208 protein-coding genes, 1 tRNA gene and 6 pseudogenes (2 of these 215 cut by a window edge) are annotated in these 226,828 nt (G+C 62.8%); 98 read left to right on the top strand and 117 right to left on the bottom strand.

Translation table 11 applies throughout. The annotated features are described in order from the left end of the window. Positions 1 to 47: the start of a GntR family transcriptional regulator gene (locus LB533_RS03855; RefSeq protein WP_181169338.1), read on the bottom strand. Its footprint begins 655 nt before the window's first position; the window shows 47 of its 702 coding nt (coding positions 1-47); the start codon lies at positions 45 to 47; its stop codon lies off the left edge, out of view. A gap of 217 nt (positions 48 to 264) precedes the next feature. Here LB533_RS03855 and LB533_RS03850 point away from each other — a divergent pair, with 217 nt between their 5' ends. From LB533_RS03850 to LB533_RS03825, 6 genes and pseudogenes are all read left to right on the top strand, one after another. Beyond that, the gene (locus tag LB533_RS03850; protein WP_140639340.1) at positions 265 to 1,305 is read left to right on the top strand and encodes an ABC transporter substrate-binding protein; all 1,041 of its coding nucleotides are present in this window, start codon (positions 265 to 267) and stop codon (positions 1,303 to 1,305) included. Positions 1,306 to 1,381: 76 nt separating this feature from the next. Further along, complete coding sequence (locus tag LB533_RS03845; protein WP_140639341.1) at positions 1,382 to 2,464, top strand: ABC transporter ATP-binding protein; 1,083 nt, start codon at positions 1,382 to 1,384, stop codon at positions 2,462 to 2,464. Then, a complete protein-coding gene (locus LB533_RS03840; RefSeq protein WP_224676707.1) occupies positions 2,464 to 3,390 on the top strand; it encodes an ABC transporter permease in 927 nt (308 codons plus the stop codon). The genes LB533_RS03845 and LB533_RS03840 overlap by 1 nt, the downstream gene beginning before the upstream one ends. Continuing rightward, positions 3,387 to 4,187 carry an ABC transporter permease gene (locus LB533_RS03835; protein ID WP_224676706.1) on the top strand — a complete coding sequence of 267 codons (801 nt, stop codon included), beginning with the start codon at positions 3,387 to 3,389 and terminating at the stop codon, positions 4,185 to 4,187. Before LB533_RS03840 ends, LB533_RS03835 begins: the two co-directional genes overlap by 4 nt. A 49-nt stretch (positions 4,188 to 4,236) precedes the next feature. Then, complete coding sequence (gene ggt / locus LB533_RS03830; protein WP_224676705.1) at positions 4,237 to 5,823, top strand: gamma-glutamyltransferase; 1,587 nt, start codon at positions 4,237 to 4,239, stop codon at positions 5,821 to 5,823. A gap of 146 nt (positions 5,824 to 5,969) precedes the next feature. Then, positions 5,970 to 6,107, top strand: a pseudogene (locus tag LB533_RS03825) (ketopantoate reductase C-terminal domain-containing protein); the annotation flags it as partial. 197 nt (positions 6,108 to 6,304) lie between these two features. Here LB533_RS03825 and LB533_RS03820 read toward each other — a convergent pair. The 7 genes from LB533_RS03820 to LB533_RS03790 form a co-directional block, all read right to left on the bottom strand. Then, positions 6,305 to 8,065, bottom strand: a complete 1,761-nt coding sequence (locus tag LB533_RS03820; protein WP_224676704.1) for an ABC transporter ATP-binding protein — start codon at positions 8,063 to 8,065, stop codon at positions 6,305 to 6,307. Between the two features lie 211 nt (positions 8,066 to 8,276). Further along, complete coding sequence (locus tag LB533_RS03815) at positions 8,277 to 9,221, bottom strand: acetamidase/formamidase family protein (protein ID WP_224676703.1); 945 nt, start codon at positions 9,219 to 9,221, stop codon at positions 8,277 to 8,279. Then, a complete protein-coding gene (locus tag LB533_RS03810; RefSeq protein WP_224676702.1) occupies positions 9,211 to 10,854 on the bottom strand; it encodes an ABC transporter substrate-binding protein in 1,644 nt (547 codons plus the stop codon). The genes LB533_RS03815 and LB533_RS03810 overlap by 11 nt, the downstream gene beginning before the upstream one ends. A 34-nt stretch (positions 10,855 to 10,888) precedes the next feature. Next, positions 10,889 to 11,809 carry an ABC transporter permease gene (locus LB533_RS03805; protein ID WP_140639348.1) on the bottom strand — a complete coding sequence of 307 codons (921 nt, stop codon included), beginning with the start codon at positions 11,807 to 11,809 and terminating at the stop codon, positions 10,889 to 10,891. Beyond that, on the bottom strand, positions 11,806 to 12,714 hold the full coding sequence (locus LB533_RS03800) for an ABC transporter permease (RefSeq protein ID WP_411970873.1): 909 nt from the start codon (positions 12,712 to 12,714) through the stop codon (positions 11,806 to 11,808). Before LB533_RS03800 ends, LB533_RS03805 begins: the two co-directional genes overlap by 4 nt. Next, positions 12,692 to 13,309 (bottom strand): ANTAR domain-containing response regulator, encoded by a 618-nt coding sequence (locus LB533_RS03795; RefSeq protein ID WP_224676701.1) that lies wholly within the window; start codon positions 13,307 to 13,309, stop codon positions 12,692 to 12,694. The genes LB533_RS03800 and LB533_RS03795 overlap by 23 nt, the downstream gene beginning before the upstream one ends. Further along, positions 13,306 to 14,400 carry a transporter substrate-binding protein gene (locus LB533_RS03790; RefSeq protein WP_224676700.1) on the bottom strand — a complete coding sequence of 365 codons (1,095 nt, stop codon included), beginning with the start codon at positions 14,398 to 14,400 and terminating at the stop codon, positions 13,306 to 13,308. The genes LB533_RS03795 and LB533_RS03790 overlap by 4 nt, the downstream gene beginning before the upstream one ends. Positions 14,401 to 15,391: 991 nt before the next feature. On the opposite strand from LB533_RS03790, the gene LB533_RS03785 reads away from it, so the two are divergent. The 3 genes and pseudogenes from LB533_RS03785 to LB533_RS03775 all read left to right on the top strand — a co-directional run bounded on the left by LB533_RS03785 (position 15,392) and on the right by LB533_RS03775 (position 18,055). Continuing rightward, positions 15,392 to 16,246 (top strand): MetQ/NlpA family lipoprotein, encoded by an 855-nt coding sequence (locus tag LB533_RS03785; protein ID WP_224676699.1) that lies wholly within the window; start codon positions 15,392 to 15,394, stop codon positions 16,244 to 16,246. 87 nt (positions 16,247 to 16,333) lie between these two features. Beyond that, positions 16,334 to 17,421, top strand: a pseudogene (locus LB533_RS03780) (methionine ABC transporter ATP-binding protein). Further along, positions 17,402 to 18,055, top strand: a complete 654-nt coding sequence (locus tag LB533_RS03775) for a methionine ABC transporter permease (RefSeq protein WP_224676698.1) — start codon at positions 17,402 to 17,404, stop codon at positions 18,053 to 18,055. Before LB533_RS03780 ends, LB533_RS03775 begins: the two are co-directional and overlap by 20 nt. A gap of 43 nt (positions 18,056 to 18,098) precedes the next feature. On the opposite strand, the gene LB533_RS03770 is transcribed toward LB533_RS03775, so the two are convergent. Next, on the bottom strand, positions 18,099 to 19,784 hold the full coding sequence (locus LB533_RS03770; RefSeq protein ID WP_224676697.1) for a hydantoinase B/oxoprolinase family protein: 1,686 nt from the start codon (positions 19,782 to 19,784) through the stop codon (positions 18,099 to 18,101). Position 19,785: 1 nt separating this feature from the next. Next, complete coding sequence (locus tag LB533_RS03765; RefSeq protein WP_224676696.1) at positions 19,786 to 21,870, bottom strand: hydantoinase/oxoprolinase family protein; 2,085 nt, start codon at positions 21,868 to 21,870, stop codon at positions 19,786 to 19,788. 222 nt (positions 21,871 to 22,092) lie between these two features. On the opposite strand from LB533_RS03765, the gene LB533_RS03760 reads away from it, so the two are divergent. From LB533_RS03760 to LB533_RS03740, 5 genes are all read left to right on the top strand, one after another. Continuing rightward, complete coding sequence (locus LB533_RS03760) at positions 22,093 to 22,920, top strand: ferredoxin--NADP reductase (RefSeq protein ID WP_140514230.1); 828 nt, start codon at positions 22,093 to 22,095, stop codon at positions 22,918 to 22,920. A 208-nt stretch (positions 22,921 to 23,128) separates the two neighbouring features. Then, positions 23,129 to 24,169, top strand: a complete 1,041-nt coding sequence (gene deoC, locus LB533_RS03755; protein ID WP_224676695.1) for a deoxyribose-phosphate aldolase — start codon at positions 23,129 to 23,131, stop codon at positions 24,167 to 24,169. A gap of 88 nt (positions 24,170 to 24,257) precedes the next feature. Then, entirely contained in the window at positions 24,258 to 26,630 is a 2,373-nt protein-coding gene (locus tag LB533_RS03750; protein WP_224676694.1) for an aldehyde dehydrogenase family protein, read from the top strand. Positions 26,631 to 26,886: 256 nt separating this feature from the next. Further along, positions 26,887 to 27,618 carry an SDR family oxidoreductase gene (locus tag LB533_RS03745; RefSeq protein WP_224676693.1) on the top strand — a complete coding sequence of 244 codons (732 nt, stop codon included), beginning with the start codon at positions 26,887 to 26,889 and terminating at the stop codon, positions 27,616 to 27,618. A 168-nt stretch (positions 27,619 to 27,786) separates the two neighbouring features. Continuing rightward, positions 27,787 to 28,632, top strand: a complete 846-nt coding sequence (locus LB533_RS03740) for a fumarylacetoacetate hydrolase family protein (protein ID WP_140639361.1) — start codon at positions 27,787 to 27,789, stop codon at positions 28,630 to 28,632. A 52-nt stretch (positions 28,633 to 28,684) separates the two neighbouring features. On the opposite strand, the gene LB533_RS03735 is transcribed toward LB533_RS03740, so the two are convergent. The 6 genes from LB533_RS03735 to LB533_RS03710 form a co-directional block, all read right to left on the bottom strand. Next, positions 28,685 to 29,683 (bottom strand): ABC transporter ATP-binding protein, encoded by a 999-nt coding sequence (locus LB533_RS03735; RefSeq protein ID WP_140639362.1) that lies wholly within the window; start codon positions 29,681 to 29,683, stop codon positions 28,685 to 28,687. A gap of 226 nt (positions 29,684 to 29,909) precedes the next feature. Beyond that, positions 29,910 to 30,971 carry a Gfo/Idh/MocA family protein gene (locus tag LB533_RS03730; protein WP_140639363.1) on the bottom strand — a complete coding sequence of 354 codons (1,062 nt, stop codon included), beginning with the start codon at positions 30,969 to 30,971 and terminating at the stop codon, positions 29,910 to 29,912. Positions 30,972 to 31,041: 70 nt separating this feature from the next. Then, positions 31,042 to 31,881: a carbohydrate ABC transporter permease gene (locus LB533_RS03725; protein ID WP_140639364.1), complete on the bottom strand. Its 840-nt coding sequence runs from the start codon at positions 31,879 to 31,881 to the stop codon at positions 31,042 to 31,044. A 10-nt stretch (positions 31,882 to 31,891) separates the two neighbouring features. Further along, positions 31,892 to 32,821, bottom strand: a complete 930-nt coding sequence (locus LB533_RS03720) for a carbohydrate ABC transporter permease (protein WP_224676692.1) — start codon at positions 32,819 to 32,821, stop codon at positions 31,892 to 31,894. 190 nt (positions 32,822 to 33,011) lie between these two features. After that, the gene (locus tag LB533_RS03715; RefSeq protein ID WP_140491603.1) at positions 33,012 to 34,271 is read right to left on the bottom strand and encodes an ABC transporter substrate-binding protein; all 1,260 of its coding nucleotides are present in this window, start codon (positions 34,269 to 34,271) and stop codon (positions 33,012 to 33,014) included. Positions 34,272 to 34,388: 117 nt separating this feature from the next. Continuing rightward, positions 34,389 to 35,339, bottom strand: a complete 951-nt coding sequence (locus LB533_RS03710) for an N-acetylmuramic acid 6-phosphate etherase (RefSeq protein ID WP_224676691.1) — start codon at positions 35,337 to 35,339, stop codon at positions 34,389 to 34,391. A gap of 199 nt (positions 35,340 to 35,538) precedes the next feature. Here LB533_RS03710 and LB533_RS03705 point away from each other — a divergent pair, with 199 nt between their 5' ends. From LB533_RS03705 to LB533_RS03685, 5 genes are read left to right on the top strand one after another with little or no spacing between them, the layout of a single operon-like run. Next, complete coding sequence (locus tag LB533_RS03705; RefSeq protein ID WP_224676690.1) at positions 35,539 to 36,417, top strand: BadF/BadG/BcrA/BcrD ATPase family protein; 879 nt, start codon at positions 35,539 to 35,541, stop codon at positions 36,415 to 36,417. Beyond that, positions 36,414 to 37,196: a GntR family transcriptional regulator gene (locus tag LB533_RS03700; RefSeq protein WP_140639369.1), complete on the top strand. Its 783-nt coding sequence runs from the start codon at positions 36,414 to 36,416 to the stop codon at positions 37,194 to 37,196. Before LB533_RS03705 ends, LB533_RS03700 begins: the two co-directional genes overlap by 4 nt. Next, positions 37,193 to 38,245 (top strand): SIS domain-containing protein, encoded by a 1,053-nt coding sequence (locus LB533_RS03695; protein WP_224676689.1) that lies wholly within the window; start codon positions 37,193 to 37,195, stop codon positions 38,243 to 38,245. Before LB533_RS03700 ends, LB533_RS03695 begins: the two co-directional genes overlap by 4 nt. Continuing rightward, positions 38,242 to 39,420 (top strand): N-acetylglucosamine-6-phosphate deacetylase, encoded by a 1,179-nt coding sequence (gene nagA / locus LB533_RS03690; protein WP_224676688.1) that lies wholly within the window; start codon positions 38,242 to 38,244, stop codon positions 39,418 to 39,420. Before LB533_RS03695 ends, nagA begins: the two co-directional genes overlap by 4 nt. Before the next feature lie 9 nt (positions 39,421 to 39,429). Then, entirely contained in the window at positions 39,430 to 40,542 is a 1,113-nt protein-coding gene (locus LB533_RS03685) for an NAD(P)/FAD-dependent oxidoreductase (RefSeq protein ID WP_224676687.1), read from the top strand. Positions 40,543 to 40,607: 65 nt separating this feature from the next. Here the strand turns inward: LB533_RS03685 and LB533_RS03680 are convergent, their stop codons facing one another. The 6 genes from LB533_RS03680 to LB533_RS03655 form a co-directional block, all read right to left on the bottom strand. Beyond that, on the bottom strand, positions 40,608 to 41,138 hold the full coding sequence (locus LB533_RS03680) for a hypothetical protein (protein WP_140639373.1): 531 nt from the start codon (positions 41,136 to 41,138) through the stop codon (positions 40,608 to 40,610). Between the two features lie 88 nt (positions 41,139 to 41,226). Next, on the bottom strand, positions 41,227 to 42,741 hold the full coding sequence (locus LB533_RS03675) for a malonate--CoA ligase (protein WP_224676686.1): 1,515 nt from the start codon (positions 42,739 to 42,741) through the stop codon (positions 41,227 to 41,229). 216 nt (positions 42,742 to 42,957) lie between these two features. Beyond that, positions 42,958 to 43,704, bottom strand: coding sequence for a GntR family transcriptional regulator (locus LB533_RS03670; RefSeq protein ID WP_140639375.1), 747 nt, complete (start codon positions 43,702 to 43,704; stop codon positions 42,958 to 42,960). 422 nt (positions 43,705 to 44,126) lie between these two features. After that, complete coding sequence (rpe, locus tag LB533_RS03665) at positions 44,127 to 44,804, bottom strand: ribulose-phosphate 3-epimerase (protein WP_140524315.1); 678 nt, start codon at positions 44,802 to 44,804, stop codon at positions 44,127 to 44,129. A gap of 313 nt (positions 44,805 to 45,117) precedes the next feature. Beyond that, a complete protein-coding gene (locus tag LB533_RS03660; protein WP_140639378.1) occupies positions 45,118 to 48,867 on the bottom strand; it encodes a DUF11 domain-containing protein in 3,750 nt (1,249 codons plus the stop codon). A 10-nt stretch (positions 48,868 to 48,877) separates the two neighbouring features. Then, positions 48,878 to 50,857 (bottom strand): hypothetical protein, encoded by a 1,980-nt coding sequence (locus LB533_RS03655; RefSeq protein WP_224556381.1) that lies wholly within the window; start codon positions 50,855 to 50,857, stop codon positions 48,878 to 48,880. 591 nt (positions 50,858 to 51,448) lie between these two features. On the opposite strand from LB533_RS03655, the gene dnaK reads away from it, so the two are divergent. The 9 genes from dnaK to LB533_RS03610 all read left to right on the top strand — a co-directional run bounded on the left by dnaK (position 51,449) and on the right by LB533_RS03610 (position 58,766). Then, positions 51,449 to 53,365, top strand: coding sequence for a molecular chaperone DnaK (gene dnaK / locus LB533_RS03650; protein WP_140514198.1), 1,917 nt, complete (start codon positions 51,449 to 51,451; stop codon positions 53,363 to 53,365). A gap of 212 nt (positions 53,366 to 53,577) precedes the next feature. Further along, complete coding sequence (dnaJ, locus tag LB533_RS03645; protein ID WP_140551706.1) at positions 53,578 to 54,708, top strand: molecular chaperone DnaJ; 1,131 nt, start codon at positions 53,578 to 53,580, stop codon at positions 54,706 to 54,708. A gap of 200 nt (positions 54,709 to 54,908) precedes the next feature. Beyond that, positions 54,909 to 55,514, top strand: coding sequence for a phospholipid N-methyltransferase PmtA (gene pmtA, locus LB533_RS03640; RefSeq protein WP_140582727.1), 606 nt, complete (start codon positions 54,909 to 54,911; stop codon positions 55,512 to 55,514). 124 nt (positions 55,515 to 55,638) lie between these two features. Continuing rightward, positions 55,639 to 56,235, top strand: a complete 597-nt coding sequence (locus tag LB533_RS03635; RefSeq protein ID WP_140639380.1) for an NADPH-dependent FMN reductase — start codon at positions 55,639 to 55,641, stop codon at positions 56,233 to 56,235. An 11-nt stretch (positions 56,236 to 56,246) separates the two neighbouring features. Further along, positions 56,247 to 56,945: an orotidine-5'-phosphate decarboxylase gene (gene pyrF, locus LB533_RS03630; protein WP_140639575.1), complete on the top strand. Its 699-nt coding sequence runs from the start codon at positions 56,247 to 56,249 to the stop codon at positions 56,943 to 56,945. A 27-nt stretch (positions 56,946 to 56,972) separates the two neighbouring features. Then, the gene (locus LB533_RS03625) at positions 56,973 to 57,260 is read left to right on the top strand and encodes a DUF1330 domain-containing protein (RefSeq protein ID WP_140639381.1); all 288 of its coding nucleotides are present in this window, start codon (positions 56,973 to 56,975) and stop codon (positions 57,258 to 57,260) included. A gap of 278 nt (positions 57,261 to 57,538) precedes the next feature. After that, a complete protein-coding gene (locus tag LB533_RS03620; protein WP_140491640.1) occupies positions 57,539 to 57,859 on the top strand; it encodes an ArsR/SmtB family transcription factor in 321 nt (106 codons plus the stop codon). Then, positions 57,856 to 58,320 carry an SRPBCC family protein gene (locus LB533_RS03615; protein WP_140639382.1) on the top strand — a complete coding sequence of 155 codons (465 nt, stop codon included), beginning with the start codon at positions 57,856 to 57,858 and terminating at the stop codon, positions 58,318 to 58,320. Before LB533_RS03620 ends, LB533_RS03615 begins: the two co-directional genes overlap by 4 nt. A 29-nt stretch (positions 58,321 to 58,349) precedes the next feature. Further along, positions 58,350 to 58,766, top strand: coding sequence for a GFA family protein (locus LB533_RS03610; protein WP_140639383.1), 417 nt, complete (start codon positions 58,350 to 58,352; stop codon positions 58,764 to 58,766). Between the two features lie 26 nt (positions 58,767 to 58,792). Here LB533_RS03610 and LB533_RS03605 read toward each other — a convergent pair whose 3' ends face one another. The 7 genes from LB533_RS03605 to LB533_RS03575 form a co-directional block, all read right to left on the bottom strand. Further along, a complete protein-coding gene (locus LB533_RS03605) occupies positions 58,793 to 59,845 on the bottom strand; it encodes a D-alanine:D-lactate ligase-like protein (RefSeq protein ID WP_224556379.1) in 1,053 nt (350 codons plus the stop codon). Between the two features lie 181 nt (positions 59,846 to 60,026). Beyond that, a complete protein-coding gene (locus LB533_RS03600) occupies positions 60,027 to 60,908 on the bottom strand; it encodes an SMP-30/gluconolactonase/LRE family protein (RefSeq protein ID WP_140639385.1) in 882 nt (293 codons plus the stop codon). Then, on the bottom strand, positions 60,905 to 61,549 hold the full coding sequence (locus tag LB533_RS03595; protein WP_140639386.1) for a 2-dehydro-3-deoxy-6-phosphogalactonate aldolase: 645 nt from the start codon (positions 61,547 to 61,549) through the stop codon (positions 60,905 to 60,907). The genes LB533_RS03600 and LB533_RS03595 overlap by 4 nt, the downstream gene beginning before the upstream one ends. Further along, positions 61,546 to 62,520 (bottom strand): 2-dehydro-3-deoxygalactonokinase, encoded by a 975-nt coding sequence (locus tag LB533_RS03590; RefSeq protein WP_140639387.1) that lies wholly within the window; start codon positions 62,518 to 62,520, stop codon positions 61,546 to 61,548. The genes LB533_RS03595 and LB533_RS03590 overlap by 4 nt, the downstream gene beginning before the upstream one ends. Continuing rightward, complete coding sequence (locus LB533_RS03585; RefSeq protein ID WP_140639388.1) at positions 62,517 to 63,284, bottom strand: SDR family NAD(P)-dependent oxidoreductase; 768 nt, start codon at positions 63,282 to 63,284, stop codon at positions 62,517 to 62,519. The genes LB533_RS03590 and LB533_RS03585 overlap by 4 nt, the downstream gene beginning before the upstream one ends. Positions 63,285 to 63,441: 157 nt before the next feature. Then, entirely contained in the window at positions 63,442 to 64,791 is a 1,350-nt protein-coding gene (locus LB533_RS03580) for a putative bifunctional diguanylate cyclase/phosphodiesterase (RefSeq protein ID WP_140491655.1), read from the bottom strand. Positions 64,792 to 64,944: 153 nt separating this feature from the next. After that, positions 64,945 to 66,750 (bottom strand): GtrA family protein, encoded by a 1,806-nt coding sequence (locus LB533_RS03575; protein ID WP_140639389.1) that lies wholly within the window; start codon positions 66,748 to 66,750, stop codon positions 64,945 to 64,947. A 186-nt stretch (positions 66,751 to 66,936) separates the two neighbouring features. On the opposite strand from LB533_RS03575, the gene LB533_RS03570 reads away from it, so the two are divergent. Further along, positions 66,937 to 67,554 carry a class I SAM-dependent methyltransferase gene (locus LB533_RS03570; RefSeq protein ID WP_224556372.1) on the top strand — a complete coding sequence of 206 codons (618 nt, stop codon included), beginning with the start codon at positions 66,937 to 66,939 and terminating at the stop codon, positions 67,552 to 67,554. Between the two features lie 24 nt (positions 67,555 to 67,578). On the opposite strand, the gene LB533_RS03565 is transcribed toward LB533_RS03570, so the two are convergent. Together LB533_RS03565 and LB533_RS03560 are read right to left on the bottom strand one after the other, a co-directional pair. Beyond that, positions 67,579 to 67,986 carry a GtrA family protein gene (locus tag LB533_RS03565; protein ID WP_140639390.1) on the bottom strand — a complete coding sequence of 136 codons (408 nt, stop codon included), beginning with the start codon at positions 67,984 to 67,986 and terminating at the stop codon, positions 67,579 to 67,581. After that, complete coding sequence (locus LB533_RS03560) at positions 67,983 to 69,227, bottom strand: glycosyltransferase family 2 protein (protein WP_140639391.1); 1,245 nt, start codon at positions 69,225 to 69,227, stop codon at positions 67,983 to 67,985. Before LB533_RS03560 ends, LB533_RS03565 begins: the two co-directional genes overlap by 4 nt. A gap of 270 nt (positions 69,228 to 69,497) precedes the next feature. On the opposite strand from LB533_RS03560, the gene gshB reads away from it, so the two are divergent. From gshB to LB533_RS03540, 4 genes and pseudogenes are all read left to right on the top strand, one after another. Further along, complete coding sequence (gshB, locus tag LB533_RS03555) at positions 69,498 to 70,439, top strand: glutathione synthase (RefSeq protein WP_140514181.1); 942 nt, start codon at positions 69,498 to 69,500, stop codon at positions 70,437 to 70,439. A 185-nt stretch (positions 70,440 to 70,624) separates the two neighbouring features. After that, positions 70,625 to 71,266 (top strand): annotated as a pseudogene (locus LB533_RS03550) (magnesium chelatase domain-containing protein); the annotation flags it as partial. 252 nt (positions 71,267 to 71,518) lie between these two features. Then, positions 71,519 to 72,286: a hypothetical protein gene (locus LB533_RS03545; RefSeq protein ID WP_224676685.1), complete on the top strand. Its 768-nt coding sequence runs from the start codon at positions 71,519 to 71,521 to the stop codon at positions 72,284 to 72,286. A 12-nt stretch (positions 72,287 to 72,298) separates the two neighbouring features. Then, positions 72,299 to 73,453, top strand: a complete 1,155-nt coding sequence (locus LB533_RS03540; RefSeq protein WP_224676684.1) for a hypothetical protein — start codon at positions 72,299 to 72,301, stop codon at positions 73,451 to 73,453. A 793-nt stretch (positions 73,454 to 74,246) separates the two neighbouring features. Here LB533_RS03540 and LB533_RS03535 read toward each other — a convergent pair. Further along, the gene (locus tag LB533_RS03535; protein ID WP_224676683.1) at positions 74,247 to 74,957 is read right to left on the bottom strand and encodes a hypothetical protein; all 711 of its coding nucleotides are present in this window, start codon (positions 74,955 to 74,957) and stop codon (positions 74,247 to 74,249) included. A gap of 592 nt (positions 74,958 to 75,549) precedes the next feature. Here LB533_RS03535 and LB533_RS03530 point away from each other — a divergent pair. Then, a complete protein-coding gene (locus LB533_RS03530) occupies positions 75,550 to 77,916 on the top strand; it encodes a hypothetical protein (RefSeq protein WP_224676682.1) in 2,367 nt (788 codons plus the stop codon). A gap of 1,325 nt (positions 77,917 to 79,241) precedes the next feature. On the opposite strand, the gene LB533_RS03525 is transcribed toward LB533_RS03530, so the two are convergent. Next, positions 79,242 to 81,947, bottom strand: coding sequence for an ATP-binding protein (locus tag LB533_RS03525; protein WP_224676681.1), 2,706 nt, complete (start codon positions 81,945 to 81,947; stop codon positions 79,242 to 79,244). 583 nt (positions 81,948 to 82,530) lie between these two features. Between LB533_RS03525 and LB533_RS03520 the strand changes: the two genes are divergently transcribed. Beyond that, positions 82,531 to 83,418 (top strand): SMODS domain-containing nucleotidyltransferase, encoded by an 888-nt coding sequence (locus LB533_RS03520; protein WP_224676680.1) that lies wholly within the window; start codon positions 82,531 to 82,533, stop codon positions 83,416 to 83,418. Between the two features lie 20 nt (positions 83,419 to 83,438). Further along, entirely contained in the window at positions 83,439 to 83,945 is a 507-nt protein-coding gene (locus LB533_RS03515) for a hypothetical protein (RefSeq protein ID WP_224676679.1), read from the top strand. A gap of 393 nt (positions 83,946 to 84,338) precedes the next feature. Here the strand turns inward: LB533_RS03515 and LB533_RS03510 are convergent, their stop codons facing one another. Then, positions 84,339 to 85,271: a DUF2971 domain-containing protein gene (locus LB533_RS03510; protein WP_224676678.1), complete on the bottom strand. Its 933-nt coding sequence runs from the start codon at positions 85,269 to 85,271 to the stop codon at positions 84,339 to 84,341. Positions 85,272 to 85,848: 577 nt separating this feature from the next. Here LB533_RS03510 and LB533_RS03505 point away from each other — a divergent pair. Both LB533_RS03505 and LB533_RS03500 read left to right on the top strand, forming a co-directional pair. Continuing rightward, complete coding sequence (locus LB533_RS03505) at positions 85,849 to 86,358, top strand: hypothetical protein (protein ID WP_224676677.1); 510 nt, start codon at positions 85,849 to 85,851, stop codon at positions 86,356 to 86,358. Positions 86,359 to 86,729: 371 nt separating this feature from the next. Continuing rightward, a complete protein-coding gene (locus LB533_RS03500; protein WP_224676676.1) occupies positions 86,730 to 87,305 on the top strand; it encodes a hypothetical protein in 576 nt (191 codons plus the stop codon). A gap of 232 nt (positions 87,306 to 87,537) precedes the next feature. Here the strand turns inward: LB533_RS03500 and LB533_RS03495 are convergent, their stop codons facing one another. Both LB533_RS03495 and LB533_RS03490 read right to left on the bottom strand, forming a co-directional pair. Further along, entirely contained in the window at positions 87,538 to 88,026 is a 489-nt protein-coding gene (locus LB533_RS03495) for a Pycsar system effector family protein (RefSeq protein WP_224676675.1), read from the bottom strand. Between the two features lie 26 nt (positions 88,027 to 88,052). Beyond that, complete coding sequence (locus LB533_RS03490) at positions 88,053 to 88,748, bottom strand: adenylate/guanylate cyclase domain-containing protein (RefSeq protein WP_224676674.1); 696 nt, start codon at positions 88,746 to 88,748, stop codon at positions 88,053 to 88,055. 474 nt (positions 88,749 to 89,222) lie between these two features. Here LB533_RS03490 and LB533_RS03485 point away from each other — a divergent pair, with 474 nt between their 5' ends. From LB533_RS03485 to LB533_RS03435, 11 genes are all read left to right on the top strand, one after another. Continuing rightward, complete coding sequence (locus LB533_RS03485) at positions 89,223 to 89,525, top strand: hypothetical protein (protein ID WP_224676673.1); 303 nt, start codon at positions 89,223 to 89,225, stop codon at positions 89,523 to 89,525. 197 nt (positions 89,526 to 89,722) lie between these two features. Further along, positions 89,723 to 90,820, top strand: coding sequence for a hypothetical protein (locus tag LB533_RS03480; RefSeq protein ID WP_224676672.1), 1,098 nt, complete (start codon positions 89,723 to 89,725; stop codon positions 90,818 to 90,820). Positions 90,821 to 90,925: 105 nt separating this feature from the next. Continuing rightward, entirely contained in the window at positions 90,926 to 91,138 is a 213-nt protein-coding gene (locus tag LB533_RS03475; RefSeq protein ID WP_224676671.1) for a hypothetical protein, read from the top strand. A gap of 28 nt (positions 91,139 to 91,166) precedes the next feature. Beyond that, positions 91,167 to 91,673: a hypothetical protein gene (locus LB533_RS03470; RefSeq protein WP_224676670.1), complete on the top strand. Its 507-nt coding sequence runs from the start codon at positions 91,167 to 91,169 to the stop codon at positions 91,671 to 91,673. 75 nt (positions 91,674 to 91,748) lie between these two features. Continuing rightward, positions 91,749 to 92,522, top strand: coding sequence for a hypothetical protein (locus LB533_RS03465; protein WP_224676669.1), 774 nt, complete (start codon positions 91,749 to 91,751; stop codon positions 92,520 to 92,522). A gap of 13 nt (positions 92,523 to 92,535) precedes the next feature. Next, positions 92,536 to 93,066, top strand: a complete 531-nt coding sequence (locus tag LB533_RS03460; RefSeq protein WP_224676668.1) for a DUF6338 family protein — start codon at positions 92,536 to 92,538, stop codon at positions 93,064 to 93,066. Positions 93,067 to 93,137: 71 nt separating this feature from the next. Continuing rightward, on the top strand, positions 93,138 to 93,392 hold the full coding sequence (locus LB533_RS03455) for a hypothetical protein (protein WP_224676667.1): 255 nt from the start codon (positions 93,138 to 93,140) through the stop codon (positions 93,390 to 93,392). Between the two features lie 155 nt (positions 93,393 to 93,547). Continuing rightward, the gene (locus LB533_RS03450) at positions 93,548 to 94,327 is read left to right on the top strand and encodes a hypothetical protein (RefSeq protein ID WP_224676666.1); all 780 of its coding nucleotides are present in this window, start codon (positions 93,548 to 93,550) and stop codon (positions 94,325 to 94,327) included. Next, complete coding sequence (locus tag LB533_RS03445) at positions 94,317 to 95,465, top strand: pentapeptide repeat-containing protein (RefSeq protein ID WP_224676665.1); 1,149 nt, start codon at positions 94,317 to 94,319, stop codon at positions 95,463 to 95,465. Before LB533_RS03450 ends, LB533_RS03445 begins: the two co-directional genes overlap by 11 nt. 218 nt (positions 95,466 to 95,683) lie before the next feature. Beyond that, positions 95,684 to 96,649 (top strand): HNH endonuclease, encoded by a 966-nt coding sequence (locus tag LB533_RS03440; protein ID WP_224676664.1) that lies wholly within the window; start codon positions 95,684 to 95,686, stop codon positions 96,647 to 96,649. A 66-nt stretch (positions 96,650 to 96,715) separates the two neighbouring features. After that, positions 96,716 to 97,366, top strand: coding sequence for a recombinase family protein (locus LB533_RS03435; RefSeq protein WP_224676663.1), 651 nt, complete (start codon positions 96,716 to 96,718; stop codon positions 97,364 to 97,366). Here LB533_RS03435 and LB533_RS03430 read toward each other — a convergent pair. The 8 genes from LB533_RS03430 to LB533_RS03395 form a co-directional block, all read right to left on the bottom strand. Beyond that, on the bottom strand, positions 97,363 to 97,908 hold the full coding sequence (locus LB533_RS03430) for a hypothetical protein (RefSeq protein WP_224676662.1): 546 nt from the start codon (positions 97,906 to 97,908) through the stop codon (positions 97,363 to 97,365). The two genes, LB533_RS03435 and LB533_RS03430, sit on opposite strands and share 4 nt — an antisense overlap. A gap of 51 nt (positions 97,909 to 97,959) precedes the next feature. Further along, a complete protein-coding gene (locus LB533_RS03425; protein ID WP_224676661.1) occupies positions 97,960 to 98,601 on the bottom strand; it encodes a hypothetical protein in 642 nt (213 codons plus the stop codon). Between the two features lie 235 nt (positions 98,602 to 98,836). Next, complete coding sequence (locus LB533_RS03420) at positions 98,837 to 99,667, bottom strand: excalibur calcium-binding domain-containing protein (RefSeq protein ID WP_224676660.1); 831 nt, start codon at positions 99,665 to 99,667, stop codon at positions 98,837 to 98,839. Positions 99,668 to 99,670: 3 nt separating this feature from the next. Further along, the gene (locus tag LB533_RS03415; protein ID WP_224676659.1) at positions 99,671 to 100,144 is read right to left on the bottom strand and encodes a hypothetical protein; all 474 of its coding nucleotides are present in this window, start codon (positions 100,142 to 100,144) and stop codon (positions 99,671 to 99,673) included. A 350-nt stretch (positions 100,145 to 100,494) separates the two neighbouring features. Further along, positions 100,495 to 100,938, bottom strand: a complete 444-nt coding sequence (locus LB533_RS03410) for a hypothetical protein (protein WP_224676658.1) — start codon at positions 100,936 to 100,938, stop codon at positions 100,495 to 100,497. Between the two features lie 90 nt (positions 100,939 to 101,028). Continuing rightward, complete coding sequence (locus LB533_RS03405; RefSeq protein WP_263487250.1) at positions 101,029 to 101,466, bottom strand: MucR family transcriptional regulator; 438 nt, start codon at positions 101,464 to 101,466, stop codon at positions 101,029 to 101,031. 81 nt (positions 101,467 to 101,547) lie between these two features. Beyond that, complete coding sequence (locus tag LB533_RS03400) at positions 101,548 to 102,570, bottom strand: hypothetical protein (protein WP_224676657.1); 1,023 nt, start codon at positions 102,568 to 102,570, stop codon at positions 101,548 to 101,550. Positions 102,571 to 102,853: 283 nt separating this feature from the next. Then, positions 102,854 to 103,678 (bottom strand): hypothetical protein, encoded by an 825-nt coding sequence (locus LB533_RS03395; RefSeq protein ID WP_224676656.1) that lies wholly within the window; start codon positions 103,676 to 103,678, stop codon positions 102,854 to 102,856. A gap of 609 nt (positions 103,679 to 104,287) precedes the next feature. Here LB533_RS03395 and LB533_RS03390 point away from each other — a divergent pair. Then, positions 104,288 to 104,488, top strand: coding sequence for a hypothetical protein (locus LB533_RS03390; protein ID WP_224676655.1), 201 nt, complete (start codon positions 104,288 to 104,290; stop codon positions 104,486 to 104,488). 138 nt (positions 104,489 to 104,626) lie between these two features. Continuing rightward, entirely contained in the window at positions 104,627 to 104,932 is a 306-nt protein-coding gene (locus LB533_RS03385; RefSeq protein WP_224676654.1) for an ArsR/SmtB family transcription factor, read from the top strand. 109 nt (positions 104,933 to 105,041) lie between these two features. Here the strand turns inward: LB533_RS03385 and LB533_RS03380 are convergent, their stop codons facing one another. The 4 genes from LB533_RS03380 to LB533_RS03365 form a co-directional block, all read right to left on the bottom strand. Further along, a complete protein-coding gene (locus LB533_RS03380; RefSeq protein ID WP_224676653.1) occupies positions 105,042 to 105,932 on the bottom strand; it encodes a hypothetical protein in 891 nt (296 codons plus the stop codon). Positions 105,933 to 106,302: 370 nt separating this feature from the next. Then, a complete protein-coding gene (locus LB533_RS03375) occupies positions 106,303 to 107,010 on the bottom strand; it encodes a hypothetical protein (protein ID WP_224676652.1) in 708 nt (235 codons plus the stop codon). Positions 107,011 to 107,048: 38 nt separating this feature from the next. Further along, positions 107,049 to 107,573: a hypothetical protein gene (locus LB533_RS03370; protein ID WP_224676651.1), complete on the bottom strand. Its 525-nt coding sequence runs from the start codon at positions 107,571 to 107,573 to the stop codon at positions 107,049 to 107,051. A gap of 11 nt (positions 107,574 to 107,584) precedes the next feature. Then, the gene (locus LB533_RS03365; RefSeq protein WP_224676650.1) at positions 107,585 to 107,917 is read right to left on the bottom strand and encodes a hypothetical protein; all 333 of its coding nucleotides are present in this window, start codon (positions 107,915 to 107,917) and stop codon (positions 107,585 to 107,587) included. 103 nt (positions 107,918 to 108,020) lie between these two features. Here LB533_RS03365 and LB533_RS03360 point away from each other — a divergent pair, with 103 nt between their 5' ends. Beyond that, on the top strand, positions 108,021 to 108,284 hold the full coding sequence (locus tag LB533_RS03360; RefSeq protein ID WP_224676649.1) for a helix-turn-helix domain-containing protein: 264 nt from the start codon (positions 108,021 to 108,023) through the stop codon (positions 108,282 to 108,284). A gap of 390 nt (positions 108,285 to 108,674) precedes the next feature. Here the strand turns inward: LB533_RS03360 and LB533_RS03355 are convergent, their stop codons facing one another. The 3 genes from LB533_RS03355 to LB533_RS03345 all read right to left on the bottom strand — a co-directional run bounded on the left by LB533_RS03355 (position 108,675) and on the right by LB533_RS03345 (position 113,275). Further along, the gene (locus LB533_RS03355; RefSeq protein WP_224676648.1) at positions 108,675 to 109,046 is read right to left on the bottom strand and encodes a DUF6641 family protein; all 372 of its coding nucleotides are present in this window, start codon (positions 109,044 to 109,046) and stop codon (positions 108,675 to 108,677) included. Between the two features lie 120 nt (positions 109,047 to 109,166). Continuing rightward, positions 109,167 to 110,054: an SDH family Clp fold serine proteinase gene (locus LB533_RS03350; protein ID WP_224676647.1), complete on the bottom strand. Its 888-nt coding sequence runs from the start codon at positions 110,052 to 110,054 to the stop codon at positions 109,167 to 109,169. A 458-nt stretch (positions 110,055 to 110,512) separates the two neighbouring features. Then, on the bottom strand, positions 110,513 to 113,275 hold the full coding sequence (locus tag LB533_RS03345) for a DNA polymerase (protein WP_224676646.1): 2,763 nt from the start codon (positions 113,273 to 113,275) through the stop codon (positions 110,513 to 110,515). Between the two features lie 1,881 nt (positions 113,276 to 115,156). Here LB533_RS03345 and LB533_RS03340 point away from each other — a divergent pair. Next, positions 115,157 to 116,356, top strand: a complete 1,200-nt coding sequence (locus LB533_RS03340) for a DUF3775 domain-containing protein (protein ID WP_224676645.1) — start codon at positions 115,157 to 115,159, stop codon at positions 116,354 to 116,356. Here LB533_RS03340 and LB533_RS03335 read toward each other — a convergent pair. Next, the gene (locus LB533_RS03335; RefSeq protein ID WP_224676644.1) at positions 116,351 to 117,103 is read right to left on the bottom strand and encodes a hypothetical protein; all 753 of its coding nucleotides are present in this window, start codon (positions 117,101 to 117,103) and stop codon (positions 116,351 to 116,353) included. The two genes, LB533_RS03340 and LB533_RS03335, sit on opposite strands and share 6 nt — an antisense overlap. A 140-nt stretch (positions 117,104 to 117,243) precedes the next feature. After that, a complete protein-coding gene (locus LB533_RS03330) occupies positions 117,244 to 119,004 on the bottom strand; it encodes a recombinase family protein (protein WP_224676758.1) in 1,761 nt (586 codons plus the stop codon). A 146-nt stretch (positions 119,005 to 119,150) separates the two neighbouring features. On the opposite strand from LB533_RS03330, the pseudogene LB533_RS03325 reads away from it, so the two are divergent. Then, positions 119,151 to 120,053: pseudogene (locus LB533_RS03325) on the top strand (YifB family Mg chelatase-like AAA ATPase); the annotation flags it as partial. A gap of 55 nt (positions 120,054 to 120,108) precedes the next feature. Here LB533_RS03325 and LB533_RS03320 read toward each other — a convergent pair. The 7 genes from LB533_RS03320 to LB533_RS03290 all read right to left on the bottom strand — a co-directional run bounded on the left by LB533_RS03320 (position 120,109) and on the right by LB533_RS03290 (position 129,060). Continuing rightward, positions 120,109 to 122,280: a malate synthase G gene (locus LB533_RS03320; protein ID WP_224676643.1), complete on the bottom strand. Its 2,172-nt coding sequence runs from the start codon at positions 122,278 to 122,280 to the stop codon at positions 120,109 to 120,111. Between the two features lie 379 nt (positions 122,281 to 122,659). After that, on the bottom strand, positions 122,660 to 124,699 hold the full coding sequence (locus tag LB533_RS03315; protein ID WP_224676642.1) for a hydantoinase/oxoprolinase family protein: 2,040 nt from the start codon (positions 124,697 to 124,699) through the stop codon (positions 122,660 to 122,662). A gap of 147 nt (positions 124,700 to 124,846) precedes the next feature. Then, a complete protein-coding gene (locus tag LB533_RS03310) occupies positions 124,847 to 125,473 on the bottom strand; it encodes a CDGSH iron-sulfur domain-containing protein (RefSeq protein WP_224676641.1) in 627 nt (208 codons plus the stop codon). A 107-nt stretch (positions 125,474 to 125,580) separates the two neighbouring features. Further along, complete coding sequence (locus LB533_RS03305) at positions 125,581 to 125,952, bottom strand: hypothetical protein (protein WP_224676640.1); 372 nt, start codon at positions 125,950 to 125,952, stop codon at positions 125,581 to 125,583. 116 nt (positions 125,953 to 126,068) lie between these two features. Continuing rightward, positions 126,069 to 126,425, bottom strand: a complete 357-nt coding sequence (locus tag LB533_RS03300) for a hypothetical protein (protein ID WP_224676639.1) — start codon at positions 126,423 to 126,425, stop codon at positions 126,069 to 126,071. Positions 126,426 to 126,473: 48 nt separating this feature from the next. Next, entirely contained in the window at positions 126,474 to 127,958 is a 1,485-nt protein-coding gene (locus tag LB533_RS03295) for a pyridoxal phosphate-dependent decarboxylase family protein (protein WP_224676638.1), read from the bottom strand. 13 nt (positions 127,959 to 127,971) lie between these two features. Next, a complete protein-coding gene (locus LB533_RS03290) occupies positions 127,972 to 129,060 on the bottom strand; it encodes a PLP-dependent cysteine synthase family protein (protein WP_224676637.1) in 1,089 nt (362 codons plus the stop codon). Positions 129,061 to 129,292: 232 nt separating this feature from the next. Between LB533_RS03290 and LB533_RS03285 the strand changes: the two genes are divergently transcribed. Together LB533_RS03285 and LB533_RS03280 are read left to right on the top strand one after the other, a co-directional pair. Beyond that, positions 129,293 to 131,362 carry a transcriptional regulator gene (locus tag LB533_RS03285; RefSeq protein ID WP_224676636.1) on the top strand — a complete coding sequence of 690 codons (2,070 nt, stop codon included), beginning with the start codon at positions 129,293 to 129,295 and terminating at the stop codon, positions 131,360 to 131,362. A gap of 96 nt (positions 131,363 to 131,458) precedes the next feature. Then, a complete protein-coding gene (locus LB533_RS03280; RefSeq protein ID WP_181165187.1) occupies positions 131,459 to 131,635 on the top strand; it encodes a hypothetical protein in 177 nt (58 codons plus the stop codon). Positions 131,636 to 131,814: 179 nt separating this feature from the next. Here LB533_RS03280 and LB533_RS03275 read toward each other — a convergent pair. From LB533_RS03275 to LB533_RS03230, 10 genes are all read right to left on the bottom strand, one after another. Beyond that, positions 131,815 to 131,899 (bottom strand) — tRNA-Leu (locus tag LB533_RS03275). 133 nt (positions 131,900 to 132,032) lie between these two features. Further along, on the bottom strand, positions 132,033 to 132,653 hold the full coding sequence (locus LB533_RS03270; RefSeq protein ID WP_224676635.1) for a 2,3-bisphosphoglycerate-dependent phosphoglycerate mutase: 621 nt from the start codon (positions 132,651 to 132,653) through the stop codon (positions 132,033 to 132,035). A 49-nt stretch (positions 132,654 to 132,702) separates the two neighbouring features. After that, positions 132,703 to 133,545 (bottom strand): 4-hydroxy-tetrahydrodipicolinate reductase, encoded by an 843-nt coding sequence (dapB, locus tag LB533_RS03265; RefSeq protein WP_140639404.1) that lies wholly within the window; start codon positions 133,543 to 133,545, stop codon positions 132,703 to 132,705. Continuing rightward, positions 133,542 to 135,413 carry an ABC transporter ATP-binding protein gene (locus LB533_RS03260; protein ID WP_224676634.1) on the bottom strand — a complete coding sequence of 624 codons (1,872 nt, stop codon included), beginning with the start codon at positions 135,411 to 135,413 and terminating at the stop codon, positions 133,542 to 133,544. Before LB533_RS03260 ends, dapB begins: the two co-directional genes overlap by 4 nt. A 160-nt stretch (positions 135,414 to 135,573) precedes the next feature. Continuing rightward, entirely contained in the window at positions 135,574 to 136,599 is a 1,026-nt protein-coding gene (locus LB533_RS03255; RefSeq protein ID WP_140639406.1) for a glucokinase, read from the bottom strand. 133 nt (positions 136,600 to 136,732) lie between these two features. After that, positions 136,733 to 137,323 carry a cation transporter gene (locus LB533_RS03250; protein WP_224676633.1) on the bottom strand — a complete coding sequence of 197 codons (591 nt, stop codon included), beginning with the start codon at positions 137,321 to 137,323 and terminating at the stop codon, positions 136,733 to 136,735. Positions 137,324 to 137,370: 47 nt separating this feature from the next. After that, complete coding sequence (gene mepA / locus LB533_RS03245) at positions 137,371 to 138,456, bottom strand: penicillin-insensitive murein endopeptidase (RefSeq protein ID WP_224676632.1); 1,086 nt, start codon at positions 138,454 to 138,456, stop codon at positions 137,371 to 137,373. 156 nt (positions 138,457 to 138,612) lie between these two features. Beyond that, entirely contained in the window at positions 138,613 to 139,515 is a 903-nt protein-coding gene (locus LB533_RS03240; protein WP_224676631.1) for an SDR family oxidoreductase, read from the bottom strand. Further along, positions 139,512 to 140,666 carry a tRNA epoxyqueuosine(34) reductase QueG gene (queG, locus tag LB533_RS03235; RefSeq protein WP_224676630.1) on the bottom strand — a complete coding sequence of 385 codons (1,155 nt, stop codon included), beginning with the start codon at positions 140,664 to 140,666 and terminating at the stop codon, positions 139,512 to 139,514. The genes LB533_RS03240 and queG overlap by 4 nt, the downstream gene beginning before the upstream one ends. Further along, complete coding sequence (locus tag LB533_RS03230; RefSeq protein WP_140491712.1) at positions 140,647 to 141,339, bottom strand: glutathione S-transferase family protein; 693 nt, start codon at positions 141,337 to 141,339, stop codon at positions 140,647 to 140,649. The genes queG and LB533_RS03230 overlap by 20 nt, the downstream gene beginning before the upstream one ends. 318 nt (positions 141,340 to 141,657) lie before the next feature. Here LB533_RS03230 and LB533_RS03225 point away from each other — a divergent pair, with 318 nt between their 5' ends. Next, positions 141,658 to 142,464, top strand: a complete 807-nt coding sequence (locus tag LB533_RS03225; protein ID WP_224676629.1) for an undecaprenyl-diphosphate phosphatase — start codon at positions 141,658 to 141,660, stop codon at positions 142,462 to 142,464. 190 nt (positions 142,465 to 142,654) lie between these two features. Further along, positions 142,655 to 144,295, top strand: a complete 1,641-nt coding sequence (locus LB533_RS03220; protein ID WP_224676628.1) for an ABC transporter substrate-binding protein — start codon at positions 142,655 to 142,657, stop codon at positions 144,293 to 144,295. Between the two features lie 238 nt (positions 144,296 to 144,533). On the opposite strand, the gene LB533_RS03215 is transcribed toward LB533_RS03220, so the two are convergent. After that, entirely contained in the window at positions 144,534 to 144,704 is a 171-nt protein-coding gene (locus tag LB533_RS03215; RefSeq protein ID WP_224676627.1) for a hypothetical protein, read from the bottom strand. Next, positions 144,695 to 144,820 carry a hypothetical protein gene (locus LB533_RS29815; RefSeq protein ID WP_263487248.1) on the bottom strand — a complete coding sequence of 42 codons (126 nt, stop codon included), beginning with the start codon at positions 144,818 to 144,820 and terminating at the stop codon, positions 144,695 to 144,697. Before LB533_RS29815 ends, LB533_RS03215 begins: the two co-directional genes overlap by 10 nt. 181 nt (positions 144,821 to 145,001) lie before the next feature. Here LB533_RS29815 and LB533_RS03210 point away from each other — a divergent pair, with 181 nt between their 5' ends. Genes LB533_RS03210 through LB533_RS03200 form a run of 3 tightly spaced genes read left to right on the top strand, consistent with a single transcriptional unit; the run spans position 145,002 to position 148,151 of the window. After that, positions 145,002 to 146,339, top strand: a complete 1,338-nt coding sequence (locus LB533_RS03210; RefSeq protein ID WP_224676626.1) for a DNA methyltransferase — start codon at positions 145,002 to 145,004, stop codon at positions 146,337 to 146,339. Continuing rightward, positions 146,339 to 147,472 (top strand): DUF262 domain-containing protein, encoded by a 1,134-nt coding sequence (locus LB533_RS03205; protein ID WP_224676625.1) that lies wholly within the window; start codon positions 146,339 to 146,341, stop codon positions 147,470 to 147,472. The genes LB533_RS03210 and LB533_RS03205 overlap by 1 nt, the downstream gene beginning before the upstream one ends. Next, entirely contained in the window at positions 147,459 to 148,151 is a 693-nt protein-coding gene (locus LB533_RS03200; protein ID WP_224676624.1) for an MAE_28990/MAE_18760 family HEPN-like nuclease, read from the top strand. The genes LB533_RS03205 and LB533_RS03200 overlap by 14 nt, the downstream gene beginning before the upstream one ends. A 20-nt stretch (positions 148,152 to 148,171) precedes the next feature. Here LB533_RS03200 and lepA read toward each other — a convergent pair whose 3' ends face one another. Beyond that, positions 148,172 to 149,977: a translation elongation factor 4 gene (gene lepA / locus LB533_RS03195; protein WP_224676623.1), complete on the bottom strand. Its 1,806-nt coding sequence runs from the start codon at positions 149,975 to 149,977 to the stop codon at positions 148,172 to 148,174. 210 nt (positions 149,978 to 150,187) lie between these two features. Between lepA and LB533_RS03190 the strand changes: the two genes are divergently transcribed. From LB533_RS03190 to msrA, 4 genes are all read left to right on the top strand, one after another. Continuing rightward, complete coding sequence (locus tag LB533_RS03190) at positions 150,188 to 151,267, top strand: TadE/TadG family type IV pilus assembly protein (RefSeq protein WP_224676622.1); 1,080 nt, start codon at positions 150,188 to 150,190, stop codon at positions 151,265 to 151,267. 278 nt (positions 151,268 to 151,545) lie between these two features. Then, a complete protein-coding gene (locus LB533_RS03185; protein ID WP_224676621.1) occupies positions 151,546 to 152,250 on the top strand; it encodes a DUF1223 domain-containing protein in 705 nt (234 codons plus the stop codon). A gap of 126 nt (positions 152,251 to 152,376) precedes the next feature. Beyond that, positions 152,377 to 152,655, top strand: a complete 279-nt coding sequence (locus LB533_RS03180) for a hypothetical protein (RefSeq protein ID WP_224676620.1) — start codon at positions 152,377 to 152,379, stop codon at positions 152,653 to 152,655. 132 nt (positions 152,656 to 152,787) lie between these two features. Then, a complete protein-coding gene (msrA, locus tag LB533_RS03175; RefSeq protein ID WP_224676619.1) occupies positions 152,788 to 153,513 on the top strand; it encodes a peptide-methionine (S)-S-oxide reductase MsrA in 726 nt (241 codons plus the stop codon). A gap of 93 nt (positions 153,514 to 153,606) precedes the next feature. Here the strand turns inward: msrA and LB533_RS03170 are convergent, their stop codons facing one another. The 3 genes from LB533_RS03170 to LB533_RS03160 form a co-directional block, all read right to left on the bottom strand. Next, the gene (locus LB533_RS03170) at positions 153,607 to 156,216 is read right to left on the bottom strand and encodes a mechanosensitive ion channel family protein (RefSeq protein ID WP_140639422.1); all 2,610 of its coding nucleotides are present in this window, start codon (positions 156,214 to 156,216) and stop codon (positions 153,607 to 153,609) included. A 134-nt stretch (positions 156,217 to 156,350) separates the two neighbouring features. Further along, a complete protein-coding gene (locus LB533_RS03165; RefSeq protein WP_140639423.1) occupies positions 156,351 to 157,355 on the bottom strand; it encodes a cytochrome d ubiquinol oxidase subunit II in 1,005 nt (334 codons plus the stop codon). An 11-nt stretch (positions 157,356 to 157,366) separates the two neighbouring features. Next, the gene (locus LB533_RS03160; protein WP_140639424.1) at positions 157,367 to 158,728 is read right to left on the bottom strand and encodes a cytochrome ubiquinol oxidase subunit I; all 1,362 of its coding nucleotides are present in this window, start codon (positions 158,726 to 158,728) and stop codon (positions 157,367 to 157,369) included. Between the two features lie 388 nt (positions 158,729 to 159,116). Between LB533_RS03160 and LB533_RS03155 the strand changes: the two genes are divergently transcribed. Both LB533_RS03155 and LB533_RS03150 read left to right on the top strand, forming a co-directional pair. After that, positions 159,117 to 160,043, top strand: coding sequence for an ABC transporter ATP-binding protein (locus tag LB533_RS03155; RefSeq protein ID WP_224676618.1), 927 nt, complete (start codon positions 159,117 to 159,119; stop codon positions 160,041 to 160,043). After that, positions 160,040 to 160,801, top strand: a complete 762-nt coding sequence (locus tag LB533_RS03150; RefSeq protein WP_224676617.1) for an ABC transporter permease — start codon at positions 160,040 to 160,042, stop codon at positions 160,799 to 160,801. The genes LB533_RS03155 and LB533_RS03150 overlap by 4 nt, the downstream gene beginning before the upstream one ends. Positions 160,802 to 160,904: 103 nt before the next feature. Here LB533_RS03150 and LB533_RS03145 read toward each other — a convergent pair whose 3' ends face one another. Then, positions 160,905 to 161,942, bottom strand: coding sequence for a phosphatidylglycerol lysyltransferase domain-containing protein (locus tag LB533_RS03145; RefSeq protein WP_224676616.1), 1,038 nt, complete (start codon positions 161,940 to 161,942; stop codon positions 160,905 to 160,907). Positions 161,943 to 162,272: 330 nt separating this feature from the next. Between LB533_RS03145 and LB533_RS03140 the strand changes: the two genes are divergently transcribed. Further along, positions 162,273 to 163,454, top strand: coding sequence for a flavin-containing monooxygenase (locus tag LB533_RS03140; RefSeq protein WP_224676615.1), 1,182 nt, complete (start codon positions 162,273 to 162,275; stop codon positions 163,452 to 163,454). Positions 163,455 to 163,513: 59 nt separating this feature from the next. On the opposite strand, the gene LB533_RS03135 is transcribed toward LB533_RS03140, so the two are convergent. Next, complete coding sequence (locus tag LB533_RS03135; RefSeq protein WP_224676614.1) at positions 163,514 to 165,517, bottom strand: PhoX family protein; 2,004 nt, start codon at positions 165,515 to 165,517, stop codon at positions 163,514 to 163,516. Between the two features lie 287 nt (positions 165,518 to 165,804). Here LB533_RS03135 and LB533_RS03130 point away from each other — a divergent pair, with 287 nt between their 5' ends. Next, the gene (locus tag LB533_RS03130) at positions 165,805 to 166,293 is read left to right on the top strand and encodes a hypothetical protein (RefSeq protein ID WP_224676613.1); all 489 of its coding nucleotides are present in this window, start codon (positions 165,805 to 165,807) and stop codon (positions 166,291 to 166,293) included. A gap of 163 nt (positions 166,294 to 166,456) precedes the next feature. Here LB533_RS03130 and LB533_RS03125 read toward each other — a convergent pair whose 3' ends face one another. After that, complete coding sequence (locus tag LB533_RS03125; RefSeq protein ID WP_224676612.1) at positions 166,457 to 167,113, bottom strand: response regulator; 657 nt, start codon at positions 167,111 to 167,113, stop codon at positions 166,457 to 166,459. Then, positions 167,110 to 168,501 (bottom strand): sensor histidine kinase, encoded by a 1,392-nt coding sequence (locus LB533_RS03120; protein WP_224676611.1) that lies wholly within the window; start codon positions 168,499 to 168,501, stop codon positions 167,110 to 167,112. Before LB533_RS03120 ends, LB533_RS03125 begins: the two co-directional genes overlap by 4 nt. A 160-nt stretch (positions 168,502 to 168,661) precedes the next feature. Between LB533_RS03120 and LB533_RS03115 the strand changes: the two genes are divergently transcribed. From LB533_RS03115 to LB533_RS03100, 4 genes are all read left to right on the top strand, one after another. Then, positions 168,662 to 169,000 (top strand): hypothetical protein, encoded by a 339-nt coding sequence (locus tag LB533_RS03115; protein ID WP_140493450.1) that lies wholly within the window; start codon positions 168,662 to 168,664, stop codon positions 168,998 to 169,000. Between the two features lie 31 nt (positions 169,001 to 169,031). After that, the gene (locus tag LB533_RS03110) at positions 169,032 to 169,733 is read left to right on the top strand and encodes a phosphatase PAP2 family protein (protein WP_224676610.1); all 702 of its coding nucleotides are present in this window, start codon (positions 169,032 to 169,034) and stop codon (positions 169,731 to 169,733) included. Between the two features lie 289 nt (positions 169,734 to 170,022). Next, positions 170,023 to 170,301: a helix-turn-helix domain-containing protein gene (locus LB533_RS03105; RefSeq protein ID WP_140816530.1), complete on the top strand. Its 279-nt coding sequence runs from the start codon at positions 170,023 to 170,025 to the stop codon at positions 170,299 to 170,301. Positions 170,302 to 170,368: 67 nt separating this feature from the next. Continuing rightward, positions 170,369 to 172,102 (top strand): SulP family inorganic anion transporter, encoded by a 1,734-nt coding sequence (locus LB533_RS03100; protein ID WP_224676609.1) that lies wholly within the window; start codon positions 170,369 to 170,371, stop codon positions 172,100 to 172,102. Between the two features lie 40 nt (positions 172,103 to 172,142). Here LB533_RS03100 and LB533_RS03095 read toward each other — a convergent pair whose 3' ends face one another. Genes LB533_RS03095 through LB533_RS03085 form a run of 3 tightly spaced genes read right to left on the bottom strand, consistent with a single transcriptional unit; the run spans position 172,143 to position 174,203 of the window. Continuing rightward, a complete protein-coding gene (locus tag LB533_RS03095) occupies positions 172,143 to 172,742 on the bottom strand; it encodes a DNA-3-methyladenine glycosylase (RefSeq protein ID WP_224676757.1) in 600 nt (199 codons plus the stop codon). Positions 172,743 to 172,794: 52 nt separating this feature from the next. After that, the gene (locus LB533_RS03090) at positions 172,795 to 173,733 is read right to left on the bottom strand and encodes a CHAD domain-containing protein (RefSeq protein WP_224676608.1); all 939 of its coding nucleotides are present in this window, start codon (positions 173,731 to 173,733) and stop codon (positions 172,795 to 172,797) included. After that, positions 173,730 to 174,203, bottom strand: coding sequence for a CYTH domain-containing protein (locus LB533_RS03085; protein ID WP_140491763.1), 474 nt, complete (start codon positions 174,201 to 174,203; stop codon positions 173,730 to 173,732). Before LB533_RS03085 ends, LB533_RS03090 begins: the two co-directional genes overlap by 4 nt. A 92-nt stretch (positions 174,204 to 174,295) precedes the next feature. Here LB533_RS03085 and LB533_RS03080 point away from each other — a divergent pair, with 92 nt between their 5' ends. The 5 genes from LB533_RS03080 (at position 174,296) to LB533_RS03060 (ending at position 178,549) form a co-directional block, all read left to right on the top strand. After that, entirely contained in the window at positions 174,296 to 174,985 is a 690-nt protein-coding gene (locus LB533_RS03080; RefSeq protein WP_224676607.1) for a CerR family C-terminal domain-containing protein, read from the top strand. After that, positions 174,982 to 175,935 (top strand): HlyD family secretion protein, encoded by a 954-nt coding sequence (locus tag LB533_RS03075; protein ID WP_224676606.1) that lies wholly within the window; start codon positions 174,982 to 174,984, stop codon positions 175,933 to 175,935. Before LB533_RS03080 ends, LB533_RS03075 begins: the two co-directional genes overlap by 4 nt. Continuing rightward, positions 175,932 to 176,852: an ABC transporter ATP-binding protein gene (locus tag LB533_RS03070; RefSeq protein ID WP_224676605.1), complete on the top strand. Its 921-nt coding sequence runs from the start codon at positions 175,932 to 175,934 to the stop codon at positions 176,850 to 176,852. The genes LB533_RS03075 and LB533_RS03070 overlap by 4 nt, the downstream gene beginning before the upstream one ends. Continuing rightward, on the top strand, positions 176,849 to 177,985 hold the full coding sequence (locus LB533_RS03065) for an ABC transporter permease (RefSeq protein WP_224676604.1): 1,137 nt from the start codon (positions 176,849 to 176,851) through the stop codon (positions 177,983 to 177,985). Before LB533_RS03070 ends, LB533_RS03065 begins: the two co-directional genes overlap by 4 nt. A gap of 258 nt (positions 177,986 to 178,243) precedes the next feature. After that, positions 178,244 to 178,549 (top strand): DUF1236 domain-containing protein, encoded by a 306-nt coding sequence (locus tag LB533_RS03060; protein ID WP_140491773.1) that lies wholly within the window; start codon positions 178,244 to 178,246, stop codon positions 178,547 to 178,549. 94 nt (positions 178,550 to 178,643) lie between these two features. Here LB533_RS03060 and LB533_RS03055 read toward each other — a convergent pair whose 3' ends face one another. Continuing rightward, positions 178,644 to 179,624, bottom strand: coding sequence for a threonine/serine dehydratase (locus LB533_RS03055; RefSeq protein ID WP_140649524.1), 981 nt, complete (start codon positions 179,622 to 179,624; stop codon positions 178,644 to 178,646). Positions 179,625 to 179,770: 146 nt separating this feature from the next. Next, positions 179,771 to 180,094, bottom strand: a complete 324-nt coding sequence (locus tag LB533_RS03050) for a hypothetical protein (protein ID WP_140639441.1) — start codon at positions 180,092 to 180,094, stop codon at positions 179,771 to 179,773. Positions 180,095 to 180,275: 181 nt separating this feature from the next. Between LB533_RS03050 and mbfA the strand changes: the two genes are divergently transcribed. Then, positions 180,276 to 181,259 (top strand): iron exporter MbfA, encoded by a 984-nt coding sequence (gene mbfA, locus LB533_RS03045; RefSeq protein ID WP_140639442.1) that lies wholly within the window; start codon positions 180,276 to 180,278, stop codon positions 181,257 to 181,259. 40 nt (positions 181,260 to 181,299) lie between these two features. Here mbfA and LB533_RS03040 read toward each other — a convergent pair whose 3' ends face one another. Both LB533_RS03040 and LB533_RS03035 read right to left on the bottom strand, forming a co-directional pair. Beyond that, positions 181,300 to 181,644 carry an antibiotic biosynthesis monooxygenase family protein gene (locus tag LB533_RS03040; RefSeq protein WP_224676603.1) on the bottom strand — a complete coding sequence of 115 codons (345 nt, stop codon included), beginning with the start codon at positions 181,642 to 181,644 and terminating at the stop codon, positions 181,300 to 181,302. Next, positions 181,641 to 181,972: pseudogene (locus LB533_RS03035) on the bottom strand (NIPSNAP family protein). Before LB533_RS03035 ends, LB533_RS03040 begins: the two are co-directional and overlap by 4 nt. Positions 181,973 to 182,132: 160 nt before the next feature. Between LB533_RS03035 and LB533_RS03030 the strand changes: the two are divergent. After that, a complete protein-coding gene (locus tag LB533_RS03030; protein ID WP_224676602.1) occupies positions 182,133 to 182,807 on the top strand; it encodes an ArsR/SmtB family transcription factor in 675 nt (224 codons plus the stop codon). 78 nt (positions 182,808 to 182,885) lie between these two features. Here the strand turns inward: LB533_RS03030 and ligD are convergent, their stop codons facing one another. The 3 genes from ligD to LB533_RS03015 form a co-directional block, all read right to left on the bottom strand. Beyond that, the gene (ligD, locus tag LB533_RS03025; RefSeq protein WP_224676601.1) at positions 182,886 to 185,396 is read right to left on the bottom strand and encodes a DNA ligase D; all 2,511 of its coding nucleotides are present in this window, start codon (positions 185,394 to 185,396) and stop codon (positions 182,886 to 182,888) included. Between the two features lie 12 nt (positions 185,397 to 185,408). Further along, entirely contained in the window at positions 185,409 to 186,287 is an 879-nt protein-coding gene (locus LB533_RS03020) for a Ku protein (RefSeq protein WP_140639447.1), read from the bottom strand. Between the two features lie 108 nt (positions 186,288 to 186,395). Next, positions 186,396 to 186,902, bottom strand: a complete 507-nt coding sequence (locus tag LB533_RS03015) for a ferritin-like domain-containing protein (protein ID WP_140639448.1) — start codon at positions 186,900 to 186,902, stop codon at positions 186,396 to 186,398. 400 nt (positions 186,903 to 187,302) lie between these two features. Here LB533_RS03015 and LB533_RS03010 point away from each other — a divergent pair, with 400 nt between their 5' ends. Beyond that, positions 187,303 to 187,443, top strand: coding sequence for a hypothetical protein (locus tag LB533_RS03010; RefSeq protein ID WP_013892047.1), 141 nt, complete (start codon positions 187,303 to 187,305; stop codon positions 187,441 to 187,443). Positions 187,444 to 187,755: 312 nt separating this feature from the next. Here the strand turns inward: LB533_RS03010 and LB533_RS03005 are convergent, their stop codons facing one another. From LB533_RS03005 to LB533_RS02995, 3 genes are all read right to left on the bottom strand, one after another. Continuing rightward, positions 187,756 to 188,139: a DUF1850 domain-containing protein gene (locus LB533_RS03005; protein ID WP_140639449.1), complete on the bottom strand. Its 384-nt coding sequence runs from the start codon at positions 188,137 to 188,139 to the stop codon at positions 187,756 to 187,758. Beyond that, positions 188,136 to 190,256 carry a TRAP transporter permease gene (locus tag LB533_RS03000; protein WP_224676600.1) on the bottom strand — a complete coding sequence of 707 codons (2,121 nt, stop codon included), beginning with the start codon at positions 190,254 to 190,256 and terminating at the stop codon, positions 188,136 to 188,138. The genes LB533_RS03005 and LB533_RS03000 overlap by 4 nt, the downstream gene beginning before the upstream one ends. A gap of 67 nt (positions 190,257 to 190,323) precedes the next feature. Then, positions 190,324 to 191,283: a TAXI family TRAP transporter solute-binding subunit gene (locus LB533_RS02995; protein ID WP_224676599.1), complete on the bottom strand. Its 960-nt coding sequence runs from the start codon at positions 191,281 to 191,283 to the stop codon at positions 190,324 to 190,326. A 262-nt stretch (positions 191,284 to 191,545) separates the two neighbouring features. On the opposite strand from LB533_RS02995, the gene LB533_RS02990 reads away from it, so the two are divergent. After that, positions 191,546 to 191,914, top strand: coding sequence for a YciI family protein (locus tag LB533_RS02990; protein WP_140554494.1), 369 nt, complete (start codon positions 191,546 to 191,548; stop codon positions 191,912 to 191,914). A 7-nt stretch (positions 191,915 to 191,921) separates the two neighbouring features. Further along, positions 191,922 to 193,166 (top strand): RNA polymerase sigma factor, encoded by a 1,245-nt coding sequence (locus tag LB533_RS02985; protein ID WP_224676598.1) that lies wholly within the window; start codon positions 191,922 to 191,924, stop codon positions 193,164 to 193,166. Positions 193,167 to 193,200: 34 nt separating this feature from the next. Here LB533_RS02985 and LB533_RS02980 read toward each other — a convergent pair whose 3' ends face one another. The 6 genes from LB533_RS02980 to hrcA form a co-directional block, all read right to left on the bottom strand. Further along, the gene (locus LB533_RS02980) at positions 193,201 to 193,827 is read right to left on the bottom strand and encodes a glutathione S-transferase family protein (protein WP_224676597.1); all 627 of its coding nucleotides are present in this window, start codon (positions 193,825 to 193,827) and stop codon (positions 193,201 to 193,203) included. Between the two features lie 199 nt (positions 193,828 to 194,026). Further along, positions 194,027 to 195,007, bottom strand: coding sequence for a cysteine synthase A (gene cysK / locus LB533_RS02975; protein ID WP_224676596.1), 981 nt, complete (start codon positions 195,005 to 195,007; stop codon positions 194,027 to 194,029). A 192-nt stretch (positions 195,008 to 195,199) separates the two neighbouring features. Next, positions 195,200 to 195,817 (bottom strand): LysE family translocator, encoded by a 618-nt coding sequence (locus LB533_RS02970; protein WP_224676595.1) that lies wholly within the window; start codon positions 195,815 to 195,817, stop codon positions 195,200 to 195,202. 128 nt (positions 195,818 to 195,945) lie between these two features. Further along, complete coding sequence (locus tag LB533_RS02965; protein WP_224676594.1) at positions 195,946 to 197,316, bottom strand: PQQ-dependent sugar dehydrogenase; 1,371 nt, start codon at positions 197,314 to 197,316, stop codon at positions 195,946 to 195,948. A 125-nt stretch (positions 197,317 to 197,441) separates the two neighbouring features. Then, a complete protein-coding gene (locus tag LB533_RS02960) occupies positions 197,442 to 197,636 on the bottom strand; it encodes a hypothetical protein (protein WP_140554504.1) in 195 nt (64 codons plus the stop codon). Between the two features lie 37 nt (positions 197,637 to 197,673). Then, positions 197,674 to 198,771, bottom strand: coding sequence for a heat-inducible transcriptional repressor HrcA (gene hrcA, locus LB533_RS02955; protein WP_140639456.1), 1,098 nt, complete (start codon positions 198,769 to 198,771; stop codon positions 197,674 to 197,676). Between the two features lie 202 nt (positions 198,772 to 198,973). On the opposite strand from hrcA, the gene rph reads away from it, so the two are divergent. From rph to LB533_RS02930, 5 genes are all read left to right on the top strand, one after another. Further along, on the top strand, positions 198,974 to 199,690 hold the full coding sequence (gene rph, locus LB533_RS02950) for a ribonuclease PH (RefSeq protein WP_140491814.1): 717 nt from the start codon (positions 198,974 to 198,976) through the stop codon (positions 199,688 to 199,690). 19 nt (positions 199,691 to 199,709) lie between these two features. Continuing rightward, positions 199,710 to 200,120, top strand: a complete 411-nt coding sequence (locus LB533_RS02945) for a VOC family protein (RefSeq protein ID WP_224676756.1) — start codon at positions 199,710 to 199,712, stop codon at positions 200,118 to 200,120. Next, positions 200,120 to 200,782: an RdgB/HAM1 family non-canonical purine NTP pyrophosphatase gene (gene rdgB, locus LB533_RS02940; RefSeq protein ID WP_224676593.1), complete on the top strand. Its 663-nt coding sequence runs from the start codon at positions 200,120 to 200,122 to the stop codon at positions 200,780 to 200,782. The genes LB533_RS02945 and rdgB overlap by 1 nt, the downstream gene beginning before the upstream one ends. Next, positions 200,779 to 201,957 carry a radical SAM family heme chaperone HemW gene (hemW, locus tag LB533_RS02935; RefSeq protein ID WP_224676592.1) on the top strand — a complete coding sequence of 393 codons (1,179 nt, stop codon included), beginning with the start codon at positions 200,779 to 200,781 and terminating at the stop codon, positions 201,955 to 201,957. The genes rdgB and hemW overlap by 4 nt, the downstream gene beginning before the upstream one ends. Before the next feature lie 169 nt (positions 201,958 to 202,126). Continuing rightward, entirely contained in the window at positions 202,127 to 202,564 is a 438-nt protein-coding gene (locus LB533_RS02930; protein WP_224676591.1) for an EamA family transporter, read from the top strand. A 73-nt stretch (positions 202,565 to 202,637) separates the two neighbouring features. Here the strand turns inward: LB533_RS02930 and LB533_RS02925 are convergent, their stop codons facing one another. After that, positions 202,638 to 202,817: a hypothetical protein gene (locus tag LB533_RS02925; protein ID WP_140491829.1), complete on the bottom strand. Its 180-nt coding sequence runs from the start codon at positions 202,815 to 202,817 to the stop codon at positions 202,638 to 202,640. Positions 202,818 to 203,016: 199 nt separating this feature from the next. Here LB533_RS02925 and rsmI point away from each other — a divergent pair, with 199 nt between their 5' ends. Continuing rightward, positions 203,017 to 203,928: a 16S rRNA (cytidine(1402)-2'-O)-methyltransferase gene (gene rsmI, locus LB533_RS02920; protein WP_224676590.1), complete on the top strand. Its 912-nt coding sequence runs from the start codon at positions 203,017 to 203,019 to the stop codon at positions 203,926 to 203,928. Then, positions 203,921 to 204,298 (top strand): YraN family protein, encoded by a 378-nt coding sequence (locus LB533_RS02915; RefSeq protein WP_224676589.1) that lies wholly within the window; start codon positions 203,921 to 203,923, stop codon positions 204,296 to 204,298. Before rsmI ends, LB533_RS02915 begins: the two co-directional genes overlap by 8 nt. Before the next feature lie 18 nt (positions 204,299 to 204,316). Here LB533_RS02915 and LB533_RS02910 read toward each other — a convergent pair whose 3' ends face one another. The 8 genes from LB533_RS02910 to LB533_RS02875 all read right to left on the bottom strand — a co-directional run bounded on the left by LB533_RS02910 (position 204,317) and on the right by LB533_RS02875 (position 213,597). Beyond that, the gene (locus LB533_RS02910; RefSeq protein WP_224676588.1) at positions 204,317 to 205,300 is read right to left on the bottom strand and encodes an alpha/beta hydrolase; all 984 of its coding nucleotides are present in this window, start codon (positions 205,298 to 205,300) and stop codon (positions 204,317 to 204,319) included. 4 nt (positions 205,301 to 205,304) lie between these two features. Further along, entirely contained in the window at positions 205,305 to 205,985 is a 681-nt protein-coding gene (locus LB533_RS02905) for an isochorismatase family protein (protein ID WP_224676587.1), read from the bottom strand. Positions 205,986 to 206,316: 331 nt separating this feature from the next. After that, a complete protein-coding gene (locus LB533_RS02900; RefSeq protein ID WP_140639465.1) occupies positions 206,317 to 207,621 on the bottom strand; it encodes a M24 family metallopeptidase in 1,305 nt (434 codons plus the stop codon). A 187-nt stretch (positions 207,622 to 207,808) separates the two neighbouring features. After that, a complete protein-coding gene (locus tag LB533_RS02895; protein WP_224676586.1) occupies positions 207,809 to 208,780 on the bottom strand; it encodes a GlxA family transcriptional regulator in 972 nt (323 codons plus the stop codon). Between the two features lie 134 nt (positions 208,781 to 208,914). Beyond that, positions 208,915 to 210,084: a trans-sulfuration enzyme family protein gene (locus LB533_RS02890; RefSeq protein ID WP_140685334.1), complete on the bottom strand. Its 1,170-nt coding sequence runs from the start codon at positions 210,082 to 210,084 to the stop codon at positions 208,915 to 208,917. Continuing rightward, complete coding sequence (locus LB533_RS02885) at positions 210,081 to 211,538, bottom strand: pyridoxal-phosphate dependent enzyme (protein ID WP_224676585.1); 1,458 nt, start codon at positions 211,536 to 211,538, stop codon at positions 210,081 to 210,083. The genes LB533_RS02890 and LB533_RS02885 overlap by 4 nt, the downstream gene beginning before the upstream one ends. A 201-nt stretch (positions 211,539 to 211,739) precedes the next feature. Further along, positions 211,740 to 213,080, bottom strand: coding sequence for an FAD/NAD(P)-binding protein (locus LB533_RS02880; protein ID WP_140639469.1), 1,341 nt, complete (start codon positions 213,078 to 213,080; stop codon positions 211,740 to 211,742). 25 nt (positions 213,081 to 213,105) lie between these two features. Next, the gene (locus LB533_RS02875) at positions 213,106 to 213,597 is read right to left on the bottom strand and encodes an RrF2 family transcriptional regulator (protein ID WP_224676584.1); all 492 of its coding nucleotides are present in this window, start codon (positions 213,595 to 213,597) and stop codon (positions 213,106 to 213,108) included. A 493-nt stretch (positions 213,598 to 214,090) separates the two neighbouring features. On the opposite strand from LB533_RS02875, the pseudogene LB533_RS02865 reads away from it, so the two are divergent. Then, positions 214,091 to 214,302: pseudogene (locus tag LB533_RS02865) on the top strand (taurine ABC transporter permease); the annotation flags it as partial. Between the two features lie 1,164 nt (positions 214,303 to 215,466). Here the strand turns inward: LB533_RS02865 and LB533_RS02860 are convergent. Then, on the bottom strand, positions 215,467 to 215,652 hold the full coding sequence (locus tag LB533_RS02860) for a hypothetical protein (RefSeq protein WP_181169343.1): 186 nt from the start codon (positions 215,650 to 215,652) through the stop codon (positions 215,467 to 215,469). 309 nt (positions 215,653 to 215,961) lie between these two features. Here LB533_RS02860 and LB533_RS02855 point away from each other — a divergent pair, with 309 nt between their 5' ends. The 4 genes from LB533_RS02855 (at position 215,962) to LB533_RS02840 (ending at position 219,231) form a co-directional block, all read left to right on the top strand. Further along, positions 215,962 to 216,324: a septal ring lytic transglycosylase RlpA family protein gene (locus tag LB533_RS02855; RefSeq protein WP_140639471.1), complete on the top strand. Its 363-nt coding sequence runs from the start codon at positions 215,962 to 215,964 to the stop codon at positions 216,322 to 216,324. Between the two features lie 231 nt (positions 216,325 to 216,555). Beyond that, the gene (locus LB533_RS02850; protein WP_140639472.1) at positions 216,556 to 217,833 is read left to right on the top strand and encodes a polyhydroxyalkanoate depolymerase; all 1,278 of its coding nucleotides are present in this window, start codon (positions 216,556 to 216,558) and stop codon (positions 217,831 to 217,833) included. Positions 217,834 to 218,006: 173 nt separating this feature from the next. Further along, the gene (locus tag LB533_RS02845) at positions 218,007 to 218,627 is read left to right on the top strand and encodes a transglutaminase-like cysteine peptidase (RefSeq protein WP_140639473.1); all 621 of its coding nucleotides are present in this window, start codon (positions 218,007 to 218,009) and stop codon (positions 218,625 to 218,627) included. A gap of 364 nt (positions 218,628 to 218,991) precedes the next feature. Then, complete coding sequence (locus LB533_RS02840; RefSeq protein WP_140524470.1) at positions 218,992 to 219,231, top strand: hypothetical protein; 240 nt, start codon at positions 218,992 to 218,994, stop codon at positions 219,229 to 219,231. Between the two features lie 192 nt (positions 219,232 to 219,423). On the opposite strand, the gene LB533_RS02835 is transcribed toward LB533_RS02840, so the two are convergent. The 4 genes from LB533_RS02835 to LB533_RS02820 are packed head-to-tail and all read right to left on the bottom strand — an operon-like array spanning position 219,424 to position 222,162. Continuing rightward, the gene (locus LB533_RS02835; protein WP_140639474.1) at positions 219,424 to 219,792 is read right to left on the bottom strand and encodes a helix-turn-helix domain-containing protein; all 369 of its coding nucleotides are present in this window, start codon (positions 219,790 to 219,792) and stop codon (positions 219,424 to 219,426) included. Positions 219,793 to 219,802: 10 nt separating this feature from the next. Then, a complete protein-coding gene (locus tag LB533_RS02830; protein ID WP_140639475.1) occupies positions 219,803 to 220,333 on the bottom strand; it encodes a Smr/MutS family protein in 531 nt (176 codons plus the stop codon). Beyond that, positions 220,330 to 221,433, bottom strand: a complete 1,104-nt coding sequence (locus LB533_RS02825; RefSeq protein WP_140639476.1) for a murein transglycosylase A — start codon at positions 221,431 to 221,433, stop codon at positions 220,330 to 220,332. Before LB533_RS02825 ends, LB533_RS02830 begins: the two co-directional genes overlap by 4 nt. 24 nt (positions 221,434 to 221,457) lie before the next feature. After that, positions 221,458 to 222,162, bottom strand: coding sequence for a Tim44/TimA family putative adaptor protein (locus LB533_RS02820; RefSeq protein WP_140514105.1), 705 nt, complete (start codon positions 222,160 to 222,162; stop codon positions 221,458 to 221,460). 213 nt (positions 222,163 to 222,375) lie between these two features. On the opposite strand from LB533_RS02820, the gene LB533_RS02815 reads away from it, so the two are divergent. The 3 genes from LB533_RS02815 (at position 222,376) to LB533_RS02805 (ending at position 224,277) form a co-directional block, all read left to right on the top strand. Continuing rightward, on the top strand, positions 222,376 to 222,876 hold the full coding sequence (locus tag LB533_RS02815) for an FxsA family protein (RefSeq protein WP_140639477.1): 501 nt from the start codon (positions 222,376 to 222,378) through the stop codon (positions 222,874 to 222,876). 366 nt (positions 222,877 to 223,242) lie between these two features. Next, complete coding sequence (gene secB / locus LB533_RS02810) at positions 223,243 to 223,740, top strand: protein-export chaperone SecB (protein WP_140491875.1); 498 nt, start codon at positions 223,243 to 223,245, stop codon at positions 223,738 to 223,740. 249 nt (positions 223,741 to 223,989) lie between these two features. Then, positions 223,990 to 224,277, top strand: coding sequence for a GIY-YIG nuclease family protein (locus LB533_RS02805; RefSeq protein ID WP_140639478.1), 288 nt, complete (start codon positions 223,990 to 223,992; stop codon positions 224,275 to 224,277). A 112-nt stretch (positions 224,278 to 224,389) separates the two neighbouring features. Here LB533_RS02805 and dnaQ read toward each other — a convergent pair whose 3' ends face one another. The 4 genes from dnaQ to LB533_RS02785 all read right to left on the bottom strand — a co-directional run. Continuing rightward, positions 224,390 to 225,094 (bottom strand): DNA polymerase III subunit epsilon, encoded by a 705-nt coding sequence (gene dnaQ / locus LB533_RS02800; RefSeq protein ID WP_140639479.1) that lies wholly within the window; start codon positions 225,092 to 225,094, stop codon positions 224,390 to 224,392. Positions 225,095 to 225,349: 255 nt separating this feature from the next. Further along, positions 225,350 to 225,937, bottom strand: a complete 588-nt coding sequence (gene coaE / locus LB533_RS02795; RefSeq protein ID WP_224676582.1) for a dephospho-CoA kinase — start codon at positions 225,935 to 225,937, stop codon at positions 225,350 to 225,352. Further along, a complete protein-coding gene (locus LB533_RS02790) occupies positions 225,934 to 226,776 on the bottom strand; it encodes a shikimate dehydrogenase (RefSeq protein ID WP_140639481.1) in 843 nt (280 codons plus the stop codon). The genes coaE and LB533_RS02790 overlap by 4 nt, the downstream gene beginning before the upstream one ends. After that, positions 226,769 to 226,828, bottom strand: the 3' portion of a protein-coding gene (locus LB533_RS02785; RefSeq protein ID WP_140639482.1) for a Maf-like protein. Its footprint extends 540 nt past the window's final position; the window shows 60 of its 600 coding nt (coding positions 541-600); its start codon lies beyond the right edge, outside the window — the gene reads right to left on this strand; the stop codon is at positions 226,769 to 226,771. The genes LB533_RS02790 and LB533_RS02785 overlap by 8 nt, the downstream gene beginning before the upstream one ends.

Genomic DNA, 226,828 nt, shown 5'->3' with positions numbered 1-226,828 from the left:
GCGGAATAGACCGAGTCGCGCAGCGTGTTTTTTGTTTCCTTGGCCAAGGTCCGTATCCAGTTCTCCGATCCGTGCCGGAAGTCTATGTGTTTCACGCGTAGCTGTATTCAAAGTCGGCGCGTTTTGCCATTCCCCGGCCCCCGGCCGATGGCCCAGGCCCCGCCGAGCGGTGTTGACTTCGCTGATCCCCAAGCTACACTCAAAATTGTATACAAAATCGCATGCGAAATCAAAAACAATGGGAACACCGGTTGGAGAACCGAAATGAAAAGCACCAAAGGCATTAGCGTCGTTGCCATAGCGGGCCTCATGGCAGCGGTCACGGCGCCCGCCGTGGCAGGCGACGCCATCACCGTCGCGTCATGGGGCGGCACCTATCAGGAGGCGCAGACCAAGGCCTTCTTCAAGCCGACCGCCGATGCGCTCGGCATCACCATCAAGGAAGACACCACCAACGGCCTCGACGACGTGCGCCTGCAGGTGACAGGCAACGCGGTGAAGTGGGACATCACCGAGCTCGGCGCCGACGAATGCGCGCGCGGCTCGAAGGAAGGGCTTTTCGAAAAGCTCGACTACAACCTCATCGACAAGAGCGGCATCAATCCCAAGCTCGTCCATGACGACTGGGTCGGCATCTCCTATACTTCCGTCGTGCTCGTTTACCGGACCGACGTGTTCGGTGACAACGGCCCCAAGACCTGGGCCGATTTCTGGAATGTGGAGAAGTTTCCCGGACGGCGCGCGCTGAGCAGCAGCCAGGCGACGGAGACGCTGAGCGTTGCAGCCCTCGCCGAAGGCATTCCGATCGACAAGGTCTATCCTGTCGATATAGACGGCGCGCTGAAATCGGTCGACAAGATCCGTGGCCATATCGATGCCTGGTGGACTTCCGGCGCGCAGGCCATGCAGCTGGTGAAGGACGGCGAGGTCGACATGGCGAGCATCTGGAACGGCCGCGCCGGCACCTTGAAGAAGGAAGGCGCGCCGGTCAGCTTCTCCTTCGACCAGGGCGTGCTCACCGCCGACTGCATGGTCATTCCCAAGGGCGCCAAGAACAAGGAGGCCGCGATGAAGGCGCTGGCGATGTTCGTCAGTCCGCAATTGCAGGCCAATCTGCCGCTTTATGTCGACAACGGACCGGTCAACGAGAAGGCGTTCGAGACCGGGAAGATCCCGCCGGAGCGGATCAAGGACATCAACTCGTCGCCTGAGAACGTCAAGAAGCAGGTGCTGCAGGACGCCGAGTTCTGGCGCGACAACCTCGTCGAGGCGACGGAAAAGTTCAACAATCTGATCCAGCAATAGACCGGAAACCCTGACATTGCGGGGCCGCCCGAGAGTGGCCCTGCTTCTTGGAGTCTCTGCCCAGGAGAAAACAATCTTGTCCATTGCGCTATCCGCGCTGCCGATCGGCATGCGCGCGATCGAGAAACGATTTGGCTCCGTATCGGTGCTGCGCGACCTCAACCTCGACGTCGCGGCCGGCGAATTCCTGACGCTGCTCGGCCCTTCGGGTTCGGGAAAGACGACGCTGCTGATGATCCTGGCGGGGTTCGTCAGGGCCAATGCCGGCTCAATCAAGGTCGGCGACGAGGAGATCATCACCACGCCGCCGCACAGGCGCAATATCGGCATGGTGTTCCAGAACTATGCCCTGTTCCCGCATATGAACGTCTTCCACAACATCGCCTTTCCGCTGAAGCAGCGCCGCATCCCTGCCGCCGAGACGGCCGAGCGCGTCGAGAAGGCGCTGGAGCTGGTTAAGTTGCAGGGCCTCGGCGAACGGCGTGTCGACCAGCTCTCCGGCGGCCAGCGCCAGCGCGTGGCGCTGGCGCGCGCCATCGTGTTCGAGCCGCGCATCGTCCTGATGGACGAGCCGCTGTCGGCGCTAGACAAGGGCCTGCGCGAACACATGCAGATCGAACTGCGCGCCCTGCACCGGCGGCTTGGCATGACGACTGTCTATGTCACGCACGACCAGCGCGAGGCCATCACCATGTCGGACCGTATCGCCGTCATGAATGCCGGGCGCATCGAGCAGCTCGACAAGCCCGAAACCCTCTACGCCGCGCCGCGCACCCGGTTCGTCGCCGGCTTCATCGGGGAATCAAGTTTCATTCCCGTCGAATACCGCAGCGGTTCGGTCTGGTACGAGGACAGGCAAATCCACACCGCGGCGCCGGCGCCGGCATCGGGCCAGCAGCTGATGGTGGTGCGGCCGGAAAAGCTGCGGCTACTGGCAAATGCAGAGCCGGCCAAGGGCGTCAACGTGCTCAGCGCGACGCTCAGTGACGTCATTTATCAGGGCGACAGCTTCGTCTGCTACGCCGTGCTGCGCGACGGCAGGCAGCTGACATTGCGCGACTATTGCCGCAGCAACGTGCTGGCCAGGTTGCCGGCCGCCGGGCAGCCGATCGCGCTTGGCCTCGATGCGCAGGATACGATCCTGGTGGCGGCGGACTGATGAGCGTGCAAACCGCCGCGATGGACGAGACAATTGGCGCCATGGCCCAGGACCTTAACGCGCATGCGTTGCGCGCCGATGCGCGGCGCGAGCAGTTTCGGCTGCTGGCGCTGCTGTCGCCAAGCCTGTTCCTTGTCTTTGCCATCATCATCGTGCCGATCGGCTGGCTGTTCTGGCTGTCGCTGTTCGACGAGGCCGGCGTCTTGAGCGCCGCCAATTATGCGCGCTTCTTCGAGCAGGCCTCCTACATCAAGACCTTCCTCACTACCTTCAAGGTCGCCTTCATCGTCACCGCCGCCTGCGTGCTGCTGGGCTATCCCTTGGCCTATATGCTGTCGCAACTGCCGCGCCGCGCGGCGTCGATCTGCCTGATCTTCGTCATCCTGCCGTTCTGGACATCGGTGCTGGTGCGCACCTATGCCTGGCTGGTGATCCTGCAGCGCAAGGGGCTGATCAACAGCTGGCTGATCGACCTCGGCGTCATCAGCCAGCCGCTGCCGCTGGCCAACAATTTTTCCGGCGTCGTCATCGGCATGACGCATATATTGCTGCCGTTCCTGGTGCTGCCGCTCTACGCCTCGATGAAGACCATCGACACCGACTGCCTGCGCGCCGGGATGAACCTGGGCGCCGGCCCGGTCGCCACCTTCCGCCAGATCTTCTTTCCGCTGTCGCTGCCCGGCCTCGCCTCGGGCGTGGTCATCGTCTTCGTGCTGTGTCTCGGCTTTTTCGTCACCCCGGCGCTGATGGGCGGCGGCAAGGTCGTCATGTGGGCGATGCGCATGGAACAGACCACCAGCCTCTATTCCAACTGGGGCGCCGGCGCGGCGCTGGGCGTCGTGCTGCTCGTGGTAACGCTGGCGCTGCTCGGCCTGTTCCAGTGGCTGCTCGGCGCGCGCGCCACAGGTGTGTGGAGTTCGCGATGAGTGGAGATGTCGGCCTGCCGATCTCGCACCGGCAACGTCTTTGGCTCTATGCGCTGGGCGGCCTCGTGCTGCTGTTCCTGATCGCGCCGTCGGTCATCATCGTCATCATGTCGTTTTCGGATTCGACGCTGCTGCAGTTTCCGCCCCAGCAATGGTCGCTGCGCTGGTACCAGACCTACTTCCAGTCGCTGGAGTGGCGCGACGCGACGATCGTCTCAGTCAAGGTGGCCGTTATGACAGCGCTGGTGGCGACGCCGCTCGGCACGGCCGCCGCCTATGCCATCAACCGCGGCACGCTTCGCTTCAACGGCAGCATCAACGCGCTGATGACCGCGTCGCTGATCGTGCCGGTGATCCTGATCGGCATCGGCACCTTCTTCCTCTATGCGCGTATCGGGCTGAACAACACGCTGACCGGCCTGGTCATCGCGCATACGGTGCAGGCGCTGCCGCTGGTGGTGCTGACGGTGCTTTCGGGCCTGCGCTCCTACGACATGAACCAGGAGCGCGTGGCGCGCAGCCTGGGCGCGGGGCGCGTAGCCGCCTTCTGGCAAGTCACCATGCCGCAAATCCGTTTCTCGATGGTCTCGGGCGCGCTGTTCGCCTTCATCACTTCCTTCGACGAGGTGGTGGTTTCGCTGTTCATATCGGGCGGCGAAACGACGACCTTGACGCGCCGCATGTTCAACGCGCTGCGCGACCAGATCGACCCGACGATTGCCGCCATCTCGACCTGCCTGATTGTGCTGTCCGTCGTGCTGTTATCGGTGGCGCAGATCTTCGGCCGCAGGCATTGATTTCACCGGACCAATTGGCTTCAAAATGACCAGGGGATATCCAGACAGAATGCGCGATTTCCAGTTTCCCGGCCGCTCGCCTGTCCGTGCCACCGAAGCGATCGCCGCGACCTCGCATCCGCTTTCGACGCTTGCAGCCATCGACATGCTGCGCGCCGGCGGCAATGCCATGGACGCCGCTGTCTGCGCCGCCGCCGTGCAGGGCGTGGTTGAACCACAGTCAACCGGCATAGGCGGCGACTGCTTTGTCCTCTATTGCCCCGCGGGGCAGGGAAACGTGCTGGCCTTCAATGGCTCCGGCCGGGCGCCCGCCAAGGCGACCGTGGACTGGTATCGCGGCAAGGGTTTCAGCGAACTTCCCAAACAGGGCCCGCATGCCGTGACCGTGCCCGGCGCGATCGACGCCTGGTGCAGGCTGCTGGAAGACCATGGCAGCAAGGACATCGCAGAGGTGCTGGCGCCGGCGATCCACTATGCCGAGAATGGCTATGTCGTGCATGACCGCGTCGCCTTCGACTGGGCCGAACCGGAGACCGACCTGTCGGCGGACGAGCACGCCGCGCGCATTTTCCTGCCGGGCGGCGAGGCGCCGAGGGCCGGCGACGTGCACCGGCAGCCGGAGCTTGCCGCCACCTTACGCATCATTGCCAGGCATGGCCGCGCCGGGTTCTATGAAGGCGCCGTCGCCGACGACATTGTGAGCCGGCTCAGGGCATTGGGCGGGCTGCATTCGCTTGAGGATTTCGCTTCGACCAAGGGCGATTATGTAGCACCGGTCAGCGTCTCCTATGGCGGCCACGAGATCCACCAGATGCCGCCGAACAACCAGGGGCTGACGGCGCTCCTGATGCTGAATATGCTGTCGGGGTTCAAGCTCGGCGGCCTCGACCCCAACGGCGCCGAGCGCCTGCACTTGGAGATCGAAGCGGGGCGGTTGGCCTACCGCGACCGCGACCGTTTCCTTGGCGACCAGGACCATGTGCCGGTGCCGGTAAAAGAGCTTCTGTCGGCCGCCTATGCCGAGCGGCTGCGCGCCGAGATCGATCGCGAGCGCGCCATGACCCACCTGCCGGATGTGCAGCTGCCGGGCAGTGACACGGTCTATATCTCGATCGTCGACCGCGACCGCAACGCGGTCTCCTTCATCAACTCGACCTATTATTCCTTCGGCAGCGGCGTCGTCGGCCCTAAGACCGGCGTGGTGCTGCAGAACCGCGGCTCGAGCTTCCGCCTCGACCCGGCGCATCCGAACGCGATCGCGCCCGGCAAGCGGCCGATGCACACGATCATGCCCGGCATGGCGACCAGCAACGGCCGCGTGGTGATGCCGTTCGGCGTGATGGGCGGCGGCTACCAGCCCTTCGGCCATGTCCATCTGTTGACCAACATGCTCGACTTCGGCATGGACCCGCAGCAGGCGCTGGACGCGCCAAGGGTGTTCCACGTCGACGGCATGGTGGAGGCCGAACGCGGCGTTTCCGCTGATGCGATCGAGGGTCTGCGCCGCCGCGGCCATCGCATCACCCAGCCGCACCACCCGCTCGGCGGCGGCCAGGCGGTGCTGATCGACTGGGAAAAGGGAACGCTGACGGGGGCGTCGGATCCACGCAAGGACGGAATGGCGCTTGGGTATTGATGGGATCGGGACAACCGTCGCGGCCCGGATTTGGCTGCAGTTGCCACAGCAAGCGTCGGCGCCGCCCCTCATTGCCCTGCCGGGCATTTCTCCCCGTATAGTGACGTGAGAAAGGCGCTTTCATCGATGGCTTCGCCAATGGAACGGGCCGTCCGATGGAAATAGACGCGCTGGTGGGCGCGGTGCAGGAACTAGGGCGACTGGTGAAGAAGCCGACGCCGACGATCGATGGGGTGCTGGCGCTGGTAAGGCGGCTGGCGATGGAGCGGGGGTGTGATGGCTGAGGTAGTCCGGTCTGTCTCGATCCCGCCGGCGGCGTTTTGCGCCGTGATGTGGGATAGGGGCTGCTGATTCATGCCTGCATTAAGGCGGGGCATCGCCTGACGCGTCTGCGCTTTTCCTGGATTTGCGCCGGGGACCAGTCACGCATCGCGGCAGAATGCTGCGATGGTTTCCGAGCTTTGCATGAGCAGCATATCTCTCACCCCGCCACCAGGTGACCGCCTCCGACATCGCTCAGCACCAGCCTCTGCGGGCTCTCGCCCAGCCTCCGCGTCGCGCTCGGAATCTCCTGGTCCAGCCTTGCGAACCGGCTCCTGCGCTTCGCCGGATCGGGCACCGGCACGGCTTCGATCAGCCGCCTGGTGTAAGGGTGGCGCGGGTTGGAGAAAACCTGGTCTCTCGTTCCCATCTCGACGATCTGGCCGAGATACATGACGGCGACGCGGTCGGAGATGTTTTCGACCACGGCCATGTCATGCGAGATGAAGAGGTAGGCGACGCCGAATTCGCGCTGCAATTCCTTCAGCAGGTCGAGCACGCGCGCCTGCACGGAAACGTCGAGGGCCGAAACGCTTTCGTCGGCGATGATCAGCTTCGGCCTTAGCGCCAGGGCACGGGCGATGCAGACGCGCTGGCGCTGACCGCCGGAGAATTCGTGGGGATAGAGCTCCATCTGGCCGGCCGACAGACCGACCCGCTCGAACAAAGCCGCCACCCGGTCCCTGCGCTCCTCCTTCGAGGCGACGCCATGGATGACCAGCGGCTCGGCAACGAGATCGCCGACGCGCATGCGCGGGTCGAGCGAAGCGTAGGGGTCCTGAAAAATCATCTGCACGTCGCGGCGCACCGCCTTGCGCTCGTCGCGGCCGAGGGCCGACAGGTTGCGTCCGCCGATGACGATGTCGCCGGTATAAGGCACCAGTCCGGCTAGCGCCTTGGCGGTGGTCGACTTGCCGCATCCGGACTCGCCGACCAGCGCAAGCGTCTCGTTGGGCGCGATCGAAAAGCTGACGCCTTCGACGGCATGGACGCGCCGGTTGACCCGGCCGAAGAAGCCGCCACGCAGGTCGAATCGGACATGCAGATCGGTGACCTCGGCGACGTTTGCCGGCGCAGCCGGCTCGGCAATCTCTTTCGATTTCTGGCGGCCGGCGCCAGTGCCGATGCGCGGCACGGCGGCGAGCAGTTCGCGCGTATAGTCGGCTCGCGGCCTGGCGAAAATGTCCGATGTCTTGCCTTCCTCGACCATGCGGCCATGCCGCATGATGATGACGCGGTCGGCCATTTCGGCGACCACGCCCATGTCATGGGTGATGAGGATGACGCTGGTGCCGTGCTCGCGCTGCAAGTCGCGCAGCAGTTCCAGCACCTCGCCCTGCACGGTGACGTCGAGCGCCGTCGTCGGCTCGTCGGCGATCAGCACGTCGGGTTCCAGCGCCAGCGCCATGGCGATCATCACCCGCTGGCGCATGCCGCCGGACAGCTCATGCGGAAACTGTTTCAGCCGGCTTTCGGCTTCCGAAATGCGCACTGCCTTCAACGCCTCGATGGCGCGGCTTCGGGCTTCGGCGGGCGAGAGGCTGGTATGCGCCTCGATGGATTCGGTGAGCTGGCGGCCGATCGACAGGACCGGATTCAGCGAGGTCATCGGCTCCTGGAAGATCATGGCGATGCGGTCGCCGCGGATGCGCCGCATCCGGCGCTCGTCGAGCGCCGTCAGGTCAGTGCCGCCCAACCGGATTTTGCCAGCTGAGATGCGCGCGGCGGGCTGCGGCAGGAGCTGCATGATCGCCAGCGCGGTCATCGATTTGCCGGAACCGGATTCGCCGGCGATGCAGAGCGTCTCGCCGCGTGAAAGCGTCAGAGAGAGGTTGGAGACGACGTCGCGCTCGCCGTCCTCGCCGCGCACGGAGACGGAGAGGTTGGCGATGTCGAGGATTGTTTCGGGGGGTGAGGTCATTGCCGGAGCAGAGTTGCGAGAGGTTTGGTGCGGCACGCCCCCCTCTGTCCTGGCGGACATCTCCCCCACAAGGGGGGAGATTGGCAGTTTCGCCGCCTCGCCTTCTCGGAGACGCTGATAGTTGGCGAAGGCCGAAGTGACAGCCGATCTCCCCCCTTGAGGGGGAGATGCCCGGCAAGGCAGAGGGGGGTGCCTTGGCGCAAACGCAAGATCATTCGAACACGCAGCGCGGGAAGTAGAACGACACCACCCAGTTCGGCATGTCGACGATCTCGCTGATCCTGAGATCGCCGCAGACCGAGGCCAGCATATAAGCCTCGACCGGATCGATCTGGTAACGGCCGGCGAGCAGGTCGATCATCTGGGCGACGGCCTCTTTCGCGCCGGTCATCAGGTCGGGGCCGATGCCAGTGGTCACCTCGTAGCCCTTAGCGTCGAGGTGGCGCGTCACCGGGCCCGGCGTGGTGAAGCGCGGTGTCTTCAGCCTGGCGTCCTTGACCAGGTCGAGCTTCAGCACGACGTCCATCGGGCTTTCGATCGCCGTGCCGCAGACCTCGCCGTCGCCTTGCGCGGCATGCGTGTCGCCGACCGAAAACAGCGCCCCGGCCACTTCCACCGGCAAATAGAGCGTGGTGCCGGCGGCGAGGTCGCGAATGTCCAGATTGCCGCCGACGCGGCGGGGCGGCACCACCGAGTGATGGCCCATTTGGCCCGGCGCGTTGCCGATGGTGCCGGCGAAGGGTTTCAGCGGCACGCGGCCGTTCTTGCCGAACAAGGCCGGCTCCAGCGAGGCGGCATCGTATTTCCAGATGTTCAGCGCCGGCTGCCTGAAGTCGTCGGCGAGCAGGCCGAAGCCTGGAATGTTCGCCGTCCAGCCGAAGCCGGACGGTTTGAACATCTCGATGGTCACCTTCAGCGCGTCGCCCGGCTCGGCGCCCTCGACGAAGATCGGCCCGGTGACAGGGTTGATCCCGGCGAAGTCGAGCTTGGCGATGTCGGCGACGGTGCTGTCGGCTTTCAACTGGCCCCCCGAGGAATCCAGGCACTGGAACTCGATGGTCGAGCCGGGCGCCACCCGCTCGGCCGGGGCAAAGGAATTGTCCCAGCCGAAATGGTGGTGGCGTCCGTGGATCGTGTAATCGCAGTTATTGCACATCTTTTACATACACATTGTCGTAGTTGATCGGGATATGGACTGGGTCGACATAGAGGTTGTCGGCACCGCCCATGCGCGCGGACTTCATGGTGAAGCGCTGCTCGTTGAAGACCGGCGCCCAGGGCGCGTCCTCCATCACCTTGTCGTAGATGGCGCTCCACATCTTGTCGCGCTCGGCGGCCTTGGCTGGGTCGACCACCGAGTCGGCCTCGGCCGCCTTGGCGTCGAGGTCCTTGTTGCAATACCACGACCAGTTCCAGCCGCCCGGCACGGCGCCTGCGCAGCCGAGGATCGGACCGTAGAAGTTGGACGGATCGGGGAAGTCGGCGATCCAGGCCATGCCGCCCGACCAGATCATCGGCGCGCCGGCCTTGTCGCCGCCGGCCGCGATGACGTTGGCCTGGGCCAACGACTGGATGCTGGCCTTGATGCCGATGGCCGCCAAATCCTGCTGGATCGCCTGCGCGATGCGCGGGTTGGGATCGGTGTTCATGGCGAAAAGCTGCGTCTCGAAGCCGTCGGGATGGCCGGCTTCGGCCAGCAGGGCCTTGGCCTTGGCTACGTCATAGGGATAGCCTTTGTACGCCTTATCGTAGCCCGGCATCGAGGGCGGCAGCGGCTGGTTGGCCGGCACGGCACGGTTGTTGATGATCTGCACGACACGCGCCTTGTTGATCGCCATGTTGACCGCTTGGCGCACCTTCACATTGTCGAACGGCGCCATGGTGGTGTTCATGGTGACGTAGCCGGTGTGCAGTTGCCCGCCCTCGACGACGCGCGCCTTCTGCTCGGGATCGGCCATCACCTCCTGGAACTTGGCCGGCGGAATACCGTCGCCGGGCACGTCGATCTCGCCCTTCTGAAGGCGCAGCAGCGCCACGATCGGCTCCTGGCCGATCTCGAAGGTGATCTTGTCCAGATGCGGCAGTCCCTTGTGCCAGTAGTCCGCGTTGCGCTCGAAGACGATGCGCTGGCCGAGCGTCCACTCAGCGAGCTTGAAGGCGCCGGTGCCGACCGGATGCTTACCGAAATCGGCGCCATATTTCTCGACCTCTTCCTTCGGCACGACATGCGAGAAGTTGATGGCCATGACATGCAGGAAGGTGGCATCGGGCCGGGTCAGCTCGAACTTGACGGTATAGGGGTCGACCACGGTGACACCCGATAGTGTCTCCGCCTTGCCGGCGGCGACATCGTCATAGCCCTTGATCGAGCCGAAGAAGCCGGCGCCTGGGCTCTGCGTCTTCGGATTGGTGACGCGGTCGAGCGAGTATTTCACGTCGTCGGCGGTCATTTCGCGGCCATTGTGGAATTTCACGCCATGGCGCAGCTTGAAGGTGAAGGTCTTGCCGTCGGGCGAGATCTCGTAGCTTTCGGCGAGATCGGGCTTGAGGTTGGTGGTGCCGGGCTCATAGTCCATCAGCCCGTCGAACAGGCTCTTGATCATCGACCAGTTCTGCCAGTCATAGCCGATCGCCGGGTCGAGGGTCGCGACATCGTCCTTGTAGGTGATGGTGATGGCGCCGCCCTGCTTGGCGTTGGGATCGACGGCGTCCTCGGCGCGGACGCTCGTCATGCCGAGCATCAGCGCCAGCGCCGATGCGGCCACGGTGGATGCGAGAAGCTTTTTCATTGTTATGTTCCCTTTCTCTGTTGGTTTTCTGGTTTCATCTGAGCTTGATGCGGGGATCGATGAACGGGGCGATGATGTCGGCCAAGAGATTGCCGAGGACGATGGCGAAGGCCGACACCAGGGTGACGCCCATGATGATCGGAATGTCGACGCGCTGGATCGCCTGCCAGGCGAGCTGGCCGATGCCTGGCCAGCCGAACACGCTTTCGACCACTACGATGCCGCCCATGAAGATGCCGATATCGATGCCGATCATGGCGATGACCGGCAGGATGGCGTTGGGGAGCGCATGGCGGAACAGGATGGCGTGGCGCGCCAGGCCCTTGGCGCGCGCGGTGCGCACATAATCCTGGCGCAGCACGTCGATCATCGAGGAGCGCATCATGCGCGCGTACCAGCCGGCGCCGAGAATGCCCATGGTTAGCGAGGGCAGCACCAGATGGCGCCAGGTGCCGTAGCCGCCGATCGGGAACCAGCCGAGCCTGACGGCGAACACGTAGAGCAAAAGCAGGCCGACCACGAACTGCGGCGCCGAGACGCCGACGAAGGAGGCGACCATCAGCGTCTGGTCGGTGGCGGTGCCGCGCTTGACGGCGGCGATCAGTCCCATGCTGAGCCCGATCAGCAATTCGCACAGGATGGCTCCGACCATCAGGAGCAGGCTCGCCGGCAGCCGCGAGACGATGAGTTCGGTGACCTCGGAGCGCTGGATGTAGGAGCGGCCGAGATCGCCGCTGGCGAGCTTCGTGAGATAGTGCCAGTACTGGACGACGAAGGGCTGGTCCAGGCCGAGCTGCTGGCGGATGTTCTCGACCGTCTGCGGCGTGGCGCTGCGGCCGGCGATCTGGCGCACCGGGTCGGCAGGCAGCAGATAAAGCAGCGCGAAGGTGATCAGCGAAACGCCGAGCAGGATAAGCAGCGACTGGATCAGGCGGCGGCCGAGATAGGCGATCATGCCCGGCCCCTTTGAGTCGGATCGAGGATGTCGCGCAGCGCGTCGCCGATCAGGTTAAAGGCCAGCGCCAGCGCCAGGATCGCCGCACCCGGGAAGAACACCAGCCAGGGCGCCGCCTGGAAGTAGGTCTGGTTCTCGAAGATGATGTTGCCCCAGGAGGCCGTCGGCGGCTGCACGCCGATGCCGAGGAAGGAGAGCGTTGCTTCCAGCAGCACCGTGGTCGAGATGCCGAGCGTGCCCCAGACGATGATGGTGGGCAGAAGATGCGGCAGGATATGGCGAAACAGGATGCGCGGCGCGCTCGCGCCGATGGTGCGTTCGGCATCGATGAACTCGCGTTCGGCGAGCGAAGAGGTTTCGGTGTAGATGACGCGCGCGGTCTGCACCCAGTTGACCAGCGCGATGACCAGAGCGACGATCCAGAGACTTGGCTCGAACACCGCCGCGAGACAAATGGCGAGCAGCAGCGCCGGAAACGCCATCATCAGATCGGTGAAGCGCATGAGAGCGCTGCCGATCCAGCCGCGGAAATAACCCGCCGTGACGCCGACCAGCGTGCCGATCAACAGCGCCACGCCGTTGGCGGCGATGCCGATGATCAGCGAGGTGCGGGCGCCGTAGAGAATGCGGGTCAACAGGTCGCGGCCGAGCAGATCGGTGCCCAGCCAGAATTTTGCGTCGGGCGGCAAGGGCGAGCCTTCCAGCGTCAGCCCGTCGAACATCTGCTCATTCGGGTCATAGCCGGTCAGCCATGGCGCAAGGATCGCGCCGGCAAGGACGATGGAGACGATGAACAGACCGAGCAGCGCCAGGCGGCGTTTGACCAGCCGGCGCCAGACGCCGGCGCGCGGCTTGGCCGGCATGCGTGCGGCCGCCGGAAGATCAGGCGCGATGGGACTGGTCATCGCCGCCTTCCTCACCCGTTATTTCGTCAGTCGTCATCGCCACGATGCGGCGCGCCGCATCCTCGACGCTGATCTGCCAGCTCATCGCGAGCGAGCGCAGCTGCGCATAGGCGCGATCGTCATCGGTGCCTTTCGAGAGTGCCGCGACCGCGCGCACGATGGTCTGGCGCTCGGCGACGCGCTGGCGCAGCGAGGCGATCTCGCCGGCCAAATGTTTTCGCGCCTCGAAACTCTGCCTTGCGATCAGCAGCGCGCTGTAGACGCCGGCGGTGCCGACCGGCTTCAGGAGCTGCGCATCGGCCTTGTGCGACAGCGCCCATTCGATGCGGCCGGGCGCCTCCGAGCCGATCAGCGCCACCAGCGGCATCGGCGCCTCGCCGGCCTTCCACGGGAATTGCTCGTCGAAGCCGAGATCGGCGTCGAAGAACACGAAATCGGCGGCCAGCGCTTCAGGCGGCAGTTCGGGCCAGCAATCCACCGTGACCAGGCCGATTGCCGACAATTGCCTGGTGATGGCCTGCACCGTCGGGTGCGGGCGATGCAGGATGAATGCCCTGGCGCCGCCGAGATTAGGGATGCGCGATGGCCTGGTCACGACACCACCCTCAGGCGCGGCCGGCCGAATGTCGTGGCTGGGTCGTAGCGTGACAAATAAGGATCGGGCGCGACCTCGTGATGCCGGCTGACGACCTCGAAGAAGCCGTCGGCGATCCGGCCGATGATCACCGGCAGCGTTGCGTGCTGGGAATGGGCGTCGATGGCGATCGGGCCGAGCCGGGTGGAGAAGCGCCGTTCGGCGAAGGCCTTGGAAAATTCCGCCGGACCGGCGTCGGGATCACGCGAGAGCACGTCGGCCATCACTTGCACGGAGGCATAGGCGGAAGCCTCGAAAGACGAGGCGAAGGCCGCGGGGCGAGGCGCGAAATACGGCCCGACCGACAAATGCCCCTTGCCGGTTTCGCCGATCGCCGGCAGTTCACCCTCGGTGAGGTTGCAGGAGATGACCGGGCACACCTCGGGGCTGAAGGCCGGGTCCTCAATGCCCAAGTCGCGGTAGGCCGCCAGGAATGCGTAGGAGGAGGTACCGATGAGATTGTTGAGGACGAAGTTCGGCCGCGTCGCCCGGATCTCGGCGATCAGCCGCGACACGTCGGTCTCGCCGATACGCAGATAGCGCTCGCCCAGAACCTTGCCGCCGGCGTCCGCGATCAGGTCGCGCGCGACGCGGTTCATCTCCCAGCCCCAGATGTAGTTCGAGCCGAGCAGGAAGCCGTTGGCGCCGAAGCGGGGCACGACATGGGCCATCAGCGGCACCAGATGCTGGTTTGGGCAAGCGTGCATGTAGACGACGTGCTCGTTGGCCTCGAAGCCTTCATAGGGGCAGGCGTACCAGAGCATGCCGCCGGCTTTCTCCAGCACCGGAATGGTCTCCTTGCGGCTCCAGGAGGTTACGCAGCCGACAACATGGCGGGCGCTGCTGGTCTTGAAGATGTCCTCGCAGAGCGTCGCATAGCGATCGGCATTGCTTTGCGGGTCGCGCTCGACCGGCACCAGTTCGATACCCGAGCCGCGGTCGGCATTGATGTCGGCGATGGCGCGCATGGCGCCCATCCGGCACGCATCGGAGACGAGCTGGTAGCTTCCCGAGCGGGAATAGAGGATGCCGATCTCGATACGCCGTTTCAAACAGATCCCCAGAAATAACAATGCCCCGCAGCCACCACCGGAGGGCGAGGCATACGAGGCATTCTTGCCGCCCGGCGATCGGGGCCGGTATTTTCAGCCTAAACTATTCCGTGCGACCGCGCAGTCAAGCGGGAAAGTGCGATCTGTCCAAGTTTGAAATTAAGGCTTGGGCCGCAAGGCGATTGGGCAGGAACCTTCTACCCAGCGATGGGAAGATTTATGAACCCCTTCGACCAGGAGAACCTCTCACAGGCGAAGGAAGCCGACGACGTGATTGACGACGGCAAGGACCCGCCGCGAAGCGCTGGGGCGAGGGGCGGAAAGAAGCGCCGAGGCCTGACACCAGAGCGGCGCGCCGGGATAGTCCGAAGGCGGCTGAGAAACATTGGTCCGCTAAGAGATAAGTTTCTCTAGCTCCGCAGGTGTCTCGATATGGTCACCGTTCGAAAGCGGCGCGATTGGAAACATGTGACCTTTTGGACCGGTCGGAATCAGGCCGCCTTGCGCCGTATGAGAGATGCCAGGACGGTACGCATTCCTGAGTATGCCGGGCCGCCGATTGTCACTTCCCAGTCAGTACCGCGTTTTCGGGGAAACTTAGCACTGCGTAGCGCTTCACGGAATGCTGTCGGCTCAACGCCTACGGTTTGAGCCATTTCTTCAGCGGTTGTGCATTTGGCTATCATGAAATCTCCTATGCTTTCCTCTAGGCATATAGGGATTCAGAGCGGGATGCGCCAGCAGACCGGCCAGATCTCAAACCGAAACACTACGGAAAGGTGTGTTCATCAGCTCAACGGCGGCGCTGCGGCCCGCTCGGTGCGGCTGGGCCGGCGTGCTCGCCGTCCAGCAAATTTTGAGAGAATATTCCGGACTTCCGGGCGAACCGGGGAACGCGGTTCTTTGATAATATCCGTAGAGTTTCTGATGATCAGGGCAAGGCTCGGCATCCCGCCCGGCTTTTGTAACTTCGCAACCGCAGAGATCCATCATGTCCGATTTCAGGAACACTTTGTCATCTTCCCTTTCGTCACATTTCAACCGGCGCACTGGTCTTGCTTTGCTTTTCGCCTCGGCGGTCGCGATCACCGGGCTGATGGGATCCAGCGCCTCATTCGCCGAGGACAAGAAGGCGATCAAGGTCGGCATCATCAGCGGCGAGGACGAGGATGTATGGCGCGTCGTCGTTGCCCAGGCGGCGCAAAAGGGCCTCAGCATTGAGACCGTTGTGTTCAACGATTACACCCAGCCCAACGAGGCACTGGAGCGCGGCGAGATCGACGCCAACGCCTTCCAGCACCAGCCCTATCTCGACAACCAGATCAAGACTCAAGGCTATCACATCGTGCGCGTCGGCTATACCGGCGTCTGGCCGATCGGCCTCTACTCCAAGAAGTACAGCAAGGTCGCCGACCTGCCGGAAGGGGCGGTGATCGGCGTGCCGAACGACCCTTCGAACGAAGGGCGGGCGCTGCGCGTGCTGCAGAACGAAGGCGTGATCAAGCTCAGGGACGGCACCGGCATTCTCGCCACCACAGCCGACATTGCAGAAAACGCCAGGAAGGTCGAGATCAAGGAGCTCGACGCCGGCATTGTCGGGCGCTCGGTCGTGGACCTCGACGCGGCCGTGGTCAACACCGACTGGGCGCTGAAGAGCGGCTTGACGCCGGACAACCGCATCGCGCAGGAACCCATCGCCGACAATCCCTATCGCAACTTCATCGCGGTCAAGGTCGGCAATGAGAACGAGCCCTGGGTGAAGACGCTGGTCGCCTCCTACCAGAACGACGCGGTCAAGGCCGAGTTCGACAAAGTCTACAAGGGCACCGGCCTCAGCGCCTATTGAGACTATCCAGGCACTGGTGTGCCTGCTCTGACAGGGAGAGGCGGTCCGCGCAATGCGCGGGCCGCAATCGCATTTCGGGATCCGCGTATGAACCAGCATTTCACCGCAACTACCGAGGCCAGGGATCAGGCCGCTACATCCCCGCAGGACGTGGTGCGTCTTGTCGACCTTAAGCGCCGCTTCGGCACGACCGCGGCACTCGACGGCGTGTCGCTGACGGTGCGCAGGGGCGAGATCCTCGGCATTATTGGCCGCAGCGGCGCCGGCAAATCGACGCTGATCCGCTGCCTGAACGGGCTGGAGCGGCCGGATTCCGGTGAAGTCTTCATCGAGGTCGCGAGATCAGCCAGCTCGGCGAGCGCGAGCTGCAGCCGCTGCGGCGGCGCATCGGCATGATCTTCCAGCATTTCAACCTGCTGTCGGCCAAGACGGTCGAGGACAATGTAGCGCTGCCGCTCAAGATCGAAGGCCGCCCGAAAGCGGAGCGGCTGCGGCGCGCCGCCGAACTGCTCGACCTCGTCGGCCTGTCGGAGAAAGCGAAGGCCTATCCGGCGTCGCTGTCGGGCGGGCAGAAGCAGCGCGTCGGCATCGCCAGGGCGCTGGCCGCGCGGCCGGCGCTGCTGTTGTCGGATGAAGCCACCTCCGCGCTTGACCCGGAGACGACGCGGTCCATCCTCGCCTTACTGAGGGACATCAACCGGCAGCTTGGCCTGACCATCCTTTTGATCACCCATGAGATGGAGGTGATCCGCTCGGTCGCCGACCGCGTGGCGGTGATCGACGCCGGGCGCTTCGTCGAGCAAGGCCCGGTCTGGTCGGTGTTTGCCGAGCCGCGGTCGCAGATCACGAAAAGTCTCCTTGGTGCCATCCGGCCGCAACTGCCGGCCGAGCTCTTGGCCCGGCTGCTACCCGCGACCGGCGCGGAGACGATGCTGCGCGTGGATGTGGCCGGGGAGGCCGCGCAAAGCCCGCTCTTGTCCGATCTCGCGACGCTCGTGCCTGGCACGTTCCGCCTCGTCCATGGCGGCATCGACCATGTCCAGCAGCAGCCGGTGGGCACACTGTTCCTGTCTGTCCCCGGCAGCGATGCAAGCCATCTCGCGCGAGTGATCGCATTCCTGAAATCGCGCCAGGCGCGGGTGGAGGTGCTTGGCCATGTCGCCGATCCTGTTTGAGCTTCTGCTGCGGTCGATCTGGGAGACGGTGCTGATGACGGCCGCTTCCGGCCTCATCTCGCTGGTTTTCGGTCTGCCGCTTGGTCTCGCCTTGATCGCCACCGAACGCGGCGGCATCGCCGAAAGCCTGTGGGTCAACCGCGTGCTCGGCGCCGTCATCAACGGCTTCCGGTCGGTGCCGTTCATCATCCTTTTGGTAGCTCTGATCCCGGTGACGCGGGTGATCGTCGGGACCTCGATCGGCACCTGGGCGGCGATCGTGCCGCTGTCGATCGCCGCCACGCCCTATTATGCCCGGATCGCGGAAGTGTCGCTGCGCGAGGTCGACCATGGCCTGATCGAGGCGGCGCGCGCCATGGGCGGCAACCGCTGGACGATCATCCGCGAGGTGCTGGTGCCGGAAGCGCTGCCAGGTATCGTCGCGGGCTTCACCGTGACGCTGGTGACGCTGGTCGGCGCCTCCGCCATGGCCGGCGCGATCGGCGCCGGCGGCCTCGGAGACCTCGCCATCCGCTACGGCTACCAGCGGTTCGAGACGTCAGTGATGATCGCGGTGGTGATTGTGCTGATCATCCTGGTCTGCGGCATCCAGTGGGCCGGCGACCGGCTGGTGGCGCGGCTGGATCGAAGATGATGGTCTGCCGGTTGAACATTCGAATCGGCTGAGGCCGGCGAGTTCATGCCGCGCCGAACAAATCCCTGGCCTGTTCGGCCGTATAATAGCCAAGCCTGACGTCACGCGCGACCAGTTCCGGATCGCGCTCCAGCGGATCGCCATAGCCGCCACCGCCCGGCGTGCCGACGCGCACGCGGTCACCGGCCATGAGCGGGATGTCCTGCTCCTTGGAGAGGTGCGGCGGCACATGCTCTTCGCCATTGCGGAAGACCGTGACGGTGTTGACCGCGCCGTCCTTGCCGCCGAGCGCGCCCTGCGGGCCGAAGCGGCCATGGTCCATGACAAAGGAGGCGCGGGCTTCTCCGCGCAGGATCTCGACCTCGTAGGCAAGGCCAAAGCCGCCGCGGTGTTTGCCGGCGCCGCCCGAGCCCTCGCGCAACGCATAGTGACGGTAAAGCACCGGAAAGGCCTGCTCCATGATCTCGACCGGCGGCGACTTGGAAATGCCGATGGTCGAGCAGCCATTGCTCAGCCCGTCATGGCCGGCATTGCCGCCATAGCCGCCGCCGGAGATCTGGTACATGACATAGTCGCGGCCGCGCGCCGGATCGTTGCCGCCGAGCGCAAAATTGCCGCTGGAGCCGGCGGGCGCCGCCGTCACCTTGTCCGGCAGCGCCTGCACCATGGCCGCGAACACCGCCTCGGCGATGCGCTGCGACACTTCCGCGGCGCAGCCCGAGACCGGCCTCGGATACCTGGCGTCGAGGAAAGTGCCCTCCGGTCGCTTGACCTCGAGCGGCTCGAAGGCGCCGGCGCTGATCGGCACATCGGGGAAGATATGGCGCATGGCGAGATAAACCGAGGACAAGGTGGTCGCCAGCACGCTGTTCATCGGCCCCGCGCAGGGTTTTGACGAGCCGGCGAAATCGAAAGTCAGGGTGTCGCCCTTCTTCTCGACGGCGAGCGCGATGGTCAGCGGCTCGTTGACCACGCCGTCGGAATCGACGAAGGCCTTTGAGCGGTAGCTCCCGTCGGGAATGGCCGCTATGTTGGCCCGCATCTGCTCGGCGGCGCGGCGGCGCAGTTCTGCGATCGCCTCGACAACAGGTTCGTCTCCGTAACGATCCAGAATTCCATTGAGCCGATCCTGGCCGATCAGCAGTGCGGCAGCCTGCGCCCTGATGTCGCCGATGCGCTGGTCGGCGACGCGGATGTTCGAACAGATGATGGCGTAGATCTCCGGGTCAAGTACGCCTTTCTTGAACAGTTTGACCGGCGGCAGCCGCAAGCCTTCCTGCTCGACCGCCGTCGCCGAAGCCGAGAAGCCGCCGGGCACCGAGCCGCCAATGTCGGGCCAATGGCCGGTGTTCGACAGCCAGCAGAAAATCTTCCCGTCCCGGTAGGCTGGCATGACGAAGCGCACGTCCATCAGATGCGTGCCGCCGAGATACGGGTCGTTGACGATGTAGATATCGCCCGGCTCCGGGGCCAGGCAGCGGCCGTCGGCGATCATCTCGATCACCGTCCTGGTCGAATATTGCATGACGCCGACGAATACCGGCAGGCCCTGGCTGCCTTGCGCGATCAGCGAGCCGTCGACGGCCGAATAGATGCCGTCGGAGCGGTCGTTGGCCTCGGCGATGACAGGTGAGAAGGCGGCGCGGGAAAAGGTCAGGTCCATCTCATCGCAGACCTGCTGCAGGGCTGCCTGGAGGACCGAGAGCGTGATGGCGTCGAGCTTTTGCATCTCAGGCCTCGCCGATGTCGATGATGATGTTGCCGTCGGCGTCCGAGCGGGCGCGGTCGCCGGGTTCGAGCACCGTGGTAGCGTCCATCTGTTCGAGGATCGCGGGCCCTTCGATGATCACATCGAGCGGCAGTTCTTCGCGTGCGTATACGGGCGTGTCATGCCAGCGCCCGCTGTACCAGACCGGCCGGATCTCGCGCCGGGCCTCGTCGAGCGTCTTTGCCCGCCCGGCGGGGTCGATCAGCCGCGACAGATCGATCGCCGGCCTGACACCCGTCACCGAGGTGTTCAAGTTGACCAGATTGGCGCGGATTTCCGGCAGCTCGACCTTGAAGCGCGCGAAATAGGCCTTTTCGAACAGCGCCTGCAGCTGCTGCCGGGTCACCGACGAGGACGGCAGCGGCACGTTGATGATGTGGGTCTGGCCGACGAACTGCATGTCGGCGGAATGGGTGACGCGGATGACCTCCGGTTTCACGGCCTCCTTGGCGATCAGCTCCTCGCCTTCGTTTCGATGCCGTTCCAATACCTGATGGAGGCGGCTTTCATCAAAAACGCCTACCGGCTGGTTGATGGTGTTGACGAAATCGTGGCGCAGGTCCGCGACAACGCAGCCGAGCGCGTTGGTGATGCCCGGCCGGGCCGGCACCAGCACCCGGGGCAGTCCGAGTTCGCGTGCCAAAGCGGTGGCGTGCAGCGGGCCGGCGCCGCCGAAGGCGAACAGCGCGAAATCGCGCGGATCATGGCCGCGCGACACCGACACCATGCGGATGGCGCCGGCCATCTTCATGTTGCCGAGCCTGAGCACCGCGCCGGCTGCTTCGACGCCGGACAGGCCGGTCGCCTTGCCGATCCTGTCGGCAAAAATGCCGGTGACGCGCTCTGATGTGACCGGATTGTCGACGGCAAGCAGCTTCTTCGGCGCCAGCCGGCCGAGCACCAGATTGGCGTCGGTGATGGTCGGCTCCAGGCCGCCGCGGCCGTAGCAGATCGGGCCGGGGTTGGCGCCGGCACTTTCCGGGCCGATCTGGATCAGGCCGGCCGCGTCGACGCGCGCGATCGAGCCGCCGCCGGCCCCGACCGTGTGCACCGCCACCATCGGCACATGGATGGGCATGGCGTATTCGATCTCGATCTCGTTCGAAACCGCCGGTTCGGCGTTGCGGATCAGCGCCACGTCGGTCGAGGTGCCACCCATGTCGTAGGTGACGAGGTTTTCGAAGCCGGCGCGCTTGCCCGTATAGGCGGCGGCGATGACGCCCGAGGCCGGGCCGGACATCACGGTCTTGGCCGATTCACGTGTGACGAAGCGGGCCGATATCATGCCGCCATTGCCGTTCATGATCAGGAAATCGCGGGCATAGCCTTTGCCGGCAAGTTCCTTGCGCAGCCGCTCGATATAACGCTCAAGGATCGGCTGCACCGAAGCGTTGACCGAGGCGGTGACGCCGCGCTCGAACTCGCGCGCTTCCGACAGCAGCGCATGACCCGTGGTGATGTAGCCGTTCGGCCAGAGTTCGGCGGCGATCTCGGCGGCGCGCCGCTCGTGCGAAGGGTTGGCGTAGGAATGCAGGAAATGGATGACGAGGGATTCGCAGCCGGCATCGATCAGAGTTTTCACCGCCTCGCGCATTTCGGCCTCGTCGAGCGGCGTGCGGATGGCGCCCGTCGCTTCGACGCGCTCCGACACTTCGAGCCTGAGATTGCGCGGGATGATCGGCACGAAGGTGCCGGTCATGCCGTAGGCCTGCGGCCGCGTGCGCCGGCCGAGCTCGATCACATCGCGGAAGCCGCGCGTGGTGATCATGCCGGTCCTCGCCAGCCGGCGCTCCAGCACCGCGTTGGTCGTGGTGGTCGTGCCGTGCACGATGAGATCGATGCCGTCGATGGGAAAACCCGTGCCGCCAAGCGCCGACACGACGCCGAAAGCCTGGTTGTCGACCGTGGTCGGCGTCTTTGCGATATGCACCTTGCCACTGTGCCTGCCGTCGATCAGAAGCAGGTCGGTGAAGGTTCCGCCGACATCGATGCCGGCGACGACACTGCCCAGGGAATCCGGCTGCTGCACCGAAAAATTCTCTTTCATTGTCGAAACCCGAAATGCTGAGACTACGGATATGTCACAGTTTGGAAAGGTGTTTTACGGCGGCATCTTGACGCAAATATCGTTTGTATACTAATAAATTCCGGACACAAGAGCTTACCGCTTTGGAGTGTGCGAGCAGCATGCCGGGACCTGAACGGTTCGGGCGCGCAGGAATAAAGTTTGGCGCCCGCGTCCGTGAGTTGGGCCAGAAGGTTGGATTTGATGAACACCACATCCGCGTTCAACACCGCCGGCGCCCGCCCGCTGCAATTTCCGATTCCGGCCAATGTCTATGCCGAAACCGTGGTCTCGGTGAAGCACTACACCGACCGGTTGTTCTCGTTCCGCATCACCCGTCCGCAGTCGCTGCGCTTCCGTTCCGGCGAATTCGTCATGATCGGCCTGCCCAATGCCGAGAAGCCGGTGTTCCGCGCCTATTCCGTGGCAAGCCCGGCCTGGGACGAAGAGCTGGAATTCTTTTCCATCAAGGTGCCGGACGGCCCGCTGACCTCGGAGCTGCAGAAGATCCAGGTCGGCGACACCGTCATCATGCGCCAGAAGTCGACCGGCACGCTGGTGGTCGACGCGCTGACGCCGGCGAAGCGACTGTTCATGATCTCCACCGGCACCGGCATCGCGCCCTTCGCCAGCCTGCTGCGCGACCCTGACACTTATGAAAAATTCGAACAGCTGATCCTGACCCACACCTGCCGCGACAATGCCGAGCTGACCTATGGCCAGGAACTGGTGGCGGCGCTCGAAAGCGACCCGCTGATCGGCGAACTGACCGGCGGCCGTGTTACGCTTTACAACTCCACCACCCGCGAGGAGTCGGCGCGCATGGGTCGCATCACCGCGCTCATCGGCTCCGGCAAATTCTACGCCGACCTCGGCATAGAGAAGCTCAATCCCGAGACCGACCGCATCATGATCTGCGGCTCGATGCATATGCTCAAGGATGTCAAGGAAATGGCCGAGAGCCTCGGTTTCCAGGAAGGCTCGCTCAGCCATCCCTCGACTTTTGTCGTCGAGCGCGCCTTCGTCGGCTGAGGCCTGCTCTCCCCAACGATCGAGCTTTTGACCTTCTGGTCAAAAATTAGCTGCTTTCGCGGCCTTTTTCCGCTATCCCTCGCTTGAGGACTCGTGAAGCGCGGCTTCGCGAGCTATCTTCGTGCGTGTCGCCCCAAAGTGCCCAACGGTTTTGGGAAGACGACATGCACCAAGACATAAGCGCAGTCGCTGAGTGAAAGGGCAGGAGATGAGCAGCACAATCCGCGAGGCCGAGGCCAAGGTGATGCCGCTGCCGGCGCGCGCCGCCGCCAACACGCCCGTGCCGCTGGACCACCGCATCGCGCGCAACCCGGGCATGAAGCTCGACCTCGGCTTCCTGGAATCGGTGCGCAGCGTCAATCGCTCGGCGCTGGAACGGCGCGTCGCCAGCCTGACCAAGCGGCGCTCGATCAAGGCCGACAACCAGGCGGCCTGGCTGCTGCGGGCGATAGCCTGCATGGACCTGACGACGCTGAACTCCAACGACACGGAAGAGCGCGTGCGCCGGCTTTGCGCCAAGGCGATCAACCCGCTGCGCCGCGACATCGCCGAGGGCCTGGGCATTGCTGATGAAACCATCCGCCCGGCCGCCGTCTGCGTCTACCATCCCTTCGTCGCCACCGCGGTCGACGCCGTGCGCGGCACCGGCATCCATGTCGCCGCCGTCTCCACCGCCTTCCCGCATGGTCTTGCGCCGCTGTCGACCCGCCTCCAGGAGATCGAGGCCTCGGTGCGCGACGGCGCCGACGAGATCGACGTCGTCATCCCGCGCGGCCTGGTGTTCGGGGCCAAATGGCGGGAGCTCTACAACGAGATCGTCTCGATGCGCGCCGCCTGCGGCGATGCGCATCTGAAGGTCATTCTCGGCACCGGCGACCTCGCCACGCTGCGCAACGTGATGCTGGCCTCTATGGTGGCGATGATGGCGGGCGCCGATTTCGTCAAGACCTCGACCGGCAAGGAAAGCGTCAACGCCACGTTACCCGTCGGCCTTGCCATGGTGCGCGCCATCAGGGCCTATTTCGAGGAGACCGGCTATCTCATCGGCTTCAAGCCGGCCGGCGGCATTTCCACCGCCAAGGTGTCGCTCGACTGGCTGGTGCTGATGAAGGAAGAACTCGGCCGGCCATGGCTGGAACCGGAGCTGTTCCGCTTCGGCGCCTCGAGCCTGCTGACAGACATCGAGCGGCAGCTCGAGCATCACCTGACCGGGCACTATTCGGCCAATCATCGCCACGCGATGGCTTGAGCCAATCTCCCCCTTGTGGGGGAGATGTCCGGCAGGACAGAGGGGGGCGCGACAGAGCGCCTGCCGAGGCAATTATCTGGAGGGCCCCATGAATATCCTCGAACGCTATCACGCCATGGATTACGGCCCGGCGCCGGAAGCCCGCAACGAGGCCGACGCCTGGCTTGCCGCGCGCGATTTTTCCAAGGCATTGTTCTTCGACGGCACCTGGAAGGCGGCTGGCGGCGGCAAGACCTTCGAGACCAGCGAGCCTTCATCCGGCAAGTTGCTGGCCAAGGTCTCGGATGCCGGCGCCGCCGACATCGACGCGGCGGTCGCGGCGGCCACCAAAGCGCTGCCGAAATGGTCGGCATCCTCGGGCTATACCAGGGCCAAAGTGCTCTACGCCATCGGCCGCGCCATGCAGCGCCACCAGCGCCTGTTCGCGGTGCTTGAGACAATCGACAATGGCAAGCCGATCCGCGAAAGCCGCGACATCGATGTGCCATTGGCGATCCGCCACTTCATCCATCACGCCGGCTGGGCGCAGGCGCTGGACAAGGATTTCCCCGGCTACAAGGGCGTCGGCGTCGTCGGCCAGATCATCCCTTGGAACTTTCCGCTGCTGATGCTGGCCTGGAAGATCGCGCCCGCGCTTGCCGCAGGCTGCACGGTGGTGCTGAAGCCAGCCGAGTTCACGCCGCTGACAGCAATCCTGTTCGCCGAAATCTGCGAACGCGCCGGCGTGCCGAAAGGCGTCGTCAACATCGTGCAGGGCGGCCCGGAAGCGGGCGCGGCCATCGTCAACCATCCCGGTATCCAGAAGATCGCCTTCACCGGTTCTTCCGAAGTCGGCAAGATCATCCGCAAGGCTACCGCCGGCTCGGGCAAGAAGCTGTCGCTGGAGCTTGGCGGCAAGTCGGCCTTCATCGTGTTCGAGGATGCCGATCTCGACAGCGCCGTCGAAGGTCTGGTCGACGGCATCTGGTTCAACCAGGGACAGGTCTGCTGCGCCGGTTCGCGGCTGCTGGTGCAGGAAGGCATCGCCGAGGCCTTCATCGCCAAGGTCAAGGTCAGGATGAGCCGGCTGCGCGTCGGCAGCCCACTGGACAAGAACACCGATATCGGCCCGCTGGTCGATCTGACGCAGCTCGATCGCGTCAAGCGCCTGCTCGCCGAGGGCGCAAAACAGGGGGCGGTCTGCTGGCAGCCGGATGCGGCGCTGCCTTCATCCGGCTATTACCATCTGCCGACCCTCGCTACCGGCGTTTCGCCGGCCAATATTCTCACTCAGGAAGAAGTGTTCGGCCCCGTTCTGGCGACCATGACGTTCCGCAACACCGAGGAAGCGATCGAGCTCGCCAACAACACCCGCTATGGCCTTGCCGCTTCGGTGTGGAGCGAAAACGTCAATCTTGCCTTGCACGTCGCGCCGCAATTGAAAGCGGGTGTCGTCTGGGTCAACGGCACCAACATGTTCGACGCCGCCTGCGGCTTTGGCGGCTACCGCGAGAGCGGTTTCGGCCGCGAGGGCGGGCGCGAAGGCATGTTCGAATATCTCACGGCAAAGCTGCCGCTTGGCCCGGTCATCAAGCCGGCGGCAGCCTCGACACAACCGGTCGAGCAGGCGGACGGCACGGCCATCGACCGCACGGCAAAACTGTTCATCCGCGGCAAGCAAGTCCGGCCGGACGGCAACTACTCGCTGGCGGTTGTCACCGCCAAGGGCAAGCTTGCCGGCGAAGTCGGCTTGGGCAACCGCAAGGATATACGCGATGCCGTCTCCGCGGCGCGGGCCTGCAAGAGCTGGCCGGAAGCGACCGCCTACAACCGCTCACAGGTGCTCTACTATCTGGCGGAAAACCTCTCCGGCCGGGCGGAGGAGTTCGCCGCCCGTCTCGTCCAGCTCACGGGCGCGACCGCCAAGGCGGCACGCGAGGAGGTCGACCAGTCAATCCAGCGCTTGTTCCTCTATGCCGGACTAGCCGACAAGTTCGAGGGCCGCGTGCACCAGCCGCCGGCACGGGCCGTGACGCTGGCATTGCATGAGCCGGTTGGCGTCGTCGGCATCGTCGCGCCCGACAATCAGCCGCTGCTCGGGTTCATCTCACTGGTCGCGCCGGCGCTGGCGATGGGCAACACGGTGGTCGCGGTGCCTTCGGAGCGCCATCCGCTGCTCGCCACCGATCTCTATCAGGTCCTCGAATATTCCGACGTTCCGGCCGGCGCCATCAACATCGTCACCGGCCGCACTGCGGAGCTTGCCGGCGTGCTGGCCAAGCATGACGATGTCGACGGGCTCTGGCTGTTCGCCGATGCCGAGACATGCGCCAAGGCGGAGGCCGAGTCCGTCGGCAACCTCAAACGTATATGGAGCGGCAATGGCCGTAGCCTCGACTGGGCCTCGGAAGAAGCCGCTGGCGATGCTTTGCTGCGCCGCGCCGTCGAGGTGAAGAATGTCTGGGTGCCCTACGGCGACTAAGCCGCCGTTGAGACGGACCGGGCAACGGCAGCAACAAGCTCGAGGATGGCCGGCCCGCCTGGGCCGATTCCGGCGCTGCCGGCCTGCTGTCACAATGGAGATCCGGTTCGGGCTTGACGCTAGGACTTATGTTCTTTAACGAGAAAAAACATCTTTATCTGTGAACTGACAGAGCAGGCCACATCATGGCCTGTGACTGGCACATGACGCCTTCGCAGGCCGCCGATAAAGGCAGTTAACCCAGGAGGAGAACAGCATGGCGGATCTGGCAGGCAAGGTCGTCGTCATCACGGCAGCGGGGCAAGGCATCGGCAAGGCAAGCGCGCTGGCCTTCGCCAAGGCAGGTGCCGTGGTCCACGCCACCGACATCAACGAGACGCTGCTGGCGGAACTCGCCAAGACGGCGGGAATCAAGACCTGCAAGGTCGACGTGCTCAATGACGAGGCGGTCAACACCGCCTTCGCCGGCATCGGCCGCGTCGACGTGCTGTTCAACTGCGCCGGTTTCGTCCACTCCGGCTCGATCCTGGAGATGAAGGACAGCGATCTCGATTTCGCTCTCAACCTCAACGTCCGAGCCATGATCCGCACCATCCGCGCCGTGCTGCCCGGCATGCTGGAGCGCGGCGACGGGTCGATCATCAATATGGCCTCGCTGGCGAGCTCGCAGAAGGGCGTGCCGAACCGTTTCGCCTATGGCGTCACCAAGGCTGCGGTGATCGGCCTGACCAAGGCAATCGCAGCCGATTATGTCGGCAAGGGCATACGCTGCAACGCCATCTGCCCCGGTACGGTCGAAAGCCCGTCGCTGCAGGATCGCATGCATGCGCAGGGTGATTATGAAGCGGCTCGCGCCGCCTTCATCGCGCGCCAGCCGATGGGCCGGCTCGGCATGCCGGAGGAAATCGCCGATCTGGCCGTCTACCTGGCCGGCGCCACCTACACATCCGGGCAGGCCTACAACATCGATGGTGGCTGGTCGATCTGACCGGATCGAGGAGTCTGAAAATCCCGCTCACCGGCTATCACGATAGGATCTCCGCGCTTGCCCTGTATCAGGCCGATGGTACGGTCCGCCGGCTTCCTCAAAAGAGCCATTCGTTTCGGTGAAGAGTTTGCAAAAGGCCGCGAGGCCGCAACCAGGAGAAGGGTTTAAATGAAACTGCTGCGCTATGGCGAGGTGGGGAGCGAACGTCCCGGCCTGCTCGATGCGGATGGAACGATCCGCGATCTCTCCGCCCATGTCGCCGACATTGCCGGCACCACGCTTCATCCGGCCTCGCTGGAGATGCTGTCCAAGCTCGACGCGAAGTCGCTGCCGGTGGTTTCCGGCAAGCCACGGCTCGGCGCCTGCGTTGCCGGCACCGGCAAGTTCATCTGCATCGGCCTCAACTATTCCGATCACGCCGCCGAGACCGGGGCCACCGTGCCGCCGGAGCCGATCATCTTCATGAAGGCCAGCTCGGCCATCGTCGGACCGGACGATGACGTGCTGATCCCGCGCGGCTCGGAGAAGACCGACTGGGAGGTCGAGCTCGGCGTGGTCATCGGCAAAACGGCAAAATATGTCAGCCAGGCCGATGCGCTCGATTATGTCGCCGGCTACTGCGTCGCGCACGATGTCTCCGAGCGCGCCTTCCAGGCCGAGCGCCAGGGCCAGTGGACCAAGGGCAAGAGCTGCGACACGTTCGGCCCGACCGGCCCGTGGCTGGTGACCAAGGACGAAGTAGCAGACCCGCAGAACCTGAAGATGTGGCTGACCGTCAACGGCAAGACCATGCAGAACGGCTCGACCAAGACCATGGTCTACGGTGTCGCCTATCTCGTGTCCTATCTCAGCCAGTTCATGTCGCTGCATCCGGGTGACATAATTTCGACAGGCACGCCGCCCGGTGTCGGCTTGGGCATGAAGCCGCCGGTGTTCCTGAAGGCTGGCGACGTGGTGGAGCTGGGCATCGAAGGGCTCGGCCAGCAGAAGCAGACGTTCAAGGCGGACGAGTAGTACCGGCTTTCTTCCTTCTCCCCTTGTGGGAGAAGGAAGACCAGTCGCCAGCTTACTTCAGCACCTTCCCGTCCGCCCCAAACCGGTAGGTCCTCGCCGGATCCGGCGTCGCGTAGAGCGTCGCGCCGGGCTCGGCGTCATAAACACCGAAAATGCGCACGGTGATCAGCCCGGCTTTTTCGCAGTCGAGGTAGAGATTGGTGTCGGCGCCGAGGTGCTCGGCATGCACGACGGTGCCTTTCCAGGCGCCGGATTTCGGGTCAACGGTCAGATGCTCGGGCCGCACGCCGATGGTTTTGGCGGTTTCGCCGAGGCGAGCGCCGTCGATGAAGTTCATCTTCGGCGAGCCGATGAAGCCGGCCACGAACTCGTTTGCCGGCGCATTGTAGAGCTCCATCGGTCCGCCGATCTGCTCGATTTTTCCGGCATTCAGCACCACGATCTTGTCCGCCAGCGTCATCGCCTCGACCTGGTCGTGGGTGACGTAGATCATCGTCGCCTTGAGGCGGCGATGCAGCTGCGCGATTTCCAGCCGCGTGTTGACGCGCAGTGCCGCGTCGAGATTGGACAAAGGCTCGTCGAACAGGAAAAGCTTTGGCTCGCGCACCACGGCGCGGCCGATGGCGACGCGCTGGCGCTGGCCGCCGGAGAGTTCGGCGGGACGCCTTTCCAGATAGGGCTCAAGCGACAGCATGGACGAGGCGATGCCGATGCGCCGATCGATCTCGGCCGCCGGCGTGCCGGCCTGCTTGAGGCCGAGGCCCATATTGTTCTTGACCGTCAGGTGCGGATAGAGCGCATAGGTCTGGAACACCATGGCGATGCCGCGCTTGGCCGGCGGCGTGGCCGAGACATCCGCGCCATCGATGACCACCCGGCCCGAGGTCGAATCCTCCAGCCCCGCGATCACCCTCAGCAAAGTCGACTTGCCGCAGCCCGACGGGCCGACGAAGACGACGAATTCGCCATCCGTCACTTCGAGGTCGATGCCCTTCAGCACCTCGACCGGGCCGAAGGCCTTTTTGACATTCTCGATCTTCAGCGAGCCCACGGCAGTCCTCCAAATTGATGAGTGGGCGCCAGGGCACCCCCCTCTGGCCTGCCGGCCATCTCCCCCTCAAGGGGGGAGATTGGCAGCTTCAACCAAGGTACTCTTCTTGCAATGTCGGTGATTGGCGAAGATGGACGGGACAGATGATCTCCCCCCTTGAGAGGGAGATGTCCGGCAGGCCAGAGGGGAGTGCCGTAGCGCGCAGCCCCTGATGAGATATCACCCTTCAAAGCCGCACCGCCTTCCCGCTGCGCACGCTCTCGTCGGCGGCAAGGCAGACGGCGAGCGATTTCACTGCGTCCTCCATATGGCGGGTGAGATCGATATCCTCGCGGATCGCCTTGAGGACAAAAGCTTGTTCGAGATCGCAGAGATCCTGGTGGCCGGGTTCGCCTTCCATCGACAGCATCTCGTCCGGCTTGGCGAACTTGCCATCCGCGCCGGTCTCGGCACTGTGCAGGCGGATGGTCGACGTCTTGGTGTGAGTGTCGATGTCGTCGGACTTAACGCCCTCCTTCATGACGATCGACACGCAGCCCTTCGGCGAGATGACATCTTTGACGAAGAAAGCGGTTTCCGAAATCATCGGACCCCAGCCGGCCTCGTACCAGCCGACCGAGCCGTCATCAAACAGCACCTGGAGGTGGCCGTAATTGTACATCGTGGGCGCGACCTCGTCGGTCAGCCGCACGCCCATGCCGCGCACCTCGACCGGTCTGGCGTCGGTGATCTGCAGCATGACGTCGAGATAATGCACGCCGCAGTCGACGATCGGCGAGGTCGTGCGCATCAATTGCTTGTGCGTCTCCCAGGTATGGCCGGAGGACTGCTGGTTGAGGTTCATGCGGAAGACATAAGGGCCGCCGAGCTTGCGCGCCTCGGCGATCAGCCTGATCCAGGACGGATGGTGGCGCAGTATATAGCCGATCACCAGTTTCCTGCCATTGGCCTTGGCGGCCGCGACGACGCGCCTGGCGTCGGCGACCGTCGTTGCCAGGGGCTTTTCGACGAAGACATGGCAGCCGGCCTCGAACGCCCTCACCGCATAGTCGGCGTGGCTGTCGGAATAGGTGGCGATGCAGGCGACATCGGGCTTTTCGTCGCGCAGCGCATCGTCGAAGGAGCGCCTGATGCCATAGCCGGACAATCGTTCCGGCAGCGGCACGTCGGAACGGTTGATCAGCGCCGCGATCTGAAAACCCGGATTGGTGTGATAGGCCAGCGCATGGCTGCGGCCCATATTGCCGAGGCCGGCGACGACGACGCGAAGGGGCGATTCAGAGTTCACCGAGTTGCTCCAGATATTGCAGTTGTTCTTGAGAGGGTGAGGGCTCTGACAGATATTTGTCGGTCTCCGCTCACTTGACGGCTCCTGACGTGATGCCTCGGATCAGCTGCCGCGAGAAGATGACGTAGAGGATCAGCACCGGCATGATCGCCAGCGAGAGCGCGGCCAGGATGGCGTTCCAGTTGGTGACGAACTGGCCAAGGAAGAGCTGCGCGCCGAGCGTCACCGTCTTGGTCTCTTCCGACGGCGCCAGGATCAGCGGGAACCACAGATCGTTCCAGATCGGGATCATGGTGAAGACGGCGACCGTCGCCATCGATGGCCGCACCAGCGGCAGCACCAGCCGGAAGAAGATGGTGTATTCCGACAGGCCGTCGATGCGGCCGGCGTTCTTCAGGTCGTCGGACACCTGTTTCATGAATTCCGAAAGGATGAAGACGGCCAGCGGCAGGCCTTGCGCGGTGTAGACCAGGATCAGCGCCGTCAGCGTGTTGACCAGCCCGCTCGCCACCATCAATTGCAGGATGGCGACGGTGGCCAGCCGGATCGGGATCATGATGCCCAGCGCCAGATAGAGGCCCATCAGCGTATTGCCGCGAAAGCGGTATTCCGACAGCGCAAAGGCAGCCATGGCGCCGAACAGCAACACGAAGAACAGCGAGGCGACGGTGACGACGAGGCTGTTCTGGAAGTAGTGGATGAAGTCGCCCTGGCCGATCACCGTGGTGTAGCCGATCAGGTCGAAGGTCTTTGGCGTCGGCGGCGTCAAAGGCGCGCCGAAAATGCCGGCGCGGGATTTGAACGAATTCATGATGACAAGGATCACCGGGAACAGCGCGATCGCCGTGTAGGTCAACAGGACCGCATGGGCGCCGATGGCGCGGGGCAGCGAACGGGTGGCAGTGCTCATCTCTCGCCCCTCAGAACTGGTAGCGACGCAGGCGCGTCTGGATGAGGAAGAGGTAGACGCAGACACCGCCGAGGATGATCAGGAACATGATCGTGGCGATGGTGGCGCCCATATTGGGATCGCCGACCTGCAGCTGGAAGCCGAAGAAGGCGCGATAGAGGAAGGTGCCGAGAATGTCGGTCGAATAGTTCGGCCCGGCGAGCGCGCCCTGCGCGGTGTAGATCAGGTCGAAGGCGTTGAAATTGCCGACGAAGGTGAGGATCGAGATGATGCCGATCGAGGGCAGGATCAGCGGCAGCTTGATCTTCCAGAACTGCGACAGGCCGGTGATGCCATCGCATTCGGCCGCCTCGATCACCTCGTCGGGGATCGACAGCAGCGCGGCGTAGATCAGCATCATCGGAATGCCGACGAACTGCCACACAGAGACCAGGCTAAGCGCGGTCAGCGCGTACTGCTCCTTGCCGAGCCACGGCGTGAACAGGCTTTTGAGGCCGACCATGTCCATCATATGCGGCGCCACGCCCCACAGCGGCGACAGGATCAGCTTCCAGGCGAAGCCGACGATGACGAAGGACAGGATGGTCGGCACGAAGATCGCCGTGCGGTAGAAGGCCGAAAAGCGCAGCCTGGGGCTGGACAGAAGTGCGGCCAGCAGCACGCCGATCGGGTTCTGCACCAGCATGTGGATGATGAAGAACCAGACATTGTTGCGCAGCGCATTCCAGAAATTCACCGACCAGTTGGGATCGCCGAACAGAGTGCGGAAATTGTCCAGGCCGACGAAGACCTGGGATTGCTCGATGTTGCGGAACAGCGACAGCTGCAAAGTGCCGGCGAGCGGCAGGATCATGATCGCCGTGTAGACGAGCACGGCCGGCGCCAGAAAGACGGCGATATGCCAGCGGAACGGTCGTTTCGGTCGTGTTTGTGCGGCCATGAGTTCGGTCCCCGCCGATCAAGGTCTGGGTAACATGCTTCCGACGTCAGCGCTGCCCCTCACCCTCTCCCCGTCACTATCCGGGGAGAAGGTGCCGGCAGGCGGATGAGGGGCGGCGCCGTCGTTCGCAGTCGATGCTATCGAAAAGCAGGGGCGGCCACTTGGACCGGCCCTGCCCGTCGCCTGGCGCTTACTTCGCCGGCTTGTACCAGCTGTCGAGGCCGTCCTGCAGCTTCTTGGCAGCGGCTTCCGGCGTATCGGTGCCGTTGATGACATTGGCCGATTCGACCCAGGTCTCGTTCTCGAGGTTCGGCGTGCCGCGCGACAGGATCTGGTAGGTCGAGCGGATCGTCGACTTGCACTTGCCGCGCCAGGAGACGAACTCCTGCGCCAGCGGGTCTTCCATCTTCACCGGCGAGGAGTTCAGGCTGAAGAAGCCCGGCAGCGCGTTGGCGTAGATGGTGGCGAAATCCGGCGAGGCCACCCAGGACAGGAAGGTCTTGGCCGCGTCCGCATGCTTGGAGCCCGCGTTCAGGCCCATGCCGATGTCGGTATGGTCGGAGATGTAGCAGGTATCGCCCGCCTTCTCGACCGGCGGCGGGAAGGCGCCCATCTTGAACTGGGCCTGGGTGTTGAACAGGCCGATTTCCCACGAGCCGGCCGGGTAGATGGCGGCGCGGCCGAGCGTGAACAGGTTCTGGCTGTCCGGATAGGTCTGCGCCTCGAAACCGTCACCGAGATAGGGCTTCCACTTGGCCAGTTCCTCATAGGGCGCCACCCAGTCCTTGTCGGTCAGCTTCTGCTCGCCCTTGATGAGGGCCGCACGGCCTTCCTCGCCCTTCCAGTAGTTGGGGCCGATGTTCTGGTAGCCCATGGTCGCGGCTTCCCAGAGATCCTTGGTGCCCATCGCCATCGGGATGTAGGTGCCGTCGGCCTTGATCTTGTCGAGCGCGGCGAAGAACTCGTCGCGAGTCTCCGGCACCTTGATGCCGAGCTTGTCGAAGGCGTCCTTGTTGTAGATGAAGCCATGGATGACGGACGCCATCGGCACGCAGAAGGTCGCCTTGCCGTCGTCGGTCTGCCAGGCGGACTTGGCCACCGGCGAGAAGTTGTCCATGCCCGGCAGCGAGGAGAGGTCGGCGAGATTGCCCTTCTTGAACAGCTCGAGCGACTTGTCGAACGGGCGGCAGGTGATCAGGTCGCCCGCCGAACCGGCGGCGAGCTTGGCGCCGAGAGCCGCGTCATATTCGGTCGGCGCCGAGGGCGCGAACACCACCTTGATGCCTGGGTTCTTGGCTTCAAAAGCCGGGATCAGCTTGTCCTTCCAGATGGCAAGGTCGTCGCCGCGCCAGCTTTCGATGTTGAGCGTTACGTCCTCGGCGTAAGCCACCCCGGCGGAGCCGAGAATGCTGGTGCCCAGAAGCAGTGCCGTCAGTAGTTTCGTTGTCATGCTCAGTCTCCCTGTTGACCTTTTTCAGGTTCGGTTTTGATGAGAACAGAGGCGTTGCGCCCCTTGCTCCCCTCGCAAGCCTGTTTCACCCCGATGGACACCGGGATGAAACAGGCTCTATTTCTTTGTTCGAGCATGATCTTTCCCGAAAAGCGGTCTCCACTTTTCGGGATCATGCCCCAGCGCGGAAAGGGCCGGCCGCAGCTTCTGGCCGGCCTCTTCCAGTATCTTCTGCGCCGTGTCGGCGCTGTCGGCGCCGGCGGCAAGCAGAATGGCGGTCTTGACCGCACCGCCGCTCTTTTCGAGCAGGCGGGCCGCGTCGTCGCGGCTGCCGCCGCTGATGGCCGCGACGATCCGCGCCGCGCGGTCGCGCAGCTTGCTGTTGTCGGCCACGAGATTGACCATGTAGCCGTCATGGACATGGCCGAGATGGATGGCGGCGAGCGTCGACAGCATGTTGAGGGCGATCTTCTGGGCCGTGCCGGCGCCCATGCGCGTCGAGCCGGCAATGACTTCCGGCGGCGTTTCGAGCAGGATGGCGGTTCCAGACAGACGCAGCAGAGCTGAGTCCCGGTTGTTGGCGATGCCGATGGTGGCCGCACCGCGACGGGCGGCTTCCTCGATCGCCCGCAGCGCATAGGGCGTCGTGCCACTGGCCGAGATTGCGATCAGGCAGTCGCCCTCGCCAATGCCGGCGTTGGCGACCGCCGTCGCGGCCTCCTCGGTGTCGTCTTCGGGGCCGCCGGCCAGCGTCCTGAAGGCGTCGTCGCCGCCGGCGATCAGGATGGCGATGCGGTCGCGCTGAATGCCGAAGGTGCCAGGCAGTTCCAGCGCGTCGGCAAGCGCCATCAGGCCGGAGCTGCCGGCCGCGGCGTAGGCAAGCTTGCCGCCGTTGCTCAGACAGCTCGCGATGACCCCGGCTGCCTTGGCGATGGAAGGGATGGCATCACGCACGGTCTTCGCGGCCTCGACCTGCGCGTCGGCCAGCGAAGCAAGGATGGCTTCGGGTGCCTGGATATCCAGCCCCTCGGCGTTCCTATGCAGCGCTTCGGTGCGCGTTTCGGCCATCCCAGTTCCTCCAATTCGGAAAACAATACCAAAAAAATACCACTTGTCCACACGCATTAACGAATTCGCGGTGCCGAAATCGTCGGCGCAGGCAAACGGCCAAGTTTTTCAATAAAATACCCCCTAATCTTTTTGCAGCGAAAATTAACCCTTGGCTATTGGTATTTTATTGGTATTATCGGCCCGGAGGAGAAATCACGTGAAATTCGTGCTTGGCATCGATGGCGGCGGCACCAGCTGCAGGGCGGCCCTGGCAATGGCGGACGGCACGGTCCTCGGCCGCGCCAAAAGCGGCGCCGCCAACATCCGCACCGACCTGACCGGCGCGCGATCGAACATTGTCGAGGCGGCGCGGCAAGCGTTTGTCGCCGCTGGCCAGGATCCGGACCTGATCCCGCGAACGCCGGCCATTCTCGGCCTCGCCGGCGCCAATGTCGGCACCTACCGGCAGCAGCTGGAGGCGATCCTGCCCTTCAGCACCAGCCGCGTCGAGACCGACGCCGAGATCGCGCTCGAAGGCGCCGTCGGTTCCGGTGACGGCGCCATGGCGATCCTCGGCACCGGCACCGCCTACATGGCGCGCAAGAAAGGCAAGTCGCGTGCCATCGGCGGCTGGGGCTTCCAGGTCGGCGACCAGGGCAGCGGCGCCCGCATCGGCCGCGACCTCCTCGAACAGACCCTGCTTGCTCATGACGGCGTGCGCGCGCGTTCGGCGCTGACCGACAGCATGATGGCCGTGTTTCGCGACAATCCGGAGGACGTGGTCGAATTCACCACCAATGCCAAGCCCGGCGACTTCGGCGGCTTCGCCCCCAAAGTGTTCGAACATGCCGAAAAAGGCGACGCGGTCGCCAACTGGATCCTCGACAAGGCGGTCGCCGATGTCGAGGCCTCGCTCGGCGCGCTGGAGTTGGCGGACGACGCGCCGCTCTGCCTGCTCGGCGGGCTGGCGCCGCTCTACGCGCCGCGCCTGTCGGCACGCTACCGGGCGCTGCTTCGGGAGCCGCTCGACGATGCGCTCGGCGGCGCCGTGCAGATGGCGGTCCGCCTGTTCGCGCCGAGGGGAGCGGCTCGATGAGCGACGCCGCCGACCAGATCTTCGCTACGCTCAAGCAATCCTCGCAAAGCGGTGCGCCGCTTTACCTGCAGCTCAGGAAGAGCATCGAGGATGCCGTCAACCGCGGCCTGATCGGGCCCGGCGACGCGCTGCCTTCCGAGCGCGACATCGCCATCAAGGCCGATATTTCGCGTGTCACCGTGCGCAAGGCGGTGCAGGACCTGGTCAAGGGCGGCATCCTGGTCCAGCGCCACGGCTCCGGCACCTTCGTGGCGCCGCGCATGGAGCGGGTCGAGCAGTCGCTGTCGCGACTGACCTCCTTCACCGAAGACATGGCGCGGCGCGGCATGGCGGTGCGCTCGGCCTGGCTGGACCGCGGCCTTTACGCGCCCTCGCCCGACGAGATGATGGTGCTCGGCCTTTCGTCGAACGAACTGGTGGCGCGCGTGGCGCGCCTGCGCATCGCCAACGACACGCCGCTGGCGATCGAACGCGCCTCGCTGTCGGCCAGCGTGCTGCCGGACCCCGCTGGAATTGGCTCCTCGCTCTACGCAGCCCTGGAATTGACCGGCAACAGGCCGGTGCGCGCGGTGCAGCGCATCTCGGCAGCCAATCTCGGCGACGGCGACGCGCGCCTGCTCGAAGTGCCGCCGGGCATTGCCGGCCTGCACATCGAGCGTATTTCCTATCTGGCAAGCGGCAAGGTGATCGAGTTCACCCGCTCCATCTACAGGGGCGACGCTTATGATTTCGTCGCCGAATTGCGGCTGACAGGGCCGAGCGAAGAGGGCCGACCATGACGACCGAGCCGAACAAATCGACTGAGCCGACCCATATGCGGCGCGAGATCGAGGAGATCCCGCAGGCCGTCGCCCGCCTGCTCGACGGTTCCGGCGCCGTGCTTTCCGAAGCCGGCCGCGGCATTCGCGAGCGCGATCCGCATTTCGTCGTCACCGTGGCGCGCGGCTCGTCCGACCATGCCGCTACTTTCATGAAGTACGCGGTCGAACTCACCGCTGGTCTGGCTGTGGCTTCGGTCGGCCCCTCGATCGCCTCGATCTATGGCCGCAAGCTCAGGCTCGGCGGCTCCGCGTGCCTGGCGATCTCGCAGTCGGGCAAGAGTCCCGACATCGTCGCCATGGCCGAGACCGCACGGGCAGGTGGCGCGCTGACCATCGCCGTCACCAACACCGCCGATTCACCGCTGGCGCGCGCCTCGGACCATGCGATCGACATACTGGCCGGGCCCGAGCGCAGCGTCGCGGCGACCAAGACCTTCATCAATTCCACCGTCGCCGGCCTGGCCTTGATGGCGCATTCCACCGGCGACGAAGCGCTTCTCAAGGCGCTCGCCCGCTTGCCCGAGCATTTCGGCAAGGCGATCGCCTGCGACTGGATGGGCGTGCTGGCCGAGACGATCGAGAAACAGAAATCTTTGTTCATCCTCGGCCGTGGCCCGTCTGCGGCGATGGCCAACGAGGCTGCGCTGAAGTTCAAGGAAACCTGCGGCATGCATGCCGAGGCCTACAGTGCTGCCGAAGTCATGCATGGCCCGCTGGCGCTGATCGGCCCCGATTTTCCGGTGCTGGCGCTGGCCGCGCGCGACGCGTCCGAACCGTCCGTGGCCGAAGCCGCCGACAGCCTGGCGGCCAAGGGGGCGCCGGTCTTCGTCACCTCGATGCTGGCGAACAAGGCCATACGCCTGCCGCATGTCGCCACCGGCCATCCGCTGACCGATCCGCTGACGCTGATCGTGTCCTTCTACGTGTTCGTCGAGGCGCTTGCCCGCCACCGCGGTCTCGACCCGGACACGCCGCGCAACCTTCGCAAGGTGACGGAGACCGTATGAGCGATCGTTTCGCCCTGACTGGCGCCCGTATCTTCGACGGCGACGACTGGCATGACGGTCATGCCCTCGTCGTGCGCGACGGCTTGGTCGAGGCCATCCTGCCCACCGGCGCGCTTGCTCCGGATATCCGCCGCGTCGACACCGGCGGCGGCATGCTGGCTCCGGGCTTCGTCGACATCCAGGTCAATGGCGGCGGCGGCGTCATGCTCAACGACCACCCCGATGTCGCCTCGATCGAGACCATCTGCCGGGCGCATGCGCCGTTCGGCACCACGGCGCTGCTGCCGACGCTGATCACCGATACAGCCGATATCACCGCCGGGGCGATTGCCGCCGGCGAGGCGTCGGCACTGCGGAAAGTACCGGGGTTTCTCGGGCTGCATCTGGAAGGTCCACATCTGTCGATCGCCCGCAAGGGCGCGCATGACCCGGCGCTGATCCGGTCGATGACGGACAAGGACGAGGCGATGCTGATCGCGGCGCGAGCCAAGCTCCCGGTGCTGCTCACCACGATCGCGCCCGAATCCGTCGAGGCAACCCGCGTGGTGGCCTTGGCCAAGGCCGGCATCATCGTCAGCCTCGGCCATTCCGACACCGGCTACGCCACAGCCAAAGCCTTCAGCGAGGCCGGCGCCAGCGTGGTCACGCATCTGTTCAACGCCATGAGCCAGATCGGCAACCGGGAGCCGGGACTGGCGGGCGCCGCCATCGACATCGGCGGCCTGTCCGCGGGACTGATCGCCGACGGCATCCATGTCGATCCCGCCACCATCGCAATAGCGCTCCGAGCCAAAAGGGGGCCGGGCAGGATCGTGCTGGTCACCGACGCCATGGCGACGATCGGCACCGACATGACCTCCTTCACGCTCAACGGCCGCACCATCTACCGCAGGGATGGCAGCCTGCGGCTTGCCGACGGAACGCTGGCCGGTGCGGATCTCGACATGATCTCGGCCGTGCGTTTCACCCACCGCAGCGTGGGCGTGGAGCTTTCCGAGGCCTTGCGCATGGCGTCTCTCTATCCGGCACAGACGGTCGGCCAGTCGCACCGGCTCGGGCGCTTCGCCAAGGGTACCGCCGCCGACATCGTTTCGCTTTCGGACGATCTCGACATCAAAAGTGTCTGGATCGGCGGCGACAGGGTTTTTTCGGCCGACGCCGGCGGTCAGGGGTGAAAGCCGGCCATGGCTGACGTCGATTGCGTCGTCGCCGGAGCCGGCGTCGTCGGGCTCGCCATTGCCAGGGCGCTCGCCCTGTCGGGCCGTGAGGTGCTGGTTATCGAAAAGGCCGCCTCGATCGGCACCGTCACCAGCTCGCGCAACTCGGAAGTCGTCCATGCCGGGCTCTACTACGCGCCGGGGAGCCTGAAGGCGCGGTTCTGCGTCGAAGGACGCGAACGGCTCTATGCCTATTGCCGCGAGCGCGACATCGGCCATCGACGCACCGGCAAGCTGATCGTCGCCGTCGAACCGGGCCAGTTGGCGCGGCTGAATGCAATCCGGGCCAATGCGGAACAATGCGGCGTCGACGACCTCGACTTGCTGACCGCCGCACAAGCAGAATGCCTCGAACCGGCGCTGAGCTGCGCCGGCGCGCTGGTGTCGCCGTCGACCGGCATCGTCGACAGCCAGGCACTGATGCTGTCGCTGCGCGGCGACGCGGAGGCAGCCGGTGCGTCGTTCGCCTTCCTGACCGCCGTCGCCGGGGCGGCGATCGACCCCGATGGGATTCGTATCACCACGCGCGATGCCGACGGCGAGACGTTCGCGTTGAAAGCCGGCGTTTTCGTAAACGCCGCAGGGCTCGAGGCGCAGGCGCTGGCCGGCAGCATCGAAGGGTTCCCGCCAGAGCTCGTGCCGCCGCTCTGGCTGGCGCGCGGCAACTACTTTTCGCTTTCGGGCCGCTCGCCATTCTCGCGGCTGATCTATCCAGTGCCGGTCAATGGCGGCCTGGGCGTGCATCTGACCCTCGACCTCGGCGGCAGCGCGCGCTTCGGCCCCGACGTCGAATGGATCGACCAGGCGGACTATACGGTCGATCCCGGCCGCAGCGCGGTCTTCTATGACGAGATTCGGCGCTATTGGCCGGATCTGAGGGACGGCGCCCTACTGCCGGCCTATGCCGGGATCAGGCCGAAACTGTCGGGTCCGAACCAGACGGCGGCCGACTTCGTGATACAGGGGCCGGCCGACCATGGCGCGGGCCGGATCGTCAACCTGTTCGGCATCGAGAGCCCTGGCCTGACGGCAAGCCTGGCGATCGCAGACCATGTTGCAGCGCTATTGTACCCAGGCTGAGAAGCTGCGCGTTGACGTTCAATTTGTGTCCGCCTGGAACAGAAACGCACTTTTCCTGCATTGCGCTAGCGATCCGGAAGAGCGGTCCATAGCTTCCTGGCGAATCCCCTTTTGTCGAGCTTCCATGTCTGACCGGTGACTTCGGCCTTGCCGTCACGGCATCTGTAGGAGAAGACCGTGTCATGGCCCGTCGCCACGGCCGGTACGCCATCCTCGTTCGGATTCCGCCGACAGAACTCGTCCGCTCCTGGATTGTCGCGGGTGGCATTCATCTTCACGCAAGGCAGGTTCGCACCGACGAAGCAGGCCATGACCTTGCCGTTCATGCAGCGATACTGGGCCTGTGTCCCCAGTTCGGAATCGTCGGGCGTGCCTTTTGCATCCGGAACCAGTTTCTTGAACGCTTGAACTGTCCCGTCGCGAAGCGCGGGGGAATAACCCCTGATGGTATCGTCATTGCGCACCTGGCGGCAAAACCGGTAGAGATCGTCAGCCGGTGGAGCCGCCGCGGCGCCGGCCATGGAAAGGGAAAAGAGAATCCCCAACAGCATTGCCGAACGGGAAATCCCGACATTCGAAAAACGCGACGCGGTCATTGCAACCTCCTCAGAAGAATGCACACGACGTGGGGCGAAATTGCGAAACGTCCAGGCAGGAGCGACAGGACCGGGCGCAACCGTGCAACTAGGATGTATAGAGATCTTTGTAGCTATCGCGCAAAAGATTCTTCTGCACCTTGCCCATCGTATTGCGCGGCAGTTCGTCGACGAAGATCACCCGCTTCGGGTGTTTGTATTTTGCCACCCTCCCGGCGATGGCGCCGAGGATCTCGGCGGCCGTGATGGCCGAGGCCGGCGCGCGAACCACGACAGCGGTGACACCTTCGCCGAAATCGGGATGGGCAACGCCGATGACGGCGCTTTCCAGGACGCCGTCAAGCGCGTCGATCTCGCTTTCGAGCTCCTTGGGATAGATGTTGTAGCCGCCCGAGATGATCAGGTCCTTGCCGCGGCCGACGATGTGGACATAGCCGTCGGCGTCGATCATGCCGAGATCGCCTGTGATGAAGAAGCCGTCGTCGCGGAATTCCGCTTTGGTCTTTTCCGGCATGCGCCAGTAGCCGGAGAAGACATTCGGCCCCTTGACCTCGATCATGCCGACCTCGCTTTGGGCAAGCGGCCCGCCAGTGTCGGGGTCGGCGATGCGCAACGACACGCCGGGCAAGGGAAAGCCGACGGTGCCGGCGCGGCGTTCGCCATCATAGGGGTTCGAGGTGTTCATGTTGGTCTCGGTCATGCCGTAGCGCTCGAGAATGGCGTGGCCGGTGCGCTCGCGCCAGGCCCTGTGCGTCTCGGCCAGCAGCGGCGCCGAGCCGGAAACGAACAGGCGGATGTTCCTTGCCGCCTCGCGGGTCAGCCCGTCCTGCTGCAAGAGCCGGACATAGAAGGTCGGCACGCCCATCAGCGCCGTGGCGTCCGGCAAGAGCGCGACGACGCGCCCTGCGTCGAATTTCTGCTCGAACAGCATTGAGGCGCCGGCCATCAGGATGACGTTGGTGGCGACGAACAGGCCATGGGTGTGGAAGATGGGCAGCGCGTGGACCAGCACATCGTCTGATGTGAAGCGCCAATAGTCGACCAGCACGCGCGCATTCGAGGCGAGGTTCTCGTGGCTGAGCATGGCGCCTTTCGAGCGGCCGGTCGTTCCCGACGTGTAGAGGATCGCCGCGAGATCGTCAGGACCGCGCGCCACGTCGTGGAAGTCGGGCGATTGCCGCGACGCCTGGTCCGTCAGCGATCCTTCCCCCTTGCCGTCGAGGGTGGCGGCAAGGGCTCCGCATTTTTGCGCCAGGGCTTCGATGTCGGCTGCCCGTGCCGGATCGCAGACGACCAGCCGGGGATCGGCGTCGCCGAAGAAATAGGCGAGTTCGGCCAGCGTATAGGCGGTGTTGAGCGGCAGGAAGACGGCGCCGGCGCGCAGGCAGGCGAGGTACAGCAACACAGCCTCCGGGCTCTTCTCGACCTGCACCGCGACGCGGTCGCCGGGCTCGACGCCAAGTTGCAAGAGCGCGTGCGCCAGTTGCGCCGAGCGCGCCAGCATGTCGCCATAGGTCAGCACGCGACCGTCATCCGTCCGCATCAACAGGCGTCCGGGCTTCGGCATCCGGGACCGGAAAATGTCGAACAGATGATTGCTCATGAGGTCTTCCTGCGTCTGGCGGAGAAAGGCATGCATCCGGACGGAGCCGGGCCTGCTTCCGGTTCGGCCGCTTTGCACGGCGCCAGACTGTTGGTGGTTCTTGCCGACCCGTCAAGCCCGCAAGGGCGGCTCCACGCGGCCGCCATGATCATGCCGTCGGGCGAAAGCGGAAGGCCTTGGCGGTGGGGCGGCAAAGGCTTGGGGCGCGATGCGGCGCTAACGTGGCGTGCGCTCGGCCCTGGCGCTGGCCGGCTCTGATGCTTCGACCTGCTTGAAGCGCTCCATGCACATTGCTGCCGTCAGGCGATAGTGGTTGAGCAGGGCTTCGACCGCGGCGTCGGCATTACCATCCAGCGCATTTTCCGCGATCAGGCGGTGCTCTGCAAAATCGTCGCGCTGGACGCCTTCCCCGTTGCTGGCCATTCGCCGGTAGCGGTAGGCGTGATCGGAAAGCTGGTCGCAAAACCCCACCAGCCATTGCGACCGGCAGGCCGAGATCAGCGCACGGTGGAAAGTGCGGTGCAGTCTCTCCCAGTCCGGATTGAGCGCCGACAGATCCGGTGGCATGAGGCGCGAGGTGCGCCCCAACCGATGCAGTGCCAGAACCAGCTGTTCTTCCCATTCGGCGGTGCGGTGGGCGATGGATTCGCGAAGCGCCAGTTCCTCGAGCCAGCAACGGGTACGCGTCAGTTCCTCGAGCTCTGCCGCGCTGACCGGCATGATGAAGAAGCCTCGCTGGTCATGCCGACCGAGAAGCCCTTCCGAGGCCAGGCGATTGAGAGCCTCACGAACCGGGGAAGCGCCTGCGCCATATTTGGAAACGACCCACTCGACCCGCAGCTTGCTCTCGGTTTCAAGGGCACCCCGCAGAAGATCGGCTCGGAGTTGATGATAGACGGTGCTGGCGAGCGTACTTTTCGAGCCTGTCCCGTCGTCGTTCAGATTGGCAGCTGCGTATGTCAAAATCGGCTCCTTGTCCCCAATTCCGGTCCTGGGCAATTCGAGTCCGAGAAACAGTTCCCTTTCCGTACACGTACCCTACCGCGCGCGCCTCGACGCGCTCAAGCGGGAGATCGCGTCATTGTACTTTAGAACAAAGAAATATGCACGATCCTATATCTGGTCGAACGAAATCGTGTTCGGCTACAACCGGCGGAAATTTAACGTGTTTTATATGCAGGATCACCTGTTCTTCCGTGCGCCCGCGCGAACCTCTTTTCTGTCGCGCGCAAAAGACACCGAACAGTGGGGACCGAATCAGGCCTTTTAGCCTGCCCATCGCTTTTGGCGCGGGGGCAGCCGCAGCGAAGCGCGCAGTGCAGGTCCCCAGGATTGACCCCGTGGGGATCGTGGCCTCCGGCCCATAGGCTCCTTGTGCGGTGCCTTTAGCCGGCTGCCTTGTCGGCCGCCGTCCTGATCGCTTCGATGTTTGCCCGGTAGGCCTCGACGCTGCCGCCCTTGAAGATGGCGGCACCGGCCACCAGCACATCGGCGCCGGCGGCGGTCACCAGCGGCGCGGTTTCGGGCGAAACGCCGCCGTCGATCTCGATGCGGATCGGCCGGCCGCCGATCAGCGCCTTGACCCGCCTCACCTTGTCGACGATTGCCGGAATGAAGGCCTGGCCCCCGAAACCCGGGTTGACGGTCATGATCAGGATCAGGTCGAGCCTGTCGAGCACGTATTCGATCGCACTTTCCGGCGTTGCCGGATTGAGCGAAACGCCGGCCTTCTTGCCGAGGTTCCTGATCGTCTGCAGCGAGCGGTCGAGATGCGGCCCGGCCTCGGCATGCACCGTCATGCCGTCGCACCCTGCCTCGGCGAAGGCGGCCAGATAGGGATCGGCCGGCGCAATCATCAAATGGCAGTCGAAGAAAGCCTTGGTGCGATTGCGGATCGCCTTGATCACCGGCGGACCGAAGGTGATGTTGGGGACGAAATGGCCGTCCATCACATCGAGATGGATCCAGTCGGCGCCGGCTGCCGCGACGGCCTCGACCTCGTCGCCCAGCTTCGAAAAGTCCGAAGCCAGCACCGAAGGTGCGATCAAGGTTTTTTTCGTCATGATGATGGGGCCTTTCCGAGCGCCTTTTTCTTCCGGTCACTGCCTAGGGCAGTTCACCGTTTCACGGAAACGGCGAACTGCTCTAACTCTTTGTTTTGACGCAATTCCGGACGGAAACCCGTACACACTTTTCCTGGAATTGCTCTAAAGCGCAGCCCATGACTTGTCGAGAGTGCGAGCGTGGCGGTTCCACAGGCTGGGATAGTGTAGCGGCGTCCTCGTCGTGTTGCAGCCAGTTTCGACTTGCTCCCGGGCTACGAAGAAACCCGCCGGATTGCTCCGGCGGGGTTTCCGATGTGCCTTCAGGCGATGGTTACTGCGGCTGGAGATTCAGGATTCTGTTTGGAGCCGTATCCTGTTGCTGTTCGGACTGCGGCCTGCGCCGTGGCAGAACCTGCTGCAGCAGCATGCCCGGGTTGAGTTCCAGCGAGGGCTGCCCGCGCACCGGCCTGCAGTTTGGATAGCGGCCGATCATGCCTTCCGGGCAACGCCGCCTGAAGATCGGCTGGCACTGGCCGTTGACCATTTGCGAGCCCGGCGCGCATTCGCTCTCTTGCCTGGACCGCCGGCATGCGCCGTCGATCACCTGGGTGCCCCGCGGACAGACACACTCGCCGCGCTTGTTGTGGATCTGGCCGCGTATGTCGCACTGCTCCACATCGGGCCGCTTGCGCCGGCACACTCCATTGCGCAGCTCGGTACCCCTTGGGCAGACGCATTCGCCGTCCGCGCCGTGGACCTGGCCACGAATGGTGCACTGCTCAGGCTTCGGCCGGACCTGGCGGCAGGCTCCGTTGCGCAGCTCAGTGCCCCTCGGGCAGACGCATTCGCCGTCAGCGTCATGGACCTGGCCGCGGATGGTGCACTGCTCAGGCTTCGGCCTGTCGCGTACGCAGGCGTTGGCGTCCCGGTCGAGATGCGTGCCCCGGGGACAGGTACAGCGATCGCCGTCCGATGTGGGCACCGATCCCGATATCGTGCAGCCCGGCCTGGATATCTTGACGCAGGCGCCATTCTCCAGCTCGGTTCCGCGCGGACAGACGCAGCGTCCGTCCTCTGTGCGGATCTGGCCCTCGAGCAGCACGCAACGCTTTGGCTCCTTCGGCGGGATGGCAACGCCGCCGGACGAGCACTGGCCGTTGCGATAGGTGGTGCCTTGCGGGCAGGCGCACCGGCCGGCGTCATTCATGACGAAGCCTGCCGAGCATTCCTTCTTCGTCTCATGCCTGATGGTGAAGGGGTGGCAGGCATAGGCCTTGCCGCGTTCGCCCTGGGCATGGTCGCGGGAAAGCACATCGCCGCCGCCCTGCACCCGCGTGTCGGGAGAGAGCACGCCGACGCAGTTCTGGCCGCTGACGCTGCCTTGCAGATTGGCCAGGCGGCCGTCGTCGGGGAGGACCACGGTGACGTTGTGGACGCGGCTTTCGCCGGCGCCAAGCGTCAGGTTGGCGATGCAGGACGCAGGCAAGGCCGCCGGTTCCGGCGAGCAGCCGAAGGGCGGCTCGATCGAGGTGATCGCGACGCCTTCCAGCCGGCCAAGGCCTTCGACGCCGATCGCATCGCCGATGCGGACCGGCCCGGAAAAGCCCGTCGGGCCGTCATTGGTGATGGTGATCTCGAACGAGCAGGGTTCTCCGGGCCGGCACTTGCTGTCGCCGGTCTTCTCGACGCGGATGGACGAGGGCCCGCCGCCCTTGGCGCAGGCCCGGCCGATCGAATGGATGACATCGTCGCCCTGCGCCGGGCCGTAGGAGCCCCGCGCGCAGTTCTCGAACTCGCCGTTGGCCGAAACGGTCACGTCGAAGTGCCTGCTGGTTCCCGGCGCCATGACGGCGCCGGGAATCTGGCACGCCAGCGTGTCGGCTGGAACTGGTCCGCACGCCCATTCCGCGCCGTCGGGAGTAGCGCCCTGGATCTGGGCGGGCGCGCCGCCCGACACCAAAGCGGCGGCGTCGTTGACCCGCACCGGACCGGTGGGAGCAGCCGTGCCGGCATTGCTGACGGTGATGCGGCAGGAGACGAGAGCGGCACCCGCCAGCGAGCCGCTGCATGTCTTGGTGATACGCAGGCCAGGCTGGCCGCCATTGGGACGGGGGATGCGTTGCTTGGCGCAGGCCCGGTTGTTGGTGAGGTCCGCCTCGCCGGGGATCGGTTTCACCTCGGCGCAGTTCTCGATCGTGTCGGACCGGTAGCTGGCCGGCACCACCGCCTTGACGACGATCGCCGTCGAGGCGCCCGGCGACAGCGAGATGCCGGCATTGTCGCAGCGGAACTGGCCGGGGCCGTTCGGACCGCATGTCCAGGGCGGGCTCGGGCCAAAGGTCGAGGAAGCCGGCGCGCCCTCGGGATAGGTGTCGATCACGGTCAGCGGCCCGTTATAGGTCGACGTGCCGTTGTTGATGATGTCGATGACGAAGCTGCACACGCCATCGGCGGTGCAGGCTTCGGCGCGAGCGCGTTTTTTCAGGATCAGGTCGGCCTTCTTCTCGACCGGCGGCCGGCAGTCGCGGTCGCGATCGCCACGTCGGCAGATCGGGATCGAGGCGCAGCCACGGTCGTCGGCCTGGCTGCCGAACAGCGGCTTGCCGCTGGCGGCATAGTTATAGGTGGCGCAGTTGCGCAAGCTTGTGCCTTGCCAGCCCCCGGCCGGCTTGAAGCCGAGCTCGAGGTCGACAAAAGCCCCCGGATTGAGCGTGGTCACCGGATGGGTGCAAATCATCGGAGTGGCGCCGGGCACACAGGCCCAGGGCGGATTGGGCCCTGAATCGAGCGTCGAGCCGGCTGGCAGCGTCACCTCGTCGAGCACGATCTTGCCGTTATAAGGCGCGTCGCCGACATTGGTGACCCGGATGGTGAAGTCGCAGCCGCCGGCCATCGTGCAGCGCGGGACATCGGCGCGCTTCTCGACCTTCAGGTCCGGTTCCCTGTCCTTGGGCGGACATCTCTGGTCACGCGGGATGACGATGTCGATGGTCTGTGTACAGCAGAGCCCCCAACCCTCTTTCGGCCCGGCATAGGTCTCGATGCCGGTGACGACGAGGTGGAGGACGTCGCCGGGCGAGGCGCCGACGATCTTCCAGTTCAGCACACCGCCGCCGGCCGGCACCTTCTGGGTGTCGGGGACGATGGTGATGCCTGGCGTGGCCGTCGAAAGCTGCACCCACTTGCCCCCCATCTCGGGACCGACAGGCATATGGTAGATGAACGCGCCGCCGCCGGGCACGCAGTCGACCGTGCCGCGCTCCACCTTGAAGCATTCCTTGCCGGGAGGTGGCGGTGGCGGATTGCACTTGGTCAGGTCGATCCGGATCGAGGTCTTTTCGCCGGTGAGAAAATTGCTGTCGTCCGGCTTGCCCGGATCCTGTGAGGGAATGATGGTTCCCGTGCCGGTGCCGACGGTGACTTTGATCAGGCCCTGATTGTCGACCGTCGCCGGCGCGGGGAACGCCGCGTGATCAATCCTGGCGGTGATGCGGAACGTGATGACGCGTTCGCCCAGTGCGCCCGAGCCGTCGAGATCGGAAGCGGAAATCCGGAAATCCGAAACCGTTGCCGTATCGTTGGGGCCTGCCGAATTGCTGATGACGGCCCCGGGCAAAGGTCCGCCCGACGCATCGGTGCCGTCACCGGAAACCTGCATGTTGACGATCTGCAAGCCATGCGGGAGCTGATCCTTGAAGTCGAGCCGGGCCCTCTGCAGCGAAGCCGACAGCCCCGGACTGGAGAAGGCTTGCGGGGTGCCGCGCAGGCCGAAGCTCAACGTGTAGAAGACATAGTCGCAGCTTCGCTGGCCGCCGGCCTTGGTGAAGAACGGCACGGCCCGTCCGGCCTCCGGATTGATGATGCGCGGATTGTCGAGCTTGAATTCCATATCCGGGCCGGTGGCCTGGCCGATCTTGGCCGGAGCCGTATCTTCCGCAAATGCCGGCAGCGCCGGCAGCATGGCGACCGCGATATAGGCCGCCACGAGCCAGCGCGCGCCACGCCGGGCAGATGACATGATCGTATCCATGACGGTTGCCTTGTCGGCGACGCCAAGCAGGGAGAGTGCGAGATTGTTCATCGTCCCCTCCTCAATTTTCGCAGCTGACGGCTGGCGTTCTGAGCGGCAAGGTCATCTTGCAGCAAGGGTGGTAGCCGCCCTTGTCCTTGTCGGACCTCCTGTAGAAGCAGAGCCCGACATCGACCGTGTCGCCCGGATCGTGGCCGGTGATGCCGATCGTGTATGGCTTGCCCGGCGCATGTGACATGGGGGAGGTCACCCCCACGCCTGGCGTCCTGGATTGGGCCTTGATCGAATCGCCGCCGAAGCCTGCATGGTCATGAAGGTAGAGGTCCGCCTCGAGCCCGCGCGGCGTGCAGAAATACCTGACATCGTCGACATCGAGACAGGAGGGCAGGTTGCCGGGCGGGGGGAAATCCGGCGGATAGAACGGTGGCAGATAGCCGCCCGGGATTTCCTCATAATAGCCGGCGCGGCCCTCGCAGGGATGCCACACGGCGACGTCGCCGACATGGCCTTCCACTTCCGCGTCTTCGAAATAGCCGTCGAAGTCGACGAACCAGGAGCCGAAAGGCGGCACATTGGCCGGCTTGGCCAGTTCCCTGGGCGTGATCTGCACGCCATGCACGGCGAGCGGCCCGCCAGCGGCGAGCCGCTCGGCAAGGGCCGGGTTGTCGCGCAATTTGTCGCCTGACTTGACCAGCGTCTGGGTGCAGGCCGACGTGTCGAGATTGCCTTCGGCGTCATAGCCATATTGCAGGTCCAGCCCGCCGGCCGACTGCCTGAAGCCTTGCGGGAAGCCGACGGCATATTCCTGCGGCGCTTCCACCCAGACCGATTCCGTTGCCGGATCGTCCGGAGACTCGCGCCAGTAGCGGATGACCTCGCCCTTGCCGGAATCGGCGAACTGGCTGTAGTCGTAGCGGTTCTCGACCGGGCCGCGCTGGGCCAGGTACATGAAGCCGCTATTGTCGAAAGCGATGTCGGTGACGGCATAGTCCTTGTCGGCCTTGACCGTCAGCTCCCAACGGGGATCGCCGGCGAAGCGGCCGTCGCGGGCAATGCCCACCGACCAGATCTCGGCCTTCTCGCCGACGGAATAATAGAGCCGGCCGCCATGATAGGCGACGGCCCAGACACGGCGCTCGTCCTGGGTGTAGCCCCAGGTCTCGGGGTCTTCCGTGTCGAAGGCGGCGCCCTTTATGTCCATGACGGCGCCATCGTCGGCGACCGGAGCCAGGCCATGCGCCGGGCGCCCGGCGACGCCATGGTCGAACGTGTCGACCAGCGCGCCATTGGCGTCGATGCGATGGATAAGGCCGGTATCGAGGTCGGAGGCGAAGACCTGGCGGTGGTTGGCATCGAAGGAGAGATTGCCGATGCCGGGCCCGCTGTTGGTGTCGATGTTGGCGAATTTCGACACGGCGCCGCTGATGCCGTCAATCTTCCAGATGGTGCCCGGCCCGCCGCCGTTCTCGGTGCCGAACTGGCCCTCCATGAAAGCAGCGCCTGCCATGCCGCGGCGCTGCCGCTCCGGACGGCCATCATCGTCGGCGTCAGGCGTGACGATGCGGATGCCGTGCAGCGAGGTGGCGCCGGCATAGAGATTGGGAATGCCTGACGGGACGCCATCGCGCATGCCGTCATCATAGGTGAGGCCGAACACCTGGCCGATCTGGCCTGATGTCACCTCGAAAGGCGGCGGCGTGTAGACGAGCTGGCCGGAGGCCGGCCCGCCCAGGCTTGAAACGTCGAAAACGCGCAAGGTGGCGCGCGCCGTGTCGATGAAGGTTTCGTCGACCGGATCGACGCCGGGCGGCAGGCCCCCCTTTTCGGAATCTGAAGGGTCGAAATCGGGAATGACGGTGCCGGAAAATCCGGTGACCGCCATCGAGCCGGGATAGATGATCCGGGTTTCCTGCGCCCGCGCGGGGCCGCCAAGCCATAGGCCGGCGGTCAGCGCCAGGACAAGAAATGCGGTGGCGGCCTTCGCCACGCGGCGCAAACGGCAGGCATGAGAGGGCGCGAACCGGCGGTGATCGCGAGACATGGAACTCCCCCCGAAGTCTAAGGGAGAACCAACCGATCCTGCCGCGCAAACCAGCGCAAGGCGCGGCGTTCCAGCACGTTCGTCCCCGATCGAATTGTCTGCTTTCCTCATGATTACGATACGCCGGCTCCTGTGCAGGGTCAACGGAACCAGCGGAAAGCCAAGCGCATCGACCTTGTCCCGAAGACGGTGGTCGCGCCGAGCTCCTGTTGGTCGGGGAGGCCATGGCGTCCCTGGGGTGCTGGTCATGGTGGCTCCCTTTCCCTGGCCGCATCATGCGGCGCCTGAGCGTCAGTCGCATGTGGAGGCGGAAAGGTTCACTGAGAGGCCTGGCTATTCTTTCAGACGCAGCGAAGCGGACGGACGCGAATGCCTCGGGCGCAGGCGTGATCGGGCCGTTTCCCCATGCGATGGCGAGGATGGTGGAAGCGTTGCGCAGAATGCTTGCGCCCGATGCCGCCTGTTCTTATATACGCGCCAAGCCGTCCAGCGCCGCAACAGCGGTTGCCGAACGGGATTTCTTGTGAACAGGGGCTTTCGTCGGAACGCCTTACGGGTCCTGAGAGCCTGCTTAGCGGAGAGACTAGAAAAATGGCAAAAGTAATCGGTATCGATCTCGGCACCACCAACTCCTGCATCGCCATCATGGACGGCAAGGAGCCGAAGGTGATCGAGAATGCGGAAGGCGCGCGCACGACGCCTTCCATCGTCGCCATCTCGGGCGACGGCGAACGTCTCGTCGGCCAGCCGGCCAAGCGCCAGGCGGTCACCAATCCTGAAAACACCATCTTCGCGGTCAAGCGCCTGATCGGCCGCCGCTATGACGATCCGGTGACGGAAAAGGACAAGAAGCTTGTCCCCTACAAGATCGTCAAGGGCGACAATGGCGATGCCTGGGTCGAGGCTGGCGGCAAGAAGCAGTCGCCCAGCCAGATCTCGGCCATGATCCTGCAGAAGATGAAGGAAACGGCGGAAGCCTATCTCGGCGAGAAGGTCGAGAAGGCGGTCATCACCGTTCCGGCCTATTTCAACGACGCCCAGCGCCAGGCGACCAAGGACGCCGGCAAGATCGCCGGCCTCGAAGTGCTGCGCATCATCAACGAGCCGACCGCGGCGGCGCTTGCCTACGGCCTCGACAAGAAGGACGGCAAGACGATCGCCGTCTATGACCTTGGCGGCGGCACGTTCGACATTTCGGTGCTCGAGATCGGCGATGGCGTGTTCGAGGTGAAGTCGACCAATGGCGACACCTTCCTCGGCGGCGAGGATTTCGACATGCGCCTGGTCGAATATCTGGCGGCCGAGTTCAAGAAGGAACAGGGCATCGACCTGAAGAACGACAAGCTTGCGCTCCAGCGCCTCAAGGAGGCGGCCGAAAAGGCCAAGATCGAGCTGTCGTCGACGACGCAGACGGAGATCAACCTGCCGTTCATCACCGCCGACGCGACTGGCCCGAAGCACCTGACGCTGAAGCTGACGCGCGCCAAGTTCGAAAGCCTGGTCGAAGACCTCGTCCAGCGCACCATCGATCCGTGCAAGGCGGCGCTCAAGGATGCCGGCCTGAAGGCGGGCGAGATCGACGAAGTGGTGCTGGTCGGCGGCATGACCCGCATGCCCAAGATCCAGGAAATCGTGAAGCAGTTCTTCGGCAAGGAGCCGCACAAGGGCGTCAATCCCGATGAGGTCGTCGCACTCGGCGCCGCCATCCAGGCCGGCGTGCTGCAGGGCGATGTCAAGGACGTGCTGCTGCTCGACGTGACCCCGCTGTCGCTCGGCATCGAGACGCTGGGCGGCGTGTTCACCCGGCTGATCGAGCGCAACACGACGATCCCGACCAAGAAGAGCCAGGTGTTCTCGACGGCCGAGGATTCGCAGTCGGCCGTGACCATCCGGGTCTTCCAGGGCGAGCGCGAAATGGCCGCCGACAACAAGGCGCTCGGCCAGTTCGACCTGGTCGGCATTCCGCCGGCCCCGCGCGGCGTGCCGCAGATCGAGGTTACCTTCGACATCGACGCCAACGGCATCGTCAATGTTTCGGCCAAGGACAAGGGCACCGGCAAGGAGCACCAGATCCGCATCCAGGCCTCGGGTGGCCTTTCGGACGCCGACATCGAGAAGATGGTGAAGGACGCCGAAGCCAATGCCGACGCCGACAAGAAGCGGCGCGCGCTGGTCGAGGCCCGCAACCAGGCCGAGGCGCTGGTGCATTCCTCGGAGAAGTCGCTGAAGGAATATGGCGACAAGGTCTCGGAAGCCGACCGCACGGCGATATCGGACGCGATCGCCGCGCTGAAGACCGCTACCGAGGGTGACGACGCAGCGGAAATCGAAGCCAAGAGCCAAGCGCTCGCGGAGGCTTCGATGAAGCTCGGCCAGGCCATGTACGAAGCCTCGCAGAAGGAAGCGGCGGAAGCCGACGCCAAGGCGGACGCCGCCAAGGACTCGGATGTGGTCGATGCCGATTTCGAGGAAATCGACGAGGACGACGACAAGAAGAAGTCGGCCTGAACCGGCTGACGGCAAGATAAAGCGGAAAGCCCGGCGCAAAGCCGGGCTTTTTTGCAACCCTGGCAGAAAAAGTGCGGAAAAATCGTCGAAAAGCACGAACAGCTCCGCACCGGCCCTAGCATCCGGGCTGCGCCGATCCTAAATCGTGGCAACGTGCCGGCAAGCGACGCAACACTGCATGAAGACGTTGAGCATCCGGACAGCGGGAAAAAATGAAAGCTGATTTCTACGAAACGCTGGGCGTGCACAAGGGTGCCGACGACAAGGAACTGAAGAGCGCTTTCCGCAAGCTCGCCATGCAGTTCCACCCCGACCGCAATCCGGGCGACCATGCCTGCGAGCACAAGTTCAAGGAAATCAACGAAGCCTACGAGACGCTGAAGGACCCGCAGAAGCGCGCGGCCTATGACCGCTTCGGTCACGCCGCCTTCGAGCAGGGCGGCATGAACGGCGGCGCACACGGCTTTGGCGCCGGCGGCTTCGCCGACATCTTCGAGGATATTTTCGGCGACATGATGGGCGGCCGCCAGCGCCGCTCTTCCGGCGGCCGCGAGCGCGGCGCCGACCTGCGCTACAATATGGAAATCTCGCTGGAAGAGGCCTTTGCCGGCAAGACCGCGCAGATCCGCGTGCCGGCCTCGATCTCGTGCTCGGAATGCTCGGGAACCGGCGCCAAGCCCGGCACCCAGCCGGTCACCTGCTCGATGTGTAATGGCCACGGCAAGGTGCGCGCCACACAAGGCTTCTTCTCCATCGAGCGCACCTGCCCGCAATGCCAGGGCCGCGGCCAGACCATCAAGGATCCGTGCCCGAAATGCGCCGGCCAGGGCCGCGTCACCGAGGAGCGTTCGCTGTCGGTCAACATTCCGGCCGGCATCGAGGACGGCACCCGCATCCGGCTTGCCAATGAGGGCGAAGCCGGCCTACGCGGCGGGCCGTCGGGCGACCTCTACATTTTCCTCGCAGTCAAGCCGCACGAATTCTTCCAGCGCGACGGCGCCGACCTCTACTGCAAGGTGCCGATCTCGATGACGACGGCCGCCCTTGGCGGCTCGTTCGAGGTGACGACGCTGGACGGAACGCAGACCAAGGTGAAGGTGCCGGAAGGCACCCAGAACGGACGCCAGTTCCGCCTCAAGGGCAAGGGCATGCCGGTGCTGCGCCAGCCCAATGTCGGCGACCTCTACATCCAGACGGCGGTCGAGACGCCGCAGAACCTGTCGCGCCGCCAGCGCGAGTTGCTTGAGGAGTTCGAACAGCTCTCCTCACAAGACAATTCCCCCCAGTCGAGCGGTTTCTTCGCCCGCATGAAGGACTTCTTCGAGTCGTTCGGCGAGCATTGATCGAGGGCCTGTGCGCGTATGGCTTGCCTTACCGGCGGCCTCCCCACCTGCCGGCAGCCAAGACACACCGTGAACCGCAGAAGGCGCGCATTTTTAGACGCGACGAAAACTATCTTATCCACGACATTGGCATGACCCTGCCTTGCCTTGGGCGGCTTAGGTGTTAAGTAGCTCTCAGGGGAGCGCTGAGGAGAGCTTGCATGACACGTGGTCCGGGACTGCGGAAGGCGCTTGCCGAAAAGTTCGACGACGAGCTGAAGTTCTTCAAGGGCTGGATCGACAAGCCGAAGACGGTCGGGTCGATCGTGCCGACCAGCTCCATCACCGCCCGCAAGATGGCTTCGATCGTCGACCCGAAGTCCGGCCTGCCGGTGCTCGAAGTCGGGCCCGGCACCGGCGTCATCACCCGCGCCATCCTGGCCCAGGGCGTGAAGCCTGAAAACCTTTACGCGGTCGAATATTCCACCGATTTCGTGCGCCATCTGCGCCGGCTCTATCCCGGCGTCAACGTCATCGAGGGCGACGCCTTCAATCTCAACGCCACGCTTGGCGACAAGAGCGGGATGATGTTCGATTCGGTGGTCTCGGGCGTGCCGCTGCTCAACTTCCCGGTCGCCCAGCGCATCGCCTATATCGAAAGCCTGCTCGACCGCATTCCGGCCGGCCGGCCGATCGTGCAGCTGACCTACGGCCCGATGTCTCCGATCCCGCCCGGCCGCGGCGACTACACGGTCAAGCATTTCGACTTCATCATCCGCAACATCCCGCCGACGCAGCTGTGGATCTACCGGCGCGAGGCGCATTAAGGATTGCGAAGCCGACCGCGAATGTCTTCGAAATCCTCGGGCTTGTCCCGAGGATGACGCTTTGCCTGATCTGCATTGATTTGAGCGGGCTCTGGCTGTACCTGTCCGGGAACAAGGTTGGCCAATGGCAGTGATCCCGAGAATCCTCGTCTTTGCCGGCTCGGTCCGGACCGGGGCCTTCAGTGGCAGGACCGCCGACGTGGCGCAGAAGGAACTTGCGGTGCAAGGCGCCGAGGTCACTCGCATCTCGCTTGGCGACTATCCCTTGCCGATCCTGGATGAGGATCTGGAGAAGGAAAAAGGCGTCCCCGAAAACGCCCTGAAACTTGCCCGGATGATCATTGCCCATGACGGGCTGCTGATCGCCACGCCCGAATATAACGGCTCCATTCCGCCGCTGCTCAAGAACACGATCGACTGGGTGAGCCGGGTGCGCAAGGATGGCGGCCGTGCGGTGAGGCCGTTTGCCGGCAAGGTCGCCGGCCTCAGTTCGTCCTCCAACGGACACTTCGCCGGGATACGCTGCATCAACCATCTGCGCGCCGTGCTGGTACGTTGCCAGATGGAGGTGGTGACGCCGGAATGCTCGGTGCCGGAAGGCGGCAACGCCTTCGACGAGGACGGGCGTTTCAAGGACGAACGACTGCACCGAACCATGGAGCACCTATGCCGCACGCTGATCGAAACCTCGCGCATGCTGTCGACCCGGGTCGAGCCGTGATCGCCAACGCCATGCAGACCGACACAATGCGCGAAAGGCTGATCGTCGGCCTCGACGTGCCGGGCTTGAAAGAGGCCGAGAAGGCGGTACGCGAACTCGATGGCGTCGTCTCCTTCTACAAGATCGGCTACCAGCTCGCCTTCGCCGGCGGGCTCGATTTCGCCAGGGAGCTCGCCAGCGGGGGCAAGAAGATCTTTCTCGACATGAAGCTGCTCGACATCGACAACACGGTGGCCAAGGGGGTCGAGAACATCGTCAAGATGGGCATGACCATGCTGACGCTGCATGCCTATCCAAAGACCATGCGGGCGGCGGTGGAGGCGGCGAGAGGCAGCGAGCTTTGCCTGCTTGCCGTCACCGTGCTGACCTCGATGGACGAACAGGACGTGATCGACGCGGGCTACGAATACGACCCGCACACGCTGGTACTGCGGCGCGCGGAACAGGCGCTGCATGCCGGCATGGGCGGCATCGTCTGCTCGGCCGCGGAAACAGAGGCGGTGCGCCGCATCATCGGACCCGACATGGCGGTGGTGACGCCAGGCATACGCCCCGCCGGCAGCGACCATGGCGACCAGAAGCGCGTGATGACGCCGGCCGATGCCATCCGCAGCGGCTCCAGCCATCTGGTCGTCGGACGCCCGATCATCGCGGCTAGCGACCGGCGCGCAGCGGCGGAGGCCATACTGGACGAAATGCGCTCGGCATAAATTTCCAAGGAACTGCGGAGAAAAAGAATGCCCAAGGGATACTGGATCGCCCGCGTCGATGTGCGCGATGCGGAAGGCTACAAGGATTATGTCGCCGCCGCCAAGCCGGCCTTCGAGCGCTTCGGCGCGAAGTTCCTGGCGCGCGGCGGCGCGCATGAAAAGGCCGAAGGGGCCGGGCGCGCGCGCAACGTCGTCATCGAGTTCGAGACGCTTGCCGCCGCGCATGACTGCTACCATTCGCCGGAATACCAGCGCGCCGCCGCCATTCGCCAGAAGGTCGCCGACGGCGAGATCGTGCTGGTCGAAGGCGTCTGAAGCTTATCGCGGCCGGCATCAGTGCCGGCCGCGGCCTTTGCACGAGTTCCTGAGCTTCACATCCCGCAGCCTGGCCCAGCAGGCGGCACCTCCACCGGCTATACTTGAGCGATGACCGGCGCAGCCGTTCGACAACGGCCGCTACATGGCCGGCGCACAACGCATTCAGCAATCGACGCTCGAACAGCCCTTAGCACGGGTAGTTGCGATGCCGCTGATCACCAGTTGACATGCAGGTATTTACCTGCATATTATGGCGTCATATCAGAGTGAACCCGATGGACGCGGACAAGGTTTTCAAGGCGCTGGGCGACCCGACACGCAGAAGGCTGCTTGATCTTCTGTGCGAGAAGAACGGGCAGACGCTGGGCCAGCTTTGCGAACATCTCGATATGGCCAGGCAATCCGCCACCCAGCACATCGACCTGCTGGAGGCGGCCAATCTGGTGAGCACGGTCAAACGCGGCCGCGAGAAGCTGCATTTCATCAATCCCGTGCCGCTGCACGAGGTCTACGAGCGCTGGGTGCGCAAATTCGAACGCCAGCGGCTCAGCCTGCTGCACGACCTGAAACAGGAACTCGAAGGAGAAGACAAATGACCGCAGAGACGACCAGCTTTGTCTACGTGACCTACATCCGCTCGACGCCGCAAAAAGTGTTCGAGGCCATAACCAGGCCCGACATCGCACGATGTTACTGGGGCCATGAGAACGTCTCGGACTGGAAGGCGGGATCGAAATGGGAACATATCCGCGCCAATGACGAGCGCACCGTCGAACTGGTCGGCAAGGTTGTCGAGATCTCGCCGCCGACGCGCCTCGTGATGACCTGGGCAAACGCTTCGCAGGCCGACGATCCGTCGAAATACAGCCGGGTGACGTTCGCCATCGAGGAATACGACACGATGGTGCGGCTGACCGTCAGCCATGACGAACTCGAAGCCGGCAGCGGCATGGCGAAGGGCGTCAGCCAGGGATGGCCGGCGGTGCTGTCCAGCATGAAATCCTTCCTGGAAACCGGCAGCGGCATCGATATTTTCGCCAAACCGAAATCGGCCTGACCAGCAAATCCGACTGCGGGAAAACGACAATGACCAAACGCTACACCGGCGGATGCGCATGCGGTGCGATCCGCTATGAAACGAGCAGCGAACCCATCTTCGAAAACCACTGCCAATGCCGCGAGTGCCAGAAGCGAAGCGGCACGGGCCACAGCTCCTATCTGACCTTCCCCCGGCGAGCCGATGTGACGGTAACGGGCGAAGCGAGCACCTGGCGGGTGGCGGGCGACAGCGGCAACGAAAAGATCCACGCCTTCTGCCCGACCTGTGGAACGCCGGTCTACCTGACGCAAGTCGCAAGGCCGGACCTGATAGCGGTTCACGCGACCAGCCTTGACGATCCCGGCCAGTTCAATCCGCAGGTGGTCACATATGCCATCCGCGGCCATGCCTGGGACAGGATCGATCCCTCCTTGCAGGCATTCGAGCGAATGCCTTTGGGATAGCGTACGGTAGGCAATCTTGCCGCACTTTAACGGGTCATCCGGTTCGCGGCGGTTTCCGCCATGGCGTCGGCAAGCCCCAGCCCCCATTGCGACCTGCAATAGGCGCGGAAATCGAAACAAGGCAGGCCGGGGCAGACCTCGAATTCTATGAGGTGAACGGTGTCGTCGGGCTCGATCCGGAGATCGATGGAAAACACGTCCCGCAGGCCGAGCCCGGTCATCAGCCGCTCGGCGATGGCGCGGACTTTTGCATCGGCCACCGGCTGGCTTTCGGCGACCGGAAGCAGAAGCGGCTCGGCGTATTTGCCCGCCGCCTTCGCCGCCTCGCCGGTCTCGCCGTAAAGCGCCAGGCTGTCTTCCATGGTCTGGAAATCGCCGCCGGACTCGACGAAGGCGACGCCGAGCGCTTCGACGCCGGTGTCCGGCCTCAGGCCGAGGAAACTGGCGCGCGCGTTGCGGCCGGCGACATAGGGCTGGACGACGACGTCGTCGCGATAGGCGGCGAAAACACGCCGGCTAAGCTCCAGCGCATGGCCGATATCGCCGCAGCGCGAATCCGGCCAGATGCCGATCTTGGCGCCGAGCCGGTTCGGCTTGACGAACCAGCCGGCGGCGGAAACCGGCGGCTCGACCAGCCATTGTCCGTTGCGCGCCAGGCCGGCCTGCGGCACAGGCAGGCCGAGCGCACCGAGCACGGCGCCGGAGCGAAACTTGTCCTGGCAGAGCGCGAACAGCGAATCCTCGGCGCCGATCGTCTTCAGGCCGTTCAGCCTGGCAAGCGCAGGCGCCGCGCCGCCCCGGAAATAGGCGATGCCGTCGGTCAGCGTCCAGACCAGCGTGGCCGCCGGATCTGCCTTGGCGAGCATATCGGCGGCATCGTCCAGCTCCACCGCCGCGAAGCCGAGATCGCGCCGTTTGAAGGCAGAAGCGAGCGCGTCGAACTCGTGCGCGAGATCGGTCGATTGCGCCAGGTAAGAAGCGATTTCGGCGGCACGCTCCGGCGCGTGGCCATCGGCGAGGAGCCGCTCGAGGCAGGCCTTTTCCGGCTCATGGACGAGGATCAGCCTTGGGCTGGACATGACATGATTCCCAATGGTGCAATTCCACACCATCGCATGGCGAACGCACCAGGCTTTCGCGAAACCGACGCGGGCCGGACGCCTGCGTGACAGCCGGCCGAATGATCCCGTCAGACGCGGTGCATCGGGGTAGCGAGACTCAAGTCAGGTCGAGCCGGCATCACCTGAATATAGAGATGCCCTAGGCGATCAGCACGCGCGGCTCGAACCGGCCATTGACCTCGATGTCGAGGAGGAAGGTCATGCCGGCCTGCGGGTCGAGCTGGCGCTGCTTGTCGTCCTTGCCGTGCCAGGCCGAGGTAACCGCCAGCCGGCTGGCGTTCCTGCCGACAAAGGCCGGGCAGGAAGGCTGCGTCACCGGCATGGCGATCGTGCGCACCAGCTTGCCGTCGGGCGCGTAGCCCTTGACCACCTTGCCGCCCCAGACGGCATTCCACAGGATGCCGTCGCGGTCGAGCACGGAACCGTCGACAAAGCCCTTGGCCGACCGGTGATCCACGAACACCTTCGGCTCGCCTGCCGGCAGGCCAGTCGCCGGATCGCAGGGAACACGCATCAACAGTCCGGTCGAGGTGTCGGTGTAATAAGCGAGCGCGCCGTCCGCGGAAAAACAGATCGAGTTCGACACGGTGATGTCGGAGAACAGCTTGCGCAATTCGCCCTTGAAGAACCAGTAGATCGCGCCGGCGCGCTTCTCCTCGCCCTTGCCCATCGTGCCGGTCCAAAGGGCGCCGCAGGGATGAACACGGGAATCGTTGGAACGGGTGACCGGATTGTCGGCCTCGACAGGCGTGTGCAGCGTCATCCTGCCGGTGGCGACGTCGCGAACAAAAAGCCCGGTTTCTGTGGCGATCAGCTGGCGTTTGTCGTCGATGATGGCGATAGCGCTGGCCATCCGGCCAAGCTCGTGCACCTGGGCCGCGCCGCCGGACAGGCGCTTTTCCAGGAGATGGCCCTTGACGATGTCGAACCAGTAGAGCGTGTCGGTGGCGGGGTCGTAGCTCGGCCCCTCGCCGAGCTGGCAGACATGGTCGGAAAAAACCGAAACGATCGCTTCGCTCATCCTGCGTCTCCGCCGAACACCGCGTCCCAGGCCGTCACCGCCGCCTGGGCCCGCGCGGCCACGTCGTCGACGCTCATGCCCGGCTTGAACAGGCTGGAACCAAGCCCGAAAACCGTGACGCCGGCCGCCTTGTAGCCGGCAAAGTCCTTCTCCGAGACGCCGCCGACCGCGCCGACCAATGTCGAAGCCGGCAGCACCGCGCGGATGGCGGAAATGCCCGACGCGCCGAGCACGCTGGCCGGGAAGAATTTCAACGCCGAGGCGCCGAGCCGGATCGCCAGGAAAGCCTCCGTGGGCGTGAACACGCCGGGCATGGTGACCATGCCGTAATGCGCGGCGCGGCCCATCACCTCGGCATCGACGTTGGGGCTGACCAGCAGCCTTCCACCGGCCTGGTGAAGGCCGTCGACGTCGGCCGCCGTCAGCACCGTGCCGGCGCCGACCAAAGCGGTTTTCGGCAGCACTTGAACAATCCTGGCGATCGACGAAAACGGCTGGGGCGAATTCAGCGGCACCTCGATCGCCTCGATGCCGGCATCGAACAATGCCTGGCCGATGGCGATCGCCTCGCTTGCCTTGAGGCCGCGCAGGATGGCGACCAGGCCACGCTTGAGTTTTGGAAAGGGTGCGGTCTCGGTCATGCCAAAGCTCCGGTTCTGGCGATCATGCCGTTTTCGCGCGCCGCCTCGACCAGGCCGGCACGCACCGCCCCGTCCGCGTCGACGGTCCGCACGCCAAGCCCGGCCAGGCCAAGCGCCTGCCGATAAAGCGCCGCGAGCGCGCCGGAGGCAATCAGCACCACCGATGTTGCGCCCGCGGCCTGGCGGCGCCTCGCCGAGGCGATCTCGCCGCCGATCAGCAGGCCCGACAGGCAGGCCGCGGCATCGTCGGCCTTCATATCCTGGAGCAGACCGGCGGCGCGGATCGAGAAGAGTTTTGCGGTGACGTCGCCGCCTTCGGTCAACGCCGCACCACACCAGCGGCGGAAGAAAGGGTTCTGCGGGTCGACCGGCTTGGGATGCTCGCCGAGCGAATGGCGCAGGATCGAATGCGCGGATAGCACCGAGAACAGCTCGCCGGTCGGCCAGGTGCCGAAACCGGCAACGGCGCCGTCCTCGACCAGAACCCATTTCGAATGGGTGCCCGGCATGCAGACGATTTCACGTCCCTTTGCCGGCAAACCGGCGCCGGCAAGCTGCGTCTCCTCGCCACGCATGACGTCGGGCGCATCGGCCAGGCGCTGGGCAAGGCCGGGCACGATGCTAATGTCGCGGCTCTCCCCCGGGATGCGGGCCGCGCCGGCCAGGATGGCGCCGATCGGCGCCGGGACGTTGACATAGGGCGCTTCGAGCCAGCCCTGGCGCGAGCCTGCCATGCCGCAGATGATGACGGGCAGCGTTTCGGGCGCGCCCATGGCGGCGAGATGACCCTCGAGAACCCGGGAAAAGCCCTTCTCGCGCGCGGTGATCAGTCCGTCGTCGCCGCGACGCTCGGCAAGCACCTTGCCGCCGCCGTCGATCAGCCAGGCACGAAGCCGGGTGGTGCCCCAATCGAGCGCCGCGACCGCCGGCACATTGCCGGAACCCCCGGGGCTGGCAAAGCCGGGGCTCACAGGAAACCTCCGTCGACGATCAGCATTTGCGCGGTCAGCATGCGCGAGGCATCCGAGGCCAGGAAAAGCACGGTGCCGACCAAATCGTCCGGCCGCATGACGTCCTTGATGCACTGTTTGGCGACATGAGAGGCAAGCGCCTGCTCCGTCACCCAGCGTTCCTGCTGCCGTTCCGTGATGACCCAACCGGGCGCGACGGCGTTGACGCGGATACGGTCGGGCCCGAGCTTGCCGGCCAAACCCTTGGTGAGGCCGAGTATGCCCGCCTTGGCCGCGGTGTAGGCCGGCATGTCGGGATGGTTGATCAGGTAGGAGGTCGAGGTGAAGTTGATGATCGAGCCGCCGCCGGTGCGCTTCATGCCAGATGCCACCGCCTGCGCGGTGAAGAAATGCGGTCTGAGGTTGATCGCCTGGTTGTTGTCCCAGAACTCCACCGTCACGTCTTCGACGGCGTGGCGTTCGTCCCAGGCGGCGTTGTTGACCAGCACGGTGACGTCGCCATGCGCTTCGGCCGCCTTCGCGGCAGACGCCCGCAGCGCTTCGATGTCGCGCAGATCGGTCTTGAGGTAGAGCGGCCGGCGGCCGAGCTCTTTCTCGATGCGGTCGGCAAGCGTGGTACTGGGCTTGTCGGCGATGTCGATGAAGGCGACCTTGGCGCCCTGGCGCATGAAACCCTCGGTCAATGCAGCGCCGATGCCGGAGCCGCCGCCGGTGATCAGCACCGAAGCGCCTTCGAGGTCGGCAAAACGTGCCGATGGCATCATGGTTTTCGTCTCCCGGGTTGACCGGCGCGCATCCTAGCCAGACCGGTCCGGCGGGCAAGGGCGAAAAGACGGATTTTCCGGCTTATGTCTGACAAAAAGCCTGGAGGCCGCGCACACGCATGGCACCAGCCTCGATCGGAACGGGCCAATCGCCCGGTCAGATCGCCTTGGCGCGCAGGGCGCCACGGAAGGAGTCGCGGAGATAGCCGAGCGTGGCATCGGCATCGGCCGGCTTGCCGAACAGATAGCCCTGCCCACCGGCGCAGCCGAACTGGACGAGCCGGTCGGCCTGCGCCTCTTCCTCGATGCCTTCGGCGACGACATCCATGCCGAGCCCTTCGCACATTGCGAGAATGGCGCGGATGATGTGCTCCGACGGGCGGTCATCGAGAATGGAGGAGACGAAGGCGCGGTCGATCTTGAGCTTGTCGAAATGGAACTCGCGCAGCCGCCCGAGCGATGACTGGCCGGTGCCGAAATCGTCCAGCGAAACGCGGATGCCGACGCGGCGCAGGTCCTCGACGATCTGCGCGGCCGAGGCCGGATCGTTCATCAGGCCGGTCTCGGTGATCTCTATCTCCAGACGGCGCGGATCGAAGCCCGTGCGGTCGAGGATCGCCAGTATGTGCAGGCCGGTGTTCTGGTCGACGAGCTGCGAGGGCGACAGGTTGAAGGACAGGAACAGGTCCTTCGGCCAGCTCCTCGCCGCCTCGGTCGCCTTGCGCAGCACCAGCTGCGACAGCGGGCCGATGATGCCGCGCTCCTCGGCGATCGGAATGAAGACGGTCGGCGGCACCGAGCCGAGATCGCGGTCGGTCCAGCGCGCCAGCGTCTCGAAGCCGATGGTGCGGCGCGTGGTGAGGTCGACGATCGGCTGGAAATGCGGCTCCACCTCGCCGGCCGAGACGGCGCGGCGCAGCGCCTGCTCGATGCGGGTGACGCGCTTGGCCGCCTCTTCCATTTCGCGGGTATAAACGACGACCCGCCCGCGGCCGGACCGCTTGGCGTGGTAAAGCGCCGTTTCGGCCTTGTTGATAAGGATCTCGGTGGTCTCGTCGCCGGAATAGAACAGCGAACAGCCGACGGAGGCCGACAGCCTCGCGGTGCGTTCGCCGACATCGTAAGGGGCCGACAGGATTTCGATCAGCATGCGCGACTTTTCGGCCGCCGCCTCCTCGCTGAACACCAGCGGATAGAGGAAGGCGAATTCGTCGGCGCCGATGCGGCAGACGGTGGAATGACCGTCCATCGAGGCGCGCAGCCGCATCGCCACCTGGATCAGGATGTCGTCGCCGGCCTTGTGGCCGAACAGATCGTTGATCGGCTTGAAGCCATCAAGGTCGAGAATGCCGACGGTGAAGGGCGCGGGATCGTCGGCGCGGTCGCTGATCAGGCGATCGACCTTGTCGAAGAAGCGGCGATGGTTGCCAAGCCCGGTCAACGGATCGGTGAATGCCAGATCCGTGCTCTCCCTGTTTGCCTGACCGGTGCCAAACGAAGTTTGCATCGGTGTCCCTGTTTCTCGAAGTCGGAATTTATTCCCGAGACTGGCAGCAAACCCTTTAGGAAACGTATCGGGAAAATTGATTTTTCGCCGCTAAAGCGCGTTGCCCTCCGCAAAGCCGCCCGGGCTCAAGGGCGTCCTCGCTCACGCGGATTCTCAACCGGCGAGGCGAACGCGATAGAGCTCCAGCGGCGCGCCCTGGGTCTCCGCCACCGGTTCCAGCCAATCCGGCACACTGCCATGCATCAGCCCGGCCAGAAAGCCGTCAGGCGCCTTGGTTTCGAGAAGCCTGGTTTCGGGGTTGCCGCGGCAGAGCGCGACAATCCCGACACGATGGCTTGCCACGACGGCTTTCGCGTCAGTGGCCGAGCCCAGCAAGGCATCGAACACGAGCAGGTTTCCGGCAACGTTGCGGTGGTAGGGCCCAGCGAGCGCGCGATGGCCGGTAAAGGCCAGGATCGGCGAGCCGAGATTGGAGACGGCCAGCACCGTGGTGTCGGGCATGCGGGCGAGCGCGGCGAAGGAGGCCTTGGCCTGGCAGGACCGATCAGCGCCGGCGTCGTCGCTGGTGATTTTTGCTCCGGTTGCGAGCGCCGCCGACGCCGCCTGGGCGGCGCCTGACCAAATCGAATTGACCGAAATGAGCCACGCCGCGGCCATCCGCAGCACCGGGCCGCGCGACGGGCTGGTTTCCGCCCGCTGCCGCCATTTGGCGATCCAGCCGGATAGCGGGATCACTGCGAAAGCAATCGAGAATGTCGAGCCGCGTACTTGCCAGACGCTGACCAGGAACGCCACCACCAGCAGCACGCCGACAAGGCTATCCTGCCGCCCCCAACTGCCTTTGCCGAGGCGCAGCGCCATCAGAACGATCGCCACCAGCGGCGTGGCATAGCGCGCCGCCAGTTCGGCGGGATCGCGGACGGCTATGCTGAACAGCGACTGAGCCTCGTCGATATGATCGAGCCATAGCGTCTTCAGGCGAGGATCGAGCCCCGCATATGGGGAGGCCAGACATTGCGGGAACAGTAAAAGAAGGGCCGCGCCGAGCACGAACGCAAGCGCGCCGAGCGACAACAGGCGCCGCCCCGGCGTGCGGACCGCCGCTTCGATCGAAGCGATCGCCGCAAGGCCGGTTCCGGCAAGGGCCGCCACCACGAACTGCATCGCCGAGAAGGCATCGCATTGTGTCTGGCTCCAGCCCGATGCCGGGATGGTGGCCACGAAGACAAGTGCTGCAACGCCGGCAAAGCCAAGGCCGAAATCCCTGGCGATCGTTCTTTCACCGGCTGCGTCAACAGCAAACATAGCCGCCACGCAAACGCCGAGGGCGGCAACGTAGGGGGCGGTTTCCATGCCGACGGCCAAGGTCAGCGCGGTGCACAGGCCGGCAAGGAAAGCCGCCGGTCGGCATACAGATGCTTCGAGCAAGAAACCCAGGCTGGCGACGGTCAGCATCAGCTGGACGTTATGATGATCGAGCGCGCCCGGCTCGAAGATGCCGATGAAGTACAGCGCTGCCGCGCCGACGATGACAGAAGGCAGTACCGCGCCATCGCCGGCAAAGCGGCGCGCGGCGCGAATGATGAAGACCATGGTCAGGCCGAAGAGCAATGCCGGCCACGCTACTTGCGCTACGTTCTCGGCAAAGGTCGTGTTGCCGGTCAGGCTCGATACGGCGAGCACGATGGCGGCGATCGGCGCATCGACAAGCCGCGACCAATGCATAACGAAGCCGCCTTCCAGGCCCATCCGGTATTGGTGCAGGTCGAACCAGCTTTGGCCGGCCAGAAGGTCGCGCACCTCGACCAGCCGCAGCAGACTGTCATTGTCGCCGCCGGCATCGGTCAATTCCCGGAATCCAGTGCAGGCGTTGATGGCAACCAACACCAGCACAGCGATGAGCGCGAACGCGAGGTCGTTGCGCCATCGCGGGCGTGACGTGGCCTTGACGGACATCATGGCGGCGACAGGGACCACGGGACGGCCTTTTCACGAAAGAGAAGCGAGCAAAGAAACCTAGCGCGAACTCACTGCGCAAACCTTAAGCCCGCCTTGCGCTGCGAAGGGCAATCCATGTCGCGAAACGCTTTGTTTGCCATTCACGAATATGTTCCCGAAATAGGCAATTCGGTCCTGGATGCTGGCATGAGCGTTATAGCGGTCGAGAAGAAGATCCTGAACGCTGCCCATAGCCGGGCAGCGTTTCAACGCCGCATCAGGGTCCTTTCCGAACATATCGGCGCCATGCTGGGGGCGGACGGCACCGTTCTCGATCTCGGCTGCGGCGATGGCTCGCTCGCCAAGGCAGTGATGGACAGGAAACCGGGGCTGACGTTTCGCGGGATCGATGTTTTTGTCCGGCCGCATACGGCCATCCCCGTGGAGATTTTCGACGGCGTTACGATTCCGGCCGCTTCCGGGTCGTTCGACTGGGTGACCATAGTCGACGTTCTCCACCACACGGACCGTCCCGGCGATCTTGTCGCCGAAGCCGCAAGGGTCGCCCGGAAGGGGGTTGTCATCAAGGACCATCTGAGAGACGGGTCCTTTGCCCACGGCACACTCAGGTTCATGGATTGGGTGGGAAACAAGGGGCACGATGTAAGGCTGCCCTACAACTATCTGTCCAAGCGGGAGTGGGAGGCGATTTTCGGTCAGGTCGGGATCAAAGCCCGGAGCTGGCGCGAAAACCTGTCGCTATATCCTTTTCCGGCGAACCTCCTGTTCGACAGGGGTCTGCATTTCGTCGCATCGCTGCGGTAACTCGCGGACCGCGGCCGAACGTCTTCACGCGGCTCTTTGATCGTCGCGAAATACCCAGACGGATGAAAGGACATAGCTCGCCGCGCCCGCGGCGAGCGTGGCGACGGCTGACATGACTATCGGCGGCGCGGAAAACATCGACACCGCGACATGGGCGCACAGACCCGCAAACACCGCACAGGCCAGCTGCGCGACGAGATACCGGGGCAATGCATGGCCATGGTGGTGCTGTCCCTCGAATGTCCAGCCACGTTGTGCGGAATACGCCACTACGAACGCCAGCACATAGGCGATGACGCTTCCGGCAAATGGCGGCAAGCCAGCCGATAGCAAGGCCCACGACATTATAAAGAACAGCAGCGCCGCACCGATGCCGACCACGACGAACCGGATAAGCCGTACCGCGGCGATTTTTCGCACAAGCCCGTTCATTTTTCAGCAGACGCGACGGATTCGCCTGGTCGGCTGGCCTGGCCAGCTTTCAGTCTTTTCACCGGGATCTCCAGCACCCCGAGCAGAAAGGCCGAGAAGAAGGCCTGCAACGAGATGACGATCAGGCTCAAGCCGAGCACGACAATGCGCGGGATTTCCGAATCGTTGAGCGGGCCGAAGCCGAGATGCGCCCAGCGGGCCACGGCATAGCCGAAGAACAGCACGCCGGCGGCAAAGCAGATGCCGGCATTGGCGGCCAAACGGTCGGTGCTGATGGTTCTGGTCAGCCAGCCGGAACGGCGGTTTGGCGGCAGGATACCGGTTATCTCGGCATAATATCGCGAAATCGCGCCGAAGGTGATGAGCTGGACGCCGGTGACGATCATGAAGCAGGCAGCGACGAAGGTGTTGAGGTCGAGCGACAGATTGTCGATCACGCGCAGCGGCCCGAACACCAGCAGCGCCGCGAACAAAAAACCGAGGCTGGCGAGCACGACGCCGGGAATGAAGAAAATCCAACGCGGGTTATAGACCAGCAGGAATTTCAGGTGCCGCCAGCCGTCGCGCCAGGTCCTGAGATGCGGCGGCCGGCTGCGGCCGTCGGGCTTGAGCGTGGTCGGCACTTCCTCGATCCGCAGCCCGGCAAGGGCGGCGCGCACCACCATCTCGCTGGCGAATTCCATGCCTATCGTCTGCAGGTCGAGCTTCCTGATGCTGTCGGCGTTGAAGCCGCGCAGGCCGCAGTGGAAATCACCAGTCTTGATGCGGAAGAACAGGCGGCCGACGAAGCTCAGCACCGGGTTGCCGAGATAGCGGTGCAGCGGCGGCATGGCGCCGGCTTCGATGCCGCCCTGGAAACGATTGCCCATGACCAGGTCGGCGCCGTCGCGCAGCCGCGCAACGAAGGCTTGCAGCGCGCCGAAGTCATAGCTGTCATCGGCATCGCCCATGATGATGAAGCGGCCCTTGGCGGCGGCGATGCCACCCAGCAGGGCGGCGCCATAGCCCTTTTGCGCCACCGGCACGACACGGGCACCGTTTTCGGCGGCAATCGCCTGCGATCCGTCGGTGCTGCCATTGTCTGATATCAGCACCTCGCCGAAAATGCCCGCCTCGTCGAGGAAGGCTTTCGCTTTGCCGATGCAGACGGCCAGCGTCTCGGCCTCGTTGAGGCAGGGCATGAGAATGGTGAGTTCGAGCTGCTTGGTCGCGGCGGCGCGGATGGCGGTGACGGCGTTCATCGGTCGTTGTTCCATTGAATGCCCGGTGCTGCGTCAGCTCGGCCGGGCGAATTCGGGCTTACCTTGGCACGGCAAGGCTTAAGAAAGCGATGACGCGCCAGTTCGCCTTGTCTGCACCGGCCGCATCTCCAGTCAGGAGGCGTCTCCAATAAGAAGATGGGGCCGGGTTGCGGTTGTCTGATGCCAATCTTCAAAATGTCGCGATTGGCAGACGCCGGGCGAGCCTGTACAGGCAAGGCAATCGCCCATCCGAGCCGCCGGAGACCTGCCATGAAGCTGAAAATCGCCGTCCAGATGGACCACATCTCCACCGTGTCGATCGCCGGAGACACTTCTTTCGCGCTGTCGCTGGAGGCGCAGCGGCGCGGCCATCAGCTCTACCACTACACGCCCGACCGGCTGTCGCTGCGCGACGGCAAGGTGTTCGCCCGCATCGAGGAGATGCAGGTGCGCGACGAAAAGGGCAGCCACTATTCGCTGGGCGAGAAGGTGCGCACCGACCTGTCGGAGATGGACGTGATCCTGCTGAGACAAGATCCGCCCTTTGACATGAACTACATCACCACCACCCACATACTGGAGCGCATCCATCCCAGGACGCTGGTGGTCAACGACCCCGCCTGGGTGCGCAACAGTCCGGAAAAGATCTTCGTCACTGAGTTTTCCGACCTGATGCCGGAAACGCTGATCACCAAGGATCCCCAGGAGGTCGCCGCCTTCCGCAAGGAATTCGGCGACATCATCGTCAAGCCGCTCTACGGCAATGGCGGCGCGGGCATCTTCCATCTGCTGGAGGCCGACCGCAACCTCGCCTCGCTGCTCGAAATGTTCGGCCAGTTGTTCCGTGAGCCCTACATCGTGCAGCGCTACCTGAAGGACGTGCGCAAGGGCGACAAGCGCATCATCCTGATCGATGGCGAGCCGGTCGGCGCCATCAACCGGGTGCCGGCCGAGCACGATTCCCGGTCCAACATGCATGTCGGCGGCCGCGCCGAAAAAACCGAGCTGACGGAGCGCGAGCGCGAGATCTGCGCCCGCATCGGGCCGGCACTGAGGGAACGCGGCTTCATCCTCGTCGGCATCGACGTCATCGGCGACTACATGACCGAGATCAATGTGACCTCGCCGACCGGCGTGCGCGAAGTCAAACGCTTCGGCGGCGCCGACATCGCCAGCCTGTTCTGGGACGCGGTGGAGGCCAAGCGGAAGTAGCCGTTTTCATTTTGTATTAACCATATTCCGTTTTTGCAACCGGAGACAATCGCGCCACAACTTAAGCGATTGCGTGTTCCTGTAATGTTCTTGATTTAGCCGAGGAATTGTGATTGTCTCCGGCCCAGGCCCTTCACGGCCTGATTGCAAAAGGCTTGGGGCAAGCCCAGATCCGGGGGCAAAACATGGTGGCGCGGGTTCGCACGGTTGCTTTCCAGGGCATCGAGGCCGTGCCAGTCGACGTGCAGGTGATGATCGCGCCGGGCAAGGTCGGCATTCAAATCGTCGGCCTTCCGGACAAGGCGGTGGCCGAAAGCCGCGAGCGGGTGCAGGCGGCACTCCATGCCTCCGGCCTGTCGATGCCGTCCAAGAAGGTCACCGTCAATCTGGCGCCTGCCGACCTTCCCAAGGAGGGCAGCCATTACGATTTGCCGATCGCGCTCGGCCTGATGGCGGCGCTTGGCGCCATTCCGGGCGACATGCTGGCCGGCTATGTCGTGCTTGGCGAACTCTCGCTCGACGGCACCATTGCCGCCGTCGCCGGTGCCCTGCCGGCGGCGATCGGGGCCAATTCTGAAGGCAAGGGCCTGATCTGCCCCTTCGCCTGCGGCCCGGAAGCCGCCTGGGCCGGCAAGGACTTCGACATACTCGCGCCGCGCAGCCTGATCGCCATCGCCAATCATTTCCGAGGCACGCAGGTGCTGTCTCGCCCCGAAGCCGGCATCCATGCCGCGGCGCGCGACCTGCCCGATCTCGCAGACATCAAGGGCCAGGAAACCGCCAAGCGGGCACTGGAGGTAGCGGCGGCCGGCGGACACAACCTGCTGACATTGTGCGACATTAATCTGCCCCCGACACTAATGTTGCGGCAAGCCGCCAACGGAGCGGTGGCGTCGGCTGGAGTCAGGGCTACCGAGGCGCGTAGCAGAAGAAGTTTCGCGAATGGACCGACCGACGCGCCTCCCATAGGACAAAGGCGCGACCGCTTGCCCAGGGCTCAGGCCCGGCCAGAACGGTCCGCGCTTGCGTTCGATGCCCAGCAAAAGCAATATCGCTGCCAATAACAGGGTGGAGGATCTATGGTCATCAAGGGGGCAGCAAAGCTTGCAGCGGCCATGGCCTGCGCCGTCATTGTCGGGGCGGCGGCGGCTTACGTGTCGGAGCAGCGCTTCGGCAGGCTTGTCTGGGTATCGGCCGATGGAACATGGGAAGATAGGACGGCGGCCCAGCCGGAGCCGATCTTCGACCCCGCACGGGATGACTGCCTTCCGACAGGCAATGCAAAATACGTGTTACTGGATGCTCCTCCGTTCGTCATCCGGTTCCCCAGGAACGGGGAGGAAGATTTCGTCGCTCGCAGGCCGACAATGCTCGCCCTGCGCTCCACGACGCGTGTCCGCGATGGCCTTGAGCTGGGGCTGATGGTTGACGGAAACTTTGCGGAGATCGACATTCCGCGCTCCAGGCTGTGGGCAGTCCGCTTTTGTGGCACCGCCTGTCCTGCCACGAATCCAATTTTAGTTCCGGAGGACAATGACGTTCGTGCATATGTTGCCCCCTGCGCGTGGCAAGATCGCGAGGAGAATGCGCGCCTTGTTTTCGGCGCGGCGTTTGCCTCCATGCAAGGCGGCGACGCGTCGAGGGCGAAGGTTCTCTTCGAATTCGGGCTGCGACTGGACCCGACTTCGCCGTTGGCTTGGTTTTATAATGCCGAGGCAGACAGAGGAGTTTGGGGCGAAGACTTCGACCTGAGTGAACTCAGTAAGAGGTGGTACCGTCGAGCCCTGGAGATTGGGCTTCCTGCGGAGCTGGAAGCGATCGCCGAGGCTCGCATAGAGCGAAATTAGTCAGGCGGGGACATGCTGAAATTCCTTATCCGAGCGGCGGCCGTGGCCTGGGCGATGATGCCAGGTCAGGCAGGCGCGTTTATGAGCGCTTTCGATTGCCGGGCGTTAGATGGCCAGGCTTTCACCATGAGCACGTTGCCAGCTGATGGCACGCCAACTCAACGCAACGTAGCCAGTTTCATTCAGAGGAACTGGCAACAGACGGTAGGATCGGAAGCGGAAGCGGTATGCATTCTCGCAAAAAAGAGACTGCCGCAGGAGATGCATTCGAGGAATTACCGGTTCTTCATGTTCGAGAGCGACGGGCAGCTCCTGTACAGGATGGGGGCCGCCCAGTCGTCGGCCGCCCCATCATCGCCGCCCGTCGCCCCGCGGGCTGGACCAGCCAAAAAGGCTCCGGGGAGCACTGAAGCAGTCGTCACATCGAAGAAATCCAAAGCTTCGCCGGACGAGGCCGATCCGGACGAAGAAGCCGGCTCGAACTACAAGCATGCCGCTGCGGCGGTCAAGGAACTAATCCGTCTGCCGGATGTGTCCGGACCCATGGCGTCCGAGGCCGGCGACGCCTACGATGCCGTCATCGACGAGCTGTATCTCGGCAAGCGATCGGGGACGAAGACCGAGTTTCCCGACCTCGACCTCACGCGGAACCCTTTCGGTGATCCCGAGCCGCGCAAGGCGCAGGAGAGGAAGGAGTGCAGGGCGAACCTTGCGACAGTCCTCAGCGATCTCGATTCGAAGATCGCGACACTTCGCAATTCGCAGCCAAGCTGGGGCGAAGGACCGCAGGTCGATGTGGGCAGTTGCGCCTCCCGCCTGCGCAAGCTCGCTGGAAACTTGCTGTGCTGCCAGACCTTCGCGAACTACGCGCCCATCTGGGAGGAAATCAGCTGCCTCGAACTCAAGCGTTTTTACCTGCAAAGGACATGCGAGTGCGCAAGTTCCGGGTCCTACTCGACGGACGAAGCCCTACAGGACGGGGTTCTCGAAAGGTACGGCGCCTTTCAGCAGCTGCGGCACAGGGCGCTGCGGGAGGGCATCCGGAACCCGGCGATACGGGCCTATGTCGCGGAAGCACACGAGGCCGTGGACTGTATCAACCAGAGGTCGCTGATCACCCTGAAGTCGATCGAGGTATGGCTTGGCCACTCCCTTTCGCTGGAGTGATCCCGGTTCTTGCGGGCGCGCTTGCCGCCGTCGAGTCGTGCAGACGACCACAGGCAATTTTTTACCATCTTAGAACGACGTAGGGAGGCCCTGAATGCACGCACCAAGGCAATACGGAAGGAACGTAATCGCACTCCACACTGTCCTGCTGCTATGGCTTTCGGCAACCAATGTGGCGGTAGCAGAAGAATCGGTCGCGGACTTTCTACGCGAATCAGACAACCCCGGCGTCAGGTTGATTGCTCGCGTGGCAGGCCTGTCATTGAGTCGCGCCAACGCGAGACTTGCCGTCGATCGCAATGAGCCCTTCTTTTGTCCGTCGGCTTCTCATGTGATATCGACGGATGAATATATCGAGACATTGAGAAGATACATCTCGCAACATGATACACTCGCGTCGGATGCCTCCGACTTGATGCCTATGCATATGCTGTCCGCGCTGATGGAAAAATATCCTTGCCCCGCTCGATAGCGGGCAACACGGGATCGAGCCTGACTTGCAGACACACGTGGCTTCGGGGCGGCGGAACCAGTTGGTTCGTGAGGGCGATGCCACGTCGCCTTGGCTGGGCGATGACTTCAATGCCAGCCGAGCGTAGGACGCTTTAAGCTGGCGCGTGCAGCATCAATGTATTGATTTTGCCCTTCTCGGCCATTGGGGCAATGGGTGCGCTGAGCGAAGCGATGGACGGCACCCCCTGTTCAAAGTGTTTACTCACCAAAGCCGATTCCCTAATCTGCAATGCGATCGCAGGTCCAAGGCAACCATGTGCTGTTTATGGACTGAAACTAGCTAGCCGCGTACCCCGCCGTCGCCACTGGGCGTGTGCTCTCGTTGATATAAGTCCGAACAGGTTGGGCCACGTGTTTTAAGAACCCCATCAATCTCAATCACCTTGGAAGCGCAGCCTGCACCTTTAATGCCTGTGCTGAGCTTAGTTATTCTCTGCGAAATGGGGAGTGTACGTACATCACATGGTCCTTGCGCCTTTTCTTTGCGTATCAGCGCTTCGATTTCTGCCTTGACTTCCATTATTGCTCGACAGGCCTTGGGGTTGTCCTTTGTCTGCTCAACTTTCTTCGGCTTCTGGAGAATTTTGCAAGAGACATTGCCCGTTAGCTGATTGCTAGAAAACGTTACGCTGCATTTACCACCAGAGAATCTGTATCTGGTGAAAGATTCAAATTTCTCTCCACTGGACGCATAAGTGCTTATCTCGAACCCGTCATCACCTAGACTGTGGATTTCATTAATGTAGTCTTTCTGCTTATTAACTCGACCCTTGAATTGTGTGGGATATCCTCGTGTGGCTATTCCGTTCGCTGTAACAGAAATAATAAAGGTTGCGGTGTCTCCGCATGAGTACTTGGAACAATATCGCGATGTGACCTGAAAGGCCGTTCCGGCATATTTCTCGAAGAAATCCGCATGTGCGCTGGATACGCGAAAAGGAAGCAATAGCGGCAGCAAAAAGAGCACAATTCTGAATTTGAAAGCAGCCACTGCGTGATCCCCCCGGAAATCAGGACACTGCGCCATTTTGGACGGGCTATTCTCGCGTTTTCATAGCGGAATCTCAAGTGGTCTAACTAGGTATAAGTGAACGGATGGATACGCATGCACGTGAGCATCGGGGCAAAGCTCGCGCTTGGTTACGCAATAAGCCGAGCTGTGGGTGCCACTTTGCAACCCTGACCGTCTCCTTATCATTCGGAATCCCCTGAAGCGTTAGGCGTATTGCAAGACTTTCTTCATGTTCGACGTGGCATTCGTGTTGCTCTTTCGTTCATTCCGCCAATTTCATTGGCAGGCCAAGGTGCAGTTTTGGTACAGGCAAAGTCCAGCTCCTTCCAAGACTGGCTTTTACGTCGTTGATCTGACGTGCACATGAGGCCTTGTTCGCAGTCCACACGCTCCTTTTGTTCCGCATTACCTAATATCTGGCGGGTCCGCTCTCCTAACATTGTGGGTAATTAAACGCCCGCTCCGAGCGGGCGCCATCTTTGCACAAACCTCTTTAGGTAACCAACGAATCGGATAAGGGTCGCCGGCCCTGCCTCGCTGCCACGGCGGCTCATCCTTTCTGTCTAAGTGCATGCCTGAAATTTGGAATCCGGAACTGTTGGTCCGAAAATTGTCGGACTTTTGTCGAGTACGCGTCGCACCGGTGTTGCCGCCTCATGAGGTGGAGCGAGTGCGAGCCTACATAGTAGGTCTAATCACGACCGCCCAACGTCCACCAACCCGAAGCCGGGGGTATGATTGGGACGTTATTGCCCTTCAATGTGACATCTCTCATGAACACATCCGCGCGGCGAGAAAGGCAATTGAGCCCGGCCTTGATGCGATCTCACGAGCACTGAAGAATGCCCCAAAGTCGGAAAGCAGGCCGGCAGTGTTGCCCTCTAAGGCAATGGCTCACCTGGATGTCCAGCCCTCATTTAAGCCGCCAAAGGCGAAGCAGGCAGCAACTCAGCCTAGGCCAGTCACTGCTTCCCCATACCCTGAACGGCGGCACTTGGGCCAGAAGCCCGGGATGAAACCTCGCGAGATCGAGGAGTTTCCAACGCCGCTATTTGCGGGGTGGTTGGACCCGCAAGCTTTCCAGGAAGCACTGGAACTTCATATGCGACGGCATGGTGACAGCTATTGGCATTTGCATCGTGCGGTGGTGAAGGAAGGTGAGACGCTCGATCACTCCACGATCCGCCACTGGCTTTCAGGAACCAAGGTGCCTCGCAGCGTAACAAGCTTCGAGATTCTCGGTCGGATTGAACGTAGGTATCGCCTCCCAGAGGGATACTTCAAAGGGAAGCTCCCGCACCGCGCACGTTCAGCGACCGGGCATATGCTCGACGATATCGGTCCGGCTGAACGCAGACGTCTGGCATGGCATCTTCCCGACGATTTCAACTCGCGCCCAACTGTCGAACAGGAAGAAATCTTGGAATGGGTGCGTCGCGTGATCATCTCGGGCTCAACCGACTATCGACGCTTTCAGGCGGCGGCTATCAAGCAGCGTTATGCAATACGATTTCCAGGCGTATCTTATGGCCAAACCGATCTAGCCGATCGCGATGACACTGAAGACTTCCGGGTTCGCGATTCGGGCGAGGGATCGTTCACAGACCCAGACTTGTTCTCGGGTGTGATCGATGCGCCGCCTACGCTGGCAATGGAAATGGCCGAGCTTATCCGCTTCAAGGCGTCAACGCTTACGGTGTTTGGCCTTCAGCGGCAGGGCGTTTGGGGCGAGGAAACCACGTCACAGAAGATCGAGCACCTCGGTTTGATGTTTGGTGCCCTAGCTGCACACCCGAAAGGACCAGTTCGGGGCTGCGGCGTTCCTTTTCAGCATCTATCATTCGGGATGCTGGTGTTTCCGTCCGTTTGGGACTGGTACGTGCAATGGCGCGAGCGGCGACGCGGTTTCTACACTGCCTGGGAAGTGGACATGTTGCGTATTTCGCTCGCCCTGACCAGGAAGGATACCGGTTGGCTGCGGCAACACCAAAACCTTGCAACGAGGGTTCGACCCGTGCCCGGTTTGATTTCACAAATTGATATCGATCGCGCCAAGGCGGATTGGGACGATGCCTGTGACGTCTATTTCAAACATGCGACGTTCCGGGTGAAAGAAATCCAGCGCGTCGCCCGCGTCCATCGCGACCCGTTTGAACCAATCATGCCGGTGCTCGAAGCCGAAAGCCCGGTCGGCTCATATCGCAAAATCACCGAAGAAATCCTTCGTATGATGCCAGATGAACGCTTCTATCGTCGAGCCGCAGCCGAGGCAGTTCGATCTTTTCTGATGTTGCGATTGGGACTTCACCTGGGCCTTCGGCAAAAGAATCTACGGCAATTGATGGTTTGTGCACCTGGTCATTTGCCGCGCTCTGAACGCCAGCTTGCTGATTTGAAGCGCGGAGAAATCCGCTGTAGCGAGCGAGACGGTGGCTGGGAGGTCCTCATCCCCTCGGTAGCGTTCAAGAACGCCAACTCATCCTTTTTCGGGAGCAAGCCGTTTCGGCTTGTCCTGCCAAATCTTGGCGGGCTCTACGAGCAGATCGAGGCCTATGTTGGCCGTCACCGCCGTGTTTTGCTTGCCGACGGCATCGATCCAGGAACCTTCTTCGTCAAGACGGTAAAAGCGACAAGCAAGGATGCGGCCTACGACCAAACGACTTTTTACGAAGCGTGGCGACTGATTATCCAGCGTTACGGAATCTACAATCCCTATACCCGACGCGGCGCTATTCCCGGCCTCCTGCCTCATGGCCCCCATAACGTCCGCGACGTGCTTGCGACCCACATTCTCAAGCAGACTGGGTCCTACGAGCAGGCGAGCTACGCGATTCAGGACACCCCCGACATGGTGGCTAAACACTATGGCCGCTTCTTGCCACAAGACAAAGCCGCCCTCGCAGCTAGGATACTGAATCAAGTATGGGAAGCTGCATGAACCGGTGGGCAACCATTGCTGACGTTGTGCTACATTAATTTACTTTCGGCATTGACGTTGCGCTGAGTCCGGCAACGGAAAGCCTTCATCCTCTGGAAGGTACTTCCTCAACGCGGAGCGATGGCGAACACCGGAGGCACTTCCTCACGCGGCGACCGGGAGCCGGAGCAGTCATTCACCACTTGACGATTGCCAGTCCTCGAACAGCCTCAGGCGCGAAACTCGCTTAGGAAGGTCTTTCCTGTAGCACGGCCCGACTGCGTTGATGATGGACATGTGACATCTCAGGGTATGGCTAACGCCCTTTTACCATAGGCGTCTTCAAGTGCGACGTGCCGCAGTCATTGCGGCAGGCTGAGTTTTCGGCGTACGGTGGTGGCGTCGAAGACGACGGAGGGGTGAATGGCGATTCTCTGGAAGTCGGTCGTCGTCGCGCTTGCCACGGCTTGTTTGTCTCTTGGCGGCGCTGCCGCTGCTGATATGCCAGAGCCGAAGGGGCCAGAGCACTTTGCACCCTTCAACATTCGTCTTGGCCAATACAACACCCAAGGCGGTAGTCCCATAAAGTGGATGGAGACCTCAAGAACGCGAGATGTCTATTTCTCAATAAGCTTCGATGCCCGACAGAGCCGGAACCCTTGCGCGGTCTGCGCGCAGGTTTTGATAGAACTAGCGCGGGACGACGGGAGATCCCCTGATTTCCTAGGCTTCCCGCTACACAAAATTGACGCCGGCTGCGCGGACTCTCGCGACCCTTCACCGGCATTCTCGGTAACCAAATCATTCAACCAACTGTTGCGACAATCGCGTTATCGATGGCGGGCCCAGGTCGTACTGCACTATAGGGGGTACAACTACGTTAACGGCAGGGAGTGGTGCGGAGACGATGCCATCGCTCCGGCGAGCGATTGGATGGTAGGCGTCGGCACCCACACGCCAAACCCCGGATACTATTCGTTCCAAACCCCTTAGGATTGCGACGGCTTTCTAGTGCAGCGATAGCTTATCGTGGTAGTGGGTCTACGTGAAGGTAAAACGTTGGCCTAACCATCGCTTCGTCTTCATAGCCGTCATACCCGATTCGTCTTTGAAAGAACTACCCACTGCGGTTGCTTAGAGATATCTAATATCTGGCGAACTTATCTTACTGACATTGTGCCACATTAATTTTCAGGAGACACTAGGATTCCGGCATGGACTGGTGTCCTGACCGGCATACGAGCAGGCGCAGCGGAGGCTTTCGAAAGTGGGAAGCAACCAGATTCTAGCCGGCTCCTAGAGTGGAATTTCACTCCGCTCGCCAGGCCGAAAATCCATGCTCGTCTTCACGCGGAGCCGACCATTTGACCAATAGTGAAATCGTGGACCGCAGCCATATTGGCGGCCGTGTTGATTGTCGCACTTTGCGGATAGCGACGGGCCAGGAATCCGATTCTGATCCTGCATGTTCTAACTAGGTCGTTAAGGCCGAAACGGGCTAGCGCCGAAATGACGTTGTGGAATGCAACGGCGACGAATTCGTTGGGCTCAAGCTGACCCTCAATCCCTAGATCCAAACTTGCGTCAAGCAGACGACTGAACCACATGATGGTGTCATCCCTCAGATTAGCTGCGCTGGAAACTCGGCAGGCATACTCGCAGGCGTTAGCCACTGGATGGGTTGCAGCGACGTGCGCGCGTGGGAGTCTTGAGTACAGCTTCCACCACAAGCCAGCCCAAACGAAGAACGCATCAAAATCTTCGCTCTCCTTGTAAACGTGCTGCTCCATGACCAACGCAATCAGCCGGAATTGAGCAAGTCTCGCCGAGAGATTTCCATCAAATTCGATGTCGTCCAGGTTGGCGGTAGCGAGCCGCGCCCATCTCTCCCCCTCGTTCAGTTGACCGATGTCTCGGCAGTCGCGTACGTACGCAATGGCCACCTCAGCTTTCACGGTCCAGGCCAACTCCTCGTCTGTCTCGTCGAGGGTTCGCTCCATCAAACGCCTCCGCCACTCGTGCAATGCATGCATATCGCCAGACCTCGCGTAAGCGTGCATCACATGGAGCACAATGCCGTAGCGGACTACCCAGCGGATCTTGGTGTCGGCTGCTTGTATCCTGCTGTAAATGCTGTCCAAGCGAGGGATCCACGCGACAATGTTGTGAGGCTGGGCCTTCCCTGCGAACATATTGGCTGCCGTGTTAACAGCGTCGATCAAATTTGGGGCTGCTATTAGAAGGAACCGGTGAAACTTATATTCCATCAGCGGGCTGATGCATTTTAGCAAGCGGTTGATTAGATCTTCGTCTTCCACCGCTACGGCCATCAACATCAGATGCGCTATGACGACGGCAAACGGTACGACAACGTCCTCGTCGTTTAGACGATGAATAACTATACGCTCGAAAGACGGATACAATTCATAGGCCAGTTGCTTTGATCCGGCATCGATCAAGAAGGACAGCATTATGGCAAGCGTCGATCCCAGCACGAGCCTATCGTCACTGCCGCCAGCGTCGCTCGCGCGTACTACCTCATTGTAGAGTTCTGCGAACACTCCTTCAAAATCGTCTGCTTCTCGATAATATTTAACAATATTGCAATAAAAGTTGCAGACGAGGCGCGTAAGTTCCCGGTCGAATGGCCTGGCAGCAGCAATGGCCCGCACTCGTTCGAGCACCTTCCTCGCGTCGAAGTCCGGACGAACGACATGGTCGATCTCTCCATTTTCACACGCTAGCGCTAGCGCGTCTTTGACTTCGGCGAGAACTTCCGCCCGTATGTGTGGTGCGTTCTGATCGAGGCACTCTTGGGCATTTGCGATGAAGGCAAGACGCTCTGAAAGCTTCAACTGCTCGGATTGCCGGTACAGAGACCCTAGTCGTTTCTGGAACATCCACCCGTCCAAGCGTGCAGCAAACTTAATAATCCGGTCTACATCGTGCAATGGCATTGTGGATAGCGCTTGGTAAACAATCTCGTCACCAAGCGGAGCCGGGTCGATCGCCGGCACGGAATGATGAAGGAAACTCACATCCATACCTTCGAAGAGGCGCTGCAGACCTTGAATAGAACGAAGGCCTGAAAGTCCCATGGCATCCAGGTCCTTCAATCGCACGGGGCCAACCATTGCTGCCATGAGAACGATCTGCCGCTCTAGGTCCGTAGATGCAAGATCAAGCCTCCGACTTGCTCGTCTTTTCAGTTCACGCTTCGGCTCGTTCCCGAGCATCACGAACAGCGGTCGCCCGCTCGCTTGCCGCAATATCTGCTCATCAACACCGGGCACTATCTGCTTGAGGTCGGCATCAGAGACGCTCTGAAGACTCAAATGTCCCAGAGACCGCGCCACGAGTTCTGCGGACACTTTGTCGTCAATGCTCAATGGTATCGCTGGAACGAATTGATCCACGAGCAAAACGATGATCGTCTGGCTTCGACGGGATATGCACTCATGAACGAGCGACCAAAGTTCTGTGCGGGAACTGGCATCATCGATAATAATGGCTGTCTTACGCCTAAAATACTCTCCTTTTAGATCCAATGGCCGGACAGATGGCTCTAGGATGCCCGCGTCCCAACCTTCGTTGGCAAGCTGTTTACCCCATTCTAGAGCAAGCCGGGTTTTGCCGATGCCTTCCGCTCCAGTCAACACAAGGTAGCCAGATCGCAACTCTTTGGCCCTTGTAAATGAAAAAAGGCGCCCAAGCTCCTGAGCACGGCCGAGAAACGGAGTGCTCGCGGAAATCGCGCGCAGAGCGTCTGCTTGCTTGTCCTCCAGAACCCCATCGAGAATTAGCGGTGGAATCGGCGGTAGCCATTCACATACCGCCTTACCTTTAATCTCCAAGAGCATAGAGCCGAAGAAGATAGGCAGAAACGTAAATGCTACGGTAATCGGTAGGAGCCTACCGAGTAGATACCCCTCCAGGTCCTTAAATGTCTTCTCGTCCCAAATGTTGGCGACGAATGCGTGGATGACGGCTGACCACCATCCGGCAGCGCTATTCAAGCCACTGACAACTGGGGCAGTGTCTTTGATGGCCAAATGCACCACAAGACCAAGGGCGAAAGCGAGAAGTATGCTCCAAGCGATAGCTCTTTTTAGCCGAACGGCACCCCTAGTAGATTTACTCAACCCTTGCCTCCAGCCCATGCAAGGCCAGGTTACCATGTAATTGCGCGACCTCAAGAGGACGCAAACTTGCGTTCGAGCTCCCTCAGTTTCGTTGGGTCGACTACAATGCCTAAACTGGAAAACTTGTAGCTGTTCTTGACCTGGAATCGTTATCCGACAGGTTCCGACTGAATGGTTCGATCGGTTGTGGTATTTAGGTGTCACTAATGTCTGGCGGATCGGTTAGGCTGACGTTGTGCTGTATTAATTTTCAAGGATTGCAACGGATTTCGGCGTCGGCTGGCGGGCTTGCCGGGCATACGAAGATGCCCAGCAGGAAGGCTTGCAAAAAGTGGGAAACCTTCCTGAGTCGCTGTTCTTGCAGCGCACCTAACTTTGGCGTCCGGTTGGGGTCGGCTCTCCGTCGAGGGGCGGAGCATTGCAAAGTTGTGGATGACGTGCATCACAGGCGCTCCGCTTCTGTTCTGTGCTGGTCACGAGTTGGAGAATCAAATTGTGGATCGCTGTCCGCCAACGCTTTAGGCAATTCCATTCCGACCTGAACCCGACGATGGATCAGGTCGACGATGCATTCGGAAAGGCCAAGCGCGTCGGTCAGGCCCTGGTGCGCGCCTACGGGGGTGAGGCGACTGAAACCCCGCCGATCTTCACCGTGGGTTCGTGGGGAAAGGGTACGCAGGTGCGCCCCTCGGCCGACATCGATATCATGGCCCGATTCGACCAAAGCGTACTGGAGCGGTTCCAAGCATACGCCTTCAACGGGCAATCAGCCCTCCTTCAGGAAATTAAGGAGAAGCTGGAAACACCCTACCCCCAGACCCGCAAGCGCGGCGATGGTCAGGTCGTTCAGATCGACTTCAACTCCATCATGGTGGAGCTCGTGCCCGTCTTCGCTACCGGGAACGGACAGTTCATCATGCCGAACACTAACGACGGCGGCTCGTGGAAGACGGTCGATCCGGTTGCGCAGGTCAAGCTCATCGACGATGCTGACCGGGATTACAACGGAAACTTCCGGCCGCTCTGCAAGATCATCAAGCGATGGAAGCATGAGTGCTCCGTCGATCTGAAATCCTTCGCCATAGAGCTCTTGGTCGCTGATTTCTTCCGCAATTATGCATTCGGTAAGTACGACTATTATTGGTACGACTATTATGTGCGAGACTGCCTGAAGTTCTTTAAGTCCAGGGTCAACGGATGGGTGGCGATACCTGGCACTGGCGAGATCGTACAGCTCGGCGACAAGTGGGCCTCCAAGGTCGACGCAGCCATCGCCATCGCCGAGACGGCGTGCAATTACGAACGTGACGACCTAGACATCTTGGCAGGCATGGAATGGCAGAAAATCTTCGGACCTCGAATTCCGATCCACGTACTGTAGAAGCTCGCCGTCGAGAGATCGTGAAGGAGGCCCTCAGGCAGTCGGAAAGCTGCCTGTGGACCTCCACGATGCTGTTCACGTGGCTACGATTGGTCAGGCTTCAGCACAAGGCCGTCATCCTGCTCCCCATCATCCTGACGGGCCTCGCTGGCTTCAGTTACGTCAAGGAATGGGTGCCCGCTTGGAGTGTCGCCTTGATGGCGTTCTTCTCGACGTTGATCCCGTCGATCGCGGAGGCCCTCGACATCCAAACGCACGTTGACGAGCTCAAGCGGCTAGCGGCGGAGTACAAGGCGCTCCAGGATCGCTTCCGCCGGCTCGCGAGGATCACTGCGCTAGGCAATGTAGACGAGGCGGAGAAAGCGCTTGCCGAACTCATGGATCGCATGGACGTGGCTCGGAGCTCGTCCATCACGCCGCCACAGCGGTATTTCGATGACGCCCGCCGACAGATCGAAAGTGGGCACTACGACTTCGCTGTCGACCTGTCGGCCGGCGAGATGCCGTCGGGAAAGAAGCTGGATTGACCGCTCTCTGCTCAAGCTGCCTAAGCTAAAGGTACTTTTTGACCAGCTACGATCTACTGTTGGTTGAAAGCACCGACGACTGGGGGCGCTTTATCATCATATTCGACGAACCGTACTCTTTGAGGTAGGGGGCGCTTCGACTATGTCGCCGATGAGCCGGAAGAGCTTAAACAGAATCTCTATCGCTCATTCTCAAATATCTCGAAGCGCGTCGGCGTGGACTTCCATTCACCACCCACTGTGGCCCGTTAGGGCTCGGCAATGTCTGGTGGATCTGAAGTCGCGCGAGTACTGGTCCTGACAGTGAGAACTTGGGGGTGCTCCTCGCCGGCATGGGGAGGTTCTGGGCGAAATCCTCCTGTTGCGCTGCTGGCGCAACTGAAACTCAGTATGCTATATATCCTCCAACACAAAGGTACCTGTCATTCGCTGCGGCGTTGTTCGCTGAAGCTTTGCATGAGGGTACTTCCTCTTGAGGACATAACGAACGCGATTGACCGTCTCGTCCGACGCCTTGGCTCCCACGATCACCGTGGTGACAGCCCCAGGTGGGAAAGATCGCAAGTTGATCGTATCGGCACCTAAATCAACAGTCTTTTCTATCTGTTTCATAGCGCAGTTTACGCGCCATTCCCGTTCGTATGCCCAATCCGTTGCTTTTGATGAGAACGCCGCTTGCAAATCATCAAAGAGCTCGTCGTTCTGGCCATCCAGATACTTGATCTTTTGTAACTTCGACTCCGCAGGGCTCTTGTCGTCCTTGAACCACGGGTGGTTTGTGTCGAATGCGACAACTAGCCCCGTGTGATTTCCACCATAATGAGCCCACATCGCGGGAATATCGTAGCGCTCTGATAGCGAGAAACAAAGGAGAATTGAGCCCATTTCTGTCAAGAACTCTTCTGGTGATTTGATCGAGTCAAGTCCGCTAGCAAACATATTGATGAAGCCACCCATCTGCGATCGCATGAACTCTTCTATCGACATCCCGCTTTGCTCTTTCAGCATTTCTCTCACGTGAGCGACCGGGATATTTAGCCCTGCCTCGTCCAACTTTTGTTGGATATGCTGGTCGATATAGGCAGGTGTAATTGCTGCCAGGGCCGCACCCTTCATCAACTCTATGAACTTTGGTCCGGCAAAACGCCTGAATGTCTTGCGGACTTCAAAGGAGTCGTTCGTGTCGAGAAGATGCGTGAATCGCACCATGCCACCGTCGAGCACGTCCGCGACACGATCCGCTACCATGTACTTATAGAGAACTGGCGGTGGGGGTTCGGACAGCTTGAAGTCTTCTGGCCTGAATAGATCTGGAATGTTGGACATCTACCGCTCACAAGGAATCGGAATTCTCCACCTAATATTTCAGGATCGCCGTTGAGGACGCAATGGTCTTCTGATCGAGCTACCGGCTCCAGGAGGACCGATGGGAAACGACCCGATGCGGCCCTTCAGGGCAGGCCAACGGGCGCGGTAGCTACGACCTTCATTCTGTGGCTGCTTATAGCTTAGCTGGAGTGTCCGTCCCACGGATGTTGCCGCGATCTAGCAAACGCTGATTGGGGCGGAAGGCCGCTTTCGATCCTCATTCGGACATTTCAGCCAATGCGCTACGTTGTCCGGTTCGTGACCAATGCGGCCATTGCTAGTTTGGTAGTTGCCCGGCAAGATCGGTAGAACCAGCAGCAGGAAAACTGAACAGGACATGGTGAATTCTTGCTCGTAGACACCTTCAGTGGGAAACTAGACCTGCCACGCTTGACGAAATGATAGCCAATGGAGGTTCAGACGAAATCAAGGCCGCTAAAATAGCGAGCATCGCTGATGAGCTGGCCGCATAAGCGACTAGAAGGCCAGCGAAGCGCGGTTGGATGGATAGCAACGATATACGGCTGGGGGAGAAATGGACGAGCACAAGGAAAAGATAGCGAAAGCGGCAGCCATACTTGAAAAATATGACGTAGGAAAAAACCTGACATTCCTTATAGATGGCGCGTATCGACATGGTGTGGATGGGGTCGAATGGGATCCGAACTTCAAACCGAAGGATGTACCCGGTGGCGACCGGGTCCAACGATTCACTTACGATGGAAAGACCTTTGAACTCCTCGCCGTCAACAAACGCGCGACTTGGGACGGAGAGGAATATTGGTCGGACTTCGCCCTTGTCATAGATAACGAAACCGTTCTCACGACTGTTCTCCAAACCTCCATCGGAGGGGAGTGGACGACGCGAGAGGTTTCGGTATCAAGCGTCCTCCTCAAGCTGGTGAAGCTAGGTGATTGGATGGAAGAGCTTCAAGTCGTCTGCGAGCGCTGCCGGGAGAACTGGAAGCAAATCGAGCAGCGGCTGGAGGAAGAGCGGTTAGCGAAACGGGCTTCCAATATCGACCTTGGCAAATACGGAAACTGACGATACGAGCGGCACCGTATAATGATCGTTCCGATATCGACAAGATCCAGTCTCAGTGGAACAAGATCGGACGACTGCGCGGGGGGGGACTGGTCGGCCGCCGTCCTCCGTGTGGCGACTGCGGCGGAGATTGAGGCGGTGAAACCCTCTTCAAGATGAAAGAATGGACCGGGCATGAAATCTATGCCTGCGCCAACCATACCCTCGGATTTCAGACGCCCACAATCGCGTCTGACCTCTCGACGCCTCAGGTACCTCTCGCGAGGCCCGGAGGAGGGGTTCTTATACGATCTCTAGACTCTTGTCGGACACGGATTGAGTATATTAACAATCTCTGATAAAAGACAAATGCCAGTAAAGAGGAGCGGGCCATGCGGATTGCGGGCATCTTACTTTTTGCTATAACATTATCAATTCCGACATCCGCTTTGGCAGCTGGCCCGGACTTTGTCACGCAACGGATTACTTACAAACGCGAGGTAAAATTCAATGTTTTTCAGAAGCTCGTAAAAGAGTCGACCTCAAAAGAGGGTCAGGCTGTAATTACAGCGGGTTGCGCCTACCTCGGCTGCGATCCAGCGACAGTCAACGGAGCGCTCTATAATCTGACCAATCAGCTCAATCAGACTGACAAGCAGGACCAAAAAAATTACCTGAGGCCACCGCCTGGTTGGCTGCTCGAGGCCAAAGGTCGTGCGTATTCTGGAGCCGACACCTCTAACGATGCTTGGTCACGGACTGGAGCAGCGTTCTTGATGACGGCCGGTTGGCGATTCCAGCTAGACATTCCTGGCGAGCGTTTTGCCGTCGGTATTCCATCGTCGCGATGGTTCAATGTCCACGTTGATCGGATAGGGTCAGCACTTAAGTACCTCGGCATGTCGGTATTTCAAGTAAGTGATAGCGGGACGGTGACACTTACCGAGAATCGACCCCGGATCGATTAGCGGCCGCCGTGAGGCGGACGCCATTGCGGATCGCGGTAAAGACGCTCGCCAAGCGCCAACCGCTTGCGGCCCCCGATAAATCAATGCAGCATCTGCGTCTTGATCGCGTTGACAGGCCCAGCATTTGCGGCTTTCAGCCACCGCCTTGTCGGGCAAGCCGACGATCTGGATATTGGGGTGGAATAATTCCCCAGCTCAAGTAGGCCGTACCCATCGGTAGTTCGTAAGCCCTTTACGGTGATGCGATGGGCAACTTCCAATGGACCAGCGATGTGCCGAGCAAGAGCAACGCCCACGGTAATAGCGCGACCATCGTGGCTACAGTAGCCTGCTTCAGGTAGTCGTACTTCAGCGCGACTATCTCGGAGTTACGCCAGATCTGGCCGATCACATCGCGCCTCAATGTCTCCTCATTGAGGCTCAGGTAGCGGTCTACAAAGCCTGCTTCCGTGAGCTTCGCGATCTCCTTAAAGTAAACAAGGGACGCATGGCCGCCTGTGAGGTGCGGAAATGTACACCGGTACAAGTTCCCAATGGACCAGACGATGCAGATGACGAATACGATTGCCGGGATGGCAATCCACCACGATTTTAGGTCGTCGATGGTAATGTTGATTGCGGCGAAGGCCACCTGCCCGGAAACAATGGCGAACAGCGCTGACACCTTCGAGTCAATCCGCGGAAAGAAATTCATGATGCGATCGAGCTGGCGTTCAGCCACTTCGAGTCCAATCTGGGGCGTCTCACTCACAGCGGCCACCAAAAATTAGAGCGATATATTGAGGCATTGCCCTGGGGCGTCCATGTGCGTTCTTCCCACATGTTCCTGCCGTCGGTTGCTGTTTTCGACTTGTCTTCGAGCCTGTCGTAGACCGCTTTAGTGATCCCAGACGGATAATCATGCGACAGGGTACACAGCTTTGCTGCCCAATTGGCTGCTCTGCCAATCCATACCAGGTCATTGGCGCCTCGAATGCCCGCACGAGCCACCCGCAAAGGCGAGGTGTCGATCCCGACGGTATGCTGAAGGACGTATCTTTCGGAGGGATACTGCTTTCTGAGGGCCGGCTGGATAAGTTGCTTGCAGCACCAGTTTATTTTCAACGCCGTCCTCGCTGCCGACGAGTTTTTCATCTCGCCGACGAAAACAGCCATTACTCGATCTCCGTCGTAAGCTGTTATCGAGCCGCCGTTGTCACGGATGATTTTGGCGGCGCAGCGCAGGAAAGCTTTGTAGACTTCGGCTGCGAAGAAAGCCTTGTGGGTATCAACCAGCTGGGTTGACTCGGAAATGTCCGCGTAAAGAACGGTAGCTTCAATGTCGACAGCGTCGTTCCCGAGTTTAAGGCTCGTTTCGTCCGGCACCACCATGCCGTTACGTTGAACCCACTTCTCGGCGAAAATTGTAGCTACTTCAGTCTGAAGGTCTTCTTTGATTGCCACCGCCATCTCCCAAAACAAGAGATAGACACGGGCTTGACCATTTTGAATGACTCACAACGGATACGCACAGAAATCGTTCATAGCTTCGCTTCGTTCGCCCCTTCGCTCGGCGTCGAGCGCTGCGATCATGTCGCGGCCCGAAGCCGGAATGTAGCTCGCCGCGCGACTTGCCTGACCTCGCCGACATCAAGGGCCGGGAGAGCGCCTTAGCGGGCGCTGGAAGATGCTGCCGCCGGTGGGCACAATCTGCCGATGGTGTAGATAGTTAAACGTCGAACAGCTATCCAGGGCTGCCGGGGTCAGGCGCGGCTAGTCATGACTGACCTGTCCCATTGGAGCTGTGAGCGCCTATTAGCTGCTATGGTATTTGACAGGCCTATTCGAATGGTTTGATGTGCCCTCACACGGCCGAACCGCCGTTGATCTTCACGCAAATTGCCGTGCGGAGCGAATGCTTACTGTTGAGGGGGGCGAATGAATCCGAAGACGGAAGCCGAAATTGCGATCGAAACGGACAGCACCGAGCTGGCTGCAGCATTGGCTGAGTTGGCAGGAAGCGGCAATACCTTGATCACCAAACGGGACGGTTTGGACGGAGCCACCTTGACGACGGTCCTACTCACGATCACGCCCCTCGTCGTAGGGCAGATCTTCCGATTAATAAGGGCGGAGATCGAATCCAAAAAGCACGTTCGCTTGATCTACAACGGCGTAACCATTCAGGGTGTCAGCGAAGCGACCTTGCTGAAGATCATTGAACAGAGTCGCGGCGATTGACAGCATTTGCTCCAATCGATCGCTACATAGCTCGCACGAAGCTCAATTGCCCTGAGCGCGTCAGCGAGGCGTTGTACGCCCGAATGAGAAGGACGGTAGACAAGTTCGCCGACAGATTCGGACTGAAACTCGGATTTCGCGTAGTGTATACACCCTCGCGGCGCGCCGAGAGGGTCAGATTGCCTGGGGAAAGCTGGTTGATTTATGATCAATATCTCGGCCAGACGCTTAGCTTGCTCAACCGGATTTTCGTTGAAGCGAAAGATGAAACGGCGGCTATCGTCTATTTTCATAAGTATTTCGCCGAGCGAGCCTTGGAGCTAGGGTGTCCAACGCTCGGCCTCCATTTCGCCAACTTGTACGCCGGTAGGCGCGAGATTCTCAGATCACGTGGCACCGATGATCCCAAGCGTATGCTTTACACCGTCATCCACGAACAGTTCGCGATCTTCCACGAACTGGGGCACGAGCTGCTGAACGTCGATCACAGCTACATTCGGTTTATTAAGGAGTACGTGTCCGAACTGCTCGCACACCGTCGAGACAATCATGCCAAGGGAACCATCACCTCGGTCCTTGCTAACTTTAAAAATGCAGACTCCGCAGCCTGCCACGACAAGGCGTTGGAAGTTCTCGAAGCCGAAGTTCGGGAACACTTCGACAACGATGCTGGCCGGTCCTGGCGCACGGCGTTTCAGAAACAGCTGGATGAGCCGGATACGGCAGTGGAGTTGTTCTGCGACTTCGTAGCGGTGGACTGCGTCCTCGGTGGATTCGACGGAGCCGCGAGCCTGGAAGATGTACTCAGGGCACTGTATGTCGGCTCGTATCACTTAAAGACCTTGACCTATTTCGATTGGCACTGTCTTGAAATCCTGCTTCACAGAACGACGCATCATGACATGACGTCGCGATTTTCGCGCAACTTCTTAGCTTTTCAGGTTAGGAACCAGTGCCTTCGGGAACACTTGCTTTTCGTTTATGAAGTGCGACTGAAGGAGGCCGGGAAAGAAAGCGTGCCCGAGCTGGTCGAAAGCCTCAATCAGTTGCTGCTGTTGGACCAACGTCGCCATTATGAAAGCATTTTCGATCCGGCGGCTAAGGTACTGGCTTTCGCCGGACTGGACGGCAAGCTCGATGCACTCGCGAGCGCCGTACTCAAGCGCTTCAAGGACCCCCAGAAGCTCGCGATGAAAGACGCGCTCGCAAACTTAGCCATCTTCACGAATACTGGCTGGCCAACCTCATTGATGGGAGGACGCTTTACGGCCGCGCTCGCGCGGAGTGTGAAATGAGGATCGGGGCAATCGGCAACCATTGTGGCCGGCTGAACGGACAATCTACTTCCGACAAGGGGCAGGCATGAGGCGGCATTCCTCCTCAGCTTTTGCAGAGTCCATATGGAGCCGGTAGACCTCGATAAGGTCGATACCTGGCCGGAGGAGATCGTCTCGTTTTTGGAGGCTACCGCCACCGAGCTACGCACGGAACGCTTGGCTGACCGCGCATATACTCTCACCGATACGATGCATCGGCTGCTGAACCCCCTCACCGCCTATGCATCGATGGGACGAAGCGAAAGCCCTCATCACAGCAGCGATGGCGAATCGTGATTTGCGGGCATTCCATGCGACGCGACTGATGGACTTCAGGAGCATCAAGGAAAGTGGACTGCTGCGGCTTAACCTTGAGCGCGACATTCTCCGCCTGAAGGCCGCACTCGCTGCTCACATGTCACCAAGCGAACTCATGCAAGTCGACGCGGCGGTTTCAAATATGATCGAGGCTGACTCTCATTTTGTCCGTCGGGAGGGGGCAGTATGGATGACACCGCTACGTCGATTCCTTCACAATGGAGGTTGCGAAGTGTTCTTTGAGTCGTTCGGTAGCGAGGCGGTTGAGCGCATCGCCGGTTACGCGGGCGGCAAGTTGGATGCGACGTTGAAGCAGGTGGGCGAGCCAGCAGTCGTAGTCGCCCGGTTCCCGGCCTACGGTTGGTGTAGGTTCACTGAGCATAGGCTCCCCCAGTCGATGATAGAGCTGTACCTAGAACGTCAAGGCGACTGGGAACCGATGGACTATGGGCTGGGACATCATGATCAAAAGGGACATCCCTCGCGAAGCAATCGAGGCCGTGGTCCGAAATGATGACCCGATGGTATCTGGCTGACCTATCTCGCAAAGGGCCCAGGGCGATGCTTGCCCGTTTCAGAAACTAGCCCAATGTCCATGGTCTATCCTGAGAGCCAAATCCACCACTTCTTAGAAGAGCTAGCCAAATTGTTGGATCGGGAGGATAATCTCACGATCGCCTTCCTTACTCGCGAATTCAGAAAGCCGGAAACATCCGAGCTCGTACGTCACGGCCTGGTGCGCCGGCTCCTTACCCTCACGCATGCTACTCAGCGCACTTTCGAGATTCTGACTCCATGGGAGACGGCCCCCACACATGACATGCTCATGGACGCGACGAGCCACTTGCACACCTTCGTAATTAACATCTTCGGTGCCATCGATAACCTGGCTCGCATCTGGTGCATGGAAGCTGATATCCGGAAGCCAAACGGCACTCCCCTGAAGCCAATGTCCATAGGCCTTACGCCCACCCACGTTCTGGTCCGCGCGTCGCTGTCACAGCCCTTCCAAGATTATCTTGCGAGCGCCGATGCCTGGTTCGCCTATCTCGAAAACTATCGGCACGCTCTTGCGCACCGCGTACCGCTGTATATCCCGCCGCGCCAGCTGACTGCCGAGGAAAGTGCTGAATTCGAGCGCCTGGAGCAGGAGATCGCACAGGCGAAAAACGACTACCAACGATACGGAGTGCTTCGGGGCCAGCAACAACGTCTTGGCATCTTCAATCCGCTGATTATGCACTCCTATCGCGAGCAGGCTCGCCCTGTTTACCTGCACCCGCAAATGATCTGTGATCTGTTAACAGTGATCGAGATCGGCGAGCATATGCGCCGCGAGCTGGATGGTTTGCCGCCCCCTTAGGCGCCATACTGTCTTGTTTTGCCACATTAACTGTGTCCATCTAGGTAGCCGCCGTTTTTCGTTCCAGATAAAATGGCCCGATTCGCTTGGGGCTTGGGTCGAATGGGAAATTTTTCTCTCGCTGGACGCGGTCTACGTAGCCTTCGTCTTCGTAGTGCCGGGCTACATTATTTCGTCGTTTCGTGCGCATTTCGTTACAGGGCAGAGACTGGACGGCCCGGACTATTTCGTCCGCCTCCTGACGCTGAGCGCCTTGAACTTCGCGCTGTCGGGATGGGTGATCTATCTCGCCGTGAACTCTAGCAGCGACGCGAAGGTCCGGGCGCTAGCGTGGGGTTTCGTTCTACTCGCAGCCCCAGCCATCATCGGGTTCGCAAGCGGTGTCACGTCGAAGCAGTTCCGGGAAGCGATCGAAGGTTCGGTCTACGACACCGGACAGGCCTCGAAGGAAACTAAGGTCGCGATGAAGCACCACCTGAAGCGGATGTTCGACCACATCGCTGAAATGGCCAAGCATGCTGACCAGGGAACGCAGGGATCATGAAGGGATTAGGGTTGTCTGCTTTGGGCAGAATTCGACACTGTGATGATCCGATATCCTTGCCGGGACTGTTAATGACCGCACGTACGCAGGCATCATTGGTGGCGATGATCGTTTCGATGTTTTTCGCGGGAACGGCTTCAGCCGGAGGCACACTTACCGAGAAGATTCGAGAGAATCCGACCTGCCAGCAATTTGATGACGGATGCAGCATCTGCAAAATCAGCCAGGGTGTCGCGGCGTGTTCAAGTCCGGCTATCGCCTGCATCGAAACCGAGTGGCATTGCGCATCCAATCTCTCGAAGACGGGCCAATTAGAAGGTAAGTGACGGCCTGCACATTGGTTGAGATCAATGCAAGGGCAACATCGAGCGTGAGTCTCACGTCTGTCGCAGCCTGTATGGCCCGTTACGGCATCCATCTAGGGCGTCAAGTCGACGAATGTGGTAGAATGCCAATCTGCTAAGCACACATCGATTCGAGAATGACCTTCAAATCAAGTCACTTAAATCCCCTTTCCCAATTGGTGGAATTGAAGACTCACCTGCTCGACGATGCGGAAGGGCAATCCCAAAGCCTCGTTGTTGAGCTTCGGGCGAATCCACAGGAAGTGGAAGATAAAATCGGCACGATTTCTGTTGAGATTCGAGAAGCGACTTTAGCCCTAGACATCTCAGGCATGGAAATCGTGCCAAAAACCCGAATAGGTCAGTCCGAGACAGCAGTCCCGGCGTTGCGAGAAGTGCATCGTGAGACGACGATTGCCACGGTCCGCGCATCGTCCGAGGGAGGGAAGGCCGGCGTTTCCGTCGGAATTACGGCTTCCGGCCCGGAGGCCGGTGTGCAGCTTGGCGTGGCAGCTTCAGACAGCTCGTCAGCATCTATCACAAGACGTGATACCGAGATGATAAAAGACGTGTTCCACCCGGTTCGCGCTCAGAGCGGTGATCGCTGGAAAGTCTCCATGGAGAATGGTGGGGCGCTTGATGCAACTTTTCTAGACGGGGATGTGCTCTGCAAATTGTCCCGCGTCAAAGGCGCGAATCTGGTCGGCGTTGAGTCTCGTATCGTCGTAAAGCAGAAGCACATTAACGTGAAGCTTGACGCGGACAAAGGCTTCCTTTCCTTACGTTTCCCGCGCAGCGCGAATCAAGCCAAGATCATGAAGGTTCTCATCAATAAGTCCCTGAACGATAAATCCGGTAACGCTGACTTTGCTGGCGAAATCACGTTCTCTAAATCATCTTCGTGCGATGAGGACTGAAGAAACGTTCCTTTCTGGCATTCTGTCGGAGGATGCACTCGGTCGGCTGGCGAAACTTGCGAGTGCAGAACATTCTACGTTCAGCGAGCAGGTCAAAATCGCCGGCCTTAACATTGAAAAAGACCTCCAACACGCTGACCTTTGCGGTATCGACATCAGCCGATCAGATCTTCGTGGCTTCAATCTTACGGGAGCCGACCTGCGAGGCATCACGGGCATCGAATTCGAGGTGGATTCGAGCACTGTTCTAGACGGCGCCGATCTGGAGGGTTCCGTCTTAGCCTTGCAGGTACGCCTCGATAATTTCTTTGCAAAGAACGAAAGCGCTGCAAGAGCTCTTAAAAACCTCCAACGAGCCAGTATCGTCGGCCAGCTGGAATGGGCCGCAAGAAATCTTCAGCCCTCCGGAAAGTACCACCAGATAGCTATCCCAGTCGTTGAGGGATTACTTCGCCGCTCCTCCGACAATTTCCTGAAATCGGAGTTTCTTCGATACCTTGCGCCACGCATGGGAACGCGCGCGGAGATGAAGGAGATGCTGCTGGCCTCGATCGCAGATAACCCCGACAACGCGATCATAGTTGGCAATGCGATGCAGCTGTTCAAGCGGTATGGGATGGCTAAAGATCCTACCTTACGGCGAATGGCTTTCGCCTTACTGGATAGCGCGAACGTTGGTATTAAGGGTGCGGTCTTGCACTTCCTTATGCGAAACGGAACGACGAAAGATGAATTCGAGTTCATTCGCTCGAAGGCTTACGTCGATAAGCTGTTAGGGCAGTTGTTCGTAGCCAAGGTGGCCGCTGGTCTGGGTGAAGAGTACGAACTCGTCACGCGCGATCCGATAACGAATCAGACCTTCGCGCCTGATGCTGTCGTCCGGGCCCCAACGCTGCTCCTGATCGCGCGTCGATGGTTGAGACTCGATTGGGGACCTGACCGAAGCGACGACAATGTTCCGCTCCTTCAGAAGCGTATATCGCTGCATAGTTCGTGGCCTCCGGACGTTGTCGAACGTCGAGTTGCGGATGTTGAGGAACTATTCCGCCAGCTCCGAACGGAAGGAATAGGCTTCGACTGGGAGGCATTATCCTCCGCAAACGAAAGTGGCAGGGTCCACGTGCCGGTCGCTAACTAGGCCCTGAAGGATGTGGGGCGCCCTTAGACCTGGACCCGGCGAGCGGTGAGTACCTCGTTGTCCTGAGCCAAATTCAGATGGACAGCCTTAAAACATAAACCAGCGTTTATGTTTGACGACGGTGGCGAGAGAGCTCGAGGCCTCTGTCAACTTGCAGGTGACGAGGCGGATGAGATAGGCATCACGTTGCAAGTTTCTACAGCGTTGGGGAGGCTGTCATGAGCGTCTGGTGGGTTAATCTCGGTGAAAGGTTCAAGGCGCAATTGGCCATCGGGGCGCTATGGTGTCCCAACAGATCAGTTCGCGAAGACGGAACACTTACAGCTCCTCAGTGGCATTGGTCGATCATTGAAGGCGCTAGCGCCGGCGAGTTTGTGGTTCTGGCGCGAGACGGCCGCATCGAGGGAATTGGGATCTTCAAGCAAGCCGCAATCCCCGACACTCCGAAACCGCGGGGTTTTCCAGAGCATCAGTGGCACAATATGGGTTGGCTGCTTCCAACAACGTTCGTTCTCTTCAAGAAGCGAAGATCACGGGATGAACTGACCGCAGGGCTGTTCGGCGAAAAGGTCTTGCACAGTCCACTTTTCAATGACGGGCAAGGCAAAGGACGCGGAGCCCAGATCTATCTGGCGCGAGTGAGAGATACGGACGGTATCGCGCTTTTCGAGAGGATCGCTGAAATACTCGACCTTGAACAGCCAGGATGGTTAGAGCGCAGCATTGCGAACGCCTCGGCCGATCAAGCTCCACCCGAGCCCGGATCGCCAGCTGCGACTACGCGAAAAGCGATAATTCAAGCTCGTGTCGGTCAGGGACAATTCCGAAAGAGCCTCCTAGATATGTGGGGCGGTAAGTGCTGCGCCACCGGCTTGGACATCGCTGATCTCTTGGTTGCCTCTCACATTCACGCCTGGGCGGCAGCGAGTGATGTGGAGAAGCTGGACAAATTCAACGGCCTGCTATTATCCCCTGCCTTCGATGCGGCTTTCGACAAAGGTCTGATTAGTCTCGCGGATGACGGTACGTGGTTGAATGCCGCTAGTCTGTCGGCGGCTCAATTGGAGCAGGCTGGCCTCGCTAACCTCGATCGCTACAGAGTTTTGGGTCTTACGCCGAACCATGCCAAATACCTTGCACTCCATCGCCAGAGCGCTCTGGAACGAGCGAAGGCGTTGGCCTGACTAGGCCGATAAGTATACGCGCCGACACCGTTGATCCTGGGAGGGTAATCTCAGATACCCTCGTCCATGAAATACGTCGGCTATTACCGCGTTTCGACCAAAAAACAGGCTCGTTCCGGGCTTGGATTAGAGGCTCAGCAGCAGATGGTCCGGCAATTTGCCGGAACAAATGGTGAGCTGGTCGGAGAATTCGTTGAGGTGGAATCAGGCAGGAACGATCGACGAATTGAACTGGCAAAAGCCATAAACGCTGCGAAAAAGGCCGGAGCTTCCCTGCTAATCGCCCGTTTGGACCGCTTTTCGAGACGTGTCAGCTTCATTTCCGCGATGATGGAGAAAGGGGTTCGCCTGGTCATCGTTGAGATGCCGAATGCCACGGACTTTCAACTGCACATTTTTGCGGCGCTGGCTCAGGAGGAGCGCCGGTTGATTTCCGAGAGGACGAAGGCAGCACTAGTTCAGGCTAAGCGAAAGGGAACTAAGCTGGGGCGAAATGGCAGCATCCTGTCCACCGCAAACAAGGCCAGAGCGAAGAACTACGCTGGCCAGTTTCGGGAGTTACTGCCCGACCGTTGGGAAACAATGTCATACTCGGAGCTTGCGCGACGACTCAATGAGGCGGGTCTGACCACGGTCAACGGCAACCGCTTCTACCCTCAGACTGCAAAGAACCTCGTTGCGGTGCTAATCTCCTCTCAATGGACAACGGCTTGCTAGCCGAAGTGCAACAATTCAGCATTGGAAACCAACGAGAGGCAAGGCCACCTAGTTGGGTCATGCGGCAGGCTTCCCTTCGTATAGACTCGCAAGGCGCCCGGCGAAATTGGCCCATATGCGATCATTGAGCCCCGACGTTTTATGGCCTCGACAAAGATGTCCGCGGCCGGTTTGCTGGGGTCCTCATTTCGTAAGACCTGAGCGATCTCGGTCGCGGTGCCGTAAGACCAATCAAGCCCCACATATCTCGGAAGCGCTTCGTTCTCAAAGGCCAGGCAAATGAATGGTCCCGATTGCACGGGCGGCGGCACAATGTCCGTTCCTAGGGGGTTTACGCAGACAATTTTCCTTGCGTGTGCGCCAAAAGCATCGAGGACTTGTTGCGGTGCATTTGCATCGGAATGAGGCAGAAGCCCTTGGGCGCGGATGTCGTCAGCATTTCCTATCGGCGTGAGGTGATAGTACCATTTAAACCGACTGCCGATGGCCGTTCGCATTGCTTGCGGATTGTCCACCGTTTCCTGCAAAATGTCGCTGCCCACGCCTTGGCACATACCAAATCCCCACAGTTGAAATCACACGGGCCGCCGGCCCTAGTTGCGGCTCCGCCCAAATATTCGGGCTACAACCTCAAGATGGTGCTTCTCCGTTTTTCGTATCAGGCCCTCTATTCGCTCCGATTGACGGGAGCCTTCGAAAGGTCGAGCCATGACGAACAGATCAGTGGACCTGCCGACCGCGGCGGAACCCCACCGGTCGATGCCTAAGGTGTCCGTTTCCTCGTCATCTATGCGAGCGATCAACCCGTCAAAATAGAATCGAAAGGCCCGCACTCGCTGTTCCGGAACCTCATCAACTGCTTCATAGGTCACATAGTCCGCGGTAGGGGTGGCGTTGTGCCAAGGGCCACGCGTCGTTACTTGAGTGAGTGTTGTCGGAAATATCGTCTGAGGCTCCGGATCACCTTCTGCCACCATCCTACGAAGCACCTCCAGACGGATGTCGCTCAGCGTTATTGAGGAAAATCCTGGGAGTTGTGTGATGGCGGCTCGCCAGAGAAGGCTAAGAAAAAACAGTCGAAGTAGCCTGAAATGCGGGGTCTTCAATCTTCGAAAGCTCCACCCAGGAACCGGCCATTCAATCTCTGAATTGTCGAGTCGCTCAGCCTCGCCGAAGGATCCCCATAGCAACTTAAGGCGCCTTAGCTCGACGATGGCTCGGTCGTCGTAGCGCATCAGGATATCTTCGCCAGCTCGGGTAACGATCTCCCGATCGTGCCAAGAATCGAAACGTTGGCTTGGTCGGCGTCCCTCCCCGGCCTCGACCCTTGGCTCACCCGGGACCGGAGATCTCGTCACAGCTTTAGGGAGAAGGTGGCTTCTTACCAACTTCCCGGACTGGCCGGTGAGTTTGCAAATGCCGTATCGGCTTGGTTTCAAGGTAATTTGCTGCCCCGACTGCCATTTGGCATCAGCATAGCGTCTCGCACGCAACCCCATCGCCGTCCCGATCCAACTTCCCGCCCCATGAGCAGTTCTGCAAATACCATTGAGCCTCGTCGCACGAGTTGATCTGTTTGCATGTCCGCCGGGGCTCGCACGAATAGCCGCTCTGCGCGACCAGGCGGCGGCTGATAATGCCGAGCGGCTGGCCCGCTACCGGCCTCGCGTCGTCTCCATGCTCTGCACGCCATTCCCACGGCTCCTGGAACGCGCCGACCCACAAGCCGATCTTCGCAGCTTCAGCTTTCGACTGTTGCGCCGCATAGGCGCCGTGGCTGTAGCGAGGCCAATCCAGCGCCTGGCCGTGCTCGACCATCCAAGCGGCCACGCTGGTGCCGTCGGGGCGCCGGCAGTTACCGACGAACCGGTGATAGCGATCCCAAGCCACGAACGTGCACTGCACCGGCCTCGAGGTGGCCAGGAAGCCATCCAGCGCTTCGGCCGATCGCCGGCCGCAGGGATATTCAAAGCTCTTGGCGTCATCGCAGTATTGCCTGCTCTCCGGCGCATCGATGCCGTTGAAGCGGATACGCTGCCCGTGGATCTCGATTGTGTCGCCGTCAATGACGGAAGCGACGCCGACGATCAGTGCCGGCTGCGGCCCTATCAAGTTCGACAGGTTAAACTCTAGCAAGTTGTCGCCGTGCGTCATGGCGGTTTGCGCCGCCAGCCCGCCGGCTGCGGCGACCGTCCCGAGGATCAGCCGCAGCGGCACGCTTGCCCAGCAACGTGCCTGCGAGCGTTTGGCGCCGGTCCGCTGGCGCCAGTCAGACTGTTTGTCGTGCCGTGATCTATCCATCGCCTATGCTGACCAGCCCGGCCATGCGCTGTCGATCATGGGCATTGCGGCGCAGTAGTAGTCGTCAACGAACCGTCCTGTGGCCCGATCCCGGCACCGCCAGATCACGCTGTAATTTTGGCTGTAGAACTGGTCCCAGGCGACGCCGTAAACCGTAGGGGGTGGGCGGTAATATCCACCGCCGTAGCCGTTGTTGGCGGCAACAGCGACCGCCGCGCCACCCACAGCCGCGACAGCTATGCCAGTCGCGACGGCATTGTCGGTCTGTATCAGCCTCGTACACTTCTCGGCCGTTGCGCCGCGTCGAACTAGAAGTGCAGCGATCCGACTTCGGTATTGCTCGTCGGTGCTGCTAGCCAAAGCGTGACAAAGCGCTGTTGTGTTCTGAGCCGTAAGATCACTATCGGAAACATTGGCGTTCGTTGAGCACCCGCCGATGAACACGACCGCGCTCGCAAGAAATGCTCTCGCCTTCATTGATAATCCCCCCGGCTGAATAGTTGGGGTATTTCAAGGCTCAAGTCTACAACTTTGTTTGCAGTTCCGGGAACTGGCTATCGTGTCCGACTGACGCTTGAGCCTGGACCCAACCCTCGCTCCCTGATGCTTGTTGATCCCCCCGCCGGCCTCGCCTGCGGCTGCTCCACTGCGCTCACAAACATTGACAGACACGTATGGAGGAAGGATGCTTACAGCGTGTCAATCATCACGTGCTAAATTAGCTAAATGGCATAGCCCGATTTTCAGAGTGCGTAAACGTTCCGGCTGAGGCCGGCTTCCGTGCATTCCACCTAGTCAACCGGGCGGGCCTCATCCGCTGCTGGATTTCAGGGAGAAGTAGCGAAATACCCGTTGTTCAATTCATAGACCATCGCAAGAGCATATTCTTCCCCGTCAAATGTCACACGAAACGCAGTCGATTTTTTCACCCACGATCGACTGTTGCTATAGCTCATGATCGTTGTTTTGCCGCTTATCCGATCAAACTCGGCGTTGAAGAAGAAATCGACTTTTGCGAAATGCGCTACTCCCCGAGCCGCGATTGCGCTGTCGTCGTCTTGATAGATAGCCAAGTTCTGATCAGCCAAACTTGTACGAACAGAAGGCCGATCGATAAGGACAGAGACTGTCGTCTCTTCCTTTGAGGCATTCACACCATCATAACCGATGAACCGGAACACCGCAGTGCAATCGGTTCGGCGAGCGACAGATTCGACGATACCGCGAACCCCGCAACGGCCACAAAAACGACCCTGATTCGCATCTTCCATTCCTCTGCCCCGTAGCAATGACGGATCAGAACAAACGACGCGAGAAGTCAGCCGGGACGACCGACAATCAACCAGATCGCCAATGCAAAGCTAGGCCTTCCGCCTCGCGGCCATCTTCTTAGCTGGCTTTTCAATCACCTTGCGCCCGAGCCCGCTGGACTTCGCCAGCGCCGATCGCTGTGCAGCATAGTTCGGCGCCACCATCGGATAATCCGGCTTCAATTCCCATTTCGCACGGTATTCGTCGGGCGTCAGATTGAAGTGGGTCATCAGGTGGCGCTTCAGCGATTTGAATTTTTTCCCGTCCTCAAGACAGACGATGTAGTCGGGAAACACCGATCGCTTTGGGTTAACAGCAGGCGTAAGAGCCGGCTTCTCAGGTTCCAGGGGCTGCCCGAGTTTTGAAAGCGACGAATTCACGCTCCGGATCAGTTCCGGGAGTGACGCCACTGGTACAGCGTTCTTGCTGACGTAAGCGGAAACAATGTCTGCGGTTAATTCGATCAGGCTGGTCGCTTCGTCGGCCAAGATGAATCTCCTTTGAGAAGTCCCTTGCTGTCGTAGCTTTTGAAAATCGACTAATCAACGACAGAAGTGACTGTCGGAAAATTACCTCGCACACATCCACTCCAACATCCCTGCGCCTCCTCTGCCGACGAAGACATTGGGCACGGCGGCCAGCGCCCCGACAATATGGTTCAACATATCCTCAGGGACGCGGGCGTTCCTCGGACCAGAGCGCTCCTCTAGAATCCATCCTCTTGACCCACATCTGCTGAACGATAAGAGCATCGGTTGATCACCGTTCCAGCGATAGAAGTAGCGCTGACCAGCTTGGACTGATGAGAGAGCATAGGCGAGTTCCTCGCCGCCCTTGAGGCAGTTGCCAAATTCCTCTCCCGTTTTCCGCAGCTGCTCTGCCGTGGTGATCGGGATAAGCGCGCAGACCTGCTCGAATGGTGGCTCTGGAAATGGTGTCAAGCTGAACAGGTTGGCCAGGATAGCTGCCGGCTGGCGACCGTGAGCAGTGCATTGAACCAGTTGCTGCTCGCCATGCACCGGCGCTAGCCTTGAGATCACCCACAGCAGCTCAACCGTTGCCTGCGTGGGCATCTTGCGCTTCAGCAGTGCGCGGACGACTCGGCTTGACACTGGCAGACTCGATCCTGATGCCAGCGCAACAAGGTCATCATCGCCGAATTTTGACCATTGATGGACGTGACGCGCCAGCAATCCGCCGGCAGAAAGAACCTGGTGCAGCGCGACGTACACGGACTTTGTCCGAGCATATGGACCGAACTTGCCCAGTGCCGAGATCATGCCAGGAGGGCAGTTTCCACATGCATCCGTCAAAATCTGCCGGGACTTCGCAAAGGTGAGGAACCGGTACGTTTCGGGCACATCGCGAATGGCCGTACCACGAGCAGCTAGCCACGCGTGCCACGTATGCCGCCGGCTATCTGAGGCGAGAAAGTATTCACAGAGGCGGTCATTTGGCCAGATCGACTGAATTTGAGCACTGTCTTGCCGCGCCAGCAGGTCGACAATCGACTTTCCCGGTCCCTCGTGGTTGCGCGTAGGGCTGTTTCCGTGTTGGTGCATGGTGACTACCTCCTGGTAGCCCGCCTTCATCCCGAAAGCCCCCAGAGGCAACCGGGAAAAAAGAGAAGGAAACGATTGCCCGGCCAGAAGCCTTGGGAGAGCTGAGCGCGGCGCCTTTGAGCGAAGCTATCCCACCTCTAGCTCGGATCGGCATATCCCCACAGCCACTGTTTGGACAGCCTCGAAAAGTGCGACGGATCATGAGCAGTATGCCTCATACAGAGCTGGGCAGTTTGAGCTTCACTATCGCATGGCTGAAGCCATGTATGCCGACCGTAAAAAATTGCAGCCTCTTAGGCTAATTCGACGATGGTCAGAGGCATTCAGGTGGAAGCTGAAATATTTTGCCTCCCGGGCCCGTTTTGCCTCCCCGATGGACCACACATCCTTTCTCAGGAACGTTCGGTTTTTGCTCGGGTGTTTCCGAACGCTTTTCCGGCTTGCTCGGAATGGTACCGAAAGGGGCCCCACCGGTCCTGATGACCTTTCCCCCTATAATATGGACCGCGTCAATCTTGATGTTAAGGTGTTGGATGTCCGACCTGGAAGAATCATAGGACGCATTGCCCTTCACAGGAACAATCTCAAAATCGAGTTTTAGACCGGCCTTCTTCACAACCACGAAGTCGCTATCATATTCGTAGCTCTGCATTGAGACTTTAGGCGCACCGGCCACGGCGGAATCCAAGCTCGAGACCACCTGTCCTATCCAGCCAGAGAAGCCTGCATCGTGCCCGACGGCGTACGGAGCATTGCAGACGTCGAGATTGGCGGCGCTCATGTCAATGTTGAAATGGATCTCGCTATTATTAGTAAGGGTTCTATCGTTCGATGCGGTGAACCCTGGAGTAAGACTTGCACCTGTTGCTACAGGTATACCTACACTGGCGCCACCACTTAAGGTACGACCCTCAACGACGTTTACCTTTAGGGTCACCTTCGCCACTCCAGACAACAGTCCAGTTCTGCCAGTCCGGTCTCGATATATTGCTTTTGCAAGGCCACACTTCAGGGAGCCGATAACTTCGTGAAGTGGGACGACAGGAGTGGTCTTCGGGTCGCTCTGGAGCTGAGGCGATGCGCACCCTTGTAACACAACGGCCAATACTACTGAGCAAAGAACTGCGGCGCCCCTCATGCCCCATCCTTCCTTTTTACAGCTAATTGGATTCCGTTCGTCCCGGCGCGTCAAGATGTACAACGATTTTATTCTTTCCAGACGCGATATGTGACGCACATTCTGTCGCCCCCCACGACAGCCCCTCGTCTTGCGACCGGCCGCCAGCCAAACTGTCTTTGGCAGATCTCGATGCATTGATCTCGCACCTTCGATTGGCAACACTCTGAGGTCGCCTCCTGCCGCCAGCTGATGATGGTTGTACCCAATGAATTTTGCCGCATACGACGATACACGGCTCTCACCCGACTGATTTCGTCGCTCAACATTTCATTGGCTGAACATCGATCGCTCGGATCCAAAACCGTTTTTTGATTCAAACCCGGTTCTGTCGTTCAGAAGTTCGAGGAACCGATCTCTGGTCTGGTCGGTCAAAGTCCAGACCGAATGGATGTGCAGGTTTTCGATCTGTCTGATCGATCGCAGTATCTGGAACCGTCAGCGTCCAGACACCCAATAGCCAGGGGAAGCTGGTCCTGGAATGATCCTCGATGGTAGTTCCTTCCAATGCCGGCAAATTCGGTTGTAGATACCGTATTGGCGGATGATTGATGCTGGTGACGTGAATTGATGGCTGATTTGCATGCTTCTTGGCTTCTTTCAAAGGGATATAGACCCACCGAAAACGCTCAGCAGGTGCGGAATCGTGTAGGCATCGGGAATGCCTGCGAGGATTGCCGTCAGCAGGATTTCGATGCCGATTTGTCGTGGAAATTCGGGAAAAACGGAGAAGTCGGTGCTGATTTTAGGGGAATTGAGCGGGGTAAATGAGGTTCTGGGGGCTATTTATCGCCGAAAACGCCTGGCTAGATCGCGAAGTCTCATCGAAATCCGTCCCAACGCTCGTTGTCGATAGGCGTCTGGTTGAGGATAGCCCTTCCCATCGGAACAAAACTGGTGGGAAATCCAATGGACGCTCGCATCATCAAGGCGCTGGCTTGCGAGAGCAGGCTCAAGATCCTCGACTTTCTCAACTGGCCAGATCTGCATTTTCCCGAGCTTCCTACCGCACGCGACACCGGGCTGACCAACAAACTGATCTGCGGCAAACTTGGCATCACGCAGGAATGTGTCAGTCTGCACATGCGGTGGCTTACAGAAGCAAAGCTGGTTTCAGCAACGAAGGTCGGAAAGTGCGTTTTCTATACACGCAATGAGCAGGGCATCGATGAGGCAGTGACTGCCCTATGCCAGCTCCTGCAAAGGCATCACTGACAGTGAATAGCTGGTCGGACGCCTCGGCAGGGCTACTGGCAGCATACCTTGCGAACGTAAGTGTTGCCGAAGGTGGAATAGGCGTCGTCGGGAATCGCGCCTTTCGCCTTCATTTCACCGACCAAGCTCTTGGCCATCTGCTCATCGAACGTGTCCTCCAGGGTGATCGCGAACCAGCCATTCGTGGCAAGATAGGCAGAAAGCGGATGGATGATGAGCGGACATAAGATTCGGCCTCGGCATAGTTGTCGAAGCTCTTGACCTGGATGTGGCGCCGGCCAAATGGGCCACTGTCGTACTGGTCGACGTAGACCCAGGTGTCATGCATGTAGCCAACCTTGCCGCCTACCTGCATCCGATACCACCGGCCAGTGTTGCCAAGGATCGCGACAGCTACTCCGTTTCTTAACACGGCAACATTCGTTGACTTTCCCTCCGGTAATGCCTTGAGGGGTGCAGAACCTTTGGGATGCACGACACGGCCCGAATGGGCATCTGGAATAGACATCGACGAACCCACAGACGGTACAGGTTGCGAGGCGACAGGCGGTGGAGCCGGCTGGGGTGCCATAGTGTACGACGGCTCTTGATTTGCCATGGCCGTCTGACCACCGCCAGGTGTGAACGTCACAACCCTATATGTTACCATCTCACTCATCGACAGATAACGGATGTCGTTGCTGTCATATTGCAGCGAAAGCTGAAGCAGGGCGGGATCCACGCCCATTTCGATCATGTAGGTGATTACGTTGGCCGTGATCTGTTGGACGGCGGAAACCGCGTCTTGTGTGCTCAGAAGAATGTCACCCTGGAACGACGATTTGTGAACGCCGATCGATCCTGGTTCAGCATAGCGCAAAACGCCACCGAGGAACGCAAGAGAGCAGGCGGAAGCGCATTCGGAAGCCCTGAACTGGGCCGTGTTCAAACCCAGCCTGCGAATGAGCCGGCCAAGTTCCATCGCCTTCTCGATATTGCCGCCGGGAGACCGAAACGTCACGGCAGTCGCTGAGTTGGACCTCGCCAGATTCTCAAAGGTCGACAAATCGTCCGGTAAACGAAGTCACCTGAAACGAAGATGTAGTGAAGCCCACCGTCAGTCTGTCCAGCCTCAAATTGAAGACCAGCGTGAGCCGCTGGTGTGCACACCAAAGCCCAACCGACAAGCAACAGGACGCTAGTGGAAAAGACGCGAAACATGGCCCCAGAACAACCCCGACCGTAACTCTAGTGCTAGTCAGGTGAGGATGTCGACTCATTGTTGCGAAAATGATGAATCTCAGCCCGAATTCCAGCAACCGTCGGAAGACTTGCGAGCAGTTGGTCTCCTGGCTACTCGAAGTAGCTACGACGGCCGAGCCGCAGGGGCCTCAGTGATGGATCGAGCCCTTCTGGCAGCGGTGCCATTTGTACTGGTATCCGGATTGACCATTTTTGCCGTAGCACCATTTGGCAGCTTCAAGCTGATCAGCCAGTACGTCTCTCGCTCCGCAGGCCTTTACGGTTTGCGGATCATCCCCTGAGCCGCCACGACAATTTTCGTTGGCAGCTTGCCATTGACGGATCAGCCTTGCCGGTGAAGTTGCTGTTGTGGTTTCGCCCTTCGTCTCGTTTTTCTTGTTGGCGGGGACGATCGGGATACCGGGAAGGTCGGTGCCTTGGCTGGGCTTGCCAACCACCGCCCAGTGTTCGCAGGCCGTCAGTTGCTCACCGTCAATTCGAATCGTCTGCTCGCCCTCGACATCTAATATGAATGATCGCTGGAAAGGATTGCCGGTCTCCAGGCAGTCGGCTTCGACCGCGTACCGATTTGTCCGCAGCTTATGCACGGATGCAATCACGCACCCCACCTCAGGAACCTCATAAGCGTGACCGCCTTTTAACACTGAAAATTCGATGGAATCCAGTTCGCCTTTGCGAAACTGTTCGCAATAGCTGGCCGACCTCATGTAGGCCCCGTCAGCAATCGGCAGTGCATCCATAGCGTTGGCAACAGAAGCACTGAACACAAGGGACTGGAGCACAAGCACCGTCCGCATGGGAGATCGAGCCGAGCAACTACGGGACAGTGCACCCATGAGACCGCATCCTTCAGTGTGGTGTCTCTAGGCTGGGCCTAGAATTTCACCTTTGCCCCTGGCTTTATCCTGATCGCAATGATGCAATCCTGGAAGATTTCGAACTGCTCACCTTCCTTGGTTTTGCCCCGATAGACCAAAGGTTCGGCATTCGTGCAGTTCGACTTACTATAGACGTCAACCTCCGGCTGGCCGCCAAACCGATCAACGAATTCGGAAACCACCTGTTGCAGTGCCAAGTCCTGCCCATTGTAGAAGCATGGATAGAGGTCCATCTGCGTGATCGACTGCTTGATGCCGAAGACCATTGATGCACAGGTTTCGTCTTTGAGCCTCAGGAACACATGCTGCTGCTCGTCGTCGGTTGGCACGACCGGTGGCAGCACTTTAATCTCGTAGCCATCGGCTTTTGCCTTTTCTTGCACCTGGTCAAAGCTGTCGCTGATCGTGAATCCCTTGAAGCTGCTGTCTGCAAAAGCCAGCCCGGGCACGAAGACGAGGATTGCCGCCAGTATGATTCGGGGAAGACGGCTAACTAGGCAAATTCTAGACGAAGCACCCATCGCGGCCTCCCTCAGTAGTAGTATCGCTTATTCCGGAACCAGTACATCAGCAGGTAGACCGGTAACCAAAGCCCGCCGGTCACGATCACAAGCAGTATGTGAAACCAGTGGGGAAACCGCTTGACTGGGCCGCCAACTCCGGTCGCAGTCGCGGCTGCCGCAGCTCCGCCGCCGGCGTTCATGAATACCTGGGGGCTGTTTCGCTGGCTCTTCAGCAACTCGATCTCCCGCATTTGCGGATCGAGGATTTCCCCGCAGTGCTTGCATTTTTTGGACTTCGGATTGATCGGCTCCGAGCAATACGGGCAGTCGATCGTAGCGGCCGGCGATGCAGTCTCGTCCATTATTCCCCCAAGTCAGATACCCCGAGGCAATCAACTCCTCGGCCCGTAATCATGGTCTTATATTACGTGGTTTCGGGCAAGGGCAACTGATTGCTTCCTGAAAATGGAAGTGCAGTCACTGGTCGCTTGGAATCTCCGGCGTTTGAGGGTTGAAAGAGGCATCTCACAGGATGACCTGGCCCTCACGGCAGGCGTTGAACGGGCCTACGTCGGATATCTGGAGCGTGCAGCGCGTAATCCGACGATCGTAACCCTGGAAAAACTCGCTGATGCATTGGGAGTCCAGATGGCTCAGCTGTTTCAAGAGCCTGATGAAGGAGAGACAGCGCCAGGGACGTTGAAAGCAGGCCGAAAGAAAGCTCGTTAAGCTCCCTCGGCACGAAGATGGAACGAAAATGCCCCTAACGGAACAGCAGAACATCAGGTTAACACGTGAGCTGTTGGACCACTGTAACCGAATTCGTCGCGAGGCGGGCTACAATCCCATAAGTCTAAGGTCGATGCTGACGTCCGAAGGTGCACAAAGAACGTTGCGGAAGATAAGCAGTCGCGAGACATCAGGATTGGCGCGGCTATACGAGCTCGGCCATGCAACCCTTTCGATCGAGCAATACATTCTGGACAGCGAATGGGTGGCAGTGCTCGAACCCGGTATCGTCAATCAGTGTCGGGCTAACCTAAGGGAGGCGTAAGCTGGTGAAAAACCGCTAGAGCGGTGCCGACTCCGCCCTGGGCGGAGTCGGCATTTTGTTTTCAGTTATTCGCCCTTCTTGAAACGTGCCCTGACCTGGCCGGAAATCGTCGCCAACTGGGCATCGAACGTTCCATTGATGACGATTGCCTTCGCCTTCTTCAGCGCTTCGACCAGGTCGTCCATGTCGTTGCATGCGATCGCATGCTTGCCCTTAGCAAGTTCCAGCGGAACCTTGCCGTACTTGATCGACAGCATCAGCTTGCCTTCCCCATCGGCGGTCCACCAACGGCCACGGAACTTCCGCAGACGGTTCTCCGGCTCTGCCATGTAAAGCTGATGATCGATCTGCAAAAGCAGTCGCTGCCTGCGCTTTGACGTGGGGTCCGACGCCTCGCGCTTGGGCGCCGCCACCAGTTTGAACCCTTCGAATGCCATGTGAGCTCTCCGTTGTTGTCATCACGACCAACGGCGTCCACAGGCTTTGAACTAAGGTCAACGGCTAGGTAGTCGTCTGTCCGACGGCAGACAAGCCGCCGGACAGTTGCATTTGAAGCACTAGGCGGCATGCCGATTTTCGGTGGCCAGCTCACCATCGCAACCGTCGTTCTCTTCATCCGGGCCGCCGGCATCCATTCCATGTCGAATAATGGTCACGCCTTCAGGCAGATCGAGTGAAAGAGCGTACATATCAAGCAAGTCCGAAGGTGCCGACACGTCCTCAAACAGTTCGGATGCCTCAGTAGTATCGATGATGAAATCGTGCTTGGGGTAATCGCTGATCAGATGACGGACCGTCTCCTCGGAGGCATTGCGAGAGGTTTTAACGAGCCGATTGCCATATTCGGTAGTTTCATCGATCGCGAGTTGGCGTTCACCGAACGCACTCGGACTAAGCCTGGACATCAAGCCCGACAGCAGACCGCTGGCGAGCGTTGCGCCAAGCTCGCTAGCCAGCCTGAAGCTAATAGCGCCATCGCTCTTGGTCGCCAGGTTCACGGCTGTTCGTTCGACGATATCGCCGGCGGCGTCACCGAGAGCAACAAGAGTGGCATAGGGAGACAAAGCCGACTCCCACACACTGAGCTCATCGACCGCGCGCATTTGAGGATCAATAGGCCCCATAAAGGCGTCGGGGTGAATAATCAGGTCGTGCGCCCCCAAGGCCACCAAGGTTCCAGCACTCATACAAAAGCGCGGGATGTAAACCGTCAGACGCTCGTATTTTCGATGGAACAGTCGAGCGATTCGATAGGCGACCGAGATGTCGCCGCCTTGAGTGGTCAAAATAAGAATTGCGCGAGACCGCTTATTGACCCGGAACTCCGCCCGCAGGCGGTTCAGCCCCTCTTCATCGATCGCACCAGAATAGTGATAGATGTCGGCTTGTTCTTCCTCACTGAGCTTATGACCCAGGTCGGCCCTGCTGTGCTCTTTTACGTCCATTAGCTACCTCCGTAAGACAATCAATTTACACTAGTTATTTGAGTGTCGCCGGAGCGTTGTTCAATAGCCTGGGTCAGAAAATACAAATAAAATTAGCAAAATATCAAGAAATAGCAGTTTCCGTAAAAGTATTATTTGGCCATAGTCCGCGTATGACGCGTACTAATACGGAGTAATGGTAATTGTCGTAACCAATTAATCGTTTGACTATCTCAATTTCCGTAAGAGATTCCTATGGGTGTGAGGTGGCATACAATTACGGGGATTTGGCTTATCCCGCAGGGATGACCTTACTAAATAAGGTTTGATTTACGACCTTAACGACCGTCTTTGTCAATTTCGGCTGTTTGGTGATGTGACCTCTTCAACGTTTATTGCCGGGCGAAGCACGGGCTAAATTTCGATGACCCTTCAATGAGGTTTGAAAGGCTTGGCGGGGCGGTGGATGGTCAAGAAATTTAGGTCGGGCTTCGCCGGGCAAGAAACTGGTCAACGTCCAACTCGGGAAAATACCTCTGTTTCAACGTCATCAGCGCTGCTACCGACCTGTCAGTCTCGAGCCACGTGTGTGGTTCAAACGTGCTGCGGTTGGCATTTTCGACGTCGGAAACCTGACAGGGGATACCCACCTCATAGAGAATCGCACAAAAGTCGTCGTGCTTGATCTTACCCATCCGCTTCATGACGAGATCGAATCCCGCCTGATAATGTTTGAACGCCCGCGTCAGATCCCGTTTAGCGCGTTTCAGGTCGCCGTCGGTTTTGCCGGCATATCGCATGACCGAGTCGCTGGTCTTACGTTTGGTCTCCAGATACTGCTGGAAAGCTCTCAAGTCCGGAACGGACTTGAGAGTCCTGAAAGGATTGGTTGCCCACTTACCCCAAGCTTCGCGAACCCGCTGAAATTCGTCGAAGTCCTCAAGTGGCTCCGACGAAAACGACAGATGGGTGTGGGTTTGGCCGTTGAAATCGACCGATCGGTCACACGCGTTAATCGGCCTTCGCTTCCAATCGAATTCCATCGACAAGCGTTTGGTCACCTTTCGCATGACGAAATCAGCGCCAAATCGGATCATGTCCTTAAGGCCGACGCCTGAATCATAGGTCAGCTGTTGACCCGCGGTTCGGTTGAAAAACAGTTCGACGACCTGAGCGTTTTCCTCGTCTGGTTTGAGGTCTCGCTGGTTCAGCTTGATACCGCCCTTTTGCAGGACGATATTTTCGTCGATCTCGTCGGCCAGACCCAGCTTCAAAGTTGCTGATCCCCTGGTCCTCCAGCCGAGAGGCTGGCGAATCGTGTGCTTGATCTCCATCGGCGGGTCGTTGCGACCCATTTGAAGCTTAGCCAGTCTGAATGAATCGAAGATCGGCCCCTTGGTGGCGAGGGCCAGGTCCGAGTCCTTGGCGTTGGAAAGGAACCCGTCCGTAGTTACGCTGAAAACTTGGACGGTATCGGGAAATCCGTTCAGCACTTCACCGAGTACGGCCCGCGTGTACGACGTGATAAATGCCGCGAAGAACGGTTGCGTCAGCTCACTTTCCGGCAATTCGACCATGTCATCGGCACGGAGATCGTAAACTCGTTTCTTCCGCAGCCCCTGCGCGGTCTTCCCATAAGTGCTGTTGCCGACCTCCTTCCAGAACAGGTTGCCGAACGTGCCCTTGGTGAACTCTTTCCTGCGGGAAATGCACTCGTTGATGAAATCTGAGAAAATCCTGACGCCCTGTTCGACCGGCACGCGGACCGAACGTCTCAGCTTCAGCTCTGCTCCGAGCTGCCTTGCCAGCACCAGTTCGGGAGCTGCGCAACACGCCCGTCCTTTTCGAGGGAAGATGATCCCGTTTGCCGTGCGAACTGGCAGCGTTGGAAAACGAACAGACCGTGGAAATTCGAAATCGACCGATGCGAAAGCGAGGTCGAGCAACTCGATTGCCTCGATTGCTACGTCTCGCTCGATCCGCTCCCAGTCTGGCTTGCAAAGCAGCGTCATGGCGGTGGGATAGGCAGAGCTCAGGTCGTGATCCCGCCAAATCCCTTCGTCGGAGATCCCGTAAAGGAATTGCTCGTTGCGACCGCCGTGATAGGCTTCCGACACAAACTCCAACTCGTAGTGGACGAGTTCCTGGTGTGGATGGACCGTTTTGGTCACGGGCCGCCCGAGCCGCTTGCTGAAGGAGGGCACCTTATGCTCTTCGCGGCCCAAAACGTCGTCCGGTTTCCACCCTTTCTGCTCCCATTGAGCGATCGCAAGTTTCGAACCGAACGAGGTCAACGTCAGCGGCATGGCGAACTTGCCGAATAGCTCGTCGTACTGGCGGATCAGCTGCTCGGCATACTGTGTGCAGATTTCCGCATCACGGATCGCATACTCACGGAATTTCGGCCAGTTTTCCGAGCGAAACTGCTTCATATGCCCCTTGATTTCCCTCTCTTTAGCAAGCGTGTCTGCCAGTTCGATCTTGTTGAACCCGAGCATTTTGCCGACATCGGCAAGCTGTTTTGCATTCGCGGGAGCCAGAAGGATCGTGTCCCTCAGCCTGATGCTGAATTCGGCAATTTCTTGCCGCCGTCCGTCCACAATCCGCATCGGGATAGCGCGGTCGATCGAGACGAAGGTGCTTCGCACGTTGCTCATCGTAGCTTTTGCTTCGTCGGCAAACTCGTCGAACATCGGCAGGTCGGCTCGGGTGAAGTGCCCGACCAGGTAGATATCCGTCGGCACCTTCCGATCGGGATGATCACTGATGAACTTGCCGATGGCGATCGCGATGAAATCACGCAGAAGCAATCGGCGCGCGTCCTTGGGGATGATGATCCCGCTCGACTGAACTGGCGCTTCGTCGCGGCAACCCTGGGAGATCAGCCTGGTACAGAACTGGTATGAGAGGATTTCGTTCTTGACACCCTGCGCCTCGTCCTTCGTTGGACCGATGGCATCACGTGACTGATATTCCGTGTCGAACCCGATAATCAGGTGCGCCGTCGTAGGCGCCTTCCTCTGACCACCTTTGCGGTTGGGGGGAAATTCGATGTTATCCGGTCGAATAACGACCGTAATCAGCGGAAGGCTGTGGTTGGTCGTGTCAAAATACGACTGTTCGTTAGCCGTGGCCGGCCTGAACTTCTGCTGATTGGTTGCGAAACGCCGTGACTGCCCGAGGACGTCAGGCGAGAAGTCGCTCTCGACCTCGGCCGAGCTGACTGAGTCCCAATTGTCCATGATGTCTCCAATTCGATCGCCGTAAGGCGCCGCTGAATAGGCAGCGCCTTGGGTCTATCGAATTGCGAGACATTGAATGGTGTGGCTGAGAGCCCTGATGGCTAACGGCTCGGCTGGCGTCGCTGCGGACAAGATCATGTACGGTGGACTCGAGTTCGGATGGAATTGCCTGCTCGAAACCCGTCATATGCCGACCCTTCATCCGTGACTGCGCCGCTACAGGTAGGTTTGGCCCGTTTGTGTTGCAAGTCCTCTTTGTATGAAAATCACCAACCCAGGAGCGGGCAGGCATTGGTGTGGACCTATGCGACGCTATCCTGCTTCGTTATGGATCGCTGTTTGATCACACGAAGTATTCCACCATCGTCTTCATCGACAGCATGGTTGCCCTTGAAGGCAAACCGCTGGATCAGATGCCGTGGATGAGCTTGATCCGACTGGCCCCTTCCTTGTTTTGGTCGTCTCCCAGGTCAATTCCGAGATCGACAAGCGGAAACGCGATGGGCGGCTAGCCAAGCGAGCCAGGGCTTTCAACCGGCTGATTTCTCCTGCTGCTGAAACCAGTTCCCCGCATAGGATTTCAGCCGGGCCTCCCGCGATTGACATCGCCATTGCCCGACATAGGCGGATCGATTGAGAACAGTTCGATGACCTCGATCCCGACGGGGGTGACGATCTCGTCGTTGCGCAGATTCTCCATGCACTGGACGTCCCGAATGCACGTAAGCTGCTGCTGACTAATGACATAAACCCAATCGCGATTGGGTCACGGCATGGGTTGAGGTCCTGGCGAATGCCGGATCATTGGTTAGCAGACCCTGAGCCGAGCCCCAGCGACAAAAGAGGTTGCTCGGTTGAAGGCTCGTGTTCGCGAGCTGGAACAAGCGCAGCCGAACATTGAGGTTTCGCTGGAATATGGGATTGAGCCGTCTCAGACTGTTTTCCCTGTCAATCCAATCCCAACTGAGGGCAGGAAGGCCATCACTTCGTTTGTTATCCGGCAGAACCCAGTCAGAATGATGATTCTCCGTTCAATGTGCTGCGCGACTACAGCTATGCCGATCGCTATCGCGAATATCGATCGAAGATCGTTCCAGCCTATGCCGTCTCCGTTCATCGATTCCTTGAGGTTGAGTATGATCAAATCCCCTTCACCTTTAGCCTGAACAACGTTGGGGATTTGCAGGCGGAGAGCTTGGTCCTGAAGCTGACCAGTTTAGGTGGCTCCCTTCACAATCGCTTCACCTGTTATCCGATTTTTGGCCCACCTGCGCCGAGACCTAAGTCAGGACCCCTCGACGGTATCCGGTTCAATCCGAATTCCATTCGGTCACCGGTCGGTAGGCACGACATGCATTTTTGCAGTCGGTCCCGACCGAGGGAAAATCATTGAAGTCCATTGTGCTGATTTCAGGCATGGTCGCTCATGGCAATTCGACGGGATTGCGACGATTGATCCACATTGTGCCGGTCCCTTCGTCGTTGATGTTGAGGTACTGCCTCGAATATGAGAGGCATCCAGCGCCAACGGTTCGATCTTGGTTATAAGGTGGAGAATGCGAAGGTTTCCGATCTCGTTGACCTGTTGAAGCGCACATATCGCATTCCCGACTCCAATGAGGGATCGGTTCAATGCTGAGGTCAAAGCCAAGAACTGGAACTGGATGGAGTTCGTTGGCGTCCGATGGTCAACAGCAGGACGTCGATGACGATGATTTTGACGATGACGAAGAGGGTGACGAAAATAGCGATTGAACCGGTGGGCACGATGGCTCAGCTAGTCAGTGCTTTACCCAGTTGGTGGTCGGGAAGTTAGGAAACGCTCATCCAGACCGCGTATTGATCCGTACGGCCGGCCCATGGAACAAGCTTCGAACTATCATGAATGAATTGTCCTCAGACCAATCGGATCCATTCTTTCAGCTGTCCGACGACAGTGACTGGAATGCGTGCATTGGCCCGCAGGGGAGTGAGGAGAACTACGTTGACGGCTATATCGAAGCGGCAATTGAGTTGGTCAATGCCGTTATCGACAAGGCTATGTATGACAAGCGCGACACGTTGGTGATGCCGATCCTTTATACAGCCCGGCATTCGATCGAGCTCGCCCTAAAGTTAGCCATCGGCGAACTTGTGAACATGCAGGTCATCTATCAGCCACATGCCAAAAACCACGATATACTTTCGCACTGTCAACTTCTTGACCGCTCGATGTTAGGCGACGCGACTCTTCGGCGAGTAGTAGCGGAAATAGAGCCCTTCATAAGTAGCCTATCGCAGGTCGATGATGACGGCCAAGGTTTGCGTTACCATGAGAACCAAGATGGACAGCAGAGCCTAGCCGACAAGCCGCTCGTAAATCTTCTGGTTGTTCGCGCAAGCCTAGACAAGTTGGCGGACCTCCTCAGGCAGCTAAAGTTTCGAATCTACGACCTCGCTTATGAAAGACCAACAGGGTCTTACACGCGCGATTGCTCTCGGCGGGACCTGTTCGAGATTGCCAAGATGCTTCCGCAAATCGGACAATGGAATAGCGGGCAGTTTGATGTGGCCAAGCGGGCTGTATGCGAGCAATTCGGTATAGGAAGCCGACAGTTTTCGGATGCCTTGAATGTCATCAAAACGAACCGTGAAATGAAGGCGCTGCTTGGTGAGGAGACTGCTCTCTATCACCTGTCGGATGACAACGTCTTGTTTGTTGCCGAGCAATGGCGTCTGCGGCATCGCCGTCGGGAAGGCGGCAGAAACTCTCTTGGATTCGACTATTCCGATCCCGAGCGCTTCGCTGAAATGGCGAAAGAATCGAGGTTTGCAGCGAGCCTGAACCAGAACGTCGTCGAAAAGCTATCCTCTGAGGAGGTTGCTGATCTTCAGACCATTTATTACATGGGCCGAGACAAGGTTTTCGCCGAGCATTATCAATCGGTTCTCGAGAGAACAGCCAAAACGCAGCGCTTGGCTAGCGATCCCGTTTTGAGCGTTAATCATCTTATGGAAAAGACCAATTTTTTAACCTCCCTTGCTGCTGGAATCCGACGGTTGGGTAGACCTTCCCTCGCTGAACGTGTTTCAGCCTTATAGCCGGCAGCGGAAAGGCAGCACCCTGAAATCGTCACCGACCAAAAGCTCTGGATTATTGTGCCCTATGAATTTCGCCATGTACGAAGTTGCACGACCCTCACCCGTCGAATTTCGATGGTCATGATCGAGAGCCTGGATATCCATCTCCCTGATGGAGAACCGTTCCTTGAAGGCTAAAAACCGTTGTTTGTCGGCGATAAGTTTTTGAAACCCCTCTCGAACTTCATCGGTGAAAGTCCAGATCGAATGGATATGTGGGTTTTCCAGCTCTCCCATCGATTTCCAATATCTCGACCCATTCATATCCAGGCAACCGATTGCCAATGGCTTCAGACGATCGAATGATGGTCGATGGTAATTCCGGCCTATCAGATGTCGGCATAGATGGTTGTACATGTCAGAGAACGTATCCAGCTGTGATTTCGCCATGGGGATGTCGATTGAGGCGGCATCTTCAAGCCGCTGATTGCGACGGCTGTGATCGAATGAGATCGTAATGAAGTACCCGTTCCGTTTCTTGAATGTTGAGACGGAATCGAACCTGCCTTTATGTTCTTCGATGAACTGATCGATCCTGTCGTCGAACCACGATGCATATTGGTGTGTGATGGTCGTTGGAGATGGATTTGAGACGGTTTGAAACATGAGGTTGATCTTTTCATAGGGATATAGACCCATCGAAAATCGATGGGAGAAATTGTTTTGGGTGGTTGAACTCGTGCGAGGATCGCCGTCGGCACGGCTCAAAAACCGATGTCGGTGGGAAAAAATGAAAAACTGAGAAAAGCTGTTCTGGAGGTTCTAAGGACGAAATGGCCGATGACGCGGCGCGGGGTATTTATGGCGATGTGATCAACTCGCTGTCGGCTTGGATAAAAAAACTGCCGTCACTGAGTCGACGCAGGCTCGTCGAAAAACCCACCCTTAGAGCCAAGCGGCATTCCGCGATCACTGCCGGAGATTGTGCCATCCTGGTCGACGATAACCTCTGCAATGAAGTCGGTTGGATCGTCGTTCTTCAAGACGACTCGCCGAGACACACCATCGGCCAAAACCACACTGAAGCTTCGATTGTAGCGCTGGGCCTGACGATTGGATTGTTCGATGATCTGTAGAATCTGGTTACGTTCATCGGGATCGATGTCCGCGGCATCTAGCAGGGCAATTGCCGCGTTCTGGCGAGGCTGCGAACCCTCAACCTCTAGGCTGAGACTCGTGACGATTTCACGGAGTCTTGCCGAAAGCATCGAGCGCTGTGAAAATGCCTCAGGGCCGTCCATCTGTTGAAGTTGATTGATCAACAGCTGCAATTCATCCGGTGAGATCGACTGCTGTTCGCGAATTTCCTGCCGTTGTCGATCGACCTCTGCGATTTGCTGTTCGACCCTAGCTAAATCGGCCTCGCATTCCCTCAACTTGGTGGTTAGGAACTCAACTGAAACCGCCCCATCGTTGATCAACGAGTATGTCCGTTCTCGCTTCAGCTCCAGTTCGCCCTTCTTTTCGGTCAACGCGATTGCACGTTCATCTAGGGCGAGCACTTCGGATTTCGCTGATGACGCCCGCAGAATTTCAACAAGATCGATCTCCTTGACGAACAGGAAGAACGATCTTTCGAAATCCTGGTAGCGCCAAGCCGTTGACACACAATCCAGGCCGCGCAACGCGTGACTACACTTCAGGTATGTCCCGCCTCCTGGCCCGACGCCCTTGTTCAGGAAATGCATCGGAGAGCCACAGTAGCCGCATGTCGCGAGATGGGTGAACAGGTTGCGCAGTGCTTCCCCCTTGCGTCCCCCACCTTCGATCCTGCGCTTCCCTCGGGCGAATTGGGCTCTCAGAAACAGGTCCTCATCGACAATTTGCGGATAGTAACCAGGAATCGGATCGCCAAACGGAATGCGTTTTCCGTTCTGCTTGGTGTGCGGTTGGAACTCGCCAATTACCGCCCGAGTCTGGAGAATTTTGGTGACATATGATTGCACCCATCCGGTCGACCTTCCGAAGGCAGGAACGCGCAGGTCATTCAAACGTCGCGTGATCACGAACGACCCTTGACCGCTGGCACTATCCTCAAAAATCCTGCTAACGACTTGCGCCCGGTCCTCGATAACCCGGAAATTTCTGCGGTCCTTCGAAAGCTCCAGCCACGCCGGACATAGGCCTGTCAGTTTCTTTTCGTTCACTGCTCTTCTTTTGGCGTCCCAGGCAGCGGAAAGCCGTTGGCTTTTCATCTCCGATTCTTCGTTCGCACGTGCCATCACGACGATCGACATAATCAGCTGCGCGAATTCGGCTTCGCCTGCTTTATAAACCTGGTTGTCGGACAGGGTGACGAGGTTGATTCCGTTCGACGTGATGTCGAAGAACAGAGAGACAGAGGCATTCAGTTTTTGGCGGGAAAGGCGGTCAAACGACTCGACTAGGAGGTACGAGCCCTTTGGTATCCGGCCTGCCTTCACCGCATCCAGGAATTTACCAAGGGCACCCGAAGACACGTTGTCCCCCTTGAATGCAGAAACACCGATATCCTCCAGCCTGAAGTCTTCTACCAGTTCGAGGCCATGCTCGTCGGCATACTGCTTCGACCTCTCAGTTTGCCGTCGCAAACTGTCGCCCTTTAGCTGGATGTCGGTGGACATGCGGATGTAGGAATAGGCGAGCGGCTTTGTCAGGCGAACCTCCGAATTGGAGATCGTAATATCCTACAATGATCCAAATTTCCAACCGCCTCGCTTGCCATTAATACGGCACATTATCTTGAGAACGTAGGCAATTAAATAATTTAATAACATACACTATCCTCATGGTCGGACCGCCGGGATCGGGAAAATCGATGCTGGCGCAGCGGCTGCCGTCGATCCTGCCGCCGCTGGCACCGAAGGAATTGCTCGAAGTGTCCATGATCGCCTCCGTCGCCGGCGAGCTTGGCGAAGGCAAGCTGACCGACCGGCGGCCGTTCCGCGCCCCGCATCATTCGGCCTCGATGGCGGCGATGATCGGCGGCGGCATCCGGGCGCGGCCGGGCGAAGTGTCGCTTGCGCACCACGGCGTGCTGTTCCTCGACGAGTTCCCCGAATTCACGCCGCAGACGCTCGACGCGCTGCGCCAGCCGCTTGAGACCGGCGACTGCATGATCGCGCGCGCCAACCACCGCGTCACCTATCCGGCCCGCATCCAGCTTGTGGCGGCGATGAACCCCTGCCGCTGCGGCATGGCCGGCGAGCCCGGCTATCGCTGCCTGCGCGGCGAGCGCTGCCGCACCGACTACCAGGCGCGCATCTCGGGCCCGCTGCTCGACCGCATCGATCTCAGGATCGAGGTGCCGGCGGTCTCGGCCAGCGACCTGATCCGGCCCGACCGTGCGGAGAAGAGTGCCGACGTGGCGCTGCGCGTGGCACGCGCCCGCGCCATCCAGCGCGAGCGGTTCGAGGGGCTCGGCGTCACCAGCGCCACCACCAACGCGCATTGCGCGCCGGCGGTGATCGAGGAGATCGCCATGCCCGATGCGGCCGGCCTGTCGCTGCTCAGGGATGCCAGCGAAAAGCTCGCCTTCTCGGCGCGTGCCTATCACCGCGTGCTGAAGGTCGCGAGAACACTGGCCGATCTCGACGCCAGCGAGACCGTCGGCCGCATTCACTTAGCCGAAGCGATCTCCTACCGGATGAGTTCGGAGCGGGTGGCGCAGGCGGCGTAGTTCGCGCTGCCTCGAGAGGAGGGGAATGGAACGCCGCCGGCTTCAAGTCCCCGCTTCAGGCCGCTCCCTTTGCCTTCAGTTCCAGCCGCCGCGCGTGCAGCACCGGCTCGGTGTAGCCGTTGGGCTGGATGCGGCCCTTGAAGACGAGGTCGCAGGCGGCCTGGAAGGCGACGGAGCCGTGGAAATCGGCGGCCATCGGCCGGTAGAGCGGGTCGCCTTGGTTCTGCTGGTCGACGATATCAGCCATGCGCCTCATCGTTTCCATCACCTGGTCGGCCGTACAGACGCCATGGTGCAGCCAGTTGGCGATGTGTTGCGAGGAGATGCGCAGCGTGGCGCGGTCCTCCATCAGGCCGACATCGTTGATATCGGGCACTTTCGAGCAGCCGACGCCCTGGTCGATCCAGCGCACGACATAGCCCAGAATGCCTTGCGCATTGTTGTCGAGTTCCGCCTGGATATCGGCCGGCGACCAGTTGGGCCGCACCGCGACGGGCACCGACAGGATATCGTCGAGCTTGGCCTTCGGCCGGCTCTTCAGCGCCGCCTGGACGGCGTGGACATCGACCTTGTGGTAGTGCGTGGCGTGGAGCGTCGCCGCGGTCGGCGACGGCACCCAGGCGGTGTTGGCGCCGGCCTTGGGGTGGGCGATCTTCTCGGTGAGCATCGCCGCCATCAAATCCGGCATCGCCCACATGCCCTTGCCGATCTGGGCATGGCCGGCAAGCCCGCATTCCAGCCCGGTGTCGACATTCCAGGCCTCGTAGGCGGAAATCCAGGCGGCCTGCTTCATGTCGCCCTTGCGGATCATCGGGCCGGCTTCCATCGAGGTGTGGATCTCGTCGCCCGTGCGGTCGAGGAAGCCTGTGTTGATGAACACGACGCGCTCCCTGGCGGCGCGGATCGCCTCCTTGAGGTTGACGGTGGTGCGCCGCTCCTCGTCCATGATGCCCATCTTGAGGGTATTTTTGGCCATACCGAGCAAGGCCTCGACGCGATCAAAGATCTCGACGGCGAAGGCGACTTCCTCGGGCCCGTGCATCTTGGGTTTCACGACATACATCGAGCCCGCGCGGGAATTGGCGCGCCGGCCGTTCGGCCCGACGTCGTGCAGCGCGACCAGCGCGGTCATCGCGGTGTCCATGATGCCTTCCGGCACCTCGTTGCCGTCGCGGTCCATTATCGCCGGATTGGTCATGAGGTGGCCGACATTCCTGACCAGCATCAGCGAGCGGCCGGGCAGCGTCACCGTGCCGCCATTGGGCGAGGTATAGGACCGATCGGGGTTGAGCTTGCGGACGAAGGTCCGGCCGCCCTTGGTGATCTCTTCGGCCAGGTCGCCCTTCATCAAGCCGAGCCAGTTGCGGTAGACGACGACCTTGTCCTGCGCATCCACCGCCGCGACCGAATCCTCGCAGTCCTGGATGGTGGTCAGCGCCGATTCCAGGATGATGTCGGCGATGCCGGCCGGATCGGTACGGCCGATCTGGTTGTCGCGGTCGATCAGGATCTCGATATGCAGGCCGTTGCTGACCAGCAGCACGGCTTGCGGGTTGGCGGCATCGCCGCGATAGCCGACGAACTGCCTGACATCGGCAAGCGTGGTCGAGCCGGCGCCGGCGCTGAGCCGCAGCGCGCCATTGGCCAGCGAAAGGCCGTTGACGCCGGCCCATTTGCCCGAGGTGAGCGGCGCCGACTGGTCGAGGAAATCCTTCGCCCAAGCGACGACTTTCGCACCACGCGCGGGGTTGAATCCCTTGCCCTTCCCGGCGCCGTCGGTCTCGGGAATTGCGTCGGTGCCGTAAAGCGCATCATAGAGCGAGCCCCAGCGGGCATTGGCGGCGTTGAGCGCATAGCGCGCATTCATCACCGGCACCACAAGCTGCGGCCCGGCGACGACGGCGATCTCGGGATCGACCTTTTCGGTCGTCACCGAGAAGGCCGGGCCTTCGGGGACGAGATAGCCGATCTCCTTCAGGAAGGTTTTGTAGGCTTCCATGTCGACCGGCGCGCCATTGGCGCGATACCAGTCATCGAGCTTTTCCTGGATAGCGTCGCGCTTTGCCAGCAGTGCCCGGTTCTTCGGAGCGAGATCGTGGACGATGGCCGAAAAGCCGTTCCAGAATTTATCCGGATCGATGCCGGTGCCCGGAGCGGCCTCGTTGGCAACGAAGTCATGAAGTTCGCGGGCGATCCGCAATCCGGCGATTTCGACGCGATCGGTCATCAGGCTGCTCCAGATGAAAGGCTTTCGCGGGCCTTTGGCATGTTGGGAGTGCAGGGTCAATTCAGCTTAGGGTGAGGCAAGGCAAGGAATCCGGGTTAACGGTCCCTTCGGAGCCTTCGTCGGCGCGCTGTTGATGGAGTAGTGGACGGAAAACCCGCCTGTGCGGCGGGTCCCTGGCGCAACTCAGCACCATAACTAGATATCTACCATAGTTGCCTTCACCCTGTCAAGAAAAAATTCCTATTATCAGAAAACTGGCACTGCCGGATTGGCGATCGTCAGGTCTTTGTTACCCGAGTTCTGAGCCCTGGGTGGAGGGCGTCTTTCATCGCCGGTGACGCTGCCGATCTTCCCCTCGTGGGAGAGATCGCTCACAGACTCACACCGCGATCCGTGGCCTGCCCGAAGCCACCGCCACCACATGCGCCTCGATGAACATACGCTGGGCTTCGACGGTGGAGACGCGGAATTCGGTCGCGACATCGATTTCGGCGCTGTCGGTGCCGGCATCCCTGGCGCGCTGCGCCGCGATGCTGCGTACATCGGCCTCGGCGGCCGCGATCGCCGCCGCCTCGTCGAGGAAATCGCGCACGGTTTCGCCCGAGGCAAGACGGAACAGACCTTCCTTGGGCTGGCTGACGCGCGCCTCCGCCGATACCCGGACCTGGCCGACAACGGCGCCGAGCGCGTTGGCGACATCGGTGTCATCAGGCACCACGCAGTCATTGCCGACCAATGGCGGGAGTCCGGCATAGTGCAGCGGCGCCGAGGCACCGAGGCCGATCACCGGCCGGTCGAGCGCGACGCTCAGGCGCGCAATGCCGGGATGCGCGTCGACGGCGCGCTGCACCAGCGCATGCGCCACGGTGGCCGCGCCGTCGAGCCCGTCCTCGGCGAAGGCGGTTTCGAGGATATATTCGGCCGACCAGCGCGTCAGCGCCGCCAGCACGCGCTCCGAGATCGCCTCGGGAGAGGCCGCGATCGCCTGGCCGCGGCCGTCGCGCTTGCGCGCGAACAGCTCTGCGCCGAGGCGGGCGGCGGCGGCATCCCAGTTCGCCTGCTTGCCAAGCACATGCGCCGCATCCGACGGCGTGAACCCTGAAATGTGCACCAGCCCGCGCGACACCAGGCGGTTCAAGGTGGCGTTCTGGGCATTCGAGGTCAAAAGCCTGTCGAGGGGCAAGGGCAGTGCGCCGATCGCTTCGTAGAGCCTTGCTTCCGGAGCGGTCAGCCCGGCGGCAAGACGGTCGGGCACGCCGGTGCGCACCGCGAAACGGCCGTCCATGCGGCCGGTGTTCGGCGCGCGCAGCTGGCGCTCGAGTTCCGCCAAAACGGCCTCGCGATGCACCATGCCGGCCAGCGCCAGCGGCACCAGCCGGCGCGGTCCGAGCAGGAGCCTGGGGTTGAGAGCGCCGTCTTCCAACGCCACTTCGGAATCGCCGCCGAGGCCGAAGGTGCGCATGGCGACGGCCTCGACCATGGTGCGGAAGCCGCCGACGGTGGCGCCTTCCGGATCGAGCCGCGGCCGTCCCTTGTCGAGCACGGCAACGTCGGTGGTGGTGCCGCCGATGTCGGAAACCACCGCGTTTTCCAATCCGGTCATGTGGTGCGCGCCGACCAGGCTGGCGGCCGGGCCGGACAAAATGGTCTCGATCGGCCGCTGGCGGGCGAACGCCGCCGACACCAGCGCGCCGTCGCCGCGCACCACCATCAGGGGCGCCGCGATGCCGCGCGCCTCGAGAAAGCTCTCGGTCGCCGCCACCAACCGGTCGATCATCGAGATCAGCCGGGCGTTGAGCAGCGTCGTCAGCGCCCGGCGCGGGCCGCCGAGCTTGGCCGACAATTCATGGCTTGCGGTGACCGGCAGGCCGGTTTTCTCCCGGATCAGCTCGCGGGCGGCGATCTCGTGCGCCGGGTTGCGGGTGGCGAAATAGGCGCAGACGGCAAAGCCCGAGACCGAGCCGCCGAGTTCGGACAGCGCCGCCTCGAGGCCGGACAGGTCGAGCTTGGCGGTATTGCCGTGCACATCGTGGCCGCCAGGGCAGAACACGACCGGATCGGTGCCCAATGCCGCCTTCAGCCCATCGCGGGCAAGGTCCGCCTCGGAAAAGCCGATCATGATCAGTGCGACGCGGCCGCCCTGGCCCTCGACCAGCGCGTTGGTGGCAAGCGTCGTCGACATGGAGACAAGCTTGATGGCGGCCGGATCGGTGACCGCTTTTTCCAGAACCGCGTCGACGGCGCCGGAAATGCCGACGGCGAGATCGTGCCTGGTGGTCAGAGCCTTGGCCTTGGCCAGCACCTTTCCCTTGTTCGGCCCGCTCTGCGGGCCTTCGGTTTCGGACCATAGCACGGCATCAGTGTAGGTGCCGCCGGTGTCGATGCCGAGGAAAAGAGGTTTTGGCTTGGTCTTGGTCATTTCTGATGATGGCCCGGCTGGCGAATTTATTCTGGCTCAGCCCTTAGCCGATGCATGGCTGACGATAAAGCCGCGAGCACTGGGCCACGGTAGAGTTCGATCTCCCCACGAGGGGGAGATTGGCAGCTTCATCGGCAGCGTCGGCGACTACCCTACGAACCCGACCTTCTTATGCGACCCATCGCAATACGGCTTGTTCGCCGAATGGCCGCAGCGGCACAGGAAGGCGCGTTGCGTGCGGTCGACCGTGTGGCCGGTGCCGGTGACGATTTCCATATTGCCGTCGAGCTTGAGCGGCCCATCTTTGGTTGGCGTAACCTTGAGTGGCCCCTCGCGCGCGTCCAGCGCCGGCGTGTCCTTCAGCGCCGGCTCGCCGGTGGCGGCAAAACCTGATTTGCTGTGGCTGCCGTCGCAGAACGGCTTGTTCTGCGACGCGCCGCAGCGGCAGAGCGTGGCGCGGTGGAACGTCTCGCCGTCGAGCATAATCTCGGCGTGGACAGCCAGCGGGCCGTTTTCCCTGATGCGCACGGTGTTGACCACCGGCGGGCTTTCCTGCGGCCCGCCATCCTTCCTGACATAGGTGATGGCGCCTGACGGGCAGCTTTCGGCAATGGCGACGATCTTCTCGACGCTGGCCGCGTCGGGATGGATCCACTCTCCCGGCGCGTTCGGCACGAAGACATGCGGATCGCCCAGCACGCAATTGCGCGAATGGATGCAGCGCCGGCCGGCAAAGCCGACATCTATCTTCTCGCCCTCGACCGGACCTGCCATCGCCTTGCTCCTGTTGCCTGACGCACGCTGCCTGGATGCGGCGTGCTTTGGGTGCTGTCCTTGCAGGCTATGCCCCAGGCAGGAAAAGCGTCAAGCTGGCAAGCCGGTCAGGGAACCAGTTCGATCTCCTCGGTCTCGCCGCCGCTGCAGGTATAGCAGCAATCGTCGCATTTTTCCTTGTCGCCGGGGCCGACGCCCCAATAGGTACCTTCGTCGCCGTCGACCCAGGCGCCGTAGCAGATCAATTCGCCCTCGTTGCAAGAGACCGGCAGCTGCCTGGTCTCGCCATCGTCGAGGTAGAAATCCTTGCCGTTGCCCGGCCACACATAGTCGCGGTCCTGGCTGTAGAGCTCGAGGCGCATGGCATTGGGATGGCTGTTCTTGATGGCGAAGGTGACGTCGCCGGCATGGGCCGACGGTACCAGCAGCATGGCAAGAGACAGCGCGGCCAGCGAACGGCGCGCATAGGCGTAGAACATGGTATCCCCGAAAAAATAAACGGCCCGCCCGGCCGCCCTGCGGGCATTGCACGGGGCGAGCGATCGCTAAAGGGGTCGACCGCGACAATCCCGGACTAATTTTGGGGCGATTGGCGCTACTCGACCAGGTCGACGGTCTCGGTCGAATGGTCCACGCAGATGAAACAGCAATCGTCGCAGGGCCGGTCGTTGTCCGGCCCGACGCCGGCCGAGATGGCGTCGTTGCCGTTGACCCACGCGCCGTAGCAGATGCGTTCGCCCTCATTGCACGAAATCGGCACCGATTTGCGTGAGCCGGGATCGATCAGGAACACCTTGTCGTCGCCCGGCCAGACCGTTTCGCGGTCGCGGCTGAACAGTTCGACCGCAACGGCCTGCCCGCGCTGGTTCTTGATGAAGAAAGTCATGTCGGCCGCCCCGGCCGAGGTGGTGAAGACCAATGCCGCGACAGCGGCCGTGCGAAAGAGCGTCACGATTGGACCTTTCGAATCATGCCGGCAGAATCGCATGGCCGCCGCGAACTAGGAAGCCGCCTCCGCCGCGATCTGGCGTCCCAGCCGCAGCGTTTCCCGCACCAGCAGGTGAAGATCGTCGCGCCGGGTCCGGTGGTTGGTGATCGCCACGCGCAGGCAATGCTGGCCTTGCACCGTCGTGTCCGACAGTGCCGCGATGCCTTGTTCCTGCAAACGCAGCATGATCTCCGTGTTGAACCGCTTAAGCTCCTCGCCGGACGCCCCGGCAAGCCGATGCCGGAAGCAGACGATGTTGATCGTGGTCGGCGCCATCAGCACCAGCGACGGCTCGGCCTCGATCAGTCCGGCGAGATAGGCCGCTTGCGCGATGTTCTGATCGATCAGGCGGCCGAATTTGTCGACGCCATGCTCCTTCAGCGCCATCCATATTTTGAGTGCGCGAAAGCCGCGCGACGTCTGCAAGCCGTAGTCGTGCAGCCATTCGCCGGAGGCGAGACCACGCGGCGTCGATTCCAGATATTCGGGCGTCACGGCGAAGGTACGGCGATGCGCGACGGCGTCCCTGACCAGGGCGCAGCCGGCCTCGAACGGCGCGTGCAGCCATTTGTGCGGATCGAGCGCGATCGAATCGGCCCATTCGACGCCGGCGACGCGATGGGCGTTCTGCGGAGCGATGGCGACCAGGGCGCCGATGCAGCCATCGACATGGAACCAGAGCTCTTCCTCATGCGCCAGTTTGGCAAGCGCCCGCAGGTCGTCGATCGCTCCGGTATTGACGGTGCCGGCGTTGCCGATGACGCAGGCCGGCTTGAAGCCCGCCTGGCGATCCTCGGCAATTGCCGCCCGCAAGGCAGCGATGTCGATGCGCAGCCCGGCATCGGTCGGTATTCGCCGCAAGGCCCGGTTGCCGAGGCCGAGCGCCTCCATGGCTTTGCGGTGACAGGAATGGAGCTGGTCCGAGCCATAATAGCGCAGGGGCTTCTCGATGGCGGCAACGCCGTGCTCGCGCACGTCGATGCCGGCCTTGACGTTGCGCGCCACCGTCAGCCCGATCATGTTGGCCATCGAACCGCCGCTGACCAGCGTGCCGCTGGCCGAGACGGGAAACCCCAGCATTTGCTTGCACCAGTTGACGACCTGGCAGTCCATCAGCCCGGCGGCATGGTTGCCGCCGCCGAGGTTGGAACCCTGGATCGCCGCCAGGAAATCGCCGAGCGCGCCGGTGAAGTTGCTCGAGCCCATGTACCAGGCCCAGAAGCGAGGATGGATGTTGCCCATCGGGTATGACATCACGGTGCGGGAGACCTCGCCGTAGACGGCGGCCAGCCGCGCCGGCGTTCGCGGCAGGGGTGCGGCGAAGACCTCCCTCACGTCAGCCGGCACGTCCCGCCAGACCGGACGGTCGCGCACGTCGCGCAGATAGTCGACGGCATCGTCGACGACCCGGTGCGACAGGACCTGCACATCGGCCCAGTCCAGGGGGTCAAGCGTCTCCTCGGCCACAGTGGCAAGGGTTTCCTGCGCGATGTCCATGACAGCCTCCCCGTCATGCCGCCGGGAACTGGCAGCCGGGCGTCGAGCGCGACAGCGCCATCTCGTCGGCGTCCATCTCGGCATCGATGCCGTCGAACAGCGGCGTCGTCATGTAGCGTTCGCCGGTGTCGGGCAGCATGCACAGGATCACCGATCCGGCCGGCGCGTTCTGCGCGACCTGCCGCGCCACGGCGAAGGTGGCGCCGCCGGAAATGCCGGTGAAGATGCCTTCCTTCTGCGCCAGCGCCTTGGCCCATTTGATGCCTTCGGGCCCGGCGATCGGCATCACCTCGTCATAGAGACCGGCGTCGACCGCTTCCTGCAGCACGTCGGGGATGAAATCAGGCGTCCAGCCCTGGATCGGATGCGGCTCGAAGGCCGGGTGGCTGGCGGCGGGCGCCCCGTCGGCACCGCGCTGCTGCGCCTTGCCGCTGCCGATGAGCTGGGCGTTGGCCGGCTCGGACAGGATGATGCGGACATCCGGCCGCTCACGGCGCAGCACGCGCGCCACGCCGACGACGGTCCCGCCAGTGCCGTAGCCGGTGACGAAGCAATCGAGCCGCGAGCCGGCGAAATCATTGATGATCTCGCGCGCCGTCGTCGCCTCGTGGATGGCGGCGTTGGCCTTGGTTTCGAACTGTCGCGCCAGGAACCAGCCATTGGCCTCGGCCAGCTCTACGGCCTTCTTGTACATGCCGAAACCCTTTTCGGCGCGCGGCGTCAGCACCACCTTGGCACCCAGCATGCGCATCAGCTTGCGGCGCTCGACGGAAAAGCTGTCAGCCATGGTGACGACCAGCGGATAGGCTTTCTGCGCGCAGACCATGGCGAGCCCGATGCCGGTGTTGCCGCTGGTGGCCTCGACGATTGTCTGGCCCGGCTTCAACGCGCCGCTGCGCTCGCCCTCCTCGATGATGTTGAGCGCCAGCCGGTCCTTCACCGAGGCAGCCGGGTTGAAGAACTCGGCCTTGACGTAGATCGTCGCGTGGGCCGGGCCGAGATTGTTGATGCGGATGACCGGCGTGTCGCCGACCGTGTCCAAAATGCTGTCGAACAGGCGGCCGCGGCCGGCCGTGGTTCTGATTCTTGCTTGCTGCAACATATCTGGTCTCCTCGTCTGTGTTGGTGCCTTGCGGTCACGGGCCGGTTACAAACCGGCGGCTTGGGCGGCGAGGTTTCGAGACCTTGCCGCGCTACGGTCGCTCGACGTGCCGGCAATGCGGTTGCCCGCACCCCGGCGCGCAACTCGCAACCGGGTGCGTTCATGCCGCGTTCGGTGATAAAACGAGGGCCGACCGGCCAACGTGGGAGGAAGCGTGGGAGCAAGCGTGGAAATGCACGTGGAATCCGCTCGACCGAGCCTGGATCGCGGCAAGCCCGCCCTTGCCGTGCGCCTGCTCGGCCCGTTTGCGGTCGTGCGCGACGGCGTGCGGGCCGAATTGCCGGCATCGCGCAAGCTGCGCGCGCTGCTTGCCTATCTGGCGCTGGCGCCGCATCCGGTAGGACGCGCTCGGCTGTGCGAGCTCTTGTGGGATGTTCCGAACGATCCCAGGGGCGAGTTGCGTTGGTGCCTCAGCAAGCTTCGCGCCGTCCTCGACGAGCCGGGGCACCGTCGGGTCGAGACACAGGACGACACGGTCGCATTGCGCCTCGACGGCTGTTTCGTCGACGCGCTGGAGGTTAGCGCCGCCGCCGCGCAAGGGATCGCCTCGCTCGACGCCGAGCGCCTGCGGTCACTGTCGGAGCTGTTCGCCGGCGACTTTCTCGACGGTCTGGAGCTCGACCGCAGTCCGTTTTTCGAGAGCTGGCTGATCGCGCAGCGCCGCCGCTTCCAGTCGTGTCACGCCGCCGTTCTGGAGCACCTGGTCGCGGCGCTTCCGCCCGGTTCCGAAGCGGCAGCCGCCGGTCTCGACCGGTGGGTGGAGCTGGCGCCGTTCGACGGCCGCGCGCATCTGGCGCTGCTCACGCATCTGGCCGGGCGCGGCGCCATCGGCGCGGCCGAGCAGCATCTGACGGCGACGGCGCAATTGTTCCAATCGGAAGGGCTGGACTTCGGACCGGTGCGCGCGGCCTGGCAGGCGCTGCGCGACAAGCCGGTTGTAGATCAGCCGGTTGTAGATCGGCCGGCTGTAGATCGGCCCGCGGTAGACCGGCTTTCGGCGCAGCCCGTCGGCATCGCGGCATCGCCGCCGTCGCCCGCTCGGGCGGGCGTGGAGCCCAGCCACGCCTCGCTGGCGGTGATGCCGTTCGTCGAGGCCGCCGGCCCTTGCGGCACGCGCGGCGGGATCGCCGACGGCCTGACCCATGACATCATCACGCGTCTGGCCAAGCTCAGGGATTTCTTCGTCATCGCGCGCGGCTCTGTCTTCGCGCTCGCCGAGAAAAACATCGCGCCGCAGGAAGCGGGGCTCAAGCTGAATGTGGACTATGTCGCCACCGGCACGGTGCGCACCCTGGCCGGCCGCGTCGTCATCGCCGTCGAGCTCATCGAGGTTCGCACGGCCAGGATCGTCTGGGCCGAGAGCTTCGAGCGCCGGGCCGACGACCTCTTCGGCGTGCTCGACGATATCGGCAACGCGATCGTCTCCTCGATCTCGGCCGAGATCGAGACGGTCGAGCGCAACCGCGCGATGCTGAAGGCGCCCAACTCGCTCAATGCCTGGGAAGCCTATCACCGCGGCCTTTGGCATATGTACCGCTTCACCCAGCCGGAAAACGAGTTGGCGCAGCACTTCTTCGGCGTGGCGACGGCGCTCGACCCGACCTTCGCCCGCGCCCATGCCGGCCTGTCCTTCACCCATTGGCAAAGCGCTTTCCAGCGCTGGGGCGACCGCGACCACGAAAGCGCGCTGGCCTACGAGACAGCGGGGCACAGTCTCCTGGTCGACGAACAGAACCCTGCCGCGCACTGGGCGATGGGCCGGGCGCTATGGTTGCGCGGCGAACAGGACGGGTCGCTCTTCGAATTGGAACGGGCAGTGGAGCTCAGCCCCAATTTCGCGCTTGGCCACTATGCGCTGTCCTTCGTCCACTCGCAGTCCGGCGATCCGCAGGCGGCGATCGGCTCCTCCGACCATTCGCGCCATCTCAGCCCCTTCGACCCGCTGCTGTTCGGCATGCTGGGCGCGCGCGCCATGGCGCATGTGCGGCTCGGCCAGTTCGAGGAAGCGGCCGAATGGGCGCTGAAGGCGGCGGCGCGGCCCAATGCCCACGCCATAATCCTGGCGATCGCTGCACACTGCCTGGCGCTGGCCGGCCGGCTCGACGAGGCACGTAATTTCGCCGCAGCCATCCGCAAGGCGCTGCCGGACTACCGCGCCGACGATTTCATCGGCACGTTCCGGTTCGAAGCAGATGCCGAGGCATTGTTCCGGCAAGGCGCAAAGCGGATCGGATTGAACTGAATCCGCGCAATTTCCGTCGATTAACGATTTCGGAAGTGGTTGTTTAACCGTTCGTCGCTATGTCACCGCCCGGAGGGGCATGACAGAGAGTGTATGATGAGCGACAGCCCTGACAAGCGCAATGAATGGCGCGCCATTCTTTACGTGCAAGCCCGCGTGGCGGTTCTTTTCGTCCCGGTCGTCGCCAGCCTGCTGATCATAGCCGCACTTGCCGGCAACGACCGCAAATCCGTCCCAGCCGTCGACCGGACGGTAACGGGATCGGTGCGATAAGGGCACGGTCATCGACAGCGCACGTTTCCCGAGAGGCGTGCGCATGATGTCGGGCAAGTCCCTGCGGCTTTCCCTTGGCAGGAATGACCATGCGAGCGATCGTGCACCCAACAAAAAAGCCCGGACGAGCCGGGCTTTTGTTGGGTCTCCGAACCTTCGAACGGTTCGAAACGGGAAAATGGTGCCCAGAAGAGGACTCGAACCTCCACTCCTTGCGGAACACGGACCTGAACCGTGCGCGTCTACCAATTCCGCCATCTGGGCTGGTGCGGGCTCAATAAGCGGGCAAGCGGTGTGTGTCAACGCGGTTTTTGGAACATGATCCCGAAAGGTGGGCTTTCACAAAAAGATCATGCCCGGCCAGAGCCGGAGCCTCTGACTGCCGGCCCCGGACCGGTCAGCCTTCCAGCACTTCCTTCGAGGCCACGGTGGAATCGGCGTTGAGCGTGTAGATGACCGGCACGCCGGTGCCGAGCTCCAGCTTGACGATCTCCTCGCCCGACTTGCCGTCCAGCGCCATGATCAGCGCCCGCAGCGAATTTCCGTGCGCGGCCACCAGCACCGTGCCGCCGCGCAGCACATGAGGCTGGAGGTCGTGCAGGTAATAAGGCCAGACGCGGGCGCCGGTGTCCTTCAGGCTCTCGCCGCCGGGGGGCGGCACGTCGTAGGAGCGGCGCCAGACATGCACCTGCTCCTCGCCCCATTTCTTGCGCGCGTCGTCCTTGTTGAGGCCGGAGAGGTCGCCATAGTCGCGCTCGTTCAGCGCCTGGTCGCGGACGGTTTTCAGGTCGCTCTGGCCGACGGCGTCGAGGATGTGCTGGCAGGTTTTTTGCGCCCGGATCAGCGCCGAGGTGAAGGCGATGTCGAACTTCAGTCCGCGTGCCTTGAGCTTCTGGCCGGCCGCCTTGGCCTCGGCGTGGCCCTGTTCGGTCAGGTCGACGTCGCGCCAGCCGGTGAACAGGTTCTTCAAATTCCATTCGCTCTGGCCATGGCGCACGAGCACGAGGGTTCTCGACATTTTTGCTCCTCTGGGATCTGCATGGGGATGAAAACGGTCCAGGGTCGTTTCAGGCAAGCCCGAGCACGTCCCGCATCGAGTAAAGGCCGGGCTTCCTGCCATGCGCCCACAGGGCTGCCTTGACGGCGCCGCGGGCGAAGATGGTGCGGTCCTCGGCATGGTGGGCGAGCGTGATGCGTTCGCCGGTGCCGGCCAGGATGACGCTGTGGTCGCCGACCACCGAGCCGCCGCGCAGGGTTGCGAAGCCGATCGAGCCCGGCTTGCGCACGCCGGTGTGGCCGTCGCGGACGCGCACATCGTTGCCGGCAAGCGGCACGCCACGCCCTGCGGCGGCGGCTTCGCCCAGCAGCAGAGCGGTGCCGGACGGCGCGTCGACCTTGTGCCTGTGATGCATTTCGAGAATCTCGATGTCGAAGTCCCCGGCGTCGAGCGCGCGCGCGGCCTGTTCGACCAGTACCGCCAGGAGATTGACGCCGAGGCTCATATTGCCCGACTTGACGATCGTCGCATGGCGCGCCGCGGCGGCGATCCTGGCATTGTCGTCGGCCGAGCAGCCGGTCGTGCCGATGACATGGACGATGCGCGCCTGCGCCGCATAGCCGGCGAATTCGACGGTCGCAGCCGGGGCGGTGAAATCGAGCACACCGTCCGCCCCGGCGAAGGCCGGCAGCGGATCGTCCGATATCGGCACGTTGATGATGCCGATGCCGGCAAGCTCGCCCGCATCCTTGCCGAGATAGGGCGATCCCTGCCGCTCGATCGCGCCGGCGACGCGTGCGCCCGGCATTGCGTGGATGGCGCGGATCAGCGTCTGGCCCATGCGGCCGGCGGCGCCCACCACCACCAGGCCCATATCGCCCGCGGGTCTGTCGGCTGTCGGCGTTTCACTCATCTCGCGCTCCCGGCGACGCCCTGCGTCTCGATAGTTTCCGTCGGCCCTGGCGCCGGAGTTTGGATCGGCGCGCCGTCATCGACAAGCCCCAGGCCCTTCCTGCCCTGCACCCGGTGGAAGCGGGAATAGACGCTGTGCGGGTCGGCCATCAGCGAGGCATGGGTGCCCTGTTCGACCAGATGACCCTGTTCCAGCACGATGATGTGGTCGGCATTGACCACCGTCGACAGCCGGTGGGCGATGACGATGGTGGTGCGCCCCTCCATGACATGGGTCAGCGCTTCCTGGACCTTGGCTTCCGCCTCATTGTCGAGCGCCGAGGTCGCCTCGTCGAGCAGCAGGATCGGCGCCTGGCGGACGATGGCGCGGGCGATCGATACACGCTGGCGCTGGCCGCCCGACAGCGACGCGCCGTTTTCGCCGACGGGCGTGTCGTAGCCCAGCGGCTGCTGGCGGATGAAGCCGTCGGCCTGGGCCAGCCGCGCGGCCTGCTCGATCTCGGTGTCGGTGGCGGAGAGCCGGCCATAGCGGATGTTGTCGCGGATGGTGCCTTCGAACAGATAGGGCTGCTGCGAAACATAGGCGATGGAGCTGCGCAGCGACTGCTTGGTGATCTTCGAAATGTCCTGGCCGTCGATCTCGATCGTGCCCGCCTCGACGTCGTAGAACCGCTGCAGCAGCGCCACCAGCGTCGTCTTGCCGGCGCCGGAGGAGCCGACGATGGCGGTCATCTTGCCGGCGGCGGCGACGAAGCTGAGGTCCTGGAGGACCGGTGCCTCCTCGACATAGCGGAAGCTCACATTGTTGAAGCGCACTTCGCCCGTGGTGAAATTCGCCTCGGCGGCTCCCGGCGCGTCGCCCTGCTGCGGTTCGAGATCGAGGATTTCGTAGATCATGCGCGCATTGACCAGCGCCCGCTCCATGCCGACCTGCATGCGCGCCAGCCGCCTTGCCGGGTCGTAGGCCAGCATCAGCGCGGTGATGAAGGAGAAGACGGCGCCCGGCGGCTGCCCGAGGACGAGCGCACGATAGCCGGAATAAGCGATGACGCCAGTGACGGCGAGACCGGCCAGCATGTCGGAAATCGGCGACAGCCGTTCCGAAACCCGGGCGATCTTGTTGCCGCGGTGCTCGGCGCTGTTGGCGAGCTGGCTGATGCGCCGCGACAGCTCGTCCTCCATGGTGAAGGCCTTGACGATGGCGATGCCTTGCGTGGCTTCCTGCATGGCGCCGATCAGCCGCGAGTTGATCTGCACCGATTCGCGGGTGATGCGACGCACCCGGCGCATCAGATAGACAACGGTGTAGATGAGCGGCGGCCCGATCACCAGCGAGCTGAGCGACAGGACCGGATCCTGGTAGATCATGACGCCGAGCAGCCCGAACAGCGTCACCCCGTCGCGCGCGATCGACGTCAGCGTCATCGACAGCAGGTCGCGAATGCCGTTGACGTTTTCGTTGACCTGCGCCGCCAGCCGGCCCGATCTCGTGTCGTTGAAGAAACCGACGCCGAGCTTCATCAGGTGGTCGAAGATGCGGCGCTGGTAGCGGGCAACCAGATTGTTGCCGACGGTAGCCAGCGTCACCGCCTGGCCGTAGCCGGCGAACCCGCGCACGAGAAAGGCGCCCATGATGCCGGCGCAAATCCACACGATCAGATCGCCGCGCCGCTCGTAGAAGATCTGGTTGACGACCGGGCTCATGATCCAGGCGGTGAAGGCTGTCGTGGCGGACACCGCCAGCAGGCAGGCGCCGGCAAAGATGTAGGACCACAAATAGTCGCGGCCGTTCTCGGCGATGATACGGCGCAGCACCGCCCAGACCTCGCCAGGGGTGGCTTTCTGCTTATGTGGAGCCTGGAGTGTCAAATCGGGAGCGCTTCGTGGTTTCCGCTTGGTGGGACCGGGCTGCACACGGCATCCCTTCTGGCGCCCCTCTTAACGCCAAGCGGCCGGCTTGCCTATGCCCGCGGCTGATTAACTTCGTCGCGGGCACCGGACCGACGCCTGGTCCGTCATGCGGCCCAGCCTAGGCCTGCCAGCGGCGGCCGGCGGTCTGGACGCCGAACAGCGAAGGGTTCCTGGCATAGGCGGCGAGGCCCAGAAGGGCCGCCAGCGGATGGGTGATGACGTAGACGGGCAAGGTGCGCATCAATTCGCTGTGCGGGGCCTTGTCCTCGAAGGCGGCGCGGAAATTGCCCTGTTTCAGCGCCGGCACGATCTTCTGCGCGATGCCACCGGTGAGAAAGACGCCGCCGCGGCTCATGAACACCAAGGCGAGATCGCCGGCGGTGCGCCCTAGGCAGGTGACGAAGATCTCCAGCGCTTCTTGCGCAACCGGATCGGTCCTGGCAAGCGCCGCTGCGGTGATCTCGGCCGGCGTGGTGAAGGGCGATGGGTTGCCGTCGGCCTTGGCCACCGCCCGGTAGACGTTGACCAGGCCGCGTCCGCTCAGGATCTGCTCGCCCGAAATGCGGCCCTCGAGCTTCTCGATATGCGGGAAAACCTCGAAATCTCTGGCAGTGCGCGGGCCGATGTCCATATGGCCGCCCTCGCCGGGCACCGGGATCCAGTGGCGCAGCGCGTGCACCAGCCCGGCGACGCCGAGCCCGGTTCCCGGGCCGAGCACCACGCGGCCGGCATCGGGCTCCGGCGCGCCGCCGCCGATCTTTTCCATGTGCTCTTCGCCGAGCGCCACGACGGCCAGCGCCTGCGCCTCGAAATCGTTGAGCACGACGATGTCGCTGAGGCCGAGGCTGGCGAACATCTGCCGGGGCTTGACGATCCACGGGCAATTGGTGAGCTCGATCTCGTCGCCGTCGACCGGGCCGGCCACCGCCAGCACCGCCGAATTGGGGCGGACCGAGGAGCGGTCGAGCACCGCCGCCTGGATCGCCTCGTCTATGGTGTTGTAACTGGCTGTCTGGACGATCGCCGGCTCGCCGGCTTCCGAATTGGCGTCGAGCACGACCGAGAAGCGCGCATTGGTGCCGCCGATGTCGCCGATCAGGATCGGGAACCGCAGCGCCGTGTCGTCGTCGCCTGTGTTTGGCATGCTTTGTCGTCCGTCCCCGGCGCCCGACGGCCCATTGCCGTTCTCCCGTTGACTAGCGCATGAGTTTGAAAAGGGAAACGGTTTTCGAAACCGATGGTGCGCACGACCGATTTATGAGCTCGAACGGCCGCGACTAGGCTGCCGCCTTGTGCTCCTCGCGGGCAGCGGACCAGACCTCGCGGGCCGCATCGGCGTTCATGGCGGCAATTCCCAAGCCGACAATCAGGTCGGGCCACGCAGAATGCCAGATCGCGGCGGTGACAAGGCCCGCGGCGATTATGGCGACGTTGGCAAAGGCGTCGTTCCGCGCGGAGAGGAACGCGGCCTTTGTCAGGCTGCCGCTGTGATGGCGGAAGCGCGCCAGCATGAACGCGCAAGTCAGGTTCACGGCCAGGGCCCCGGCGCCCGCAAGCGACAGCGGCAGCGGCGACGGCGCGACCGGCAGGTTGAACTTGGCCCAAGCCGTCCAGAGCGTCGCCAACGCGGGCACCAGAAGAATCGCCGCCAGAGCCATGCCGACCCTTGCGCGGCTGCGTGCGTCCCAGCCCAGGGCAACGAGAATAAGCAGATTGAGCGAGGCATCTTCCAGGAAATCGACGCTGTCCGCGAACAGCGACACGGAGCCGATCGCAGATGCCACGGCGAATTCGACGATGAAGTAGCCCAGGTTCAGAAGGGCTACCCACCGGACGACGCGGCGAAGGCCTGTATCCTGCGTTTGCAATGCGGGCCCTCCTGCTCGCGGGAGACGGGGTTGTCAGATATGACCAGTCAGTTTCCCGGCCGTGGCCGCGGCAACGGCACGCCGATCTCGGGGGTCGCCGTGAAAGCGTTCAGCGAGGCCGGCAGGACGTTGGCGCCGCCGGTGGCGGCTGCCGGCTCCGCCGGCGCTTCAGGTTCCGGCGCGGCGACCGCGACCGGCACGGCGTCGCCGTGATAGGTGGCGGCCTCGACCGATCCCGGCCCCGGCGCGTCGAGCACGGCGCGGCATTCTCTCGGCAGGTTCGCCATCGTCATCAGATCGCGCGCCTTGGGCGCGTCCGGGTTCTTGTTGGGTCGCCACGGCTCCTCGGTAAACCACCAGGCCAGCGGCTTGCCGCAGCCATCGTCGGCCGGGGTCGCTTCCTGCGCCTTGCAGTTGGGCGAGCCCGGCTGGCAGCTGATGCGCATATGGAAATGATAGTCGTGGCCCCAGAACGGCCTGATCTTGCGCAGCCAGGAGCGGTCGCCCCTGACGGTGTCGCAGAGCTTCTTCTTGATGCCGGGGTTGACCAGGATGCGCTCGACCTCGGGATAGCTCGCCGCGCGCTTCAAAAGCCGCGTATGCGCGGGCGTCCACAGCGCGTCCTTCACCAGATGCGTCTTTTCGTCGACCATCAAGGTGGCGCTCATCGTCTCGCGCTGCGCCCTCGACAGCGGCCGGCGGGGCATCGGCGTCAGCCAGATGTCGGCATCGAGCCCGATCTGGTGCGAGGCATGGCCTGATAGCATCGGGCCGCCGCGCGGCTGCGCGATGTCGCCGATCAAAAGGCCCGGCCAGCCGTCGGCGACGGCATCGCGCGACAGTTTCTCGACCAGCGCGATCATCGCCGGATGGCCCCAGCGGCGATTGCGCGACGGCCGCATCACCTGCCAGGCCGGGCCGTCCATGGGGATGGCGACGCCGCCGGCAAAGCAGCCCTTGGAGTAGAAGCCGAAGGATTGCGGCGCGGTCGCCGCCGGCAGTCTCTCGGCGCCGAACAGGTCCTTTGCCCGTTCCTCGGCCATTGCCGGCCGCGCGGCGAGACTTGTGAGGGCGAGCAGGCCAAAAGCCGCCGCCAGCCGTGAACGCTTGCCGAGCCGCATCGCTGTCTCCATGAACCCCCGCCGCAAACCCAAGCCCGAATCATAGCACGCAATGGACGTTGCTTCGATCGCCGGAGCGGTTCCGTTTTTCACAAACCGGTCAACCGCCCTGTTTTCTTTTCCGACGCATTCCGGACCGAAACCGTGTCACGTGTTTCCCGGCATGCGTCAGCGTTTCATCGGGCTGCGCGGCGCGCCGTCGCGCCAGTCGCCGCTTGCCCACATATGGTCGAAGGCGGCGCGGTAGTCCGGGAAGCGGAACCGGTAGCCCGTCGCCTTGAGCGCCGCATTGGCGACGCGCTTGTTCTCGCCATAGAAGGACCGCGCCATGGGCGAAAGTTGGGCGGCCTCGAAGGGAATTTCGGGCGGCGGTGTGACGCCCATCAGTGCGGCGGCATAGGCCACGACGTCCTGCGGCGGCGCCGGCTCATCGTCGGTGACGTTGAAAATGCCGCCTTTGTTGCTCCCGATGAGGTGCCACAGTGCGCCGGCTATGTCGTCGCAATGGATGCGGTTGAACACCTGGCCGGGCTTGACCAGCCGCCGCGCGGTGCCGTTTTCCAGATTGAGCAAGGCGTTGCGGCCGGGGCCGTAGATGCCGGAGAGCCGCAGCACCGCCACCGGCCGGCCGATCTCGCGGCCAAGCCGCAGCCAGTCCTGCTCGGCCGTCACCCGCATCACCGAGCGTTTCGAGACCGGCCGGCATTGCGCCGTCTCGTCGACCCAGGCGCCGCCATGGTCGCCATAGACGCCGACGGTGGAGAGATAGCCGATCCATTCGAGCGCGGGCATCCGCACGATCGCCGCGCGGGCGGCATTCAGCACGGGATCGCCGGCCTCCTCGGGCGCGATCGAGATCACCAGATGGGTCGTTGTTGCCAGCGCATCGCCGATTTCGTCGGTCAGCGCGCCATCGAACAGCAGCGGCGCGATGCCGGCCTGGCGGAGCGCCCCGAATTTCTCCGCGGAGCGCGTCGTGCCGCGAACCGTCGTGGCAGGATCGCTATTGGCGCGCGCAAAAGCCTTGCCCGAATAGCCGGCGCCGAAGATGAATATCCGCTTTTCACTCATGCAGGCGCCCTGGCTGGAACCGGCCGCGCCCATTCCTCACGCACGGCCGCGTCGCTCTCGGTTTGCAGACCGGCTGCGGCGCGTTTGCGATATTCGGCCTCGGGCACCAGCCGCGCCAGCGCCCATATTGCCGCGCCCCGCACCAGCGGCGAGGCGTCGGCGAGCAAGGCGCGCACGGCGCCGGCAAGCGCGGCATCGCGGGAATTGCCGGCGGCGATCAGCACGTTGCGGACAAAGCGGTCGCGGCCGATGCGCTTGACCGGTGAGCCGGAAAACAAGGCGCGAAAGGCCGCGTCGTCCAGCCGCAGAAGATCGGCCAGCGCCGGCTCGCGTAGATCCTCGCGCGCGGCGAGCTTGGCCTCGGACGCCACCTTGGCGAACTTGTTCCACGGGCAGGCGGCGAGGCAGTCGTCGCAGCCATAGATGCGGTTGCCGATCGCCTCGCGGAATTCATGCGGGATCGGCTCCTTGTTCTCGATGGTGAGATAGGAGATGCAGCGCCGCGCATCGAGCCGGTAGGGCGCCGGGAAGGCGTCGGTCGGGCAGGCGTCGAGGCAGGCGCGGCAGGAGCCGCAATGGTCCTCCTCCGGCAGGTCGGGGACCAGTTCGGCGGTGGTGAAGATGGTGCCGAGGAACAGCCAGGAACCGTGCTGCCGGCTGACCAGATTGGTGTGCTTGCCTTGCCAGCCGAGTCCGGCGGCCTCGGCCAGCGGCTTTTCCATGACGGGCGCGGTATCGACGAAGACTTTGACGTCACCTCCCGCCCGCGCCACGATCTTGCCGGCGATTTCCTTCAGCCGGCCCTTCATCACGTCGTGATAGTCGCGGTTTTGCGCATAGACCGAGATCGCGCCCCGGTCGCGCCTGGCCAACAGGTCGCGCGGATCGCGGTCCGGCCCGTAATTCATCGCCAGCACGACGATCGAACGCACCTGCGGCCACAGGCTCAACGGCTCACTGCGGCGTTGCAGCGTCTCGGCGATCCAACCCATGGAACCATGGAACCCGTCCGCCACGAAGGCGGCGAGCCGGGCCGGCGCCAGCGGGATCGCATCGGGGGTGGTGACGGCGACCGCCTCGAAGCCGGCGCTACGCGCCTGCGCGTCGATCAGCGCGCGCAGTTTCGCGGCGTCAGAAGTCGAGGTCCGCATAATGCGACACCGGCGACAGGCCGCGCACCCGGTCGGTCAACAGCGGCCGGAACGAAGGCCGCGACTTGACCCGCGTGTACCATTCGCGCGCGGCAGTGTGCTCGCGCCAGTCGATCTCGCCTAGATAGTCGAGCACCGAAAGGGTGGCGGCGGCGGCAAGGTCGGCATAGGTGACCCTCGAGCCGGCCAGCCAGTGGCGGGTGCCGGCCAGCCAGTTGGTGTATTTCATGTGCTGGCGGATGTTGGCCCGCGCCGCGCGGATGGCGGCCGAATCGGGCGAGCCGCCGCCGGCGGTTTCCGGCATGACCGGCTTCAGCACGCGCTCGCGTACCAGATGCCGGGTGACCTCGCTCTCGGCCTTGTGGAGATACCAGTCGGTCAGCCGGCGGATCTCGGCGCGCTGCATCGGGTCCTCGGCGAACAGGCGCTTGTCGCGCTTCAGGACGCCGCGCGTCTCGTCGAGATATTCCGAGATGACCGTGGCGCCGACGATCGGCACGTCGCCCTCGGCCAAAAGGATCGGCAGCGTGCCGGCCGGGTTCAGCGCCAGGAACTCCTTGCGCCGCGTCCACGGCTTCTCCTCGATCAGCGCCAGCTCCTCGCCATACTCGCCGAAAGCGAGGCGCACGAACCGGCAGGAGGCGAACATGGGATGATGGAAAAGCGTCAGCATGGTTCCGCGATGATAAAGCGCACTGGTGGTTTGGATTTGAAGTTCCTGTCCCCTCGACGGCATCCGCGTTCAGGAACTTCAAATTCAAACCACACCAGAACTTGAAGTTGGCAGTGTGGCTCAAAATCCGGAATTCGCGCATCGCGCTCCTCCCGGGTGTGGCGAATTCCGGATTGCCACACTGGCGAATCGCCCGGCGCACCGGTAAGTCTTGGCCGCCCGGTAAGCGGGCCGTCAGGGTGTTGCGACCTATAGGGGGAGTTCGGCGCCATGACAAGCAAGCCCTTCCAGCCCATCCCGCGAATGCCGAGGTAGCCAATGGAAAGCCAGACAATCGTCGAAGCCCTGCTGCTCGGTCTGCTGGAGGGACTGACCGAGTTCATTCCGGTGTCCTCGACCGGCCATATCCTGCTCGCCGGCCACTTCCTTGGCTTCCACTCGACCGGCAAGGCCTTCGAGATCCTGATCCAGCTCGGCGCCATCCTGGCCATTCTGAGCGTCTATTTCCGGCGCTTGTGGCAGATGCTGCTCGACCTGCCGCATGACCGGCTGACGCGGCATTTCGTCATCGGCATCCTCATCGCCTTCCTGCCGGCGGCCGTCATCGGCGCGCTGGCGCATGATTTCATCAAGACCATCCTGTTCGAATCGCCGCGGCTGATCTGCATCATGCTGATCATCGGCGGCGTGGTGCTGCTGGCGGTCGACCGCATGACGTTGAAGCCCGTGTACCGCGACGTCGAGCGCTTCCCGACGCGGCTTTACCTGCAGATCGGGCTGTTCCAGTGCCTGTCGCTGATCCCCGGCACCTCACGCTCGGGATCGACCATCGTCGGCGCGCTGCTGCTTGGCGTCGACAAGCGGGCGGCGGCGGAATTTTCCTTCTTCCTTGCCATCCCGACCATGGTCGGCGCCTTCGCCTTCGACCTGTTCAAGAACCGCAACGTGCTGACGTCGGCCGACCTGCCGATCATCGCCGTCGGCTTCGTCGCCGCCTTCGTCACCGCGCTGCTGGTGGTGCGCCTGCTGCTCGATTACGTCTCGCGCAAGGGCTATGCGCTGTTCGGCTGGTGGCGGCTGGTGGTCGGCATCGTCGGGCTGGTCGCGCTGATGATCTGGGGTTAGCAGCCCCTCTTTCCTCTCCCCCGCGAAGCGGGGGAGAGGCCCTCCTTGCGGAGCAACGCACAAGTCTTGCGGATTCCAGAACACTCCGCTGCGTAAGCTCGCCCTATCATCCCTCAGGCAATGGCGTCCGGCGAGCCGCATCCGCCCCCGCGCACGCGGCCGGCCGGGCGCCCAATGAGAGGGAACGACGATGAAATTCATGCTGACCGACAGGAAACTGCACCCGCGGGCCAAACCCGTCGCCGAGGATTTCAGGAGCGGCGCCATCAACCGGCGCGAATATTTCGCGCTCATGGCCGGGCTCGGCGTCAGCGCCGCGGGCGCTTTTGCCCTGGGCGGGCTGACCGCGTCTCCTGCTCGCGCGGCGGAGCCCAGGAAGGGCGGCATCCTGCGCGTCGCCATGAACGTCAAGGGTTTCAAGGACCCGCGCACCTTCGACGGCGTCGAAATGTCCAACGTCGCGCGCCACTGCAACGAATACCTCGTGCGCTGGAACACCGATTTCTCCTTCGAGCCCTGGCTGCTCGAAAAATGGGAGATGAGCGACGACGCCAAGACGCTGACGCTCAATGTGCGCAAGGGCATCACCTGGTCGAACGGCGACGCCTTCAACGCCGACGATGTCGTCCACAACCTCACCCGCTGGTGCGAGGCCGGCGTCGCCGGCAATTCGGTCGCCGCGCGCATGGGCGCGCTGGTCAACGCCGACACCAAGAAGGTGGTCGATGGCGGCATCGAGAAGGTCGACGACTTCACGATAAAACTCAATCTGCCCAAGCCCGACATTTCGCTGATCGCCGGCATGGCCGACTATCCCGCTTTGATCATGCACCGCTCCTATGACGGCGACGGCGATCCGCTGAAGGCGCTTTCGATCACCACCGGCCCCTGCGAGCTGGTGAAATGGGACGCCGAGACGGGAGCCGAGGTGAAGCGCAAGGACAAGCCCTGGTGGAAGGGCGAGTTCTACCTGGATGGCATCCAGTGGATCGATTACGGCTCCGACCCCAACGCCATGCTGTCGGCGTTCGAATCCGGCGAGATTGACACCGACCACGAGACCGCTTCCGACGCCGTGTCGCAGACCGAGCAGATGGGATTGAAGAATTCCGAGATCGCCACCGGCTCCACCATCGTCGCCCGCTTCAATGTCGCCAACGCGCCCTATGAGGACGTCAAGCTGCGCCGCGCCGCCCAGCTCGCCGTCGACAATTCGGCCGTGCTGGCGCTCGGCCTCGGCGGCAGGGGCAAGCCCGCCGACAACCACCATGTCGGCCCCATGCACCCCGAATATGCCGATATCGGCCCGGCCAAGCGCGACGTCGAGGCGGCGAAGAAGCTGCTCGCCGAGTCCGGCAAGGCCGACCACGAATACGACCTCATCTCGGTCGACGTCGAATGGCAGAAGAGCACCGGCGACGCGATCGCCGCGCAGATGCGTGAGGCAGGGCTGAAGATCAAGCGCACCGTGCTGCCGGCCGCCACCTTCTGGAACGACTGGAGCAAATATCCCTTCTCCTGCACCGAATGGCTAGGACGCCCGCTCGGCGTCCAGGTGCTGGCGCTGGCGTATAAATCGGGCGCCGCCTGGAACGAAAGCGCCTATGCCGACAAGGAGTTCGACACCCTGCTCGACAAGGCGCTGGCCATGCCGGACGCCGCCCAGCGCAAGGAGATCATGGCTGGCATCGAGAAGAATTTGCGCGATTCAGGCATCATCATCCAACCCTACTGGCGCTCGGTGTACAGGACCTATCGCAAGGGGGTGGAGGGCTGCGAACAGCACCAGGCGCTGGAGCAGCATTTCGAGAAGGTTTGGATAGAGGGGTGAGGCAAGTGCGGCGCTGATTTCCTCGCCCCCGCTACGCGGGGGAGAGGTGGCCCGGCGAAGCCGGGACGGAGAGGGGGACACCCTCAACGAAGCCAAAGCCGGCTGAGGAAAGGGCGCGGCCATGGCGATCCGTCCTTGAGTCCCTGAAATAAAATTTCCAAACCCGGCGCTGCCCCCTCTCCGTCCCGGCTTCGCCGGGCCACCTCTCCCCACTCGCGTGGGGCGAGGAACCAGCCCCTCACCGCCCGGACTTCACCAGCGTCCAGATCCAGCCCACAAAGGTCAGCACCAGGAAGGGATAGCCGGCGGCGGGCAGCGGCGCCGAGGTCGGCAGCAAGGGCGCGCCCCACAGCACCATGCAAACCGACACCAGGAATAGCACGGCGGCAACGATTGCGGTCAGCCGCATCCACAGCGCGAAAGTGTTCGGCGCAGCGCATCGCTTGCCACGAAAGTGCCGGCCAAGCCGAAGATGCCGCCGATGGCGAGGCCGAGAGAGGCGATGGCGTCTGGAGTGGAACGCATGCGATGTCTGCCGCGGCTGAACAAAGGATACTACAGGTTGGGATGTTCTCAAAGTGTGGCTCAGCACCGAAGCAAGATCGGCAGCTTTAGGATGGCTCGATCCCTCCAGCCGCGCCAGTTGTGTGAGCTGGGGATTCCTAACAGATGCGCTTATGGCTAAAATGGGCTCTATGATTCCATCTTGGCTCCCAAGAAGCCAATCCATCGCGTGGAGCTTCCAATTTTCCAGTTCAATAAACTAAAAATAACATCGCCAAAACGGGACAAGCGCTCGCAGACGGGATGGGAGTCGTTCTTCCCGTACTACGCGGGCTATCCGGAGGGATTCGTGAAGGATCTTCTCCAAAGTGCGAAGCTCTCTCTGGATTCTACGATCCTCGATCCTTGGAATGGCAGCGGAACATCCACATTTGTCGCATCACGGCTTGGACACCGGGCGGTTGGTTTAGACATCAATCCTGTCATGGTGGTCATCGCTCGCGCGAGGATGCTGCCACAAAGCGAAGCGGGTTCTTTATTGCCCCTCGCCCTTACCCTGACGGCGCAACGCTGCCGGCCCAAAGTTGGAACCCCTGATGACCCGCTAGGGGAATGGTTTGCGCCGGCTACTGCAACTGCGATCCGGCAAATCGAAGTGGCCATCCGCGAAAGCACCGTTGGTGACGTCACTCCCCTTGATGGAGGGGCAAACGTAGGCCGCATCTCCGGTCTTACCGCGACGCTCTATCTCGGATTATTTGCGGCGTGTCGATCTCTAAGCCGGATGCTGCGATCGACCAACCCGACGTGGATGCGTAGGCCAAAATCCGAAGCATTGAAGACTAATGTGTCCTCAGCAGACGTAGTCTCAGCCTTTATTGACAACGTCAGTGCGATGGCTGCCGAATTGGCCGCCAGTCAGCAAGCCGCTGTGCCCACGCCACGTTGGACCATCGATGTAGCTGACAGCACTACTGCCAAGTTGACGCCCGACAGCGTCGATTTTGTCGTTACGTCGCCCCCTTACTGCACGAGGATCGACTACACCGCTGCAACAAGCATTGAATTAGCCATTCTAGCGCCGCTTTTGTTAGAAGATCGTGCAGAACTTAGCCGCAATATGATTGGCTCGATCAGGGTTCCTGTCAAGACGATAAGCCAGTCGGCTGAGTGGGGCGGTATTTGCAACGGGTTCTTAGATCGAGTGAGAACCCATCCGTCTAAGGCTTCAGCCACCTATTACTATCGAACTCACCTCGATTATTTTGAAAAGCTGAATAAGTCTCTTGGCCGGATTTCGTCAGCGCTTCGGCCAGGGGGGATTGCATGTATGGTGGTTCAGGATTCTTATTACAAAAACATTCATAACGATCTTCCATCGATAGTCGCCGAAATGTGCTGTCATCACAGCTTGAAACTTGGTCGGCGGGAAGACTTTCGCTTGAGTCGGTCAATGGTACGTGTAAACCGTCATACGAGGATATATGGCAGACCGTCAGAGCCAACCGAAGCGGTTCTATGTTTTGAGAAAGTTTCCTGATGGCAGATAAGCCGGACTTAATTGCGGCAATAGCGGCGAGCGTTAGGCAGGCCAATACCGCAGCGCTCGACGTATCATTTAATGAGTTACTGGATATGTGGGAGAATAAGGAGCTAGATATTCAACCGGACTATCAGAGATTATTTAGATGGACTGCTGCACAGCAGTCACGCTTTATAGAATCACTTTTGCTAGAAATGCCCGTACCGCCAATTTTTGTTATCGAGGAAGAATCTAACACATACCAATTGATTGACGGACTACAGCGGATTTCCTCTTACCTGCATCTGAGGGGAAAACTGGTGGCACCCCAGGCGAATCCGCCGGTTGAACTGGGGGATATGCTGGTCCTGGAGGATTGCGATATCGTGCCAGAACTCAACGGGCTTACCTACGACGATCTCCCGACCGCGTTACAGATAAGATTGAAGCGCCGCTTTATTCGGATGGAGGTTGTACGGAAGGAAACAGACCGTCGTTTCAAGTACCATATGTTCAAGCGCCTCAACACCGGGGGTGAAACACTTTCAGCACATCAAGTTCGAAACTCTGCGATGAGAATGCTAAGCGACGTGTTCCCCAGCTTTGTCGTAGATATGGCGCAAGTTGATGACTTCAAGTCCTGTACTGAGTACCTCACGTACGAAAGACGCATGTCTGCTTTTGATGAAGAATTGGTCCTCAGATTTTTTGCATTGAAGAACCAAAGAGGTCAGTTTAAGCATGAGGTAACTGATTTCTTGGACGAGTATATGGAAGCGATCTGCGATCCCTCGCGAAACGCTCCTTTCGACTACGGAGCAGAGGAAATTAGTTTCCGCAAGACATTTCGAGCCCTTTGGTTGGCACTTGGTGAATACGCATTTGCATTTGCCAACAGAGACAAAACGGCTCTTAGCTTGGGCTTCAGCATCTATCATTTCGAAGGCATAACAATTGGCATTCAATCAGTTATTGATCGTATCGATCTAACCGATGAGTCGGCTCTAGAGTTACTTGGAACAACCTTGAGAGCAATCAAACTGGATCCTGCTTTTATTGCTATTACTACGGGTGGAGGTAAGAATTCACCTGGTCCTCTGAACTCAAGAATTTCATTCGTTTCTGAAAGACTTCAAGTTGCGTTCCCCTGACGAGATATTTGAAGAACTAGAAGTTGGCCGCGCTGCACGTGAAGCTGAGATTCGCCTGCTCCAGAATCTAGCTGCATCAGAAGGTGATGATGATCGGCAGAATGCCATTCGGCGATCGCTGGTGCTCGTGACGTACGCGCATCTCGAGGGTTTCGTCAAATTCTCCATGGAGAGCTACATCTCAGCCGTCAACTCGGCAAAAATTCCATGCAGTGAGGCGATCACCCCCCTTGTAGCTGCGACTCTGCACAAGGCATTCGACGCCCTTCGGCATATTCAATCTAAACATCCGATATTTGGCGGACCTCTTCCGGACGACTCAGCGCTTCACATGGCATGGAGAGAGCAAACGTTCGTGCAGCAACTTGCTTCCTTGATGACAACTGCAGTCGAGATTCCAGACAGCTTTGTTACAACTGAATCGAACCTTAGTGCCGTCGTTTTGAAGAAAAACATGTATAAACTTGGCCTTCCCTTCGACGCCGTAGATGGACACGGCGGGACAATCGGCATGCTGCTAGGAAAACGAAATCAGATCGCTCATGGCGAGATGGTTACTCCGACAAAGCCCGATACAGAGCAATACGTCGCTGCCGCATTCGACATAATGCAGTTTGTCCAAGCAGAGGTCTATGACGCGTTGAGTAATCGAGCTTATCAGCGGGCAGCAGCCGCATGATTTTGTAATGGCCCGACACCTCAATCCCCCATCTTAAGCGCCTGGATAAACGCCTCCTGCGGAATATCCACCTTGCCGAACTGGCGCATCCGCTTCTTGCCCTCTTTCTGCTTGTCCAGGAGCTTGCGTTTGCGGCTCACGTCGCCGCCGTAGCACTTCGCCGTCACGTCCTTGCGCAGGGCCGAGATCGTCTCACGCGCAATGACCTTGCCGCCGATCGCGGCCTGGATCGGGATTTTGAACAGATGATGCGGGATCAGCTCCTTGAGCTTCTCGCACATCTGCCGGCCGCGCTTTTCGGCCGCGGTTCGGTGGACCAGCATCGACAGCGCGTCGACCGGCTCCTCATTGACCAGGATCGACATCTTCACCAGATCGCCCTCGCGATAGTCGGTGAGGTGATAGTCGAACGAGGCGTAGCCCTTGGAGATCGACTTCAGCCGGTCGTAGAAGTCGAAGACGACTTCATTGAGCGGCAAATCATAGATCAGCATGGCGCGCTTGCCGACATAGGAGAGGTCGGCCTGGATGCCGCGCCGGTCCTGGCAGAGTTTCAATATGCCGCCGAGATAGTCGTCCGGCGTCAGGATCGTGGCGCGGATCCACGGTTCCTCGATGGCCGAGATCTTGACCACGTCGGGCATGTCGGCCGGGTTGTGCAGCTCCTTCACCGTGCCGTCATTGAGGAGCAGGCGGTAGACGACGGAAGGTGCCGTGGCGATCAGGTCGAGGTTGAACTCGCGCTCCAGCCGCTCCTGGATGATTTCCAGATGTAGCAGGCCGAGGAAGCCGCAGCGATAGCCGAAGCCAAGTGCTGCGCTGGTTTCCATTTCATAGGAGAAGGAGGCGTCGTTGAGGCGCAATTTGCCGACGGCGGCGCGCAGGTCCTCGAAATCGGCGGCGTCGACCGGGAACAGGCCGCAGAACACCACCGGCTGCGCCGGCTTGAAGCCGGGGAGCGCATGCGCGGTCTGGCGCTTGTCCTCGGTGATGGTGTCGCCGACGCGGGTGTCGGCCACTTCCTTGATCGAGCCGGTGAAGAAGCCGAACTCGCCGGGGCCGAGCTCGTCGACATTGATGCGGGCGGGCGTGAAGACGCCGGTGCGCTCGACCAGATATTTGGCGCCGGTACCCATCATGCGGATGGTCTGGCCCTTCTTCAGCACGCCGTCGATGACGCGCACCAGCACGATGACGCCGAGATAGGCGTCGTACCAGCTGTCGACCAGCATCGCCTTCAGCGGCGCCGAGGCATCGCCCTCGCGCGGCGGCGGCAATTGGTGGACGATCGCCTCCAGCACGTCGGGAATGCCAAGGCCCGTCTTGGCCGAGATCAGCACGGCGTTGGAGGCGTCGATGCCGATCACCTCCTCGACCTGCTCGCGGATGCGCTCGGGCTCGGCGGCCGGCAGGTCGACCTTGTTCAGCACCACGACGATCTCGTGGTTGTTGTCGATCGCCTGGTAGACATTGGCCAGCGTCTGCGCCTCGACGCCCTGCGAGGCGTCGACCACCAGCAGCGAGCCCTCGCACGCGGCGAGCGAGCGCGACACTTCATAGGCGAAGTCGACATGGCCGGGCGTGTCGATGAGGTTGAGGATATAGTCCTCGCCATTCAAGGCACGGTATTTCAGCCGCACCGTCTGCGCCTTGATGGTGATGCCGCGCTCGCGCTCGATATCCATCGAGTCCAGCACCTGCTCCTTCATGTCGCGCAGCTCCAGCCCGCCGGTCAGCTGGATCAGGCGGTCGGCAAGGGTGGATTTGCCATGGTCGATATGGGCGACGATGGAGAAATTCCTGATGTGGTCGAGGGGCGTGCTCATGCCGCGCGCTTTAGCAGGGGCGGCCTGCTGCGGCAAGGCTTGCGGCGCAAGGCGCGCGCTGGCCGTCACAAAGCGGTGAGCCGGGGGCAAAAGCCCGAAACAGCGGGCGAGCGCGGCGGGATGCTTAAACTTTGAACGATCCTCTTAGACCCTGGTTTGCCGGCGCATGTTAGGTCCTGCGCAGATAAATCGTCTCTTGGGGTAGAAAACATGCTGGGGCTTGCAGGAAGGTTCGCCCGTTCGCGCGGCGGCTCGATGATGCCGCTGTTCCTCGTCATGCTGGTGCCGCTGATCACCGTGGTCGGCTTCTCGGTCGATTATACCTCGGCGGTGCAGACCCGCTCCAACATGCAGCAGGCGCTCGACGCCGCGACGCTGGCCACCACCACGCTGCCGAAGACGACGACGCTGGCGGCCCGCCAGCAAATGCTCCGGGACACCTTTGCCGCCAATGGCGGGCAAGGCACAGCCACCCTGGTGAGCTTCACCATCGCGGCCAACGGCACCGCCACGGCGCAGGCCTCGGCGAGCTTCGCCATGCCGACCGACTTCATGCAGATCGCCAGGATCAACACCGTGCCGGTCGGCGTCACCTCGGCGGTCAACAAGGCGCCGGCCCTGGTGCAGACCACCTTCAAGATCGAGAAGGCGTCGGGCTGGTGGGACAAGACGATGTATCTCTACGGCACGCAATTCGGTTCGACCACGAAGCAGAAGCTGATGCAGATCAGCTATGTCTACAACAAGGGCGGCGATCCCAAGGGCTATGGCACCACCACCGTCTCCACCGTCAGCGGCACCACGCTTACCCAGGTGCAGCAGCAGGTGTGCAACACCACGACGGTCCCCAATTTCGACAGCACGCCCTCCGGCGCCATCACCAGCATCGACGGCAACGGCGTCATGCGGCAGACCGTCTGCACCACCAGCCCGGCCAACAGCGCCGGCGCGGTCATCGACGTCAGCCGGATGGACCAGCTCTATCTGGAGATGGACGTGCCTTCCGCCGCGACGGCCAAACCGGCCCAGCCGACCACGCTCCGGTCGAACGACCCGAACACCTCGAACCGGCTCTATATCGGCACCAGCCCGACCGACATGCCCGAAATCGCCACAAGCCAGACCGTCGACATCTTCACCGCCGTGCCGTGCGGCCAGACAGGCTACCAGGCCTGGGAAGACGGCGGCTCGGCCGTGCCGGCGCCCGTCGTCAACGCCGACTTCTTCTACACCGTGATGGGTAAATGCGACTTCAACCAGCGCCCCTCGCAAACGGTGCTGACGCAGTAGGGGGCGAAGCTGCCGCGAGGTCGGATGAGGGGTGTTCCAGGGAACGCGAACGTCTCACTCCGCTGGAACACCACTCATCCGTCTCGGCGCTGCGCGCCGATCCACCGCCCTGGGGCGAGCCACGGGTCTCGCCCCGTCCTTCGGACCCCACAAGGGGAGAAGGAAGAACCCGCTGGCGCTCAATCACAAACCGGTGAGCGCTGTAACGAAGCGATAATTGGCGGCGAAGTGGGGACATGAGCGGCGCATCACAGCGCCGTCGCCCACGGAGCAATTCCATGTCGCAAGCCAAACGCCGCAAGTTTCTCGCAGTGTCCAGCCTGGGCGCGCTTGCGCTCGCGGCGTCGCTCGGCACCGCCGCGGCGCAGCCGCTCACCGTGGTCGAGCTGTTCACCAGCCAGGGCTGCTCGTCCTGCCCGCCGGCCAATGCCAATCTGATCAAGATCAAGGACCAGCCCGGCGTGCTGGCGCTGTCCTTCAACGTCACCTACTGGGACTATCTCGGCTGGAAGGACATTTTCGGCCGGCAGGAGTTCACGCAGCGCCAGGTCAGCTACGAGCCGCCGCTCGGCCGTGACGGGCCGTTCACGCCGCAGGTGGTGGTCAACGGCCATGCCGATGCGGTCGGCGCCGCGCCCGGCGAGATCGAACGGCTGATTGCGGCAAGCGGACGCATCAAGGGACCGTCGCTGTCGCTCGGTGGCGGCAAGGCTAGCATCGGCGCGGGGAGCGTGCCGGGCGGCAAAGCCGACATCTGGCTGGTGCGCTATGCCAGGGGCGTCGTCGAGGTGCCCGTGGCGCGCGGCGAGAACACCGGCCGCACCTTGCCGCACGGCAATGTCGTGCATGCGCTGACAAAACTCGGCAGCTGGACCGGAGAGGCCACGACGCTCGACGTGCCGGCGGCCGCCGATGGCCTCAGCACCGCCGTGCTGGTGCAGTCGCCCGGCGGCGGGCCGATCCTGGCCGCCGCCGCCGATTAGCTTACCTCCGGAAACTTCCCGTTTGCGGGGAGAGACCATGTCCGATCAGAAATTGCGCAACGCCGCGCCTGCGGCGCCGCAACAGCCGGCCGCCGCAAGGGCGCGCCACCAACCAAGGAGACCATCATGACCGTTCTTTTCCGCCTGACGCTGCCGGCACTTGCGCTCGCCTTGTGCTCGACGGCATTGCTGGCCGGCGGCATCGCCCGTGCCGACGAGGCCACCAACGCCATGAAACCCGCCGCCGACGCGATGAAGCCGGCAACCGATGCGATGAAGCCGGCCGACCCGATGGCCACCAATGCCATGAAGCCCGCCGCCAATGCGATGAAACCGGCGGACGCCATGAAGCCGGCGGCTGACGCGATGAAGCCGGCGACGGATGCGATGAAGCCTGCCAACTAGGTCAAGCCGCGGCGGAGCGTTACGCACCCGCTGGGGCCGCACGAGAATGTGAGCCTCCGCCGCAACTCGCGCATCGCACCGGCTCCGCTAATTCAATAGACTGAGCTCATGGAAGCCATCAGGAGTGCAACCATGACCGACATCAGGAACCGTTCGAGCGGCTTCGTCCGCGGCGCGCTCGCAGCTTTCGCGCTCGCCGTCGCGGGCGCCGCCTTCTGGCTGACGCCGGCCGTCTCGGCGGAAGACGCCGTGGTGATCCCGCCGCCGGCGCTGGATGAAAGGGCCGCGGGCGGCAGCGAGACGGCAATCTTCGCCGGCGGCTGCTTCTGGGGCGTGCAAGGCGTGTTCCAGCACGTCAAGGGCGTCACCAAGGCGGTCTCGGGCTATACCGGCGGCGCCAAGGACGACGCCGTCTACGAGACGGTCGGCACCGGCCGCACCGGCCATGCCGAATCCGTCGAGATCACCTACGATCCCTCCAAAGTCACCTATGGCCAGCTGTTGCAGGTGTATTTCTCGGTCGCCCACAATCCGACCCAGCTCAACTATCAGGGGCCGGACCAGGGCACGCAATACCGCTCGACGATCTTCGCCGAGAACGACGCGCAGAAGAAGATCGCGCAGAGCTATATCGCCCAGCTCGACCAGGCCAAGCTGTTTTCCAAGCCCATCGTCACCACGATCGAAACCGGCAAGACCTTCTACCCGGCCGAGGAGTACCACCAGGATTTCCTGACGCTCAACCCGACCTATCCCTACATCGTCTACAACGACCTGCCAAAGGTGGCGAATCTGAAGACGCTGTTCCCGAAGCTTTACAGCGACAAGCCGGTGCTTGTGCTGTCGGCCAGCAATTGAGGTTCAGAACTGGAGGCGCTGGCGGGAAGCGCCTCCTGCTGCCCTGCCGGCCAGAGGGGGCGCGAGGGATCGCGGCCCCTCCTGCGAAAAAGGTTACACCCTCTTCCGCCACGGCAGGCTCCAGCGCGCCTTCTCCAGCGAGGCCTTGGCTTCGACCCTGGCGGGGGCGGTCTGGGCTTCGCGGTATTGCACCGAGCCCTGCGGCGGATAGGGCAGGCTGTCGTTGAGCTCCAGCCTGTCGAGCTGGCTGAAATCGGGGAAAGGCAGTTTTTCCTCTTCACGCCAGGCGCTGACCCGCTTTTCCGCGGCGATGCGCTTTTCCTGGTCGAGCGGCAGGTCGGCGGCGCTGTATTCCAACTGCGCCGGGAAGGCGAACTGGGCGCCGGCCTCGTCCATCACCGCGATCATCGACAGCAATATGTCCTCGCGGATGGCGAGAAACTCCGAGGCATCCGCGGTCATGATGTAGGTGAAGACGTCGATGTCGAGCGAATAGGGGCCGAAGCCGACGAAGCGCACACGGCACGGGTCGTCGATGACGCGCGGATGCGCGATCAGGAGCTTGCGCAGCGCCGCCAGCGTGTAGCGCAACTGGTCGGGCGTCGTCTCGTAGCGCAATTGCAGCGTCGTGGCGAAGCGGGTGCGGTCGCGATGGGCGTAGTTCTCGATCTGCATGCCGGCGAAGTCCGAGTTCGGCACCGAGATCACCGTGCGGTCGACCGAGCGGATGCGGGTCGAGCGCATGCCGATATGCTCGATGGTGCCGGACTGGTTGCCGAACTTGCAGAAGTCGCCGACGCTGACCGGCCGGTCGGCATAGAGCGTCAGGCCGGAAAGGAAATTCTGCAGCGTCGGCTGCGCCGCCAGCGCCACCGCCAGGCCGCCAATGCCGAGGCCGGCCAGCACGCCCTGATAGGGGATCGCCAGCACCTCGGCCAGGAGCAGGAAGGCGACCACCAGGGCGGCGATGCGCGCCACGCCGGTCAGCAGCGAGATCAGCGTCTCGTGATAGCCGGGCACGTTGAAGGTGGCGCGGTAGCGTTCGGCGATCTTGCCGATCAGGTGCCAGACCACGGGAACCGCGCCGATCAGGATCAGGCTCCAGGCCGCCGCCTTGGCGGATGCCGCGATCACCTGCGGCAAGCCGAGCGGCCGCAGCGCAAACAGCAGGAACAGGCCCAGGAAGATCGAGCGCACCGCCCATTCGACGACGCGGAAGAAGCCGGCCCGCCCGGAACTGCCGCGGCGGGCGAAGAACACGATGACGGCGTTGGCAAGGAAACCGAAGGCGATGCCGGCAAGCACCGCAATGCCGAGCCCCAGCCATTGCCAGCGTTCGATCGGCCCGGCGCGGGTCAAAAGGGCAGGGCTGATCTCGCGGGCAAGGCCCCTCGTGGCGAAGAACGGATCGTTGCTGGCGAAGGCGGTGAATTCCGGCGCCACCGGCGCATCCTCGATATCGGCATAGAGCGTGCGGATGTTGGCCAGCGTTTCCGGCGTGAATTTCCACAGCTTGCCGCCTTTCTCGGTGCCCACCGGGGCGACGACGATGTTGCCGGCCGGGTGCTCGAAATACACATAGGGCGTGTTGCTTTGGGGATCGTCGGGAATTTCCTGCCAGTAGACGTAGCCGATGCGGTCGATGACTTTCTTGAGATAGCTCTCGAGCAGAACCGCCTCGTCGGACCGCACCGCCGGATTGTAACCGCGCATGTCGAGCGCCGTTTGCGTCGAACCGCCATTCTGGTCGGCGATGCCGCCGAGCAGCATCTTGAACGTGTCGCGCGGCGAGGCGAGCTTGGCCGGATCGTCGACCATGTCGGGGGCTTCGCCACGCGCCGCCTGGAACTCGGCGAGCTTGGCCTGCAGCACGGCGAGCTGCGGCCCGACGATGAACCATTCGCCGGCCTTGCGGCGGAAGGTGACGTCGAAGAAAACCTTGCTGCCATATTGCTGCAGCCTGGCTGTCACCTCGTCGCCGGGGATCGCATCATGCGGCAGGTTCCACAGGCGCAAGGTGGCGTTGTCGATCACCGAAAACAGGAGCTTGGTGTAATCGGGCATGTTGAGGCCGCCGCGGTCGGCCTCCGTGACGTCGACGAGGCCGGCCGCCAGCGCGGCAAGGCCCATGCCGCCGCCGGTGGCGCGCGGCACATTGTCGGCGCCGCTCTCGTTCATGGTCTGGAGGAATGAGCGCATCGTCGTCATAGGGCTGGTCTGGTCGACCTTGAGGGTCTCGGCGGCGTCGACGCGCACGCCCGTCCACCATTCGGCGGTGGCGGATTCGAAACGGCCCATGAAGCTCGCGCCGTCCGGCGCCATGACGAAGCTGAACTCGCCCTGGCGACTGCCCTCGAACCAGCGGCCGAACAGCTTTTCGCCTTCGGCCTTGGCTTCGATGCGGCCGCCATACAGGGGATAGACGCCCTTCACCTCGGCGCCGGCCTGCTCGAAGGTGATCTGGGCGCCGCCGCCGCGCCATTTGGTGTCCCAGACACCGGCCCAGTTGGCCGTCTGCTGGGCATGGGCGGGCTGAATGACAGGCAGCAGGCCGGCCAGAGCAAGCGCGGCGATCAGCGTGACCAGACGGATCAGGACCAGAGCAATTCCAGGAAAGCGGCGTAGCGATTTTCTCGGGAAAGCTGCGTAGCGCTGCCGCGCCTGCGGATCGTGTTCTATCGAGGCAACCGGGACACCGCGCATTGCATTGCCCTTCTTCTCGCACCATCAGGCCGCAGCATGTCGGGGAAGGTTATTCCGCGTGAAGATGAATATTGTCTTTCCGGCCGGCGACATGCGGCAGGCGGAGGCGAGGATTTCGCGCGTCGCTTGGGCCCTCAGTCGTAGGTCAGGTCCGTCGCCTTGCCGCCGAACACGCGGTAGGCATAGAAGGAATAGAAGATGATGATCGGCAGCACGACCACGGTGCCGGCCAGGATGATGGCAAGGCTTTCGGGTGCGGAAGCCGCCTGCCAGATGGTCAGCCTGTCGGGCACCACGAACGGATAGAACGACCAGGCGAGCCCGGCGAAGCCGAGCGCGAAGATGGCGGCCAGCGTCAGGAACGGCGTCAGCGAATGGCGGTCGTCGGGCCTGGGCAGATGAAAGGTCTGCCGCCACAGCCACAGGAACAGCAGCGCCGACAGGATCGGCAGCGGCGACAGATAGAGCATTTCGGGCAGCACGAACCATTTGGCGAAGATGCGCGGGCTGGCGAAGGGCGTGGCCAGCGACACGGCGGCCATGCCGAGCGCGGTCAGCACCAATGTGGTGCGCAGCCAGCGCACCGCCTTCTTCTGCAGGTCTCCTTCGGCCTTGTAGATGACCCAGGCAGCCCCCATTGCGGCGTAGGCCGCCGCCAGGCAGAACGCCACCAGCACGCCGAACGCCATGCCGCCCAGGCCGAAGTCGAGGCCAAGCACATAGACGCCCAGCATATAGCCTTGCGCCAGCGAGGCGATGAGCGAGCCGAGGAAGAAGATACGGTTCCAGCGGTGCTTGCGCTCGGTCGCCACCTTGGCGCGGAAGTCGAAGGCCACGCCGCGCAGGATGAGGCCGACCAGAAGCACGAACACCGGGATGTAGAGCGCGCTGAGGATGACGCCATGCGCCATCGGAAAAGCGACCAGCAGAAGGCCGACGGCCAGCACCAGCCAGGTCTCGTTGGCATCCCAGAACGGGCCTATTGCCGCGATCATGGTGTCCTGCTCGGCGTCCTCGGCCGACGCGAACAGGATGCCGATGCCGAGATCGAAACCGTCGAGAATGACGTAGATCAGGATGGCGAGGCCCATCAGGCCGGCGAAGATGAGGGGGAGCAGGGTCGGCCAGTCATAGGTCATTTCACTGTCTCCTACTCGCCAGCCGCCGGCTGCGACATCGGCCTGTTGAGCACGCCCGGCAGCGGCGATGTGTCGCCGTCCTTGGCCGCCTTCAGCGCCAGATGGACCAGCACGCCGAGATAGGCGATCAGCAACAGCACGTAGAGAACGAGATAGACGGCCAGCGTCAGCGCCACATGGCTGCCGGCCACCGGGCCGACGGCGTCGGCGGTCCTCAGCACGCCCGTCACCAGCCAGGGCTGGCGGCCGATCTCCGTCGTATACCAGCCGGCGAGCGTCGCCACCCAACCGGAGATGGTCATCGGCACCATGAGCAGCGCCAGCGGCCTCGGCAAGCTATGACGGCGCTTGAGGAAGAAGGCGGCCGACCAGGAGACGGCGAGCATCAACAGGCCGGTGCCGACCATGACGCGAAAACCCCAGAACACCGGGAAGACGGGCGGATGGTTGCCGGGATAGTCGTTGAGCCCCGGCACCACGCCGCCGGCGCTGTGCCGCAGGATCCAGCTCGCCCCGTCGGGAATGGTCACCTCGAACCTGTTTTCCCTGGCCGCTTCATCCGGAATGGCAAACAGCACCAGCGGCACATTGGGGCCGGTGTTCCAGTTGGCCTCCATGGCGGCGATCTTCTGCGGCTGGTGCTCGAGCGTGTTCAGGCCGTGCTGGTCGCCGGCAAGGATCTGGATGGGGATGAGGATGGCGGCTGTGAAGACGCCGGTGCGCAGCGCCTTCCACATCGATTCCGAGCGGTCGCCCTTGAGGTAGCGCAGCGCCGACAGGCCGGCGATGAGGAACGATACCGTAAGCCCGGAGGCGAGCAGCATATGGACGAGACGGTAGGGCATGGAGGGGTTGAAGAGGATCGCCCACCAGTCGACGGCATGGGCGACGCCGTCGCGCATCTCGAAGCCGACCGGCGTCTGCATCCACGAGTTCAGCGCGATGATCCAGAAGGCCGACACGGTGGTGCCGCCGGCGACCAGCACGGTCGCCAGCGTGTGGATGCGGTTGGAAACGCGGCGGAAGCCGAACAGCATGATGCCGAGGAAGGCCGCCTCGAGGAAAAAGGCGGTGAGGATTTCGTAGGCCAGCAGCGGCCCGGCGATGTTGCCGACGGTTTCCATGTAGCCCGGCCAGTTGGTGCCGAACTGGAAGCTCATGGTGACGCCGGAAACCACGCCCATGGCGAAGGACAGCGCGAACACCTTCACCCAGGTGAAATAGGCGCGCATCCAGGCCGAATCATTGGTCGCGTTGTAGCGGAGCTTGAAGAAAAGCAGCACCCAGCCGAGTGCGATGGTGATGGCTGGAAACAGAATATGAAACGAAATATTCGCACCGAACTGGATGCGCGAAAGGATGAGCGGGTCCATGGCGGGCTCCGGCTGCTTCTAATAAGCGGAGAATAGGCTTGTAGGGCCGGCCGGTCAAAGCGGCGTCCCGCCGCGAGGCGGAACGCCGCAGCGCCGAGCCAAGATGACGCAGAACCGGGCCGGCCGCGCTTCGCGAGCAGTCCAATCCCCCCAGCCCCATCCCCCATTGGCGGACGTCGAACAGGCATGGGCCCGGGACGACAGCACCCGGCGCACCGTGTTTACCTTGGAGGGGCGGCACGCGCGATCTCGGCCTGTCTCTTCATCCGCGGGAATGGCCTGTCTGCAACGACTGTCGAGAACTGTCAGCAACTTCATTGACTTCCGGTTGCATGGGGCGACATTCGGCCTATATCTGGGATCCTCTTTCAAGTAGCCGTTTTCAGCCATGCAGCCTGTCATCTCCATTTCCGGGGTCACCAAGACCTACGCCACCGGCTTCAAGGCGCTGAAGGAAATCAATCTCGACATCGAGCGCGGCGAGATTTTCGCGCTGCTTGGCCCCAACGGCGCCGGCAAGACGACGCTGATCTCGATCGTCTGCGGCATCGTCAACCGTTCGTCTGGCAGCGTCACGGTGGACGGCCACGACATTACCAAAGACTATCGCGCCGCGCGCGGCCTGATCGGGCTGGTGCCGCAGGAACTGACCATCGACGCCTTCGAGAGCGTCTGGGCGACGGTCAACTACAGCCGCGGCCTGTTCGGCAAGCCGGCGAACCATGCCTTTGTCGAGAAGGTGCTGCGGGATCTCTCGCTGTGGGAAAAGAAGGACGCCAAGGCGATCACGCTCTCGGGCGGCATGAAGCGGCGGCTGATGATCGCCAAGGCGCTGTCGCACGAACCGCGCGTGCTGTTCCTCGACGAGCCGACGGCGGGCGTCGACGTCGAACTGCGCCAGGACATGTGGGCGATGGTGCGGCGGCTGCGCGAGGACGGCGTCACCATCATCCTCACCACCCACTATATCGAGGAAGCCGAGGCGATGGCCGACCGCGTCGGCGTCATCAACCGCGGCGAGATCATCCTGGTCGAGGGCAAGGCCGAACTGATGCGCAAGCTCGGCCGCAAGCGCCTGGTGATGGAACTGCGCAGCCCGCTCGGCGCCATTCCGGATGCCGTCTCGCACTACGCCCTGGAACTGTCGCCGGATGGCGGGCAGATCACCTACACCTATGACAACCAGAGCGACCGGCCGGGCGTGGCATCGCTGATCCGCGATCTCGAGGCCGCCGGCATCCAGTTCCGCGACCTCGACACGCAGAACAGCTCGCTGGAGGAGATCTTCGTCAATCTTCTGAGGCAAGAGCCATGAACCTGCGCGCGGTATGGGCGATCTACCGAGTGGAGATGGCGCGCGCGCTGCGCACCGTTTTGCAGAGCATCGTCTCGCCCGTGCTGTCGACGTCGCTCTATTTCGTCGTCTTCGGCTCGGCCATCGGTTCGCGCATCACCGAGATCGACGGCATCAGCTACGGCGCCTTCATCGTGCCCGGGCTGATCATGCTGTCGCTTTTGACGCAGTCGATCTCCAACGCCTCCTTCGCCATCTACTTCCCGAAATTCGTCGGCTCGATCTACGAGCTGTTGTCGGCCCCGGTCTCCTATCTCGAGATCGTCCTCGCCTATGTCGGGGGCGCCGCCACCAAGTCGATCATCCTCGGCCTGATCATCCTGGCGACGGCCTCGCTGTTCGTGCCGCTCTCCATCCAGCATCCGTTCTGGATGCTGGCCTTCCTGGTGCTTACGGCGGTGACCTTCAGCCTGTTCGGCTTCATCATCGGCATCTGGGCCAGGAGCTTTGAGCAGTTGCAACTGGTGCCGCTGCTGATCATCACGCCGCTGACCTTCCTCGGCGGCAGCTTCTATTCCATCAACATGCTGCCGGGCGCCTGGCGCACGGTGACGCTGTTCAATCCGGTCGTCTACCTGATCAGCGGCTTCCGCTGGAGCTTTTTCGGAACATCGGACGTTTCGGTCGGCATCAGCCTCGGCATGACCGTGGTTTTTCTGCTGATCTGCGTGGCGATCGTCGCCTGGATCTTCAGAACCGGCTATCGGCTGAGGAACTGACGGCCGAAGCCACGCCGGGCAAAGCGCGTAGCGCTTTCCCTTGGGAATTGCGTCAAAACAAAGAGTTAGAGCGGTTCTCCGTTTCCGTGAACGGTGAACTGCCCTAGATCGCCTTGACCAGCCGCAGCAGGCCCAGCATCTCCATGTAGGTCCCCTTGCGGAAGGCGACATAGACCGGCTCCTCGATGCCGTGGAACCGGCGCTTGAACGCCGCCTGGCCCTGCAGGTTGAAGCGGCGGCGGTTGACCCAGGGCGAATCATAGGCGCGCTGGAAGGCGTTGCGCCAGAAATCGCTTTCGGCAAATCCGCTGGGGCCGACGTCGACCAGCGGCGACAGCCCGAGCGTGACGACCGAAATGCCTTCCTCGCGAAAGCGGTCGACGGCGAATTTGGTCAGGCCGACCTCCGCATGCGGCGAGGCGTCGATGTGCTTGCGCTTGAAGGCCGTGGTGTAGCCGATGACCTTGCCGCCGCGAAACAGCGGATCGAAGTCGAGCAGGGCGACCAGTTCGCCATCGGGGCCGTGCAGCACGAAGCGGCGCATGTCGACGCCCACATGATCGGCGAAGTGCCGGTTGAGGAAGCCCATTTCCCAACGCTTGACGATACGGTCGCCGCGCCAGTTCGCCGAAAGCCGGGAGATCTCGTCGAGAAAGATCGTCCGCTTGTCCTCGGCGAACGAAAAGCCCTTCTTCAACAGCCAGCGCTCGGAATAGCGCACGGTTTCGTTGCGCTTGCCGGAAAAATCGTGTTCAGGCAGCGGCAGACGGGTGTCGATGCCCAGCCGGTTGACCTTGTAGCCGAGCCCGGCCAGCACCCGCGCCGACTGTTCTCCGATCTGCACGAACCAGGGGCTGCCGGCGGTCTCGACGAAGCGCCTGATGTAGTCGGCCCGATGGGCCGGATCGGCGACCGGGTCGCCGAGCGCGAAATGATGCTTCATCTTGGTGCCGAAGGCGATGTAACCGTCGGCGTCGCCGAAATAGGAGAGCCTGCCTTGCACGGCGGAGGAGTAGGCGAGCGAGAAGTCGCCATGGCGGCGCACCAGCGCCAGCCGTTCGGCGTGGGTGAACGCCTGGCGCTCGACCTTGGGCGAGGCACGCTCGAGGATTTTGTCGAGATAGATCCGCAAGGAGGGCATGGGTCGAGATTCCGCGTGCATCTGCGGCGCGCACCCGGGTACGCTATACGCCGTGGCGCCTTGATTTTGCACAGGAAGCCGAAAAAAGCATTTCGAGGACTTCGGATTCCTGTACCGGTAACAGAGATCCGCCAGCCCCCGGATCTCGAATCAATCACATTGCCGCGACCTGATTATCGCCGATCTCGCGTATATGCCATATAGGACGCAACCGCGGTGCGGCGCATGGCCTCGAAATCCGGGGCCGATCTGCTGTATGGATCATGCGCGGGAGGGCGTCCGCCGGTGTCGGCGGAAGCGCCACAAGGGTGGAATGGGGTTCGTGATCGAATGGCAGATACGACAATCAGACCGGCAGCGCACCAGACGGTAACCATCGAACCGGCGATCGTCATCGGGGCCGGCGCCGCCGGTCTTGCGGCAGCGCAGGCGCTGATCAAGGCCGGCGTGGCGACGGTGGTCCTGGAAAAGGAGAGCCGGTTGGCCGAGCCATGGCACCGGCGCCACCAGCAGCTGCGCCTCAACACGCACCGCGACCTTTCGGCACTTCCCGGCCTTGCCTATCCGAAGGGCACGCTCGCCTTCCCCCACAGAACCGCCGTCATCCGCTATCTCAACGATTTCAGCGAGGCGAACCGGCTGCCGGTGGAGCTCGGCGTCGCCGTCGAGGCGGTCCTGTTCAGGGGCGACCACTGGGCGATAGAGACCAGCGCCGGGATGCGCCTGGCGCGCCACGTCGTGATCGCCACCGGCCGCGACAGACAGCCCTTCATCCCCGAATGGAAAGGAATGCGGGACTTCGCCGGCCGCATCATCCATTCGGCGGATTTCGGCGACGCGAAGGACTATGCCGGCAAGAAGGTGCTGGTCGTCGGCGCCGGCAACTCGGGTATAGACGCGCTCAATCACCTGGCGCAGGCAAGCACCGCCTCGCTGTGGCTGTCGGCCCGCAACGGTCCGTCTGTCCTGCCCAAGCGCATCGGCAAGATTGCCGTGCACCGGCTGTCGCCGCTGATGGCGCGGTTGCCTTTGCGGGTCGCCGATGCGGTGATCGCCTTGACGCAGCGCCTGGTTTTCGGCGACCTGACGAAATTCGGCGTGCCGCCGGCACCGGTGGGCGGCGCCAGCCGCCTGACCACCGACTACACAGCGATCGCTGCCGACGAGGGCGCGATCGACGCCATCCGCTCGGGCAGGATCACCGTCGTGCCGGGGGTGCGGGAATTCACCCGCGACGGCGTCATCCTGGCCAATGGCAGCCTGATCGATCCCGACATCGTCATTGCCGCGACGGGCTACCGCACCGGGCTTGAGCAGATGGTCGGCGATCTCGGCGTGCTCGACGGCAAGGGCGTTCCGCTCTTCAACGGCGGCGATGCCGATCCGAAACTGCCTGGCCTCTGGTTCACCGGCATGCGGCCGAGCATCCGCGGCTGCTTCGCCAATGCCGCCATCCAGGCCAAGGCGATCGCCGAGCGGATTGCCCGGCGGATCGCCAATTCCGGGCCCTGAACCGGGCTGGAGGTTCGTTTTACGCGTCGGACGGAACCCCACTTTCCTGGAATTGCCCTCTAAATCGCGATCTTGCCGCCGCCTTGCCTGGTAATGGCGACGACCGCCGGCCGCACCGGCATGTCCGGCTTGAAATCGGGCCAGCGCGTCGACGGATCCTCATAATAGGACGGGCGGCCGAACGCCTCCCAATCCTCGCCGCCGTCGCCAGGATGCTGGACGGCGACGAAGGCGGTCTGATCGTCGGGCGCAAACAGCGGCCCGCACATTTCAGCGCCGATCGGCACGCGGAAAAACAGTTTTGACGTCGCGCGCGCCGGCCCTTCGGTGTCGACCGCCCACAGGCCGTCGGTGCGGCCGGTGGCCTTCGGCCCCTGGCCGTCGGTGGCGACCCACAGGCGCCCGGCCGAATCGACCGCGCAATTGTCGGGCATGCCGAACCAGCCGTTGGCCGTTGTGGCGGTGGAGAAGGTGGCGCCGACATCGGCAACCGCCGGATCGCCGCATTTCAGGAGCACTTCCCATTTGCCCCTGGTGCCGGCGAAATCGCCGCCATCCTCCGATATCTCGATGATGTGGCCGAAGGCGTTGTCGGCGCGCGGGTTGGCGGCGTCGACCTGGTCGGCCTTGCGTTTGGAATTGTTGGTCAACATGACATAGACCTTGCCGTTGACAGCATTGGGCTGGATGTCCTCGGGACGGTCCATCTTGGTGGCGCCGAGCAGGTCGGCGGCACGCCGCGTCTCGATCAGCACGTCGGCCTGGCCGGCAAAGCCGTTCTCGGCCGTCAGCGGGCCGTTGCCGAAGACGATCGGCAGCCATTCCACTGTACCGTCGGCGGCGAACTTGGCGACATGCAGCGTGCCGTCGTCGAGCAGGTTCAGGTTGGCGGCGCGGTCGTCCGGATTGAAACGGCCTGATGTGACGAATTTATAGACATAGTCGAAGCGCTCGTCGTCGCCGAGATAGAAGACGACGCGCCCATCCTTGGCGACGATCGATTCGGCGCCTTCATGCTTGAAGCGGCCCATTGCAGTGCGCTTCCTCGGCGTGGATGCCGGATCGTTGACGTCGACCTCGACGATCCAGCCGAAACGGTTGGGCTCGTTCGGCTCCTTGGCGAGGTCGAAGCGGTCGTAATGCGCGCCCCATTCATAGGCCCCTTCCGGAATGCCGAGGCGCTTGTAGTTGGCGGCTTCCTTATGGCCTTCCGGCAGTTCACCGGAGAAATAGCCGTGGATGTTCTCCTCGGCCATGACATAGGTGCCCCAGGGCGTGACGCCGCCGGCGCAGTTGTTGAATGTGCCGATGACCTTGGTGCCGGATGGGTCGGCATTGGTCTTGACGCGGTCATGACCGGCGACCGGGCCCGACAGCGCCATTTCGGTGTTGGAGGTGATGCGGCGGTTCAACTTGCCGTCGCGCACCACCTGCCACTTGCCGCCTTCCTTGCGGATCTCGACGATGGTGCCGCCATGTGCCGCCATCTCGACGTCGACCTGCTCCTTCGAGAGCGGTGCGAGTTCGGCCGCTTTCTTGCCGTCCTTCTCGACGATCTTGACGATGCCCGGGAACATCAGATGCGGATTGGTGTATTCGTGGTTGACGACCAGCAGGCCGTGCTCGGCGGAGCCATCGATCCCGATATAGCCGACATAGTCATTGTTGTAGCCGAATTGTCTTGCCTGGGCCTCAGCCGACTGCCTGGCCGGGTCGAACTCCGGCGAATCGGCAAACAGCGGATCGCCCCAGCGCAACAGCACGTCGGCGTCGTAGCCCGGCGCGACATGGTGCTTGTCGTCGATACCGGCTTCGAGTTCGTCGAACGAGAAAGCCGAACCCTCGGCGGCACGCGCATCGTCGGCGGCCACGAGCGCCAGCGGGCTGACGGTGGCGGCGATGGCCGAGACGGCCAGCGAACCCTTGAGGAAGGCGCGGCGGGAGAACCGTTCGGCGATGATTTCGCCCATGGTGCTGTTGTCGGTGGGGTTGGTCGCCGGACCGTCGTTTTCCTCAAGCAGGCTGGTGCGGAATCTGGCGTCGGGCGAGCGATGGTCGGTCATGGGTCTGCCTCTGGCTTCCTGGATGGCTGGAGCGTGTCACGCCTTTCGACCCCTTATAGACGATCGGTCACACTTTCGTGACATTCGTGCACCCGCCAGCTTGACCGCAAACCTCGCGCCATATCCGGTTTGAAACTCGGACTAAGGTCCTAAACCGATCGGGTCGAAGGTCTGGATTGCCGCGGCATCGGTCGTGGGCCACTTACACGAACACGCCATGTCGCCGATGGTCGCGTACCTGCACGAGATGGCCTCTGAATTTGCCGGTCCAATCAAGTGAGGGACTGATGCGCAGCTCGATCATGGCTCATTGTTGCTGGCTGGCCCTGAGAGCAGTGCCGGCACTGGCGCTGACCATAGCCCCCTATCACCTCGATTTTCACGGTTCCGCCGCAGGCATTGTCGTGTCCAGCGCCCAGGCCAAGAACGGCAATGGCGGCGGCAATGGCGGCAATGGCGGCAATGGCGGCAATGGAAATAACGGCGGCGGCAACAATGGCAACGCCGGAGGCAACAATGGCAACGCTGGCGGCAACGGGAACAATGGCGGCGGCAACAGTGGCAAGGGGAAGGGCGCCAGCAGCTCCGGCAAGCATGTGAACGCAACAACCGGCGATCGTGTCGAAATAGACGACAACAAGATCGTGGTGCAGCACCCTAACGGCTTCGGCGAAGAGATCGAGAAGGGTCGCTTCAAAATGACCGACGCTCTGGGCCGCACGATCGTCGAGCGCCCTGCGACGGCGGCGGATATAAGCCGCCTCAAGGGGTTGTAGAGCGGGCAATTGGCATCGCCCGCTCTACGTGTCACCTCCGCCGCCCCCCGGCGGAGGTGACCTTCTCGCTCCGGCCCCGTGTAGGGGCCGTCTTTTTTTGCCCTGGAGCGTTCCGCTGCACCGCGCTTATCCCGAACTGGGGATCCCTTGCGGGCGACCAGGATTAGCTGCCGGCCCGATCCCGCGCTTCGCGCATCAGCAGCGCCGCCTCGGTGCGATTGCGGACGTTGAGCTTGGACAGCACACCGGTCATGTGATGCTTGACCGTTTTTTCTTGCAGTGCCAGCCGCAGCGCCACTTCCTTGTTGCTAAGCCCCTCCGCCACCAGCTGCAGGATCTCGGCCTCGCGTCCGGTGAGCTGACGCAGGCGGTCCGTCCTGCCGTTGGCCGGCTGCAGCGATTGCAGGTCCGAAAGCAGGCGGGCCGACAGGGTCGGCGACACATAGGTCTCGCCGGCCGCGACACCATGCAGGATTTCGGCCAGCATGCGCGAGCCGACCCCCTTCAGCACATAGCCGCGCACACCGGCGTTCAGCGCCCGCGCCACGTCGGCATTGGCCTCCGAGACCGTCAGCATGACGATCTTCTGTCCGGGATTGGCACCCAGTATGCCGGCCACCGACGCAAGACCGTCACCCGGCATGCTGATGTCGAGCAGCAGTATGTCGGGCTGCAAAGTCGAGGCGATGCGTTCGGCATCCTGCGCCGTGGCGCCCTGGGCCACCATGTCGAAGCCGCCGATCTCCGACAGGCTGCGGGTAACGCCTTCGCGAAACAGCGGATGGTCGTCGACAATGGCGACACGGATGGTACCGATCATGGTTGATCCTCGACAGCTAGCGTAATCATCAATCGTGTTCCCTGCGGCCCGGTCGTGGTCTCGAACTGGCCACCAATGCTTTCGATACGCTCCCTAATGCCGGCGAGCCCCAGGCCTTCTGCCCGCCTCGGGTCGAATCCGGGCCCGCCATCCGATACTTCAACGAAGAACTTGCCGCCTGTCATCCCGGCCTTCACCTCCTGATCCTTGCCCTGCCCATGACGGTAGGCGTTGTTCAGCCCCTCCTGGACGAAGCGATAGATGCTGATCTTCTCCGAAGCGCCCAGTTCGGGCAACTGCCTGGATAAGGTCAGCGCCACGGAACTGCGGGTCCTGCGTTGATGCTCGTCGACGGCAAGACGCAGAATGTCGCCGGCCGCGGCCGTTTCTATCTGCGGCAGGACGAGGCCGTTGCAGATGCCGCGGATTTCACGCATCGCGTCGTCCAGCGCCATGCGGATCATGGCAATCTCGGCGTTGCGGCTGTCGCTGGAGGCACCCTCGCCGGAAATGGCGGGGCTATCCACACGCAGCGCCGCCAGCGCGACGAGCTGAGCCGGCCCGTCATGAAGGTCGGCGCCGATGCGACGCAAGTATCGTTCATTGAGCGCCGTGGCACGGCGCGACGCCTGCTGGACGCGCAGGCGCAGCGCCCGGTTTTGCGAGACCAGCGCCTGCAGCTCGGAAACCTGGCCCTGCAGAACGCCGCGCTGCTTGTCGATGGTGCGGCTGCCACGTATGACGATCCCCGACAACAGCAGCAGCGCCGCCAGCGTGGCACCGGCCACGATCAGCCAGCTTGACAGCAAGGCGGAAGCCAGAGCCGCCTGGAAATCGTCGGCGATCTCGTAGAATTCGGTGACGGCGACCACCTCGCCCGACCAGGGTTCGCGGACTGGATTGTAGATTTCCAGCAGCGGCACGCCCGCGGCCCTCTCCTCCTTGTCGTCCTCGTCGCCTAGCTCGTTGAACTCGGCGACGACATTCCCGGCGAAGGTGGCACGCAGATTGGCGCTCGGGCCGAACTGCCGGCCGATCAAGGCCGTGTCCTTCGAATACAGCACCGTGCCGTCCCGACGCCACAACTTGAAGGAAAACAGCCGCTTGCCGAGCGCGCCTTGGCCGAGGGTCTCGTCAAGCGCCCGTTTGACGGTGTCATCGAGCTGATGGTTCGTGCGCAGATCGGGGAGCAGCGGAGCGATCACGCTGTCGACATAAAGGGCAGTCGTGGCCGCCGAATTGTGGAGCACGCTTTCGCGGATTTGCGCGGTGACCCAGAAGCCGACCACCAACATCACAGCAAGCAGCCCGAAGCCGCCGGCAATGATGAACTGCAGCGCCAGCGTAAGCCCGTTCCAGCGCCGCGACAAGGTTTCGAGAAATCGCACGACACGCTCCTCGCTCCCACCCGCAGGGGCAGGGTAGTGGCCGCGACTTTGGCGCTTCGGTCCTGCCGACACAAGAGCCTGGCCCCACGGCAGCTGCTTGACGTCCCGACGCGCTTGCGAAACAAGGCATGGACGACCGGCATCAATATCGAGGGGCGGGGTGAGTTTTTCGGGGTTACTTCAGCTCGGTCTTTCGACGGTGATCTTTCTGCTGGCGGCGGCGGCCGCCAAGCAATGGGGGATGGCGCCCAGCCTGGGCAAGATCGTGCTGACGCTTGCGCTCTATTCGCTGGGCAACCTGATCATGCTGCGGCTGATTCGCGAATTCGGCATGTCGGTGTCGTTCAGCCTGTCGGCCGTCATCCAGCTGGTATCGGTCAATCTGGTGGCGCTGATATTCTTCGGCGAGCGCATCAATACGCTGCAGGCGGCCGGCATCGTGCTGGCGATCGCCGCCGTGGCGCTGATCACGCTCGGGCCCTATGTGCAAGGGCGATGACCGGCACACCATGGTTGCGAAACGAGGTCCGATGAAGACTGCGGCAAAGGCTCTGCTGAGCCGGGTCGAATTCCCGGTGCTGCTGGCCGGCCTTGTGGTCGCCGCCGGCCTGTGGGGTTTCGTGGAGTTGATGGAGGTGGCACGGGCCACCACGCCGCACGCCTTCGACACTGAAATCATGCTTGCCTTCCGCCAGGCGGGCCAACCCGGTATCCCGATCGGCCCGCCATGGATGGAAGGGGCGATGCGCGACATCACCAGCCTCGGCAGCACCAGCGTGCTGGTGCTGATCACGGCGGCGACGATCATCTATCTGCTGTTGATCCACCGGCCCGGGACCGCGCTTCTCATCTTCGTCGCCGTGGCGGGCGGCCAGACGCTGTCGAACCTGCTGAAGCTCGGCGTCGACCGGCCGCGGCCCGAGCTCGTCTCGCATCTGGTCAACGAGACCTCGCTTTCCTTCCCAAGCGGCCACGCAATGCTGTCGGCGGTGACCTATCTCACATTGGGCTCGCTTGCGGCGCGCTTCCTGCATGGCCGGACGACGAAGATCTATGTCCTGGCGCTCGCCGTGCTGACGACGGTGCTTGTCGGCATCAGCCGCATCTATCTCGGCGTCCACTGGCCGTCGGACGTGCTGGCCGGCTGGTGCGCGGGCTTTGCCTGGGCCATGCTGTGCTGGTTGGCGGCAAGGGTCCTGCAGCGGCGCAGGGTGGTGCGTGACGATGCCTGACGACGCCCGACCTGGAAGCGGTCAGATCAGCCGGTTGATCAAGTGTCCGCAGCCCGTTAGCAGAAGGGCCACCGATACCAGCCATGCCGATGTCGTCAATGTCTTGAAATGGTCGACCGCGTTATCCCCTGCCCCACATGGAACACCTTAGCTCTCAATGTTCGGGAAGTATCCGAAAAATGCTCGACAGCGATGATGATCAAGGGTCAAGCGTGCATCCTAATGCTTGAAACATCATTATGATCGTATTATACATCATATCCGCAGACTCAGACGGGGATCCCGGCCGATGATCACTGCCGCGCAGATGCGCGCCGCGAGGGCGCTGGCCGGCATCGATCAGAAGGCGCTCGCCGAGCGCGCCGGCGTTTCGCTTCCCACCATCCAGCGCATGGAAGCGAGTGACGGCGTGGTCAGGGGCGTGGTCGATACGCTGATGAAGGTCATCCAGGCCCTCGACGAGGCCGGGGTGGAGCTGATCGGCGAGAATCAACCCAGTGAGCGCGGCGGCCGGGGCGTGCGCCTCAAGCCTGCCGTGCCGCCCAATCCGAAAGCTGAGCCGGCATAAGTCGCGACGGCGACCGCCGACAGTCCTGCCGACGATCCCGCCGCCTTTCAGGTGCGGAAGGCAGTCCATGGACGAGATCGGGCAGACACTCCACGAAACCGCGCGCAAACCGGCCCATGGGCCGGCAAAGCCGACTTTTTCCGAACTGTTCACACCGAAACTGGTGACGGTCTGGCGCGAAGGCTACAGGCTCGAACATCTCAGGGCCGATGCGATTGCCGGGCTGACCGTCGCCATCGTCGCCTTGCCGCTGTCGATGGCAATCGCCATCGCATCAGGGGTGACGCCGGAGCGCGGGCTCTATACATCCATCATCGGCGGCTTCATCATTTCGGCGTTCGGCGGCAGCCGTTTCCAGATCGGCGGCCCCGCGGGCGCCTTCATCGTGCTGGTGGCGGCGACGGTCGCGCGGGTCGGCGTGGACGGGCTGTTGCTGGCGACGATGATGGCCGGCATCTTCCTCATCGCCATCGGGTATCTGCGGCTCGGCACCTACATAAAGTTCATTCCCTATCCGGTGACGGTCGGCTTTACCGCCGGTATCGCCGTCATCATCTTCTCGGGCCAGATCGTCGAATTGTTCGGGCTGAAGCTCGCCGGCAAGGAGCCAGGTCCGCTGGTGCCGAAGTTGACGGCGATCGGCGAGGCGGCCGGCACGATCAATCTCGCGGCGACCGTCGTGGCGGTGCTGACAATCGCAACCATCGCTTTCCTGAAGCGCTGGCGACCGAAATGGCCGGCGATGTTGATCGCCATCGGGCTGGCGTCGCTCGCGGTGGCGCTGTTTGCGCTGCCGGCCGAGACGATCGGCACGCGCTTTGGCGGCATCCCGCGCAGCCTGCAATGGCCGGCGCTTCCCCCTGTCAGCCTCGACAGGATGATCGACGTGCTGCCGGACGCCATCGCCTTCGCGTTGCTGGGCGCCATCGAATCCTTGCTCTCGGCCGTCGTAGCCGACGGCATGACCGGCCGCCGGCACCGCTCCAACTGCGAACTGGTGGCGCAAGGCTTCGCCAACATCGCCTCGGCCCTGTTCGGCGGCATCTGCACCACCGGCACCATTGCCCGTACCGCCACCAATGTGCGGGCCGGCGCGCACGGGCCGGTTTCGGGCATGATCCACTCCATGATCCTGCTCGTCCTGATGCTGGTGGCAGCGCCGCTCGCCAGCTACATTCCGCTCTCCGCCCTCGCCGGCGTGCTGGCGGTGGTGTGCTGGAACATGTTCGAGAAGCAGGCCTTCGCCACGCTACTGCGCGCCTCGCGCGGCGATGCCCTGGTGCTGATGGCCACCTTCCTGATCGTGGTCTTCCGCGACTTGACCGAAGGCATCGTCGTCGGCTTCGCGCTGGGTTCGATCCTGTTCATCGACCGCATGGCGAAATCCATCGCCGTCGAGGCCGACCAGACGCTGGTGCCGGAGGACGTCGCCGACCGCGAGAGCGTCTATGATTCCAGGGACGCGACCGATGCCGACACCATCGTCTACCGCATCTCCGGCGCATTCTTCTTCGGCGCCGCTTCGACCGTCGGCGCGGTGCTCGACCGCATCGCCGACCAGCGCAAGAACTTCATCCTCGACTGCTCGGCGGTGCCGTTCTTCGATTCGACCGCGGCCAATGTCATCGAGGGTGCGGCGCACAAGGCCAGGCGCGCCGGCGTGCGCTTTGTCATATCGGGCGCTTCGCCGCAGACCAGGCGCACGCTGATCAACCACGGCCTCAAGCGCCCGCTGGTGACCTACGCCGCCTCGATCCAGGCCGCGCGGGCGCAGTTGGAAGGGAAGAGGGCAGCGCAGTAGGTTGCATTCTGCTTGCTTCCAACGCGCCGGGAAGCGCCTCTCATGGGTTGAGCGACCGCGAACCGCTGACGAAGGGACTTCCCCGGATATAAAATCGCAGCAGGCGGTCGGCATCTTTCGAAATGCCGATCCGAACGCCCTGCCCGATTTCGCCGGGGTCGCGGCCATCGCTTGCGAGCCATAGAGGGCCTTCCCGGCAAAGATCGAGCCCGTCGAGCGAACGGTCGATCCGCAACGCCATGGCGAGCCTTCCCGGTCCTCGCGCCAGGTCACGCAGGCGCTCGATGCCGCGATTGAGCTGCATGATCGGAATGCCGTCGAGCGGCTCGAGTGCCCTGATCAGGACGCCGGTTCCGATTCCGGGCACTTCGCTCGAGACGTTCAGCATGTATGAGATGCCGTAGGCGAGATAGACATAGGCATGCCCGCGCTCGAGGAACAGCGAGCGGTTGCGCGGCGTCATTCCCCGGTAGCCGTGGCCGGCAGCATCGCCGGCGACATACGCCTCGGTCTCGACGATGCGGCCGCTGGCAATGCCTTCGGGCAATTCCCGCACCACGATCTTGCCGATGAGATAGCGCGCGAGAACGGCCGTATCGTGCGGCAGTTCCGAACGGGCGAGCGGGCTGCGGACGACCATCCTCATGGCGGCTGGTTTTAGATCCGCCCGGCCCATGTCGCAAAGGCTCTCGTCACCTCGCCGCCAATTCCTCCGCAGGCGGAGCGCCGGCAAGATCGTCGCGCGCCTTGCGGGCCAGCTTCTTCGTTGAGCGCCTGGGACTGTCGCCGAACAGTTCGGCCGCCTCGGCAAGGCAGGATTTCCTCAGGCTCTTTTCGGAATGCTTCAGGAGTTTGCCAAGGAGTTTCGTATCGCCGGGCGGCCCAAGCGGCTCGCCGCCGGCATCCAGCATCGCGCGCATGACGAAGACGTCGTGCAGTTCGCCGAGTTGCTCTGCGAGCTTGTCGACCGCTTTGCGACGAGCCTTGATTGGCGTTGGCCACAGGCGGCCGAGCAGCGACAGATGCATGCTGTGGGTCTTGGCCGCCTTGCGCAGATCATGGAAATCCTCGGCCTCGCCGCTCGAGCCCGCCTTGTCCAGCGCTTTGCGTGCGCGCCGCAATATGGTGCGGGCGCCTTCGGCCAGAATGTCGGCGGCCTGCTCCGGCTGGTCCGGCAAGGACAGCCCGTCGACCCGTTCGAGGCCCTCCTGGCAGGCGGCGATGGCAGCTTTTATGGCCGCATCGAGACCGGCGCCGGCGTGAAGCGCGTGCTGGCGCATCACCAGGCGATCGCGGGCGGGGCCGAGGCCGTCACCGGCGCTTTGCCCCGGAAAGGCATCGGCCAGACGGTCGATCGTCTCGATCAAGGCGGTCGCCTCGCGCGGTCCGGCGAGCAATGCCGAGACCTGCCTGTAACACTCATTTTCCGTGCGGCAGAATGTTTCGTCACCGGAACGAACCAGACGCAACAAGGCGCGCACGCTCTTCAGCCGTTTGCGGCATTTGTGCAGTCCCTGTTCCGGCGTGTCACGCGCCATGTCGAGATGAGTAAGCGCCTTGCCGATTTCCTCGGCCAGGATACGCCTGACTTCGCCGGTCAGGGGCAGGCGCGGATCGATGCGAAAGCTCATGCGGCGATCTCCGGAATCCCCCCGAGGGCGAGCGACGCGTTATAGAATTTCTGTTCGCCAGTCACTTCGCGGCCGAGCCAGTCTGGCAGCATTTCGTCCGGAACATCGTCCGGTGTCTCGAGTTCGGCCATCACAAGCCCCGCCAGCGCGCCGCCAAAGACATCGACTTCATAGAGATAGCCGCCATGCCTAACATGATGACGTGTCTTCTCGATGACACGCCCGATGGCGAAGCCGAGCATCTCCACGGCGTCGGCCAGCGGAATGGGATATTCGAATTCGTCGCGCTCGCGCGCCGTGCTGCCGAATTTGAGCGTCAGCCTGGCCGAGGCGCCGTTGCTGATGCGCACGCGCACCGTGCGTCCCGGCGCGGCGGCGAGATAGAACTGGAGAATGCGGATGTCCGCCTCGACCAGATCCCGCCATGCCGTGCCGGAGACCAGGAACTTGCGCTCGACTTCCTTGCCCATGGCCGCGCACTAAAGCCCGCGCGAGCCGGCATGGCAAGCCATGTCCGGGACGGGATTTGACTTTAATCAATCGATTGATTAAAGTATCCCACATGATCAAGCCGCCCGAAGCCCGAACTCCCCGCCGCGAGCCGCCCGCCGCGGAGATGACGCGTGAAGCCCTGGTCCGCGCGGCGCTCAAGCTGTTCGGAAGACAAGGCTTCGACGGCACCTCCACGCGCGAGATCGCGGCGGAGGCCAAGGCCAATATCGGTTCCATCGCCTACCACTTCGGCAGCAAGGAGGGGCTGCGCCTCGCCGCCGCCGACCATATCGTGGACACCATACAAGCGGTCGCCGGCCAGGCACTCGGCGAGGCGCGGGCGCCGGCAACCCCGAACCCCGAGACGGCGCGGGCACAGCTGTTCGCGGCGCTGGAGCGGATGGTGGCGTTCGTCGTGGCGCAGCCGCAAGCCGGTGAGATCGTGCAGTTCGTGCTGCGCGAGCTCTCGCATCCGACCGCGGCGCTCGACCGCATCTATGACGGCGTCTTCGAGCCGACGCATCGGCGCCTGTGCCTACTCTGGGAACAGGCGACCGGCGAGGCGGCCGAGAGCGAGGCGACCCGGCTCACCGTGTTCACGCTGATCGGACAGGTCCTCTATTTCCGCATCGGCCGCGAGGCGGTCATGCGCCGCATGGGCTGGCGCGAGATCGGCGCCGCCGAGGCCGCCAAGGTGGCGGCCGTCACATCGGACAACCTCGGCGCCATACTGGCCGCCCGGAAGGGATCGAGACGATGAGCTTTCTTTGTTCGCTGCCGCTTGCCGCTCAGCTCCTCGGCGCCTGCGCACCGGCTTCGCCGCTGGCCGTCGGCTATGTCGAAGGCGACTATGTGCTGCTGGCGCCGATCGAGGTGGCGCAGGTCGAGACCGTCGCCGTCAAGCGCGGCGATCGCGTCACATCGGGCACCACGATCGTGACGCTGGAAAACGCCGACGCGAAAATCGCGGTCGCACAGGCCACGGCAAGTCTCGCCCAGGCGCAGGCGCAGCTTGCCGATCTGCAGGTGGGCAAGCGGCCGGAAGAAATCGCCGCCCTCAAGGCCCAGGTCGACATGGCCAAGGCGCAGGCTGACGATGCCAGACGCAAATACGACCGCGCCGCCGACCTTTTCAAGCGCGGCACCGGCACGCAGGCCGACTACGACACCGCCTCGGCCACGCTGGAGACGGCCAATGCGCAGGTCGGACAGGCGCAGGCCAATCTCGCCGCCGGCGGCCTGCCGGCGCGTCCCGAGACGATCAAGGCCGCCGAAAGTCAGGTCAAGCAGGCGCAGGCCGCGCTCGACCAAGCGGCGTGGCGGCTGTCCAAGCGCACCCTGGCCGCCCCTTCTCCGGGCCGCGTCAACGACGTCATCCGCAATCCGGGCGATACGGCAGGGCCGACTGCGCCCGTCATCTCCGTGCTGCCCGACGGCGCGGTGAAGCTCAGCGTCTATATACCGGAAGCCGCCTTCTCCTCGGTCAAGGTCGGCACCTTGCTTCGCGTCCATTGCGACGGCTGCGGCCCGGATGTGAAGGCGCGCGTCAGCTATGTCTCGCCCGATCCGGAATTCACCCCGCCGGTGATCTATTCGCTGGAGAACCGGCAGAAGCTGGTCTACCTCGTCGAGGCGCGGCCGGAGGGCAGCGCCGGCGCCTTGCAGCCGGGCCAGATCGTCGACGTCGAGCTGGCGGTTTCAGGGAAATGAACGTCATCGACGTGCACGGCCTGGTCAAGCGCTTCGGCGACAAGACCGTCGTCGACCATGTCACGATGACGGTGGCGGAAGGCGAGATCGTCGGCTTCCTCGGCCCCAACGGCTCGGGCAAGACCACCACCATCCGCATCATGTGCGGCCTGCTGACCCCGGACGAGGGCGAAGGCACGGTGCTGGGTTTCGACATCCTCACCGACAGCCTGCGCATCAAGCGCGAGGTCGGCTACATGACGCAGAAATTCTCGTTCTACGAGGATCTGACGATCGGCGAGAACCTCGAATTCGTGGCGCGGCTCTACCGGCTGAGGCCGGTCGAGGCGCATGTCGCCAGGACCCTGGAGGAACTCGGCCTGACGACACGCCGCAACCAGCTCGCCGGTACGCTGTCGGGTGGCTGGAAGCAGCGGCTGGCGCTGGCCGCTTGCATCATGCACAAGCCCAAGCTGCTTCTGCTCGACGAGCCGACGGCCGGCGTCGACCCCAAGGCGCGGCGCGAGTTCTGGGACGAGATCCACCGGCTGGCCAACGGCGGGCTGACCGTGCTGGTCTCCACGCACTATATGGACGAGGCCGAGCGCTGCCACCGCATCAGCTATATCTCCTACGGCAAGATGCTGGCGACGGGCACCGTCGCCGAGGTAGTCAGGAATGCCGGCTTGACCACTTTCGTCCTGCAGGGCCCGCGCCTCGACCAGGTGGCGCAAGCGCTTGAGGGTCGGCCGGGCGTTGACCAGGTGGCGCCGTTCGGCGCGACGCTGCATGTCGTGGGAGCCGACAGGAAGAAGCTGGAGGCGGCGCTGGCCGATGTCGAGCAGGAACACAAGGGCGTGACGGTGGCGCCGGGCGAAACCAGCCTCGAGGACGTCTTCATCCAGTTCATGTCCGGCTCGAAGGACAACATGGCATGAACGCGGTCTTCTCCTTCGCCCGGCTCGGCGCGCTGCTGATCAAGGAGTTCATACAGATGCGCCGCGACCGCATCACCTTCGCCATGATGCTGGGCGTGCCGCTGATCCAGCTGGTGCTGTTCGGCTACGCCATCAACAACGATCCGAAGAGCCTGCCGGCGGCACTCGTGGCGACGAGCAGCGATCCCTATACGCGCGCCATGGTCTCGGCGCTGCAGACGACCGGCTACTACCGTTTCGACCATGGGGCGCAAAGTGCCGAGGAGGCCGAATTCCTGATGGCGCGCGGCGACGTCGCCTTCGTCGTCACCATTCCGGCCGATTTCGCGCGGCGGGTGGAGCGCGGCGACAATCCGCAGATCCTGATCGAGGCCGACGCCACCGACCCGGCGGTGGCCAGCGGCGCCATCTCGACGCTCAGCACCGTCGCCGGCCAGGCGCTGCTCAGAGCGCAAGGCATGCAGGAGGCCGCCGCCGAGGCCGCCCGGGGCCAGCTCGATGTGGTCGTGCACCGGCGCTACAATCCGGAGGGCATCTCGCAATACAACATCGTCCCCGGCCTGCTCGGCGTCATCCTGCAGATGACGATGGTGATGATGACCTCGATCGCGCTGACGCGCGAGACAGAGCGCGGCACGATGGAGAACCTGCTCGCCATGCCGTCGAGCCCACTCGAGATCATGCTGGGCAAGGTGCTGCCCTATCTGGCGGTCGGCGCGGTTCAGGTCGTGGTGGTGCTGGCGGCGTCGAAGCTTCTGTTCGCCATCCCCTTCACGGGATCGATGACGCTGCTCTTGTCGGCGGTGCTGGTGTTCGTGCTGTCCCTGGTGCTGCTCGGCTACACGATCTCGACCGTCGCGCGCACGCAGATGCAGGCGTTGCAGCTCACCTTCTTCTTCTTCCTGCCGTCGATCATGCTTTCAGGTTTCATGTTTCCCTATCGCGGCATGCCGGGCTGGGCGCAGATCTTTGGCGAGATCTTTCCCCTCACGCATTTCCTGCGCATTACCCGTGCCGTCATGCTGAAGGGCGCGCAGCTGCCGGCGGTGGCCGTGGAGATCGGCTGGCTGGTGGTGTTCGTGGCGCTGTTTGCCGGCGTCGCCCTTGTCCGCTTCCGCCGCACGCTGGACTGAAAACAGCCCTTGGGGCGGTCCAGGGTTCCATCGAACCCTGGACCCTCCCGTTGGAACCATGCTTCTGCCCCGGCGTTGTCGATCAGCCTCGCCGCTGCCACTTGCGGGCCAAGACGGCCCCCTCAGTGCAAGCGAAGCCTTTGGCATCTCGAAGTCCGGCCGGATCATCCGGCGGCATGCGGAATGCCATCAAAACAACGAGATAGAGCACAGACTTGCAAGTGTATCGCGCTCTATCGACCAGCAATGGAGGCAATGATGAGACTGTATCTTTCCGCCACCGCGGCCGGGCTTCTGCTTGCGGCCGGCATCGGTGCCGCCGCCGCTCAGGACGTGATCATCGAGCCGCAGCAGGAGACCGTTATCCGCGAATATGTGCACAAGAAGCCGATCGCCTCGGTCGACCTGCTGGGCGTCCAGCTGGCCATCGGCTCGACCTTGCCGGACACTGTGGAGCTGCATGCGATCGATGTTCCTGATGTGCAGTACCGCTATGTCGTCGTCAACGGTCAAACCGTCCTCGTCGATCCCGGAACCCGTCGCATCGTGAAGGTCATCGACTGACGGCACTGGGGCAATTCCAGGAAAAGTGCGCAGCGGTTTCCATCCGGAATTGCGAAACAACAAAGACTGCCCGCCCTGCCATGCGGGGCGGGCGTCAGGCGGCAGCAGCCATGATCTTGGCATAGGCGTCGAAATCGACATTGCCGCCAGAGAGCACCACGGCCACGCATTTGCCGGCCAAGTCGATCCTGCCCGACGAGAGCGCCGCCAGCCCGACGCAGCCGCCGGGCTCCACGACCAGCTTGAGATGGGCCATGGCGTCGCGCATGGCCTGCTTCGTCGCCTCCTCCGAGACGGCAATGCCGCCGGCCAGCGTCCTGCGATTGATCTCGAAGGTGAGCGCGCCCGGCTCGGCGACGAGAAGCGCGTCGCAGATCGAGGTGTGGCCGGGCTCGTTCGCTACCCTGGCGCCCTTGGCCAGCGACCGGCTGGTGTCGTCGAAAAATTCCGGCTCTGCCGCCCAGACGGCGGTGGCGGGCGAACCGTCCTTGACCGCGATCGAAATCCCGCTGCTCAGCCCGCCGCCGCCACAGGGAACGATGACGGCGTCGAGGCTCACGCCAAGCGCCTTGGCCTGACGCAGCAATTCGAGGCCGATCGTGCCCTGGCCGGCGATGATGGCGGGATCGTCATAGGGCGGCACCAGGACCATGCCCTTCTCCACGTAAGGCCGAACCACGGCCACGCGGTCTTCGCGGACGCGATCGAAGGCGACCACTTCGGCGCCCATCTTGCGGACATTGCCGATCTTCATGGCCGGCGCATCCGACGGCATGGCGATGACCGCCCTGACGCCGAACATGGCGGCGGAAGCGGCAACGCCTTGCGCATGATTGCCCGAGGAAAAGGCGACCACGCCGCGGCCGCGCTCCTCGGCCGATAGCGAGGACAGCTTGTTGTAGGCGCCGCGGAACTTGAACGAGCCGGTGCGCTGCAGCGTCTCCGGCTTGAACAGGATGCGGCCGCCGAAGCGGCTGTTGAGCTCGGGCGATTCGATCAGTGGCGTCTCCACGATAAGGCCGGAGAGCCGGGCGGCGGCGGCGTGGATATCGGCGATGCCGGGAGGCGTGGTCATGGCGGATCCTGTAGATGTGGTCCGGCCATGGTGCACGCAAAGGGCCGCGCGAGGCCAACAAAAAAATGTAACCGTCACAAGGTTTGGAGTCACGACGGCCGGCAGTGCTGGCCGTCACCTGCCTGCCGGTCCGTCCAGTTCAACCCTCACCCCAACAACGTCCGCTTCCGTTTGTTGCCGCCGGCCTTGCGCCAGGCATTGAAGCGGTGGGTGGCGGCGGCGAAGGAAATCTTCATCTGCTGGGAGACCGAATAGCGAGACTTGCCTTCGTCGAACATGCGGTAGCAGCACTCGACGCCTTCCTCGGTCAGCTTGCCGTCGGGGGTCTTGTTGTGAGGGTTGGCGGGGTCGAACTTCTCGACCTGCTGCTCGACCAGGCCTTTCAGGCGCTGCAGGTCGGCCTCGATGCTGGCGATGAGATCGAGCACGGGTTTCGGGTCGAAATGGTGTGCGTGGGGCTTTGCTGTCATCGGCGGAGGCCTCCTCGGTTCCTGGCTCAAGTCCGGGTATATAAGTGAACATTTGCCGATAATGAAGGGCCGGCGCCGAATGGGCTGCTTCAACAAATCTTGACTGCCGCCCAGACGCACGATTGACCGATGCGGCAGCAAACCTTAGTTTAGAACAATTCTAAACTAGGGTGATTTCCTCATGCTTTCCCGTGTTTTCGGCTTCGGCCGCCGTCCCTTCGAATCGCTCTCCGAACAGGAGATCCTGGCATTGGCCATTTCGTCCGAGGAAGATGACGGGCGCATCTACCGCGCCTATGCCGACGGGCTGGCCGAGAGCTTTCCGCAATCGGCGAAAGTGTTCGAGGAGATGGCTGAGGAAGAGGATGGCCATCGCGACTCGCTGATCGAACTTCATCGCAAGCGCTTCGGCGAGCGCATTCCGCTGATCCGGCGCGAACATGTGAAGGGCTATTACGAGCGAAAGCCCGACTGGCTGGTCAGACCGCTTGGCATCGAGCATGTGCGCAGCCAGGCCGAGGCGATGGAGCGGCAGGCTTACCTGTTCTACGTGGAGGCGGCCAAGCGTACCACCGACGCCTCGACACGAAAACTGCTCAACGATCTGGCGGTGGCGGAGCAGGGGCACGAGACGCTGGCGCAGCGCCTGGAGCAGAAGCATGTGCCGGGCGACGTGAAGGACGAGGAAGCGGCGGCCGAGCAGCGCCAGTTCATCCTGACCTATGTTCAGCCGGGACTGGCTGGCTTGATGGACGGATCGGTGTCGACGCTGGCGCCGATTTTCGCCGCAGCGTTTGCCACGCATGATACATCGCAGACCTTTCTTGTCGGGCTTGCCGCCTCGATCGGCGCCGGCATATCGATGGGCTTCACCGAAGTCGCTTCCGATGATGGCAAGCTCTCGGGCCGCGGCTCGCCGGTAAAGCGCGGCATCACCACCGGTGTCATGACAGCGGCCGGTGGCCTTGGCCACGCATTGCCCTACCTGATCCCGCATTTCTGGACGGCGACAGCGGTTGCCGCCGTGGTGGTGTTCTTCGAACTCTGGGCCATCGCTTTCGTCCAGAACCGCTACATGCAGACACCCTTCCTGCGCGCCGCCTTCCAGGTGGTGCTCGGCGGTGCGCTGGTGTTCGCGGCAGGCGTGCTGATCGGCAACGCATAACGCCCTCCCTTCTCCTCCTCCTGTGGAGAAGGGAAAGGTGTTACCCGTTCACGGCCCGGCTATCGACCGGCGCCTGTTGCCTTTCACTCAACCCATAATCACGCACGACGTGCGCGATGCGCAGGCGGTAGCCGGCAAAGATGCCGCCGCGCCCGGCCTGCTGCGCCTGCCGGTGTTCTTGCGTGTTGCGCCAGGCCTTCACCGCTTCCTCGTCGCGCCAGAACGACAGGGACAGGATGCGGTCCGGATTGGCGAGGCTCTGGAAGCGCTCGACCGAGATGAAGCCGTCGATGCTTTCAAGCAGCGGCCGCAACTCGGCGGCGATGCCCAGATAGGCATCGCGCCTGCCCGCGGCCGGCTCGACCTCGAAGATGACGGCGATCACGGCAACACCAGCTTCGCGTGCGGGCCGGACGCCAGTTTCAGGAACATGCGGTCCTCCTTGAGGATGAATTTTTCACGGCGGGCGAATTCGTAGTTTGCCTTGCCGGCCGGGTCGGCGGCAAGCCGGGCCCTATAGGCTTCGTAGGCGGCCAGGCTTTCTATGTTGTAGGCGGCATAGGCGGTCGTGGCCGAGCCTTCATGCGGCGCGTAGTAGCCGATCAGGTCGGCGCCGCAGCGCGGAATGGCTGGCCCCAGTTACGGGCATATTCCTCGAACGCGGCCTTGCCGAACGGATCGATCTCGTAGCGGATGAAGCAGGTAATGGTCATTTCGGTCTCCTGAGTTGGCGCACAGATAATTCGATCTCTGTCGAAACGTCGCCTACGCCGTTGTGCTAAGCGGTTTCCTGTCAGGAGCATCGTCAGCGCTCCTTGAGCTGAGCGAAGGATAGTGATTATCTGGCGAGAATGCTTCGATAGGGATGAAACTATGCGTGAAGGACCCGATATTGCCCGCATCGCCAGCCTGGTCGGCGACCCGGCCCGCGCCAACATGCTCAACGCACTGATGGGCGGCACGGCGCTGACCGCGAGCGAACTGGCGCTCGAGGCCGGCGTATCGATGCCGACCGCCTCCTCGCATCTGTCGAAACTGATGGAAGGCGGGCTGCTGACCGTGGCAAGCCAGGGCCGGCATCGCTATTACGGACTCGCCGGGCCGCAGGTGGCTGAAATGATCGAAGCCATCGCCGGCGTCGCCGAAGCCATCGGCCCCAAGCGCGTGCGGCCGGGCCCGCGCGACGGAGCGATGCGCGTGGCGCGCGTCTGCTACGATCATCTTGCCGGCGAGCAGGCGGTGGCGATGCTCGACCGTCTCATCGACCGGCGGCTGCTGCTGCGAGACCGCGGCGAAATCCGGTTGGCGCCTTCGGCCGCCTCGCATTTCGCGGCGATGGGCATCGATGTGGAGGCAAAGGCCCGGCGGCCGGTGTGTCGCGCCTGCCTCGACTGGAGCGTACGGCGCTCGCATCTCGCCGGCACGCTGGGCGCCGCCATCCTCGACAAGATCCTCACCGAGAAATGGGCGCGCCGGGAGAAGGACAGCCGCGCCGTGATTTTTTCGCCGCCCGGCAAACAGGCGTTCGAGAAAGTGTTTTTGGCTTGAGGCGTCGACGCTGTCGCCAGCATCGATTTGCCGGCGGGACAGGCACGAAGGATCGCTGCGCTTCAGATGCGGCCAGAATTACCCCCGCTTCAACGCCTTCCCCTTCTTGAAGAAATCCTTCCAGGGATCGGCTTCCGCGAGCTGCTTCAGCGTCGTCTTGTCGCCGATGGGGAATGCGTTCGGCGGCAGGCCGGCCTCGATCTCGTCCCAGGTCACCGGCATCGACACCGTGGCACCCTTCTTGGCCCGCGACGAGTAGGGCGCGACCGTGGTCGCGCCGCTGCCATTGCGCAGATAGTCGACGAATATCTTGCCGGTGCGCGCCTTCTTCGACAGCGTCGCGGTGTAGCGGTCGGGCGCGCCCTGTTCCAGCGCGCGCGCGAAATCGTGGGCGAAGCCTTTCACCTCCTCCCAATTGGCCGACGGCTTCAGCGGCACCACGACATGAAAGCCCTTGCCGCCCGATGTCTTGACGAAATTGGGCAGCGACAGCTCGTCGAGCTTGCCCCTTATGTCGAGCGCCGCCGCCCGCACCGCCTTCACGTCGACCCCTTCATCGGGATCGAGATCGAAGACGATCTGGTCGGGACGTTCGAGCTCGTCGATGGTGCAACCCCAGATGTGGATCTCGACCACGCCGAGCTGGACAAGAGCTGCGATGCCGTCGAAGTCACGGATGAACAGGATTTCCTCGCCATCCGTGGGATCCCTCGTCTTCTCGATCTTGTCATGCATGCCGGGCGAGGCATGCTTCTGGAAGAAGCGCTGGCCGCCGACACCATCAGGGGCCCTGACCAAGCTGAGCGGGCGGTTGACCACGAATTGTTTCATGCGCGGCCACACCAGCGCGTAATGGTCCAGCAGCCCCTGCTTGGATATCTTTTCGTCGGGCCACAGGAGCTTGTCCGGATGGGACAGCTTCACCGTGGTGGTTGCCCTTGCCGGCGTTGCGCCGCCTGACGCCGGCTTGGCCCGGGCCGTGCTCTTGCCTGTCGGTGTCTTCGGCTTTTCCTGCACGACTTCCTCCGCCGGCTTGTCTTCGCGCAGCCCCTGGAACGAGGCGTGGCGTACTATACGGTCGGAGGTCCAACTGCGGAACTCCACTTCGCCGACAAGCTCCGGCTTCACCCAGACCAGGCCCTTGCCCCTCGGCACGGCCTTGTCGAAGGGCGACGACTTCGTTTGCAGAGCATCGAGCTTCTTCTTCAGGGCATTGGCGCCGCCGGTCGAGAAGCCGGTGCCGACCCGGCCGGCATAGTGTAGCTTGCCGGCCTCGAAATAGCCGAGCAGCAGCGAACGCAGCCCGCGCCCGGTCTTGTCGGACGGCAGGTAGCCGGCGATGACGAACTCCTGTCGCAGCGTGCATTTCGACTTCACCCAGGACGGCCCGCGACCGCTGCGGTAGACCGCGTCGGCGCGCTTGGAGACGACGCCTTCCAGTCCCATGCGACAGGCATGCTCGAGCATCACCTTGCCGGGCTCGGCGAAATGGTCGCTGAAGCGGACCGCCGACTCCTCCGGCTGGCCGGCCAGCAATTCCTGCAAGGCCTGCTTGCGCTCGACCAGCGGCTCGCGGCGCAGGTCCCGCCCATTCAGCCGCATCAAGTCGAAGACGTAGTAGATGAAGCGGTCCGTGCGCTTCGCCGACAGGTCCGCCTGCAAAAGCGCGAAGGAAGAGACGCCGCTGTCGGCCAGCACCACGATCTCGCCGTCGATGATGGCGTTGGTGCATTTCAATCCGGCGAGTTCGGCGACGATCGCGTCGCCGAACTTCTTCGTCCAGTCGAGGCCGGTGCGGGTGAGCAGCCGCACGTCCGTGCCGGCGATCTGCGCCTGCATGCGATAGCCGTCGAACTTGACCTCGTGCAGCCAGTCCTCGCCCGGCGGCGCTTCCCGCTCGAGCGTGGCCAGTTGCGGCTCGATGAAGTCGAGGCGCTTTGCGTGTCCGGCCGTCGCCTTGGTGGCCGCAGGCTTGTTGGAATGCCAGACTTTCGCCTTTTCCCCTTTCGCGGCCTTGCCCGCCCCGACCTCCTCGATCGTCAGGCCCGACTTCACCGATTTCGGCGCTTCCTCCAGGATATCCTCGCCCGGCCGCGCCGCGCCATCGTCCGATTTGATCAGCAGCCAGTTGTCGCGCTTCTCGCCGGGGCGCGGTCTCAGCCGCACCAGGTGCCAGCGGCCGTGCAGCTTGTGGCCGTTAAGCTCGAAATTGAGATGGCCCTTCTTCATCGCCTTGGCCGGATCGCCCTCGGGCACCCATGTGCCCTCGTCCCAGACGATGACAGAGCCGGCGCCGTATTCGCCCTTGGGAATGGTGCCCTCGAACGGCGCATAATCGATCGGATGGTCCTCGACATGCACGGCCAGCCGTTTCTCGTGCGGATCGAGGCTCGGGCCGCGCGTTACCGCCCAGCTCCACAGCACGCCGGCATGTTCGAGGCGCAGGTCGTAATGCAGCCGGGTCGCGGCGTGCTTGTGGATGACGAAGATGCCGCCGGCGTCGCTCTTCTTGCCGCGGGCGACCTTGCCTGGGGGTTCGGCGGTTTTCCTGAAATCGCGCTTGGCATGATATTGTTCGAGGCTAGCCATCGCTTCGTGTCCTCACGCCGATTTGCGCTTGGGCGCGGCTTCTTTCGGCTTGCCGCGCTTGGCCGCCGGCTTGGCTTTCGCCGAGGCCTTGCCGCGACGTTCGCCCGATCCGCCATCCGACGAAAGGCTCTTCTTCAGCGCATCGAAGAGATTGACGACATTGGACGGCTTGGGCGCCGCCTTGGCCTTCGGCGCCTTGCGGCCCGCCTTCTTGGCGCGGATCAGTTCGAGCAGCGCATCCTCGTATTTGTCCTCGAATTTCGAGGGATCGAACTTCGCTTTCTTCTTGTCGATGATGAGCTCGGCCAGATCGGTCATCTCCTGATCCGTCTTCACCGCTCCGATGTCGTCGAAGACGGTGTCCGGCTGGCGTACCGTGTTGTCGTAGCGCAAGGTCGTCAGCACCATGCCCTTGCCAAGCGGTTCGATGACCACGGGACGTTCGCGCCGATAGAGCACGATGCGCGCCAGACCCGCCATCTTCTTGCCGGCCATCGCGTCGCGGATGACGGCGAAAGCGTCCTGCGAGACCTTGTCGGCCGGCGCGACGTAATAGGGCGTATCGAGATAGATCTGTTCGATGGAGGATTTGTCGACGAAGCCGTCGAGGTTCATCGTGTGCGAGGACTCGATCTGGATGGCCTCGATCTCGTCCTCTTCGATGTGGATGAAATTGCCATCGTCGTCCTCGTAGCCCTTGATCTCGTCGCCATCCTCAAGCGGCTTGCCGGTTTCGGCGTCGACATAGATCCGCTTCACCGTGTTGCCGGTCTCGCGGTTGAGGATGCGAAAAGAGACCTTCTCGGCATGGGTGACGACATTGGTCAGTTCGATGGCGCAGGTGACCAGCGAAAGCTTCAGATAGCCTCTCCAGGCGGGACGCGGCGCCATGATGATTTCCTGTAGAGAAAGATCAGGCTGGAACGGGCGACGACCCCAACGGTTCCAATCAGGTCTGCCAAGGCCGGCGCGATTGCCGCCGGCCCCGGCTTTCAGCCCCTATTCGGCGGCCTGCAGGTTGATCTTGCTTTCCGCTATTTCGGTCAGCTTGCGATCCGTCGCCTGCTCTTCCTTGAGGTTCTTGGCCAGCACGTTGGCGCAGTCGCTGCGGCCAAGCTGCTTGGCCCAGGCGATCAAGGTGCCATAGCGGGTCATCTCATAGTGCTCGACCGCTTGCGCCGAGGCGATCAGCGCCGCGTCCAGCACCTCCTTGTCGTCGACGTCGCCGCTGACGTCGTCGGCTTCCTCGAGGATGCCGTCTATGGCAGGGCAGTTGACCTCCTTGGCCTTGACGCCGTGCAGTTCGAACACCTGCTCGACGCGCTCGACATGGCCCTTGGTCTGCTCGAGATGTTTCTCGAAGCCGGCCTTCAGCTGCGGATCCGTCGCCTTGTCGATCATCTTCGGCAATGCCTTCTCGATCTGCTTTTCGGCATAATAGATGTCGCGCAGCGTGTGCACGAAGAGATCGTCCAGGGTTTTGATGTCCTTCGAAAAGAAGCCCATGATTGCGGCCCTTCCTTTGCTCTTGCGGTTGCGGGTTAGCGTGGGGCCGCAGGTCGGCGGCCCCATGGGCCGGCCATGCCGGCACGAAGAATCAACGTCTCGTTCCGGGCGGGGTTCCGGACTTGCGGCGGCGAGCAAGGAAATTCTCCCGCCAGGGCGAAAGCTGAAACGCAATCGCACCCAGGCGACATTCAAACGAAACATATGTGATGCAAAAGTCACACACGACGAAATGGCGACAAAAGGCGTGGAAAGACCCCGAATCAGCCGCATTCCGGCCATGAAGCGACGGGTTTTCGACCAGAAATTAACATCGCGTTCACCGACTATTCACGCCTCGACGCTATGATTTCCGCAATTCGGAAGGGACACCCGAAAGTCGGGACAGGGACCAAGTAAAATGAACTTCCTCACGCACCTCATCGGCTATGCCGCAGCCATCCGCGAATTCGTCGCGCCGACCTATCGGCCCGAGCGCTACTACATGCGCGGGCCAGGTCCGGCCTGCGCTCGTCGCGGCACCTCGCTGGGCGCGCACTGACCATGACTTTCGAGAGCCGACACAACAGCCGCATCTGCAGGCCGGACGCCGAGTCGCGCGCCACCACCTATCGCGCCGAGCGCCCGGCCTTCGCCGATCGGCGGCGCGCGACATCGTCGCGGCTTTGAGACCGCCTTCGCCGGCTTAATGTCTCAGGACACGAGCCGCCGAGGCCCGCGTGAGCGACCTTCTCCAGTCCAGTCGGGCCCCAGTCCAGTCGGCCAGTCCAAGCCGTCCTTCTGAATACCCTTCGATGTAAGCCATCCGCTGACCGTCTTCGACAGCGTTTGCTCCAGCCGGGATGATCGTGCGCTACCGCGGCAGGCCCGCGCCGTCCGGCGCACACGGCTCCAGCACAATCGTCCCGCCGGCCACCTTGCCGAGTTCTCGGCAACCCTGATCTGTGCACAATGTCCAACCATCACCTGTCGCGCCGGAGGCGGCGAGCGCGAGGTTTCGCTGCGGCCCGACCTTCGGAGCATAGGCCCACCAGCCGTCTCGCAGCACCGCGCCCTCCGGTGGTTCCATGCCGGCGCCCGAGCCCTTTATGCGCGCCTCGGTGACTTGCAGGCCGGAAGGCGTTACCTTCCAGTGCTCCTCCCAGCGCGTGCGCTCCACCGAATGCGTCCAGGACAGGGTGAAGGCGGCGGCCGCCAGCGTCACCGTCTTGCCCGCGGCAAGGATACACAGGCTCATGCCTTGGCCATCACCCGCCGCGCGCGCCAGAAATGCCAGCCGATCCAGGCGAACGACAGTGCCCAGCCCGTCTCGTCGGTGAGCGGGATCGCCGCGACCAGCAGCACGCCGGCACAGAAGGCGAGGAGCCGTTCCCACCACGCCATGCGCCTGGCAAGGAAGCCGACCGCGGCGGCACCCCACAGCACGATGCCCATGCACGCCTTGACGACGATGTAGGCGACCTCGACGGGGTAGCCGAACTGGGCGGCGATCGGGCCGGGATCCTGCAGCATGAGCGCCGGTGTATAGACCGCCATGAACGGCACGACGAAGCCGGCAATGGCAAGCTTGGTCGCCTGGATGCCGATCTTGAGGCCGCTCTCCCTGGCCATTGGTGCGGCAGCGAAGGCGGCCAGCGCCACGGGCGGCGTCAGGTCGGCCATGATGCCGAAATAGAAGACGAACATGTGGCTGACCACCAGCGGTACGCCGAGCGACAACAGCGCCGGCCCGGCCAGCGACGAGGTGATGATGTAATTGGGGATGGTCGGAATGCCCATGCCGAGCACCAGGCAGGTGAGCATGGTCAGCACCAGCGACAGGAACAGATTGTCCTCGCCGATGGAAATGATCCAGCCGATGAAAGTGGAGGCGATGCCGGTCAGCGTCAGCGTGCCGATGACGATGCCGACGATAGCGCAGGCGATGCCGACCGGCAGCGCGTTCTTGGCCCCTTCGGCGAGTGAATCCACGCAGATCCGCAGCGTTTCGCGCCCGCCCTTGAAGGCGAAGCAGGCGACGACGAGCGCGGCGATGACGAGGCCCAGAATGTTGACGCCGAAGCGCATGAACGAGGCGGCAGCGAGCCCGAGCGCCAGCCAGAAGACGACGCGGAAGGCGAGCGGGCCGATCAGGGCCGCCAGCGGCGTGCCGAGGATGAGCACGATGGTCAGCGCCAGGCCCATCGTGCCCGCGAAGATCGGTGTGTAGCCGGCAAACAGGAGATAGATGAGGGCCGCCAGCGGCAGCACCAGCGGCCAGTGCTGGCGCACGGCATCCCAGGGATTGGGCAGTTCGGCCTTGGCCATGCCGTGCAGGCCGGCCTTGCCGGCTTCCAGATGCACCTGCCAGAAACAGGCGCCGAAATAGAGCAGCGCCGGGATGATCGCCGCCTTGACCACTTCGGCATAGGGGATGTTCAGCGTCTCGGCCATGATGAACGCGACCGCGCCCATCACCGGCGGCATGATCTGGCCGCCCATCGAGGAGGTCGCCTCGACGGCGCCGGCGAAGGCCGACCGGAAGCCGAAGCGCTTCATCAGCGGGATGGTGAACTGGCCGCTCGCCACCACATTGGCGACGCCGGAGCCGGAGATGGTGCCCATCAGCGCCGAGGACAGGACGCAGACCTGCGCCGGCCCGCCCCGCCACGAGCCGACCAGGCCAAGCGCGAAATCGTTGAACAGCGCGATCATGCCGGCGCGCTCGAGGAAGGCGGCGAAGACCACGAAGATGAAGATGTAGGCGGCCGAGACATAGATCGGCGTGCCGTAAATGCCTTCGGTGCCGTAGGCGAAAGTGTCGACGAGCTGGGCGAAATCATAGCCGCGATGGATGAAGGGCGGCGGCAGATGATTGCCGACGAAGCAATAGGCGAGGAAGATGAAGGCGATGATCGCCAGCGGCAATCCCATCAGCCGCCGGGCCGCCTCGAAGACCAGCACCACCAGCACCGCGCCGACGACCAGGTCCGGCACGGTGAGGAAGCCGGAGCGGCGGATGAGGTCGGTGTAGAACACCCAGTTATAGAGGCCGGTGCCGAAGCCGAGCACGCCGAGCGCCCAGAACAGGGTTTTTGCCGGCACGCTTTTGGCGCGCAGATTGGCGATCAGCGCGAAGCCGAGCAGCAGCAGGAAGCCGACATGCATCGCCCGCACCACCTGGCTCGGAATGCTGCCATAGACCGCGACGTATATCTGGAACACCGAAAAGGCGACGGCGATGGCGAAGGCAGCCTTGCCGGCGATGCCGTCCCCAAAGCCCGGCGGCAAGCCTTCGACCTGCTCTTCGGCGACGGGGAGATGGAACGTCGCCGGTTTGCTGTCGGTTGTTGTTCCAGGCGTTGCTTCGCTCATCCGACACACTCCAGGATGAGCGAATGGCAGAGGGAGGCGGCTGGCGAAGACATGTCCGATTACCCCCCTATTTCAACAGCCCCTTCTCTTTGTAGTAGCGCTCCGCGCCCGGATGCAGCGGCACCGGCATGCCGTCGAGCGCCTTGGCAGGGTCGATCGCCTTGGCGGCGGCGTGGGCGGCGGCGAGCTGGTCCAGATGTTCGAACATCAGCTTGGTCATCTGATAGGCCGTCTCGTCGGAAACGTCGGCGCGGGTGATGAGGAAATTGCCGACGGCGGCGGTCGCGACGTCCTCGGCCTGGCCCTCATAGGTGCCCTTGGGGATGACCACCGACAGATAGGGCGCGCCGATCTTGGCGACGTCCTCGGCGGGCACGGCGACGACATTGATCGGCACCGAGGTGGCGAGGTCGCGGATCGAGGCGACGCCAAGGCCGGCCGACTGCAGCGTGGCGTCGAGCTGGCGGTTCTTGATCAGCTCGACCGATTCGGCGAAGGGCAGGTATTCGACCCGGCCGAGATCCTCGTATTTCAGCCCGGCGGCGGCAAAGATGGCACGCGCGTTGAGCTCGGTGCCCGACGCCGGCGCGCCGACCGACAGGCTCTTTCCCTTGAGGTCGGCCAGCGTCTTGATGCCGGATTCCTGGCTGGCGACGATCTGGATGTAGTTGGGGTAGATGGCGGCGATGCCGCGCAATTTGTCGAGCTTGCCGGGGAAGCCTGCCTCGGCATTGCCTTCGGCGGCCATCTTGACGGAATCGCCGAGCGCGAAGGCGATCTCGCCCTTGCCCTGCTGCAGCAGATTGAGGTTCTCGACCGAAGCCTTGGTGGCCTGCACCTGGGTGCGGGCGCCTGCGATGCCCTTGCCGTAGATTTCCGACAGCGCCACGCCGAGCGGGTAGTAGACGCCCGACGTGCCACCGGTCAGCACGTTGATGAATTCCTGTGCCCTGGCCGAGGCAATGCCGAGCCCGAGCGAAAGCGCCATTGCGCCGGCTGCAACGAACTTCGTTCTGAAATGGAACATCCGGTTTCCTCCCTGAAAATATTGGCAGCCGCACCACCTCCTCGATGCGAACCGGCCGAGTTTAGACGGCGGGCCGCAAATGCCAACCCGCAATTGCATTCATTAGACGAACGGTTGAATGGATGCGGAAACAGCTCCCGGCTTGCGCGGGACGCGAGCGTGGTCGAAAGATTTTTTCCGGCACCTGTCGAAATCGGCCCTTGCCGCGCGACATATGTCCGGCTCGCAAGGACGCGGCCTACGAAACCACGGGAGAAGACCCATGCGATACATGCTTTTGATCAACAACGACGAAGCCGCACTGGCGAACACGCCGATCGAGAAGGCCCAACAGATGAGCGCGGCCTATGGCGCCTATACCGAAGCGTTGAAGAAATCCGGCGCGTGGCTGGCCGGAGAAAGGCTGCGCCCGACCCAGGCAACCACCTCGGTGCGGATCACCGACGGCAAGACCAACGTGATCGACGGCCCCTATGCCGACACCAAGGAGCAGCTTGCCGGCTTCTACATGATCGAGGCGCCCGACATCGATACCGCCATCGAATGGGCGGCGCGCTGCCCGGCGGCCAGCACCGGCACGGTCGAGTTGCGGCCGATTTGGGAAATGGCCGAATACATGCCCAAGAAATGACGATGTGATGGACAGCAGCGCGCAGATTGCCCGGGCAGCCGCCGAGGCCGCGGCCCGGCAAAGCTACGGCAAGCTGGTCGCGTGGCTCGCGGCGCGCACGCGCGACGTGGCCGCCGCCGAGGACGCGCTGGCCGACGCCTTTGCCGCGGCGCTCGAACGCTGGCCGCGAACCGGCGTGCCCGAAAAGCCGGAAGCCTGGCTGCTTGCCGTGGCAAGGCGGCGGCGTGTCGACGCGGTGCGGCGGCGGCTCACCAGCGAAGCCGGCCGCGACCATCTCAAGCTGATTGCCGAGGAGGCGGAGGCGTGCATGACCGACCAGGACCTGCCCGATGAGCGGCTGCGGCTGATGTTCGCCTGCGCGCATCCGGCGATCGAACCTGGCGTGCGCGCGCCATTGATCCTGCAGGCCGTCCTTGGCTTCGACGCAGCGACGATCGCCTCCGCCTTCCTGGTCGCGCCGGCGACAATGGGCCAGCGCCTGGTGCGGGCCAAGGCCCGCATTCGCGAAGCCGGCATTCCGTTCCGCGTACCGGAGCGGGCCGAACTCGGCGAGCGCCTGGATACCGTGCTGGAGGCCATATACGCGACCTTCGCCGAGGGCTGGTCCGACCCGGCGGGCACCGAGACGCGGCGCCGGAACCTGGCCACCGAAGGAATCTGGCTCGGCAGGCTGGTGGCCTCGCTACTGCCGGACGAACCGGAGGCGCTGGGCCTGCTTGCGCTGATGCTGTTCGCCGAGGCGCGCCGCCCCGCGCGCCGCGATGTGTCCGGAGAGTATGTGCCGCTCGCCGAGCAGGATCATGCGCTGTGGGATCATGCGCTGATCGACGAGGCGGAAGCCCTGCTCGGCCGCGCCGCCACTCTGGACGCCATCGGCCGCTACCAGCTCGAAGCGGCCGTGCAGTCCGTCCACGCGGCGCGGCGGCTGAGCGGCCAGACCGACTGGGTGGCGATCCGCGAATTCTACGACGCCTTGCTTTCGATTGCACGATCGCCCGTGGTGGCGATCAACCGCGCGGTGGCGATCGCCGAAGCTGAGGGCGCCGTGGCGGGGCTGGCGGCGCTGTACGTGCTTGGCGACGACAAGCGGCTCAATGATTACCAGCCCTATTGGGCCGCGCGCGCCGGCCTTCTGGCCAGGCTCGGCCAGGTGCCGCAGGCGGTCGAAGCCTATGACCGGGCGATCGGCCTCGAAAGCGATCCGGCGGTACGCCGTTTCCTGCAGGTAAAACGCGCGACGCTCAGGCATTGAAATGCCTGAGCGCGGTGCTTTGGCGACGGCCCGTTCAGCCCGGCCACATTTCGTGCGATGCGTTGAGCGTCTTCATCAGCGGGTGCTCGCGAAGCTTGGCCCACAGGCGTTCGATGTCGGGCCAGGCGGTGCGTGCCTTGCCGCTGTCGGGATGCCAGGCCACCAGCATGGCCAGATAGATATCGGCCACCGACATCGCCTCGCCCGCCAGCCAGTCGCGGCCGCGCAAGGCGGCATCGACGACGGCAAAGCCGCGGTCCATCTCGGCCACCGCCGCCTGCTTGACGGCCTTGGCGCCGTCTGCGTCGGCCGTGTAGCGCGGCGCGTAGTAGAAACGCAGCACCGCCGGATAGAGGGCGGACGACATGAACGCCATCCAGCGCAGGAAGTCGGCGCGGGCCGGCGCATCGGCCGCCGGCGCCAGCCCGGCCCGCGGATGGCGTTCGGCGAGCAGGATGCAGATGGCCGCCGACTCGGTCAGCGAGCGGCCGTCCGGCAAGGTCAGCACCGGCACCTGGTTCAGGGGGCTGATGTCGAGGAAAGCGGGACCGGGCCGGTCGGATTTCGGTACGTCGATCTGCTCGAACGGCGCCTTGGCCAGCGCCAGGGCCGCCTCGACGACGAAGCCGCCGCTGCCGGGACGGGTGTAGAGCTTGTACATGAGGTCCTCCGCCGGCCCTGCGGGGCCGGGGGCGATATGAACCGGAAGCAGGGCGCTGCTCAAGCCCGCGGTATCCGCCACGGCTGGTTTTTCAGCGGGCCAGGCGAGGCGGAAATAGAACCTGTTGGCGTTGGCGGGACAGCGCGCGCTTCTGCCCGGCAGGGCAGAGGGTCGTGGCGGATCGCGAGTCCATGTTGGCCTAAGCGCCCAGCCCTTCGAACAGGATCGTCGACAAATAACGCTCGGCGAAGGAGGGGATGATCACCACGAGGTTCTTGTCCTTGTTCTCCGGCCGCGAGCCGACGACGATCGCCGCCTGCAGGGCGGCGCCCGAGGAGATGCCGACGGGCACGCCTTCCAGCCGGGCGACGAGGCGGGCATTGGCGACCGAATCCTCGTTCGAGACTTTGACGATCTCGTCATAGATGCTGGTGTCGAGGATTTTCGGCGCGAAGCCGGCGCCGATGCCCTGGATCTTGTGCGGGCCGGGCTGGCCCCCCGACAGCACCGGCGAGGTTTCCGGCTCGACCGCGACGACATGCAGCGAAGGCTTGCGCTTCTTCAGCACCTGGCCGACACCGGTGATGGTGCCGCCGGTGCCGATGCCGGAGACGACGATGTCGACCTCGCCCTGGGTGTCGTTCCAGATCTCCTCGGCCGTCGTCGTGCGATGGATCTCGGGATTGGCCGGGTTCTCGAACTGCTGCGGGATGATGGCGTTGGGGATGGTGGCCGCCAGTTCGTCGGCCTTGGCGATGGCGCCCTTCATGCCTTTCGGCCCTTCGGTCAGGACCAGTTCGGCGCCGAGCAGCGCCAGCATCTTGCGGCGCTCGACCGACATGGTTTCGGGCATGGTGAGGATCAGCTTGTAGCCCTTGGCGGCGGCGGCGAAGGCAAGCGCTATGCCGGTATTGCCCGAAGTCGGCTCGATCAGCGTCGTCTTGCCGGGAGCGATCTTGCCCGATGCCTCAAGCGCCTCGATCATCGCCACGCCGATACGGTCCTTGACCGAGGCGATGGGGTTGAAGAATTCAAGCTTGGCGATGAGATGGGCGACGATGCCCTTCTCCTTGGCGAATTTGTCAAGCCGCACCAGTGGCGTGTCGCCGATCGTATCGGTGATGGAATTGTAGATGCGGCCGCGGCCGGGAACACGAGCGGAGGCGACGGACTTGGTCATTGGTTTGGCTCCCAGAATGTCAGGCGAATGGAACTGATCTCAGGCGGATGGCGGCCAGGATAGGGCTTCCACTCACGCAAGATAGACCGTCGCCCGAAAATATCCGAGTGGGGTGCGTGTCTAAAACGCCCCGGCCTCGGAAAAGCGTTTCCCGAACAGCCGGACCGACGGAATGATTTGGCGCAAACGGCCCTATTGACGGGCTGCGATCGCCGCCGCGGCGCCGACCATGAAGCCGGCCGCGGTGCGGTTCAACGCTTTCAGGGCGCGCGGCGAGCGCAGGAACCAGCGCGCCTTGGCCGCCAGCGCCAGATAAGGCACCAGCACCACGAACAGGACGAGGACGGTGAGTGCGGCGAGGATGCCGTAGTCGGCCAGCGTGATGGTCTTGAGGTCGACGATGGTCGGCGTGATGGCGAGATAGAAGATCATCGTCTTCGGATTGCCGAGCGTCACCGTCAGGCCGGCGAGGAAGCTCGACGCCAGCCTGCCCTTGCTCTTCCTGGCCTCGACCGTCTCGGGCGTGATGCCGGCGGTCCAGAAGCGCCAGCCGAGGAAGGCGAGATAGGCGACGCCGGCCCATTTGACGGCGAGGAACACCAGGCCGAAGGTCTGCGCCACAAAGGCAAGCCCAAGCACCACGGCGGTGAGATAAAGAAGGTCGCCGAGCATCAGGCCGAAGGACATGGCCAGCGAGGAGCGGAAGCCGGAACCGAGCGCGCGCGCCACAAGCGCGGTGACGCCGGGGCCGGGAATGGCCGCGGCTAAGCCGAGGGCGGCGCTGTAGGCGAGGAAGCCGGTGAGGGTCATGGATCGAGCCTTGCGTCCGCGAACTGCTGGGACGGCGCCTTGTCGCACAGAGTTTCGCGGGCGGGAATTGCCTGGATGCGGATTTGGTTGCACCAGGCATGCCCCGCGCTCGGGACCTCCCAAGCGGATCAGGACCGCCCGTCGCCGTAGGTCACGCGCCAGATGGTGCCGTTGCCGTCCTCGGTGACGATCAGCGCGCCGTCGTTCGCCACCGCCACGCCGACCGGCCGGCCCCAGACCTCGCCGCCGGAGGTGACGAAGCCGGTCATGAAATCCTCATATTCGCCGGTCGGCTTGCCGTCCTTGAACTTGAACCGCACCACCTTGTAGCCGGTCCTGTTGCCGCGATTCCACGAACCGTGCAGGGCGACGAAGGCGTCGCCCCTGTATTCGGCCGGAAAACCGGATCCCGCGCGGGCATTCCTGCCGTCGTAGAAGGCGATGTTGAGCGGCGCTGAATGCGCCTGCATCAGAATGTCGGGAACGGTGACCTTGCCGGCAAGGTCGGGACGCGCGCCCTTGTGGCGCGGATCCTCATTGTCGCCGATATAGTACCAGGGCCAGCCGTAGAAGGCGCCTTCCCTCACTTCGGTCGCATATTCGAACGGCACGTTGTCGCCGAGCGCGTCGCGCTCGTTGACCACGCACCAAAGCGCGCCCGCCGCCGGCTGGACGGCCATGCCCGAACAATTGCGCAGGCCGGTGGCAACGATGCGGCCATTCCTACCGTCCGGGTCGAAAGCCATGACGTCGGCGCGGCCTTCCTCCGCGCCCCAGGTGGCGCCGAGCGGCTTCGACCTGGCCCAGGCGTCGAGCCCGCCGCGCGGTTTTCTTGCCATGTCCTGGGCGGCGTTCGAGCCGGAACCGACCGAGAGATACAGCGTCTTGCCGTCCGCCGAGAAGGCGATGTCGCGGGTCCAGTGATGAGTGGCTGGAATGTCGCGGACAATCGTTTCCGGCTCGCCGGACGCCTTCAGGTCGCCATCGCGGTAGGGAAAGCGCACGATGCTGTCGCTGTTGGCGACATAGATCCATTGCGGGCTGTCCCCTGGCGGATAGAAGGCGATGCCGTAGGGCCGGTTGAGATTGCGGGCAAAGATGCCGTCCTTGACGGGTTTCGCGCTGCCCTCGGCCAGACGATAGACGCGGATCTGGTTGGCCTCGCTGTCGGCGACGAACAGGTCGCCATTGGGCGCGACACGCACGACGCGCGGATTGTCGATGCCCGAAGAGATCAGTTCCGCCGAAAAACCCGCTGGCAGCCGCGGCTCGGCGCCTTGCGGCCTTTGCACCGGACCGGCGCTGTTCGAGGCGGATCTGGTGACATAGGGCTTGGGCTGGTCTTGCGGGCTGATCAGCCGGCGCACGCCCGGCTCGTCGGCCCGCCAGTCACCGAATGCGGCCGCGCCCTTGAGCACCGGCTCTGTCTGCTGGGCCGATGCCGTCGCGGCGAAAAGCAAGGCTGCAGGGATCGCCACGGCGCCGGCAAGTCTGATCATCCCAGTCTCCAGCTTCTCGCTTCGCTATGCATGTCGTTGTCCCAAGACCGAGGATCACATGCATCAAGGGAACGGGCGGGCTCGGCAGTCGTTCCGGACGACACGGGGAGTCGAAGGAATTCGGGTCAGGTATCCGCGTCGAGATCGGCGTCGAGGTTCTTTTCCAGTTCGACGAGGTCGGCCGGCAGTGGCATGCCCATGGCGCGCATTTCGCGCAGCTTCTCGCGCAATTGCTCCTGCACTTCGCGCACATCCTCAGGCTGGTTGACCATCTCCTCCAGCAGCAGGCTGATCTGGGCCTTGAACGATTCCAGCGCCATTTTTTTCCTCCTCGGCCGTCTGGATCGATCCCAGCTCTCAGCGCAGCATGCGCGATATCAGCTGCGCCGTATAGTCGACCATCGGGACAATGCGGGCATAATTGAGCCGGGTCGGGCCGATGACGCCGAGCGCGCCGACGACGCGGGCGTCCTTGTCTCGGTAGGGTGCCACGACGAGCGACGAGCCGGAGAGCGAGAAAAGCTTGTTTTCCGAGCCGATGAAGATGCGCACGCCCGGTCCCGCCTCGGCGAGGTCGAGCAGCTGGATCAGCCCGTCTTGAGTTTCCATGTCCTCGAACAGGTGGCGCAAGAGTTCGATGTCGGCCTGAGCGGTGACGTTTTCGAGCAGATTGGCGCGGCCGCGCACGATCAGGCGCGCCGGCAGGCCGCTTTCCGCGCCGGCCCACACCGCCAGCCCTTTCTCCACCAGGTCCTGCGACAGCGTGTCGAGCGCTGCCCTTGTCTCTTCCTTGATACGCGCGACCTCCGCCCGCGCCTCGGCCAGCGTACGGCCGCGAATATGGGCGTTGAGGAAATTCGAGGCCTCGTGCAATTGCGAGACGGTGATGCCGGCCGGCAGATCGATGACCCGGTTCTCGACGTCGCCGTTCTGCGACACCATCACGGTCAGCGCCTTTGTCGGCTCGAGCTGGATGAACTCGATGTGCTTGAGCGCCACCTCGTTCTTGGCGGCCAGCACCAGGCCGGCGCCGCGCGACATGCCAGACAGCATCTGGCTGGCCTCGGTCAGCATGTGTTCCAGCGTGGCGCCCGAGCCGGAGGCGCGCACCTGCGCCTCGATGCTGCGCCGCTCCTCGTCGGAGAGGTCGCCCAGTTCCATGAAGGCGTCGACGAAGAAGCGCAGGCCGGCCTGCGTCGGCAGGCGGCCGGCCGAGACGTGCGGCGCGTAGATCAGGCCGAGATGTTCGAGGTCGCTCATCACGTTGCGGATGGTGGCCGGCGACAGCGAGGACGGCAGGATGCGCGACAGGCTGCGCGATCCCACGGGCTCGCCGTCCCTCAGATAGGAATCGACGATACGCCGGAAGATGTCGCGCGAGCGCATATCGAGCGCCTGAAGTGCCGGCGCGTGAAGAGCGAGCGACTGCGAAGCGGGATCGACTGCCTTGGTCATTGCGGCCATAACCTCCGGTTCAAGGATATAGACTTCGCCGCGCTACGCGCAACCCAGTGTCGCACTTGCGATCACCCAGTGTCGCGTTGGGCGATCACCCGGTGTCGCGTTTGCTGTCGCCGGTCCATTTTCCTTTACGCCGTGCCCCGCATGCGTCTAAAAGCCGGCCAAGATTCAAAAAGCTGACAAGAAAGCAGGCCGAATGCGCCCCTCCAAACGCCAGTTCGACGAAATGCGCGCCATATCCTTCGAGCGCGGCGTCTCCAAACATGCCGAAGGCTCGTGCCTGGTGAAGTTCGGCGACACGCATGTGCTGTGCACGGCAAGCCTGGAGGAAAAGGTGCCGGGCTGGATGCGCAATTCCGGAAAGGGCTGGGTGACGGCCGAATACGGCATGCTGCCGCGCTCGACCGGCGAGCGCATGCGCCGCGAGGCCTCCGCCGGCAAGCAGGGCGGGCGCACGCTGGAGATCCAGCGGCTGATCGGCCGCTCGCTGCGCGCCGTGGTCGACCTGCAGGCGCTGGGCGAGCAGCAGATCACCGTCGACTGCGACGTCATCCAGGCCGATGGCGGCACCCGCACCGCCTCCATCACCGGCGGCTGGGTGGCGCTCTACGATTGCCTGCGCTGGATGGAAGCCCGGCAGATGGTGAGCGTCGCCAAGGTGCTGAAGGATCATGTCGCGGCGATTTCCTGCGGCATCCATGACGGCCAGCCGGTCATCGACCTCGATTATCTCGAAGATTCCTCCGCCGGCACCGACGCCAATTTCGTCATGACCGGCAAGGGCGGCATCGTCGAGATCCAGGGCACAGCCGAGGGCGAGCCCTTTTCGGAAGGGCAGTTCGCCGAGCTGATGGGCCTGGCCAAGAAAGGCATACAGAGGCTAGTGAGTTTGCAGCAGATGGCGGTGGCGTGAGTTTTAGATGCCGAGCCTCGTGACACCCTCCGCAATCCTGGAATCCGCCCTCTACGTCACCGACCTGGCGGCAGCGGAAGCCTTCTACACCGACATCCTCGGCCTCACTCCTGTCGGCAAGGTCGAGGGTCGCCATCTCTTCTTCCGTTGCGGAGCCGGCGTGCTGCTGATCTTCAACGCCGAGGCGACCAAGGTCCCGCCCGAGCCCGACGCGAGGCTGAAAGTGCCCCCGCACGGCACATCAGGCGAAGGCCATCTCTGCTTTGCGGCGACCGCCGATGAAATCAGCCGCTGGAGATCCCATCTGGAGGCGAAGAACATCACCATCGAAAGCGAGTTCGAATGGCCGCAAGGCGGCCGCTCGCTCTATATCCGCGATCCTTCCGGCAATTCGATCGAATTCGCCGAGCCAAGAATCTGGGGACTTTGATGCATTCTCTCGACGGAAAAAAGATCGTCGTCGCCAGCCACAATGAAGGCAAGCTGCGCGAATTCGCCGATCTGATGGCGCCATTCGGATTCGAGGCGAAATCGGCGAAGGACTATGGCTTGCCCGAACCCGACGAGACCGGCACCACCTTCGAGGAGAACGCCTATATCAAGGCGTTCGCCGCGGCCAAGGCGACGGGCCTGCCGGCGCTGTCGGATGATTCGGGCCTGTGCGTCGACGCGCTTGACGGCGCGCCCGGCGTCTACACCGCCAACTGGGCCGAAACGCCTGATGGCCGCAGGGATTTCGGCATCGCCATGCAGCGCACCGAAGTGGCGCTGCAGGAAGTCGGCGCGGCCTCGGCCGAGCAGCGCAAGGGTCGCTTCGTCGCCGTCATCTGTCTCGCCTTTCCCGATGGCGAGGCCGAGTATTACCGCGGCGAGGCCGAAGGCAGGCTGGTCTGGCCGCCGCGCGGCGAGCTCGGATTCGGCTATGACCCGGTGTTCCTGCCGGACGGCTTCGAAAAAACCTTCGGCGAGATGACCGCCGAGGAGAAACATGGCTGGAAGCCCGGCCAGGCCACGGCGCTGTCGCACCGCGCCCGCGCCTTCCAGAAATTCGCCCAGGCTCGATTGGGTCTGGCCAGGTTAGGCTCGGCATGATCAGGCCCGGCGCCACCATGCCGCTCGACCGCAGCCCCGGTTTCGGCGTCTATGTGCATTGGCCGTTCTGCGCGGCCAAGTGCCCCTATTGCGACTTCAACAGCCATGTCCGCCACCAGCCGGTCGACCAGGAGCGCTTTGCCGCCGCCTTCGAGGCGGAACTGGCAACGATGCGCCAGCGCAGCGGCGCGCGCGAGGTGACCAGCATCTTTCTCGGCGGCGGCACGCCGTCGCTGATGAAGCCGGAAACGGTGGCCAGGATCCTGGACGCCGTGGCGAAGAACTGGGCGGTGCCCGACGGCATCGAGGTGACGCTGGAGGCCAATCCCTCCTCGGTCGAAGCCGAACGCTTTCGTGGCTATCGCGCTGCGGGCGTCAACAGGGTCTCGCTCGGCGTGCAGGCACTGGACGACAAGGATTTGCGCTTCCTTGGCCGGCTGCACAATGTGGACGAGGCGCTGCACGCGATCGGGCTCGCGCGGGAGATATTCCCAAGGCTCTCCTTCGACCTGATCTACGCACGGCCAGGCCAGACGCCGGAGGCTTGGGCATCGGAGCTCGAACAGGCGATCGGCCACGCCGCCGACCATCTGTCGCTCTATCAGCTGACCATCGAGGAAGGCACCCCGTTTCACGCGCTGCACGCGGCGAAGAAATTCATCATCCCCGACAACGACCACGCCGCCGACCTTTATGCGCTCACGCAAGAGGTGACATCCGCCCATGGTTTGCCGGCATATGAGATCTCAAACCACGCCCGGCCGGGTGCCGAAAGCCGGCACAATCTGACCTACTGGCGCTATGGCGAATATGTCGGCGTCGGCCCCGGCGCGCATGGCCGCTTCGTCGAGAACGGCCACCGCGTCGTGACCATCGCGGAGAGGATGCCGGAAACCTGGGCCAATCTGGTCGAGGCCAAGGGCCATGGCGTCACCGGCGGCGAAACCCTGACGCGCTCCGAAGAGGCTGACGAGTTCCTGCTGATGGGACTGAGGCTGGCGGAAGGCATCGACCTGTCGCGCTACGAAGCGTTTTCCGGGCGCGGCCTGTCGAGCGCACGGCTGTCGGTGCTGCAGGGCGAAGGGCTGGTGGCGCCGATCGGCAACGCCCGCCTGCGCGCCACGCCCGCCGGCATGATCGTGCTCGACGCCGTGGTGGCCGATCTGGCGCGGTAGGCCCCCAACATCCACCAGCGAAGTCATCCACCAGCGGAGTAATGCGGAGCGGCGCGCAGATCCGAGGAGGACGAAGGCGAGATACCGCTCTCAATCCCCAAGCCGGAGATTGCGCTTCTGAAGGCGCGGGTTTCACGTTATCTGGACCCAGGACATCGTGAGGCCCGAAATGAACCTGACCGTTTCTTCCTGGCAATTCTGGGCGCTGCTGTCAGCGGCTTTCGCGGCACTGACGGCGATCTTTGCCAAGGTGGGCATCGAGACGATCAATTCCGATTTCGCCACCCTCATCCGGACAGCCATCATCCTGGTCGTGCTTGCGGCCATCCTCGCCGCCAGCGGCCAATTCCAATCATGGGCCTCGATCTCCGGAAAGACCTGGCTTTTCCTCGGCCTGTCGGGACTGGCGACCGGAGCCTCGTGGCTCTGCTATTTCCGCGCGCTGAAAATCGGCAATGCGGCGCAAGTGGCGCCCATCGACAAGCTAAGCGTCGTGCTTGTGGCGGTGTTTGGCGCGGTCTTTCTCGGCGAGCGGCTCACCAGTGCGAACTGGCTTGGCGTCGCCCTTATCGCGGCGGGCGCGGTGCTGGTCGCTTATCGAGGGTAGTGCTGCGCCGTGGCGGGCGTTCTTGGTTTCGAGACGGGTGATGAAAATATCGAAGCGATTGGGCATCGTCCGGTCAGTGCTCCGTCGTGCTGTCGGGTTCGTTGTCGGGTAGCTTGATCTCTGGTGGCGGGCGGCGCGCGGGCCCCTGCTTGCCGTCTGTGGTGGCGGGCGGTTTCCCGTCTCCTTGCGCGGCAAAGCGCTTGCGGCCTGCATAGTAGGGCTCGAAAGCGTCCTGTATGGTCAGTCTGTCCATCCTGTCCTCCCGGGGGAATCAGGGGCTAAATCTGCGAAAGACGGTTTCGTTCCCTACTGTGGCGAAGGAATGGCGCTCGCCTTGCATTACAGCGGCTTTTGCAACCCGGCGCGGGCCGTGCCAAACAGGGCGGATGATTTCGGAACGTCCTTCGCGGCTCCATCTGGACGCGGGCGCGCCGCTGACGGAGAAGGCACCGGTGACTGGCGAGACGGGCAAGCGCAGCTATGTGATCGGGCAGACCGAGATTACCGCCCGGCCGCTCGAACCGGCGCTCTATCTGGTGGCGACGCCGATCGGCAATCTCGCCGACATCACGCTGCGCGCGCTTGAGACGCTGGCCGCTGCCGATATGGTCGCCTGCGAGGACACGCGCGTGTCGCGCGTGCTGCTCGACCGCTACGGCATCCGCCGCCGCACCACGGCCTATCACGAGCATAATGCCGGCGAGGCCGGTCCAAAATTGATAGCGGCGCTCCAGTCGGGGCAGAGCGTGGCCCTGATCTCGGATGCCGGCACGCCGCTGGTTTCCGATCCCGGCTACCGGCTGGTCGGCGAGGCGCTCGACCAGGGCATTCGCGTCGTGCCCATCCCCGGTCCGTCCGCGCCGCTTGCCGCGCTCACCGCATCCGGCCTGCCTTCGGATGCCTTCCTGTTCGCCGGCTTCCTGCCGGTCAAGGCGGGGCAGCGACTGGCGCGGCTGGAAGCGCTGAAAGCGGTGCCGGCGACGCTGATCTTCTTCGAATCGCCGCGCCGGCTGGCCGAGTCTCTCGGCGCGATGGTCGAGGCGCTTGGCGGCGAGCGCAAGGCAGCGATCGGCAGGGAATTGACCAAGGCCTTCGAGGAAATGCGCACCGGCACGCTGCGGGCGCTGGCCGACCACTATGCGGCGGCCGATACGCCGAAGGGCGAGATCGTGGTGTGCGTCGGTCCGGCCGAAGCCAGGGCGGACGAGCCGGCCGATATCGACCGGCTGCTGTTGTCGCTCGCCGCCGAAATGCCGGCCTCCAAGGCGGCCGGCGAAGCGGCAAAAATGACCGGCGGCCAGAAGCAGGCGCTCTACCGACGGCTGCTGGAACTCAGGGATGCCTGTGGAGAGGACCGTGGCTAGGCTCCCGAGCGTCAGCCGTCAAAAAGCCTACCGGCGCGGCCATCGCGGCGAATGGCTGGCGGCGGCGGCGCTGGTGCTGAAGGGCTACCGGATTCTGGCGCGCCGTCACCGCACGCGGTTCGGCGAGATCGATCTGATCGCACGGCGGGGCGACCTGGTGCTGTTCGTCGAGGTCAAGGCCCGCCGCACGCTGATGGAAGCAATGGAGGCGATCGCCTACGAGTCGGAACGCCGCATCGAAGGCGCCGCCGACATCTGGCTGTCGCGCCAGCCGGATTACGGCAGGCTGTCGATGCGGTTCGACATGATCGCCGTGCTGCCATGGCGCTGGCCGGTGCATGTCCCGAACGCGTTTTACGGGCGCAATTGAGGGCTGCTTCGCTGGCGTTCAGCATTCGACGGGCCATTCGCCCGCGCCAAGTGCTGCGATCGCCGCGATTATGCGCCGGAACGCTTCGGCGGCGACCGGCACGGTGGTGCGGGCGCGCAGGAAACTGTGCACGAGGCGCTTCTCCTCGTGCCAGCTCGCTCTGCCGCCGGCGGCCAGGATGCGATCGCGATAGGCCTCGCCATCCGACGACAGCGGGTCGCATTCGGCGGTAATGACGACGGTGGGCGGCAGGCCGGAGAAGTCGGCGGCGCGCAGGGGCGAGAAGGTCGGATCATCCGGCGCCTGTCTCTTGGCCGAGCGGACGTCGCGGTAGAAGGCGATGTCGCCGACCGACAGAAGCGGCGCCTCGGCATGCTCGATATAGGAGCGGGCAGTCTCGTCGCCGCCGAGGCCGGGATAGATCAGCACCTGGCCGGTCGGCCTCTTCGCATGAGCGCGCGTCGCGTGACTGATCGCCGCCGCCAGATTGCCGCCGGCGCTCTCGCCGCACAGCAGCAGTGGCCCGTTCGTCGCCGCCGCCCATTCGAAGGCGGCCAGAGCGTCGTCGAAGGCGGCGGGATGAAGATGTTCGGGCGCCAGCCGGTAGTCTACCGAGAGCACCGCAAAGCCGGTGCCGGCGCAGATCTCGGCGCAGATGTCGTCATGGCTGTCGAGCCCGCCCAGGATGAAGCCGCCGCCATGGTAATAAAGCACCGTGGCCCGCGCGGCCGTGCCTGCCATCCGGTATTGCCGCACCGCGATGTCGCGGCCGGGGGCGGCGATGAGGCCGTCGCTGGCCGTCACCCCCGGCGGATAGGGCTGGCGAAGCGCCCGGCACATCCTGTCATAGATCGCGCGCTGCTTGGCGATCGGCAGGTCGATCGTCTCGGGCGGATACCAGGCGTTGATGCCGTCTATATAGGCCCACAGCGCGGGGTCGAGCAGCGTCGCGTACTTGCCGCGCCTGGTCGTTCCACTGCTGCCCACGGTTTCGGAAGGCATTGCCTCAAAGCTCGCTGTAAAGCCTGGCCGCGTTTTCAAAGCTGAAGCGCAGCGGCACCGAGCCCTCGACCTGCCAGACGGCGACGCTCTCGCCGGCCAGCAGCCGGCAGGCGCCTTCGGTGTCGGTGACGGCGCCGCCATAGAGTCGGTTGGCGAGATTGAGGATGCCGGTCTGGTGCATGGCGGCACTGCCGCTGCCGCAGGCGTCCTTGACCAGCAGCACGCGAAAACCGCGCGCCACGGCGTCCTTCACGGTGGCATCGATGCAGGCCTCGGTCCACACGCCCGATATGACCAGCCATTCGATGCCGGAAGTCTTGAGCCGATCGGCGGCCGGCCCCGCGCGGAAGGCGCTGGCCTCGGCTTTGATCAGCAGCGTCTCGCCATCGGCCGGCGCCACCTCACGGCAGATCTCGGTCAGCGGATCGCTCTTGTCGGAGAAGGCCGACTTGCCGTCGGCTCCAACGGGATGGAAGGGGCGGTCCTGGCTGTCGAGATCGACGATGTAGGCCCAGTGGTAAAGCGGCACATGGTTCTGCCGCGCCGCCGCCTGCAGGCGCTGGACATTGGCGAGGATTCTTTCAAAACCCTCGACGAGATAGCGAGTATCCTGCCGGTGCTCTTCCTGCAGGTCGATGAAGATAGCGGCCACGCTGCCGCGCGTGAGGGAGATGGGGCTTTTCATGCGGATGGGCCTGGGTTGGCGGCCGACGCTGCTCCGTATCGTACGTTTGCGCAAGCGGTGGTGATTGACCGAAGCGTCCCCGCCTTCGTCATCCCAGGGCGAAGCAGCCGCGCAGCGGCGTCGCGGAGACCCTGGGATCCATGCCGTGACCTCGATCGAGGGATGCAGCGGAGCAGAACTTGGACCGTTGCGGCGCTGAGACGTCGCGGCATGGATCCTAGGGTCTGCGCCGCGTCGCTGCGCTCCTTGCTTCGCCCTAGGATGACGAAGCGATGGGCGTCGCGGCTAGTCCAGACGGCTTGCGATGCCCCACTGAGGCGCGCAACCACCATCAAACCCGCCCCTCCAGAAACTCATCCTCATAGGGGAAACGCGACAGAAGCTCCGTCCCCGTCTCGGTGATCAGGATTTCGTCCTCCAGCTTGACGCCCTCGCGGCCGCCCTTCTCGCCGATATAGCTTTCCACGCTCACCACCATGCCTGGCACGATATGGCCGTCGCGGCCATAGGTTTCGTAGTCCATGGCGTGCGCGATGAAGGGTGTCTCGCCATGCATGCCGACGCCGTGCATGACCGAAGTGTAGCGCTGGTCGACGAAGCGGTCGGGGATTTTCCACGCCTTCTCGGCGATCTCGCGGAAGGCCATGCCGGGCTTCACGATGGAGATGTTGTGCTGAACCTGGTCGTGCGCCATGCGGTAGAGCGACTTCTGGTAAGGGGTCGGCTTGCCCGGACCGCAGCGGAAGGTGCGGGAAAAGTCCGAATAATAGCCATAGCAGCCGATCGTGTCGGTATCGAGCGCCAGCAATTCGCCGGGCCTGATCTTGCGGCCGCTGGCCTCGTTGAACCAGGGGTTGGTGCGCTGGCCGGAGGTGAGCAGCCGCGTCTCGATGAACTCGCCGCCCTGGCGGATGACCTCACCATACATGATGGCGAACAGCTCGTTTTCGGAGACACCGGGCTTGATCGCCTCGCGCACCGCATAGACGGCGGCTTCGGCGCCGGCCATCGACGCCTGCAGGCATTTGACTTCCTCCGGCGTCTTGACGGCGCGCACGGCCAGGATCTCGCCCTGGCAATCCCTGACCTCGCAGCCGCGTTTTTCCAGCGCCAGCGCCTGCAGATGGCTGCAGCGGTCGAGGCCGAGCTTCATCGAGCCGCCGCCATGCTTTTTCAGGAGTTCGGCAATCTCATCGGCGAAGGGGCCGGCGGTCTCGTCGTCGCGGCCCGACACCGATGACCAGACCAGCTTGGACGGACGCGCCTCGTCGATCGTGTCGAGCACCATGGAGACATGGTAGCTCTGCGGGTATTCGAACAGCACGATCGGCCCTTCGGTCGGGATGAAGAAGTAGCGGGTCGAATTGCGCAGGAAATAGCCGAACATGTTGCGCGAGCCGGTGGCGTAGCGCTGGTTATAGGGATCGAACAGCACGACGCCGCCATATCCGGCCTCACGCATCCAGCCGCGCAGCCTGGCCAGCCGGCCTTTACGAAGCGCGTCGGCATCGATGAAGGACGGCTCGGTGTCGGACAGCCACATGCCGCCCGCCGGATCGGCCGCCGCGGGATGGCGCATGCGGTCCTTGAAGTCGACGTCTTCAGTGCTGTCGGGGTCGAATACGACGATGCTCATGGGGGCTGACCTTGGGTGGTTTGCAGGATCAGACCATGGCGCAGGCGGTAACGAGGGATTGTGCGGAAAACCGCGCTTGTTGTGCGAGATGCCGCTGGGGTAATAAGAGATGCAGGTGCCAAGCGCCCCCTCCGGCAGGACAGAAGGGGGCGCTGCCCGCCAACGTCTCTCAGCGCCAGCAGGACCTCTAATGCCGTCGCGCCAGCTTCGGAGGATGACCATGCTCCTCCCGAAAGGCGCGCGCAAAGCTCGACATCGAGGCAAAGCCGCAGGCGAGCGCCACGTCGCGCACGGCGAGCGTCGAATGCGCCAGGAGATCGGCGGCGCGTTTCAGCCTGAGCCGCCGGTAGTAGCCGTTGGGCGAGATGGCGAGTTCGGAGCGGAAGGAGCGTTCGAGCTTGTCGGAGGAGACGCCGAGCCTGGCGGTCAGCTCCGCCATGCCGAGCCGCTCCTCCACGGCGTCCTCCATGATGGCGATGGCCGACAGCACCAGTTCGTTCCGCACGCCGGTGCGGAGGCGCAGCGGCATCAGCTTGCGGTCGACGCTGGAGCGCAGCTGGCTGTGCACGAACCATTCGGCGACGCCGGCCGCAAGCTCGGCGCCGTAGTCGCGGGTGATGATCTCCAGCATCATGTCGAGGCTGCCGACGCCGCCGGCCGAGGTGAAACGCTTGCGGTCGATGACATAGAGGTCGCGTCTCAGCTCGACGTCGGGAAAGGCCTCGGTGAAGGCGGCCTGACTGGTCCAGTGCAAGGTGCAGGCATGGCCGTCGAGCAGGCCCGCGCGAGCAAGAAAGAACGCCGCGTCCGCCACCGCGCCGATATGGGCGCCACCCCGCAAGCTGCGGCGGATCCAGCTTGCCGCATCCTCGGCGACGAGATGATCGGCGTCGCCGCCCGAGCAGACGACGATGCGGTCGACCTTTGGCGCATCCTCGGCATAGAACCCCGGCTGGATGACGACGCCGTTCGACGCCTCGACCGTGCCTTTCGTGCCGCCCACGATGATCCAGCGATAGCATTCCCGCTTCGCCAGAATGTTGGCGGCGCGCAGCGGCTCGATGACCGAGCTGAACGCCATCATCGGAAAGCCGGGGAAGACCAGCACCGCGAAGGTGAGGGGGGTGTCGGCGGATTTTGGGAGTTCGCGCGTGGCCATGGGGCGCTACATCTCGGGCAGATGGGGTTTGGGGTCAACGGGGTTGTGCTGGCTTTTCTGCGACGTTGGCGCTGGCCTCACCTGCCTGCCGGCACCCTCTCCCCGTATAGTGACGCTGGCTTTGGAGCCGCCGTTCAGCCCCCCAGCGCCTGCTCCAGATCCGCGATCAGATCGTCGCCATCCTCGATGCCCGCCGACAGCCGCACCAGCGAATCCGATATGCCGATCTCCTCGCGCTTCTCCGCCGGGATCGATCCATGCGTCATCAGCGCCGGATGCTCGATCAGGCTCTCCACGCCGCCGAGGCTTTCGGCCAGCGTGAACAATTGCGTGCGTTCGAGGAAGCGTTTCGTGCCGGCGAGGTCGCGGTCGAGCACGGCTGATATCATGCCGCCGAACGCATGCATCTGCTGGACGGCGACGGCATGCTGCGGATGGCTGGCCAGACCGGGATAGATGACCCGGCGCACATCCTTGCGGGCCTCCAGCCACTGCGCGATCTTGAGGCCATTCGACGAGTGCCGCTCCATCCTGAGCGCCAATGTCTTGAGGCCGCGCAGGGCGAGAAAACTGTCGAACGGGCCCGAAATGGCGCCGATGGCGTTCTGCAGGAATTTCAGGCGATCGGCCAAATCCTTGTTGTCGCCAACAACAGCCACGCCGCCGACCATGTCGGAATGGCCGTTGAGGTACTTCGTCGTCGAATGCACCACGATGTCGATGCCGAGCTCCAGCGGCCGCTGCAGATAGGGGCTGCAGAAGGTGTTGTCGGCGACCGAGAGGATGCCCTTGCGCCTGGCGAGGGCCGCGACGCCTTCGAGATCGACGATGCGCAGCAGCGGGTTGGTCGGCGTCTCGACCCAGAGCATTTTCGTCTCCGGGCGGATCGCCGCCTCTATAACCGCAAGGTCGGTGCAGTCGACGAAGCTCACCTTGAGATCGGCGGAGCGCTTGCGCACACGCTCCATCAGGCGGAAGGAGCCGCCATAGATGTCGTCGGTGGCGACGATATGGGCGCCGGAATCGAGCAGTTCCAGCACGGTGGCGATCGCCGCCAGCCCCGAGGCGAAGGCGAAGGCGGCCGAGCCGCTTTCGAGATCGGCCACCGCGCGCTCGAAGGCGAAGCGCGTCGGGTTCTGGCTGCGGGCATATTCAAAGCCCTTGTGCACACCGGGCGACTGCTGGCCATAGGTCGAGGTGGCGTAGATCGGCACCATCACCGCTCCCGTCAGGGGATCGTGGCTCTGGCCGCCATGGATGGTGCGGGTGGAGAAGGCCAGGCGGTTCTTTCCGGATGCGGTCATCGTGCACGGCGCCTCAGATGGTTGATCAGGTCGATGCGGGTTATCAGGCCGACGAACTCGTCGCCGTCGAAGATGATGGCGACCTCGTTGCGGTCGAATACCGGCAGCAGCGCGTCCAGCGTCTGGCTCGCTTGCAAAGTATGCAGATTGGAGGTCATCGCCGTGCGCACCGGCGCGTTGAAGCGCTCCCAGCGACCCTCATAGGGGCCGTCGACCTTGGCCAGAATGTCGCTTTCGTCGACGATGCCGACCAGCTTGCCGTCGTCGAGCACCGGCAGCTGCGAGACATCGGAGCGGCGCATGCGGCCATAGGCGTTGAGCAGGCTTTCGTCCGGACCGACATAGACGGTGTCGCCGGTGCGGTGGGTGCGCATCACCAGGTCGCGCAGGTCGCCATGCTGCTCGTGCTCGGCAAGCCCCTGTTCGGCCAGCCAGAAATCGTCGAATACTTTCGACAGATATTTGTTGCCGCTGTCACAGACGAAGGTGACGACGCGCTTGGGCGACGTCTGTTCGCGGCAATAGCGCAAGGCGGCCGACAGCAGCGTGCCCGAAGACGAGCCAGCCAGTATGCCTTCCCGGGACAGGAGATCGCGCACCGCCAGCATGCTCTGCTTGTCCGATATGGAATAGGCCTTCTTGACCAGCGACAGCTCGGCATTGGGCGGCACGAAGTCCTCGCCGATGCCTTCCACCGTCCAGCTCCCGGCCTCCACCATCTTGCCGGTCTTGATCAGCGGCGCCAGCACCGAGCCGACCGGATCGGCCAGCACCATTTCCGTCTTCGGCGATGCCTTGGCGAAGAACCGGCCAAGCCCGGTCAGCGTGCCGCCGGAGCCGACGCCGACCACCACCGCGTCGACATCGCCGTCGAGCTGCGAAAAGATTTCCGGACCGGTGGTGGTTTCATGCGCCTCAGGGTTGGCCGGATTGGCGAACTGGTTGGCGTAGAAGGCGCCGGGCAGCTCGGCCGCGATCTTTTCGGCCATGTCCTGGTAATATTCGGGGTGGCCCTTGCCGACATCGGAGCGCGTCATGCGCACTTCCGCGCCCAGTGCGCGCAAATGCTGGATCTTCTCGCGCGACATCTTGTCGGGCACAACCAGGATGATGCGGTAGCCCTTGGGGATGCCGACCTGCGCGAGGCCCAGGCCGGTATTGCCCGCCGTCGCCTCGACGATCGTGCCGCCTGGCTTCAGCCTGCCCTCCTTCTCGGCCGCCGCGATCATCGACAGCGCGATACGGTCCTTGATCGAGCCGCCGGGATTCTGGCTTTCGAGCTTGATGAACAGCCGGCACTTGCCGGTGTCGAATTGGGTCAGCTCGACCACGGGGGTCTGGCCGATCAAGTCGAGCACCGATCCGTAAGGCGGCCGCAGGCGCGACATTGCATTTTCCGAAGCGGCGCTTTCCAAAGGGGCGCTATCCGAGGGCGCGATCTTGTGCCTGCTCATATCGATGCTCCATGATCAAGCGGCCGCCTCGGGCACGGCGGCAGCGTATCCTCTTTTCCAGCCCTTTGCAGTGGGAAAGAAGATAGATCGTGCCAATCGACCGGCCAGATGGAGAATGAAATTCCGGGTTGCGACGCGCAAGGGCTGCAGGACTGTACGGCACGCCCCTCTGGCCTGCCGTACAGCGCCGACGTCAACACCCTACCCCAGCAGCTGCTTGCTCAGCCTCGCGCATTGGACGCGAATGTCGGGGATGGCGTCGATCTCGAAGAAGGTACCGCGCGTCAGCGGGCCGACGGCGAGGATTTTCCTGGACACCGTGCCGTCGCCGGCGATGATCTCGCAATTGGCCGTCACGTCGAGGCCGATGCGCAGCGGGTCGGGCCGCGCCAGGGAGCGGTCGACCAGCGAGCGCACGACACTGTTCGACGAGGCCGAGATGTCCCTGACGATGCCGGAGCAATCATAGATGCGGGCGACCTCGAATCTCTCCAGCCGCTTGGTGTGGCGCGACTGGACCTGGACCGTGAACTCGCCGCCCGCCGCGATGTCGACGACACGGCCGGCAACGAGGCGGATGCGGCCGGACTGCACGGCCTGCGTGACGCGGGAATGGACCTCGGGCGCCATGCGGTGGCGGTGGATGTCCCACCACGCCTTGGTGTGCTCGACGAAACGGCGCTTGGCGGAGGCCGGCCAGTTCTGCCAGATCTTCTGGTTGAACGGGCGCAGGCCGTCGACGACGTCACGCCAGTCGATGCCGGCCTTCTGGTTTTCGCGGATCAGGTCGCGGAACCAGCCGACGAAATAGGAAAGCTGGGTGCCGAGCGGGATGTCGGCGACGTCGAGCTTGATCGGATTGCCCTTGCGGTGCGGCGAGGGCAGCAGGCCGCGCCGCGACACCGCGACGATCTCCGCGCGGTGGCCGCGCTGTTCGAGCGCCAGGAATGCGTCGACCATGCTGAGGCCGGTGCCCAGCACCATGACGCTCCGGTCGGGATCGAGCGCGGTGTCGGCCTCCGATCCCATCCGAACCGCATGGCCTTGCCCCATGGCCGGCACCTCGTCATGGCCGGTGGCGAGCACCGCCAGATGCGCGACGACGCTGGTGCCGTTGGCGAGCGCCACTTCGACCCCCGAGGCCGTGGGCGAGATCGACAGGCTTTCCTCATGGATCAGCCGGAGGCGTCCGGTCTCCCTCTCGCGCGCCTCGAGGTCGTCCAGCAATTCGCCGAGATAGCGGGCATAGATGCTGCGCGGCGCGTAGACCGGCGCCTGCTCCGGCGTTGCCAGGCCGCGTTCCAGCAACCAGCGCCAGAAATTGCCGGGATCGTCGGCATAGGCGCTCATGCCGGCGGCGCTGACGTTCAGCACATGCGCGGAGAGCAATGTGGAATAGGCGATGCCCTGGCCGAAATGCGGGCGCTTCTCGACCAGCGTGACGCGAAGGTCGGGATTGGGCTGCCTCAGCAGATGCGCGGCGAGCACGACGCCGCTGGCGCCGCCGCCGACGATGATGATCGAGTTGCCGCGGCCGCTCATGCCAGCCCCGTGCGACGCGCCGGCGTCAGGCCTTCACCGCAACCGGCAGATCGTTGCTCGCGACCGAAAGGTCGTCGAGGCCCCTTGCGACCCCAAGGTCGTCGAGGCCGATGTCGCGCATCTCGGCGAGGCTGCGCTGGTCGAGCACCTCGGCGATCGCTTGCCGGACTTCCAGCATCAGATGTCGGACCTGGCATGTCGCCTCGTTACAGTCTTCGCAACGCTGGTACTGGGTACGGCTGGCGCAAGGGATCGGCGCCAGCGGGCCGTCGAGCACACGCACGACATGGCCGACCCTGATTTCCTCCGGCTGCCGCGCCAGGCGATAGCCGCCATCCTTGCCTTTGCGGCTCTGCACGAAACCGGCATTGCGCAGTTCGCCCAGAATGGCGTCGAGAAACTTCTTCGGGATGTTGTTGCCGGTCGCGATGTCGTTGACGAAGGCAAGCTGCCCGGCCGGCATCCGCGCCAGGTGGACGAGCGCCTTGAGGCCGTACTTGCCTTTCTTGGTGAGCATGATCCGAACGTTTCTCTGTCATGCGATGGCTCGCGGCCATCCGTTGCGAAACGCCTGGCGTGCCTCCCGCCGCGCTCAAGCATCCACGACACATAAATTCTAGGGACATGATATACAAGCCAATCGCGATTGATCTTGCTTGATTTTCAAGCCATTGCGGCCAATTTGGACCTGACTTGTGACGCCGGGGACACAAAACTTGGCGCGACGGCCTGAGACTGGTGCCACCAGCGATCGCCGCGATACGTATGGGTATCACCTCTCATCGTCGTCTCCAAGTCTCTATGTCGATAAGCTTACTATACTTAAACGCGAACAAGCGGAACATGTTTTTAAATTCCAATCCATCTGAAGCATGGATTTGCCTTTCAGGCGGCTGCAGCGTGAATTCTCGTTCGCGATCGGAAGCCGTTGCGGTGGCCGAGCTTCCCAAACGATGATCTCTCTTGAAGCGCCATAGCCGCCAAATCCGCCTGGGGATCTCGGCACCGGCGCCGCCCTTGCCGCGGCCATAAATCGTCGGCGTGCCGGTGGGGCTGGCCATCGGCATCAGCACCATCGGCCGTGGCGTCTTCGATCCGCTGCTCGAATTCCTGCGAACGATCCCGCCGCTCGCCTATATGCCGCTGGTCGTCATCTGGTTCGGCATCGGCGAGCCGTCGAAGATTCTTGTCATCGCCATCGCCATGCTGGCGGTTCGCCTTGCGGATTGCGTCGGTCTGGGCCGCTTGCGTGTTCGTCCTTTCGGACGAAGGCCACGGACCTGTTCTCTCTCCCCCACCCGACCGGCCGGTTTTGACCTCATCTTATGCGGCCTGATTTGCCGCTCTGCGCTATCTGCCGCCGGCCCCACCATTGCCACCCGTTCCTCCAGTACCGCCGGTGCCAGCAGCGCCTCCGGTGCCTCCCGTGCCGCCGTTGCCGAACAAGCCGCCAGCGCTGCCTCCAGTCCCGCCAGTGCCACTGCCGGACAAGCCTCCGGTGCCTCCGGACCCTAGCACGCCGCCCGTGCCACCTGCGCCACCATTGCCGAACAAGCCGCCAGCGCTGCCCCCAGTCCCGCCAGTGCCACTGCCGGACAAGCCTCCGGTGCCTCCGGACCCTGGCACGCCGCCCGTGCCACCTGCGCCACCATTGCCGAACAAGCCGCCAGCGCTGCCCCCTGAGCCTCCGGTACCTCCGGCGCTGCCAGTGCCTCCAGTTCCTCCGGTGCCACCACTGCCGGACAACCCTCCGGTGCCTCCGGACCCTGGCACGCCGCCCGTGCCGCCCGTGCCACCATTGCCGGACAAGCCGCCAGCGCTGCCCCCCGAGCCTCCGGTACCTCCAGTACCTCCAGTACTGGTGCCGCCGTCACCGGACACGCTTCCAGCCTTGCCTCCTGTACCGCCATTGCTGCCCGTAGCTCCGGACCCCGGCGCGCCGCCACTGCCTCCGGTGCCACCCACGCCGCTCGAGCCCTCCGCGCCTTGGCCACCGGTACTGCCTCCGCGATCTCCGACGCGGCTACTCCCGGCGGAGCCGCCAGCCCATGGAGAACGCTCGCTCGGCTTGGTACTTGACGCCGTCAATATGCAAATCCCGTCGGCGTGCATCTGCGGGATAGATGAGCCAGGTACTGAAGCGCAAAGCGTTTCGAACTGGGCTCTGCTGATCAACATCTTACGCGCGGATAGTTCCGCGTGAGCGTTAGTCGGCAGGATAGGCGAAATTCCAAGCAATATCGCCGCACCAATCGCCCAGTCCTTCGGAAGTTTGCTTGCCATCGCCATCGGAAACTCCAACTAACCGGCCTATATAAAAGCAATACCTAATATAGATGGTGCATTATACATCGAAAATAATCAAAACAAAGGACTTATCGGAGGCTCAACTGCGCGAACGGTTCGCCCACACCAGGCCGGCGAGACCGAGCAGCATGACGACGATGCCGATGGTGAGCCATTGCGACTGGCCGGTCATGAAGCTGCCGCCGATCGCGCCGATGCCTTGCAGCGACCACAGCGCGCCGACGGCCACCACAATCAACGCCAGCAAATTTTTGGTCAGTCTCATTGCCGGATTCTCCTTCCGAAGTCGATCGGTTGCATCGCCGCCGTCGCGATGAAAGAGGCAAAGGAATCGGGTCAAGCGCAACACCTTCTACTTGGATGTTGCCGCTCGATCTTGTCAAACAAGACATGGATGTCGACTGGAACATCATCGTGACTTGATCGCGGATCACCGAAAAATCACTGACAGACTGTTACCGGGCGACTCTAAACGTGTGCCGATGCCATGGAACTGCCAGATGATTGCCGCATTTCGTGCCTTATTGTCTCCGTAACGGCTGGGGTCTGTCAAAAACGGAGCCATCCCCCAGATATGAATAACAACAACCGGACCGCGCTTGTCGCGGGGACGATCGCTGCTGGCCTGATGGTCGGCGCCTCGGCCACTCCAGCCGCCGCCGCCCAGTGCGGCCGCGCTTCCTGGTACGCCCTGCACTCGCGCACCGCATCGGGCGAACGCATGAACCCATCGGCGATGACCGCCGCGCACCGCACCCTGCCTTTCGGCACCAAGCTGCGGGTAACCAACAAGAACAACGGCCGCAGCGTCGTGGTGCGCATCAACGATCGCGGCCCCTTCATCCGGGGACGCGTGCTCGACCTGTCGAAGGGCGCGGCCGGCCAGCTCGGCTTCATCGGTTCGGGCCATACCGCGGTCTGCATGGCGCGCGTCTGACCACGTTGCCCGGCCGAGGGGCCGGGCCGCCTGGCGGGCCTTCGCACCTGCACAATGCGCCGGCTTGTACCGTCCGAGGCTGATTTCCAACGCTTTGGACCAAGAATGCGTATAGATCACGCCCTGTGACGTATTGCATCGCAGCAATTAGTTGTTAACTTCCCCGCGAGACAGTTAGGGCCAGGCGCTGCTCGCCGCCCCTTCGGTCGCAGGCCGCAGCGGGGTAAACGGATGTTCTACCAGCTCTATGAAATGAACCACGCCGCCCTGCAGCCGGCACGCCTCTATGCCGATGCGGTGCGGCTGTTCTACTCCAACCCGCTCAATCCGTTCTCGCACACCTCATGGGGCCGCTCGATCGCGGCGGGCGCCGAGCTGTTCGAGCGCACCACACGCCGCTACGGCAAGCCGCAATTCGGCCTCGACAAGACGGTGGTCGACTGGAAGAGCGTGGCAGTGACCGAGAAGACCGTCTGGTCGCGGCCGTTCTGCAACCTGGTGCGTTTCGAGCGCGCCGTGCCTGCCGGACGGCGGCGCGATCCGAAGCTGCTGATCGTGGCGCCGATGTCGGGCCACTATGCGACGCTGCTGCGCGGCACCGTCGAAGCCATGCTGCCGCATGCCGACGTGCACATCACCGACTGGATCGACGCTCGCATGGTGCCGCTGGCCGACGGCCAATTCGATCTCGACGACTATATCGACTACATCATCGAGATGCTGCACACGCTGGGCCCCGACACGCATGTGATGGCGGTGTGCCAGCCTTCCGTGCCGGTGCTGGCGGCCGTGGCGCTGATGGAAAGCAAGGGCGACCCCTTCGTCCCTTCGACGATGACCCTGATGGGCGGGCCGATCGACACGCGCCGCAACCCGACCGCGGTCAACCTTCTGGCCGAGGAGAAGGGCATCGACTGGTTCCGCGACAATGTCGTCATGCGCGCGCCCTGGCCGGTGCCGGGCTTCGGCCGCGAAGTCTATCCAGGCTTCCTGCAGCTTTCGGGCTTCATGAGCATGAACCTCGACCGCCACATCATCGCCCACAAGGACTTCTTCATGCACCTTGTGAAGCATGACGGCGACAGCGCCGAGAAGCACCGCGACTTCTACGACGAGTATCTGGCGGTGATGGACCTGACGGCGGAGTTCTACCTGCAGACGGTCGACACGGTGTTTGTCCGCCATGCCTTGCCCAAGGGCGAGATGACGCATCGCGGCACGCCGATCGATCCCTCGGCCATCCGCAATGTCGCGCTGTTCACGGTGGAGGGCGAGAACGACGACATTTCGGGCCTCGGCCAGACGCGGGCGGCGCACGATCTGTGCGTCAACATTCCCGCCGACAGGAAGGCGCATTACATGCAGCCCGCGGTCGGCCACTACGGCGTCTTCAACGGCTCGCGCTTCCGGTCCGAGATCGTGCCGCGCATCGTCGACTTCATCACCAGCTATGGCCGCCAGAACCGGGTCGCGGTGAAGCCGAAGCTGGTCCGCACCGCCAAAAGATAGGCAGCCGGCATTGCCGGCCCGATAGCGCCGGACAGGCCGGGCAGGCCTGTCGCACGGGTGCCGCTGCCATGCGTCTCGCGGGTAACCATGTCGCAAATCACCCAATCGTGGTAATTGACACGGACTGTAGATCGCCCTTAACCTTTCATTAATAACAAGGGCGAGCGGGGACAATGAATTCCTCACCAATGGCGCGAACGCTTCGTGCGTGCGCAGTAGCCGGACTGGCGACAATGATGGGAGGCTGGGTTGCGCCGGCCCTGGCGGCTGGAGCGATGACGACCGGCGGTATCGCGTCGCAACCGATCGGCCACTATGATTTCTGCAGGCTCAATGCCCGCGAATGCGCGATCCGTCCCGGCAATCTTGCGCCGGCCGCCATGACGGACAGGTTGTGGAGCAAGCTGGCCAAGGTCACCGCCAGGGTGAATGCCGCCGTCAAGCCGATGAGCGATATGGACATCTACGGCAAGGACGAGGTCTGGGCCTATCCCGCCAAGGGAGTCGGCGACTGCGAGGATTATGTGCTGGAAAAGCGGCGCCTGCTGTCCCGGATGGGCATATCGCTTGCCGATCTTCTCATCACCGTGGTGCGCAAACCCGATGGCGAAGGGCACTCGGTGCTGACGGTGCGCACCGACAAGGGCGACTATGTGCTCGACAATCTGACCGACAAGGTCAAGGCATGGGACCAGACCGGCTACCGCTTCCTCAAGCGGCAGGCGATCGACAACACCGGCCGCTGGGTCTCCATCCGCGGCGGCCAGCAGGTGCTGGTGGGGTCCGTGCAGTAGGACAGCGGCGGCTCCCTTGCTTCGTCATTCCCGGGCGGAGCAGGAGCGAAGCTCCGTCGCGGAGACCCATCAATGCGGTCCGCAGCGGTCCAAGACCGGGGTTCTTTTCACAGACATCGCCCGCCCTTTTTTTGCACCGTCGCGGCGCTCGCCGTTCGCGGCATGGAATCCTCGGGTCTGCGCCTCCGCTTCGCTTCCGCTGCGCCCGTGGATGATGAAAGCGGGGAGGCTTCGCGAACTATGCCGACCCGTGCCCGAGCGCTCGCCACGCACCTGCGAAAACTTTCTGCATCCCTCCGTGAGCCATTTTCGGCCCGGCCGGCGACACACAGCCGTGAACCGAAACCAACCATGGAGACTTCAAATGACTGCTTTCCTGCGCAACACTCTTCTCGCCGCCGTCGCGGTGTCGGGCATGGCCGGATCCGCTTTGGCCGACCAGACCATTCCGAGCTGCGCCAACACCAACCTCAACGACCTGTGGAGCGGCCGCTGTTGCGGCGCCGCCGGCGCATCGGACTGCCTGGGTGGCGGCAATGGTGGCCGTGGCCATGGTGATCACGGCCGCGGCGGCAATGGCGGCAGCACGGCCGGCAAGAACTGATCTCATCACGGCTGCCCGCCGGCTGCTGCTGGCGGGCAGCGTTTTGCGATCGGGAGCTAATGCATGTCGCCCAAAAGTGACCTCGGTTTTGGGAGAACGACATGCATAAAAACAAAGACCTAAAGCGCGTCGCATGAATCCGTTTCGACGCGACGCGCTTTAGAGCCGCCGCGAGAGCCGGGCAAACCCGGCCTACCGCCGCCGCCCCAGCGCCGCCCGGATAGAGGCGGTTATGCCGCGCAGTTCCTCCTCGTCGAGCTTTTCGATGTTCTCGGCCAGGAGGTTGGCAAGCTCGGTCGCGGCCGGGCTCAGGCCCGACGTGTCGAGCCTGACGCGCGGATGCGAGCCTTCGGCCAGTCGCGCCAGTTCCTCGGCGTCGTCCCAGATGATGTTGAAATAACCAATGATCTTCTGGATCAACGTCCAGGTCGGCGCGCCGCGCCTTCCGTGCTCGAGCGCGGACAGATAGGCGGCGCTGACGCCGATGGCGGCGGCCATGTCCTTCTGGGTGACGCCGCGCTCGGCCCTCAGCGCCCGCAGCCTCTCGCCGAACGGGGTCACGACCCCATCCTCACGACCGGACCCGCCGCAGCCTGACATAGAGCGCGCCCGAGCCGCCATGATTGCGCGCGGCGTGGTCGTGACTGGAGACCAGCGGCCGGAACGCGGGCGTCGACAGCCAGGCCGGCACAGCGCGGCGCAGCACGCCGTCGCCGCCCGACGACGAGCCCTTGCCGGTGATGACCAGGACGTAACGGATGCCGCCGGCATGGGCGCGGCGCAGGAAGGAGAACAGCAGCGAATAGGCTTCGTCCTGCGTCATGCCGTGCAGGTCGACCCGGCCTTCGATGGGCAGCCGGCCTTTCGACAGCTTGTCCAGCGTCGGCTCGTCGAGCGCATGGGAGACATGCTGGGCCTTCGGCTTAGGCGCGCCGGCCGGACCGGCAACGGGCGGGGCTTTTTGCGTCGGCGCCGGCTTCGCCTCGATGCCGAAATCCGGAACGGGCACGGCGGCCTTGCCTTTCAGCGGCTTGGCCGTGCGCGCCACCAGGTTCCACAGCACCCGGTCGTCCTCGCTCAGCCTCTCGGTGCGGCCGGTCACGGCTTCGACCCCGAGACGAGCGGGCGCGGCACCAGCGCGTAGAAATCGGCCGGATTGCGCACCACGCCGGCGATCTCGCCGGCGGCGTCGCCCGAGCCGGCGAAGAGATCTCCGCGCGCCGGCCCGGTGATGGCGGAACCGGTGTCTTGCGCGATCATCAGGCGCCGGAACGGTTTTACCTCGAAAGCCGTCAGCGATGGCGCATCGACGTAAAAGGGCGTGCCGAATGTGTGCAGCAGCCGGTCGACGGCGATCGAGCGGCCCGGCGTCAGCGGCACCTTGGCGGCAGCGATCGGCCCGAGCGTTGCGTCCTCGACCGAGGCCTCACGGAAGAAGATATAGGAGCGGTTGCGCCACAGGATCTCGTCGACGCGGCCGGGATGCGCCCTGAACCAGGCGCGGATCGACTGCATCGTCACTTTTTCCAGCGGGATCTCGCCGAGTTCGCTCAACACCTTGCCGGGTCCGGTGAAGCGCTGGCCGGACTTGGCGGCATAGGTGACGCGGCACAGCCGGCCGTCGGTCATAAGAAGCCGCGCCGCGCCCTGCACATGGATGAAGAAGGCGTCGACCTTGTCGGCCAGCCAAGCGATTTCCAGGCCCTTGCCGGCGAGCGCGCCGCGCTCGATCGCGCCACGATCGAAATATTCGGCCGGCCCGTCCGGCGTCCGGCGCGCGAAAGCGAGATAGGGATCCATTGCGTCGGGCCGGTTGGCGTCGTCGATGTCGACGAGATCGGCGGGACGCGACAGCAGCGGCACGGCAAAACGCTCCGTGCGCACCGGCGAGGCCTCGACCTCCGGTTCGTAGAAGCCGGTGACGAGGCCGGCGCTGGTCTCCGGGCGCACCAGCATGGGGACGAAATGACGCTCGAAGAAGCGCCGCGCCTCCGACCGGCTGGCAGGAGGCGCCGCCCGCGCCTCGGCATAGGCACCGGCAAAGGCGTCAAAATCGACGCCGAGCGCGCCGCTGCGATAGGGCTTGGCCAGGACATGGAAGGCGGAGCGGCGAAAGGCTTCGAAGGCCGCCAGATGGTCGTCGTCATCCCAGCCGGGCAGAGCGCCGAAGGATCTTTCGCTGAATGCCTGATGGAAGGACACGACAGGCCCGCCGCGGTCGGGGATTCAATCTTCTTCTTCGGTGGCGACGAGCTTCCAGTTCGGATCGCGCGAGCGCGTGTCGCGGGCGAAGGTCCAGACGTCCTTGACCTCGGCGACGGTTTCGGGGTCGCCGTCGATGACCGCACCGGCCTTGTCGCGCGTCGCCGAAATCAGCTCGCTGATGATGCGCAGCGTGACATGCGCCTCGCCGCCCTTCATCTCGGCCGAGACGATGTCGGCCTTGTCGATGCCGACGAAGGAAGACTGGATCTTTTCCGACCGCGCCTCGCGCTCGCCGATCGCGGCGACGAAACCGTCATAGACGTCGCGCGACAGAAGGTTCTTCAGCGTTTTGCGATCGCCGTCGGCATAGGCCATGACGATCATCTCGTAAGCCATCTTGGCGCCGTCGACGAAACCCTTCGGGTCGAAGGACGGATCGTTGTCCTTGATCGTGCGCAGGCCCTTGTTGAGGTCGGTGCCGGGCTTGGCAAAGGCGTCGATGGCCGCATAGACCTCGCCGGCCGGCTCGCCGGGCTGGCGCTTGCGCGGCAGCGACACGACATTCTCGGATTTCTGCGCATCCTTGTCGCCGGTCCGGGCGGCGGTATAGGGGTCGAAAGGCGGCCGTTCGCTGCCGGTACGACGGCCCAGCACATTGCGCAGCTGGAAAAAGATCACAACTGCCGCAATCAGGAAGAAAATCGTGCCGAAGTCGAAGAAGCCCATATCTTCCGCCAATCAATCCTGCCCTCGGCCGGACCGCCCGGCCAACAGGGCAGCGGTCGCATAGCGTTCAACATGCAAACCATATAGAACGCAAGGCGCAATCATTCAAATCAAAGGCAGCCATACCTATCTAACAGCCTCGGCGCCAGCGGCCGGCGGCCGCTGGCAGGCAAAACAGACCAACGCCAGAACGATCGGAAGGATCGGCAAGACTTGCGCATTTCGTTATTTCCCGTTTTTCTTCTGGCGCTTCCGCTGCTGGAGATTGCCGGCTTCGTCATAGTCGGGCGCCAGATCGGCGCGCTGGCGACGGTCGGCCTGGTGCTCGCCTCGAGCATCGCCGGGGCGCTGCTGCTCAGGCGTCAGGGTTTTGGCGTCATGAGCCGCATCAGCACCGAGATGGGCGCCGGCCGCGATCCGAGCCGTCAGCTCGCGCACGGCGCCATGATCGTGCTCGCCGCAATCCTACTGATCATCCCCGGCTTCATATCGGACGTCTTCGGCATTCTCCTGTTCCTGCCGCCGGTGCGCGACCTTGCCTGGCGCAGGCTCAAGGGCCGCATCGTGGTGGCGACGAATTTCTCGGGCGGCGGCTTCCGCGGCCGGCCGCGCGACAGGGTCATCGACCTCGAAGACGGCGATTATTCGCGCGAAGACGATTTCAAGCGCGGGCCGGACCACAATTCGCCATGGCGCCGCCTGAAGGACGACTGAGGCGCTGCCTCCCCTCGTCATCCTGGGGCGAAGCAAGGAGCGGAGCGACGCGCGCAGACCCCAGGATCCATGCCGTGACGTGGAAGCGCTCTGACGGTGCTGAATTTCGTTCTACTCTAACCGTGGAAGTCGGTCGCGGCACCGGTCACTGGCAAGGTGTGCATTGGCTATTTTGGGCCGCTTCATTCTCCGGCCGATGTAACGGCATGGATCCCAGGGTCTACGCTCCGCTTCGCGTCGCTTCGCCCTAGGATGACGACGCGACAAGCAAGGCGGCAAACCTTGTCTTGTCATGCCGGCCATGGTAGCGAACGCCCGATTTCAATTCGGTCAGCAATGCTGCCCAGGCAAAAGGACACAAGGCTCATGGCCAGCAAAGATGACGCGCCGGTCGGCGCCAACGGAAACGGCAACACGGCGCAGCCCTCGCTCAACGTCCTTGCCCAGTATGTGAAGGATCTTTCCTTCGAGAGCCCCGGCGCGCCGAACTCGCTGCGCGGCCGCGACAAGGCGCCCGGCATCGCCATCAACGTCAACGTCAACGCCAATCCGCTCTCCGACAAGCAGTTCGACGTCAATCTGACGCTGAACGCCAAGGCGTCCTTCGACCAGGAAGTGCTGTTCAACGTCGAGCTGGTCTATGGCGGCGTTTTCGCCATCAGCGGCTTCCCGCAGGAACACATGCTGCCGATCCTGTTCATCGAATGCCCGCGGCTGCTGTTCCCGTTCGCCCGGCAGATCATCGCCGAGGCGACGCGCAATGGCGGCTTCCCGCCGCTGATGCTCGACCCGATCGATTTCGCGCAGATGTTCCAGCAGAAGCTGGCCGAGGACCAGGCAGCGTCGAAGGTCCAGGTGAGCTGAGGCGACGATAGCGGCAATTACAAGGAACCCGGCCTTTGTGCCGGGTTTTTTTGTAGGTGGGGTTGCACCAACATTCACCGTTCGTTGATGAACAATCGCCAACATTGGAGACTAGCCAAAATGATCCGTCCTTCGTCATCCTAGGGCGGAGCAGGAGCGAAGCGACGTCGCGGAGACCCTAGGATCCATGCCGTGACGTTGGCCATAGGGGTGCGGCCGATCAGAATGGCACGGGCAGTATCCTGAGTAATGACCGGCTACGTTTACATGATCGCAAACCAAAAGCGTGGCACGATTTATATCGGCGTCACCAATGACCTCGGTCGCCGCATACCGGAGCACAAATTCGGCCAGGGTTCCCGCTTTACCAGCCGCTACGTCGTGCAGCGGCTGGTGTGGTATGAGGAATTTTTCGACATCACTGACGCCATCCAGCGCGAGAAATCACTAAAGCGCTGGCCGCGTCAGTGGAAGATCGACCTGATCGAGAAGACCAATCCAGAGTGGTTCGAGCTTTTTCACGGGACGGGATGGTAGGCTAGGTTTTTGCACCCCCGGAGCACTACACGACCGTCACGGCATGGATCCTAGGGTCTCCGCGACGTCGCTTCGCTCCTGCTCCGCCCTAGGATGACGAAGGTGTGGAGTATCACCCAGCCATAATCTTCAGCCAAAGCGCCTTCTCGCCAAGCGTGGCGATCATGGCCGCGTGCGCCGCGCGCTCGGCTTCGCTCAGGCGCGGGGGGAGGGCGATCGGCCGCGCGCCGACCGAGATGTCGATGTCTGCCACTTCGCCCGCGCCGTTCATCTGCACGGCAACGGTGTCCAGGATCAGAGCCGTCTGCTTGCCGCCGATCAGCTCGATGTAGACTTCGGCCAACAGCTCCGAATCCAGCAAGGCGCCGTGCTTGGTGCGCCGCGCATTGTCGATGCCGTAGCGCCGACAGAGCGCGTCGAGCGAATTGGGACCCATCGGATGCCTGCGCCGCGCCAGCGCCAGCGTGTCGACGACGCGGCCGATGTCGACGGCCGGATGGCCGAGCCGGCCGAACTCGACATTGAGGAAGCCGATGTCGAAGGTGGCGTTGTGGGCGACCAGCTTGGCGCCGTCGGTGAAGGCGATCCACTCCTCGACGATCTCGGCGAAGGACGGCTTGCCCTGCAGGTCCGCCATGCTGATGCCGTGCACGGCCTGAGCCTCGGCGTGGATCGAGCGGCCCTGCGGGTTGATGTAATGGTGGAAGGTCCTGCCGGTTGGAAAGCGGTTGACCAGCTCGACGCCGCCAAGCTCGATGATGCGGTCGTCGCGCATGTCGAGGCCGGTGGTTTCCGTATCGAAAATGATCTCACGCATCGAATCAGTCGCTCCTGGTGAGCAGAATCGTGAGAGCGGAACAAAATGGCAATGGGCAATGGCCTTTTTCCTTCTCCCCTTGTGGGAGAAGGTGTCGCCGAAGGCGACGGACGAGGGGTGTTCCAGGGAACGCCAACGCCTCATTCCGCTGGAGCACCCCTCAACCGTCTCGGCGCTGCGCGCCGATGCACCGCCCTGGGGCGAGCCACGGGTCTCGCCCCGTCCTTCGGACCCCACAAGGGGAGAAGGAAAGCGTCAGCGTTCCCCGGAGACTTTCGCGATGATCTCGGCGACCTCAGCCCGCGCGGCGTCCAGGCCCTGGCTGGTGTCGATGACGAAATCGGCGCGGCGGCGCTTTTGCGCATCCGGCACCTGGCTGGCCAGGATGGAGGCGAGTTTCTCTTCGCTCATGCCGGGCCGCGCCAGCACGCGCTGGCGTTGGACTTCGGCCGGCGCGGTAACGACGACGACCCTGTCGACCCGATCGCGGCCGCCGGTTTCGAACAGAAGCGGAATGTCGAGGACGGCAAGCGGCGCGCCGGCGGCGCGGTTGCGCGCCAGGAACGCGTCGGCATCGGCGCGCACCAGCGGATGTATGATCGCTTCCAGCCTTTTCAGCGCGGCCGCATCGCCAAGCACCCGAGCGCCGAGCTTCGCGCGGTCGACGCCTCCGGCGCCGGTGGTCCCGGGAAAGGCGGCCTCGACCAGCGGGGCTGCCTTGCCGGCATAGAGGCGATGCACCGTCTCGTCGGAATCGTGGACCGGCACGCCGGCATCGGCAAACATTTTTGCGGTGGTCGACTTGCCCATGCCGATCGAACCGGTGAGGCCGAGAACGATCATGGTTTTGGCACCAGATCGGCTTCAATGAGCGCGCGCAATTCGGGTGTGACCCGGGGCCGCACGCCGAACCAGCGCTCGAAACCCGGAACCGCCTGGTTGAGCAGCATGCCGAGGCCGTCCACCGTCTTCAGCTTGCGCGCGCTTGCCGCGGCAAGCAGCGGCGTCTCGAGCGGCACATAGACGATGTCGGTGACGATCGCGTGGTCCGGCAAAAGGGCCGGGTCGGCGGCCAGACCCTCATTGCCTTGCATGCCGAGCGCCGTGGTGTTGATGAGCAGGCCGGCATCGGCAAGCAGTTCACCGGTCGCCGCCATGCCATGCGCCGAGACACCGGCGCCGAACCGGTCGCGCAATTCCACCGCCCGGGCAAGCGTGCGGTTGACGATGCGGATATCGCTCATGCCACGCTGCTTCAGCGCGTGGATGACGGCGCGCGAGGCCCCGCCAGCGCCGAGCACCACCGCCGGGCCAATGGACGCCCAGCCCGGCGCATGATCGTCGAGATTGGCGGCGAAGCCATGGCTGTCGGTGTTGCCGCCCCAAAGGCGACCGTCCTCCAGCCACAGCGTGTTGACGGCGCCGATCTGCTGGGCTGCCCCATCGCGGCGCTCGACCAGGGCGAACGCCGCCTCCTTGTGCGGGATGGTGACGTTGCCGCCGAGATAACCGCTCGCTTGCAATGTCTTCAGGAATTCGGTGAAATCCTGCGGCGCCACGTCGATCGCCTGGTAGCTGCCGTCGATGCCGTATATGGCCAGCCAGTGGCCGTGGATCTTCGGCGAGCGCGAATGCTTGATCGGGTGACCGGTGACGAAGGCCTTTTTGGTCGCCTCAGCCATCGATCGCTCCCAGCGTGCGCAGTTCGGCCAGCAGCGGCAGCAGCGGCAGGCC

This window comes from Mesorhizobium sp. BR1-1-13 (genome assembly GCF_020165515.1).
Taxonomy (GTDB): domain Bacteria; phylum Pseudomonadota; class Alphaproteobacteria; order Rhizobiales; family Rhizobiaceae; genus Mesorhizobium.
The sequence above is the reverse complement of the archived record's forward strand: the minus strand, read 5'-3'. Positions and strand labels throughout refer to the sequence as shown.

What these genes read in the sequence shown, in the direction of transcription:
- LB533_RS03850 (WP_140639340.1), top strand. Translation starts at nt 265, where the DNA reads ATGAAAAGCACCAAAGGCATTAGCGTCGTTGCCATAGCGGGCCTCATG.
- LB533_RS03840 (WP_224676707.1), top strand. Translation starts at nt 2,464, where the DNA reads ATGAGCGTGCAAACCGCCGCGATGGACGAGACAATTGGCGCCATGGCC.
- LB533_RS03835 (WP_224676706.1), top strand. Translation starts at nt 3,387, where the DNA reads ATGAGTGGAGATGTCGGCCTGCCGATCTCGCACCGGCAACGTCTTTGG.
- ggt (WP_224676705.1), top strand. Translation starts at nt 4,237, where the DNA reads ATGCGCGATTTCCAGTTTCCCGGCCGCTCGCCTGTCCGTGCCACCGAA.
- LB533_RS03820 (WP_224676704.1), bottom strand. Translation starts at nt 8,065, where the DNA reads ATGACCTCACCCCCCGAAACAATCCTCGACATCGCCAACCTCTCCGTC.
- LB533_RS03815 (WP_224676703.1), bottom strand. Translation starts at nt 9,221, where the DNA reads ATGTGCAATAACTGCGATTACACGATCCACGGACGCCACCACCATTTC.
- LB533_RS03810 (WP_224676702.1), bottom strand. Translation starts at nt 10,854, where the DNA reads ATGAAAAAGCTTCTCGCATCCACCGTGGCCGCATCGGCGCTGGCGCTG.
- LB533_RS03805 (WP_140639348.1), bottom strand. Translation starts at nt 11,809, where the DNA reads ATGATCGCCTATCTCGGCCGCCGCCTGATCCAGTCGCTGCTTATCCTG.
- LB533_RS03800 (WP_411970873.1), bottom strand. Translation starts at nt 12,714, where the DNA reads ATGACCAGTCCCATCGCGCCTGATCTTCCGGCGGCCGCACGCATGCCG.
- LB533_RS03785 (WP_224676699.1), top strand. Translation starts at nt 15,392, where the DNA reads ATGTCCGATTTCAGGAACACTTTGTCATCTTCCCTTTCGTCACATTTC.
- LB533_RS03775 (WP_224676698.1), top strand. Translation starts at nt 17,402, where the DNA reads ATGTCGCCGATCCTGTTTGAGCTTCTGCTGCGGTCGATCTGGGAGACG.
- LB533_RS03770 (WP_224676697.1), bottom strand. Translation starts at nt 19,784, where the DNA reads ATGCAAAAGCTCGACGCCATCACGCTCTCGGTCCTCCAGGCAGCCCTG.
- LB533_RS03765 (WP_224676696.1), bottom strand. Translation starts at nt 21,870, where the DNA reads ATGAAAGAGAATTTTTCGGTGCAGCAGCCGGATTCCCTGGGCAGTGTC.
- LB533_RS03760 (WP_140514230.1), top strand. Translation starts at nt 22,093, where the DNA reads ATGAACACCACATCCGCGTTCAACACCGCCGGCGCCCGCCCGCTGCAA.
- deoC (WP_224676695.1), top strand. Translation starts at nt 23,129, where the DNA reads ATGAGCAGCACAATCCGCGAGGCCGAGGCCAAGGTGATGCCGCTGCCG.
- LB533_RS03750 (WP_224676694.1), top strand. Translation starts at nt 24,258, where the DNA reads ATGAATATCCTCGAACGCTATCACGCCATGGATTACGGCCCGGCGCCG.
- LB533_RS03745 (WP_224676693.1), top strand. Translation starts at nt 26,887, where the DNA reads ATGGCGGATCTGGCAGGCAAGGTCGTCGTCATCACGGCAGCGGGGCAA.
- LB533_RS03740 (WP_140639361.1), top strand. Translation starts at nt 27,787, where the DNA reads ATGAAACTGCTGCGCTATGGCGAGGTGGGGAGCGAACGTCCCGGCCTG.
- LB533_RS03725 (WP_140639364.1), bottom strand. Translation starts at nt 31,881, where the DNA reads ATGAGCACTGCCACCCGTTCGCTGCCCCGCGCCATCGGCGCCCATGCG.
- LB533_RS03720 (WP_224676692.1), bottom strand. Translation starts at nt 32,821, where the DNA reads ATGGCCGCACAAACACGACCGAAACGACCGTTCCGCTGGCATATCGCC.
- LB533_RS03715 (WP_140491603.1), bottom strand. Translation starts at nt 34,271, where the DNA reads ATGACAACGAAACTACTGACGGCACTGCTTCTGGGCACCAGCATTCTC.
- LB533_RS03710 (WP_224676691.1), bottom strand. Translation starts at nt 35,339, where the DNA reads ATGGCCGAAACGCGCACCGAAGCGCTGCATAGGAACGCCGAGGGGCTG.
- LB533_RS03700 (WP_140639369.1), top strand. Translation starts at nt 36,414, where the DNA reads ATGAGCGACGCCGCCGACCAGATCTTCGCTACGCTCAAGCAATCCTCG.
- LB533_RS03695 (WP_224676689.1), top strand. Translation starts at nt 37,193, where the DNA reads ATGACGACCGAGCCGAACAAATCGACTGAGCCGACCCATATGCGGCGC.
- nagA (WP_224676688.1), top strand. Translation starts at nt 38,242, where the DNA reads ATGAGCGATCGTTTCGCCCTGACTGGCGCCCGTATCTTCGACGGCGAC.
- LB533_RS03685 (WP_224676687.1), top strand. Translation starts at nt 39,430, where the DNA reads ATGGCTGACGTCGATTGCGTCGTCGCCGGAGCCGGCGTCGTCGGGCTC.
- LB533_RS03680 (WP_140639373.1), bottom strand. Translation starts at nt 41,138, where the DNA reads ATGACCGCGTCGCGTTTTTCGAATGTCGGGATTTCCCGTTCGGCAATG.
- LB533_RS03675 (WP_224676686.1), bottom strand. Translation starts at nt 42,741, where the DNA reads ATGAGCAATCATCTGTTCGACATTTTCCGGTCCCGGATGCCGAAGCCC.
- rpe (WP_140524315.1), bottom strand. Translation starts at nt 44,804, where the DNA reads ATGACGAAAAAAACCTTGATCGCACCTTCGGTGCTGGCTTCGGACTTT.
- LB533_RS03660 (WP_140639378.1), bottom strand. Translation starts at nt 48,867, where the DNA reads ATGAACAATCTCGCACTCTCCCTGCTTGGCGTCGCCGACAAGGCAACC.
- LB533_RS03655 (WP_224556381.1), bottom strand. Translation starts at nt 50,857, where the DNA reads ATGTCTCGCGATCACCGCCGGTTCGCGCCCTCTCATGCCTGCCGTTTG.
- dnaK (WP_140514198.1), top strand. Translation starts at nt 51,449, where the DNA reads ATGGCAAAAGTAATCGGTATCGATCTCGGCACCACCAACTCCTGCATC.
- dnaJ (WP_140551706.1), top strand. Translation starts at nt 53,578, where the DNA reads ATGAAAGCTGATTTCTACGAAACGCTGGGCGTGCACAAGGGTGCCGAC.
- pmtA (WP_140582727.1), top strand. Translation starts at nt 54,909, where the DNA reads ATGACACGTGGTCCGGGACTGCGGAAGGCGCTTGCCGAAAAGTTCGAC.
- LB533_RS03635 (WP_140639380.1), top strand. Translation starts at nt 55,639, where the DNA reads ATGGCAGTGATCCCGAGAATCCTCGTCTTTGCCGGCTCGGTCCGGACC.
- pyrF (WP_140639575.1), top strand. Translation starts at nt 56,247, where the DNA reads ATGCAGACCGACACAATGCGCGAAAGGCTGATCGTCGGCCTCGACGTG.
- LB533_RS03625 (WP_140639381.1), top strand. Translation starts at nt 56,973, where the DNA reads ATGCCCAAGGGATACTGGATCGCCCGCGTCGATGTGCGCGATGCGGAA.
- LB533_RS03620 (WP_140491640.1), top strand. Translation starts at nt 57,539, where the DNA reads ATGGACGCGGACAAGGTTTTCAAGGCGCTGGGCGACCCGACACGCAGA.
- LB533_RS03615 (WP_140639382.1), top strand. Translation starts at nt 57,856, where the DNA reads ATGACCGCAGAGACGACCAGCTTTGTCTACGTGACCTACATCCGCTCG.
- LB533_RS03610 (WP_140639383.1), top strand. Translation starts at nt 58,350, where the DNA reads ATGACCAAACGCTACACCGGCGGATGCGCATGCGGTGCGATCCGCTAT.
- LB533_RS03605 (WP_224556379.1), bottom strand. Translation starts at nt 59,845, where the DNA reads ATGTCCAGCCCAAGGCTGATCCTCGTCCATGAGCCGGAAAAGGCCTGC.
- LB533_RS03600 (WP_140639385.1), bottom strand. Translation starts at nt 60,908, where the DNA reads ATGAGCGAAGCGATCGTTTCGGTTTTTTCCGACCATGTCTGCCAGCTC.
- LB533_RS03595 (WP_140639386.1), bottom strand. Translation starts at nt 61,549, where the DNA reads ATGACCGAGACCGCACCCTTTCCAAAACTCAAGCGTGGCCTGGTCGCC.
- LB533_RS03585 (WP_140639388.1), bottom strand. Translation starts at nt 63,284, where the DNA reads ATGATGCCATCGGCACGTTTTGCCGACCTCGAAGGCGCTTCGGTGCTG.
- LB533_RS03580 (WP_140491655.1), bottom strand. Translation starts at nt 64,791, where the DNA reads ATGCAAACTTCGTTTGGCACCGGTCAGGCAAACAGGGAGAGCACGGAT.
- LB533_RS03575 (WP_140639389.1), bottom strand. Translation starts at nt 66,750, where the DNA reads ATGATGTCCGTCAAGGCCACGTCACGCCCGCGATGGCGCAACGACCTC.
- LB533_RS03570 (WP_224556372.1), top strand. Translation starts at nt 66,937, where the DNA reads ATGAGCGTTATAGCGGTCGAGAAGAAGATCCTGAACGCTGCCCATAGC.
- LB533_RS03565 (WP_140639390.1), bottom strand. Translation starts at nt 67,986, where the DNA reads ATGAACGGGCTTGTGCGAAAAATCGCCGCGGTACGGCTTATCCGGTTC.
- LB533_RS03560 (WP_140639391.1), bottom strand. Translation starts at nt 69,227, where the DNA reads ATGAACGCCGTCACCGCCATCCGCGCCGCCGCGACCAAGCAGCTCGAA.
- gshB (WP_140514181.1), top strand. Translation starts at nt 69,498, where the DNA reads ATGAAGCTGAAAATCGCCGTCCAGATGGACCACATCTCCACCGTGTCG.
- LB533_RS03545 (WP_224676685.1), top strand. Translation starts at nt 71,519, where the DNA reads ATGGTCATCAAGGGGGCAGCAAAGCTTGCAGCGGCCATGGCCTGCGCC.
- LB533_RS03540 (WP_224676684.1), top strand. Translation starts at nt 72,299, where the DNA reads ATGCTGAAATTCCTTATCCGAGCGGCGGCCGTGGCCTGGGCGATGATG.
- LB533_RS03530 (WP_224676682.1), top strand. Translation starts at nt 75,550, where the DNA reads ATGCCTGAAATTTGGAATCCGGAACTGTTGGTCCGAAAATTGTCGGAC.
- LB533_RS03510 (WP_224676678.1), bottom strand. Translation starts at nt 85,271, where the DNA reads ATGTCCAACATTCCAGATCTATTCAGGCCAGAAGACTTCAAGCTGTCC.
- LB533_RS03505 (WP_224676677.1), top strand. Translation starts at nt 85,849, where the DNA reads ATGGACGAGCACAAGGAAAAGATAGCGAAAGCGGCAGCCATACTTGAA.
- LB533_RS03500 (WP_224676676.1), top strand. Translation starts at nt 86,730, where the DNA reads ATGCGGATTGCGGGCATCTTACTTTTTGCTATAACATTATCAATTCCG.
- LB533_RS03485 (WP_224676673.1), top strand. Translation starts at nt 89,223, where the DNA reads ATGAATCCGAAGACGGAAGCCGAAATTGCGATCGAAACGGACAGCACC.
- LB533_RS03475 (WP_224676671.1), top strand. Translation starts at nt 90,926, where the DNA reads ATGGAGCCGGTAGACCTCGATAAGGTCGATACCTGGCCGGAGGAGATC.
- LB533_RS03470 (WP_224676670.1), top strand. Translation starts at nt 91,167, where the DNA reads ATGGACTTCAGGAGCATCAAGGAAAGTGGACTGCTGCGGCTTAACCTT.
- LB533_RS03465 (WP_224676669.1), top strand. Translation starts at nt 91,749, where the DNA reads ATGTCCATGGTCTATCCTGAGAGCCAAATCCACCACTTCTTAGAAGAG.
- LB533_RS03455 (WP_224676667.1), top strand. Translation starts at nt 93,138, where the DNA reads ATGACCGCACGTACGCAGGCATCATTGGTGGCGATGATCGTTTCGATG.
- LB533_RS03450 (WP_224676666.1), top strand. Translation starts at nt 93,548, where the DNA reads ATGACCTTCAAATCAAGTCACTTAAATCCCCTTTCCCAATTGGTGGAA.
- LB533_RS03445 (WP_224676665.1), top strand. Translation starts at nt 94,317, where the DNA reads ATGAGGACTGAAGAAACGTTCCTTTCTGGCATTCTGTCGGAGGATGCA.
- LB533_RS03440 (WP_224676664.1), top strand. Translation starts at nt 95,684, where the DNA reads ATGAGCGTCTGGTGGGTTAATCTCGGTGAAAGGTTCAAGGCGCAATTG.
- LB533_RS03435 (WP_224676663.1), top strand. Translation starts at nt 96,716, where the DNA reads ATGAAATACGTCGGCTATTACCGCGTTTCGACCAAAAAACAGGCTCGT.
- LB533_RS03425 (WP_224676661.1), bottom strand. Translation starts at nt 98,601, where the DNA reads ATGCGCTACGACGACCGAGCCATCGTCGAGCTAAGGCGCCTTAAGTTG.
- LB533_RS03420 (WP_224676660.1), bottom strand. Translation starts at nt 99,667, where the DNA reads ATGGATAGATCACGGCACGACAAACAGTCTGACTGGCGCCAGCGGACC.
- LB533_RS03415 (WP_224676659.1), bottom strand. Translation starts at nt 100,144, where the DNA reads ATGAAGGCGAGAGCATTTCTTGCGAGCGCGGTCGTGTTCATCGGCGGG.
- LB533_RS03410 (WP_224676658.1), bottom strand. Translation starts at nt 100,938, where the DNA reads ATGGAAGATGCGAATCAGGGTCGTTTTTGTGGCCGTTGCGGGGTTCGC.
- LB533_RS03400 (WP_224676657.1), bottom strand. Translation starts at nt 102,570, where the DNA reads ATGAAGGCGGGCTACCAGGAGGTAGTCACCATGCACCAACACGGAAAC.
- LB533_RS03395 (WP_224676656.1), bottom strand. Translation starts at nt 103,678, where the DNA reads ATGAGGGGCGCCGCAGTTCTTTGCTCAGTAGTATTGGCCGTTGTGTTA.
- LB533_RS03390 (WP_224676655.1), top strand. Translation starts at nt 104,288, where the DNA reads ATGGCTGATTTGCATGCTTCTTGGCTTCTTTCAAAGGGATATAGACCC.
- LB533_RS03385 (WP_224676654.1), top strand. Translation starts at nt 104,627, where the DNA reads ATGGACGCTCGCATCATCAAGGCGCTGGCTTGCGAGAGCAGGCTCAAG.
- LB533_RS03375 (WP_224676652.1), bottom strand. Translation starts at nt 107,010, where the DNA reads ATGGGTGCACTGTCCCGTAGTTGCTCGGCTCGATCTCCCATGCGGACG.
- LB533_RS03370 (WP_224676651.1), bottom strand. Translation starts at nt 107,573, where the DNA reads ATGGGTGCTTCGTCTAGAATTTGCCTAGTTAGCCGTCTTCCCCGAATC.
- LB533_RS03365 (WP_224676650.1), bottom strand. Translation starts at nt 107,917, where the DNA reads ATGGACGAGACTGCATCGCCGGCCGCTACGATCGACTGCCCGTATTGC.
- LB533_RS03360 (WP_224676649.1), top strand. Translation starts at nt 108,021, where the DNA reads ATGGAAGTGCAGTCACTGGTCGCTTGGAATCTCCGGCGTTTGAGGGTT.
- LB533_RS03355 (WP_224676648.1), bottom strand. Translation starts at nt 109,046, where the DNA reads ATGGCATTCGAAGGGTTCAAACTGGTGGCGGCGCCCAAGCGCGAGGCG.
- LB533_RS03350 (WP_224676647.1), bottom strand. Translation starts at nt 110,054, where the DNA reads ATGGACGTAAAAGAGCACAGCAGGGCCGACCTGGGTCATAAGCTCAGT.
- LB533_RS03345 (WP_224676646.1), bottom strand. Translation starts at nt 113,275, where the DNA reads ATGGACAATTGGGACTCAGTCAGCTCGGCCGAGGTCGAGAGCGACTTC.
- LB533_RS03340 (WP_224676645.1), top strand. Translation starts at nt 115,157, where the DNA reads ATGAATGAATTGTCCTCAGACCAATCGGATCCATTCTTTCAGCTGTCC.
- LB533_RS03320 (WP_224676643.1), bottom strand. Translation starts at nt 122,280, where the DNA reads ATGACCGATCGCGTCGAAATCGCCGGATTGCGGATCGCCCGCGAACTT.
- LB533_RS03315 (WP_224676642.1), bottom strand. Translation starts at nt 124,699, where the DNA reads ATGACCAAGACCAAGCCAAAACCTCTTTTCCTCGGCATCGACACCGGC.
- LB533_RS03310 (WP_224676641.1), bottom strand. Translation starts at nt 125,473, where the DNA reads ATGGCAGGTCCGGTCGAGGGCGAGAAGATAGATGTCGGCTTTGCCGGC.
- LB533_RS03305 (WP_224676640.1), bottom strand. Translation starts at nt 125,952, where the DNA reads ATGTTCTACGCCTATGCGCGCCGTTCGCTGGCCGCGCTGTCTCTTGCC.
- LB533_RS03295 (WP_224676638.1), bottom strand. Translation starts at nt 127,958, where the DNA reads ATGGACATCGCGCAGGAAACCCTTGCCACTGTGGCCGAGGAGACGCTT.
- LB533_RS03290 (WP_224676637.1), bottom strand. Translation starts at nt 129,060, where the DNA reads ATGTTGCAGCAAGCAAGAATCAGAACCACGGCCGGCCGCGGCCGCCTG.
- LB533_RS03285 (WP_224676636.1), top strand. Translation starts at nt 129,293, where the DNA reads ATGCACGTGGAATCCGCTCGACCGAGCCTGGATCGCGGCAAGCCCGCC.
- LB533_RS03280 (WP_181165187.1), top strand. Translation starts at nt 131,459, where the DNA reads ATGAGCGACAGCCCTGACAAGCGCAATGAATGGCGCGCCATTCTTTAC.
- LB533_RS03270 (WP_224676635.1), bottom strand. Translation starts at nt 132,653, where the DNA reads ATGTCGAGAACCCTCGTGCTCGTGCGCCATGGCCAGAGCGAATGGAAT.
- dapB (WP_140639404.1), bottom strand. Translation starts at nt 133,545, where the DNA reads ATGAGTGAAACGCCGACAGCCGACAGACCCGCGGGCGATATGGGCCTG.
- LB533_RS03255 (WP_140639406.1), bottom strand. Translation starts at nt 136,599, where the DNA reads ATGCCAAACACAGGCGACGACGACACGGCGCTGCGGTTCCCGATCCTG.
- mepA (WP_224676632.1), bottom strand. Translation starts at nt 138,456, where the DNA reads ATGGAGACAGCGATGCGGCTCGGCAAGCGTTCACGGCTGGCGGCGGCT.
- LB533_RS03240 (WP_224676631.1), bottom strand. Translation starts at nt 139,515, where the DNA reads ATGAGTGAAAAGCGGATATTCATCTTCGGCGCCGGCTATTCGGGCAAG.
- queG (WP_224676630.1), bottom strand. Translation starts at nt 140,666, where the DNA reads ATGCGGACCTCGACTTCTGACGCCGCGAAACTGCGCGCGCTGATCGAC.
- LB533_RS03230 (WP_140491712.1), bottom strand. Translation starts at nt 141,339, where the DNA reads ATGCTGACGCTTTTCCATCATCCCATGTTCGCCTCCTGCCGGTTCGTG.
- LB533_RS03225 (WP_224676629.1), top strand. Translation starts at nt 141,658, where the DNA reads ATGGAAAGCCAGACAATCGTCGAAGCCCTGCTGCTCGGTCTGCTGGAG.
- LB533_RS03220 (WP_224676628.1), top strand. Translation starts at nt 142,655, where the DNA reads ATGAAATTCATGCTGACCGACAGGAAACTGCACCCGCGGGCCAAACCC.
- LB533_RS03215 (WP_224676627.1), bottom strand. Translation starts at nt 144,704, where the DNA reads ATGCGGCTGACCGCAATCGTTGCCGCCGTGCTATTCCTGGTGTCGGTT.
- LB533_RS29815 (WP_263487248.1), bottom strand. Translation starts at nt 144,820, where the DNA reads ATGCGTTCCACTCCAGACGCCATCGCCTCTCTCGGCCTCGCCATCGGC.
- LB533_RS03205 (WP_224676625.1), top strand. Translation starts at nt 146,339, where the DNA reads ATGGCAGATAAGCCGGACTTAATTGCGGCAATAGCGGCGAGCGTTAGG.
- lepA (WP_224676623.1), bottom strand. Translation starts at nt 149,977, where the DNA reads ATGAGCACGCCCCTCGACCACATCAGGAATTTCTCCATCGTCGCCCAT.
- LB533_RS03190 (WP_224676622.1), top strand. Translation starts at nt 150,188, where the DNA reads ATGCTGGGGCTTGCAGGAAGGTTCGCCCGTTCGCGCGGCGGCTCGATG.
- LB533_RS03185 (WP_224676621.1), top strand. Translation starts at nt 151,546, where the DNA reads ATGTCGCAAGCCAAACGCCGCAAGTTTCTCGCAGTGTCCAGCCTGGGC.
- LB533_RS03180 (WP_224676620.1), top strand. Translation starts at nt 152,377, where the DNA reads ATGACCGTTCTTTTCCGCCTGACGCTGCCGGCACTTGCGCTCGCCTTG.
- msrA (WP_224676619.1), top strand. Translation starts at nt 152,788, where the DNA reads ATGACCGACATCAGGAACCGTTCGAGCGGCTTCGTCCGCGGCGCGCTC.
- LB533_RS03170 (WP_140639422.1), bottom strand. Translation starts at nt 156,216, where the DNA reads ATGCGCGGTGTCCCGGTTGCCTCGATAGAACACGATCCGCAGGCGCGG.
- LB533_RS03165 (WP_140639423.1), bottom strand. Translation starts at nt 157,355, where the DNA reads ATGACCTATGACTGGCCGACCCTGCTCCCCCTCATCTTCGCCGGCCTG.
- LB533_RS03160 (WP_140639424.1), bottom strand. Translation starts at nt 158,728, where the DNA reads ATGGACCCGCTCATCCTTTCGCGCATCCAGTTCGGTGCGAATATTTCG.
- LB533_RS03155 (WP_224676618.1), top strand. Translation starts at nt 159,117, where the DNA reads ATGCAGCCTGTCATCTCCATTTCCGGGGTCACCAAGACCTACGCCACC.
- LB533_RS03150 (WP_224676617.1), top strand. Translation starts at nt 160,040, where the DNA reads ATGAACCTGCGCGCGGTATGGGCGATCTACCGAGTGGAGATGGCGCGC.
- LB533_RS03145 (WP_224676616.1), bottom strand. Translation starts at nt 161,942, where the DNA reads ATGCCCTCCTTGCGGATCTATCTCGACAAAATCCTCGAGCGTGCCTCG.
- LB533_RS03140 (WP_224676615.1), top strand. Translation starts at nt 162,273, where the DNA reads ATGGCAGATACGACAATCAGACCGGCAGCGCACCAGACGGTAACCATC.
- LB533_RS03135 (WP_224676614.1), bottom strand. Translation starts at nt 165,517, where the DNA reads ATGACCGACCATCGCTCGCCCGACGCCAGATTCCGCACCAGCCTGCTT.
- LB533_RS03130 (WP_224676613.1), top strand. Translation starts at nt 165,805, where the DNA reads ATGCGCAGCTCGATCATGGCTCATTGTTGCTGGCTGGCCCTGAGAGCA.
- LB533_RS03125 (WP_224676612.1), bottom strand. Translation starts at nt 167,113, where the DNA reads ATGATCGGTACCATCCGTGTCGCCATTGTCGACGACCATCCGCTGTTT.
- LB533_RS03110 (WP_224676610.1), top strand. Translation starts at nt 169,032, where the DNA reads ATGAAGACTGCGGCAAAGGCTCTGCTGAGCCGGGTCGAATTCCCGGTG.
- LB533_RS03105 (WP_140816530.1), top strand. Translation starts at nt 170,023, where the DNA reads ATGATCACTGCCGCGCAGATGCGCGCCGCGAGGGCGCTGGCCGGCATC.
- LB533_RS03100 (WP_224676609.1), top strand. Translation starts at nt 170,369, where the DNA reads ATGGACGAGATCGGGCAGACACTCCACGAAACCGCGCGCAAACCGGCC.
- LB533_RS03095 (WP_224676757.1), bottom strand. Translation starts at nt 172,742, where the DNA reads ATGGTCGTCCGCAGCCCGCTCGCCCGTTCGGAACTGCCGCACGATACG.
- LB533_RS03090 (WP_224676608.1), bottom strand. Translation starts at nt 173,733, where the DNA reads ATGAGCTTTCGCATCGATCCGCGCCTGCCCCTGACCGGCGAAGTCAGG.
- LB533_RS03085 (WP_140491763.1), bottom strand. Translation starts at nt 174,203, where the DNA reads ATGGGCAAGGAAGTCGAGCGCAAGTTCCTGGTCTCCGGCACGGCATGG.
- LB533_RS03080 (WP_224676607.1), top strand. Translation starts at nt 174,296, where the DNA reads ATGATCAAGCCGCCCGAAGCCCGAACTCCCCGCCGCGAGCCGCCCGCC.
- LB533_RS03075 (WP_224676606.1), top strand. Translation starts at nt 174,982, where the DNA reads ATGAGCTTTCTTTGTTCGCTGCCGCTTGCCGCTCAGCTCCTCGGCGCC.
- LB533_RS03070 (WP_224676605.1), top strand. Translation starts at nt 175,932, where the DNA reads ATGAACGTCATCGACGTGCACGGCCTGGTCAAGCGCTTCGGCGACAAG.
- LB533_RS03065 (WP_224676604.1), top strand. Translation starts at nt 176,849, where the DNA reads ATGAACGCGGTCTTCTCCTTCGCCCGGCTCGGCGCGCTGCTGATCAAG.
- LB533_RS03060 (WP_140491773.1), top strand. Translation starts at nt 178,244, where the DNA reads ATGAGACTGTATCTTTCCGCCACCGCGGCCGGGCTTCTGCTTGCGGCC.
- LB533_RS03055 (WP_140649524.1), bottom strand. Translation starts at nt 179,624, where the DNA reads ATGACCACGCCTCCCGGCATCGCCGATATCCACGCCGCCGCCGCCCGG.
- LB533_RS03050 (WP_140639441.1), bottom strand. Translation starts at nt 180,094, where the DNA reads ATGACAGCAAAGCCCCACGCACACCATTTCGACCCGAAACCCGTGCTC.
- mbfA (WP_140639442.1), top strand. Translation starts at nt 180,276, where the DNA reads ATGCTTTCCCGTGTTTTCGGCTTCGGCCGCCGTCCCTTCGAATCGCTC.
- LB533_RS03030 (WP_224676602.1), top strand. Translation starts at nt 182,133, where the DNA reads ATGCGTGAAGGACCCGATATTGCCCGCATCGCCAGCCTGGTCGGCGAC.
- ligD (WP_224676601.1), bottom strand. Translation starts at nt 185,396, where the DNA reads ATGGCTAGCCTCGAACAATATCATGCCAAGCGCGATTTCAGGAAAACC.
- LB533_RS03020 (WP_140639447.1), bottom strand. Translation starts at nt 186,287, where the DNA reads ATGGCGCCGCGTCCCGCCTGGAGAGGCTATCTGAAGCTTTCGCTGGTC.
- LB533_RS03015 (WP_140639448.1), bottom strand. Translation starts at nt 186,902, where the DNA reads ATGGGCTTCTTTTCGAAGGACATCAAAACCCTGGACGATCTCTTCGTG.
- LB533_RS03010 (WP_013892047.1), top strand. Translation starts at nt 187,303, where the DNA reads ATGAACTTCCTCACGCACCTCATCGGCTATGCCGCAGCCATCCGCGAA.
- LB533_RS03005 (WP_140639449.1), bottom strand. Translation starts at nt 188,139, where the DNA reads ATGAGCCTGTGTATCCTTGCCGCGGGCAAGACGGTGACGCTGGCGGCC.
- LB533_RS03000 (WP_224676600.1), bottom strand. Translation starts at nt 190,256, where the DNA reads ATGAGCGAAGCAACGCCTGGAACAACAACCGACAGCAAACCGGCGACG.
- LB533_RS02995 (WP_224676599.1), bottom strand. Translation starts at nt 191,283, where the DNA reads ATGTTCCATTTCAGAACGAAGTTCGTTGCAGCCGGCGCAATGGCGCTT.
- LB533_RS02990 (WP_140554494.1), top strand. Translation starts at nt 191,546, where the DNA reads ATGCGATACATGCTTTTGATCAACAACGACGAAGCCGCACTGGCGAAC.
- LB533_RS02985 (WP_224676598.1), top strand. Translation starts at nt 191,922, where the DNA reads ATGGACAGCAGCGCGCAGATTGCCCGGGCAGCCGCCGAGGCCGCGGCC.
- LB533_RS02980 (WP_224676597.1), bottom strand. Translation starts at nt 193,827, where the DNA reads ATGTACAAGCTCTACACCCGTCCCGGCAGCGGCGGCTTCGTCGTCGAG.
- cysK (WP_224676596.1), bottom strand. Translation starts at nt 195,007, where the DNA reads ATGACCAAGTCCGTCGCCTCCGCTCGTGTTCCCGGCCGCGGCCGCATC.
- LB533_RS02970 (WP_224676595.1), bottom strand. Translation starts at nt 195,817, where the DNA reads ATGACCCTCACCGGCTTCCTCGCCTACAGCGCCGCCCTCGGCTTAGCC.
- LB533_RS02965 (WP_224676594.1), bottom strand. Translation starts at nt 197,316, where the DNA reads ATGATCAGACTTGCCGGCGCCGTGGCGATCCCTGCAGCCTTGCTTTTC.
- LB533_RS02960 (WP_140554504.1), bottom strand. Translation starts at nt 197,636, where the DNA reads ATGGCGCTGGAATCGTTCAAGGCCCAGATCAGCCTGCTGCTGGAGGAG.
- hrcA (WP_140639456.1), bottom strand. Translation starts at nt 198,771, where the DNA reads ATGACCAAGGCAGTCGATCCCGCTTCGCAGTCGCTCGCTCTTCACGCG.
- rph (WP_140491814.1), top strand. Translation starts at nt 198,974, where the DNA reads ATGCGCCCCTCCAAACGCCAGTTCGACGAAATGCGCGCCATATCCTTC.
- rdgB (WP_224676593.1), top strand. Translation starts at nt 200,120, where the DNA reads ATGCATTCTCTCGACGGAAAAAAGATCGTCGTCGCCAGCCACAATGAA.
- hemW (WP_224676592.1), top strand. Translation starts at nt 200,779, where the DNA reads ATGATCAGGCCCGGCGCCACCATGCCGCTCGACCGCAGCCCCGGTTTC.
- LB533_RS02930 (WP_224676591.1), top strand. Translation starts at nt 202,127, where the DNA reads ATGAACCTGACCGTTTCTTCCTGGCAATTCTGGGCGCTGCTGTCAGCG.
- LB533_RS02925 (WP_140491829.1), bottom strand. Translation starts at nt 202,817, where the DNA reads ATGGACAGACTGACCATACAGGACGCTTTCGAGCCCTACTATGCAGGC.
- LB533_RS02910 (WP_224676588.1), bottom strand. Translation starts at nt 205,300, where the DNA reads ATGCCTTCCGAAACCGTGGGCAGCAGTGGAACGACCAGGCGCGGCAAG.
- LB533_RS02905 (WP_224676587.1), bottom strand. Translation starts at nt 205,985, where the DNA reads ATGAAAAGCCCCATCTCCCTCACGCGCGGCAGCGTGGCCGCTATCTTC.
- LB533_RS02900 (WP_140639465.1), bottom strand. Translation starts at nt 207,621, where the DNA reads ATGAGCATCGTCGTATTCGACCCCGACAGCACTGAAGACGTCGACTTC.
- LB533_RS02895 (WP_224676586.1), bottom strand. Translation starts at nt 208,780, where the DNA reads ATGGCCACGCGCGAACTCCCAAAATCCGCCGACACCCCCCTCACCTTC.
- LB533_RS02890 (WP_140685334.1), bottom strand. Translation starts at nt 210,084, where the DNA reads ATGACCGCATCCGGAAAGAACCGCCTGGCCTTCTCCACCCGCACCATC.
- LB533_RS02885 (WP_224676585.1), bottom strand. Translation starts at nt 211,538, where the DNA reads ATGAGCAGGCACAAGATCGCGCCCTCGGATAGCGCCCCTTTGGAAAGC.
- LB533_RS02880 (WP_140639469.1), bottom strand. Translation starts at nt 213,080, where the DNA reads ATGAGCGGCCGCGGCAACTCGATCATCATCGTCGGCGGCGGCGCCAGC.
- LB533_RS02875 (WP_224676584.1), bottom strand. Translation starts at nt 213,597, where the DNA reads ATGCTCACCAAGAAAGGCAAGTACGGCCTCAAGGCGCTCGTCCACCTG.
- LB533_RS02860 (WP_181169343.1), bottom strand. Translation starts at nt 215,652, where the DNA reads ATGAGACTGACCAAAAATTTGCTGGCGTTGATTGTGGTGGCCGTCGGC.
- LB533_RS02855 (WP_140639471.1), top strand. Translation starts at nt 215,962, where the DNA reads ATGAATAACAACAACCGGACCGCGCTTGTCGCGGGGACGATCGCTGCT.
- LB533_RS02850 (WP_140639472.1), top strand. Translation starts at nt 216,556, where the DNA reads ATGTTCTACCAGCTCTATGAAATGAACCACGCCGCCCTGCAGCCGGCA.
- LB533_RS02845 (WP_140639473.1), top strand. Translation starts at nt 218,007, where the DNA reads ATGAATTCCTCACCAATGGCGCGAACGCTTCGTGCGTGCGCAGTAGCC.
- LB533_RS02840 (WP_140524470.1), top strand. Translation starts at nt 218,992, where the DNA reads ATGACTGCTTTCCTGCGCAACACTCTTCTCGCCGCCGTCGCGGTGTCG.
- LB533_RS02820 (WP_140514105.1), bottom strand. Translation starts at nt 222,162, where the DNA reads ATGGGCTTCTTCGACTTCGGCACGATTTTCTTCCTGATTGCGGCAGTT.
- secB (WP_140491875.1), top strand. Translation starts at nt 223,243, where the DNA reads ATGGCCAGCAAAGATGACGCGCCGGTCGGCGCCAACGGAAACGGCAAC.
- LB533_RS02805 (WP_140639478.1), top strand. Translation starts at nt 223,990, where the DNA reads ATGACCGGCTACGTTTACATGATCGCAAACCAAAAGCGTGGCACGATT.
- dnaQ (WP_140639479.1), bottom strand. Translation starts at nt 225,094, where the DNA reads ATGCGTGAGATCATTTTCGATACGGAAACCACCGGCCTCGACATGCGC.
- coaE (WP_224676582.1), bottom strand. Translation starts at nt 225,937, where the DNA reads ATGATCGTTCTCGGCCTCACCGGTTCGATCGGCATGGGCAAGTCGACC.
- LB533_RS02790 (WP_140639481.1), bottom strand. Translation starts at nt 226,776, where the DNA reads ATGGCTGAGGCGACCAAAAAGGCCTTCGTCACCGGTCACCCGATCAAG.